This window comes from Streptomyces sp. NPDC028305 (assembly GCF_055569495.1).
This window is the reverse complement of record NZ_JBVHTN010000005.1, coordinates 387148-612936: the sequence shown is the minus strand read 5'-3', so window position 1 is coordinate 612936 and position 225789 is coordinate 387148. Positions and strand designations below refer to the sequence as shown.

Sequence of the window (225789 nt, the reverse complement as noted above, 5' to 3'; positions counted from 1 at the left end):
TACGCTCGCCGCAGGAAGTGGTCGAGCACCCGGACGCCGAAGTGCAGGGCGTCCACCGGCACCCGCTCGTCCACGCCGTGGAAGAGCGCCTGGTAGTCGAAGCCCTCGGGCAGCCGCAGCGGCGAGAAGCCGTATCCGACGATGCCGAGCCGGGAGAACTGCTTGGCGTCCGTGCCGCCGGACATGCAGTACGGCACCGCGTGTCCGTCCGGGTCGAAGTGTTCGAGCGCCGCCCGCATGGCCGCGAAGGCCGGGCCGTCGACCGGGGCCTGGAGGGCAGGCGAGCGGTGGTGGAACTCCCAGTCGACGTCAGGCCCGGTGAGCCGGTCGAGGGTGGCGTGGAACTCCTCCTCGCCGCCCGGCAGGATCCGGCCGTCCACGTACGCCGTGGCGCTGCCGGGGATGACGTTGACCTTGTAACCGGCCTCCAGGACGGTCGGGTTGGCGCTGTTGCGCACGGTCGGCTCGAGCAGGGCCGCGGCGGGCCCCAGCTCGGCGAGCAGCGCGTCGACGTCGAAGTCGGGCGCGTCCACGTCGGCCTTGAGCCCGCGCAGCGGCGCGATCTCGGTCAGCGCGGCCTTCACGGTCGGCGTCAGCCGCACCGGCCAGCGGTGCTCGCCGATCCGCGCCACGGCGGCGGCCAGCCGGCTGACCGCGTTGTCGCGGTTGACCTTCGAGCCGTGCCCCGCCCGGCCCCGGGCGGTCAGCTTGAGCCAGGCCGTGCCGCGCTCCCCCGCCGCGATGGGGTACAGCCGCGTCCCGTTCCCCGCGTGGAAGGTGAAGGCGCCGGATTCGCTGATTCCCTCCGTGCAGCCTTCGAAGAACTCGGGGTGCTCGTCGGCGAGAAAGCCGGAGCCCGGCTCCGCGCTGTCCTCCTCGTCGGCCGTGAAGGCCAGCACGATGTCGCGGCGCGGCCGTACGCCCGCGCGGGCCCAGGCGCGGACGGCCGCGAGCACCATCGCGTCCATGTTCTTCATGTCGATGGCGCCCCGGCCCCACACCACGCCGTCGCGGACCTCCCCCGAGAAGGGGTGCACGCTCCAGTCGGCGGGCTCGGCGGGCACCACGTCCAGATGGCCGTGGACCAGCAGCGCGGGGGCGGACGGATCGGTGCCCTCGATCCGCGCGACGACGTTCGTCCGCCCCCGGTCGCGCTCCAGCAGCGTGGCGTCGATGTCCACCTCGCCCAGCCGCTCCGCGACGTACTCGGCGGCGGGGCGCTCGGTGCAGTCGCCGCCGCCGCGGTTGGTGGTGTCGATGCGGATCAGCTCGGAGGTGAACCGCACCACCTCCTCCAGCGCCCAATCGTCGATCGCCTCGACCGGCGCCGGCTCAGCCATACTGCTCCTCCACGGCGGCCGAGACGAGCGTGGTGACCGCCTTGAAGCAGCGGATGCCCTCGTACATGTCCGGCGAGGTGTACGCCACCCGCCGCACCCCGCTGTGCTCCACCCCCGGCACGGCGGTGGCCGCCCCCACCAGGTGCTCCGCGTCGAACTCCAGCTCCACCGTGAACGGCCCGGCCTGGACGGGCTCATGCCGCACCGCCAGCGGGGCCGCTTCCCGGGCCGCCGCCCGGATGTCCGCCGCCGTACGGGCCGGGGTACGGCACACCGCCGCGTACCGCGAGACGTAGTCCTTGACCGCGACCGACCGCGCCGCGGGCGCGTACCCCTTGGCGTCCTCGCAGGTCCGGTCGTCCCCGGTGACCAGCACCACGGGCACCCCGTACTCGGCGACCACCAGTGAGTTCAGCCGCCCCTCGCTCGCGGGCACGCCGTCCACCCACACGCCGGTGATGGAGTTGGCGAGATAGGTGTGCGCGAGGACGCCCTCGGTCCCGGCGCCGGTGTGATAGCCGACGAACGCGATCCCGTCCACGTCCCCGTGCTGCACGCCCTCCACCATGCTCAGGCTCTTGTGCTTGCCCGTCAGCATGGCGGCCCGCTCGTCCAGCTCCTCCAGCAGCAGATTGCGCATGGACCAGTGCGCCTCGTTGATCAGCACCTCGTCCGCGCCCCCGTCGAAGAACCCGGTGACCGCCGCGCTCACGTCCGAGGTGAACAGATGGCGGCACCGCTCCCACTGTGGCGTGCCGGGCAGCACATCCGCGGGCCAGGTCACGCCCGTGGCACCTTCCATGTCGGCACTGATGAGGATCTTCAAGACTGTCCCCGCTCCTCCCAGGTCACGTATCCACTTGACTATGCCCCAAGATGGCCCCGGTTCGGCACGGCTCGGCCGCGGTGTCGGCCCGCAGGTGGCCCAGGCATGAAAGGCCGCCTTCCGCGCACGCTAGTGTCGCGATCATGAACATGGAGGAGACCGAGGACTTGTGGCGGGCCGCTCTCGCCAACCGTGACCCGCACGCCATCGAACGGTTACTGCGGTGCAGCGCTGCACTGGCGAAGCTGCTACGGCGCGGTGAACAGCCGGGGTCGATCGAGGCGGCCGAGTTGCGCGGGCTCCTGTTGCTGGGCGGCGACGGCGACGTCCCGTTCGCCGCGGACTCCCCATGGGACGTACCGGTCGGCGCCGGCCTCACCGAGGCCATGGCGCACCTCTGGGCACCCGTCGCCGGATCCTGCCCTCGTTTCCTCGCGGCGCTGCGCGCGGAAGTGCTCGGGCTGGCGCTGGTCGCCGTGAAGGGCGAGTACCTGCTCGCGTACCTGTATCTCGCCGACCGCTCGGGGGATCCGCCGCGCGACCTGGCGGACCTGCCCTTGAGGTCGCGGTACGAGTCCCTGGAGGTGCTGTGGGGCACAGCCCCGACCCGCTTCGGTCCGACGGACGTCGTCCCCACGCTGGACGAACCGCTCCCCGCGGCCGTCCGGGACCTGGCCGCGGTCCACGCCTCCCTCACCTCCTTCGACTTCGATCTGCGCCTCGACCGCTTCACCACGACGCTCGGCGCCTCGACCCTCGCGAACTACGAGGACGAGGACCCCGACGACTACGACGAGACTGACGACTTCGTCCGTGCGGTGAACGGCGAGTTCGACCGCTGGATACGGTTTTGCACATGCGACTCCGCTGCTGAGGCCTACTTCCTGGACATGGCCGACCGCGACGCCGACGGCACCCCCCGGGTCGCGCTGTCGGGCCTCAACGGCACCTCCGAGCGGCCCGGCGACCCCTTCTGGGACTGGGTCGACGAGGCGTTGCCGTCCCTGATCTTCTGTCTTTGAGGACATCAGGCGTCAGGTACCAGCCTTGATCGCTTCCAGTTTCTCCGCTTCGGCGTTGACATTGTCGACTGCCTCGGCCGGTGACGAACAAGCTAATGTCAGGCTGTCGAGCATCGAATCAAGGCCCTCCCAGGAAGTCCGTCACGTGGCACATCCGTACCCGCTGTTCGCGTACCTGGACGCCGCGCCGGTCGAGATCAGCACCCCAGCAGCTACGGGCTACACCTTGCGCCGCTACCGCGATGACGAGCACCACCGAGAACCGGTGTTCCTCGGCCGGGACAGGGCCGTCTTCGCGTTCCGGTCAACGGCCAACCTCGTCGCCTTCCTGCGCAGCGAAGAGCCGCACGACCTGGTCGGCACGCCGGACTGGGAACCACCCGACTGGGAGGAAGTCCCGCTGGTGGCGGACATCGGGCTCACCTATATCAGGCATGAGCAGTTGGAGGTCTGCCGACTCGACAACATTGCCCAGATGTTCGGCGCACGCGCTTCCATGGTGGACCTCGACGGTGCGCAACAACTCTTCGACGTCCCACCGATTTTGTTCCATCCGCCGCTCGACAAGGTCCTGGAGCTCATGCAGACCCACCATGTGGCCCGCGAACTCGCCGAATACGCGGGGCTCGCCGAAGCGGCGGATGCGCTCGCTCCCGAGTCACCGCTGGCAACGTTCGAGCGGGAACTGGGGGCGGCTTATTTCACGAAGTCCGGCGACCACCGAGAGCTGTCTCGTCATGACACGGACGTGCTCGCGGCTCTCTGGTCCGAATTGGTCGACAAGATCGTGCCGGTCGTAGATTTCCGCGACTGAGATAGGGGGGTGCGGTGGAGGTCACGCCTCGGGGCGAGGCCTCCCGCGCACCCCACGCGCCGGCGCGAGACGCCCTCGGTCCCACCCGCACCCCGAACACGCCCGGATCATTCCTGCCAACTATGCTTCCCGTGTCTTCTTGTCATGATCACCCAGACCGGAGTTCCCCCCATGCCCCTCATCCGGTTGTCCGCAACAACGTCGCTCCTCACGGCCGTAGCCGCCGGCGCGCTGCTCGTCGGCTGCTCGGCGTCGGTCAGCGTCGAAAAGTCCACGCCGAAACTGTCCGCGGACAAGCTCGCCACCACAGTCGCCGAAAAGCTCGCCGCCACGACCGGCCAGGCCAAGCCGGACATCACCTGCCCCGACGCCCTCGAGGGCAAGGTCGACACCACCACCCGGTGCAAGCTCACCGCGGACGACGGCAGCACCCTGGGCGTCACGGTCACGGTGACCGGCGTCGACGGAAACAAAATCAACTTCGACGTCAAGGCCGACAACACGCCCACCCCGGCCCCGAGCTGACCCACCACCCCAAGGCCTGGAACTCCTAAGGTCTCCTTGGCCCCAGGCCTAAGGCACCCCCTGGGCGGCAAGATGCGCAAGCCTCCCCATGTGGCGCCCCCACCTTGGACACGACGCTGGAAGCACAGCAAGAGACCAGCTCGTCCAAGGAGACCGCATGTTGCACCACGAGTTCCAGGCCGCCCGCCAGGCCGCCGTCCTGGCCCGCGCCGCGCAGCGCCGCCTGGTCCGCGAGGCCGAGCGGGACGCGAGGGCGGCGGTCCGTACCACCTCAGACAGCCGCAAGCGCTACTTCCTACGCTCACGACACGCGTGAAACGCCCGCCGCCGGCCCCCGCCGACGCCGAGACCCCTGTCCCTCACCTCGTACGCCATGCGATGCTCGGCACCGTGCACAGCAGTCACATAAGCCCCGTCTTCGTAGGCCGCGGCGCCGAACTCGCCGCCCTCGGCGAGGCCCTGTCCCGGGCGGACGCCGGGGAGCCCCGGGCCCTCTTCGTGGGCGGCGAGGCCGGCGTCGGCAAGACCCGGCTGATACAGGAGTTCCTCGGCCGGGCCGTCGCGGACGGGGCCGTCGTCGCCCTGGGCGGCTGCGTGGAAACCGGGGCCGACGCCCTGCCCTACCACCCCGTCTCGACCGCCCTGCGCTCCCTGCGCCGCCGGCTCGGCGCGGAGCTCGACGCCGCCATCGCCGGCCAGGAAGGCGAGCTGGCCCGGCTGCTGCCCGAGCTCGGCGAGATGGACCGGGGACGCCCCGAAACCGAGGGCCGCGCCCGGCTCTTCGAACTCACCGTCCGCCTCCTCGAGCACCTCGCCGCGAACCGGACCCTCGTGCTGGCCCTGGAGGACCTGCACTGGGCCGACCGCTCCACCCGCGAGCTGCTCAGCTACCTGCTGCGCGCCCTCACCCACAGCCGCCTGCTCATCGTCGCCACCTACCGCGCCGACGACCTGCACCGCCGCCACCCGCTGCGCCCCGCTCTCGCCGAGTACGAGCGGCTGCGCACCGTCACCCGCCTCGAACTGCCCCGCTTCGAGCGCACCGAGGTCCGCCGCCAGCTCGCCGCCATCCGTGGCGAGGCCCCGCCAGAGCAGGTGCTGGACCGGGTCTTCGACCGCTCCGAGGGCAACGCGTTCTTCGTCGAGGAGCTGGCCTGTAGCATCCTCGAAGGCTCGCCGGGCGGCATCAGCGACTCCCTTCGCGACCTCTTGCTGGTCCGGGTCGAGGCGCTGCCGGACGAGGTGCAGCGCGTGGTGCGGATCGCCGCCGAGGGCGGCTCCGAGGTGGAATTCCGGCTGCTGGCCACCGTCACGCGCCTCGCCGAGGACGAGCTGATCGAGACCCTGCGTACCGCCGTGGGCGCCGCCGTCCTCCAGCCCTCCGAGGAGGGCGAGTCCTTCCGCTTCCGGCACGCCCTGATGCGCGAGGCCGTGGCCGGCGACCTGCTGCCCAGCGAGCGCTCCCGGCTCAGCCGCCGCTACGCCGAGGCGCTGGAGGCCGACCCCACGCTCGTACGGCCCGAGGAGCGGGCCGGGCGGCTGGCCGGCTACTGGTTCGACGCCCGCGACCCCGCCAGGGCGCTGCCCGCCGTGATCGCCGCGGCGGCCGCTGCCCGCGGCCGCCACGCGTTCGCCGAGCAGCACCATCTGCTGGAGCGGGCGCTGGAGCTGTGGGACGACACCCCCGAGGAGCTGCGCCGCCAGGCGATGCGGCAAGGCGTCGAGGACGGCCTGTACATGGCCATCTCCCCGGACGCACCCGGGGACTTCCTGGACCTGCTCGCCGCGATCACCGTCGCCGCGCGCCTCGCGGGAGAGCAGGAGCGAGCGCTCGCCCTCTGCAAGCGGGCGCTGCGCAAGCTGGAGGGTGAGCCTCTGCGAGCGGCCTGGTTCTGGCTCGAGCGCTACCAGTTGGTGCGCGACCTCGCCCGTTCCGACGGCTGGGACGAGATCACCCACGCCCGGAAACTGATGCAGGACCAGCCGCCGTCCTTCGTCCACGCCAAAGCGCTGACGCTGGCGGCGCACTGGTACGCCGTGCACCAGCCGACGACGACGGTGATAGAGACCGCGCAGCAGGCGGTGGAGCTCTGTCGGGCGACGGGCGCGGAGATCACCGGCCTTACCGCGCAGCTCACCCTGGCCTGGCTCACCATCCACTCGGGCGACGTCGAGACCGGGCTCGAGCAGGCCCGCGCCGTGTGCGCCCGCGGTCTGGAGCCGGGCAACGCCATCGTCCTGCTGCGCGGCCACGGCAACCTGTCCACGGCCCTGCACGGCATCGGCCGCTACGCCGAGGCCGTCGAGACCGCCGAGCGGGGCAGCGGGCTCGCCGATCGGCACGGGCTGCCGGACACCGCCTCGTACATCGACGCCAACCTCGCCGAATCCCTCATCCAGCTCGGCCGCTGGGCCGACGCCGACGAAGCGCTCGATCGAGCACTCGGCCGCCGCGGGGTGAGCGTCCGCATCCGGGCGCTGATCGCCGAGCGGAGGGCCGAACTCGCCCTGGTCCGGGGCGCGTACGACGAGACTCGGCGTCGACTGGAGGAGTCCGAAAGCAGCAACACCGGCCCCTACCCGGAGCCGCAGCACACCCTGGCCGTGAGCCGCGTGGCCATCGCGCTGGCGGCCGCCGACGGCCGGATCCTCGATGTCCGCTCCCTGCTGGATACGGCGGTCGGCGAGGCCATCCCGCCCGGCCATCAACGCTACGGCTGGCCGCTGCTGTACGAGGCCGCGGCGGCGGAGGCGCGGGCCCGTGCACTCGCGGTGGCCGAGCCGGGGCGTGCGGCGGCGGTGGAGCGGATCCGCAAGGCGATGCAGGGCCAGCCCGATTTCGCACCGCTGTGGGTCGCGCAGGCCCTGATGATCCAGGCCGAGCTGCTCACCGCCGAGGGCCGGGACGCCACCGCCCACTGGACGCGGGCTGTGGCCGCCGCCGAGCAGCTGGAGTCCCCGCCCCTGCTGGCCACTGCCCGGTTGCGACTCGCGGAGGCCCTGGTCTCCCAGGGCGGCGACGGGTCCCGCCAAACGGCCGGTGAGCTGCTGCGGCAGGCCGAGGCGGTGGCGCGCGAGCTGGGCGCGGCGCCACTCGAGACGGAGATCACCACGCTGGCCGGCCGCGCCCGGATCCCGCTGCGGCAGACCGACGGGGAGACGGCCCCGCCCCCGACGCCGGCGGCGGCGCTGGGCCTGACCGCCCGGGAGCGGGACGTGCTGCGGCTGGTCGCCGCCGGGCGGAGCAACCGGCAGATCGCGGAGGAGCTGTTCATCTCGCCGAAGACAGCGAGCGTGCATGTCTCCAACATCCTGGCGAAGCTGGGCGCTTCAGGCCGAGGGGAGGCCGCGGCCATCGCGCACCGGCTGGGGGCCTTCGAGTAGCCGCACAGGACGCACCTTAGAGACGGACCCGAGCCCAGACGGTCTTCCCGACCACCCGCTCCCGCACGCCCCACGCCTCGGCGAACGCAGCCACGATCGCCAGCCCGCGCCCGGACTCGGCGTCCGGCACCGCATCGGCGAGGACCGGCAGCCCATCGCCGGGGTCGGTCACCTCGATGCCGATGAGCTTCTCGGCGTCGTAGGCGATACGTACCTCGTAGTACCTCCCCGGTACGCGGCCATGCCGCACCGCGTTGGCCGCCAGTTCGGAGAGGACGAGCAGCGCGACCTGCGCGGAGCCCGGCTCCACCCTCCACACGCAGAGAACGGCCGCGGCCGTTTGGCGAGCGTGATGGACAGAGAGCGGGACGGGCGTAAACCTCTGCTTCCAGCCATGAAGCGGAATCACGCCGTGACTTTGTGCGTTCATGCCCCCACTGTCAGTGCACGTCGCTAGCGTGACCAGTAACAGAACGTCGACCGCGGCTGGCGCCAACTCCGCTCGAACGGACGTTGATCAGCGTTTAGCCGCGTTGAGGGGGTGGTTGGGATGGCAATGCCCAAGAAGAAGGACTCCGCGCCGCCGACCATGAGGTACTTCGCAGCTGTGCTGCGGATTCTGCGCGAGGCCGCGGGGTTGACGCAGGAGCAGCTGGGCGAGCTGATGAACTACACAGGGTCAGCAGTGAGCGCGGTGGAGACGTGTGCGAAGCCGCCGACGGATGAGTTCGTCGAAGCGGCCGAGAAAGCACTGGACGCGGGTGGGTTGCTGCGCTCGGCGATCGCGTTCTTGCGGTTGGAGCGGTATCCGGTGCACTTCCAGGGCTTCGTGCAGCTGGAGCAGGAGGCACTGAGTGTGTCGTCGTACTGCCCGCAGCTGATTGATGGGCTTCTGCAGACAACGCAGTACGCACGGGAGGTGCTGAGCTGTGGATTTCCTCCGTTTGCCGAGGAAGAGGTCGATCTGCTGGTTGCGGCCCGCATGGACCGCAAGGCGCTCCTCGACCGCAAACCAGCAGCAGTGGTCAACGTCATCCTCGAAGAGGCAGCGCTGCGCCGACTGATCGGTGGACCAGAGGTCATGGGCTCGCAGTACGACTACCTCATCGACTGCGCGGCGCGGCCCAACGTCGTCATCCAGGTCATGCCGATGAGCCGAGCCGGACACGCCGGGCTGCTGGGCCCGATGAAGCTGATCGACACCCCGGATGAGACACCGCTCGTCTATCTGGAAGGCCAGGGCAAGAGCATCCTGGTGTCAAAGGCGGACGAGGTAGGTGTTCTTACTCGCCGCTATGCCATGATCAGGTCCCAGGCCCTCGGGCCGGACGAATCCGTAAGCTTCATCGAGCAGTTGATGGGTGGGCGATGAGCAGACTCGTATGGTTCAAGAGCAGCTACAGCGACTCCAGCGGGGGTGACTGCGTCGAGGTGGCCACCACCCCCGCCACCGTCCACGTCCGCGACTCAAAGATCCCGGACGGGCCGAACCTCCACATACCCGCCGACGCCTGGTCGGACTTCCTCGCCTTCGCCACCCGCTAGGGGCCGCCGCCCCAGACCCCGGGGTCTGGGGCGGAGCCCCAGTTCGGGAACGGGCGGGGTGGGGGAGGAGCCCGCCGCAGGCGTCAAGACGAGCCACCACCCGCAGCCGTCGCCGACGGCAGTCGTCCCACCGCACACGCCCCGGACACCGTGTCCGCGAAGTGCAGCGTGCCACCGTGGCGGGCGGCGATCTCACGGGCGATGGCCAGGCCCAGCCCGGCTCCGCCGGACTTTCGCGTGCGGGCGTCCTCCAGGCGGCTGAAGCGCTTGAAGACCCGTTCCCGGCCCGCCACGGGGATGCCGGGGCCGTCGTCGCGGACCTCGAACACGACGGTGGCCCCGTCCCCGTGGTGCTCACTCCGCACCGTGACCTCCACCGAGGTGTGCGCGTAGCGGCAGGCGTTGCCGAGCAGGTTGCGCAGCAGCCGTTCGAGCTGGACGTCGCTGCCGCGGACCCAGGCGGGTGGGTCGTCGGCGGTGCAGCGGATGTCGAGGGGGCGGGCATGGGGCAGATGGCGGTGTTCCACGGCCAGGTCGTGGGCGAGGTCGGTGAGGTTCACCTTCGTGTCGGCGATGGGCGCGCCGCCGTCGAGTTGGGCCAGGAGCAGCAGGTCGTGGCTGAGGTTCTGGAGCCGCACGATGTCCCGGAGGGCGTCGCGTACGCGGCTCTCCCAGTCGACGCCTTCCGGGTGCGTCAGTGACGATTCGAGGGAGGCCCGCAGCCCGGCGAGCGGGCTGCGCAGCTCGTGGGAGGCGTCGGCGATGAACCGCTGCTGGAGTTCGGCCGACCGCTCCAGCCGGTCCAGGGTCGTGTTGATGGTGCGCGCGAGCCGGGCGATCTCGTCGGCCGAGGCCGAGGTCGAGACCGGCACTCGGCGGCCCAGCGACCGGGCCGTGATGTCCTCCAGTTCGCGGCGGATGGCCTCGACGGGGCGCAGCGCGCGGTGCGCGGCGATCCACGCGGTGGCGGCGAGGATCACGACGACGAGGGGCGCCCAGTACGCCAGGCGCCAGCCGAGGCTGGGCAGGTAGCCGAACGCGGATCCGCCGGTCTGGTACGACCACCAGAGTTCGCCGACGAAGAGGAGGGCCGTACCGGCGCCGACCACGAGCGCGAAGCGCAGACGCAGGGACAGCGTCCGTCGGACGGAGCGCGAGAACGCCCACACCGTGGCTCCGGCGAGCAGCATGATGGCCGGGGCCCCGACCTCAGGCTGCCGCAGCCGCTCCACGACAGCCGCGTACGGGAGAAACACGGCGCCCGCGATGAGCAGCCAGGCCGCGGTGAGCCCGACCCGGATGGTGTTCGACTTGCGCGCTTCAGGCGGCATGGCCGGTCATCCGGTAGCCGATGCCCCGGACCGTCTCGATCGACGCGCGGCCGAAAGGCGTGTCGATCTTTCGGCGCAGGGCGCTCACGTACACCTCGACGATGTTCAGATCGCCTTCGAAGTCCGCCGACCAGACCTGATCGACGATGTCTATCTTGGGCACGACTTCACCGGCCCGCCGGGCGAGGCATTCGAGCACCGCGAACTCCTTGGCGGTCAGCCTGAACTGGACATCGCCACGGCCGCTGGACCGGCCCGCCGGGTCGATCCACAGGTCGCCGATGCGCAGCACCGTGCGGGTCCGGGCGCCGCCGCGGCGGAGCAGGGCGCGCAGCCGGGCTTCGAGCACCACGTACGAGAAGGGCTTGGCGAGGAAGTCGTCGGCGCCGGTGTCCAGCGCCTCGGCCTCGTCGTACTCGCCGTTCTTGGCGGTCAGCATCAGGATGGGCGTCTCGATGTCCTCCGCCCGGAGCCTGGCGCAGACCCGGTATCCGTTCAGGCCGGGCAGCATGATGTCGAGCACGATCGCCTGGTACGGGTTCTGGCGCGCCATGTGCAGGCCGACCAGGCCGTCGTGGGCCACGTCCACCGCGTATCCGGCCGCTTCCAGGCCTCTCTTCAGGGCGACCGCGAGCCCTTCCTCGTCTTCCACCACCAGTAGCCGCATCGCCTAAGTATCCACAGCCGTTCCCCGACGTCCCTGAAGAGGTCTTCAGGATCCTTCAGCGTCGTCTCAGCGGCTCCGGGTGAGCATCGGGCCCGTTCCCCGCCTGCCCTCCGGCCCTTGAGGTGACCCGTGCCCACCGCCCCCCTGCTCATCCCCGATCCGGTCCACGGCGCCCCGGAAAGAGCGCCGCGCGGCCAACGGGTGGCTCTGGTGGTGGCCGTCGTGACGACGCTCGCCGCCGTCGTACAGCAGGTGCTGCACGCGGTGGGGGTCGTCGGTGGGCAGCCGTGGCCCTTCCTGCTGGTCGCCGCCCCGGCGTGGCTGCTCGCCGTGAGGGGCCTGCGAACGGTGCCCGACCCGCCGCCCGTGGCCGTCCAGGCCGTGGAACGGCTGCGGCGAATACCCGCGTGGGCGTGGGTCGCCGGGGTGCTGGCCATGGCCGCCGCCGCGTGGGCCGCGCTTCAGGACCACGAGCCGCTGATCGGCCACGAGGAGGCGGTGTACGGCAACAAGGCCCGCTCCTGGCTTGACGACGGCACCCCGGACGCGGGCTGGGGCACCTACCGCCCGGTGGGGCTTCCCGCCCTCGGCCGGATCGCCCTGGCCGTGCACGACGACGTGGGGGCGCTGCGGGTGGTCGCGCTGCTGCTGACCCTGTTCACGCTGACCACGACCTATCTGGTCGCGGCCCGGCTGACCACTCCCCGCCGGGCCGTGGTGGTGACGCTTCTGCTGCTCAGCGGGCTGGGCTTCCTGCGCCGCGTGCCGCTGTTCCTCAATGACATCGGCGCCACGGGCCTGCTCCTGATCGTGGTGTATCTGCTGGTCCGCGCGCAGGAGAAGCCCGGTTCACGGGCACTGCTCGCCGTGCCCCTCCCGGCGCTCGCGGCCTTCTATCTGCGGTACGGCGTGGTGGGCACCCTCGCGGCCGTCGTCGCCGCCGCCGTCCTGGCCTACGGGCCCCGGGCCTGGCTGGCGCAGGGCCGCCGGCTGGCCCTGTGCGCGGGTATCTTCCTCGCCGGGCTGATACCGCACTTCGTCTACGCCACCGAGGTCACCGGCGGCCCCCTCGGCCTGATCTTCTCCGCGACCGAGCACGCGGGCCGGGCGTATGTGGGCGACGGTCTCGTGTACTACCTGTCCATTTTCCCGTACCGGCTGGCCGGTGACCTCGGCGGCGTCGTCATGGCCGCGGGGCTGTGGGGGCTGGGCGCCGCGATCAGGCGCCGCCGCCGTGACGACCGCCGCCACGTGTTTCTGGGCATGACCGCGGTCCTCACCTTCGTCGTGCTGGGCGTGGCCACGGACGGCGAGCCCCGCTTCGTCTATCTGCCCGTCGTGCTGCTGACCGTGCTCGGTGTGCAGACCCTCGCCGAGGCCGCCGGGCGCTGGTCCGCGACCGTGCTCACCGCCGTCGCCGCGCTGGCCGCCGTCACCGTGCCCGCCACCGCGCAGTACGTGGCGCACGACGCGATGCCGGGCCCGACCGCCCAACGCGTGTCGACCCTCGCCGTGGCACGGCAGCTCGCCGGTGGTGACCGGCCCTGCCTGCTGGTCACCGGCTACGAGCCCGACCTCGGCTGGTACTCCGGCTGCGATGCGGTCACCTACGGACAGTACCGGCGGATGACGCCGCCCTCCGGGGTCGAGGTGAGCCTGGTCCTCTTCGAACGGGGCCGGTTGCAGCCCGGTCCCGCGTCCCTGCGCCGTCTCATCGACGGGCGTGCCACCACGACCCGGACGATCCCCACCGAAGGCTCCCTCGGCACGGCCACGGTCATCACGCTGGGCGCGAGGAGTTGAGCGCGGCGACCACGAACCACTGGGCCGGGAGGTCGATCCGCGTCCCGTCGGCGCGGTACTCGGTCTGCGGCAGGGTGGTGAGCCCGTGGTCCAGCACCGTCAGCCCCGCCTCGCGCAACAGCTCCGGCACCTCCACGGTCCGCGCGTCGGCGGGCCGCAGGCCGTGGTCGAACACCCGGCGGAGTTTGGGCGGCGGGCCGCCGGGGTCCTGTGCGGCCTCGCGCAGTACGGTCTTGGACTCCTCGGTCAGCTCGGCGACGAAGGCCCGCCCGTGCCGTCCCAGCAGGGTGGCCACCGCCTCCGCGACGGGCCGCCGGTCCGGAGGGTCGCTCTGGTGGATGACGGCGCGCATATAGACGTTGGTGTCGCCGAGCCGCTCGTGGAGTTCCCGTACGCGCGCCGCGTCGGTCAGGTTGAGCTGCTCGTACTCGGCCACCTTCTCCGTGTCGGCGCGCCGCGCGTGTTCGATGGCCGCCTGGGAGAGGTCGACGCCGATGGCGCGGGGGAAGTGGGAGGCCAGATAGCGGGTCTGGGTGCCGTTGCCGCAGCCGAGGTCGGCGATCGGCAGCCCGGTGTCCGCGTGCGGGGCGAGCAGTTCGAGGTGCGGGGCCGCGGACAGTGACGGGTCGGCGTCCCAGATGGCCTCCCCCGGCGCGTCCGAGGTGTTCTGCCAGTAGCTCTCCCACGCCTGCCTGTAGCGCTCCGACACGCTCATCCGCCGCTCCCCGGAGTAGAGGCCACCCATACGATCAAGGTGACTATCGCCGCTCACCAGCCGTGGACAAGAGCCGGGCGCGTTCCTTCACGCGATATTCGCGCCCCCGCGCGACCCGCGCGCCGCGCGCTCCGGGCGGGGAAGTGTCTGTTCGAACCAGACCGTCTTGCCGTCGGCCGACCGGCTGCCGCCCCACTCCCGCGCCAGCGCGTCGACCACCCGCAGCCCGCGCCCCGTCTCGTCGTTGCGGCCCGCGCTCAGCAGCACCGGCAGCTCGTGGTCGTCGTCGAAGACCTCCCACAGCAGCGCGTCCGTACGGACCAGGCGCAGCACGACATGGTGGGTGTGGGCGTGCCGGATCGCGTTGGTGACGACCTCGCTGACCAGCAGTTGCGCGGTCTCCACGGCCTCCGGGAGCCCCCATTGGAGCAGCCGCTCCCCCACCAGCCGCCGCGCCCGGCCCACTTCGCGCGGCTCCAGCGCGAGCCGCCACTGGGCCACGTCGGCGGCCGGGATGCCGTTGAGCCGGGCCATCAGCAGCGCCACGTCGTCCTTGCGGCCGCCGCGGGTGTTGAGGGCGCGGATGATGGTGTCGCAGGCGTCGTCCATGGACGCCGCCGGGTGTGCGGCGGACTCGCACAGCGCGGCGAGCCCGTCGCCTATGTCCTGGCCGCGCACCTCCACCAGGCCGTCCGTGCACAGCACCAGGCGGTCGCCGGGCGACACGCGTATCCGGGCGGTCTCGAAGGGCACCCCGCCGACCCCGATGGGCGCTCCGGTCGGCAGGTCGAGCAGCTCGCTGCGGCCGTCCTCGGCGCGCACCAGCACGGGCGGGATATGGCCCGCGTTGGAGATCAGCAGCTCGGAGCGGATGGGGTCGTAGACCGCGTAGAGGCAGGTGGCCAGGTAGTGCTCGCCGAGCCGCTGCGCCAGGTCGTCGAGGCCGCGCATGAGCTGCGCGGGCGGCAGGTCGAGGGCCGCCATGGTCTGTACGGCGATCCGTAACTGGCCCATCATCGCGGCCGAGTTCAGGCCGTGTCCCATGACGTCGCCGACGACGAGGGCGGTGCGCGAGCCGGACAGCTTGACGCAGTCGAACCAGTCGCCGCCGACCCGGCCGAGCCGGGTGCCGGGCAGATAGCGGGTGGCCGTGTCGCATCCGGCCATGCGCGGGGTGACCTGGGGCAGCATGCTGTCCTGGAGCGTCTCGGCGACGTTCTCCTGGTACGTGTACATGCGGGAGTTGTCGAGCACCAGGCCCGCGCGGGCGGCGAGTTCGGCGCCGGTCGTGCGGTCCATGTCGTGGAACCGCTCCCGCCCCGCGCGGCGCATCAGCACCATGAAGCCCAGCACCACATCGCGCGCCTTGAGCGGCACGATCAGCAGCGACCGCCCGTTGATCAGCGGCCGCAGGTCGCGCTTCTCGAACTCCCCGGAGATCCGGTCGCCCAGCGCGTCGTCGATGTACGGGATCAGCACGGGCTCGCCGGTGACCATGCACTGGAAGAACGGCGTGTGTTCGGGAAACGCGATGGCCTCCCCGACCGGCACGGTGTCGTCCCAGCGGCCCGGTTCGTCGTTGTGCTCGACCCACACCCGGTGCCAGATGGTGGTGACGTCGGGCGGGCCGTCGGGGAATCCCTCGCCGGCCAGCACCTGGGCGCGGAGATGGGTGCCGGCGAAGTCGGCGAAGCGGGGCACGGCGGCGCTGGTGACCTCGCGGATGGTGCGCGCGAGGTCGAGCGAGCTGCCGATGCGCCCGCTGACCTCGTTGAGGAATTCCAGGCGCTCGCGGACGGCGGCGTATTCGAGGTCGATGTCCTCAGGTGCGTACGGCACTCCGGGGGCGCTCGGCGCTCCCTGCGCGCCCCCTGCCCCGCCGCCGGTCCCGGCCCCGGCGGACGCGGCTCGCCGTGCGGCCTCCTGCCGGGCCTGCCGCTCCCGGTAGCGGGGCATGCCCCAGTCCGGGGTCACCGGCACCCGCTCGTTCCTGCTGATCTCCAGCACCGGATAGCCGAGTTCGAGGATCTGCGCGACGATCCGGCCGGCCCTGGCCGGGCCCATGTTGGGCAGGATGTCCGGCAGCCGCCCGGCGAGCCGGTCCGCGCCGGGGAACTCGGTGTGCAGCGCGAAGCCGGGCGAGAACCGCTCCCGCTCCCCGCCGGTCGCGCGCTCCGCCTCGGCCAGCCCCGAGGCGTCCGCCGCGAGCACCAGCAGCCGCTCCGGCCCCGACCCGACCAGCGGATACGCCCACCACAACACATCGACCTGGCCATGCGCCTGATCGGCCATCCGGGCCCGCCCGGCCGTGGGATACGGCGGCGCCCCGGCCGGCGCGGCGTCCAGATCGGGCCCGCGCCCGTGCTCGTGCCCGCCCTCCTCGTATCGCCATTCCTCGCCGCCCAGCGCGCCCGAGACCGGCATCAGATCGACGGCCCGGCAGCCCATGGCCTCCTCACGGCTGCGCCCGAAAAGCCGACGCGCACCCGAACTCCAGTGCGTCACCAGCCCGTCGACGTCGATGACCACCACCGCGAGCGGCATCCGCCCGGGCCCGCCGCTGCCGCCCCGCTGCGCCGGCACCCGGGGCACCCCGCCCAGCTCATCGTCGCCGTGCGACGTGCCACGGTCCATCGCCGGAAGACTCCTTAACCAGGCAAGATCTGCGCCACCGCTACCCACGGTACGACCGCCGCGGGCCGCCGCGCGCCCCAATACCCGAATAGGGGGTTGTCTCAGCCGCGTATGGTCACGCCGTGGCGCGTGCGCAGTCGGCGCAGCTCCCACAGGGAGATCGCGGTCACCGACAGGGGGCCGCCGAACAGGGCACAGAACTGGGCCCACAGCGGCCCGCCCGGCATGCCGCCCCCGGTCGCGTTCAGGACGGCGATGATCCACACCATCACCACGGTGATCACGGCGGGCAGCGCGGCGTGCACATAGGCGGTGTTGAAGGCGGAGCGGGCGATGTAGGCCGAGGCGAGGACGGCGAACGGCAGCAGCCACAGCAGGAACCAGAGCGCCGGGACGGCGGCCACGAACAGCCATACCCCGTGCAGGTCGTGCAGCACCGGGGTTTTCAAGATCACGTACGACAGGCCGGCGATGACGGCCACGGTCAGGACGTACAAGCCGACGGTCTTGAGCGGGACGCCGAGCCGCGAGCGCAGCAACCGCCGCCGCTCCGCGGGCGCGTAGCGGATGAAGAGGGCGATCACCACCGGTACGACGATGATGAGCAGGACGGGGGTCAGGATGAGCTGGCCGGCGCTTTCGCTTGCCTGGTCCTCCAGGTCGCCGTCCTCCCCGTACAGGTAGTAGAGCGCGACCGTCGCGAGGACGCCGAGCGCCGTGCGGGCGATCTGGACGCGGTCGACCACGGGGTCGTGCACGCGCCCGCCGCCGTCCTGGTCGAACAGTCGCCGCGCGGGCCGTTGCGAGAGGCGGAACAGGGGGATGAGGAAGGAGAGGAAGGGCACCCGCCGGTACCAGCGCCGGCCCGTGGGCGCCGGCCGGTAGGGCCCGGGCGGCGGGGGCGGCGGACCATAGGGGTTCGGCGGCGGCGGTCCGTACGGATCGGGCGTCGGCGGCGGCGCGTACGGATCGGGTGCCGGGGGCTGTGGTCCCCAGCGGTTGTTTCCCTGCCCGGGGCCGTTCGGCGGACCCCATCCCCCCGTTGCCATGCCAACTCCTCCTCGCCCATGTCTTCGACGACGCGTTCTCGCCGATGGCCGGGAAGTCTAGGGCACGGAGGCGAACTTGCCAGGTGCCCCGGAGGGCTCAGTCCTCGTGGCCGAGTTGCAGGTCACGCTCGGTGCGGCCGCCGCCCGCGACCTGGAGGACCGTCGCGACCGGCGGATAGCCGGCCGCGATCACCGTGTACTCGCCCGCCGAGAGGTCGACGAAGCGGAAGGCGCCGTCCACCGTGGTGGTCGCCGTGTCAACGACGTTTCCGGCCGCGTCGAGCAGCGTGACGCGCGCGTCCTCGACGAGCCGTCCGCCGCCCGCCCGCACCACGCCGCGCAGCACCGCGCCGCCCGCCAGCTCGATGTCCTGCCGGGTCTCCCGGGCGGCCTGGACGGTGACCGGCAGCGCGGCCGGGCGGAAGGCGGGGGCGCTGGAGGCGAGGGTGTACTCGCCCGCCACCAACTCCGTGATCACATAGCCCCCGTCGAGCCCGCTGCGAGTGGTGGCGACGACCTCGCCGCGCACATCGGTAAGGGTGACGGTGGCGTCCCGCACGGGAGCGCCGTCCGCGGTGCACACCATCCCGGCCAGCCGCCCGGCCCCGCCGAGCACCACGTCCAGGTCGACCGGGCGCTCGCCGACCGTGACGCTGACCGCCCGCGGCTGATGGCCGCCCGCCGAGGCGATCAGGACGTACGAGCCCGCGCCCGGCGTGCTCAGCGCGTACCGGCCGTCCTCGCCGGTGGCCCCGCGCCCGATCTGGCGCCCCGCGATGTCGATGAGGGTGAGCGCGGCGCGCGGGACCGTGGTGCCGTCGTGGTGCTGGACGGTGCCGCAAACCGGAATGCCCGCGATGGTGGGGGCCGGGGCGGTCCGGGGCACGGTCCGCGCGGCGGGGACGACGGGGTCTTGCTGGACGGCGAAGTCGGTGGTGGACACCAGAGGTTTCTCCTTCAGGAGGAAGGCGAGCAGGAAGCCCAGGACGAGCACCGGCACGAGATAGAGGAAGATCCGCGGCATGGCGTCGGCGTACGCCGCGATATAGCCGTCGCGCAGCGCGCCGGGCAGCGAGTGCACCAGTTCCGGGGTGACCGACTGGGGGTCGGAGATCCCGGTGCCGGAGGCCCCCGGATCGGGGCCGGCGGCGGGGAGTTCGACCGCGAGCCGGTCGGCGAGGCGATGGGCGAACAGGGTGCCGAAGACGGCCGCGCCGACGCTGCCGCCCATCTGCCGGAAGTAGTTGTTGGCGCTGGTGGCGGAGCCGATGTCGGCAGGGCGTACGGAGTTCTGGACGGCGAGCACCAGCACCGGCAGGACCAGCCCGAGGCCGAGCCCGAAGACCCCCATCCACAGGCTGTAGTCCAGGCGGGAGGTGCCCACCTCCATCCGGGAGAGCAGCCACATGCCGATGGCAGCCAGCGCGCTGCCGAAGAGGGGGTAGATCCGGTACCGGCCGGTCATGCTGATGAGCTGGCCGGAGGCGATGGAGGCCACGACCGTCCCGGCCATCATGGGGAGCATCAGCAGCCCCGACTCGGTGGCGCTGACGCCGTCGACCATCTGGAGAAAGGTGGGCAGATAGCTGGCGGCCCCGAAGAGGCCCAGGCCGATGACCGCGCCGATGAGCCCGGTGACGCAGAAGACCGAGTCGCGGAACAGCCGCAGCGGCATGATCGGTTCGGGCGCCACGGCCTCGACGACGGCGAAGAGGATCGCGCTGCCCAGCGCCCCGAGCGCGAGCCCGAGGATGACGCGGGACTTCCACGGGTACTCGGTGCCGCCCCAACTCGTCAGCAAGACCAGGCAGGTCGAGGCCACGCCCAGGAGCAGCGCGCCCAGATAGTCGAAGCGGCCCCGCCGGGCGACCCTGGGGAGCTTGAGGGCGACGGTCACGACGGCCATGGTGGCCAGGCCGAAGGGCACGTTGATGTAGAAGCACCAGCGCCAGGACAGATGGTCGGTGAGATAGCCGCCGAGCAGCGGCCCGGCGACCGACGCGAGGCCGAACGAGGCGCCGATGAGCCCCATGTAGCGGCCGCGTTCGCGGGGCGGAACGATGTCCGCCATGATCGCCTGAATGCCGATCATCAGGCCCCCGGCGCCCACGCCCTGGACCGCCCGGAAGGCGATCAGCTCGTCCATGGTGCGCGACCAGCCCGCCAGGGCGGAGCCGGCCACGAAGACGGCGATGGCGAAGAGGAAGACGCTCTTGCGCCCCATGAGATCGCCCAGCTTGCCGTAGACCGGGAGCACGATGGTCGAGGTGAGGAGGTAGGCGGTGACGGTCCAGGACATCTTGTCCAGGCCGTGCAGTTCACCGACCACCTTCGGCAGGGCGGTGGCCACGATGGTCTGGTCGAGGGCGGCCAGCAGGAGGGTGAGCACCAGCCCGAAGAAGATCATCCGGACTCGGGCCGGGCTGAGCGGGATGGGAGCGCCGCCCGGCGCCCCGGGGTCCGGCGCCTGCGCCTCCCAGGCGGCCTCCGGCGCCGTCTCCGGCTCCGCCGGAGGCGCTGTCGGTGGTGCTGCCTGTGATGCCGTCTGCTGTGCTTGTTGCTGCTGCGCTTGTTGCGCGGCCTCGTGCGCCGTCCGGGCCCATGCGGGCACGGGAGCGGTGGCGCGTCCCGGCTCGTCCCCCTTGGCCAGGGGGGTCCAGGTGATCCCGCCCACGTCCATCTCCCCTTCGTCGCGCCTGCACCGCCGCCCTTTTCTCGCATTACGCGACAACTGTGAGCAAGCGCGACGAATCGCCGATGACGGGTGGGGAGAGGGACGTTCAGAGGCTTTCGCCCCGGTGGGAGGGTGTACGGCGGCGAGGCACGCCGCAAGGAAAACCACCCGATCCGGTGAATCCTCCGGTTGCCTCGCGACCGGCTACTTCTCGACCTCGGCCGCGAGCTTGGCGAGCACCGCGTCGTAGATCCGGGCCAGCCCCTTGGGCGCGAACATCCGCTCGAAGAAGCCGCCGATGCCGCCCGCACCCTGCCAGGTCGAGGTGACGACCACCCGCGCCTTGCCCTCACCCGCCGGGGTCACGACCCAGGTGGTGACCATCGAGGAGTTGCGGTCCTTCTCGATCAGCTCCCCGTCGGTCGGCTCGGTCACCTCCAGCAGACAGTCGCGCACGCGCTTGCTGGTGGCCTGGAGCTTCCAGTGGACCAGCGTGCCCTCACCGTCGCCGCCCTCGCGTACCTCGTACTCGCTGAACTGCTCCGGCAGCAGCCGGCCGCGCACACCGCTGTAGTCGGCGAGCGCGTCGAACACGTCCTCGGGGCTGCCCGTGACGATCCGTTCGGTGGTGGCCTCGACTTGGCCCATTGCTCTCCTCCACTCGTGGAACGGCGCCCCGTCATGCGGCGCTCTCGACTGCGGCAAGCCAACCATTTTTGCTGGGACTTTGCCTAATTGGAGGCCGCCACCGGTAAGGCCTCGGCGGCCGGATCAGCGCACCGCGCGGACACCGTCGAGGGCCACGCCGAGGACGCGGTCGCGCTGGGCGTCGTCGAGGAAGTTCGTCGCGGTGATACCGGCCACCATGCGCAGCAGGTCGTCGAAGCCGATATCGGTGCGGACCTGGCCGGCCTGGAGCGCCCGTTCGAAGAGCGGGCCGCCCGCCCGGTACATCGACTCGCGGCAGGCGGCGAAGATGTCCGACTCGCCGTCCATGGCCTCGCGGATCGCCCGCTTGTTTTGGAGAGGCCACCCATGCCCCGCAACTCCGCTCGCCTCACCTTCGCGGTCCTCGCGACAGGCGCCGGCGTGTTCTCCATGCTCCAGTCGCTGATCGCCCCGGCCCTGCCGACCGTGCAGCACGCCCTGCACACCTCGCAGTCGACCGCGACCTGGGTGATGACCGCGTATCTGCTCTCCGCCTCGATCTTCACCCCGATCCTCGGCCGCGTCGGCGATCTGATCGGCAAGAAGCGCACCCTGGTCGCGGTGCTCGTCACGCTGACCCTCGGCTGTCTGCTCGCGGCACTCGCGCCCACGATCGGCGTCCTCATCGTCGCCCGGGTGATCCAGGGCATCGGCGGCGCGCTCTTCCCGCTCTCCTTCGGCATCATCCGCGACGAGTTCGCCGCCGAGGAGGTGAGCCCCAGCATCAGCAACCTCTCGGCGGTCATCGCCGCGGGCGGCGGCGTCGGGATGGTCGCCGCCGGACCCATCGTCTCCGCGCTGGACTACCGCTGGCTGTTCTGGCTGCCCGTCGGGATCGTCGCCGCCACCGCGCTGATCGCCCTGCGCTTCATCCCCGAATCCCCCACCCGCGCCTCCGGACGCGTCAACTGGCTCGGCGCCGTGCTGCTCTCGGGCTGGCTGGTCGCGCTGCTGCTGCCGCTCAGCCAGGCGGCCGTCTGGGGCTGGGGCTCGGCCCGGGTGATCACGCTCTTCGTGGCCGCCGCGCTGCTGTTCGCCCTGTGGCTGATCGCCGAGGCCCGCTCCGCCAACCCGCTGATCGACCTGCGCGTCATGCGACTGCCCGCCGTATGGACCACCAACGCCGCGGCGCTGCTGTTCGGCGCGGGCATGTACGCGATCTGGTCCTTCCTCCCCGGCTTCGCGCAGACCCCGTCCGCCGCGGGCTACGGCTTCGGTGCCTCCGTCACCGGGGCCGGGCTGCTGATGCTCCCCATGCTGATCGCCATGTTCGGCGCGGGCGTGCTCAGCGGCCGCCTCGAGCCGCGCCTCGGCGCGAAGCGGCTGCTGGTGGCGGGCGCCGCGCTCGGCGCCGTCGCCTGCGGCTTCCTCACGCTGTGGCACGACCGGCAGTGGCAGGTGGCGTTCGTCGCCGGGATCTTCGGCCTCGGCATCGGCCTGGCCTTCGCCTCGATGGCCAACCTCATCGTGGGCAGCGTCCCCGCCGAGCAGACCGGCGCCGCGACCGGCATGAACGCCAACATCCGCACCATCGGCGGCTCCATCGGCGCCTCCGTCACCAGCGTGCTGGTCACCAGCCGCCTCCAGCCCTCCGGCCTGCCGTACGAATCCGGCTACACCCACGGCTTCGCCCTGCTGACCCTGCTCTGCCTCGCCGCCGCCCTCGCGGCCCTGCTCGTCCCGGCGGGCCGCGCCCGCCGCACGGCCGGCTCGCTCCGCGCCGCCGGCGGCCCGGCGGTCGCCGAGCCCCGGGCCTCGGCGCCGAGCGCCCGGGGCTGACCGGGACTGACCGGGACTGACCGGAGCACCTCCGGGGGGCTGACCCATGAATGAAACATGTGTTCTAATTCTGGGACGAGCGAGACCCCCGGAGGTGCGAGCCATGCGCTGGGACAACCTGACCGACGGCGACGGGGCGGCCGCGCCCGCCCTCTTCGCGGCGGACGCGGTGACGACCCGCACCTTCGACACCCCCGAATTCCGCGGGATCACCTTCCACGAGATCCGCGCCCGCTCGATCGTCAACCGGGTGCCCGGCGCCTCCCGGATGCCGTTCGAATGGACGGTCAACCCGTACCGCGGCTGCTCCCACGCCTGCGTCTACTGCTTCGCACGCAAGACGCACAGCTATCTCGACCTCGACACCGGCCTCGACTTCGACACCCAGATCGTGGTGAAGATCAACGCCGCCGAGCTGCTCCGTCGCGAGCTGGCCTCCCGCCGCTGGCGCGGCGAGCACATCGCCATGGGCACCAACGTCGACTGCTACCAGCGGGCCGAGGGCCGCTACCGGCTGATGCCCGGCATCCTCACCGCCCTGACCGAGCGCGCCAACCCCTTCTCCATCCTCACCAAGGGCACCCTGATCCTGCGCGACCTGGAGCTGCTGCGGCGGGCGTCCCGCGTCACCGATGTCGGCGTCTCCGTCTCGGTCGGCTTCACCGACCCCGGGCTGTGGCGCACCGTCGAGCCGGGCACGCCCTCACCCGAGCGGCGCCTGGAGGCGGTGCGCACCCTGACCGACCACGGCATCCCGTGCGGGGTGCTGATGGCCCCGGTGATCCCCTACCTCGGTGACTCCCCCGAGCAGCTGCGCGCGACCGTACGGGCCATCGCGGCGGCCGGGGCCACGTCCGTGACGCCGCTCGTGCTGCATCTGCGGCCCGGCGCCCGCGAGTGGTTCACGGCCTGGCTGGCCCGCCACCACCCGCGGCTGCTGCCCCGCTACGACGCGCTGTACGGCGGCGGGGCGTATGCGCCGCGGTGGTATCAGCGGCGGATCACCGGGATGGTCCACGAGTTCGCCGACGAGTACGGCATCGGCCCGTATCGCGCGGGCGCGCACCGCGGCGTCACCGCCCCGCGGGCCACGGATGCCGCCCCCGCCACCGAGGCGCCCGACCAGCTGACGCTGCTCTAAGGGTGCCCGGCGCACCGTGACGCCTGCGGCGGGCTCCTTCCCCTCCCCGCCCCTTCCCGAAACTGGGGCGCTGCCCCAGACCCCGGGTCCAGGGGCGAAGCCCCCCCCCACGCGGCGGAGCCGCACATCGGCAGGGGGCGGGGAGGGGAAGGAGCCCGGCGATGCGCGCGGGGTCCTCCGGCGGACGGGGCTCGCGGCCCGGCCGGCGCGGCCGCGCGCCGCCGCAGGCCCGGCGCGTGGGGCTTGGCGCGATAGCGGGCGAACCAGCCGTCCTCCGGGATGGGACCGGTTCCGGCGGACGGCCCGCCGCCGTCCCCGCCGCCGTCATGCGCTCGCGGCCGCCCGGCTCACCGCGGCCGCCAGCCGGTCGCGGGCCTCGGTCTGGGCGGCGATGCGGGCGTCGAGGACGGCGAGCCGCTCGCGGGCGATCCTCAGCCCCTCGGCGGCGGGCCGCACGCTCGTCACATCGCCGTCCAGGCACGGCAGGAAGCAGCGGATGTCGTCCAGCGTGAGGCCCACCGCGAGCAGTTCGCGGATGTTGCGCACGCGGACGACGGCCCGCTCGTCGTAGTCGCGGTAGCCGTTGGGCTCGCGCGCGGACGTGATCAGCCCCGCCTGCTCGTAGTGGCGCAGCGCGCGCGGCGTCGCGCCCGTGGCCTCCGCCAGCTCCCCGATCCGCACCGGTCCCACCTCCGGTGCCCGTTCTACCAGCCGTCCACCGCCCGCGCTCAGCCGACCACGGCCCCGCCGTCCACCGGCAGGATCACGCCCGTCACGAACGCCGCCTCGGGCGACGCCAGTTGGGTGATCGCCCAGGCCACCTCCTCCGGACGCCCGATCCGCCCCAGCGGGGTGTGGGCCAGCTGCCAGGCCCGTACCTTCGCGCGCTGCTCGGGCGTCAGCCCCTGGTGCTCCCCGATGGGGGTCTCGATCGCGCCGGGCGCGACGGCCACCACCCGCACCCCGCGCGGCGCCAGCTCCACCGCCCAGCTGCGGGTCAGCGTGTCCAGGGCCGCCTTTGTCGCCGCGTAGAGGGAGTTGCCCGCCCAGCCGCGCTGGCCGATGGAGGTGCTGACGTTCACCACCACGCCACCGCCGTTCTCCTCCAGCGGGCCCAGGGCCGCCCGCGTCAGCAGCACGGGCGCGAGGAGGTTGGTGGCCAGGAGCGGGGCGGACAGCTCGCGGGTGCTGTCGCCCAGCGGCGCGGCGCGCACGATCGCGGCGTTGTTGACCAGCACGTCCAGCCGGCCGTGCGCCTCGACGGCGTGCCGCACGATGTCCTCGGCGGCGCCCTCCGCGGTGATGTCCGCCGGGAAGGGCTCGATCATGGGGTGCCCCGCCGCCGTCTCGTCCAGCGGCCCGGGCCGCCGCCCGACCGCCACCACCCGCGCCCCCAGCCCGGCCAGCGCCCGGGCGGTCGCCCGGCCGATCCCGGTGCCCGCGCCGGTGACGAGGGCGACCCTGCCGTCGAAGGGGGCGGTGGGCTCTTCGGTGTTCATGTCGTTGCTGTGGTCCATGGGCGGGATCCTGCGAGCCTGCCGCCAATGGCAGGGTCAAGCGGCCTACGGTGGGCGCATGGACGGCGTACATGTGAGGGAGATGACGGAAGCGGACATCGACGCCGTGGCGGCGGTGCGGGTGCGCGGCTGGCAGGCCGCGTACCGGGGGCTGATACCGCAGGCGCACCTGGACGGCTTGAGCGTGGAGAAGGACGCGCGGCGGCGGCGGGAGTTCTTCTCCAGAGGGGTGGGGGACGTGGTCAACCTCGTGGCCGACGGCCCGGTCGGCGAGGTGGTCGGCTGGGCGTGCTTCGGCCCGTACCGGGACCGCGATCTGCCCTCGGGGGACGCGGAGTTGTACGCGATCTATGTGCGCCACGACCTGTTCGGCGGCGGCATCGGGCGCGCCCTGCTGACGGAGTCCGTCAGCCGCGCCGCCGAGCGGGGCTTTCCACGGCTGCGGCTGTGGGTGCTGGAGGGCAACGCCCGCGCCCGGCGCTTCTACGAGCGCGCCGGCTTCGCGCCCGACGGCGGTCAGGAGGACTACGAGGTGGACGGCGTCCCCGTCCCCGAAGTCCGCTACGCCCGCCCCCTCGCCCCCATAGCGGCCTGACCCCATCTCGCCCCGCGCGCGCACGGGCGCGCGCGAGGCGGGGCGGGGGGCGGTCAACGCACCCGTGCGCGGCCCGGCTTGTCCGGGGCCGGGCGGCGGGGCCCGAGAGGGGCGCCTCCGCCGCTGATGCGGGCCAGCGCCGCCGCGGCGGCCGCGCTGAGGCGGGGGTGGCGGGCCGCGGACGTCAGGGCCGGGACGGCGCGTTCGTCCCCGATCGCCCCGAGGCCCTCGACGCAGGCGCGCGCGATCGGCCAATGCCGGTCCCGGGCCGCCAGTTGGCGTTCCAGGGCGGCGACGAGGGCCGGGACGGACTCGGGGGCGCGCAGCTCGACGAGCAGCCGGATGGGGTGGAGCGAGTAGGCGGTGCGCAGCGGGTTCGTGGCCAGGGCGGCCGCCGCGCGGGCGGTGCGCGGGTCGGCCAGGCGGGCCAGGACGCGGGCGGCGGTCGCGCAGCGGGCCTGTTCGCGGTAGTTGAGAAGGAGGACGAGGGTCTCGAAGGCCCGCCGGTCCCCCGCGCTGCCGAGCACGAACGCGGCGGTCTCCCGCGCCCACAGCGGCTGCTCGGGCGCGACGAGGATGCGGGCGAGCTGCTCGCGCGCGGCGGGGGTGCCCTGCCGTACGAGCGCGAGCAGCGAGGCGTGGGCCCTGGCCTCCTCCGGGGACGAGAGCGAGGCCCGCACCCGGTCGGTCAGTACGCGGAATTCTTCGTCCATGTGATGGTCTCCCCTCCCCGGTGACCGGCGCCCCGGCGCGCGGGTCACAAAATGTGCTCTGGCGTCTTGGTTACCCGCCAGTTAAACTGGCGACACGAGCAGCACCCCTGCTCTGGCGGCCTGGTGACGCAGCCGCCGTGTGAAGTCGTGAAGTCGGTTCGGCAGTTTGGTACGGCGTGGCCCCGGGACAGGGCCGGCCGTGTGTCTCCCCCACGGGCAGTCTCCTCCGTGCGGCGCCGTCCGTCAGGGAGCGTGCAAGCCCTTCCACAGGAGTTTCGTGTCAGCCCTCCGCGCATGACCGAAAGCTCCTCTCAGTCGTCTCAGTCGTCACTTCATCCCCATATCCGGGGAACACCCTCTGGAGTCCGCGATGGACCGTCTTCCGACCACCGACGCCAGTCCCACGTCCGACCCCGCGCCGAGCCCTGAAACGCCCACCCCTGATATCTCCCCCTCCCGGGCCCCGCTCACTACTGTCGCCGTCATCGGGCTCGGCACCATGGGCACCGGCATCGCCGAACTGCTGGCCAGGGCGGGCCGCGGGGTTCGCGAGGTCATCGGCGTCGACGTCAGCGAGAGCGCCGCGCGCCGGGCCGTCGCCGCGCTGGAGACCGCCACCGCCCGCGCCGTGCGCCGCGAGCGGATGACCGAGCGGGAGCGGGAGGAGTCGCTGGCCCGCTTCCGCGTCTCCACCGATCTGCGGGCCGCGGCCGACGCGGATCTGGTGATCGAGGTCGTGCCCGAGAGCTACGACATCAAGCTGGAGGTCTTCACCGCCCTGGACGCCGTCGTCCGGCCCGAGACCATCCTCGCCACCGGCACCAACGCGCTGTCCGTGACCCGGCTGGCCGCCGACTCCGCCCGCCCCGAGCGCGTCCTGGGCCTGCACTTCTTCCATCCCGCGCCCGCCATGAGGCTGGTCGAGATCGTCTCCAGCGTGCTGACCTCGCCCGCGGCCGTCGCCGCGGTCACGGCGCTGGCCCGCGACCTGGGCAAGGAGCCGGTCGCGCTCGGCGACCGGCCGGGGTTCGTCGCCGACGGGCTGCTGTTCGGCTATCTCAACCAGGCCGCCGCGATGTACGAGGCGAAGTACGCGGCGCGCGAGGACATCGACGCCGCGATGCGGCTGGGCTGCGGGCTGCCGATGGGCCCGCTGGCGCTGCTCGACCTGGTCGGCGTCGACACGGCCCGTACCGTCCTGGAGGCGATGTACGCGGCCTCCGGCGACCGGCTGCACGCGCCCGCGCCCATCCTGGGCCAGCTCGCCGAGGCCGGGCTGACCGGCCGCAAGGCGGGCCGCGGCTTCTATACGTACGAGGCGCCGGGCAGCGGCACCGTGGTCCCGGACGCGCTGACCCCGGACCCCGCCGACCGGGCCCCGGTCGCCGCGCGCCCGGTGCGCGTGGTGGGGGTCGCGGGGTCGGGCACCATGGCGAGCGGGATCGCCGAGGTCTTCGCCAAAGCGGGCCACGAGGTCGTGCTGGCCGCCCGCACCCCGGAGAAGGCGGAGGCGGCCAAGGCCAGGATCGCCCGGTCGCTGGGGCGGTCGGTGACCAAGGGCCGACTGACCGAGCAGGCCCGCGGCGAGACGCTGGCCCGGATCTCCCCGGCCGGGTCGCTGGACGCCTTCGCGGACGTGGACTTCGCCGTCGAGGCGGTCGTCGAGGACCTGGCCGTCAAGCAGCAGCTCTTCGCGGCGCTCGACAAGGTCTGCAAGCCGGGCACGGTGCTGGCCACGACCACCTCCTCGCTGCCGGTCATCGCCTGCGCCCGCGCGACCTCGCGCCCGCAGGACGTGATCGGCCTGCACTTCTTCAACCCGGCGCCCGCGATGAAGCTGGTCGAGGTGGTGCGCACGGTCCTGACGGCGGACGAGGTGCGGGCCACGGCGCACGCGGTCTGCCAGGCCGTGCGCAAGCACCCGGTGGACTGCGGCGACCGGGCCGGCTTCATCGTCAACGCGCTGCTGTTCCCGTACCTCAACAACGCGGTGAAAATGGTGCAGGAGCACTACGCCTCGCCGGACGCCATCGACGCCGCGATGAAGCTCGGCGGCGGCTATCCCATGGGCCCCTTCGAGCTGCTGGACGTCGTGGGCCTTGATGTGTCCCTGGCCATCGAGAGGATGCTGCACCGCGAGTTCCGCGAGCCCGGTCTGGCACCCGCGCCGCTGCTGGAACACCTGGTCGCGGCGGGGTGCCTGGGGCGGAAGACGGGGCGCGGCTTCCGGGAATATGCGAAGGCCTGAGGAGCCGGGCGGGGCGGACAGTGCCCCGCTTCCGTCCGCGCCCTCCGAGCCCGCTGCACCAGGGGTCCGGGGGGCATCGCCCCGGAAAATGCAGTACGTTCCCCACATGTCCCAGCCTCTGAAGGCCGCTCGTACGCCACGTACGAACCGAACGAACTCGTCCGGCGCGGGAGGCAACGGCACCCGCCGGGCCACCGCCCAGCGCTTGGCCATGCGCCGCAAACTGGCGGCCGCGGCCATGGAGTTGTTCGCCACGCAGGGCTACGAGGCGACGACGGTCGATGAGATCGCGGCGAGAGCGGGGGTCGCCCGCCGCACCTTCTTCCGCCATTTCCGCTCCAAGGAAGAGGCGATCTTCCCCGACCACGACGACACATTGGTGCGGGCCGCGGACGTGCTGGACGCGGCGCCGCCGCACGAGCACCCGCTGGACACGGTGTGCCGGGGGATCAAGGAGGTCATGCGGATGTACGCCGCCTCCCCCGCGGTCTCCGTGGAGCGCTACCACCTGACCCGCGAGGTGCCCGCCCTGCGCGAGCGCGAGATCGCCTCGGTGGCCCGCTACGAGCGGCTGTTCACCCGCTATCTGCTGGGCCACTTCGACGAGGGCGCGCACCACGACGGCGACGACGACCCGCTGCTCGCGGAGGTCGCCGCGTCCGCCGTGGTCACGGCGCACAACCACGTCCTGCGGCGCTGGCTGCGCGCGGGCGGCGTGGGCGATGTGGAGGCCCAGCTGGACCACGCCTTCGACATCGTCCGCCAGGCCTTCGGCACGGGCATCGGCGCCGGGCGCCCCCTCCCCGGCCGCCCGGCGGCCACGGTGTCCGCCAAGAGCGGGGAGGAGGACGTGGTGGTGATGGTGGCCCGTACGGATGCCCCGCTGGACGAGGTGATGCGGACGATCGAGCGAGCGCTGAAGCGCTAGCGCCCACGGCGGGTGGTTTTCCCCTCCCCGCCCCTTCCCGAATCCGTGGCTACGCCCCGGACCCCACCGGGGGCGCGCCGACGGGGGGACGCCCCCAACCCGCCGGCCCGCGAGGCAGCGGGCGAGCCCAGCCCCACCAGGGCCGAAACGCAACGCGCAGGTCCCTGGGGGCGAAGCCCCGCCAGGACCTGCGCAACGTCCCAGGCCCCCGGGACCAGCGAGCGTCCCCGCCGGGCCCGAGGACGAAGCCCCACGGGAGCCGGGGCGTAGCTCCGCCGGGCCCGGGTGCACCCCCCGGATCCGGGGCAGAGCCCCGCCGGGACCCGAGGGCAGAACCCCGCCAGGGCCCGGGGCACACCCCCGCCGGGACCCGGGGGCAGAACCCCGCCAGGGCCCGGGGCACACCCCCGCCGGGACCCGGGGGCAGAGCCCCGCCAGGGCCCGGGGCACACCCCCGCCGGGACCCGGGGGCAGAGCCCCGCCAGGGCCCGGGGGCGCAGCCCCACCGGGACCGGGGCGCCTCACCCGGGGGCGAAGCCCCACCGGGACCCGGGGCTCCGCCCGGGGGCGCAGCCCCACCGGGGGCCGGGGCGGAGCCACGGTTTCGGGAAGGGGCGGGGTGGGGGAAAGAGACGCGCTAGTCCGCCCGCGTGAAGCGCGCCGCGAAGCCGCCGTTTTTCGGGACGGCGACCGACAGCCGGGACGCGGCCGTGACCTCGCGGGTCTCGGTCGCGATCTGGCCGTCCGCGCCGTCCGTGTACAGCTCCGCACGCCACTTGCCCGCGCCCAGGAAGCTCAGGGGCTCGTCCAGCATGCGCGCCTCGCCCGAGGTGATCGCGCCCAGGTACCAGTCGTCGCCGGACTGGCGGGCGAGGACCGCGCGGTCCCCGGGGGCGCCGTCGACCAGCTTGGTCTCGTCCCAGACCGTGGGTACGGTCCGCAGGAACTTCCGGGCGAGCGGCCGGCTGTCGTACGACTCGACGCTGTCGGCGAAGTGCTGCACCCCCGACTCGTACACCACGGACAGCGCCAGCTCCGCCGCGTCGCTCGTGGGCCGCACCCCGGTGAAGGTGACGGGCGTGAAGTCCATGGACCCGATGAGGTTCCGGGTGAAGGGCAGCGTGGTGTAGTGCGCGGCGGGGAAGGGCTCGCGGCCGGGTTTGGGGCGGGTGCCCTCGGCGCCCTTGACCGCCTCGGTGCTCATCAGCTGGGGCCAGGTGCGCTCCTGGCCGCGTGGGATGGTCGCGCCGTGGAAGTTCAGCATGAAGTGGTACTTCGCGCTGTCCTTGAAGACCGCGTCGTACCACCGCATCCGGTCCTGTCCGTCCGACTCCAGGAAGTCGATCTTCAGTCCGACCACGCCCCAGGACTTCCACAGCGGCATCAGCCGGTCCCGCTCGCTCTGCGCGTCGATGGTCTGCCAGCGCGCCCAGAGCCAGACGCCGACGCCCTTCTCCTTGGCGTAGGCGGTCAGTTCGGGCATCCAGTCGTTGCTCCAGCCGGAGTCGACGAGCACGTACTCCCAGCCCTCGCGGGCCGCGAAGTCGACGAACTTCTTCTGGGCGGCGAGGCTGGTGGGGCTCTGTCCGTCGGACCACCAGGACCACGCGGCCTTGCCCGGCTTGATCCAGGAGGTGTCGGCGACCTTGGAGGGCGCGGCGAGGTCGGTGGGCAGGTCGCTCTCGGTGACGGTGGCCAGATCGCCGATGACCAGGGTGCGCCAGGGGGTGGTGAGGCCGGGGGAGCTGACCTCGGCGGGGTCGGGGAGGGTCAGCTTGAAGCGGTCGGTGTCGGCGTCGAGGGTGAGGCGGGAGCCGCCGTAGGAGCTGTTGAGGTCGGCCTCCTCGACGAGCAGCCAGCTGTCGCCGACGCGGAAGAGCGACGGGTAGCCGTAGTCGCCCGCCTCGGCGTCGGCGACGGTGGTGTGATCGTGGGCGGACTCGTAGTCCTGGCGGCCGTTGTCGTAGGGCAGCAGGAAGGATTCGGCGGTGGGCGGGACCGCGAACTCGGTGGTCTCGCCGAGCACGGTGGCGGTGTCCGCGCCGCCCTCGCCGGGCAGTACGTAGCGGTAGGCCAGCCCGTCGGCGGAGACCCGGAAGACGACCTTCAGCATCCGCCCCTGCTTGCGGAAGGTGAAGGTGGACTCGGAGGCATCGGAGGTGTGGCGGGTGCGGCGCCCGGTGGTGGTCGTGTACGTCTCATGGATCCGCTTGTCGCTGCGCCCTTCGTAGCGCAGCCCGGTGCTGAGGTCGGCGTCGGCGGTGCGGATGCCGAGCGCGGAGGGGCGCAGCACGGTGGTGCGGCCGTCCTGGGCGGACAGGGTCAGCCGGCCCTCGCGGGTGAGCGTGAGCTGCCCGCTGACCTGGCCCTGCCCGGTCAGCCGCCAGCTGTGGCCGTCCGCCTTCGCATCGGCCTGCGCCCGTAGGGGGACGAGGACGGCCGCGGCGCAGGCGACCGCCGCCGCGGCTCTGATGACCCTGGATCGTATGACGCGCATCGTTCCCTCCCGGGGAGTCGGCTCTTGGAGCGCGGCCCGATACATCTGACCTATCCGGTGTCTTGACGCATCATTAGCCCGTTCCTACGCTCCCGTCTAGCCAAATCATCGGATCAATCTGTTTGCTGTGTTGGATGGAGCTGATCGAAAGATGGCAGTCAGCAGACGCGGATTCCTGGGCCGGGTGGCAGCGGGCGCGGCCGCCGGGACGACGGCGGGGGCCACCCTCACGGAGCCCGCCGAGGCGGCGGCGCAGCAGGCCGTGACCCTGCGGGGCATGGGGACGGACAAGGAGTGGGAGCGGTTCCTGGCGGCACAGGACCTGGTCTGGAAGCGGATGCCGCGCACCTGGTACGAGGGGCCCTTCCTCGGCAACGGGCTGTTCGGCTCGATCGTCTACCAGGAGCCGGGCGAGAACGCCCTGCGCTTCACGGTCCACCACAGCGAGTCCCAGGATCACCGCCCCGACCAGGGCGGCAGCGACTGGGGCGTGGCGCGGCTGCCGGTCGGCAATCTGCTGCTGCGCCCGGTCGGCGCCATCACCGGCGTCGATCTGCGCCTGGACCTGTGGAACGCCGAGGTGCGCGGCACGATCACGACCGACAAGGGCACGCTGGAGCTGCGCGCCCTGGTGCACAACGACCGGACGATGCTGCTGGCCACCGTGGAGGCGAGCGAGGGCGAGGAGGGCTTCCGCTGGGAGTACCGCCCCTCCCCCGCGATCAGCCCGCGCATCGTCCGCGAGAACCCGCCGGCGGGCTTCGAGCCGAACCCGGCCCCGGCCAGCCGCACCGAGGACGGTCTGGGCATCACCGTGCAGTCGCTGGTCCCGGGCGGGCAGACGGCCAGCGCGTACAAGGAGCGCGGCACGGGCCGGGAGCGTACGTACTACCTGGCGGTCGCCCACTCCTTCCCCGGCACGGACGCGGAGGGCCGGGTGCGGACCACCGTCCGCAAGGCGTCGGCGCTGCCCGTCTCCAGCCTGCTGCGCTCGCACCGCGACTGGTGGCACCGCTTCTACCGCAAGAGCTTCATCTCCGTCCCCGACGGCATGCTCCAGAGCTTCTACTGGATCCAGCTCTACAAGCTGGCCTGCGCGGCCCGTGAGCACGCCCCGGTCATGGCCACCACCGGCCCCTGGGTGGAGCCCACCCCCTGGCCCGGGGTGTGGTGGAACCTCAACGTCCAGCTGGAGTACTGGCCGGTCCACGGCTCCAACCACCTGGAGCTCGACGCGATCCCGCGCACCCTCACCGAGAACACCGATGTGCTGATCAGCGCGCTCAAGCCCGAGTACCGCGCCGACTCGGCCGGGCTGCGCCGCTCCACGGACGCGCAGTGCGAGGACAACGGCTCGGTCCCGGTCCCGGGCGTCGGCGACCCGGAGGTGGGCAATCTGCCCTGGGCGCTGCACAACGTCTGGCTGACCTACCGGCACTCGATGGACCGGGGCCTGCTGGAGGATGTGCTCTACCCGCTGCTGCGCCGCTCCACCAACTACTACCTGCACTTTCTCCAGGAGCAGTCGGACGGGAAGCTGCATCTGCCGAAGACCTTCTCGCCCGAGTACGGGTCGGCCCCGGACTGCAACTACGACCTGGCCCTGCTGCGCTGGAGCTGTACGACGCTGCTGGAGACCGTCGAGCTGCTGGGCAAGGACGACGAGCTGGCCCCGAAGTGGCGCGAGGTGCTGGACAAGCTGGTGGACTACCCGGTGGACGAGAACGGCTTCATGATCGGCACCGGGGTGCCGTTCGCGAAGTCGCACCGCCACTACTCCCACATGCTCTCCGTCTACCCCCTCTACCTGGTCAACTGGGACCAGAAGGAGAACCGCGACCTGATCGCGCGCTCCCTGGAGCACTGGATCAGCTTCGAGGGCGCGCTGCGCGGCTACAGCTTCTCGGGCGCGGCCTCGATCTCCACCCAGATGGGGCGGGGCGACGACGCGCTGAAGTATCTGCGTGAGCTGGTGGCGCGGTTCATCCAGCCGAACACGCACTACTACGAGGCGGGCCCGGTGATCGAGACCCCGCTGTCGGGCGCCCAGTCGATCCACGACATGCTCTGCCAGAGCTGGGGCGACACCATCCGCTTCTTCCCCGGCGTGCCGGGCGAGTGGCGGGACGTCACCCTGCACGACTTCCGCACCCAGGGCGCGTTCCTGGTCAGCGGGGTGCGCAAGGGCGGCAGGACGCGCTGGGTGCGGGTGCGCAGCCTGGCCGGGGAGCCGTGCCGGGTCCGCCACTCGATCGCCGGGCGGGTCACCGTGGCCGGGGTCGGCGGGCCCGCGCCGAAGTGGCGCGAGGTGGCCGACGGCGTGATCGAGCTGGAGCTGCACCGGGACGAGGAGGCGGTGGTGTACCCGGCGGGGTCGCGGCCGGACTTCGAGATCGCGCCCGTGAAGGTCACCAGCCCGGCCGAGCGCTGGGGGCTGCCGACGGTGCCGGAGACGGGCGCGGTCACCCAGGTGGATCTGGTCGGGCACTTCGACAACGACGCCATCACCACCGAGATGTACTACGGGGACGGCGACTTCGACGGCACCGGGCGGACATATCCGATGGCCCAGCTGCCGCAGACCGCGCAGACGGAGGACGACGGGGTCTCCTTCTCGTTCACCAACGGCAGCGAGGGCTCCGACAACAACGTCATCGCGGCCGGCCAGAAGGTCTCCGTCCCGGTCGGCTCGTACGCGAAGCTGCACGTACTGGGCTCCGGCGACACGGCGGACGTCACCGTCCCCGCCGAGCTCGGCTACGCGGACGGCTCGACCACAAAGGTGAACGTGCAGCTCACGGCCTGGCTGTCGGGCCCGAAGTACGGCGAGACGGAGGCGGTGCGCACCAGCCAGATCCACACCCGCACCGGCCCGCTCGGCACCAAGGCGGCGATCTTCCACCAGAAGGTGGCGCTCGACCCGGCCAAGGAGCTGTCCTCCATCACCCTCGGCGCCCCCTCGGGCACCGCGAGGGCGCACATTTTCGCGCTCTCGCTGGAGAAGAGCGGCTGACAGCCGACCTTCCTTCCACGACGCGGCGGCCGTCCCATCCGGGGCGGCCGCCGCCGCTCATGTGTGCCACCGGGGTGACAATTGAGTGAATTTGTTGGCACGCAGTGTCTTGCGACCTGACACGGAGTGCCATACGGTGATGTTGTCCGGGCTGTCCCCGCACGCCCGCCGTGCGCGCCCGGACCGCCTGCGTCACCAGGCACCCTCCGCGCCAACCGCGCACCGCTCAGAAGCACCGCTCAACAGCAGCACCGCTCAACAGCAGCACCGCTCAGCAGCACCTCCGCCGGACCGACGGCACCAGCAGCAACCGTCATGAGCCCAGCGTTCCCTCAAGCGTCCCCCGACGCTTCGCCGGAGGCACCGATGAACGAAATCCTGGACGCGATCCTGGCGTCGACAGCGTCCGAGCACGGCTCCCCCGCACTGGGGCCCGAGGACTTCGCGGCCCTGCCCGTCCCCGAGTCGTATCGCGCGGTGACCGTGCACAAGGACGAGGCCGAGATGTTCGCCGGCCAGACCACCAAGGAGAAGGACCCCCGCAAGTCCCTGCACGTGGACGAGGTGCCGGTGCCCGAGCTCGGCCCCGGCGAGGCGCTCGTGGCCGTCATGGCCAGCTCGGTGAACTACAACTCCGTCTGGACCTCGATCTTCGAGCCGCTGCCGACCTTCGGCTTCCTGGAGCGGTACGGCAGGCTCTCCCCGCTCGCCAAGCGGCACGACCTGCCGTACCACATCATCGGCTCCGACCTCGCGGGCGTCGTGCTGCGCACCGGTCCGGGCGTCAACATCTGGCGGCCGGGCGACGAGGTCGTCGCGCACTGCCTGTCCGTCGAGCTGGAGTCGGCCGACGGCCACAACGACACCATGCTCGACCCCGAGCAGCGCATCTGGGGCTTCGAGACCAACTTCGGCGGCCTCGCCGAGCTCGCCCTGGTCAAGTCCAACCAGCTGATGCCCAAGCCCAACCATCTGAGCTGGGAGGAGGCGGCCGCCCCCGGCCTGGTCAACTCAACCGCGTACCGGCAGCTGGTCTCCCGCAACGGCGCCGGGATGAAGCAGGGCGACAACGTCCTGATCTGGGGCGCCAGCGGCGGGCTCGGCAGCTACGCCACCCAGTTCGCCCTGGCCGGCGGCGCCACCCCGATCTGTGTGGTCTCCTCGCCCCGCAAGGCCGAGATCTGCCGGGCCATGGGCGCCGAGGCGATCATCGACCGCAGCGCGGAGGACTACCGCTTCTGGAAGGACGAGCACACCCAGGACCCGAAGGAGTGGAAGCGGTTCGGCAAGCGCATCCGCGAGCTGACCGGCGGCGAGGACGTGGACATCGTCTTCGAGCACCCGGGCCGGGAGACCTTCGGCGCCTCGGTGTACGTCACCCGCAAGGGCGGCACCATCGTCACCTGCGCGTCCACGTCCGGCTACACGCACGAGTACGACAACCGCTATCTGTGGATGTCGCTCAAGCGCATCGTCGGCTCCCACTTCGCCAACTACCGCGAGGCATGGGAGGCCAACCGCCTGATCGCCAAGGGCAGGATCCACCCGACCCTCTCCAAGGTCTACTCCCTGGAGGACACGGGCCAGGCCGCCTACGACGTGCACCGCAACCTCCACCAGGGCAAGGTCGGCGTGCTGGCGCTGGCCCCGCAGGAGGGCCTGGGCGTGCGCGACCTCGAACTGCGCGAGCGCCACCTCGACGCCATCAACATCTTCCGGGACGCGGCGTGACGGCCCGCGAGGAGCGGGGCAGCGAAGAGCGGAGGAAAAAGGACCGGCCCTGGCTGATGCGGACCTACGCCGGGCACTCCTCCGCCGAGGCCTCCAACGCGCTCTACCGGAGCAACCTCGCCAAGGGCCAGACCGGCCTGTCCGTCGCCTTCGACCTGCCCACCCAGACCGGCTACGACCCGGACCACGTCCTGGCGCGCGGCGAGGTGGGCCGGGTCGGCGTCCCCGTCTGCCACCTCGGTGACATGCGGCGGCTGTTCCAGGACATCCCGCTGGACCGGATGAACACCTCCATGACCATCAACGCCACCGCCATGTGGCTGCTGGCGCTCTACCAGGTGGTCGCGGAGGAGCAGGGCGCGGACGTGGCCGCGCTCCAGGGCACCACGCAGAACGACATCGTCAAGGAGTACCTGTCGCGCGGGACGCATGTCTTCCCGCCGGGGCCGAGCCTGCGGCTGACCACCGACATGATCGCGTACACGGTCGGCGCCATCCCCAAGTGGAACCCGATCAACATCTGTAGCTACCACCTCCAGGAGGCCGGGGCGACCCCGGTGCAGGAGATCGCCTACGCGATGTCCACCGCGATCGCCGTGCTGGACGCCGTCCGGGCCTCCGGGCAGGTGCCCCAGGAGCGCTTCGGCGATGTGGTGGCCCGGATCTCCTTCTTCGTGAACGCGGGCGTCCGGTTCATCGAGGAGATGTGCAAGATGCGCGCCTTCGGCCGCATCTGGGACCGGATCACCCTGGAGCGCTACGGCGTCCAGGACTCCAAGCACCGCCGCTTCCGCTACGGCGTCCAGGTCAACTCGCTGGGGCTGACCGAGGCCCAGCCGGAGAACAACGTCCAGCGCATCGTGCTGGAGATGCTGGCGGTCACCCTCTCCAAGGACGCCCGCGCCCGCGCCGTACAGCTCCCGGCCTGGAACGAGGCGCTCGGGCTGCCGCGCCCCTGGGACCAGCAGTGGTCGCTGCGCATCCAGCAGGTCCTCGCCCACGAGAGCGACCTGCTGGAGTACGGCGACATCTTCGCCGGGTCGCATGTGATCGAGGCCGAGGTGGACGCCCTCGTCGAGGCCGCGCTGGCCGAGATCGAGCGGATCCAGGAGATGGGCGGGGCCATGGCCGCCGTCGAGTCCGGCTATCTCAAGGCGCAGCTGGTCGCCTCGCACGCCGAGCGCAGGGCGCGTATCGAGGCGGGTGAGGACAAGATCGTCGGCGTCAACTGCTACGAGTCCACCGAGCCCAATCCGCTCACCGCCGACCTGGACACCGCGATCATGACGGTGGACCCGGCGAACGAGGCGCGGGTGGTCCGTGCACTGGTCGACTGGCGCGACCGGCGCGAGGAGGGCCGGGCCCAGGACGCCCTGGCCGCGCTCAGGAAGGCCGCGGCGGGCAGCGACAACCTCATGGCCGCGACCCTGGAGTGCGCCCGCGCGGGCGTCACCACGGGCGAGTGGGCCTGGGCGCTGCGGGAGGTGTTCGGTGAGTACCGCGCCCCGACCGGGGTCGGCGGGGCGCCCGTGGCGGTCGCCGCCGAGGCGGGCACCCCGCTCGCCGCCGTGCGTACGAGGGCCGCGGCGACCGCCGCCGACCTCGGCGTCGGCAAGCTGCGGCTGCTGGTCGGCAAGCCCGGCCTGGACGGGCACAGCAACGGCGCCGAGCAGATCGCCGTACGGGCCCGGGACGCCGGCTTCGAGGTGATCTACCAGGGGATCAGGCTCACCCCCGAGCAGATCGTCTCGGCGGCTGTCGCCGAGGACGTGCACTGCGTCGGTCTTTCCATACTCTCCGGCTCGCACGCCGAGCTGGTGCCGGAGGTGCTGGCCCGGCTGCGCACGGCCGGGGCGCCGGACATCCCGGTGATCGTCGGCGGGATCATCCCGGCCGCGGACGCCCTCGCGCTGCGCGAGGCCGGAGTGGCTGCCGTCTTCACCCCCAAGGACTTCGGTATCACAGAGATCATCGGCCGTATCGTCGATGAGATCCGCACCGCGAACCAGCTCGACCCCCTGGAGGTCCCCGTATGACCGCGCACCCGTCGCCTGTGAACCGTCTGCGTCCGCGCCGCTCCTGCCTCGCCGTGCCCGGCAGCAACCCGCGCTTCCTGGAGAAGGCCCAGGGCCTGGCCGCCGACCAGGTCTTCCTGGACCTGGAGGACGCGTGCGCGCCGCTGGCCAAGCCCGGAGCGCGGCATACCATCGTCAAGTACCTCAACGAGGGCGACTGGACGGGCAAGACGCGGGTCGTGCGCGTCAACGACTGGACGACCGAGTGGACGTACCGCGACGTGGTGACGGTGGTGGAGGGGGCGGGCCCGAACCTCGACTGCATCATGCTGCCGAAGGTGCAGAACGCCCAGCAGGTCGTCGCGCTCGACCTGCTGCTGACGCAGATCGAGAAGACGATGGGGTTCGAGGTCGGCCGGATCGGCATCGAGGCGCAGATCGAGAACGCCCAGGGCCTGAACAACGTCAACGAGATCGCGCAGGCCTCCCCGCGCATCGAGACGATCATCTTCGGCCCGGCCGACTTCATGGCGTCGATCAATATGAAGTCGCTGGTCGTGGGCGAGCAGCCGCCCGGCTACCCGGCCGACGCCTACCACTACATCCTCATGAAGATCCTGATGGCCGCGCGCGCCAACGACCTCCAGGCGATCGACGGGCCGTATCTCCAGATCAAGAACGTGGACGGCTTCCGCGAGGTCGCCGGCCGCGCCGCCGCGCTGGGCTTCGACGGCAAGTGGGTGCTGCACCCGGGCCAGGTCGAGGCCGCCAATGAGGTCTTCTCGCCCGCGCAGGAGGACTACGACCACGCCGAGCTGATCCTGGACGCGTACGAGTACTACACGTCGGAGGCGGGCGGCAAGAAGGGCTCGGCGATGCTCGGCGACGAGATGATCGACGAGGCCAGCCGCAAGATGGCGCTGGTGATCGCCGGCAAGGGCCGGGCCGCCGGCATGACCCGGACGTCCCGCTTCGAAGCCCCGGAGGGGTGAGCAGATGCAGTTCGGCCGCACGTATGAGGAGTTCTCGGTGGGCGATGTCTACCGGCACTGGCCGGGGAAGACCGTCACCGAGTACGACGACCACCTCTTCTGTCTGCTGACCATGAACCACCACCCGCTCCACCTGGACGCCAACTACGCCGAGAAGACCACCGACTTCGGGAAGAACGTGGTGGTCGGGAACTACATCTACTCGCTGCTGCTCGGCATGTCCGTGCCGGATGTCTCCGGCAAGGCCATCGCCAATCTGGAGGTCGAGTCGCTGCGCCACGTGGCGCCCACCTTCCACGGCGACACGATCTACGGCGAGACCACGGTGCTCGGCAAGACCCCGTCGAAGTCCAAGCCCGACCGGGGCGTGGTCCATGTGGAGACCAAGGGCTACAAACAGGATGGCACGCTCGTCTGCGTCTTCCGGCGCAAGGTGATGGTGCCGACGGCGACGTACATCAAGGAGCGGGGCGGCGAGCAGCCCGGCCGCCCGCCCGTCTCCGAGCTGGGAGAGGACTGAGATGAGCCGCCTCGCGCAGACCGACGGCCTGACGGACGTCCAGCAGGAGATCCTGGCCACCGTCAGGGACTTCGTCGACAAAGAGATCCTCCCGGTCGCGACCGAGCTGGAACACCGCGACGAGTACCCGGCCCGGATCGTCGAGGGCCTCAAGGAGCTCGGTGTCTTCGGGCTGATGATCCCCGAGGAGTACGGGGGGCTCGGCGAGTCGCTGCTGACCTACGCGCTGTGTGTGGAGGAGATCGCCCGCGGCTGGATGAGCGTGTCGGGGATCATCAACACCCACTTCATCGTCGCGTACATGCTCAAGCAGCACGGCACCGAGGAGCAGAGGGAGTACTTCCTGCCCAAGATGGCGCTGGGCGAGATCCGAGGCGCCTTCTCGATGTCGGAGCCCGGGCTCGGCTCGGATGTGTCCGCGATCACCACCAAGGGTGTCCGGGACGGCGACGACTATCTGCTCACCGGCCAGAAGATGTGGCTGACCAACGGCGGCACCTCCACGGTGGTGGCGGTGCTGTGCCGGACGGACGAGTCGGGTGAGGCGGACGGCGAGGTCCCCCCGCACCGGTCCATGACCACCTTCCTGGTGGAGAAGGAGCCGGGCTTCGGCGAGGTCCGGCCCGGGCTCACCATCCCCGGCAAGATCGAGAAGATGGGCTACAAGGGCGTCGACACCACCGAGCTCATTCTGGACGGACTGCGCATTCCGGCGGATCGCGTCCTCGGCGGCGCGACCGGCCGGGGTTTTTACCAAATGATGGACGGAGTGGAGGTCGGCCGGGTCAACGTGGCCGCCCGCGGCTGTGGCGTGGCACGTCGCGCCTTCGAGCTCGGCGTCGCCTACGCACAGCAACGGCACACCTTCGGCAAACCCATCGCGCAGCACCAGGCCATCCAGTTCAAACTGGCAGAAATGGCCACAAAGGTCGAAGCGGCTCATGCGATGATGGTCAACGCGGCCCGCAAGAAGGACTCGGGCCGGCGCAATGACCTGGAGGCCGGGATGGCCAAATATCTGGCCTCGGAGTACTGCAAGGAGGTCGTGGAGGACGCCTTCCGCATCCATGGCGGCTACGGCTTCTCCAAGGAGTATGAGATCGAGCGCCTGTATCGCGAGGCCCCCATGCTGCTCATCGGCGAAGGGACCGCCGAGATTCAGAAAATGATTATCGGACGAAGGCTCCTGGAGGAGTACCGCATCCAGGGCTGAATATCCCTTTTGGTGCGGTATCGCGGTGGTAGCCGCGAGAAGAAGATCACACCACGCCAGGGAGACTTCGGCCATCGACAGGCCCTGGCGCTTGCCCAGTTACCGCTCGCAACCGATACCATCCCGGAAAGCCGCCGTCCCCAAGTGTTATGTCGCGGCACCCTCCGCTACGAAGGTCATCCATGCCCCACAGCCATTCCTCTGCACAACGCGACAGCCTGGCCGGCGTACGCCTCGCGCGCGGAGCGTCGCCGTGGCTCCTCCCGACCGTCGCCACCGCGGCGGTCAGCCTCGCTCGCGCCCGCCGCTCCGGACGCTGGGCGGCGGTCGCCGTGCCCGCCACCGCTCTCGCGGCGGGCATGCTGTGGTTCTTCCGCGACCCCGAGCGAGAGATCGCTCAGGGTCGGGTCATCTCCCCGGCCGACGGCGTGGTGCAGAGCATCATGCCGTGGAAGGACGGGCGCACCCGCGTCGCCATCTTCATGAGCCCGCTGAACGTCCACGTCAACCGCGCCCCTCTGGCCGGCACCGTGACGTCCGTCGAGCACATCCCCGGCGGCTTCGTGCCCGCGTTCAACAAGGAGAGCGAGAACAACGAGCGGGTCGTCTGGCACTTCGACACCGAGCTCGGCGACATCGAGATGGTGCAGATCGCCGGGGCCGTGGCCCGGCGCATCGTGCCGTATGTGCCCCAGGGCACCAAGGTGGAGCAGGGCGAGCGGATCGGTCTGATCCGTTTCGGTTCGCGTGTCGACATCTATCTGCCCGAGGGCATCGATGTCGCGGTCGAGGTCGGCCAGACCACCACAGCGGGGGTGACTCGCCTTGACCGTCACTGATCCCGAAACACAGGCCGCCACCTGGTCCCCCGGGGCCGAGGTGGAAGAGGACGTCGACGAGACGGACGACATGCCGTTGTCGACGCGCCTGTCGATAGCGGACACCCTCACCCTCGGAAACGCGACCTGCGGCTTCCTGGCGGTGTACTTCACCACCACCGGCGTCCTCATCCCGCACCTGACCGGCAGCGAGGACGGCGGCATGACCCGGCACAGCGCCGCCTCCGCGGTGATGCTGATGCTGCTCGCCTCCGTCTTCGACCTCTTCGACGGGCTCGTCGCGCGCAAGCTGCGCAGCTCGGCGATGGGCGCGGAGCTGGACAACCTCTCCGACCTGATCAGCTTCGGGCTGGCCCCCGCGTACTTCGTGGTGGTGTGGGGCATGGTCGCCGACGACGCGTATCAGCGGGTGTCGGCGGTCGCCGCGATCGTGGTGTTGCTGGCGGTGGTGCTACGGCTTGCGCGATTCTCCTGCGTGACCATGCCCAACGGCGTCTTCCAGGGCATGCCGAGTCCCTTCGGCGCGCTGACCGTGGTGTCGGTCGTGCTGCTCGGCCTGCCCTTCGTCCCCACGCTGCTCGCCATCATCGGCGTCGCCTGGCTGATGGTGAGCCGGGTGGAGTACCCCAAGCCCCGCGGGCGGCTCGCGGTCGCCATGCTGAGCTGGATCGTCACCAGCATGGGGCTCCTGGCGGCCTGGGCCTTCGAGGCCCCCGGCGGCGAGCTGCTGCTCCAGACGGCCTGCGCGCTCCAGGTGGTCCTCGGCGCGGTGATCCCCCTCTTCGCCACGGCCCGCCGGGTCAACGCCTTCCGCGACAACCGCCGCGAGTCCCGGGCGGCGCAGCTGCCGTAGCGCGGCGATCAGGCAGACAAAACGGGGTGGGCCCGAGCGATCGCTCGGGCCCACCCCGTTTCCGTGCCGCGTGTCCGCGCCGGCGAGGCGGGACGGGCTACTGGCTCATTCCCCACCCCGCCCCTTCCCCCAACCGGGGCTTCGCCCCAGACCCCGGGTCCAGGGGCGGAGCCCCTGGGTCGGGAAGGGGCGGGTGGGGACAGCCCACTGGTGTGGCCGAAACGGGGTGGCCCGAGCGTTTCGCTCGGGCCACCCCGTTTCCGTGCAAAAAACCGCGACGAGGCGGGACGCGCTCAGGACAGGAAGTCCGCCGCGAGCTGTTCCGCCGCGCGCTCCAGAAGCGGGCCAGCCTCGGCGATACAGCGGGCCGGGTCCGGCTCCAGGGCGGTCAGCGGGTAGGCGCGGCTGATCCCCGCACCGGCGAGCGCCGCCTCCGGCAGCGCGAGACGGCCGCAGACCGCGACCACCTCGACCCCGCGCGCCCGCGCCGCGGCCGCCACTCCCGCCGGGGCCTTGCCGTGCAGGGTCTGCTCGTCGAGTGAGCCCTCGCCGGTGATCACCAGATCGGCGCGTTCGAGCGCCGGGGCGAAGCCGAGCACGTCCAGCATCACCTCGATACCGGGACGGAAGGCCGCGCCGAGGCCGATCAGCGCGCCGTAGCCGATGCCGCCCGCCGCGCCCGCGCCGGGCGCCTGCGCGTACTCCGCGGCCCGCGGCCCCACGGACCGTTCCAGGACCTCCGCGAAGTGGGCGAGCGCGCCGTCCAGGAGCACGACATCGGCCATGGTCGCGCCCTTCTGCGGGCCGTACACCGCCGCCGCGCCCTTCGGCCCGGTCAGCGGATTGTCGACATCGCTGGCCAGGACGATCTCGGTGTCCGCCAGGCGCGGGTCCAGGCCGCTCAGATCCGCCGTGGCGAGATCCCGCAGCGCGCCGCCCCCGGGCCCCACGGGCTCGCCCGCGGCGTCGAGCAGCCGGGCGCCCAGCGCGGCCAGCATGCCCGCGCCGCCGTCGGTGGTCGCGCTGCCGCCGACCCCGAAGACGACGGTACGGGCGCCCGCGTCCAACGCCGCGCGCAGCAGCTCCCCGCTGCCGTACGTGGTCGCGGCCAGCGGCGCGAACAGCCCCTCCGGCAGATGGCGCAGCCCGGACGCCTCGGCCATCTCGACCACCGCCACCTCGCCGCGCAGCGCGTAGGCCGCGGTCACCGGATCGCCCAACGGCCCGGTCACCCGCGCCTCGCGCCGCTCGAACCCGGCCGCGACGGCCGCGTCGACCGTCCCGTCCCCGCCGTCCGCGACGGGCAGCGCCTCGACGCTCACCGCCCCGGCCCCGCCCGCCGCGCCGCGCCGCAGCCCGGCCGTCACATGAGCGGCGACCTGCACGGCCGTCAGCGAGCCCTTGAACTTGTCCGCGGCGATCAGCACCCGCCTCGGCGCTCCCGGCCGTATCCCGTCGCGTGCCTCTGCCTTCGCAGCATCCGCCACCGTCGTCACCCCTCGCTCTCGTCCCCCAGCCTGTCCAGCCACCCCGCGGTGACCCTATCCGGACGGCCTTCCTCCTGCCCAGCGACGCGGTGTCGGCCTGCGGCGGGGCCCCGGCTCGGGTACACCTGACTCATGGCCCTTGGCGGGAGCGCACTCGCGGACCGGATCCTCGGCGGCTGGCTCGGCCGCATCGCCGGGAACATGCTCGGCAAACCGGTCGAGCGGGGCGATCACTGGACCCGTGAGCGCATCGACCGCTATCTGCGCCGCGCGGACGCCCTGCCGCTGACCGACTACGTCCCCGCGCTGGAGCCCCCGCCCGACCCCGTGGAGTTCGAGCTGCGCCCGGAGTGGCAGGAGTGCGTCCGGGGCCGGATCCACGGCAGCTGCCGGGACGACGACGTGGACTACACCCTGCTGGGCCTGCACCTCCTGGAGACCCACGGCTTCGCCTTCACCACCGAGCAGGTCGGCGATCTGTGGCTGCTGCGCCTGCCCTATCTCCAGACCTTCACCGCCGAGCGGGTCGCCTACCGCAATCTCACCGCCGGAGTGAAGCCACCGCTCACCGCCACCCTCGACAACCCCTACCAGGAGTGGATCGGCGCCCTCATCCGCGCCGACATCCACGGCTGGGTCAACCCCGGCGACCCGCGCGCCGCCGCCGCGATGGCCCGGCGCGACGCCGTGCTGTCGCACACCGGAAACGGGGTGTACGGGGCGATGTGGGCGGCCGCGCTGATCGCCGCCGCGTTCACGGCCGACGGGCCGCGCGAGGCGATCGAGGCCGCGCTGGTGCGGATCCCGCCGCGCTGCCGCCTGGCCCGTACGGTCCGCAAGGTGGCCGCCCTGTACGAGGCGGGGGTGGCCTGGGCGGACACGCTGGACCAGCTGGAGCGGGAGACCAGCGGGCTGCACTGGATCCACATCGTGCCCAACGCCGCCGTCATCACGGCCGGACTGCTCTACGGAGAGGGTGACTTCACCACGACCATCGCCCTCACCGTGCGCGGCGGCCTGGACACCGACTCCAACGGCGCGACCGCCGGGTCGGCCGCCGGTGTCCTGTGCGGCGCGGCGGCCATCCCGCCGCAGTGGACCGAGCCGCTGCGGGACCGGGTGCGCAGCGCGGTGTTCGGCTTCGACGGGTCGCGGATCAGCGACCTGGCGGCGCGTACGCACCGGCTGGCGATGGCGGGGGCGCGGGTGGCCGGTGGGCTGAGCGGGGGTGCCACGGCAGGCGCGTGATCGGTCCGCGCCGGCCGCGGGTCAGCGCCGGCCCCGGGTCAGCGGCCCAGGGGTCAGCGCCCCAGGCCTCCCGCACAGGCCGAGCCGACGTAGCCCTTGCGGCCCCGGTAGTTCACCGCGACCCAGTACTTGTCCTTGGCCTCACCCTGCGCGCACCGGTAGCTCTTGCCCACCGTCTCACCGCACCTGTCCCACACGCGCAGACGCTTGCCGCGGTAGGTCTTGATCAGCCCTCCCCTGGGGTTCTTGGTCTTCCGCACGTTGTAGTAACCGCGGCGCCGGTCCACGTAGAGATAGCAGGTCACCGCGGACCCCCGGGATTCGTTGGGCGCCGCGGACTCGTAGGGGGCCGCGGACACGCTGGAAGCCGCGGACACGCCGGGAGCGGCGGACACGGCGTGGGCAGGCACACTCGTGCCGCCCATCAGCAGTACGGCACCGATCCCCGCGGTGGCCAGAGAATGACGAAGACGCATTGAGTTACTCCCCATCCGAAGCATTCGCTTCCCGAACGGACACGACTGGGCGCCTCAGCGCCCGTCGGGCCCATGAACGCTTCTCAGGATGGCGAGAGCGACCGCACCCGGCGTTGTCAATCCCGGCACGGTTGTTGACGATTCGCGCGCGATGTCCCGACCGCTACTCCGTGTCCCAGGGGCTGCCCAGCCAGCCCTCGTGGCTGTCGAGCACCGCGAGGAGCGAGGCGGTGACGCGCTCGTCCCACCCGTCCTCCTCCACGTCGAGCTCGAAGTTGTCCCCCGCCCCGCTGTGGAAGTCGAGGACGATCCGGCCCCCCGCGCGCCACTTCGTACGGCGCGGTGTGCGCGCGACGTCGCCGCTGCCCGCGACCAAGCTGCCGGCCACGATGACCAGCTGGACCGGGAAGAGCAGCCACCACACGCCCCACCAGAAGGGCCGCCCCTTGAGCCCGACGACGGGCTGTGCCCCGGCCTGCTGGACGGTCCAGCGGCTGCGGACCCTGCCACCCCTCATGGCCGGTTCGCGGGTGATGAGGGCCAGGGGCTCGCCTTCGGCGCCCAGCACCTCGTACGTGGCGGGGCTGCCCTTGGCCGCCGACTTGGTCACGACCTGGGCGAACACCTCCGTGCGGTGCGCGTCGGCCCAGAGGGTGAAGGCGCGGGCGCCCTGCTTGCGGGCGGCGCGGTACTCGGCGAGGCCACCGCCGGGCGGAAATCGCCGCTCGGGGAAGGCCACGGTCCGAATGGTCCGGCCGCCGGCGCGGTCGGGGCCGTCGGAGACGCGTATCTCCCGGGTGAGACGCCCGTCCTGAGGCGGCGGATCCCCCTTCTTGGCCGACGTCGTCACACTCGTATCGCTCAGCCACACAGACCGCGTCATCCGGAACTCTCCGCCTCCACCGCGCCGATCACATACGGAGCCGGACTCTACCTCTCCGCATAAACGCGCTCGCCTCCGTCCGTTTCTGGTGCGTAGGCTCGCCGCATGAGCACCGAAGCGACACGCCGGCCGCTCGTGGCGATCCTGAGCGGGGCGGGCATCTCCACGGACTCCGGGATCCCCGACTACCGCGGCCCGCAGGGGTTGTGGCGGCGCGATCCGGAAGCCGAGAAGCTGGTGACGTACGAGTACTACATGTCCGACCCCGACATCCGGCGCCGCTCCTGGCAGATGCGGCGGGACAGCCAGGCGCTGCGCGCCGAGCCCAACCGGGCACACGAGGCCGTGGCCCGGCTGGAGCGGTCGGGCACCCCGGTCCGGGTGATCACACAGAACGTGGACGGGCTGCACCAGCTCGCCGGGCTGCCCGCGCGCAAGGTGCTGGAGCTGCACGGCACGGCGCGGGCCGTGGTGTGCACGCGCTGCAAGGCGCGCTCCGAGATGGCGGAGGCCCTGGAGCGGGTGGCGGGCGGCGATCCGGACCCGGCGTGCCTGGCCTGCGGCGGAATCCTGAAGTCGGCCACGGTGATGTTCGGGGAGAGCCTCGACCCGGAGGTGCTGACGGGCGCGGTCGCGGTGGCGAAGGCATGCGAGATCTTCATCGCGGTCGGCACCAGCCTCCAGGTCCAGCCCGCGGCCTCGCTCGCCGGGATGGCCGCCGAGTCGGGCGCCCGGCTGATCATCGTCAACGCCGAGCCCACGCCGTACGACGAGCTCGCGGACGAGCTGATCCGCGAGCCCATCGGCACCGCCCTGCCCGCGCTGCTGGAGCGGATCGCGGCGGAGGGCTGAGGGCTGATGCGAGGGCGCCCGTCCGTGCGGAGCGGACGGGCGCCGGGCCATCGGTCAGCGGCGGGTGATCCGCGGGTCCCAGTCCTGGGGGGTGTCGTTGTAGCGGTAGCCGGTGAGCGGGGTCTTGATGCGCCCCGTCGGGTCGGTCAGCACCAGCCGCTCGCCCCAATCGCGTGTGCAGCGCCGATCCGGCGGGCACTCCCAGCGCACCAGGCGGTCGTTGTCGGCCCAGGCGAGTGCCATGCCGCTCGACGGACCAACCGTCCGGTGCGTCCCCGTCTCCTTCACGGTCGCCGTCCACCCGTCGCCCACCGTGTAGTAGCGCCCGTCCGGCGACAGGCTTGAAGGCGCCGCGTCCAGGCCCTCGTACGGGGGGGCCTTCTCTTTCGCCCGTCCTTCCAGGTCGTACCACGTCTCGATGGCGCCGCCCGGCGGTCCCAGCACCACCAGCAGCGTGCCGTCCCGGCTCCACCGCACGTCGATACGGCCGACCCCGACGAACCCGTCGTCCATGTCGACGCCCATCGGACGGTATTCCTTCCGGCCCGAGTCGACGTCGACCAGGTAATAGCCGGTCCTCGCATGGGGCGTGAACCGATCGCGGGCGGTGGTCTCGATATCCGGATAGCCGCTGTACGTAGTGACCGCCAGCCGCTTGCCGTCCGGCGACCACTGCACCCCGCCCGCCTTGTGCTCCAGCGGGATCCACTTCGTCACCTTCCCGGTGTCCAGATCGAGGATCCCGACGCGGGACGCGGGCAGCGTCTTCTCCAGGACGGCGGCCTGCTTCATGCCGGGGGCGACATCCAGCCAGCCCCAGTTCGTCTTCTCGTAGCGCTGCGTCCGTGGGCTGTAGAGATGCCAGGTGTAGGTGGTCCGCTTCATCCCGTCCTGGTTGTGGGTCTTCCGGTCCGCCTGGTACGCGGACACCGCGACGTCCCCGGCGGCGATCAGGTGGCGCGGCGGCGACTCGCCCGGATACGCGGACACGTCGCCGGTCATCATCCGCCCCGGCCCCGAATGGCCGGGCTGATCGCGCTCCGCCAGCTCCGGCACCACCACCCCGCCCGCCAGCAGCGCGAAGGCGGCGGCCGCCACCGTCACCGCGGTCGCCCGGCGCCGGCGGCGCCGCAGCAGGGCCCGCCCCGCCAGGTCGGCCCCGACCGGGGGTGTCCTCTCGTCGGCCCACTCGTGGAGGGTGTCCCGCACCAGCTGTTCAGCGTTCACTTCCACACCTCCACAGGTGAGTTGCCGAATCCGAGGCCGCCGCCGGGCGCGGCGGCGGGGTCCAACTCCGGTACCAGCGCGCGCAGTTTGGCCAGCGCCCGGTGCGTGGTGCTGCGGACCGTCCCCACCGAGCAGCCGAGCAGCTCGGCCACCTCGCCTTCGGGGCAGTCCTCGAAGTAGCGGAGCACCAGCATGGTGCGCTGACGCGCCGTCAGCCGGGCCAGCGCCCGGCGCACCAGGATCCGCAGCTCGGCCGCGTCGGCGGCATCCTCGCGCCCGGCGGCGTCGGGGAGTTCGGCCACCGTGGTCTCACGGCGCGTGCGCAGCAGCCGCCACAGGCTCACCTGCTGCCGGTAGAGCACCTGCCGCAGATACGCCTCGGGGCTCTCCAGCCTGCCCCAGCGCCCCGCCGCTTTCGCCAGCGCCGTCTGTAACAGATCCTCGGCGGCGTGGGTGTCGCCGCCGGTCAGGAGGGTCGCCGTGCGCATCAGCGCGGGCGAGCGCGCCGCGACGAATTCGCGGAAGCGGCGCTCTTCCTCGTCATTCATGGTTCCCCGTGATCGGTCGTCTTCGTCTCGCGGTCGTCTGTCACCTCCTTGGACGTGTGCGGGGCCGCCCCGCTATGTCGGGTCCGTCAAAAAAGTTGGAGACCCGGCTGCCGCCCGCGCGCCTCGAAGTCCAGCAGCCGCCGCTTGCGGTCGATACCGCCGCCGTAGCCGGTGAGACTGCCGGTGGCGCCGACGACGCGGTGGCAGGGGACGATGATGCCGACCGGGTTCTTGCCGTTGGCCAGGCCCACGGCCCGGGAGGCGGTCGGCGAGCCGAGGCGGTCGGCGAGCTGCCCGTACGAGACGGTCTCGCCGTACGGGATCTGCCGCAGCTCGGACCAGACGCGGCGCTGGAACGGTGTGCCGGACAGCCGCAGCGGCAGGTCGAACTCGGTCAGCTCGCCCGCGAAGTAGGCGCGCAGCTGGCGGATGGTCTCGGCGAACGGGGACTCGTCGGGGTCGCCGGGGGCGCCGAAGGTCTCCTCGGCCGGGCGGTGGCGCTGGTCGGTCATATAGAGCCCGGCCAGGGCGTCTTCGTCGGCGACCAGGGTGAGCGGCCCGTACGGGCTGTCGATGACGGTGTGGGTGCGGGACATGGTGGGTTTCTTTCGATTCCTGGTTGCTTACGGTTCCGGGTTTCTTGCGGTTCCGGGTCGCTTACGGTTCGGGCATGTAGTTGATGGGGTGGTCGTCGGTGGCCCACAGGTACTGCACGGCGTACGCGCGCCAGGGCCGCCACCGCGCCGCGTACCGGGTCAGCGCCCCCGGCGTGGCGGGCAGCCCCAGCCCGGCGGCGGCGCGCCGCACCCCGAGGTCGGTCGGCAGAAACGCGTCCGGGTCGCCGAGCGCGCGCATCGCGATGACCTCGACGGTCCACGGCCCGATCCCGGGCAGCTCGGTGAGGCGCGCCCGCGCCTCGTCCCAGTCGCTGCCGACACCGAGGACGACCCGGTCCGAGGCGAGCGCGTCGATCAGCCCGATCAGCGTGGCGCGGCGGGTGCGCGGCATGGCCAGCGCCTCGGGGTCCAGGCCGGCCAGGGCTTGCGCGGTCGGGAAGAGGTGGGTGAGCCCGCCCGACGGGTCCTCGATCCGCTCGCCGTGCGCCGTCACGAGCCGGGCCGCGTGTGTACGGGCCGCCGCCGTGGACACCTGCTGTCCGATCACCGCGCGCACCGCGAACTCGTCGGCGTCCACCGCACGCGGCACCCGCCGCCCCGGTGCCTTGTCGACCAGCGGGGCGAGGTCGGGGTCGGTGCGCAGCAGCTCGTCGACCGCGGTGGGGTCGGCGTCCAGGTCAAGCAACCGCCGGCATCTGCTGATCGCCCCGGCCAGGTCGCGCATGTCGGTGAGGGACAGCTGGCAGGCGATGTGGTCCGGCTCAGGGCGCAGCGCCACGACCCCGTGCCCGTACGGCAGGCGCAGCGTGCGGCGGTACGCGCCGCCGCGCCACTCCTCCACCCCGGGCACGGCGGTGGCGACCAGGTGGCCGAAGAGGTTGTCCGGGCACAGGGGCGCCCGGAAGGGCAGCCGCAGGGTCAGCGCGCCCGGCGCCGCGGGCCGCCCGCCGCGCTTGGCCCGCTGCCGCAGCTCGGTGGGCGAGAGCGCGAAGACCTCGCGGACGGTGTCGTTGAAGGCCCGGATGCTGGCGAACCCGGCCGCGAAGGCGATGTCCGCCATCGGCAGCCCGCTGGTCTCGATCAGTAGCCGCGCGGTCTGCGCGCGCTGCGCCCGGGCCAGGGCCAGCGGGCCCGCGCCGAGCTCGGCGCGCAGCTGCCGCTCGACCTGGCGCGTGCTGTAGCCGAGGCGGGCGGCGAGGCCCGGCACCCCCTCGCGGTCGACGACCCCGTCGGCGACCAGCCGCATGGCGCGGGCGACCAGGTCGGCGCGCTCATTCCACTGCGGCGAGCCGGGGCTGGCGTCGGGGCGGCAGCGCTTGCAGGCCCGGAAACCGGCCTGCTGGGCGGCCGCCGCGCTCGGGTAGAAGCGCATGTTCTCGGGCTTGGGGCCGACGACCGGGCAGCTGGGGCGGCAGTAGATGCGCGTGGTGACGACCGCCACGAAGAACCAGCCGTCGAAGCGCTCGTCCTTGGCCTGCGCGGCCCGTAGGCACCGGTCGGTGTCGGTATGCATGACTCCAGCATCGGACATCGGGAGGGGCGGGGCTCGCGAGAATCCGACATCGAGGTCGGAGCCGCCCTCGACGGGTTCGCCCGCCTTGCCGAGCTACGGCGCATTGGGGTGAAAGGGCAGACCAGCGGCGCTGTGATCGGCATCATGGGAGGGTGACGGACTACGCCGAGATAGTGCTTGCCGACGACACCTCCGTACGCCTGGAGCTGGCCCCCGTGGGCACGGCCCCGAGCGGCGGACCCGGCGGCGAAGCGGGGGGCTCGCGGCCCGGCAGACCGGGCGGGATCGGCGGCGTGGGCGGGGTGACGCCGGTGGGGCGCGGGTCGCGGGCCGCGGCGGCGCTGGCCGCGGAGGGGCTGCGTACGGTGCTGCGGCCGCTGGGCCCCCTGCTCCAGGAGGTGCACGACGCGGTGTGCGCCGCGCCGAACCCGCCCCACGAGATCAATGTGCAGTTCGGTGTGCAGGTGGGGCAGGACCTCAAGCTGGGCATCGTGGGCGCCAACGGACAGGCCAGCCTGACCGTTTCGGCCACCTGGCAGCTGTCCGGTGCGGATGGCGGTCAGGGGGCCGGCCAGGCGGCTGGCGGCCAGGGGGTCGGCGGCCAGGGCCAGGTCGCCGCCGCCGGGCCGGGCAACGGCTCCGGCCCCGCCGCCTGAGCCATGGGGTGGTTCCACACCCGCGGGCCCTCCTCGCGGCCCGCGGTCTCCGTCCTGGCCGAGGCCGACGGCGAACCGGCCGGCTCCGGAGTGCTGCTCCCCGGCCGGCACCTGCTGACCTGCGCGCATGTCGTCAACAGCGCCCTGGGCAGGCCCGATCCGCTGGCCTCTGACCACCCGGGCCCGGTCACGGTCCGGGTGCGGATCATCGCCCCGGGGGTCACCGTCGAGCGCGAGGCCGAGCTGACGGCCTGGATCCCGCCGCGGACGGACGACGGCGGGCTCGGCGGCTACGAATGGAACGGCGATCTCGCGGTGCTGCGCGTGACCGGGGCGCTGCCGCCCGCGTTCCAGCCGCCGCCCTGGCACCCCATGGTCAAGGAGCAGCGGGTCCGCGCCTGGCACGGCAGCGGGGAGCCGGGCGTCTTCGCCGACGCCGAGGTGACCAACTGCGACGGCCGTTTCGGCTACTTCGACGGGGGCGTCCGCTCCCTCGACATCGAGGAGTCCTACAGCGGCGGGCCGCTGTGGACGAACGACGAGAGCGCCGTCGTCGGGCTCGTCACCGCGAAGCTGGATATTCGTGGGGGTCCCGTGCGCCGCGCCTGGGGCATCCCCTGGCAGCGCGTCCGGCGGGAGCTGGACGACAGGGGGCTGGCCCATCTCGCCGCCGGTCCCGAGGACGGCGTGCGCGATCACCCCGCCTACTGGGAGCTGGTCACCCTGCTGGACGGGCCGCTGCCCGCGGTCGATGGCTGGGCGCGCTGCGGGCGGGCCGTCGCCCGCCAGTGCGGCCTCGGCCACCGCGCCGACGGGGCGCCGTCGGCCGAGGAGTTCGCCCGACTGCTGCTCACCCATGAGCGGGCGCTGCCCGCCCTGGTGGAGGCGGCGCGCCGCACCGCTCACGAGTTGGCGGACCAACTGCTGGCCGTGGCAGGCCGACACGGGCTGGCTCGGCTGCTCTCGCCCCATGAGTACAAACGGCTGGTCGAGCACATTGACGCGCTGCCCGCGCCCGCGGCGGCCCGCGTCCCCGCCGCCGTACGGGCTGCGCTGCCGCTGGCCGCCTTGCCGGCAGCGCTGTTCAACGGCGGCGGGAGCCACGCCGCGCTCGTCGAACACCTGGAGACACTGCACGGCGACATCGCGTCGGCCCCGTACGGCGGTGTGGCCGTGCCGAGGCTGCTGCGTGCCGTCGAGTACGTGGCGGCGGCCTGCTCCCGGGCCGGTGGAGGGGACACGGCACTGCGGCAGTGGTGCGACCGGGTCGCCGAGCGGCTCGGCGTGTCCGAGACGGCTCTGTTGGACCGCCGCAGGGACGCCGCGGACTGGGCGAGGAAGTGGCGGCTGAACCCGCCGCGCGTGCTGGTCGAACTACGCGCGCTGCCCTCCCGCGAAGACGGCGCCGAGCGCTATCGCATGCGGCTGTGGTGCGACGACGGATCCGGCCCGCAGCCGGTCTCGGAGCAGGACCAGCGGCCGCGGACATCGGGCGAAGTGGCCCGGGAGATCCTGGCGGTCGTCGGTCCGCTGCGCCGGGCGGACGACAGTGTGCTCCCGGTCGTCGAACTGGTCGTGGACCGCGACTCGCTGGAGCTGCCCCTCGACGACTGGGAGGACCCGGACCAGCCGCTGCCGCGGGTGCTCGGCGCGGAGTACCCGGTGGTGGTCAACTGCCCCGAGCTGCGCGAGCGGGGCGGCGACGGGATCCTGTCCGACTGGCGGGAGCGGTGGCGGCGGCTGGACAGCGAGGAGCCCCTGCACATCGATGACGAGGCGGCCGAGAGCCCGCGGGCTCTGTACGGGCTGCTGATGGAGCGGCGGTTCGCGGGCCGGGCGAACATCGTGGCGTCCGGGCAGCGCCGTTCCGCCGCCGTGCAGACGTGTCTGGCCGCGGGTGTGCCGGTGGTGCTGTGGGACCGCGGCGACAAGCCCGGCTCCCCCGCCCTCGGCCACTTCACCGACCCGCGCGGGCACTTGCCGGAGCAGGTGCGGATCTACCGGGCCATGGCGCTTCAGCGCCCCTTGACCTGCCCCGGCCGCCCGGTGCTGGCGTGGGCCGACCCCGCCCTGCTGCCGCCGGACGGCGCGGGGCGGCCGGTGCCGGAGGAGGAGCCCGAGGAGCTGGTGGTGGGCGGGACCCTGTCGCACATGGCCACCGACGGGCCCTCCCTAGTGGTTATCGAGGAGACGCCTTCGCGCCTGCGGCCGACGTGGGTGCGTCTCGGCCTGGAGTCGAGGTCTCTCCCGACGGAAGCGGAGAGTCTCGACGAGCCGCCGCCACCGGGAGCAACTGGGCCCCCGTCGGACGATGTGTGGTCGGACGGCTCGGCCGACGAACGGGTGGTGGACCCATGGCTGTCCGTGGACCCCGAGCCCCCGCCGCCCGACACCGGCGGGCCACCGCCGAACGCCGGCCGGCCGCTGCCCGTGCTGGAACTGGCAGACCCGACCGACTCCGACCCGGAGGATTTCGCATGGTGACCACGTACGACGACTGGCGGCTGTTCCACGGAGACGGCCGACAGCGCCCGGTCGAGATGCCGCCCGCCCCGCCCTGGCGCACCTTCGGCCCCGTCGCGCCCGACGGCGGCCCGGCCGAGGGCCCCGCCCCCACCCGGCCGTACCTCATCTCGCCGGAACACGCCGACGTGGTGAACGCCGCGCTGCATCTGCGCCGCCCGCTGCTCGTCACCGGCCACCCGGGCACGGGCAAGTCCTCGCTGGCGCGCGCCATCGCCCACGAGCTCGGCCTGGGCGAGGTCCTGCACTGGCCGGTCAACAGCCGCTCCACCGTGCAGGACGCCCTCTACCGCTACGACGCGATCGGGCGGCTGCGGGAGACCGCGCTCAGCCGCGACCGCGGCGACGCCGAGCCTCCCCTGGGCAGCTTCGTACGGCTCGGGCCGCTCGGCACGGCGCTGGTGCCCGGCCCGCGCCCCCGCGTGCTGCTGGTCGACGAGCTCGACAAGGGCGATGTGGATCTGCCGAACGACCTGCTGACGGTCTTCGAGGAGGGAGAGTTCGAGATCCCGGAGCTGGCCCGGCTGCCCGAGGAGCAGTCGGTGGTCGAGGTGCTCACCGAGCGCGCGGAGGAGCGGGCCACGGTACGGCGTGGGCGGCTGCGCTGCCAGGAGTTCCCCGTCGTCGTGATCACCAGCAACGGCGAGCGGGACTTCCCGCCCGCCTTCCTGCGCCGCTGCGTACGCCTGGAGCTGCCCACCCCCGACGAGGCCAGGCTGCGGGAGATCGTCACCGCGCATCTGGGCGAGGACGCGCTGGACGACGTGGACCGCCTGCTGGAGGCCTTCCTGCGCCGCCGCTCCGCCCGCCAACTGGCCACCGACCAGCTGCTGAACGCGGTGTTCCTGCGCGCGAGCGGCGTGGACCTGTCGGCGGACGGGCTGCTGGACGCGGTGCTGCACCGGCTGGGCGGGGTGGTGTGACCCGTGGCGGGGGAAGGTCGGGGCGGGCGAGGGCCGGAGGCGCTCGGGCAGCTGGATGACGCGCTCGCGATCCTGTCGGACAGCGGGGCGGAGCTGTCCCAGGAGCAGCTGCTCGACGCGCTCTGGCTGGCCACGCGGCTGCCAGCTGGGGCCGCCAGGACGGGGGCGCCGCTGGAGCGCGCCCGTACGGCCGCCGGGGCCGTCCCCAGCACCCCGGCGCCGGGCCCCGCCGCCTCGCCCCCGCCACGGCCGGACGCTCCCACCGTGCCCTCGCCGACGTCACGGCAGACGCCGTCACAACAGACGCCGCCACGGCGGACGCCGTCACGACAGAGCGGGCCGGCCGGCGGCACGAGCGGTCTGTACGGCGCGATCGAGGCGTCCCCCGCCCCCGGCGCTCCCCCGCCGCCCGCCACGCGGCGCGCGCTGCCGCTGCGCGTGCCGGAGGCCAAGGCGCTGCGCGCCGAGCTGCCCATCGGCCGGGCGCTGCGCCCGCTCAAGCAGCACCGGCCCAACCCGCTGAAGCGGGAGGTGGACGAGGTCGCCACCGCGACGGCGCTCGCCGAGACCGGCCTGCCTGACGTGGTCACCCGCCCGGCCCGCGAGCGCTGGCTGGATCTGGCGCTCGTCGTCGACGACGGGATGTCGATGCTGCTGTGGCGGCGGCTGGCGGTCGAGCTGCGCACCCTGCTCCAGCGCGCCGGGGCCTTCCGCGTCGTACGGGTCCTGGGCCTGCACACGCGGGGCGGCGACGCGCCCGTGCTGCGCGCCAAGCCGTACGTCCCCGAGGCGCCCGTCCTCCCCGTCACTGCCGTGTCCGACCCGTCGGGGCACTCGCTGGTGCTGGTGCTGAGCGACGGGGTGGGCGCGGCGTGGCGGGACGGCCGGATGTCCGCCGTACTGGAGCGCTGGGCGGGCCACGGGCCGACGGCCGTGATGCACGCGCTGCCGCCGCGCCTGTGGGAGGGGACCGGGATCCGCGCGCAGCGCTGGCAGGTGCGCACCCGCAGGCCCGGTTCGCCGGGCGCGGACTGGGCGGTCACCGACCCCGTCCTGCCCCCGGAGCTCGCGCGCTTCGACGGCGTCCCGGTGCCCGTCCTGGAGCCGGACGCCGGGCCGCTCGCCGACTGGGCCCGGCTGATCGCCTCCGCGAGCGGCACGGCCGTACTCCCGCTGCTGGCCCCGCCACGCCCGCGCCGCCCGGCCGCCGCGCCGCCCGGCCCTGCCAGGCCCGGGGACGACCTGAGCCGTCTTCTGCGCTTCCGGGAGGCGGCCTCGCCGGAGGCGTACCGCCTGGCGGCCCACCTGGCCGCGGTCGCTCCACTGCCGGTGCCCGTGATGCGGCTGGTGCAGGAGGCGGTGGAGTGGCGGGCGGACACGGGACATCTGGCCGAGGTCTTCCTCGGCGGGCTGATGCGCCCGGCCGAGCCGCCGGCCTCGGCGGGCCCGGGGCCGTTCCCGCCGCAGCACCGCCCCTTCACCTTCACCGACACCGTCCGGCGCGCGCTGCTTGGCGCCGTGCCGCTGCCCGAACTCGACGAGACCCGCGAGCTGATCGGTCGCCGTCTGAAGGAACTCGCGGGCAATTCCCCCGACTTCCCGGCCTGGCTCGCCCACCCGTCCGGCGCCGACCACCTCCCGGCGCGGGCCCGGCCCTTCGGCACGGTGGAGCAGCGGCTGGCGGCCCGGCTGGGCGCGTCGCCGGTCGCGAGGGCAGTGTCACTGCCGGCGCACCGCTGGCGTCCGCTGAGGCCGGAGGACCCGCGCACCATCGGTCCGTACACGCTGCGGATGGCCGACCCGTCGGGGTTCCGCGTCACCACCTACATCGGGGACGAGGACGCGTACGGCGAACAGGTCGTCATCCACACCGCGCTCACGGCGAACGGGCCGCAGGCGGCCGACCTGCTCCGCGTGCAGGCGGAGGCGCTGCGCCGGATGGACGGCCGGTACGCGGCGAGGCTGCTGCGGCAGGACCTGGACTGCGCGACGCCATGGATCGCCGAAGAGCCCTTCACCGCGGAGCGGCTGAGCGAGGTCCCACTGAGCGGCGACGGAGACCGGGCCTTCGCGATCGCCCGGCAACTCGCGGACGCGGTGCGGGTGTGCGCCGCGGAGGGCATGGCGCACGGGGACCTCCGGCAGTCCACCGTCTATGTCTCCGACGACGGGCTCTACCTGACCGCCTGGTCCGCGGCCTGCGTCGACGGCGTCCCGTCACCGGCCAACCCGGTCCTGGTACCGGCCCCCCAGGACAACGTCCTCGAGCTCGCCCAGATCCTGCTGAACCTCGGCGGCGGGGCCCGGTTCAGCGGCTCGGAGGTGGCATACGACCTGTCGCACTGGCGCGGCCCCTGGCGGTCGGTGCGCCATGTGGTGCTGGCCGCTCTGGCGCCCGATCCGCGCGACCGGCCGACGGCGCGGGAGGTGTGGGAGGCCTTCGGAGGGTCCGATCCGGCCACACCGCCGCCCGTGCCCGTGTCGGAATCCGCCCCGGAGCTCAGCAGAGAGCAACGGGCCCATGGCTGGACGCCCCTGTCGGACCAGGACCCTCGCCGGCTCGGCCCGTTCACCCTGCACGGCCACGTCCGCACCGACAACGGCACGACCGCGTATCTCGGACGGGACCCCAACGGGGAGTCCGCCGTGCTGCGCACGATGGGCTCTAGGACCAAGCGGCGGAGCACGCTGCTCGCTCTGAGTACGGAAGTAGAGGCACTGCGCCGGATGGCGGGCCGATATGCGCCGAGACTGCTGGGGCAAGACCTCGAAGGCGAACCTCCGTGGATCGCCGAGGAGCTGATCGTCGCCCCCGACGGCTCCCCGGCCCGCACCCTCACCGCCCTGCTCTCCGACGGCACGGCCGACGGATGGGACGCGCGGACGGCGGCCATCCTCGGTATGCAGTTGGCGGAGGCGGTGAGCGTCTGCTCGGCCGAGGGGATGGAGCACGGCCATCTGACGACGGACACGGTGCTCATCGTCGACGGTACGGTGAAGCTGATCGGTTGGCAGACGGCCGTCATCCACCAGGAGTACCCGTCGCTGAGCAGGCATCTCACGCTCGACGACGACATCTACGCACTCGGCGAGATCCTGCTAGCCCTGGGCGGTGGTCAGCTGACCACCGACGAGCGGCTCGGGATCAACATCGTCGGGGAGTCCCGTTGGGAGGGCACGGCCTGGGTGCCGCTACGGACCCTGATTGCCGCCTGCATGTTCACCCCGCCCCGGGAGCGGCCGACGGCACGCACGGTCGCGCACGCCTTCTCCCAGGTAATCGGGCATACGCAGCCCAGCGACGGCGGCGAACCGGAAGGAAGGCCCGAGCCGATTCGTACTCCCTCGGCCTCCGGCCACCGGATCGCGGCGCTCGGTCTCCGCGAGGGCACCGATGACGCGGCCAGGACCATCCTCGCGCTCGGCTGGGTCTTCGCCCGGACACTGCAGCAGCACGCCATCGCGGTCGATGTCGGTCCGGGCGCGGGCCACCTCACCCGCCTCTCACGGCGCGGGATCGGTGCGCGGCTGAGCGATCTGGCCAGGCAGCTGCCCGGTCTGTTCGCTGTCAGGAACCTTCGGTTCACCTCGCGGGCCGACGACAGTCTCACCATCCTCACTTACAACCCCGCTTCCCGCGGCCGTCCCATCGAGGACGCCGCCTACCGGCGCGTCATGGACACACTCGGCATGCGGTACCCGCTCGCGCTCATCCACGCGGCAGCGAGTCCGGCCGCCAGTGAGACGGCGCTACGCGCCCTCGACGCCTCCGATCAGCTGATCCTCGTCTGGTCGGCGGAGCACAGCGGACCGCCGAGCGACGCCGACGCGACCTTCGACCGGCTCAGCGCACAGGGCCACACGGAGCTGCTGCGCCGCAGCATCGTCGTCGTCACGGACATGCGCCCCGACACCGTCAAGACCACGCCACACGGCCGCGTCCTACCTCACTTCGACGGCAGGTGCCGCGCCGTGGTGCTGATCCCCTACGACCCCCACCTGGCGGGCGACCAGCAGCTGGACCTCAACGCCCTGCACCCGATGACCGTCCACGCCCTCTGGGACCTGGCCGCCCTCCTCGCCGAGGGCTTCACCCCACAGGACGGCGGTCCGCCGGGCTGACCAGCCCGGACGGGGGAAGCGTACGGGGGTGCCACCGGCCGGTGCCGGGGGCGCGCTGCGGAGGGCCTATGGTGTACGCCATGTCGTCCACCGACCTCATCCGCATTGTCTCCCGCTCCTCCCCCATGGCCCTCGCGCAGGTCGAGCGGGTCCGCGCCGAACTCGCCCAGCTGCGACCCGGCATCCGTACCGAGGTGGTGCCGGTCACCACCTCCGGCGACCGGTGGATGGGCGACCTGTCGGCGCTCGGCGGGAAGGGCGCGTTCACCAAGGAGGTCGACGCGGCGCTGCTGGCGGGCGAGGCCGATCTGGCGGTGCACTGCGTCAAGGACGTGCCCGCCGACCGTCCGCTCCCCGCTGGCACGGTCTTCGCGGCCTACCTCAAGCGGGACGACATCCGCGACGCGGTGGTGCACCCGGGCGGGCTGACGCTCGATCAGCTGCCGGAGGGCGCGCGCGTCGGCACCTCGTCGGTGCGCCGTATCGCGCAACTGGCCGTCTCCCACCCGCATCTGGAGTGCGTGCCGATGCGCGGCAACGCCAACCGCCGCCTGGAGAAGCTGGACGCGGGCGAGGCCGACGCGCTGCTGCTGGCCGTGTCCGGGCTCGAGCGCATCGGCCGCACAGACCGGATCAGCGAGATCCTGCCCGTCGAGACGATGTGCCCGCCGATCGGCGCCGGGGTGCTGGCGCTTCAGTGCCGCGAGGACGACACCGCGACCATCGACGCGGTCTCCGGGCTCGGCGACGCGGACGCCTGGAAGGAGATCACGGCGGAGCGCATGCTCCTGCATGTGCTCCAGGGCCACTGCAACTCCCCCATCGCGGGTTACGCCAGGGCCGAGCGCGACGGCCGGCTCTCCCTGCGCGCCCGGGTCTTCAGCCCGGACGGCAAGACGGTGCTGGACGCGCACGAGTGGGCCGGCCCGCTGGACCCGGCCACACTCGGCACCTCGGTGGCGGTGGCCCTGCTGCGCCAGGGGGCGCGCGAGGTGATCGACACCATCCCGCACTGAGCGGCCACTGAATTTGTGGTGAGTATGAGACGGCGACACGCCGACGGCGCGGCGTGTCGCCGTCTCATACTCACCACAAACGTCGCGAGCTACGCCTCAGGGATGCGCACCGCGCGCCCCGTCACCCGCACGCGCTCGTCGTCGGGCCGGATGTCCACCACGAGATCGCTGGGGCGCCCCATGTCCTCCCCCTGCCGGATCCGCACCCGCACCGGCTCCGACACCAGCCCGAGCGCCCGCAGATAGCCGCCGAAGGCGGCCGCCGCGGCGCCCGTGGCCGGGTCTTCGACGACGCCGCCGGGCGGGAACGGGTCGCGGGCGTGGAAGTCGAAGCGGTCCGCGGACTCGCGCCACACCAGGTGGACGGTGGTCCACCCTTGGACCCGCATCAGCTCTTCCAGCGCGTCGAAGTCGTAGTCCAGGTCGGCGAGCCGCTCGCGGGTGGCGGCGGCGAGGACGAGGTGGTCGTTGCCCGCGAAGGCGATGTGCGGCGGAAGGGCCGGGTCCAGGTCGTCCCGGGTCCAGCGCAGGGCCTTCAGCGCCTGCTCCGTGACGGCCTCGTCGGCCGGGCGGGAGTGCGTGGGCGCGCTGGTCAGGGTGGCCTGCGGGGCCGTACCGGCATCGCCGCCCCCGCCCTCCCCTCCGCCCAGGGTTGTCGCCACGCGGATCTCGCCCGCCATCGTGTCGAAGACCAGCTCGCCGGGGCCGATGCGCTCGGCGAGCGCGACGGCGGTGGCGATCGTGGCGTGGCCGCAGAAGGCAACCTCGGCGCGGGGGCTGAAGTACCGCAGCCCGTAGCGGCGCGCGGCCTCGTCCCCGGCCGTGATGAACGCGGTCTCGGAGTAGCCGACGTGGGCGGCGATGGCCACCATCGCGGCGTCGTCGAGGGCCCCGGCGTCGAGGAACACCCCGGCGGGGTTGCCACCGGAGGGGTCGGTGGTGAAGGCGGAGTAGCGGAGGACGTGGTCGAGCGCGCTGTCGGTGCTCTGTGCGGTGGTCATGGAGTAACCGTGTCACCGCCTCCCCCATCGCGTCCAACGATTGTTTTCGCTCACGTCCATCGAGAATCTCGATACACCCAGGTAGGATCGGATGCCGATGGACACCAGACTTCTGCGCACCTTCGTGGCCCTGGCCCGTACCGGCAGCTTCACCTCCGCTGCCACCGAGCTGCACCTCGCCCAGTCCACCGTGACCGTCCAGATCCGCTCGCTGGAGCGGGAGCTCGGCACGCGCCTGTTCGACCGGCTGCCCGCGGGCACGACGCCGACCCCGTCCGGGCGGCGGCTGCTCGAGGAGGCCGAGCGGGTGCTGGACGCCGAGGCCCGGCTGCGGGCCACCGCGGCGGCCGGGAACGGCGAGGGGGCGGACGGCGCGGTGGAGGGGCAGGTGGCGCTCGGCGCGGGAGAGTCGCTGTGCTCGTCGCATCTGCCCCGGGTGATCGCCTCGCTGCGGCGCACCCACCCGGGCGTGGACGTCCATCTGCACACGGCCGACACCGCCACGGCCATGGAGGGGCTGCGCTCGGGCCGGCTCGACCTGGTGCTCCTCCTGGAGCCGGAGATCGACGCGGCCGACCTGGTGACGCGGCCCATCGCACACGAACCGCTGGTGTACGTGGCCGCGCCCGGCCACCGGCTGGCCGGGCGCGAGGCGGGGTGGGCGGAGCTGGCCGGGGAGAGCTTCTTCGTCCACGAGGAGGGCTGCTCGTACAGCGACCGGCTGGCGCGCTCCCTGCTCGCGCTGCCCGGCCCGCCGCCCCGGCTGACCCGGTTCGGGAGCATCGAGGCCGCCCGCGCCTGTGTGGCCGCCGGGCTCGGGCTCACGCTGCTGCCCGAGGCGACCGTGGAGCGGCAGCTGCGCGACGGCCTGCTGGCCCGGGTCGACGGGCCCGCGGTGCCGCCCGTGCCGGTGCAGCTCACCCGGCACCGCAGGCGCTGGACCTCGCCCGCCGCCCAACTGGTCGCCGACGAGCTGACGCGTCTCCTCGGAGACGGAGACGGCTAGCGGTCCGTCAGTGGTCCTCGGCCGCGGGCTCCAGCACGAAGACGGGGATCTCGCGGTCCGTCTTCTTCTGGTAGTCGGCGTAGTCGGGGTACGCCTCGACCGCGCGCGCCCACCACTGGGCCTTCTCCTCCCCGTGGACCTCGCGGGCCGTCATGTCCCGGCTCACCGTGCCGTCCCGCAGCTCGACCCGGGGGTCGGCCACGACGTTGTAGTACCAGACGGGGTTCTTGGGCGAGCCGCCCAGCGAGGCGACCGCGGCGTAGGCGCCCTCGTGCTCCACCCGCATGAGCGGGGACTTGCGGATCTTGCCGGACTTCGCGCCCCGGGTGGTCAGGAGGATGACCGGCAGCCCGCGGATCGACATTCCCTTGGTGCCACCAGAGCTCTCGATCCGCTCGACCTGATCGCGCACCCACTTCTCGGGGCTCGGCTCGTACTCACCCTGTAGAGGCATGGCTTCCTGTCCCATCGTCGGTTCGGCCACGGCTTTCAGGGTGCAACGCCGGGCCGCGGCTTCAGCATTCCGGCGGGGCCGGGGTCAGTCGCGGCCGCTCAGCCGCCGCCACACCGCCCGCGCCGCGTGGTGCCCGGACATCCCGTGCACCCCGGGCCCCGGCGGGGTGGCCGAGGAGCACAGGAAGACCGACGGGTGCGCCGTGGCGTACGGGACACGCGCCAGCTTGGGGCGGATCACCGTCTGGAGGCCCGCGAAGGCGCCGCACGCGATGTCGCCTTCGACGTAGTTCGCGTTGCGCGCGGCGAGCTGCGGCGGCCCGGCCACCGCGCGCGCGAGCACCAGGTCCCGGAAGCCGGGCGCGAAGCGCTCTATCTGCCGCTCTATGGCGTCGGTCGCGTCCCCGTCCCAGCCGCGGGGCACATGGCCGTAGGCCCAGAAGACATGCTTGCCCGCCGGGGCGCGCGAGTCGTCGACCACGCCGGGCTGGGCGGTGATCAGGAAGGGGGTGTCGGGGGCGCGCCCCCCGGTGGCGGCCCGCAGTGCGGTGGCGATCTCGCCGGCGGTGGGGCCGACGTGGACGGTGCCGGCCCGCCGGGCCTCCGGCGCGGTCCAGGGCACCGGGCCGTCCAGGGCGTAGTCGACCTTGAAGACGCTGGCCCCGTAGCGGAAGTGGTGGTACGCGTGGCCGAGCCCGGCGATCCGGGCCAGGGCGGTCGGCGAGGTGTCGAAGATGTACGCGCGGGCGGGCGGCAGTTCGTCGAGCCGCTTGACCTCCACCCCCACATGGATCGCGCCGCCCTGCTCGCGCAGATACGACCCGAGCGCGTCCGAGATGGCCTGCGAGCCGCCGCGCGGGACCGGCCAGCCCACCTCGTGGCCCGCGAGCGCGAAGAACAGCGCGAGGCCTGCCGTGGCGATGCCGCTGGTCGGGGAGATGGCGTGGCCCGCCATCCCGGCGAGTATCGCGCGCGCCTTCTCGTCGCGGAAGCGGCGGCCCAGGAGGGTGACGGGCTGGATGGCGTGCAGCCCGAAGCGCGCCCAGGTCAGCGGGTCGGCGGGCACCCCGTCCCACGCGGTGCGCAGAAAGTCGCGGGCGAGGGTGTCCCACTTCCCGATGTACGGGGCGACCAGCCGGCGGTACGTACCGGCGTCGCGCGGACCCAGCGACATGGCCGTCTCACCGACCGAGCGGGCCAGGACGGCGGCGGTGCCGTCCGGGAAGGGGTGGGCCAGCGGCAGCTCGGGGTGCAGCCACTCCAGGCCGTGCCGGGCGAGCGGCATGGCGCGGAAGGCCGGGGAGCCCACGCCCAGCGGGTGCACCGCGGAGCAGGGGTCGTGCCGGTAGCCGGGGAGGGTGAGCTCTTCGGTGCGCGCGCCGCCGCCGATCGTGTCGGCGGCCTCGAAGACCTCCACCGCAAAGCCGCGGCGGGCCAGTTCGACGGCCGCGGTCAGCCCGTTCGGCCCGGCACCCACCACGACCGCGTCGAGCATGGACGGCACGTCGGCTCTCCTCCCCGTCCCGAGGGTTTCTGAGGATCGGTCAGCCGGCGACCCGGTCGGCCGGGGCAGCCAGCAGGCTCAGGATATGCCGTACGGTCGCCGCGTCCCGCGCCGCGGTGAAAGGAAGCGCGTTTCCGCCCGTGATGCGGAACGAATCGCCGGTCAGGGTCGCGCTCGCGCCGCCCGCCTCGGCGACCAGCAGCAGCCCGGCGGCGTGGTCCCAGACGTTCTCCCAGGTGAAGGCCACCGCGTCGAGCTGGCCCCGGGCCACGTTCAGATACTCGAGCCCGGCCGAGCCGCACGGGCGCGGCGCGACCCCGGGTGTCCGCAGTACGGACAGGGCGCGCTTCTCGTCGTCGGTGGTGAAGTCGTAGTGGGAGATGGCGACTTCGAGATCCCTGCCGGGCTCCGGGTGTCCGGCGCGTATCGGCTCGCCGTTCAGCACCGCTCCCCCGCCGCGGCGCGCGACGGCCATCTGGTCGAGGGCCGGGGCGAGGGTCCACGAGGCGAGCACCTCGCCGTGGTGGGCGAGGCTGACGAGGGTCGCGAAGCCGGGGTCGCCGTGCACGAACTGCCGGGTGCCGTCGACCGGGTCGACGATCCACACCGGCGCGTCGCCGCCCAGCGCGCCGAGCACGGCCGGGTCGGCGTGCACGGCCTCCTCGCCCACCACGGCCGAGCCGGGCAGCAGCGCGGTCAGCGAGGCGGTCAGGTGCTCCTCGGCCAGCCGGTCGGCGACCGTCACCAGGTCGTGGGGGCCGTTCTTCTCCACGATCTCGTGGTCGGCGAGCTGCCGGAACCGCGGCATGATCTCGGCGGCGGCCGCTTTGCGCACCGCCTCCTCGACGTCGGACAGATCACCGGCGAGAAACTGCTCGATCATGCCCTTATCGAACCATGCCCCGGCGACGGCCGGTGTCCACGCGGCGGCCATGGGATGGCCGCCGCGTGAACGACCTCAGCAGCAGGTGTGGTGGGCGTGCTCCTCACGGTGCCACCAGTACTGCTCCCGGGCGGGGCCCTGCGGTACGTCGGCCACCTCCGCGGAGGCGGAAGCGGTCCGTACGGCCGCGGCGCTACGTGCGGACGCCGTGCCCGTGGACGCGGCCTTTGCGGACTTCCCGCCGGCCAGGTCGTCCACCGAGTGCACCACACCCCCCAGCACCACGCGCCGCACCGCCGCGGCCGCCTTGATGTCGCTCAGCGGGTCGCCCTCGACCAGCACCAGGTCGGCGAGCTTCCCCGGCTCCACGGTGCCCATCCGCGCGCTCATGCCCAGCGTCCGCGCGCCCTCGACGGTCGCGGAGCGCAGCGCCTGGTGGGGGGTGGCGCCGTAGCGCACCATGGCCTGGAGGTTCAGGTGGTAGTAGATGGCCGGGGGCACCAGCGGGCTGTCGGTGCCCACCCCGACGTGCGCCCCGCCCTCCAGCAGCCTGCGCACCGTCGCCCCGTGCCGGGCGACGAAGGCCAGCAGGTCGGTGGGGACCGTCTGCCGCGCGTCCGCCACGCCCGTACGGAACTCCTCGTACTCCGCCTCGCTCATCAGCGAGGTGAGCCGCCGGTCGCCGACCGCCCACTCGGCGTAGCGGTAGAGCGCCGCGCGGGTGGCGGGCAGTCCGGCGCCGGACAGGCCGAAGGTCGGGGTGAAGGACATGCCGGAGGCGATCAGCGGCTCGGTCATGTCGTCGTAGGCGTGGCCCAGGTGGGTCTCCTTCTGGCGGCGGCCGTAGCGGCTGGTGCCGCCGAGGTGCTCGGTGCCGTCGGCGCCGAGGCCGAGCGGGCCGAAGAGGTAGTGCGAGGTGGCGCGCATCCCGCGCCGGTGGCCGCCCCGGATGGCGGCGCGCTGCATCGCGTACGGCAGCCGCACATACGTCTTGACCAGGTCGTGGCCCAGCGCCTCGGCCTTGTCGAGCTCGCGCTCCAGCTCCTCGGTGTCGGTCACGGGGCGGCCGGAGGAGTAGTAGATGCGCGAGCCGTCGATCAGATCGCCGGCCGCGAAGACCCGGGGGCCGACGCGGCGCCCGGAGGCGGTGGCCTCCTTGGCCTCGACGGCCGCGTAGTGGGCGGTGCCGGGCGAGCGCACCGCCGTGATGCCGAAGGACAGCCACAGCTTCATGGTGTCGGCCCGCTGCCAGGGCCCGTGTTCATGGACGGCGATCAGGCCGGGCAGCGCGGTCAGGTGGCGGGCGTCGACGGTGCGGCCGCCGGTTCCGGCGCGGACCGATCCGCGCGCCACCACGGACTCGATGCGGTCGTCCTTGATGACGATGTCGACGTCGTGGCGCAGCGACTCGCTCGTGCCGTCCCACACCGCGCCCACCTGCACCACCGTGCGGCCGGACGGCTTGGCGGGGCGCCAGGTCAGCTTGACCGGGACGGTGCGCGCGCGGCCCGTGCGGGCGTCGGCCAGGCGCAGCCTGCCGTTGGAGAGGTAGAGCAGCGAGCTGGAGTCGGCGCTCCAGCTCGGGCAGTCGGCGGTCTCGCCGTTCAGCCGGCGGGCGGTCCCGGTCGGCCGCCCGGCGGCGTCCAGGGCGCTGAGGTGCAGGGTGCCGCCGACGACGTACGCGGTGTGCTTGCCGTCGGGCGAGTGGACGGGCCCGGCGTCGATCCGGTTGACCAGGGACTTGCCGGGGACCGGGTCGTCGTAGTGCGCCTCGCCGCTGGCCAGGTCGACGGTCAGGACGCGGTTGAAGCCCTCGCGGTAGCGGGCGGTGACGGGCGCCAGGGCGGCCAGCGAGAGCTTGCGGCCGTCGGCGGAGAAGGTGGGCCTGCCGGGCGCGTTGAGGGGGCCCGCGACCTTGCGTACGGCGCCGGTGGCCACGTCCACGGTGTGCAGGGTGCCCGACCCGAGGCCGAAGGCGACGCTCGCGCCGTCGGGGCTGAACGTCGGTCCCGAGGCCGCGTCCTGGAGGTCGGTCAGCCGGCGGGTCGTGCCGTCGGCGATGTCGTACGTCCACAGGTCGACGGCGCCGCCGTTGCCGCTGCCGCCTCGATCGCTGACGTAGACGAGGGTGGAGCCGTCGGGGGACCAGGCGGGGTCGGTGTTCAGGTGTCCGTCGGAGACGACGGCCTTGGGCGAGCCCTTACCTCTGAGCGGGCTCGCAGGTGCGATCCAGATGTCGCCGAGAGCCGCGAAGGCGATCCGCTCGCCGTCCGGCGAGAGGGACGGGGAGACGATGCCCTTGACGGGGCGGGGCGCGGTGGAGGCTGGGGCTGCGTCGGCGTCGCGGGCTGCGGGCCGCTCCTGGACGCGGGGGACGGTGAGGTGCGCGGCGAAGGGGATGTCCTCCGCCTTGCCGGCCTGTGCCTTGCCGCCGGGGACCTTGCGGCGGCGCACCTTTCCGTCGGCCGTGTAGAACACCTCGTCCTTGGACGGCCAGCGGGCCGCGAACGGAAAAACGTCCTCCGCCGGGTCGGACACGGTCCGGCCGTCGACCACGAGGGCGGTGGCGGCCGAGGCGAGGTGGACATAGGCGAAGCGGGAGCCGTCCGGCGAGAAGGAGGGGCCCGCCACCCGCCCCTCGGTGACGGCGACGAGCGTGGTGCGCTTGCCGTCGGCGTCGACGCGGACGATGGACTGCGGGGCGTCGCCCTTGCCGCTGGTGAAGGCGATGGCGGTGCCGTCCGGGTGCCAGAAGGGCTGCGCCTCCTGGGCGGTGGCGTCCTTGCCCGGCGCCCACACCTTGGTGGCGCCGCTGTCGAGGTCGAGTACGTGGATCGCGTACCGGCCGTCCGCCTCCCCGGCGTAGGCGATCCGCTTGCCGTCCGGGGAGAACCGCGGCTCGCGGTGGTCGGAGGCACCCTTGGTGAGCTGCCGGGCCCCGGTGCCGTCGGCGCGGGCGAGCCAGAGGTGGAAGTTGCCGTCGGTGTACGACTGGTAGACCAGGTGGCGGCCGTCGGGCGAGAAGTCGGGCTCGGTCGCCTCCTGGTCGATATCGGTGAGCCGGCCCGCCTCGCCGCCCTTGGCCGGGACCGTCCAGAGCAGATTGAGCAGATCGAGGACGACCGTCCGGCCGTCCGGGGAGAGCGCGGCCGAGGCGTTGGTCGCCTGGGTGACGGTGATCCGCCGGGTGGCTTCGTCCGCGGCGCTGCCCGTGCTGTCGGCCTTCTCTCCGTGCTCGGCCGCGTTCGCCGCCGGCGCGAGCCCGGTCAGCCCGCCGCTCAGCCACAGACCTCCGGCGCCGGCAGCCGCCTGCCCGCCGCGCCGGATCAGCTTTCTGCGTGATATGCCCACAGCCGTACCCTCCGCTTGAAGATCACGATCTCGCCGAACCTAAAGGCAGGGTCAAGCGGGGGAACAGCCCGCAGAAATAGGTGTTACCTGAACTTAATCGCATCCGGGCAGGGGCGCCGGAGGACTCGGACTCACCCGGCCGGTCGGACACTTGGGGACGAATCCGGGGATGGACGGAATGCCGGACGGCCGACGGCAGTCGCCCCGCCGCCTTGATAGCCGATGGCTATAACGACAGGTCTTGGACGACGGCCCGACCCCTGAGGCAGCGTGAATCGCGACGGCGCCGACTCCGGCGCCGGGCCAAGCGAACAGAAAGGACGCGACCGCGATGCGCGCTCTGCTGTACGACCCCGGGGCCCCGCAAGGCCTGCGGCTCGGCGAGGCCCCGGAGCCGGTGCCACACGACGCGCAGGCCCTCGTCGAGGTCCACGCGGCCTCCCTCAACTTCGGCGAACTCGCCTACCGGGAAGAGCGAGCGCGCCCCGGGCAGCTGCTCGGCTGGGACTCGGCGGGGATCGTCGTCCGCGCCGCCGCCGACGGCACCGGTCCCGCGGCCGGCACCCGCGTGGTGTCCTTCGGACCACCGGGAGCGTGGGCCGAGCGGCGGGCGGTCGACACCGCCGAGCTCACCGTCGTCCCGGACGCGGTCGACCTCGGCGCGGCGTCCGCCCTGCCGGGCGCGGGGGTCTCCGCGCTCCAGGCCGTGCGCCGGCTGGGCCCCGTGATCGGCCGCCGGGTGCTGATCACCGGCGCCTCGGGCGGCCTGGGGCGCTTCGCGGTGCAGCTGGCCGCCCTCGCCGGCGCGTACGTCATCGCGGCGGTGGGCAGCCCGCAGCGCGGCGAGGGGCTGCGCGAACTCGGAGCCGACGAGGTCGTCGTCGGCCTCGAGCACATCACCGCGCCGGTCTTCGGCGTCCTCGACAACGTGGGCGGCCCGCTGCTGGCCGAGGCGTTCGCCCTGGTCGAGCCCGGAGGCTCGGCCCAGTCCATCGGCAAGGCGTCGCTCGAACCGACCACCATCGACTTCGAGCGCGAGCGGCTGACGGGCGGCGACAGGCGCCTCGAACCCTTCGTCGTACGGTCGCCCTTCGGCCCGGACCTCGCGTATCTGGTGAGCCTGCTGGCCACGGGCCGGCTCGACCCGCAGATCGGCTGGCGCGGCTCGTGGGAGCGGGCGCCGGAGGCGGTGGCGGCGCTGCTGGGGCGGCGCGTGCGGGGGAAGGCCGTGCTCGACATCGGGGGCTGATCCGGTCAGCGGGACGAACCGGAGGCCTTGGAGCCGGACGACTCGGAACCGGACGGCTTGGAACCGGACGAACCCGAGCCGGGTGACCCCGAGTTGGGTGACCCCGAGTTGGGCGCCTCGGAGCCCGGCTGCGGGCCGTAGGCGTTCAGGAAGCGGTCCCGGAAGGTGTCCATCCGCCAGACCGGGGTGTCCTGACCGGGCTTCAGGCCGTCCTGCCAGCCCCAGTCGGATATCCGCTTCAGCACATCCGGGTCGTGCGCGACGATCGCGACCGGCACATCCCGGCTGGCGTGGTTTCCGCTCACCCGCGCGAGGGGCTGGTGGTCCCCGAGGAAGACGAGCACGGTGTTCTTGTTGCCGTACTTCACCACGTAGTCGATGAGGCTGTTCAGCGAGTACTGAACGGACTTGCCGTACTCCTCGCGCACCTCGGTGGAGTCCGTGAACACGTCCTTGGGGTCCTTGCCCTCCTTCTTGATGTCGCCGTAGACCGAGCCGTCGCCGACCTCGTCCCAGCCGATCATCTTGGGGATGGGCGCCCAGGGCTGGTGGCTGGAGGTCAGGATGATCTCCGACATCAGCGGCTTGTCGTGCCGCTTGCCGTGCTCCAGCCGCTCGAAGGCCGTCAGGGCGTACTGGTCGGGCATGGTCGACCAGCTGAACTTGGGGCCCTTGTAGCCGAGGTCCCGGGAGTCGTAGACGTGGTCGAGGCCGTAGAACTTGCCCTCCGGCCACTCCTTGGTGACCCCAGGCATGATGCCGACCGTCCGCCAGGCGCCGGTGCGCTTGAAGGCGCGGGTGAGGGACAGATGGTCGCTCGCGGTCACGGTGCGGTAGCGGTTCTGGTTGTTGATCCACAGGCCGGAGAGGAAAGTGGAGTGGCCGAGCCAGCTGGAGCCGCCGTATGTCGCGGAGGTGAGCCAGCCGCTCTTGGCGGCGTACCCGGCGTCGCGCAGCTCCTCGGTCTTCTCGTCGAGCACCGCGTCGACCCCGGGCGCGATCACCGGGTCCTCGATGGCGCTGCGGCCGTAGCTCTCGATGAAGGTGAAAATGACGTCCTTGCCGCGCAGCCCGGTCAGCAGCTGATCGCCCGGGGTGTCCCCGTACGAGTCGACGGCGGCCACCTTGGCGAACTCCCGCTCGTCCCTCATCGTCGCCTTCACCCGGTCCACCCGGTTCTCGACGAGCGCGACCGTGCTCCGGGACGCCAGCGGGAGGTGCGACAGCTGGAGCCCGAACGCCGCGCTGACGATCCAGGCGGTCCCGAGCACCAAGGTGGCGCGGGTCGCGACGGCGTTGTTCCGGGCCATGACGTTGCTGATGCGCAGACACGCCAGCGTCATCACGGCGAGCAGCGCGACGGCGAGCACCACGACCCCGACCACGGCGAACGTCGCGGTCGTCGAGCCGAGCGAGTCCTCGAGGTACGACTGGGCGTCGTCGAGCAGGATCCAGTCGAGCACCAGGTTGAACCCGCGTCCGAGGAATTCGTTGAAGCCTATGTCGAGGAGGTTGAGGATCGTCAGCAGCCCGAGGAACACCCCGGCGAACACCGCCGCCACCCGCCTCGGCACCGGCGTCGGCAGCTGCGTCAGAAGGAGCACCGCACCGGCGCCGAGGACCGCCTCAACGGGGATGCGTATGAACGCGCCGGGCGTGATGAGTGGCAGCTGGTTCGGCAGCAGCAGCGCGATGACCACGAGCGCGACGGACACGCCGGTGGTCCCCCACGCCAAGGCCCGCGCCGCGACGGGGTACTTGTCCCGCCAGCCACGGCCGTCGCGGGCGTCATGGGCGTCGGCCGGGGAGTGTTCGGCGGCGTTATCGGCGGAGGGAGCGGCGTCCGGCGGGGTGTCGCCGGTCGCGTCGCGTTCAGCGACGTCACCGTCGGTGCCGCTCTTGGCGGCGCCGTCGTCGGCGTCACCCTTCGCGGCTGGGGCGGCGTCACCGTCGGCCGCCCCCTTCGCGGCCTCACCCGGCGCGGGCCGCGCTGAGGGGACGTCCGGGGCCGGGCCCTCCTCGGCGTCCGCCTTGTCCCTGTCCGGCAGTTGACGAGAGCGCGTGAAGAGCGACACCCCGAAGATCCTTCCGTGCTTGCGAAGCCTGATGGTGGCACGGCGGACCAGGCTCGGGAGGTCGGGTCCGCCGTTATGCCTTACGGCTGGTCGGCGGCTTCAGTTCAACTCCGCTTCCACAGGGCCGATGAGTTGACCTCCCGTTGACTTCCCGACTGTCATGCCCACGGCTACATTCGGCAATGGGAGCGCTCCCATACCCTCTAGGAGGATCTCCATGGCACCCGACCCGCACCCCCTCCCCCGTACGTCCAAGCGCATCCGCGCCCTCGCGGCGGCGACCGCCGCGCTGGCCGCGGCGGCGGCCATCACCCCCACCGCCACCGCCACCGCCACCGCCACCGCCACCGCCTCGTCCGCACCCGCCCGCGCGGCCGCCGCGTGTTCGGCGAACGGCTTCTGCGAGGACTTCGAGTCGCAGACCGGCACCGCCCCCGCGGGCCGCTGGAACACAACGGTGGCCAACTGCTCCGGCACCGGCACCGCGACCGTGGACTCCACCGTCGCCCACGGCGGCACCAAGTCCGTCCGGGTCACCGGCAAGGCCGGGTACTGCAACCACGCCTTCGCCGGCACCTCCCTGTCCGACGTCCCGGCCGGCTCGGAGCTGTACGCGCGCTTCTGGGTCCGACACACCACCGCGCTGCCCGCCCAGCACGTCACGTTCGCCGCCCTGCGCGACACCAACGACAACGCGAAGGACCTGCGGATGGGCGGGCAGAACAAGGCCCTCCAGTGGAACCGCGAGTCCGACGACGCCACCCTGCCCGCCCAGAGCCCGGCGGGCGTGGCGCTGTCCACGCCGCTGCCGCTCAACACCTGGACCTGTCTGGAGTTCCGGCTCGACCGCTCCGCGGGCCGCCTCGACACCTGGGTCAACGGCTCCCTGGTCACCGGCCTGGTCGTGGACGGCACCCCGACCCAGGACGTCGACCAGCAGTGGCTGGCCCGGGGCGGCTGGCGGCCGGCGCCCACGGATCTGCGGCTGGGCTGGGAGAGCTACGGCGAGGGCGACGACACGCTCTGGTACGACGACGTCGCCGTCGGGACCGCGCGGATCGGCTGCGGCTGAGCGTCAGGTCCGCTGAGCGTCAGGTCCGCGCGCGGTAGTCGCCGGGGGTGCAGCCGAACGCGCGGCGGAAGACATCGATGAACGCGCTGGCCGAGGCCCAGCCGCAGCGGTGGGCGACCGCGGTGACGGTGAGGCCGTCGGAGAGCAGCAGCAGCGCGTGGTGCAGCCGTAGTTGGGCGCGCCATTGGGGAAACGTCATCCCCATCTCGGTGCGGAAGAGACGGGTGAGCGTGCGGGCGCTCGCCCCGGCCCGGGCGCCCAGCTCGGCGAGCGGCCGAGGATCCGCGGGGTCGTGCTGGAGGAGCGCGCACACGGCGGCCAGCCGCGGATCCCGGGCCGTGGGCAGATGCAGGGGCTGCTGCGGAGCCTGCCGCAACTGGTCGAGCAGGACCGCGAGCAGCCGGCGGGACTCGGCGGTCCCCGGGTCGGCCTCCGGGCGGCTGTACGCGACGATCAGCTCGCGCAGCAGCGGCCCGACGGCCAGCACGGCGGGCCGGTCAAGTCCCAGCGGGTTGACGTCCACCGGCAGGCCGACGCCGTGCAGCACGGTGTGCCCGAAGGCCCGGTGTTCGTGCAGGGTGCCGACGGGGATCCAGATGGCCCGGGTGGCCGGGGCGACCCAGCTCCCGGCCTCGGTGGTGACCGAGAGCACGCCGCGCCCCGCGTAGACGACCTGGTGCACGTCATGGCGGTGTGCGGACAGCCCGGTGCCCGGGTCCAGGAAGCGGGTGGTCGTCGGCGTGTGTGCGCGGGCCGGGATGGTCCGGCGGGACGCTTGGCGGGATACCGACATCACTTGGCAGTTTATCGGAAGCCCGCCAGCCCGCGGCGCCTGGAGGATCGTCGGCGTGACCCCGAAAAACCACTCCCGCGACCGCTCCGTGTCCCGACCGATCACGATGATGGCCATCGGCCACGCGACCGTGGACTTCTACCAGGGCGCTGTGCCCACGCTGGTGCCGTTCCTGGTGGCCGAGCGCCACTACGGCTATGTGGCGGCGTCCGGCATCGTGCTGGCGGCCACCCTGCTGTCCTCGATCGTGCAGCCCTTGTTCGGGGCGCTGACGGACCGGTGGACGATGCCGTGGCTGATCCCCGCGAGTTCGCTCGGCGCGGGTCTTGGCATCGCCCTGTCCGGGCCCGGCGACTCGTATCTGCTCACCTGGCTGGCGGTGGCCCTCTCGGGCATCGGGGTGGCCGCCTACCACCCCGAGTCGGCCCGGCTGGCCCGGACGGCGAGCCGCGGCAGCCATGTGGCAATGGGCTGGTACTCCCTCGGCGGCAACATCGGCTTCGCCCTGGCACCGGTCGCCGTGGCCCCCGTCCTGTCCACCGGCGGGCTGGGCGCGTCTCCGTGGCTGGTGGCGCCCGCGGTGGCCGGGGTGGTGCTGACGGCCTCCGTGATCCGGTCCCTCGCCCGGCGCGCGGCGGCCGAGCAGGCCGCCGCGCGGGGCGCGGGCCGCGACGACTGGCCGGTGTTTCTGCGGCTCTCGGCGATCATCGTCTGCCGTTCGATCGTCTTCGTGGGCCTGAGCGCGTTCATCGCCCTGTACGCCCAGGAGCGCGTGCCCGGAGGCTCGGCGACGGGGTCCGCGGCGCTGTTCACGCTGTTCGCCGGGGGCGCCGTCGGCACCGTACTGGGCGGGCCGCTGGCCGCGCGCTGGGGGCGGGTCCGCACGCTGCGCATCGCCTACGGGGCGGCCGTACCCGCCGTCGCCGGGCTGGTGTTCGTCCCCGGACCGGCGCTCTACGCCTTCGCCGCCCTGACGGCCGCCGCGCTGTACGTGCCGTTCTCGCTGCACGTCACTCTGGGCCAGGACTATCTGCCGAACCGGATCGGCACGGCCAGCGGCGTCACGCTGGGGCTGGCCGTCAGCGTCGGGGGCGTGGCCAGCCCGGGCATCGGCGCCCTCGCCGATGCCGCGGGGCTGCGCACCGCGCTGGCTCCGCTGATCGCCCTGTGCGCCCTGGCCTGGCTCGTCGCGGGCACGCTCACGGAGCCGGAGACCGAGCGCGAGCCGGGGCCCGCCCCTGGGACCAGGGCCGGGGCTGGGACGCCCGGCACCCGCTGATCCCTCAGGCGAGCCGGGCCGCCTACGCCGCGAACGGCCGGTCGCGACGGGCGTCGTGGAGCACCGAGCCCCACCAGTCGAGCTGGTCCAGCATCGTCTTCGCCGCGGTGTTCGGGCCCTCGGGGTTCTTGAGCGTGCCGTCGGGGCCGAACAGCTCGTAGTACCGGGGGAAGGAGACGTAGTCGCGGACCGTGTGGGCCTGTAGCTCGTTGAAGACCTGCCGCAGGCCCTCGATGGCCAGCAGGCCGCCGCTGGCCCCGCTGTAGCCGACGAAGCCGATCGGCTTGGTCTGCCACTCGACGTAGTGCCAGTCGATCGCGGCCTTCAGCGCGGCCGGGTAGGAGCGGTTGTAGTCCGGCGTCACGACGACGAACGCGTCGGCCGCGGCGAGCCGCGCGGTGAGGTCCGCCATCTCGGCTGGGCGGGGCAGGTTCGGGTCAATGGCGGGGGGCATGGGCGGCAGGGCGAGCGGCAGTGGCGTATCGGCCAGGTCGATGAGGTCCACGGCGAACCGGCCGTGCGCCTCGGCCTGTTCGACGAACCAGTTGGCGACCGTCGGGCCGAACCGCCCTTCCCGGACACTGCCGAGGATCACCGCGAGCTTGAGGGTCTGGCTGGACATGGCTGGGATCGCTCCTTGTGAAGTGACGAAGTGGCCGTGAGGGCCACGACGTCCAACCTGCCGGGCCGCGCCAGTGCCAGGAAGGCCGGGCCAAGACTGGTAGTGGCAGGGCCACGATCCCGTTCAACCCGGCTGTTAAGTTCGTACGGTGAGCGACAACGAGCTGGGCATGTTCCTGCGCCTGCGCCGGGAAGCGGTCTCCCCCGCCGAGGTGGGGCTGCCCACCGGCCCCCGCCGCCGTACGCCGGGGCTGCGCCGGGCCGAGCTGGCCACGCTGGCCGGGGTGAGCGTCGAGTACGTGACCCGGCTGGAGCAGGGCCGGGACCGCCGCCCCTCCGCGCAGGTGATCGCCGCGCTGGCCGACGCGCTCCGCCTCACCCCGGCCGAGCGCATCCATCTGCACCGCCTGACCAAGGGCGCCGAGCCCGGCTACAGCTGCATGGGCGACGCGCTCCCGGGCCGTACGGTGCGCCCCACCGTGCGGGCCCTGCTCGACCGCCTGGAGCCCGCCCCGGCCGTACTCCTCAACCGCCTCAGCGAGATCCTCGCCCACACGGCGGGCTACGAGCGGCTGGCGGGCCCCATCGGCCTGCTGGACGGCAGCCCGCCGAACGTCGCCCGCTTCGTCTTCACCGACCTGCGCGCCCGCACCGCCTACCCCGACTGGGCCGCCGTCGCCGACGAACAGGTCGCCGCGCTCAAGCAGGGCCCGTTCCGCGCCGACCCCCATATCGCCCAGCTCGCCGACGAGTTGACCGTCACGACCGGAGACGCCTTCACCGGCCGGGTGGCCACCCTGCCCGGCCTCCCCAGGTCCAGCGGGGTTACCCGGCTGCGCCACCCCGAGGTGGGCGACCTGCGCCTGGCGTACGAGACCCTCGAACTGCCCGCCGACGACGACCAGCGGCTCATCGTCCACCTCCCCGCCGACGACGCCACCTCCGCCGCCCTCGACCTCCTCACGGGCCGCCGGCCGGGCGCGCTGCGGGCGGTGTCGTCCGGGTGACTCACGCCGGTTCGGGTTGCGGTTCCGGTTGGCGCGCGGGTGCGGCCTTCGGTTCCCACAGTCTGGTGGTCCGTACGTAGCCGTAGATCACGGAGATCATCGCCAGCATGAGCAGTGGTCCAAACACCCACGGATGTGCGGCCATCTGCATCGGCAGATAGCGATACGACACCAGGAGCGCGGCGAAGACCACGGTGCCGTAGGCGACCAGCTGGATTCCCGACCGGTCCCAGCCGCGGTCGAACGTGCGCAGCGCTGCCTCGATCGTGAGCGCGAACACCACGCCGGCGATGAGATCCACGCCGTAGTGGTAGCCGAAGCCCAGCGTCGCGCCGAGCGTGGCGATCAGCCAGAAGGTGCCCGCGTAGCGCAGAGTCCGTGGGCCCTTGCGGGTATGGATGAAGATCGCGGTGGCCCATGCCGTGTGCAGGCTGGGCATGCAGTTCCGCGGGGTGATCCCGTCGTAGGTGAACGGGTGCGGGGTACTGATCGTCGGCAACGTGTGCGGCCACAGGTCGGCCACCGCCCACTGAAGGCCGCCGGTGCCGGAGGTGCCCGGGCCGTAGGCGAAGATCGGCCCGACCACCGGGAAGATCATGTAGAAGGCCGGCCCGAGGAGGCCGATCACCAGAAAGGTGCGCACCAGATGGTGGGTCGGGAAGCGGCGCTCTGCCGCCACGTTGCGCAGCTGGTACAGCGCGACGACGACCGCGGCCACCGCGAGCTCACCGTAGACCCAGTCGAGAAGATGGGTGCCGATCGGGTCGGTGGCCCTGAGGATCCGGCCCGCCAGCCACGACGGGTTGCCCAGCGCGTGATCGGCGGTTGCCACGTACTGGTCGAGCACCTCCGGGCGGGCCTTCGACGTGATGAGCAGCCAGGTATCGCCGGTCTTGCGGCCGGCCACCAGCAGCAGGCCGAGACCGACCCCCTTCAGCAGCAGGACACGCTCCCGGCCGGTGCGGCGTGTGACGGCGATCACCGCACAGCCCAGCATCACCCACAACGCGCCGTTGCCGAAGAAATGATCAGCGGGCACCTTGACGCCGGCCGCCCACCGCACCAGCACGAAGACGACGTCGATGCCGATCGCGGCGCCGGCCGCGATAAACCGTTGCCGCCAGGTGAGCACCACCATCATCAATGCCATACCGGCATACAGCGGCCCCGGTTTGGGCGGAAATATGACCTCGCGCGCTTGGCTGGTCATCGGCCCCGGCAGGCCGTAGTGACGCGCGACGATCTCCAGCGCGATGAGGAATCCAAGGGTCACCACACCCGCCGTGACCCACAGCATCGTCCGCGGTTGGCGCCACGCGGCGAAGTTGATTCTGCAATTTATTCGCGACAACACCCGAGATACTATATGCATCAATTACTTGACCGATTTGTTGGCTTTTGACTAAAGAGGGCGTTCAGCCGCCCCCCTGATCGGCTCAAGATTCTCGATCACGACGTCGGCAGCGTCCTCTTCTCCCACGCTCAGCAGCCAGTCGGCGAACCGCCGGCCGTGCTCCTCCATGGGGCTGTGGTCGTAGGTGGGGTGTGCGGGACCGAAGTGCCGCTTCAGCCAGGTGAGGTACGCCTGGCGCGTGTCGACGTACGTCTGGCGCGTGGGAGGCGGGCCGTCGAACTCCTCGTCGAGGAGGTCCCAGAACAGGTCCCGCAGATCGTGCGCGGCGACGTAGAGATCGCCCTCGTCACCGAAGAAGAGCACGGGCAGGGTGGCGAGGTCCGCCCGGTCGTCGCAGCGCCACAGCGCGTAGAAGGAACCGGATGTGGTGGCCTTGGCGAAGGGGATCACGCGGTCGTCGAACTCCGGATTCTCCGATTCCAGCCAGGACGAGTCGTTGTTGTACTCCCGCAGTTCGAACCCTGGTGAGTAGAAGTCCGCGCATTGATCGTCGAACTCTTTGAGCAGATTCAGCTCGGGTATCGGTGAGTATGTGTCACTCATCGGGCCGCCTCGGAAGAAGAAGAGCAGACAGATGAGGCGACCCTACTGTTCGGGTGTGCACAGAGCGCGATCGGCGATCTGTCGGCGGCGTATCGGTGACGGCCGTGACGCTGGACGCGTCCGGCATCATCCCGAGCGCAAGGAGCCCGTATGCCCTCCGCAGCCCAGACCCAGCCGTGGGACGTTCATCGACTGCCGTCCGCCCAGGACAGGAATGTCCTGGTCACCGGCGGCAACGCGGGTATCGGCTACTTCGTGGCCGAGCAACTCGCCGGTGCGGGGGCCACCGTCGTGCTCGGCAGCCGGGACATGGCGAAGGCCGAGACCGCGATGGCCTCGATCCGGTCGCGGGTCCCCGGCGCGCGGGTGCGCTCCCTGCGGCTGGACCTTGCCGATCTCTCCTCGCTCAAGGCCGCCGTGGCCGCACTGCCGCTGGACCGTCTCGACGCGGTCGTCCACAACGCCGGGGTGATGTTCGACCACCCGCCGCGCCGCGAGAGCCAGGACGGCCATGAGCTGATGTTCGCGACCAACCACCTCGGGCACTTCGCGCTGACGTGGTGGCTCGCGCCGCTGCTCGCGGCCGCCCCCGCGGCCCGTATCGTCACCACCGGCAGCTTCGCGGCGAAGTCCGAGCGGCTGGACCTCGACGACCTCCAGAGCACCCGGGACTACCGGCCCAAACGCGCCTACGGACGGTCCAAGCTGGCGCAGATGCTCTTCGGCCTGGAGCTCGACCGCCGCCTGCGGGCGGCGGGCGGCACGGCGCTGAGTGTGGTCACCCACCCCGGCGGCGCGCTGGACTCCCTCACCCCCTCGCGCCCACCCGTCCACCTCCGCACCACCGCCGCCCGGCTGCGCGGCCTGCCCGCCGGCCTGCTCGTCCAGGGCAAGGAGGCCGCCGCGTGGCCCGCGGTGCGCGCCGTGCTCGACCCGTCCGTGACCGGCGGGCAGCTGTGGGCTCCCCGGGTGTTCGGACTGCGTGGCCTGCCCCGGGTCGAACCCCTCTGGGACCACCTGGCCGACACCACGGTCGCGGCACGCCTGTGGGACGCGAGCCGGGAGCTGACCGGCGTCGACCCGAGTTCCGGCCTCGCATAAAGGACGTGGCGGGCGACTGCCACACTGATCGCGTGTTCGACTTCGGGATCCAGGACTACCGGCCGCGCTGGATGAGCGGCCCCCGCGCGGTCGGGCAGGTCCACGGAGCCCGGCTGCGGACCCTCATCAGCCGCCCCCTGACCCGGCTATGGGTGGTGTGGGATCTGGAGGACGACGAGTGGTTTCCGGACTGCCCCGTGTTGCTCGACTTCGACGGCGAGCAGGTGGAGATCAACCACTGGAAGCTCGACGAGCTCTCCCTCACCTGGAACGCCATCGATCCGCGCCGCCCCGTCGAGTGGCCGGGCTTCGCCCTCCGATGGCGTGACGACGCCATCCCCGAGGCGGCGCCTCTCCTGGGCCAACCCGTGCGCAACGTCGAGCTCCTCGAATGGACCGGCACCGACGCGGCCCGAGGAACCGTCGATGTCGGCTTCGTCTTTCCGCACGGCCGGATCACCGTCTACAACGCCCTCGACGAGAACGGCCTGTCCTTCGCCCCGCCACACCCCCTGTCCCGGCCGCACCCGCTCGGCTGAGCCCACCGTGGCGGAATAATCCTCGGTGCCGCCGGAGCTGGGGACACAGAGGCAGCAACAAGAACGAAGGTGCGCGAATGCACGGTGAGTACAAGGTGCCGGGCGGAAAGCTCGTGGTCGTGGACCTCGAGGTCGAGGACGGGAGGCTGCGGGACGTCCGGGTCGCCGGTGACTTCTTCCTGGAGCCCGACGAGGCGCTGCTCGCCATGAACCGCGCGCTGGAGGGCGCGCCCGCGGACACCGACGCGCGCGGGCTCGCGGCCCGGGTCGAGGCGGCGCTGCCGGAGGGCACGGTCATGTTCGGGTTCACCGCCGACGCCGTGGGCGTCGCGGTGCGGCGGGCGCTGGCGCATGCCACCGACTGGACGGACTACGACTGGCAGCTGATCCACGAGGGCCCGCAGTCGCCCGCCCTGCACATGGCGCTGGACGAGGTGCTGACCGAGGAGGTCGCGCTGGGGCGGCGGCCGCCGACGCTGCGGGTGTGGGAGTGGGCCTCCCCCGCCGTGATCATCGGCAGCTTCCAGTCGCTGCGCAACGAGGTGGACCCCGAGGGCGCGGAGCGCCACGGCGTCGAGGTGGTGCGGCGGATCAGCGGCGGCGGGGCGATGTTCGTGGAGCCCGGCAACACCATCACGTACTCGCTGTATGTGCCCGAGTCGCTGGTGTCCGGACTGTCCTTCGCCGACTCGTACGCGTACCTCGACGACTGGGTGCTGGGCGCGCTCGGCGACATGGGTATCGCTGCCTGGTACCAGCCGCTCAACGACATCGCGACCGACGCCGGGAAGATCGGCGGCGCCGCGCAGAAGCGGGTGGTGACCGGGTCAGGGGCGGTGCTGCACCACGTGACGATGTCGTACGACATCGACGCGGACAAGATGGTGGAGGTGCTGCGCATCGGCCGGGAGAAGCTGTCCGACAAGGGGACCAGGAGCGCGAAGAAGCGCGTGGACCCGCTGCGCCGGCAGACCGGGCTGGCGCGCGCCGCCGTCATCGACCGGATGATCGCCTCGTTCCGTGAGCGGTACGGGCTCGCGGAGGGCGCGGTGACGGAGGCGGAGGCGGCGCGGGCGCGGCGGCTGGCGGAGGACAAGTTCGGCTCGCGCGAGTGGACCACCCGGGTGCCGTGACGACGGCGGGGTCAGGTCCAGTTGGCCGGCTCCGCCAGGGCGTACGACGAGGCGATCCGGTGCTGGTCGTGGAGGATCGTCAGCGTGGACGCCCCGGCGGGTGTGCCGTCCCGCCAGGCCGTGCAGTAGATGCCGCTGGACCAGCGGATGGTCTGCGAGGTGGAGGGCAGCAGGGTGATGCCGGTCGAGCTCACGGTCTTCCTGCCGTTGAGCCACACCTCGTACGCGCCCTGGCCGTCCCCGGCCAGCTTGAGCCGTACGACCAGCCTGATCCAGGCGCCCCGCAGGTCGGTGATCGCTCCGACCGTCCCGGAGACCGCGCGGCCGCCGTACCGGATCTCGTCCCCCTGGACGAACATCAGCAGCCAGGGGCCCTCCGGGTCCTCGGGGGACCACTGCTGGAAGGTGACGTTCTGGTCGTGGAACCGCCAGTCGGGGGCCAGCCGGATGGCCTGGCCGTAGTAGCGGTCCTGGCCGACGCTCTGCGCGCCCCGCCGGAGGACTTCGGAGTGATAGCCCCCGGTTTCGTCGATGTAGGTCTGGGTCGCGTCCAGTGAGTGCGCGCCCTTGTAGGTCGGGGTGTCGATGGTGCTGATCGACCCCTGTTTCTGGGCGTAGCTGTAGTCCCAGCCCTCGACGCTGCCTCGGTTCTGGAAGTACACGCCCTCCGGCAAGTCATCGGCGGCCGATGCCCTGCCGGAGGGCGTGAGAGTGGCGAGTGGTCCGGCTAAGCCAAGACCTCCGAGCAATGTGAGTGCCTGTCGTCGCTTCATGCCGTCAGATGATGGGAGCGACCGCGGCAAGGGTCAAGGACTTATCCTGAAAAGGTCCGAGGATTACGCCTCGGAGGCCGTTTCCTCTCGCCGCCTCTCTCGCCGCCCCAGCATCAGCAGCGTGTAGAGGACGAGGGAGGTCCCGAGCCCGACCGCCCAGCCGTAGTCGCCCAGCGGCTTCAGAAACGGGATCAGCCCGTCCGCCGGGAACGGGCCCGCCGTGCCGGGGTCGGTGTGCGCGCCGCCGATCGCGAGCAGCCCGCCCGCCGCGAAGGCGGCGAGCGCCCGCCGGTTCCAGCCGCCCGAGTACCAGTAGCGGCCGCCCTCGCGGTAGAGGTCGGGGAGGTGGAGGAAGGTGCGGCGGATGATCCAGTAGTCGGCGATCAGGATGCCCGCGACGGTGCCGAGGAGCGCGCCGACCGTGTCGAGCCAGGTGAAGATGTACACATCGGGGCTGGAGTACAGCTTCCAGGGGAAGATGACGACCCCGACGACCGCGGCGATGATCGCGCCCACCCGGAAGGTGATCTTTCCGGGCGCCATGTTGGACAGGTCGAAGGCGGGCGAGACGACATTCGCCGCGATGTTCACGGACACGGTGGCGATCAGGATCGTGATCAGCGCGAACAGGACGCCCGCCCCGTTGTCGATCTTGGCGGCCACCTGCTCCGGCTGCCAGATGGGGGCGCCGTAGACCGCCTGTGTACCGGAGGTCACCAGGACCGAGAGCAGGGTGAAGAGTGTCATGGTGGTGGGCAGGCCCAGCGACTGGCCCCAGAACTGGGAGCGCTGGTTGGCCCCGTAGCGCGTGAAGTCGGGGATGTTGAGCGACAGGGTCGACCAGAAACCGATCATCGGCATCAGGGCGGGGAAGAACACCGACCAGAAGTCGCCGCCCCAGCCGAGCCGGGAAGGCTGGTCCAGCAGCGGGCCCAGGCCCCCGGCCTTGTTCGATATCCAGATCAGCAGGGCGATCGCGCCGATGATGACGAACGGCGCGGCCCAGTTCTCGAAGCGCCGCAGGGTCTCCATGCCGCGCACGATGATCGCGATCTGGAGGGCCCAGAAGAGCGCGAAGGACAGCCAATGGGTCCATGGATAGCCGCCGAAGGAGGCGGCGCCGGTCCACCGGTCGCCGAACAGCTTCCCCGCGAGGAGGAAGATGGCCGCCCCGCCGATCCACGTCTGGATGCCGAACCACGCGCACGCCACGGCCGCGCGGATCAGCGCCGGGAAGTTCGCGCCCCGCACGCCGAAGGAAGCGCGGGCGAAGACGGGGAACGGGATGCCGTAGCGCGGGCCGGCATGGCCGGTGAGCAGCATCGGCACCAGCACGATCACATTGGCCACGGCGATGGTCAGCACCGCCTGCTTCCAGTCCATGCCGAGCTGGATGAGGCCGGAGGCTAGCGTCCAGGTGGCCGCGTTGTGGGCCATGCCGACCCATAGGGCGGTGAAGTTGTAGGTGTTCCAGGTGCGTCCGGCGACGGGTACGGGCAGCAGGTCCGCGTTGGCGTACGGCCCGGTGGGGGCAGCGGCGCCCACGGGCAGCTCGACGCGGCCGTCCGGGTGGGTCATCTGGGCAGCGGTCATGGGGCCCCTCTTCGTTCGACAGCGGTTTCGACAGCGGTGAGGAGGACGGGAACCATGTGCGGGTGTCGGGGGGAGGGGGAGGGGGAGGGGGACGGTCAGCTGGTCAGCGCCGGGATGACGCGTTCGCCGTACGCGTCGATGGTCGCCTCCTTCGCGTCGTGCATGGCGTAGATCGCGAACTGGTCGACCCCCAGCCCGCGCAGCACGCGCAGTTTGTCGATATGGGCCTCGGCCGGGCCGAGCAGACAGAAGTGGTCGACGATCTCGTCGGGGACGAAGCCCGTGCTGGGGTGCCCCGTGCGGCCGTGGTGGCCGTAGTCGTAGCCCGCGCGTCCCTTGATGTACGCGGTCAGCGCCTCGGGGACGGCGTCGGAGTGTTCGCCGTAGCGGCTCACCAGGTCGGCGACGTGGTTGCCGACCATGCCGCCGAACCAGCGGCACTGCTCACGCGCGTGGTCGAGGTCGTCCCCGATGTACGCGGGGGCGGCGACGCAGATGGTGAGGGAGTCCGGGTCGCGCCCGGCGTCCGCGGCGGCGTCCCGCACCGCCTTGACCATCCACCCCGTCAGATACGGGTCGGCGAGCTGGAGGATGAAGCCGTCGGCCTTGCGGCCGGTGAGGGCGAGCGCCTTGGGTCCGTAGGCGGCCATCCAGACGGGCAGCCTGCCGCCCTCGACCCAGGGGAGCTGCACGGGGGTGCCGTCGACGACCGCCTCCCGCCCCTCGGCCAGGTCGCGGATGGCGTCGATGGCCTCGCCGAGGCGGGCGAGGGTGTTCGGCTTGCGGCCCGCCACCCGCATGGCGGAGTCGCCGCGGCCGATGCCGCACACGGTGCGGTTGCCGTACATCTCGTTGAGGGTGGCGAAGGTGGAGGCGGTGACCTCCCAGGTGCGGGTCCCGGGGTTGGTCACCATGGGGCCGACGATCAGCCGCTCGGTGTGTTCCAGGATGCGGCTGTAGATGACGAACGGCTCCTGCCACAGCACGGCCGAGTCGAACGTCCAGCCATAGGTGAAGCCGGCGCCCTCCGCGCGCCTCATCAGATCGACGACCCCCGACGCCGGCGGATCGGTCTGAAGGACGAGTCCGAAGTCCATACTCGCTCCCAGGTCAGTCCAGGTAAGGGTCAGCCCGGATACGGGTCAGTCCAGGTACTGGCAGGTGTCGCGCGCGATGTACTGGCCGTGCCCCGCACGCCCCGTGAACCGCCGCCGGTCGATGACGGTTTCGCCGCGCGAGAGCACGGTCTCCACCTGTCCGGTGATCCGCTTCCCCTCGTACGCCGAGTAGTCGACGTTCATGTGGTGGGTCTCGGCGGACATCGTCTGCTCGGCCCGCGGGTCGTAGACGACGATGTCCGCGTCCGTGCCGGGGGCGATGGTGCCCTTCTTCGGGTAGAGGCCGAACATCCGGGCCGGGGCGGCACAGGCGATCTCGATCCAGCGGCGGCGCGAGATATGACCGTCCACGACCGCCTGATGGAGGAGGTCCATCCGGTTCTCCACGCCCGGCAGCCCGTTGGGGATCTTGGAGAAGTCGCCGCGGCCCAGCTCCTTCTGGCCCGCGAAGCAGAAGGGGCAGTGGTCGGTGGAGACGACCTGAAGGTCGTTGGTGCGCAAGCCCCGCCACAGCGCGGCCTGGTGCTCGCGGGGCCGCAGCGGGGTGGAGCAGACGTACTTGGCGCCCTCGAAGTCCGGCTCGGCGAGGTTGTCCGTGGACAGGAAGAGGTACTGGGGACAGGTCTCGCCGAAGACGGGAAGCCCCTTGTCGCGGGCCTGGGTCAGCTCCGCGACGGCCTCCTCGGCCGAGACGTGGACGACATACAGCGGGGCCCCGGCCACCCGGGCCAGCTGGATCGCGCGGTGGGTCGCCTCCGCCTCCAGCAGCGCCTTGCGGACCTCGCCGTGGTAGCGGGGGTCGGTCCTGCCCTCGGCGAGGGCCTGCTCGACCAGGACATCGATGGCGATGCCGTTCTCGGCGTGCATCATGATCAGCCCGCCGCCCACGGCACCGCGCTGCATGGCCCGCAGGATCTGCCCGTCGTCGCTGTAGAAGACGCCCGGGTAGGCCATGAAGAGCTTGAAGGACGTGACGCCTTCCCCGACGAGGAGGTCCATCTCCTTCAGCGAGCCCTCGTTGACGTCGGAGAGGATCATGTGGAAGGCGTAGTCGATCGCGCACCGGTCGGCCGCCTTGGCGTGCCAGGCGTCGAGGCCCTCGCGCAGCGAGTGGCCCACGGACTGGACCGCGAAGTCCACGATGGTCGTCGTGCCGCCCCAGGCGGCGGCGCGGGTGCCCGTCTCGAACGTGTCGGAGGCGGACGTGCCGCCGAACGGCAGCTCCATGTGGGTGTGCGCGTCGACCCCGCCCGGGATGACGTACTTGTCGGTCGCGTCGATTGTACGGTCGGCCGTCCAGCCCTGGGCGTACGCGCTGTCGGGCGCCGCGAGGGCGGCGACGCGGCCGTCCTCGACAAGGACGTCGGCCCGGGTCTCCTCGGCGGCGGTGACGACCAGGCCGCCACGGATCACGGTGCGGGACATCAGCGTGCGCTCCTTCCGACCTCGCCGGCCACTTCCGCCGATCCGTCCGCCATGGCCTGCGCCGCGCGGAGCGCCGTCGCGAGGATCTCCGCGCCCTCCTCCGCCTCGGCGGCGGTCAGGCTCAGCGGCGGGGCGACGCGCAGCACGCTGCTGTTGTGGCCGCCGCCCTTGCCGAGCAGCAGCCCCTCCTCGCGGGCCACCTCCAGGACGGCCGAGGCCGCCTCGGGCGACGGCCGGCCGCTGCCCGGCTCGACCATCTCGATGCCGATCATCAGCCCCCGGCCGCGCACCTCGCGTACGACGTCGAGCCCGGCGGCCGCGGCGCGCAGCCGGTCCATGAGCAGCCCGCCGACGCGTCGCGCGTTGCCCTGGAGGTCGTGTTCGAGGAGGTAGGTGAGGTTGGCGAGGCCGGCGGCCATGGTGACCGGGCTGCCGCCGAAGGTGGAGATGGAGTTGGCGTCCAGGCAGTTCATGACCTCTGCGCGGGCGACGACCCCGCCGATGGACATGCCGTTGCCGATGCCCTTGGCGAAGGTGAGGACGTCGGGCGGGCCGGAGGCGGCGTGCGCCTGCCAGCCCCAGAAGTGGTCGCCGGTGCGCCCCCAGCCGGTCTGCACCTCGTCGCTGATCCACAGGATGCCGTGCCGGTCCAGGACCTCACGGAAGGCGGCGAACAGCCCGTCCGGCGGGGAGGTGAAGCCGCCGACGCCCTGCACGGGCTCCGCGATCAGCGCCGCCACCTGGCCGTACGCCTGGCCCAGGACGTCCTCCAGGTCCGCGACACACCCCTTGATGAACTCGGCGTCCGACAACCCGGCGTACGGGCCGCGGCCGCGCACCCCGCCGTGCACGTACAGCGTCTGAAGCGGGGACAGGCTGGTCGGCGACCACGAGCGGTTGCCGGTGATGCCGACGGTCGAGAACGACCGGCCGTGGTAGCTGTTGCGCATCGCCAGGATCTGGTTGGAGCGCCGGAGCGTGGTGGCCAGGAGCAGGGCCGTGTCATTGGCCTCGGTGCCGGAGGTGGTGAAGAAGACGCGCGGGTCGGGGATGCCGGACAGCTCGGCGACGCGCTCGGCGAGCTCCACCATGGGGCGGTCGAGATAGAGCGTGGAGCTGTGGATGATCCGCGCCGCCTGCTCGCCGACCGCCTTGGTGACCTCGGGGAGGGCGTGGGCGGTCATGGTGGTGAGGATGCCGCCGAAGAAGTCGAGGTAGCGGTGGCCGTCGGCGTCCCAGACGTGGCGGCCCTCGCCGTGTGTCAGCTCGATCGGCCGCTCGTAGTAGAGGGCGAGCCAGTCGGGCAGCACGGCCTTGTGCCGGGCGTACAGATCGTCACTCACGGCTTCACCAGCCCCTCGTAGGCGTCAGGCCGCCGATCCCGGTAGAACGCCCACTGCCGGCGCACCTCGTCGATCAGGCCGAAGTCCAGGTCCCGGACGACCAGCGCCTCTTCCTTGTCGCCGGCCGCCTCGCCGACCAACTGGCCGCGCGGGTCCACGAAGTAGCTGGTGCCGTAGAAGTCGTTGTCGCCGTACTCCTCCACGCCCACGCGGTTGATCGCGGCGATGAAGTACTCGTTGGCGACGGCGGCCGCGGGCTGTTCCAGCTGCCACAGATACGCCGAGAGGCCGCGCGAGGTGGCCGAGGGGTTGTAGACCAGCTGGGCGCCGGCCAGGCCCAGCTCCCGCCAGCCCTCCGGGAAGTGACGGTCGTAGCAGATGTACACGCCGACCTTGCCGACGGCCGTGTCGAACACCGGCCAGCCCAGGTTCCCCGGTTTGAAGTAGTACTTCTCCCAGAACCCCTTGACCTGCGGGATGTGGTGCTTGCGGTACTTGCCGAGGAAGCTGCCGTCCGCGTCGATCACCGCCGCGGTGTTGTAGTAGAAGCCGGACTGCTCCTCCTCGAAGACCGGCACCACCATCACCATGCCGGTCTCCCGGGCCAGCTCCCGCATGCGCCGGACCGTCGGCCCGTCCGGGACCGGCTCCGCCCAGCGGTAGTGCTCGGCCTCCTGCACCTGGCAGAAGTACGGGGCGTTGAACACCTCCTGGAAGCCGATCACCTGGGCGCCCTGGGCGGCCGCCTGCCGGGCGTACTCCTCATGCTTCGCGATCATCGATTCGGTATCGCCGGTCCAGGTGCACTGGACGAGCGCGGCACGTACGACGTTGGGCATGGTCAGCTCCTTCGCCTTCGCAGGCGTCTACGCACGTAGATTCCGGCTGTGGAAAGAACGTAAAAGCGCACCGACCACTCTGGCAATACCGCGGCCGTTACTCAACGAAGACGTTCACGTTTCGTGTTATGTCAGGCAAGGCCGGGCACTCCCGGCAGCCCCGCGACGCGCAGCGCGTGCGCCAGGTCGTGGTGGCTGCTGGACGACACGCCGCTCGCGGCGTCCAGCAGCAGCGGCACCAGCTCGGCCGGCGCGTTCACCGCGGCCTGCGCGGCCTCGTCGGGCTTACGGGCCCTCACCAGGGCCTCCAGCAGAAACGCGGCCTCCGCGCTGCTGCCCGCGGCCAGCAGCGCGAGCACCGTCTGCGCCACCTCGGTGACGGGGCGGGCGACGCTCTGCCGCAGCAGCCGCGCGCCGTCCGCGCCGCGCCCCGAGGCGACCAGCGCGTCGGCGGCGGCGGCCAGGGCGGTGGGCGGCAGACAGGCCACCTCCCACAGCAGGGTGGCCACATCCGCCTCGAGACCGGCGCGCTCCAGCTCGGCGGCCAGTAAAGGGAGCCAGGGTGCGGGCCAGGCGGCGGCCTCGCACAGCAGGACATGCGCCTCCCCGCCCCGGCCCGTCGCGCGCAGCCGCGCCAGCCGGGCCACGGCCTCGGCGGCGGCCTGCCGCGCCTCGGCGGTCCGCGCCGCCTCCTGCGCGGCGCGCCGCGCGTCCTCCTCCTGCGCCTTGAGACGCCTGCGGCGCTTCGCGCCGTCCCCGCCCTCGTACGCCCCGGCGAACCGGGCGCCCCGGGGCGTGGCCCTGTCTCCCGGCTCGGCGGCCTCCCCGGCCTCGGCGACTTCTGCGGCCTCGACCGCGGTGGCCTCGACCGCGGTGGCCTCGACCGCGGTGGCCTCGACCGCGGTGGCCTCGACCGCGGTGGCCTCGACCGGCGCGGCCCCGGCGAACCGGGCCCCGCGCGGCCGCGACACGGGCGCGGACTCCTCCAGCCCCGCGAACCGCGCCCCGCGCGGCCGGGCCCGCCCGCCCGGGGCGGGTCCGGCGCCGCCGGGCCCCGCACCTGCCGCCGCCGCAGCCGGTCCGGCCGGGCCGCCCCCGGGTCCTGCGGCGGCCCTCATGCCACCGGACTCCGTGCCCGCCCCGGTCGCAGGTGCGCCACCGCCACCGCCAGCGCCCCATTCCTCAGCCGCCGCGCCTCCCGGGCCGCCATCGGCCGCCCAGCGGCCGCCCATGGGCGAGGTCCGTCCCGGCTCCGCCGACCCGGCGGCCCACTCACCCCGTCCGGCTCCCGCCGCCCCGACCTGGCCGGGCCCCCCGCTCCCAGGACCGCCCGGCGCGTCAGCCGTGACCCCGGGACCGCTGCCGACCGCCCAGGCGTCACCCACTCGCGGGACGCGCCCGTGCCCGGCCGACGGGGCGGGTCCGGCGGGCGCCGCGGCCCCGGGACCGCCGCCGGCCGCCCAGCGACCGCCCATGGGTGAGGTCCGTCCCGGCTCCGCCGACCCGGCGGCCCACTCGCCCCGTCCGGCTCCCGCCGCCCCGACCTGGCCTGGCCCCCCGCTCCCAGGACCGCCCGGCGCGCCGGGCATGCCCGCCGGGCGCGCGGCCCCGGGACCGCCGGGCTCGGCGGGCTCCTGCCCGCCGCCCGTCTCCTCGTACGCCGCGGCGAACCGCGACCCGCGCGGCCGCCGCATCCGTGCCGCGGCTCCGCCCGCCGGCCCGCCCTGCCCGGAGCCCGTTGCCGCCGCCTCGTCGCGGAACCACCCCTCGGGCACGGCGAGACCACCCGGCGCGCCCGCGGAAGGCGGCAGCGCGGCCAGGCGGGCGCGGAGCTCCTCGCAGCGGGCGGTGGCCCGCTCCCAGTCGTCGCGGGCCCATGCAAGGTCCGTCGAGAGCCGCTCCCGGGCGTCGGCATCACCGTCATCCTCGGCGGTGGCGTCGCGTACGGCGGCATGCAGTTCGCGTTCGCGCTGCGCCGCCTGCCGCTGCTCGCGGAGCATCGCCTCGAGCCGGTCGCGGAGGGCGGGGCGGCCGCCGACCGTGGTGTCGTACGCGGTGACGGACGCGCGGTAGAGGCCCGCGGCGCGGGCGGCGGCCTCTTGGGCCACCTCGGGGCCGCGCTGGGCGGAGAGGTCCTGGAGCAGGGCCTGGACCACGTCCCAGGGCGGCACCTCCCGCCCGTCCAGACAGGCCCGTATGCCCTCCGGGTCGCGCTGCGCGAAGACGCCGTACCAGCCCTTCTCCGCGTCCAGACGCCTCGTCAGCGCACGCAGATAGCGCGCGAACTCCGCAACCTCAGCCGGGAGTTGACCGCCGGACATGGTCATCCCTCTCCCCGTGGACCCGTGGACGATTCCCCCTCCAGTGGGCACGCATTCGACACCCTTTGTGTTACGGGAACGGTTACGAACGTGCTACGGGAGTTTTTCCGGCTCCGCACACACCGCCCGACCACGTCCGATCACGGCCGACGGCGGCCGACCGTGACCGAATCACGGTCGGCCGCCGCGGGGCGTCACTTCGCCGGGCGCACCACCATCGCCGAGCCGCCGCCGCGCCGTACGGTCTCCGCCGCAGCCAGCCAGCGCCCGTCGGGCAGCCGCTGCACGCCGGTCGCCGCCCCGATCTCCGGGTTCTGCTTGAAGGAGTGGCCCAGCGCCGTGAGCTGCCCGCGCAGCGGGCTGTTCCACAGCCCCGGCTCCAGCTCGGTCTGCGCGGCGTTGCGCTGGCTGGCGCGGGGCGCGGCGATCGCGTCGACCAGTGGCATGCCGCGGTCCACGTGGTTCAGCAGGGTCTGGAGCACGGTGGTGATGATGGTGGCGCCGCCGGGCGAGCCGAGCGCGAGCACCGGGCGGCCCTTGTCCGTCACGATCGTCGGCGACATGGACGAGCGCGGCCGCTTGCCGGGGCCGGGCAGGTTCGGGTCGTGGACGGCGGGGTTGGCGGGCGCGAAGGAGAAGTCGGTCAGCTCGTTGTTGAGCAGGAAGCCACGGCCGGGCACGGTGATGCCGCTGCCGCCGGTCTGCTCGATCGTCAGGGTGTAGGCGACGACGTTGCCCCACTTGTCGGCGACCGTCAGGTGGGTGGTGTTCTCGCCCTCGTACGTGGTGGGGGCCGCGGTCCCGCCGGTGTCGCAGCCGGTGGGCCGGCTGGGGTCACCGGGCGCGAGCGGGCTGCTCAGCACCGCGTCGGCCTTGATCAGGCAGGCCCGCGAGTCGGCGAACCGCTGCGAGGTGAGCCCCTTGGTCGGCACGTCCTCGAAGGCCGGGTCGCCGACCCAGCGCCCGCGGTCGGCGAAGGCTATCCGGCTCGCCTCGATGTAGCGGTGCAGATAGTCGCGGTCGCTGAGCTTGGTGAGGTCGGTCTTCTCCAGGATGTTGAGCGCCTCGGCCACCGAGGTGCCGCCGGAGGAGGACGGGGCCATGCCGTACACGTCGAGGCCGCGGTACGAGGTCCTGGTCGGGGCCTGGCGCTTGACCTTGTACGCCCGCAGGTCCTGCTCGGTCAGATCGCCGGGCCGTACGGTGCGCTGCGCGGCGGGGTCCACGGGCGGCTTGCGCACCGTACGGACGATGTCGCGGCCCAGCTCGCCCTTGTAGACGGCGCCAACGCCCTTCTTGGCCAGCAGGGCGTAGGTGCGGGCCAGGTCGGGGTTGGTGAAGGTGGAGCCGACGACCGGCAGTTCGCCGCCGGGCAGGAACAGCTCGGCGGTGGCCGGGAAGTCCTTGAAGCGGGCCTGGTTGTCGGCGGTCTGCTGACGGAACGTCGCGTCGACGGTGAAGCCGTCGCGGGCGATGCGCTCGGCGGGCTTCAGCACCTGGGCGAGTGAGCGGGTGCCCCAGGTGTCGAGCGCGGTGTCCCAGGTGCCGGGGGTGCCGGGGGTGCCGATGCTGAGGCCGCTGGTGACGGCGTCGGCGAAGGGGATCGGCTTGCCGTCCTTGTCGAGGAAGAGCTTCTCGTCCGCGCTGCGCGGCGCGGTCTCGCGCCCGTCGAGAGTGAACACCTTGTGCTGCTTGGCGTTGTAGTAGACGAAGTATCCGCCACCGCCGACGCCCGCCGAGTACGGCTCGGTGACGCCGAGCGCGGCCGCGGTGGCCACGGCCGCGTCCACCGCGTTGCCGCCGCGTCGCAGCACCTCGATTCCGGCCGCCGAGGCGTCCGCGTCCACGCTGGCGACCGCGCCGCCGTAGCCCTCGGCCACTGGGGACTTGGCGGGCGTCGCGGCCGGGGCCTCCCCGGCCGGTGCGCCGCCTCGCGCCCCCGCCGGGGCGACACCGAGCGCCACGACGAGACCGGCTGTCGCGGCGAGGGCCGGGAGTCGGCGCAGCGCGGTGGTAAGAGCTGGTGTCGTGGCTGACGTTGCGGGCGTTACGGCTGGTCTTGCGGGGTGCGCCATCCGGGCCTCCAAGCTAACGGCGGGGGCCGGAGCCTACCGGTGAGCGTCCGGGAAACGACAGGGGGCGCACAGAAGGCGAACACGCCCACAAGCTCGAACAAACACCCGCATCAAGGCTACGATGCGCGGCCATGAATGACACAGTGCAGGACCTGATCGCCGCCGGCGCGGCCCTGGTCGTGGGCCTGGCCCTCGGATGGGCCGTGCACTCAGCCCAGACGCGCCGCAAGCGCGCCCGCGAACAACTCTTCTTCGGGCTGCCCGACGGCTCGGAGTGCGTCCTGGTCACGCACCGGGACAGCACCTCCGCTCACTGGAGCATCCCGCGCCATGACGCGCTCGCGCTGCTCGGGATCGCCGCCGTCGTCGAGAACTGCGGGGCGCACGCGGAGGTGGCCCCGCACGACACCGGGCTCCAGGGCTTCGGCGCGCGCACCGAGTTCTGCGTCGGCGACCCGACCGCGCACCGCCGCCTCGCCGCCCATATGACGAATCTGCTGCCGGGGGTCGCGGTCCACCAGGGAGACGAGACCCAGGAGCGGGGCTCGTTCACGATAGGCGGCACCGAGTACCGGCCGGAGCCCGGCGAGGTGGAGTACGTACTGCTGGCCCGGCTCACGGCGGCCGAGGGCGGCCGCCCCGTCTTCCTGGCCGCCGGCCAGCGCCCGGTCACCCATCGCGCCGCGATCCGCCACCTCGTACGCAACCGCACCCGGCTGGCCCGCAAGTACGGCACGCAGGGCTCCTTCTGCCTGCTGCTGAAGATCGTCAACTCGCAGGCGTACGGCCCGGACGTGGTCGAGGTCGTCGCGGACGTCACCAAGGCCGCCACCTCGCCGCCCTCGCGCCCGCGCGCCGCGCACAAGGCGGACTGACCGCGTTTGCGGTGGATATGGGACAGCGACACACCGTGGCTTCGGCGTGTCGCTGTCCCATAATCACCACAAACTCAGACGGGGAAGCCGGGCGTCCGCCAGATCTCGCCGGCCGCGGTGACCGCCAGGGCCTCGTGCCCGTCGAGGGCCTCGGTCCAGGCGTGGGCGCCCGCGCCCATGGCGAAGGCGGCCGTGGCCAGGGCGTCGGTCCAGGTGAGGCCGTGGCCGGTCAGGGTGAGGGAGGCCAGGGCGGTGGCGGGTTCGCCGGTGTGCGGGTCGAGGACGTGGGACCCGCGCTCGGCCGTGCCGGAGGTGGCGACGGCCAGGTGGTCGCGGCCCGTGACGACGGCGCACAGGGCCCCGGGGCGCAGCGGGTGGGCGATGCCGATGCGCCAGGGGACGCCCGGGGCCGCCTCGCCCCGCAGCTGGATGTCCCCGCCCCCGTTCACGCAGGTGTTGTGCGCCCCCGCCGCGTAAAGGATCTCCGAGGCCCGTTCCACCGCCCAGCCCTTGACCATCCCGGACGGGTCGAGCCGGCCGCCCGGCGTGTGGCTGAACCAGCCGTCGGTGGCGCGCGCCGCCGCCTCGCACAGGCCCAGCACCTCCGCCACCTCGGGCCCGCACCGTTCGGGGGCGAGCTCGCCGCGGCCGAGCCGGCTGATGGCGCTGGCCGGGCGGTAGGTGGAGAAGACCTCGTCCACGTGGTGCAGCCACGCCACGGCCTCCTCCAGGGCCCGGCCGATGGCGGGCGTGGCCGGGTCGCGGATGTCGAAGGAGAAGACGGTGCCCATGGCGTGCTCGGCGTGACGCACACCGTGCCGCGGCTCAGACACCGGCCTTGTCCAGGGCGCTCTGCAAGGACTGGACATAGCCCTCGCTGGTGTAGGTGGCGCCGGACACCGCGTCGATCTGCGCGCTCTGGGCGGTGAGCGTCTCGCTGGTGAGCTGCGGCACCGCGTACGAGGCGATCTGCTGGGAGCGGCCGTCGCCGGACGGGGTCTGCACCGCCCTGACCGCGGTGATCTTCCCCTTGGAGAAGGTGACGGCGAGCTGCACGGGGCCGTAGCGGGTGTTGATCGTGGAACCGGTGTAGGTGCCGGTGGGGCCCGCCGGGGTGGTGTGCGCGGCGGACGGCGACGAGGGCGACGGCGCCGCCGAGCCGCTTGAGGAGGAGGACGAAGAAGACGGAGAAGGGGAGGACGGAGAAGGGGAGGACGAGGAGGGGGACGGGGACGGCGGCTGGGCCGCGACCGCCACTGTGGGGGTGTGGTGCGGTTTGAGGGACAGCAGCAGGACCACTCCCGCGACGGTCGAGGCGGTGGTGAGGGCGGCCTTTCGCACGGCCGGGGCTCCTTTGCGGTTCGGGTCAGAAGGCGAACGACTCGTGGTGGATGCGGCGGCGCGGCACCCCCGCCCCCCGCAGGGCCCGCTGGGCGGCCTCCGCCATCCCCGGCGGGCCGCACAGGTACACATCGCGCTCGGCGAGGTCCGGGACCAGCCGGCGCAGGGCGCGCGTGGTCAGCGGGGAGGAGTACTCGACCGGCTCGTCGACGACGTAGTGGACGATCGCCCCGCGCGCCACCGCCAGCTGGTCGAGCTCCGCGCGCAGCGCCAGGTCCTCGGGCCGCCGGGCGCGGTAGATGAGCGTCACCTCGCCGGGCAGGGTCTCGAACAGCGCCCGCAGCGGGGTGATGCCGACCCCGCCGCCCAGCAGCAGCACCTTCTCCGCGCGCCGGCGGCGGGCGGTGAGCGCCCCGTACGGCCCCTCGGCGAGCACCCGGGTGCCGGGCTTGAGCCGGGCCAGCGCCTCGCTGTGACCGCCGGCCGCCTTCACCGTGATCCGCAGGAAGGAGGGGTGGGCGGCGGCCGAGAGGGAGTACGGGTTGGCGGCCCACCACAGGCCCGGCGCCAGAAAGCGCCAGCGGAAGAACTGGCCGGGCTCGGCGCGCAGCTCGTCCAGCCGGTCCCCGGTCACATACACCGAGACGACGCCGGGCGCCTCGGGCCGGACCTCCGAGACCCACAGCCGGTGGCGCAGCGCCCGCCGCGCGGGCACCGCGAACCGGAACCACAGCAGCAGCGCCGCCACCCCGCCGTACAGCGCGTACCAGGCCAGCTGGGCCGGGCGGTTGCCGACGAAGTCGGCGCCGTTGGACAGCTGGTGGCCGAAGACCAGGAAGACCGCCAGGTAGGTGGCGAAGTGCAGCAGGTGCCAGGTCTCGTACGAGAGGCGGCGGCGGGCGGCGCGCGCGGACAGGACGCCGGTGGCCAGGAAGAGCAGGAAGCCGATGGTGCCCTTGAGGAGGTCGGGGTAGTGGAAGACCAGGGTGGTGGTCTGGTCCACGACGCCGGTGTGCGAGGTCAGCGCATAGCCCCAGATGATCAGCAGGGTGTGCGCGAGGGCGAGGGAGACGACGTACCGGCCGCCCATCGCGTGCCAGCGCGCCAGCCGGTCGCTGCCGATGGTGCGGTCCAGCACCGGCACCCGGGCCATGAGCAGCAGCAGGACGGCGCACGCGTATCCGGCGAGCAGCCCGGTGATGCGCCCGGCGCCGGTCAGCCAGCCCGCCGTGCCGACGACGGAGGTGGTGTCGCTCCACCACAGGGCCAGGACGGCGGCGGCGCCCGCCCAGATCGCGAGCTGCGAGAGGGCCGCGACGGAAAGGGGCGGGTGCGGGGGCGCCCCCGGGGCGGGCGGCCGGGCGCGCGGCGCGGTGGCGCGGCGGTCGTGGACGGTGGTGGCCACGGGGTCGTCCTTTCGCGGCGGGGCGTGCGATGCACAGCCGGGTTACGGTGCGGTCAGGGCGCTCAGCCTCACAGGCCAACTTCTGAAGACCCTCTGAAAAGGCTTTGAAGGGGAGGTTCCGGACACGATTCAGAGGAAACTCAGAGCGAACTCAGAGGGACCCCGGGGCCCGCCGCTTCGCGCGCCGGGGGATGCTGGATGTGTCATGGAAAACCACACCACGGACCCCTTCCTCCTCCGTCGGCCGGACGGCACCCCCGTCCGCGTGCTCGTCGTCGACGACGAGCCCGATCTGACGGAGGTGCTGTCGGGCGCCCTGCGCGGCGAGGGCTGGCGGGTCCGTACGGCGGCCGACGGCGCGTCCGCGCTGGCCGAGGCGCGCGCGTTCCGCCCCGACGCGGTCGTGCTGGACTGGATGCTTCCGGACACCGACGGGCTGACCGTGCTGCGCGCGCTGCGGGCCGAGCTGGAGGGCGTGTGTGTGCTGTTTCTCACCGCGCGCGACTCCGTGGAGGACCGGATCGCGGGGATCACGGCGGGCGGCGACGACTATGTGACCAAGCCGTTCAGCCTGGAGGAGGTCCTGGCCAGGCTGCGCGGGGTGCTGCGCCGGGCCGGGATGGCGCGCGGGCGAGACGTCCACCAGGCCGACCGGCTGGTGGTGGGCGATCTGGTGATGGACGAGAAGGCGCGGGAGGTCACCCGTGGCGGGGTGGTGGTCGAGCTGTCCCGCACCGAGTTCGAGCTGCTGCGGTTCCTGATGCGCAATCCGCGCCGGGTGCTGTCGAAGGCGCAGATCCTGGACCGGGTGTGGTCGTACGACTTCGGCGGCCAGGCCCATGTGGTGGAGCTCTACATCAGCTATCTGCGGAAGAAGATCGACGCGGGGCGGACCCCGCTGATCCACACCGTGCGCGGGGTCGGGTATGTGCTCAAGCCGAACGAACCCGGCGCATCGGAGACACCTTGAGCCGCCCGTCGCTTCCGCGCGCGCTGCGCGCCGCGCTCCCCCGCACCCTGCGGGCCCGGCTGACCACCGGCCTCGTGGTGCTGCTCGCGGTCGCTTCCGTGGCCGTGGGCCTGGCCACGGTGCTCGCTCTGGAGGGCTTTCTGGTGCGCCGCCTGGACCAGCAGCTCACCGCGGCGGGCGGGCGCTTCCCGGCGAGCCTGGAGCACGGCGAGCGGCGGCCGGACGCCGACAACCGGCCCGATACGCGCGGCCAGTCCGCGTACACGTTCGGCGCCCGGCTGAAGGGCGGCGAGGCCACGCAGGCGGCGGTGGTGCGGGACGACACGGATGTCACGGTGCCGCTCACCGGCGCCGATCGGCGCACCCTGGCCGGGGTGCCGGCCGACGGCCGCGGGCACGGCGTCCGGCTGTCGGCGATCGGCGAGTACCGGGTGCTGGCGGTGCGCGGGGACGACGGCGACGTCCTGATCACCGGCCTGCCGCTGCGCCCGGTGGAGGAGACCGTGCACCGGGTGGAGCTGGTGGAGGCGGTGGTCTTCGGGTCCGCGCTCGCGGTGACGGGCGTGGCGGGGGCGCTGTGGGTGCGGCTGTCGCTGCGCCCGCTGCGGCGGGTGACCGCCACCGCGGCCGGGGTGGCGCGGCTGCCGCTGGCCAGCGGCGAGGTGGCGATGCCGGCGCCGGTGCCGGACACCGATCCGCGCACCGAGGTCGGCCAGGTGGGCGCCGCGCTGAACCGGATGCTCGGGCATGTCGGCGACGCGCTGGCCAGCCGCCACGCCAGCGAGGAGCGGCTGCGCCAGTTCGCCGCGGACGCCAGCCATGAGCTGCGCACCCCGGTGGCCTCGGTGCGCGGCCACGCCGAGCTGGCGCTGCGCCACCCCGGGCCGGTGCCCGGCGAGGTGCGCCACGCGCTGGAGCGGATCCAGTCGGAGTCGGAGCGGATGAGCACGCTCGTCGACGATCTGCTGCTGCTCGCGCGGCTCGACGCGGGCCGGCCGCTGGCCCGCGACCCCGTCGACCTGACGCGGCTGGTGCTGGACGCGGCGGGCGACGCGCGGGCGGCGGGGCCGGAACACCGCTGGACGCTGGAGCTGTCCGAGGAGCCGGTGACCGTCGTGGGTGATGAGCACCGGCTACAGCAGGTGGTGGCCAATCTGCTGGCCAACGCCCGTACGCACACGCCGCCGGGCACCGAGGTGGCGATCCGTCTGGCGGCGCGCGCGGGGCGAACGGAGCCGGCGGAGCTGACGGTGACGGACGACGGTCCTGGCATCCCCGAGGCGCTGCTGCCGGAGGTGTTCGAGCGCTTCGCGCGCGCCGACCCCGGCCGCGCGCGGGCCGCGGGCGGCACCGGTCTGGGGCTGGCCATCGTGCGCGCCGTGGTGTCTGCGCACGGCGGGGCGATCGAGGTGACGAGCAGGCCGGGGAAGACGGTCTTCCGGGTCACCCTGCCGGACGGGCGGACGGCGGGGGCGGAGCCGCCGATCGTTACCCACGCGTAACTTACCGGCCTATTACCACCGGTAAGCCAGCACGGTTACCGTCGGGTCACTTAGGGGCTGTCAGGCGCCGGACACGCCCTTCTGCCGGTCCACTCCCCCTCCAGGAGCGACAGTGACCCACGCCCGCAAACCGCTGCGCGCCACCGCCGCAGCCGCCGTCTCGGCGACCGTGCTGGCCGGTGCCGCCCTCGGCCTCGCCCCCGCCGCGCAGGCGGCGGCTCCCCCGCCCCCGCCGCGGGCCGCCGCCCAGTCGGCGGCCTCGTCCGTACGGTTCGTCGACATCCCCGGCGACGGCGGCGTCACCCTGGCCGCCAACGTCGTCACCCCCCGCGGCGCGGACGGCTCGCAGCGCCTCCCCCTCGTCGTCCTGCCCACCAGCTGGGCCCTGCCCCAGGCCGAATATCTCGCCCAGGCCCAGAAGCTGGCCGACTCCGGCTATGTCGTGCTCAGCTACAACGTCCGCGGCTTCTGGCAGTCCGGCGGGGAGATCGAGACCGCCGGACCGCCCGATGTCGCCGACGCCTCCAAGGTCATCGACTGGGCGCTGGCCAACACCCCCGCCGACCCCGGCCGGATCGGCATGGCCGGGGTGTCGTACGGCGCCGGGATCAGCCTGCTCGCCTCCGGCTTCGACAAGCGGATCAAGGCCGTGGCCGCGCTGAGCGGCTGGGCGGATCTGGTCGGCTCCATCTACAGCGGCCGCACCCAGCACGCCCAGGCCGCCGCCCTGCTCAGCGGCTCCGGTGAGCTGCTCGGCCGCCCCAGCGCCGAACTCCGGCAGATCTTCCAGGACTTCCTCGGCTCCGACCTCACCAAGGAGCAGGAGATCGTCGAGTGGGGCCAGAAGCGCTCCGCCGCCACCTACCTCGACCGGATCAACGCCAACGGCACGGCGGTCATGCTCGCCAACGCCTGGGGCGACTCCATCTTCCCGCCCAACACCTACGCCGACTTCTACGAGAAGCTGACCGGCCCCAAGCGCCTGGAGTTCCGGCCGGGCGACCACGCGACCGGCGAGCTCACCGGGCTGCTCGGCCTGCCCAACGACACCTGGGACGACGCCAGGCGCTGGCTCGACCGTTACGTCAAGGGCGAGCGCAACGGCATCGACCAGGAGCGGCCGGTGCAGCTCAAGTCCCGTACGGGGGGCGGCTACGAGGGCTACCCGAGCTGGTCGGCCGTGCCGTCGGGCGAGCGCCGGATCGACCTCGGCGAGACCCGGCAGATCGCCGCGAACGCCGACTCCGGCGCCAACGCCGGGACCGTGCTGCTGACCGGGGCACTGGACCAGTTCCTGAAGATCCCGCCGCTGGTCTCGGTCCCGCTGCTGTCGCGCGAACGCGCCGCGGTCTGGCAGACCGGGCGCTACGACGCGGCGCAGCGCATCCGCGGCACGGTGTCGCTGCACACCACCGTGACCAGCGACAAGTCCAGCGGCACCGCGGTGGCCTACCTCTATGACGTGGACGCGCTCGGCGTCGGGAAGCTGATCACCAACGCGCCGGTCACCTTCCACGACCGCACTCCCGGCACGCCCTTCGCCGTCGACCTGGACCTGTTCTCGACGGCGTACGACGTCCCGGCCGGACACCGCCTCGCGCTGGTCGTCGACACCGTCGACCCGCTGTATATCGAGCACAACCCCGACGGCGCGCACCTCACCTTCTCCTCCCCGAAGACCGACCCGTCGTATCTGTCGCTCCCGGTCCGGGACTGAGGAGGCGCGAGCGCCAGGACAACGGGCGCGCCCGTCACGGCATCGTGTCGCCCGGGAGCATCGTGGCGGGCTCGGGCGGGGCCACCTTCACCGCCTCGGTCTTCACGCTGCGCCGCTCCCGCTTGGCGACCCAGTTGGCGAACCACGACAGCAGCATGCACATCCCGATGTAGACCGGGGAGATGACCATGACGACGGGGATGAACGGAAGGCCGTAGTCGAGGTTGCCGGCGATGAGCTTGCCCGCGTGCAGAAACTCCTCGTAGGTGATGAGAAAGCCGAGCGAGGTGTCCTTCAGCGCGACCACCAGCTGGCTGATGATGGCCGGCAGCATCGCCCGCACCCCCTGCGGCACCAGCACATGCGCCATGACCTGCGTCTTGCGCATGCCGAGTGAGTACGCCGCCTCGCGCTGCCCGCGCTCGACGGAATTGACGCCCGTACGGAACACCTCGGCGAGCACCGAGCCGTTGTAGAGGGTCAGTCCGGCGACGAGCGCGGGCAGCGGCTGCACCTTGAGCGCCACGAACACGAAGAAGATCATCACCAGCACGGGCATGGCCCGGAAGAACTCCACGACCAGCGTGGCCACCCACCGCACCGGGCGGTGCTCGGACAGCCGCCCGGCGGCGAGGACCCCGCCGAGGACGAGGGAGAAGACCGCGGCGAGGGCGAAGGCCTTGAGCGTGTTGCCGAGCCCGCGCAGCAGCAGGAGCTGGATGCCCTTGTACTCGAAGGGCCGCCACTTCTCGGCCGCGAACTGGCCCGTGTGGATGAGCAGATAGACGATCCAGGCGAGCAGGAGCAGCAGCACGACCGCGGCCAGCAGCCCATAGGCGCGGTGGCGGGCCCGGGCGTGCGGGCCGGGGACGTCGTAGAGGGCGCTGGCGGTGGTCATCGGGGCACCCCCCAGCGGCGCTCCAGCACATGGAAGAGCGCGCTGATGGCGAGCGTGATGATCAGATAGCCGAGGGCGATCCAGACGAACGTCCAGATGATGTTGTAGCCGAGCTCGTTGAGCGGTTTGTACGTGCCGAGCAGCTCGGTCACGCTGAACGAACCGGCGATGGCGGAGTTCTTGGCGAGCGCGATCAGGGTCGAGCCGATCGGCGGGATGACCGTGCGGAACGCCTGCGGCAGCACCACCGTGCCGAGGGTCTGCGGGAAGTTCATCCCGAGGCTCCGGGCCGCCTCGCCCTGCCCGACCGGCACGGTGTTGATGCCGGAGCGCACCGCCTCGCAGATGAACGCCGAGGTGTAGCAGCCGAGCGCGAGCACCGCGAAGGTGAAGAACGGCAGGACGAGCCCGAAGCGGGGCAGGCCGAGCATCACCGCGAAGAAGAGCAGGGTCAGCGGCGTGTTGCGGAGCACCGTCACCCACGCGGTGCCGAAGGCCCGCAGCGGGGCGACGGGCGCCACGCGGAAGCCGGCCATCAGCACGCCGAGCGCGAGCGCGAGCAGCGAGGCGTAGACGGTCAGCTGCACGGTGCCGAGGAAGCCCTCGCCGTAGAGGGAGAAGTTGTGCGTGAGAACGTACATGGGAGGGCGGTCCTGGGGTCGGTCGGGGAAGGGCGGAGCGGGTTTCTCAGCGCGGCGGGTAGCGGTCGACGGGCGGTGGCTTGGGGGCGGGCACCCCGGACAGGCCGAGGGTCGCGTTGTACGCCTTCAGCCAGTCGCCGTTGCGCTCATGGGCCTCGATGGCGTCGTTGAGGGCAAACCGCAGCGCGTTGTCCTTCTTCGGCACGCCGATGCCGTACGGCTCCTTGGAGAACGGCCTGCCGACGACCTTCAGCTCGCCCGGGGCCTTGGCCGCGTACCCCAGCAGGATGGTGTTGTCGGTGGAGACCGCGTCCACCTGGAGGCTGATCAGGTTGTCGACGCACACCGAGTAGGTGTCGTAGGCGACGGTGCGGGCCTTGGGGTAGTCGGTCTGGAGGCGCATCAGCGGGGTGGAGCCGGCCACCGAGCACACGGTCTTGCCGGCCAGGTCCTGCGGGCCGTGGATGTCCTTCTCGTCCTTGCGGACCAGCAGCGACTGGCCGGCCATGAAGTAGGGGCCGGCGAAGCCGACCAGGCGCTTGCGGAGCGGGTTGATGGTGTAGGTGCCGACGTAGTAGTCGATCTGGCCGTTCTGGAGGGCGGTCTCGCGGTTGGCGGAGGCGATGGTCTTGAACCTGATCGTCTTCGGGTCGAAGCCGAGGGAGGCCGACATCATCTTGGCGATCTCGATGTCGAAGCCGGAGTAGCGGCCGGTGGCCGGGTCCCGCTCGCCCAGGTACGGCTGGTCCTCCTTGGCGCCGACCACCAGATAGCCGCGGCGCTCGGCCTTCCGCCAGGTGGGAGAGGAGGGCAGCCGGAAGCCGGTGTTCACCTTGTAGGCGGGCAGCGCGCCGGGCTTGGGCCCCTTGACCGGCGGGCTGCCCTCCTTGCCGCAGCCGAAGACCGCGGCCGGCAGCGCCATGGCGAGGGCCAGGGCGGCGAGCGCGCGGCGGGTGCGCGTCATGTGGTCCCCCGGGCTCAGTGCTTGAGGATCTTGGAGAGGAAGTCCTTGGCGCGCTCGGTGCTGGGCGCGGCGAAGAACTCGTCCGGCGGGCGGTCCTCGACGATCCGCCCGCCGTCCATGAACACCACCCGGTTGGCGGCGTAGCGCGCGAACCCCATCTCATGGGTGACCACGACCATCGTCATGCCGTCGCGGGCCAGCTGGCGCATGACCTCCAGCACCTCGTTGATCATCTCCGGGTCGAGCGCGGAGGTCGGCTCGTCGAAGAGCATCGCCTTGGGGTCCATGGCCAGCGCGCGGGCGATCGCCACGCGCTGCTGCTGACCTCCCGACAGCTGGGCCGGGTACTTCTCCGCCTGGGTGACGAGCCCGACCCGGTCCAGCAGCTCGCGGGCGCGCCGCTCGGCTTCCTGTTTGGTCCGGCCGCGCACCTTGAGCTGGGCGAGCATCACATTGGCGAGCACGGTCTTGTGCGCGAAGAGGTTGAACGACTGGAAGACCATCCCGACGTCGGCGCGCAGCCGGGCGAGCTCCTTGCCCTCCTCGGGGAGGGGGATGCTGTCGATGGTGATGGTGCCGGAGTCGATCGCCTCGAGGCGGTTGATCGTCCGGCAGAGGGTCGACTTGCCGGAGCCGGACGGTCCGATGACGACCACCACCTCGCCGCGGCCGACGGAGAGGTCGATGTCCCGCAGGACGTGCAGCGCGCCGAAGTACTTGTTGACCTCGCGCAACTCGATCAACGCTTCGCCGAAGGCCATACCGGCCACACCCACTTTCAGCTGTGCCGCGCTCAGCGCAAACTATCCACACATAAGGGGCGCTTTAGCGGCGACACGCATCAATGGATATTTAACCCCTGAAAGGGGCCGAGTGGGGGATTGCGGCTCAGACCGCGGTCCACGGATCGCGGCTCACAGACCGCGGCTCAGACCTCGGCGACCTCGGCGTACACATACGACAGCTCGGGCGCGCCGTCGGCCGCCCACTCATGGCCCGCCCCCACCACGTCGATCTCCCGCCCGGAGGCGAGCCGGACGATCGGCCGGCCGTTCGGCCACACCTGCCACAGGGCGCCGGGCACGGTACGGATGATCACGGTGCCCAGATACAGCCCGGCGTCGTTGCCGAGCCACGGCAGCTCGTCGGGGTCGTCGCGCCAGCGCGGCAGCAGCTGGTCCAGCGCTTCGAGCGAGGCCGCGGAGTCGTCGAGCCCGACCCCCGCGGACGCGGCCCGGGCGCGCAGCAGCTCACACTCCGACAACAGCTGCGCCACGCCCTGCTGATCCGCCTCCCGGGCGGTCATGACAGCCGTACCTCGCGCCTGGTCGTGTCGCTTGCGCCAGTTGCCCAAGAACGGGATGTTCATACCAGCCAGCGTGGCACCCCCACGCCCGCCACACCACAGGGCGCGCGGATAGCCCGTGATCCGATCATTGTCTTGACGACACCCTTCCGTCTCCCTACGTTCGTCCCGCACCTGTCGGATCGCCGGTTGGGTTGGTTGCGAGAGGGGACACGCATGCTCCTGGGCAGACGGTGGACAGCGACCGCGTTCGTCACGGGAGGTGTCGCCCTCTCCTTCGCCTGGACGGCGGCGGCGCCCGCGGGCGCCGCCACGCCCGGGTCACCCGGCCAAGAGCCCCGAAAGCCGCTCCCCTTGGAGCGGCTTTTCGACAACACGGCGGTCAGCGACGACGGCGGCCCCGGCGGCGCGGACTTCGACGGCGCGGGCAACTCGCTGTCCGCGCAGGATCTGCGGGCCGCCGGCTGGGCCCCGGGCCGCACCCTCACCATCGACTCCGCCCGGCTCACCTGGCCCCGAGCGGCCGGCCACGCGCGCCCGGACAACGTACGCGCCGACGGTCAGACGGTGCGGCTGCACGGGCGCGGCGACGGGCTGTCGTTCCTGGTCGCGGGCACCGGCGGCGAGGCGAGCGGCGCCGGCGTCGTCCGCTACCGGGACGGGTCGAGCAGTACGTACACGCTCACCGCGCCGGACTGGCGCTCCGGCCCGACGGGCACCCGGGCCGTCGCCCTCCCCCACATCAACAGCGGCGCGGGGCAGCGGGTGGAGACCGCGCGGCTTTACGCGGTGACGGTGCCGGTGGAGCGCGGCCGGGACATCGCCTCGGTGGTGCTGCCCCGCGACCCGGGCGCCGCGGATCTGCATGTGTTCGCCGCCTCGGTGCGCCGGGCCGCCGCGGGGTGGACGGGCAGCTGGTCGGCGAGCAGCAGCGGATACACGGCGGTCGGACCCTGGACCGACCAGACGCTGCGGCTCGTGGTGCACACCAGCGCGGGCGGGCCCCGGGCCCGGATCCGGCTGGCCAACACCTTCGCCGCCGCCCCGGTGCGGATCGGCCGCGCCAGCGTCTCCCTGCAAGCGGAGGGCGCGGCAGCGGACGGCGACCCGGTGGCGCTCACCTTCGGGGGCCGGGAGGGCATCGAGATCGCGGCGGGGGCGCAGGAGTTCAGCGACCCGGTGGGCTTCGACGTCCCGCCGGACGCCAATCTGCTGGTGAGCATCCATCTGCCGGACACGGTCCAGGCGGTGCCGGTGCACAGCCAGGCCACCCAGCGCTCCTATCTGAGCCCGCCGGGCAGCGGCGACCACACGGCCGACGCGGACGGCGATGCGTACACCGGGACCCTGACCACCTGGCCGTTCCTGACCGGTGTGGACGTCGGGGGCGGGCCGGGGTCGGTGGTGACCCTCGGCGACTCGATCACCGACGGCACCAAGTCGACCACCGGCGCCAACCGGCGCTGGCCGGACGTGCTGGCCCGGCGGCTGCTCGGCCAGTCCGACGTCCCCGCGTACGGCGTGCTCAACCAGGGCATCTCCGCCAACCGCGTGGTGACCGACCGCTACCCGGGCGAGGGGGTGAGCACGGACACCGGCGGGGTCAGCGCCCTGAACCGGCTGGAGCGCGATGTGTTCGCGCAGACGAACGCCCGCACGGTCGTGGTCTTCGAGGGCATCAACGATCTGCGCTGGGGCACCTCGGCCGAGCAGCTGACCGCCGGGCTGCGCGCCCTCGCGCAGCGGGCGCATGAGCGCGGGCTGCGGGTGGTGGTGGCGACGATCGCGCCCTGCGAGGGCGAGTCCCTGTGCACCGCGGACGTGGACGCCCGGCGCAGCGCCGTCAACGCCTTCATCCGTGACAGCGGCGGGGTGTTCGACGCGGTGCTGGACTTCGACGCGGCGGTGCGCGATCCGCTGCGGCCGCAGCGGATCGCGCCCGTGTACGACAGCGGTGACCATCTGCACCCCGGCGACGCGGGGCTCCAGGCGATGGCCGACGCGATCGATCTGCGGCAGCTGACCGGCTGAGGCTTCCGGCCGGCCGGGAGCGTCAGACCTCGAGGTCGACGACGACCGGCGCGTGGTCCGAGGCGCCCTTGCCCTTGCGCTCCTCGCGGTCCACATACGCGTCGCCGACGGCCTTGGCGAAGGCCTCGTTCCCGTACACCAGGTCGATCCGCATGCCCTTGTTCTTCGGGAAGCCCAGCTCCCGGTAGTCCCAGTAGGTGAAGGGGTGGTCGTACTTCAGGGGGCGCGGCATCACGTCGGACAGGCCCACCTCGCGCAGGGCGGCCAGCGCCTCGCGCTCCTTGGTGGTGACGTGTGTCGAGCCCTCGAAGACGGCGCGGTCCCACACGTCCTCGTCGGTGGGCGCCACATTGAAGTCGCCGAGGACGGCGAAGGGGCGGCCGCCCGCCGCGTCGGCCGCGGCGGAGTCCCGCAGCGCCTCGAACCAGCGCAGCTTGTAGTCGTAGTGCGGATGCCCGATCTCCCGGCCGTTGGGCACGTACACCGACTGGACGCGGACGGCGCCGCAGGTGGCGGCGATGGCGCGGGGCTCCTGCTCGCCCTCGTAGGCCGGGCCGCCGGGCAGGCCCGAGGTCACCTCGGCCAGGCCGACCCGGGAGATCACGCCCACCCCGTTCCACCGGCCCGTGGCGTTGACCGCGGCTTCGTAGCCCAGCTCGCGCAGCGGCTCGTACGGGAAGGCGCTCTCGGCGCTCTTGATCTCCTGTATGCACAGCACGTCCGTGCCGCTGCTCTCCAGCCAGGCGAGCAGGCGGGGCAGCCGCGCGGTGATCGAATTGACGTTCCAGGTCGCGATGCGCATAGGGGACAACCTACCTCGCGGGTCCGACAACGCTCACCGTGCGGCCGTGCCGCTCGGACCGTCGGCTCAGGCCGCCGGCTCAGACCGTCACGCTCTCCCCCGGCACCAGGCGGACATGCTCCGCGCCGCCGATCCCGGGGCCGTCGGGGCCGAGCATCCGGCCGTAGACCAGCGGCGCGATGTCGGACAGCAGGGCGTCGTGGACGTCCACCGCGCGGCTCGGCGCGACCTCGCGGACGTAGTCGACGACCTCGGCGAGCTTGTTCCACGGCGCGTGGACCGGCAGCAGCAGGGTCTCGACCGGCCGCCCGGGCACGGTGAGCGCGTCGCCGGGGTGGAAGACCGAGCCGTCCACCACGTATCCCACATTGGTGATCCGCGGGAGGTCCGGGTGGATGACGGCGTGCAGCTGCCCGTGGACCTCGATGTCGAAGCCCGCGGCGGTGAAGGTGTCGCCGTCCCCGACGGTGTGCACGCGCCCCGGGAAGGCGTCCGCGATCTGCTCGGCGACGGAGGCGAGCGTCCAGATCCGCGCGGCGGGGTCGGCGTCGAGCGCCGCGTGCAGCCGCTGCTCGTCGAAGTGGTCCATGTGCTCGTGGGTGACCAGGATCGCCTCGGCGCCGACCGCGGCGTCCCCCTCGCTGAACGCGCCGGGGTCGATGACGAGCGACCGCCCGTCCTTCTCCAGCCGGACGCAGGCGTGGCCCTTCTTGGTGAGCTTCATGGGGATCATTGTGCTCCCGGCGGGCGCGCCGGGCGCTCCGTGCCCCTCCCGGGAGGCCTCACGCCTCGGGCGTGGTCTCCTCGCGGATGACGCGCTGGGCCACGGAGAAGGCCGAGTTCGCGGTGGGCACGCCACAATAGACGGCGGTGTGCAGCAGCACTTCCTTGATCTCGGCGGGGGTCAGCCCGTTGCGCAGCGCGGCGCGGGTGTGGAAGGCGAGCTCGTCGAGGTGGCCGCGGGAGGCGAGCGCGGTGAGGGTGATCACGCTGCGGGTGCGCCGGTCGAGGCCGGGCCGGGTCCACACCTCGCCCCAGGCGTAGCGGGTGATGAAGTCCTGGAAGTCGCCGGTGAACTCGTCGGCGTTGGACTGGGCGCGGTCCACATGGGCGTCGCCGAGCACTTCCCGGCGCACCCTGATCCCCTTGTCGTACGCGTCCGAGCGGGTGTCGGGCACGGCGGGGACGGGGTCGGCGGCGTAGCCGATCTCGGCGACCGGGATGCCGGTGGGCGGCGCGGTGGCCAGCATCGCCCGGTGCGCGGGGGCGGGGATCATGGTCATGCCGGTCGGCTGGTCCGTGGACTGCCAGGCGGTGGAGAAGTGGCGCACCAGGAGGTCGGTGACGGCGGTGGGCTGTTCGACGGGCGCCAGGTGGGAGGCGCCGGGGACGACCGCGAGCCGCGCGTCGGGGATCCCGGCGACGAGCACCCGGGCGTCGGCCGGCGGGGTCACGTGGTCGTCGGCGCCCACCACGACCAGGGTGGGCACGCCGATGCGGCCGAGCTCGGCGTTCATGTCGAAGGCGGCCAGGGCCTCGCAGGCCGCGATGTAGCAGCCGGGGTCGGTGGTGCGGACCATCTGCACGGACCACTCGACGATGGCGGGCTGGCCGGCCGCGAAGGCGGGGGTGAACCAGCGCTCGGGGGTGGCGCGGGCGATCGGGTCGAGGCCGTTGGTGCGGACCACCACGCCGCGCTGGCGGTACGAGTCGGCGGTGCCGAAGCGCGGTGAGGCGGAGACGAGCGCGAGGGAGCCCACTCTGAGCGGATGTCGCAGCGCCAGCTCCGCACCGATGGCCCCGCCGATCGAGCAACCCGCGTAGCCGAAGCGGTCGATGCCCAGCCCGTCGATCGTGGCCAGCAGGCGCTCGGCGAGGTCGGAGACCGAGACGGCGGGGTGGGCGGGCGCGCCGCCGTGGCCGGGCAGGTCGAAGCGCAGCACGCGCCAGTGGCGGGACAGCTCGGGTATCTGGCGGTCCCACATGTGCCAGGTCGTGCCCAGCGACGGGCCGAGGATGAGTACGGGCCCGTCCTCGGGACCGTCGAACCGGTACTGAAGAGTCTGCGTCTCGCTCACCGGGTCACGGTATCCGACGGCCCTGTCGGCGATCAGGCCCTTCCGGCCGGTCCCCCGACCGGTCTTCCGGGGCCCGGGAGGACCGCCGCGACGGCCCTCCCGGGCGGCTACGGGGTGACGGTGGAGACGACGTACACCTTGGGGTGGCGCCGGTTGTCGAGGTCGACGGTGATCTCCAACTCCGGCTGGGGTTCCTTCTGCTTGAGCACCATGCCGGCCCAGTCCTCGTCGCCGCCGAGCTTCCAGCCGACCTTCCTGGCATCGTCGGCGTCGATGGTGATCCGGCCGCCCTTCAGCGCGGCGCGGTCGGTGCCGAGCCCGACCAGGAACCGGTCCAGGCCCTGGACGGACGTGACGAACTGCACGTACAGCGCGCTGGTCTTCCAGGAGTTCGTCTCGTAGAACGCCACGTCCGCGGAGTAGGACGGGATCCACACGTCGTAGATGCGCCGCTGCACCTTGCTGGGCCAGCCCGTGGTGAGGCCGTTCGCCGAGGCGTTCTCCTGCTTCTCCTCGCCGCTGTCGCGGCTCTGGAGGGCGGAGATGACCAGATAGCCCGCCGGGATCGTGATCAGCAGGAAGACCACCACCGCCTTGAGCCAGCGGCGCCGCGGACGGCGGCCGCCGTCACCGGACCGCTCCCCGGCGGTCCCCCGGCCCGGCGGCGAGGCGCCGTTGGCGGAGGTGCCATGGGCGGAGGAGCCGTTCGCGGAGACCCCATGGGCGGAGGAGCCGTTGGCGGAGGAGCCGTTCGGGGCAGCACCGTTGGCGGACGCGGCGGACCGCTGCTCGGCGGCGGTCACTGCCGCTCCGCCTGGCCGCGCGACGCCAGCCGCAGAGGGCTGGTCCCGGCGCGCTCGTAGCGCTCCACCCGGCGCCGGTTGGCGCGGCGGAAGCGGCGGGCGACCAGCCGGGCCAGGTCGGCGGCGCCGACCATGCCCGCCTCGGGGCCCAGCTGGGCCTTGACGATACGGGCCTCCGGCCGGTAGCCGCGGCCGGTCAGGTTGCGCCGGAAGGCGTCCCGGGCCGGGCCGATCAGCAGGTCGTCTGCCGCGCTGACGCCGCCGCCGATGACGAAGCAGGAGGGGTCCAGGGCCGCGGCCAGGTTGGCGATGCCGACGCCGAGCCACTGGCCGATGTCCTGAAGCAGCTCCACGCACATGGCGTCGCCCTCGCGGGCCAGCTCGGTGATCAGGGGCCCGGTGATCTCGGCGATGTTGCCGCCGACCCGGTCGATGATCCCGTACGCCACCGGGGACTCGGCGGCGGCCAGCTCGCGCGCCTCCCTGACCAGCGCGTTGCCGGAGCTGTACTGCTCCCAGCAGCCGCGGTTGCCGCAGGGGCAGCGGTGCCCGCCGGGCACCACCTGCATATGGCCGAACTCGCCCGCGACCCCGTACTTGCCGCGCTTGACCTGGCCGTCCTCCAGGATGGCGCCACCGATGCCGGTGCCGAGGGTGATCATGACGAGGTGGTCCTCGCCGCGCCCGGCGCCGAAGCGCCACTCGGCCCACGCGGCGGCGTTGGCGTCGTTGTCGACCATCACCGGGACCGCGAGCCGCTCGGCGAGGCGGTCGCGCAGCGGCTCGTTGCGCCAGGACAGGTGCGGGGCGAACAGGACGCGGTTGCGGTCGGCGTCCACCCAGCCCGCGGCGCCGATGCCGACCGCGTGCACGTCATGCCGGTCGGAGAGGTCCAGCACCAGCTCGGTGATGGTGTCCTCGACGACCTTGGGGCTCTTGGACTTGTCGGGCGTCTCGGTGCGCAGCTTCTCCAGGATGTTGCCGTCGGCGTCGACGACCCCGGCCATCACCTTGGTGCCGCCGATGTCGATGCCGACCGTGGGGACCCGGGGCGCGGTGAGGTGCGAGCGGCGCTCGCGGGTGCCGACGGTGCGCAGCACGGTCGCCCGGGCCGACCCGCGGTGCACCCTTTCGCGGTAGATGCTCATCGGCTCACCCCTTCACCCAGGCCGAGTCCGCGGCCGAGGGCCGCGCGGGCCGGGCCGGGCGGGCCCGCCGTGGCGGCTGCGCAGGCGTGGGGGATGCGGTCGCTGCGGGTGCGTGCTCGCAAGAGTTCGTCGTCCCTGCGGGGGTCTCGGGAGGCCGGGGCCTCGGCGTGCGTGGTCGTGGCGGGTGGAGCCCGCCGTGCGATTGTGCCTCACCCGCCCCGGGCGCCGCATGGTGAGCCCCGCCCGGGGGCGGGTGATCGCGCCATGCGACGCCCGGCGTGCGCCGCGCGTTCTCGGACCCCCTCAGACCTCGCTCGCTGTGTCCTTCTCCTCCGGGCGGGCGAGCTCGTGGCTGAGCTGTTCCAGCTCGCTGCCGCCCGCCATCTGGCGGGTGAGCTCGTCGAGGGTGATTTCCGCCTTCAGGTGGCTGCCGGCCATCGCGCCCCGCTTGAGCAGGACGAAGCGGTCGCCGACGAGGTGGGCGTGGTGCGGGTTGTGGGTGATCAGGACCACACCGAGACCCGCGTCACGGGCGGCCGCGACGTACTTGAGCACCACCCCGGACTGCTTGACGCCGAGCGCCGCCGTCGGCTCGTCCAGCACCAGGACCTTGGCGCCGAAGTGGACGGCGCGGGCGATGGCCACGCACTGCCGCTCGCCGCCGGAGAGGGTGCCGATGGGCTGGTCGACGTCGCGCAGGTCGATGCCCATGCGCAGCAGCGCCGCCCGCGTCGTGGAACGCATCGTCTCCACGTCGAGCCGCTTGAGGGGCCCGCGGCCCTTCCGGGGCTCGGAGCCGAGGAAGAAGTTGCGCCACACCGGCATCAGGGAGACCACCGCGAGGTCCTGGTAGACCGTGGCGATGCCGCGGTCCAGGGCCTCGCGCGGCGAGCCGAGCCTGGTCTCCTCGCCCTCGATGGTGAGGCTGCCCGCGTCGTGCCGGTGCAGCCCCGCGACGATCTTGATGAGGGTGGACTTGCCGGCGCCGTTGTCGCCGAGGACGCAGGTGATTTCCCCGGCGTGCACTTCGAGGGAGACGCCCTGGAGCGCCTTGACGTTGCCGTACTGCTTGCTGACGTCGCGCAGCTCGACCAGCGGCGTGCGGCCGGACGTATCGGCAGCGGTGTCGGCCGCGGTGTCTGTCGTGGTCATGTGCTGGCCTCCGCCCGCTTACGGACCCACCAGTTGAGCATGGTCGCGAGGAGCAGCATCGCGCCGAGGAAGAACTTGAACCAGTCCGCGCTCCACTGCGCGTACACGATGCCCTTGTTCGCCATGCCGAAGATGAACGCGCCGACGGCGGCGCCGACCGCCGAGCCGTAGCCGCCGGTCAGCAGACAGCCGCCGATGACGGCCGCGATGATGTAGAGGAACTCATTGCCGACGCCCTCGCCGGACTGGACGACGTCGTAGCTGAACAGCAGGTGCTGCCCGGCGACCCAGGCCGCGAAGGCGACGCCCATGTAGAGCCCGATCTTGGTGCGGTCCACGGGCACGCCGACCGCGCGGGCCGCCTCCTTGTTGCCGCCCACCGCGAAGATCCAGTTGCCCGCGCGGGTGCGCAGCAGGATCCAGGTGGCGAGCGCGACGAGGCCGAGCCACCACAGCACGGTGACCTGGAGATCGACATCCCCGATCGTCAGGTGCGAGGCGAAGACGTCCTGGGCGGCGGGGAAGCCCTCCATGTCCGCGATGGTCTTGGTGGAGACCGACTCGCTGATCAGCTTGGTGAAGCCGAGGTTGCAGCCCTGGAGGATCAGGAAGGTGCCGAGCGTGATGATGAAGCTCGGCAGCCCGGTGCGCACCAGCAGAAAGCCGTTGAAGAAGCCGATGGCCAGGGTGACCAGCAGGGACACCCCGACGCCGACCCAGACGTTGGCCGTCATCTGGAACGAGAACATCGAGGAGACCAGCGCCGAGGAGGTGACCATCACCCCGGTCGACAGATCGAACTCGCCGCCGATCATCAGCAGCGCGACCGGCGTCGCCATGATCCCGATGGTCGAGGCGGCGTACAGCACGGTGCTGAAGCTGGACCACTGGAGGAAGCTGTCGGCGACGACCGAGAAGAAGACGAAGACGGCGACGGCGCCGACGACCGCGCCCAGCTCGGGGCGGCCGGCCAGGCGGCGCGGCAGCGAGCGGCGGATGAGCCGCTCATCCTTGGTCAGGGGGGTCAGGGGTGGCGCCTCCGCGCTCATCGGGTCCCCCGCTTGGTGTACTTGGCCAGCTCGGCGGCGTCGTCCTTGGTGATGATCTGCGGGCCGGTGAGGACCGGCTTGCCGCCGCCGAGGACATCGGCGTTGTAGTGGTACAGCCACAGCAGGTCCACGGCCTCGTAGCCCTGGAGATACGGCTGCTGGTCGACGGCGAAGCCGAGCGTGTCGTTCTGAAGTGCGTCGGCGACCTTGGCGTTGAGGTCGAAGGTGTCGATCTCCGCCTTGCTGCCCGCCTGGTCCGCCGCCTTGGCGGCGGTGGCCGCGAACGGGGCGCCGAGCGTCACCACGGTGTCGATGCCCTTGTCGGCCTGGAGCTTCGCCTCGATCGAGGAGGCGACATCGGGCATGTTGGTGCCCTCGACGTAGATCCGCTCCATCTTGCCGTCGAAGGTCTTCTCGGCGCCGTCGCAGCGCTGCTCGAGGCCGACGTTGCCCTGCTCGTGCAGCACGCACAGGGCCTTCTTGCGGCCCCGCTTGTTCAGCTCCTCGCCGACCGCCTCGCCCGCGATGGTCTCGTCCTGACCGATGTGGCTCAGGGCCCCGAACGCCTTGGACTCCGCGGCCCCGGAGTTGACGGTGATGACCGGTATGCCCGCCTTCTCGGCCTTCTTGACCACGGCCTGCATGGCCTCGGGCTTGGCGAGGGTGACGATCAGCCCGTCGACCTTCTGGTCGATGTAGGTCTGCACCAGCTGGGCCTGGTCCTTGCCCTCCTCGTGGTGCGCGTAGAGGAACTTCACATTGTCCTTGAGGGCGGCCTGCTCGGCCCCGCTCTGGACGATGTCCCAGAAGGTGTCACCGTCGCCGGAGTGGGTGACCATGGCGAAGGTCATCCTCGGGGTGTTCACCGCCGCCCGCCCCGAAGCGGCCGCCCTCTCGGCCCGCTCCTCGGCGCGCTTGCCGCCCGTACTGCTGCACCCTGCCGAGGCGAACCCCAGCAGCCCCGCCAGCACCGCGGCGGTCAACGCACGTGCCCCTGTCCCAACCCTGGCCACGAAGACCCAGCCCTTCTCGAAGACGTCCCGTTTTGTCCCGGAATACGGCGTCCGGGCAGGCGTCATCGGCCCGGCCGCCGCCCAAGTATCCGTCACGGTGCACGGCGGGGGTCCAGGGGGTGTACGGCAGTAATCGAGGTCAGGGGCGCACGAGCAGTTGGAACTCGAAGGAGTAGCGCGAGGCCCGGTAGGTGTGCGAGCCGAATTCGACGGCCCGGCCGGTGTCGTCGAAGGCCGTCCGCTGCATGGTCAGCAGCGGCGCGCCCGCCGGCTCGCCGAGGCGCTCGCCCTCCTCGGCGGTGGCTGCGCGGGCGCCGACCGTCTGGCGGGCGCTGTGCAGGGTGATCCCGGCCGCGCGCATCAGCCGGTAAAGACCGGTCTCCTCCAGCTCGGCGCTGTCCAGCTTCAGCAGGCCGGCCGGGAGGTGGTTGCACAGATGGGCCATGGGCTCGCCGTGGGCCATGCGCAGCCGCTCGATCAGGACGACCTCGGTGCCCTCGGCGATCCCGAGGGCCGCGGCGACCTCGGCGGTCGCGGGCTCGGTGGTGTTGCGCAGGACGCGGGTGGCGGGGCGCTGTCCGGCGTTCTCCAGGTCGTCGTAGAGGCTGCTCAGCTCGAGCGGGCGCTTGACCTGGCTGTGCACCACCTGGGTGCCCACGCCGCGGCGGCGCACCAGCAGCCCCTTGTCGACCAGGGACTGTATGGCCTGGCGGACGGTGGGCCGGGACAGGCCGAGCCGCCCGGCCAGCTCGATCTCATTGCCGAGCAGGCTGCCGGGGGCCAGCCGCCCCTGCTCGATCGCCGCCTCGAGCTGCTGGGACAGCTGGAAGTACAGCGGGACGGGGCTGCCGCGGTCCACGCTGAGCTGAAGCGCCTCCGCTGATCCGGATGAGTCTTCCTCCTGCTTTGCCACGGGGCGAGCGTAGCCGGATGAGCACATGACGGGAAGTCGTGAAGTTCTGTTGTCCGGACAAAACGTGCAGGCTTACGCGATAACGTTGCCAACGCTGTCGTCGCCGCCGCTTTCACGGCCGCCGGCGGCGGGCGTGACGGGGGCGTGCAGCCAGCACAGGGCGCGGTGCCCGGGGCCCACCTCGGCCTCCGGCGGCCGCCGCGCACAGGCGTCCATGGCCAGCGGGCAGCGCGGCCGGAACCGGCAGCCGTCGCCGACCACGATCTCCCGCCGCTCGGCGTCCCGCCGCGCCCGCGCCGCCAGCCGGGCCGCCCGCGCCGCCCGCGCCTCCTCCCGCGTGGCCCCGGAGCCGGTCGCGGCGGAGGCCAGCAGCCGGGTGTAGGGGTGCCTGGGGGCGAGGATCACCTCGTCGCTGGGGCCGCGCTCGACGATCTCGCCCCGGTACATCACCATCACCTCGGAGGAGAAGTGACGGGCGGTGGCCAGGTCGTGGGTCACATACAGCAGGGCCAGCCCGCGCTCGTCCTTGAGCCCGTCCAGCAGGCCCAGGATCTCCAGCCGGATCGAGACGTCGAGCATCGACACCGGCTCGTCGGCCAGCAGCACCTGGGGGCCCGGGGCGAGCGCGCGGGCGATGGCCACCCGCTGCCGCTGTCCGCCGGACAGCTCGTGCGGGCGCTTGCGGGCCACATCGGCCGGGGGCGTCAGATTGACCGACCGCAGCAGCTCCTCCGCCTTCTCCTGGGCGTCGGCGCCGCGCCGCGCCCGCCCGTTGACCAGCAGCGGCCGCCGCAGATGGTGGCCGATGGTGTGGGCCGGGTTGAGGGAGGCGAACGGGTCCTGGAAGACCATCTGGACGGCGCGCCGGTAGTCCGCGCCGCGCGTCCGGGGCGCCCCGCCGAGCCGTACCGTCCCGGCGGTGGGCGTCACCAGCCGGGACAGGGCGCGTACGACGGTGGACTTGCCGCTGCCGCTCTCCCCCACCAGCGCCAGGGTGCGGCCCGGGTGCAGGGTGAAGGAGACCCGGTCGACAGCCCGGAAGGGCCGCCCGCCGGGCTGCGGGAAGTCGACGGTGAGCCCGGTCACGTCCAGCGCGGTCACGACTGGCTCCCTTCGTGGAGCGGCCCGGCCGCCGCGGCGGCATGGGCCGGGTCGTGCAGATGGCAGGCGGCGTAGCCCCCGCCGGGCAGCGGGACCGGCCGGGGGGTGACCGTGCGGCACGGCGCGAACGCCCGCTCGCAGCGGTCGGCGAACGGGCACCCGGGCAGCTCCTCCCGCAGGTCGGGGGGCGAGCCGGGGATGCCACGCAGCGTGCGGCGCTCGCCGGTCAGCTCGGGGAAGGAGCGCAGCAGCCCCTGGGTGTAGGGGTGGCCGGCGTCCGCCGCGATGCGGTCACACGGCCCGTACTCAACGATGCCGCCCGCGTACATCACCGCCAGCCGGTCGCTGATCTCCAGCAGCAGGGACAGGTCGTGGGTGATGAAGACGACGCTGAAGCCCAGCTCCTCGCGCAGCCGCTCCACCTCGTCGAGGATCTCGCGCTGGACGACCACGTCGAGGGCGGTGGTCGGCTCGTCCATGATGACGACCTCGGGCTCCAGCGCGAGCGCCATGGCGATGACGACGCGCTGGCGCATGCCTCCGGACAGCTCGTGCGGGTAGGCGCGGATGCGGGCGGGGTCGATGCCGACCATGTCGAGGAGGGCGCGGGCGCGCTCCTGGCGCTCGGGGCCTGGCATGCCGGGCCGGTGCGCGCGGAAGATGTCGTCGAACTGCCGGCCGACGCGGGTCACCGGGTTGAGGGCGTTCATCGCGCTCTGGAAGACGATGGACAGCCTGTTCCAGCGGAAGGCGCGCAGCGCCTCGCCCTCCAGCGCCGACAGGTCGGTCTCGCCGCCGTCGCGGCCGTGGAAGGTGACGGACCCGGCGGTGAGGCGGGCGGGCGGCTGGAGACAGCGGGCGACGGCGTACGCGAGGGTGGACTTGCCGCAGCCGGACTCGCCCGCGATGCCCAGCAGCTCGCCGCGGCGCAGCTCGAAGCTGACGTCGCGGACGGCCCGGGTCGCGCGGGCCCCGCCGTACGCCTCATAACTGACGTCGATGTGCTCAGCACGCAGCACGGTGTCGTTCCTCGCGCTGTCGCTCATCGCGCTTCCTTCCGCTGCCGCGGGCGGCGGGTGCGCAGCCGCGGGTCCAGGACCTCGTCGAGGCCGAAGCTGATGAGGGACAGGGCGGTGCCCAGGAGGGCGATGCCCAGGCCCGGCGGGATGAACCACCACCAGGCGCCGCCGGCCAGGGCCTCCGCGTTCTGGGCGAAGTAGAGCATCGTGCCCCAGGTGAGATAGGAGGGGTCGGCGAGGCCGAGGAAGGCCAGGCCGGCCTGGGTGAGCACCGCGAAGATCACCGCGTGGATGAACTGCGAGACGATGATCGCCAGTTCGTTGGGGAGGATCTCCACGAGCACGATCCGCCACCGCTTCTCCCCGTAGACCCGCGCGGCCAGGACGTAGTCGCGGGTGCGCAGCGAGAGGGTCTGGGCGCGCAGCACCCGGGCGGAGGCGGCCCAGCTGGTCAGGGCGATGACGAGGATGGTGGAGAGGACCCCGTCGCCCTTGACGTAGGCCGCGACCACGATGACCAGCGGCAGCCCGGGGATGACCAGGAAGACATTGCTGATCAGGGAGATCGTCTCGTCGGCGACGCCGCCGAGGAAGCCGCCGCCGATGCCGATGACCACGGAGATGACGGTGGCCACGACCGCGGCCGCGGCGCCGATCAGCAGGGTGCCGCGGGCGGAGACCACGAGCTGGGCGAAGACGTCCTGGCCGGTCTGGGTGGTGCCGAGCCAGTGCGCCCCGGAGGGGGCCTGGCCCAGGTCCACGCTGACCGCCTCGGGGTCGTCGACCAGCCAGGGGCCGATCAGCGCGGTGAGCGTGAAGATCGCGAGGATACCGAGACCGAAGGCCAGCCGGCGGGAGCGCAGCGCCAGGCGCAGCAGTCCGCGGCCGGCGGGGCGTTCGGGCGCGGCGGTGGCGGGGGGCGGGAGGGTGGCGGTCATCGGGCCTGCCTGGTCCGGGGATCGACGAAGCCGTACACCAGGTCCACCAGGAAGTTGGCGGCCAGGACGGCGAAGGTGATGACGAGGAAGACCGCCTGCATCAGGGGGTAGTCGGTGTTCTCGACGGCCTGGAGCAGGGTGAAGCCCATGCCGGGATAGGAGAAGACGATCTCCATGACGAGCGAGCCGCTGACGATGAAGCCGAGCGAGATGGCGAATCCGGCGACCGAGGGCAGCACCGCGTTGCGGGCCGCGTAGCCGAACATGACGGTGCGCGAGCGCAGCCCCTTGGCCTCGGCGGCGGTGACATAGTCCTCGGCGAGGGTGGAGACCATCATGTTGCGCATGCCGAGCATCCAGCCGCCGACCGAGCTGAGCACGATGGTGGCGGCGGGCAGCACCGCGTGTTCGGCGGCGGAGGAGAGGAAGTCGCCGCTGAGCCCGATGTCCAGGGTCTCGTCGTAGCCGCCGCCCAGCGGCAGCACGCCCCACACCTGGCTGAAGAGGTAGAGGAGCAGCAGCGCGAGCCAGAAGTAGGGGACGGCGGCGAGAAAGGTGGTGGAGGGGACGAGGGAGTCCAGCCAGCTGCCGCGCCGCCAGCCGGCCAGGGTGCCCAGGGTCAGGCCGAGGACGAAGCTGATGAGGGTGGCGGCGCCGACGAGGACGAGCGTCCAGGGCAGGGCGTCGCTCAGGACGCTGCTGACGGGGCTGGGGAAGTAGGTGACCGACAGGCCGAAGTCCAGGTGGATCACGGAGCCCAGATAGTCCCAGTACTGGACCGCGATGTTGCCGTGGCTCAGCCCGAGCATGCTGGCCAGGGCCTCCTCCTGGCCCGGCTCCACAGGCCCGGACTGTGCCATCCGGGCCATCATCAGCTGCACCGGATCGCCGGGGATGAGCCGGGGCAGAAAGAAGTTGACGGTGACGGCCATCCAGGCGGCGACGGCGTAGAAGCCGAGTTTCCGCAGTACGTACCGCACGCTGCCGCGCCCTTACTTGCCGGATTTACCGGTGGCGGGCTTGATCCGGGCGGCCACCCAGCCGCCGTCCGGGTCGAGCCAGATGGACGGGGCCGCGTAGAGGTTGTCCTCGGTGGGGTATCCGGTGACGCGGTTGCCGTTGAACTCCTGCTCGTTCTGGCCGTAGAAGAGCGGGATGACCGGCATGTCCTTGATGAATTCCTGCTGGATCCTGTAATACCAGGGCTTCTGCTTCTCGACGTCGGTGCTGGAGGCGATCTCGTCCAGGGCCTTGTCCATGACCGGGTTGGCGTAGCGGCCGAAGTTGCCGACGTTGGTGGATTCGCCGATCTTCGGCGGGATGGTGCTGTCCACCAGCTGCGCGTAGTAGGCACGGGGGTCGGGGGTGTAGCCGCTGTTGTCGAGCAGCATCTGGAACTGGCCGCGGGCGCGGTTGTTGGACCACTGCGCGTACGACTCGGCCTTGACGACGAGCTCGATGCCGGCCTTCTTCAGCTGCTGCTTGGCCAGCTGGGCGACGCTGACGTAGTCGGTCCAGCCGGAGACCAGCTCGACCGTCACGGACAGCTTCTTGCCGTCCTTCTGCCACATGCCGCCCGATTTGGCGTATCCGGAGGCGGTCAGATACTTGTCGACCTTGTCCTGGCCGGTCTCGATCACGGCGTCCTTCAGGGACGGATCGAGCACGGACGCGTAGTTGGGGAGCAGCAGCGCCATGGGGTTGGCGACGGGGGCCTGGCCGTCGTACACGCTGCGGTTCATGAATTCGCGGTCGAGGGCGGCGCTGATCGCCTTGCGCACATTGACGTCGGCCGTCGGGCCGCGCTGGGCGTTGGGCACGAACGATGTCGTCGCCAGCGGGATGTTGACGAGTTCGAAGTTCTTGTCCTTGGCGAGGTAGTTCTTCTTGATGTCGGGGATGAAGCCGCCGCCCCAGTCGATCTGCCCGGAGGTGACCGCGGCGGTGACCGCGCTGTTTCCGGTGAAGGACCGATACCGCATGACCTTGAAGTGCGGAAGCCCCTTGAAGTAGTAGTCGTCGCGGGCGACCAGATCCATGGTCATGCCCTTGACGGATTTCACCTTCCACGGGCCGGTGCCCACGGGGTTGGCGTTGAGCGTGGTGGCCCGCTCCTTGACCGGGATCTTCGACCAGATGTGCTTGGGCAGCATCTTCATCTTGCCGAGGATGAAGTACTCCTTGGTGTACGCCGACTTGGAGAAGGTGATCACCGCGGCGTCCTCGCCCTCCGCGCTCGCCGAGGCGATGGGGAGGGCGTACATGTTCTGCGCCTTGTTCTCCTTCGCCATCTGGAACGTCCAGGCGACGTCCTCGGCCGTGAAGGGCTTTCCGTCGTTCCAGGTGGCGCCCTTGCGCACCTGGACGCGAAGCTTCTTGCCCCCGTCCGACCAGGTGTACTTGGTCGCCAGCCACGGCTCGATCTCCCCGGCCTTCGCCGCGTTCATATGGAACAGCGGCTCATAGATCATCCCGTTGGTGGCCTGGAGGGGCTGCGGGGCGAACGGATTGAAGTTCCGGATGAAATTGCCCGTGGATCCCGTGGCAACGGTCAGCACTCCGCCCCCGCCACCGCTCTTGTCCTTGCCCCCGCCGCAGGCGGCGAGTGTGACGGTGAGCGCGAGCGCGGCCCCGGCGGCGAGCGCGCGGCGCGGACCGGCCGTTGTCGTCGAGATCATGGGTTCCCCTCGATGTACGGAAGCGAAGCTGCGCGGGTCGAACAGAGCGGGATGAACGGTGCGGGATGAACGGACGCATGCCGGACGGTGGTCCGCACACCGTCGGCGCCGTGAAATTAAAGGCGTCCGGAAGAGGGTGTCAATAGTCCCGGCACGGCCCGGTCGCTGAACCGGGCTAGTCGAATCAGTCGAACATCCAGCTCTCGCCCCGGAACGGCCTGATAGACGGGAAGTTGGGCAATCCAGGCCCTCGGACGGCCGTGCGTACGAACCTTGTCCGAAGTGTTGACACTAAACCGGTAAAGCCGTTCACTGCTTGCTGCGCGGCACCGCCCGTCCGCACCGGGCCGCATCCCTGACGCCCCCTGCCTGAGGGAGAGTTCGCAGATGCAGCGCACGTCCGCACGGCTCACCGTCGGCGATCAGCCCGTCATCTGGCTCGGCGCCAACTACTGGTCACGCACCGGCGGTCCGCTGATGTGGCGCTCGTACGACCCGGACGTGGTCGACGCCGAGCTGCGGGTGCTGCGGGACCACGGGCTGAACATGACCCGGTCGTTCTTCTACTGGCCGGACTTCATGCCCGCCCCCGACCAACTCGACGAGGAGCTGTGCGCCCGCTTCGCCGACTTCCTCGACCGCCACCACGCGCTCGGCATGACCACCGTCCCCACCTTCCTCGTCGGCCATATGTCCGGCGAGAACTGGGACCCCTCCTGGCGCGGCGGCCGCGACCTGTACAGCGATGTGTGGCTGGTCTCCCGCCAGGCGTGGTTCGCACGCGAGACGGTGCGCCGCTACGCCGGACACCCCGCGGTGGCCGGCTGGCTGGTCTCCAACGAGATGCCGATCTACGGCCGCCAGCCCGGCGTGCGCTCCGACCAGGTGCCCGCGGAGCGCGAGACGGTCGCGGCCTGGGCCCAGATCGTCCTCGACGCCGTACGGGCCGGCGGCGGCACCCAGCCCGTCTCGCTCGGCGACGGCGCCTGGGGCCTGGAGAACTCCGGCCACGACAACGGCTTCCGGCTCGCGGACACGGCCGACCTGTGCGACTTCCTCGGCCCGCACGTCTACCGCATGGAGGACGACCCGGTGCGGCAGCACTACGCCGCCGCCTGGGTGTGCGAGCTGACCGGCACCTTCCAGCGGCCCGTCGTGCTGGAGGAGTTCGGCGTCAGCTCCGACTTCGCCGCGGGCCCCGGCGCCGCCCGCTACTACCGGCAGACCCTGCACAACAGCCTGCTGGCCGGCGCCACCGGCTGGATCGCCTGGAACAACACCGACTACGACAACCTCAGCGAGCAGCCGCCCTACCGCCACCACGCCTTCGAGATGCACTTCGGCCTCACCGACACCGCCGGCACCCCCAAGCCGCAACTGCGCGAACTACGCGACTTCTCCGAGGTGCTGAGCGCCGTGGACTTCCCCCGCTGCCACCGCGCCCACGCCGACACGGCCCTGCTGCTCTCCTCCTACCTCGACACCGTCTACCCCTTCACCCGCGCCGAGGACCGCGCCTACGTCCAGCAGACCGGCCGCCAGGCCTGGGTCGCCGCCCGGCTCGCCGACGCCCCGCCCGCGGTGGTCCGCGAGAGCGACGGGGCGCTGCCCGCGGACGTACGCCTGTGGCTGGTCCCGTCCACCAAACAGCTGCTCTCCCCCACCTGGTACGAGCTGGAGCGGCGGGCCCGGGACGGCGCCACGGTCTATGTCTCGTACTCCCCCGGCGCCCACAGCGAGCAGCGCGGCCCCTGGTACGCCCATCTCAACGAGCTGTTCGGCGTCCGCCACCAGCTGGAGTACGGCCTGGTCGACCCGATCGAGGACGACGAGGTGACCTTCACCCTCACCCGCCCCTTCGGCACCCTCCCCGAGGGCACCGAGCTCACCTTCCGCGCCGCGGGCACCGAGAACAGCCGCGTCTTCCTCCCCGTCGAACCCGACGGCGCGCAGGTCCTCGCGGTCGACGGCCACGGCCGCCCCGCGCTGCTGCTGCGCGAGACCGGCGAGGGGTGTGTGGTCTTCTGCACCTACCCGATCGAGCACATGGCGGCCGTCACCCCCCGGGTCAACCCCGAGGCCACCACCACGCTGTACGACGCGCTGGCCGCCCATGCCGGCGTCCACCGCCCGGTCACCGTCGCCGACCCCCGGGTGGCCGTGGACCGCCTGGTCCACGAGGACGGCCGGGTGTTCGTCTGGCTGGTCAGCCAGGCCCGCGAGGAGCTGGCGGTCGAGCCGGTGGTGCCCGAAGGCAGGCTCACCACCCTCGACGGCGCCCCGGCGGAGACGGTGGTCCTGGCGCCGTACGGGGTGCGGGTGCTGCGGCTGGACGCGGCGTAGCGGGCGGTCAGCGACGCGGCTCGCCTCACTTCATCCAGTCCTGCTCGTACTTGGCGTACGTGCCGTCGTGCGTGGCCAGGTGCACCCACTGGTCGACGTACTCCTTGAACTCGGCGTCACCGCGCGGCACGGCATACGCCTTCTCCGAGAAGGAGAACGGCTTGTCGGGGTGGACGGCGCACAGCTCCGGGTGGATCTTCGCCTGGTAGCGGGTCTCGCTGGCGTCGGTCATCATCACATCGGCCCGGCCCGCGATGATCTCGTCGAAGATCGTGGTGTTGTCGGGGTGGACGGTGAGGGTGGCCCGCTTGATGTGGGCGCGGGCGAACTGCTCGTTGGTGCCGCCCGGGTTGACGATCACCCGCACGCCCGGCTGGTCGATGTCCTCCAGCGTCTGGTACTTCTGCTCGTCCTCGCACCGCACCACCGGGGTCTTGCCGTCGGTCAGATACGGCTCGCTGAAGTACGCCTTACGGGCCCGGGGCAGGGTCACCGACACCCCGCCCATGGCGACGTCACAGCGCCCGGCGGCCAGGTCGTCCACCAGTTTGGCCCACGTCGTGGTGACGAAGGCAGGCTTGGCGTCCAGGCTCTTGGCCAGGTCGCGGGCCATGTCGATGTCGATGCCGGTGTAGTCGCCGGTCTTGGGATCGCGGTGGGTGAAGGGGCGGTAGTCGCCGGTGGTGCACACGCGCAGCACGCCGCGCTCGGGCACCCGGTCGAGCAGGGTGCCGCGCTGGTGCCGGTCCGCGGCAGCGGAGGCGGAGGACGGTGTGGACGCGGAGGCGGGTGCGGAGGCGGGACCGGCGGCCAGGGCCGAGCCGGCGGCGGTGGCGGCCAGGACGGCGGCGAGGGCGGACAGCGTGACGGAACGTCGCATGGCGACTCCTTCGCACAGGCCGCGGCGAGCGGCACGGAACGGCGCGCGCGGAGCGCACGGGTGGGGCTTGGCGCCTGCGCGTGATCACAGCGGGGTCAGGGTGGCAGAAGTGGCCGCCCGGCGGAACCCGTTGACCACCAGCTGAAACGGCGTCCGGGACCGATCCGGCGTCAGAAGTCCTCGGCCGGTGCCACGTCCTGGAGCCGGGCGAGGAGTTCGGCGCCTCGCTTGGCGACGACGTCCCGGTCGCCCTCCGACAGCGCCGAGCCCATCCCGCAGGCGACCGCCCCGGCGGCGATCCACTCCGGGGCGTCGGCGACGGTCACCCCGCCGGTGGGCAGCAGCGCGGCCTGCGGCAGCGCGGCCCGTACGTCCTTGACCCAGCGGGGGCTGTGGGCCGAGGCCGGGAACAGCTTCAGGGCGTCCGCGCCCAGCTCCAGCGCGCGCACCATCTCGGTGGGCGTGGCGACGCCGGGGAAAACCGGCAGGCCGTAGCGGTGGCCGGTACGGATCACCTCCGGGTCCAGGCTCGGGGAGACCAGGAAGCGGGCGCCCGCGTCGACCGCCATCCGGGCGGAGGCGGCGTCCAGCACCGTGCCCGCGCCGATCACCGCCTCGTCGCCGACCTCGCGGACCAGCGTGGTGACGGCCTCCAGCGCGAAGGGCGTGGTCAGCGAGAACTCCAGGGTGGTGAGGCCGGCGGAGAGCAGGGTGTCCGCCGCCGCGGTCGCGTGGTCATAGCTGTCGCTGCGGATGATGGCGAAAACCCGCTGTGCGAGCGCGGCCCGGGTGATCTCCCAGCGGTACACGGCAATTCGCCGCCTTTCCTCTCAGCAGGGTCTCCTGGAGATGCCGCCCCGGATTGCCTCCGGGATATGCGGCCTTTCGCTGTGCGATGGTCGGTGGGGAAAGCGCTGTAGGGGGAAGCGGTGTGGGGGGTTCGACGGTCGGTCAGCGGCGGCGAGCGATGGGAGATATCTGCCTCTCGGTGCGGTGGAAGGGGGCGGGGCGGGGGGTTCAGCGGTGGACGGAGTCGGCGCCGCCCGTGAACGCGGCCAGGGCCCGATCGCGCCCGGCCGCCGAGGGCAGCCCGTCCGTATCGGTCGCGGTCTGGACGACCAGCGCGGCGACACAGGCGGCCTCGGCGAGCGCCCGCGGCTCCGGCAGCTCGCGCAGCCGCCCCGACAGATACCCCGCGGCGAAGGCGTCTCCGGCGCCGACCGGGTCGGCGACCGGCACCGGATAGGGCGGCTGGTCCCAGCGGCCGCCCGCGGTCAGGGCCGTCGCCGAGCGGTCGGCCCGCTTGATGACGACCGTATGCGCCCGGCCGTCCAGCAGCTCCGCCGCGGCGTCGTCGGCGGATCTCGCGGTCAGCAGCTCCAGCTCGTCCTCCCCCGCGAGCACGAGGTCGGCCTCGCGCAGCAGCCGCCCGGCCGTCTGCGCCCACTGCGCCGCGCCGCCCAGCTTGCGCCGCACATTCGGGTCGAAGGAGATCTCCGCCCCGGCGGCGCGGGCCAGCTCGACCAGCCGGTCGGTGGCGGCCGCCGCGGTCGGCGACAGCATCGGGGTGATCCCGGACAGGTGCAGCAGCCGGACGCCCGTCAGGGCCTCGCCGGGTATGTGCTCGGGGGCGAGCCGGGAACCGGCCGAGCCCGCGCGGTAGTACTGCACATCGATGGCGCGGTGCGGATGGCTGTCGCGCAGCAGCAGCCCGGTCGGGGCCTGCTCGTCCACCCCGGCGAAGGTCACATCCACCCCGTCGGCGCGCAGCTCGCGCAGCACGGCCTGACCGGCCGGATCCTCCCCCACCCGGCCGACCCAGCGGACGCGATGACCGAGCCGGGCGAGGCCCGTGGCCACATTGGACTCGGCTCCGGCGACCGAGCGGCGGAAGTGCACGGCCTGCTCCAGGGGGACGCCGGGCTCGGCGAGTAACAGCAGCATCGTCTCACCGCATGTGACCACTTCCGGGCCGCTCACCACCGGTGCCTCCCCTTGCTCCCCGCGCGTCCCCTTCTCCCGGAAACGCTACCCGGAGGCGCCGACAGACGCCCCCGCGGGGTTCGAGTCACTTCATGACACGCCAACGTCCGTCGTACGCAATGCCGTTCCCACCGGAGGGAGACGGGGCGCACAACGCGGCGGCCGCCGCCTGCGAACAGGCGGCGGCCGAGGTGCGGGGGGTGGCGGTCTTCGGTGGTCAGCAGCGGTAGTCGACCAGGTCGAACGACGCGTAGTGGTCGGCCGTGTAGTAGTCCTCGTCCGTCTTCTTCCCGGTCACGATGCGGCGGGCGCCGCGGGTGCTGGAGCCGGGGGTCTTGACGGTGTACTCGTGGTAGTAGCCGGTGGACTGGGACGGCAGGATGCCCTCGCGATTCTGGAAGACGGTCCCGTCCTGCGGGTACGGGTAGGGGCCGCCGGAGGCGATCAGGTCGAGCGTGTCATGGGCCTGTGAGGGCAGGTCGGAGTAGCAGATGTCTCCGACGGCCGCGATCTGGGAGACCGACGCGACGGCCTGTGGGGCGAGCGGTGCGGCCGGGGCGGACGCGACGGCCGGGCCGCCGATGAGAAGGCTCGAGGCGAGCGCGCCGAGCACACCGATGCGGGCGATCCGTGGGGGGATTCTCATGCCTTACAGCATGACGCGCGTAGACCATGACATGTCAATGCCAAATGAAAGGAGTTTCCCTGGAGTTCACAGGACCCGCGCGAAGCGCCGGGAGAAGTGATGGAGACGTAACGCCGCGAGCGCCTTTGCCTCAGAGGCAAAACTTTTGCCCGAGAGGCGAAAACTGGTTATACCGGAGGCATGCTCCCGCCTCCTGAGGGGCCCGCCGACGGGCCTCCCGCCGAGCTGCCCTCCGTCGCCCCGCGCCTGCGCGACCTGCGGCGGCGCAGCGGCCTGACGCTCGAATCCGCCGCCCGGCTGGCCGGGCTCTCGCCCGCGCATCTGTCCCGCCTGGAGACCGCCCGGCGCCAGCCGTCGCTCCCCATGCTGCTGGCCTTGGCCCGTACCTACGGCACCACGGTATCGGACCTCCTGGGCGAGGTGTCGCCGGAACGGGACCCGATCCTGCGGGCCGACCGGATGGAGGCCTCACGGACGGGCGGCTGGACGTACTGGCGGGCCGGCGGCGGCGGCCGGGCGATGCAGGCGCTGCGGGTGCACGTACCGGCGGGGCCCGGCCCCCAGGAGGACCTGGTGCGGGTCCACCCGGGCGAGGAGTGGCTGTACGTCACCCGGGGCCGGCTGCGGCTGACGCTCGGCGAGACCGTCCATGTGCTCGCCGTCGGCGACGCGGCCCACTTCGACTCGCTGACCCCGCACCGCATCGCCGCCGCCTCGTCCGGAGGCGTGGATCTGCTGTTCGTCCACACACTGCTTCAGAGCGGCACGGCCGACCTGTGCCTCGGCGACGCCGTCCGCGGAGGGAGGCACAACGCGCCATGACCGACGCCGACAACACCCTGGGCACCACGCCGGGCACCGGGGCCGCACAGAACAGCGGAACCGCACAGACCGGCAAGGTCGTGCGGGAGGAGGACCGGGCCCCGATGGGGTTCACCATCCGCGTCTTCATCTATCTCGTCGGCGTTCACTTCATCGCCGGGTTCCTCTTCCTGCTGTTCTACCTGGCCGGGGCGAAATAGGCCGGGGCGAAATAGCCCGGCCCTCCGGAGCGGCCCCCGGGCGCGGCGCAGTCACCCCGCGCGGGTGGAGAACAGCCCGCCCGTCGGCCCCTGCTTGTCCCCGCCCTGCGCCTTCTTCAGCGCGTTGGCCAGGCCCTCCATGGTCAGCGACTGGAGGATCACCCGGCCATTGCCCTCCAGAGTGGCCAGGGACAGGCCCTCACCGCCGAACACCGCGTTCATCAGGCCCTGGCGGTTGAGCCCGCCGATGCGCTGGACGCCGTACTGGATGCCCTCCTCGAAGGCCACGATGCAGCCCGTGTCGACCTCGATCCGGCCGCCGAAGTCGGCGGGGTTGAGGTCGATGAAATTGCCCGCGCCGCAGATGATCACCGTGCCGCGCCCGGTGAACTTCTCCAGGATGAACCCCTCGCCGCCGCTGCGCCCCGTCCTGCCGCCCTGGAAGGCGATGCCGAACTCCACGGTCGACTCGGCCGCCACGAAGGCGTCCTTCTCCGCGAACCAGGCGCGGCCGCCGTCCAGCTCCAACGCCCGCATCTCCCCGGGCAGCACGCCCGCGAACCCGACGGTGCCCTCGCCGCCGGTCGAGGTGAAGTACTGGAAGGCGAGCGACTCCCCCGCCAGCGCCCGCTGGCCCACCTGCATGGCGGTGCCCATGGCCTGGCGCAGCATGCCGCCCATGCCACCGCTTCCGCCGCCGTCCCCGTTGCCCCCGGCGGCCTGTCCGCCGCCCGCGCCGGGCCCGGACAGCCGGGTCTCCATCGTCACGTTCGACGTCTTGAACAGGAACTTTCCTGCCTCGCAGTAGACGGTCTGGCCGGGCTGGAGGCTGCAAACCGCCATCTGCATGGCGTTGCCGACGATCTCTTGGCGCAGGGTCACAGCAGGACTCCTCGGTACGGACATGGCGGATATATCGCAATGGCCAACGCTCGACCCGAGGCCCTGGGTTCCACCGGAGAAACGCGATCGCGGTCACAGGCCGACGGCACAATAATCCCGATCATGGACACAGGCACCGGCATGGACCGGGCATGGCTGGGGCGCCCCTGGACGTGCGCCCCCTCTTCCCCGTCGACCGCAGCGCCCTGCTCGATCTGCTGACCGCCCTGGACCCGGCGGACTGGCGGCGCCCCACCGTCTGCCCCGGGTGGGACGTGCACGACCTGGTGGCCCACCTCCTCCACGATCACCTCCGCCGGCTGTCCGGCGGCCGCGACGGGCACCCGGGGTCGCCGTTCGGCCCCGGCGAGACGCTGCCGCGGTTCATCACGCGGACCAATGAGGACTTCGTCCGCGTATCGCGGCAGCTCAGCCCGCGCGTGCTGACCGAGCTGCCGGCCACGCTCGGCCCGCGGCTCGACGACTTCTGGGCCGGCCTGGACCCCGCCGCGCCCGCCGGCCTGGACGTGTCCTGGGCGGCCCCCGGGGCGCCCGCCCCGAACTGGCTGGACACCGCCCGCGAGTACACCGAGTTCTGGGTCCATCAGCAGCAAATCCGCGACGCCGTGGACCGGCCGGGCGCCACCGGCCCCGAGCTGCTGCACCCCGTGCTCGACACGTTTCTGCGCGCCCTCCCCCACACCCTGCGCGCCCACCCGGCCCACGGCGGCGCGACGGTACGGATCCTGGTGCCCGGCCCGGGCGGCGGGGCGTGGACGGCGGTACGCGACGGCGACCACTGGGCGCTCCGCACCCCCGCCACCCCGGACGACCACCCCACCACCCCGGCGACCGCGGAGGTCGAGCTCGCCGCGGACACGCTGTGGCGGCTGGCCACGCGCGGGATCACCCCGCGGGAGGCGCGGCGCCGGGCCACGGTGCGCGGGGACGAGAAGCTGGCGCGGGCCACGCTGACGATCCTCGCGATCGTCCGCGAGCCGGAGCCGGAGCCGGAGATCTGACCCCGTCCGGCCCAACGGACAAAAAATTTCCGGCCGTTGTGACAGAACCGCCGCGGCGGCCGCGTCTACGGGGTGGTCGGCCGTACTTCTTCGGCGGCCATCGGACTCGGCCCCACTGGGACCGGGGTCCGAGGCGATCGATTCACCGAGAGGGGGAGCCGTCGATGACCGCAGTCGACGACGCCTTCCCGCGCGACCCCGCGACGCGCCACCGAGCGGAGAGCCGGGCCACCCAGGTCCACGCCGCCGCCCACACCACCGCCCGCGAGGTCAGCTCCGGCGGCCACTCGACGTTGCGCCACACCGTCGGGCCCAGCCGGCCGGACCACCATTCCGCCGCCCCGGCGACGGCGCGCGCCGCCAGCGTCGCGCAGATGTCCGGGAGGTCCGCATGAGCGACGAGGAGTTCGACGCGCGGGCGGATTTCATGGCCTGGTGCCGTGAACACACCCAGCCGCTCCGGCTGACCGCGCGTCGGCACGCTCGCGACCACCAGGCCGCGGACGACGCCGTACAACATGTGTTGGAGAGCCTCTGGAAGAAATGGGATGACGCTGACCTTCGCCGGAAGGTCAGGAACACACCCGGATACGCCCAGCGCTGCGTGATCAACGCCTGGCGCTCCATGGAGCGCAGCGAGACCGCGGAACGCGAGCGTCTCAAGAAATACGCCTCCGGCGAGCTGGTGCCGGAAACGCAGGATCTTTACTCCGACATCGAGTGGAAGCTGAGCCTTCCGCCCATGCTGGAAATGCTCAACCCCACCTGGCGTTCAGTCATTGAACTGCGGTACCAGCAGGGCAGGTCGTTCCCCGAGATCGCCGCGATCATGGGCATCTCCGAGTCGACCGCCCGCCGATTCGACAAGAGGGCGCTCATCGCCCTCGCGGAAGCCGAACGGGCGTGGGGAGAGAAAGGAGGCGGGGATGGACGTCGTTGAACGTCTCGCCCTGGCATCCCAGCACGCTTCCCCGGATTCGGTTCGGCCCGACGCGGAGACCTTCCTGGCTCGGGTGTTCCCCGAGCTGGGATTCGTCTCTTCAGCGGTTTCCGCCACGGGGGTCGGCCACAGCGCGGCCGGCCCCCGGCGGGCCGAATCCGAGGAGGACCTCGTTCAGGGGTACGCGATACCGCCCGGCGCGAGCCGGGAGGAGCTGCTGGACGAGCTGAGAGAGATCACCCGGAATCACGAGGGAAAGGATGGTGCAGGACTCCGACGTATCGCGGAACTCGTGGAACTCCTGGACGGCGAAGAAGCGGCCTACGCGTGGTGGCGCCACGCAGCGCAGGCCGGCGACGAAGTAGCGGTCGCTGTCGTCGAGGAACTGCACGCGGAGCAAGAACTCTCAGGAGAACGACCCAGCGTTCTTCCGATGACGATTCGCCCGGCCCTGACACGGGGGGCAGGACCGAGCGAGACGTGACGCAACAAGTACGCGGGCGGTAAACAGGGGTTGCCGCGCGCGTTTCGGGGGAGGGGCCCGGTCTCGACAGCAGGGGGAAAAGTCGAGACCGGGCCCCGCTGTATTTATTCCTCAGCCGCACACATGCTTTCTGACGTAATTCCCTCCCCGGCCGCGTCTCCTCTATGAAGACACCGAGGAGGCAAGCAGTGCCCAGGACAGGCGAAAGCACACGCAGGCAGTGGAACTCCGAGCGGAAATACTCGCGATACGCGAAGAAGGGGCTCGGCATCGCATTCGGCGCCACGATCAGCTCACTGGTCAAGCTGGGCTGGGAGCATGTACGCCGGGAGTACGGCCTGTGATCATCCGTCCCGACCCCGAGGGGAGCAGCACGATGGCAGACGACGCGGCGGCGAGGGCCCGCACGATGTGGCCCCTGTTCGAGCCGATCCACGCGGTCACCTACTTCGCGCCGGAGGCCCTGGCCGCGTACGAGGACGCGGGCCTCCGCGGCTTCTGGCGCGGCTACTTCGCGGGCCGCGCCGCGCCCCTCGGCCCGGTCGGGCCCGGCCCCGTCGTGGCCGCCTTCTTCGGCTTCGCGCCGGCCATGGTCGCCCGCGCCCTCCCCGCCGTCTGGGGCCTGGCCGCTCCCGAGCGTGCCTTGGAGCTGCGCCGCACGGGCGCCACGGCCGCGCTGGCCCGCCTGCTCGCCGGGCACGAGCGCGCGGTGGAGCGAGCCGCCGAGGCCCTGGCCCCGCGCGCCGCGGACCTGGACGGCTCCGGGCGCGTCCTGGCCGCCGCGAACGGCACCCTCGGCTTCCCCGACGACCCCCTGGGGCGCCTCTGGCACGCCGCCACCCTGCTCCGCGAACACCGCGGCGACGGCCATGTCGCGGCCCTCGTCGCCGCCGGTCTCGACGGCTGCGAAACCCTCGCCCTCCGCGCCGCCGTCGACCTCCCCCGCGCCGAACTCCAGCCGGTCCGGGGCTGGACCGACGCGCAGTGGCAGGCCGCCGAGCAGCGCCTGGCCGAACGCGGCCTGCTCGCCCGGGACGGCTCAGCGACGGACGCCGGGCGCGAGACCCTCCGTACGGTGGAGGCGGCGACGGACCGGGCCGCCGAGCGCCCCTGGCAGACGCTCGGCCCCGACGAGGCGGCTGACCTGGTGAGCCTTCTGACGCCCCTCGCGACCGCCTGCGGCTCCGCGCTCCGCTTCCCCAACCCGATCGGGGTCCCGAAGCCGACGGGGTGAGCGCTCTCGCGCCTGGCTCACTGGGTCCCGAAGTCGTGAGCGGTGCCGTTGGCCACGGCCTGGAGCTTGTCCGGGTTGGCCACGTTGTGGATGGTGGTGATGCGGCCGTCGGGGTCGAAATCGAAGGTGACGGTGGCGATCACGCGGTCCGGCCCGCTGAACACCACGCCCGGCCCGCCGTTGATCTCGACGAGTTCGGCTTTCATGTCGGCGGGCTCGATGCCCTGGTAGGTGACGGTGCCGATGGCGGCGAACCAGTTGGCCACCGTGGAGGCGCCCACGACCGGGAGCAGGGCCTGACGGACCTTCCCGCCGCCGTCGGTCCACAGCGTGACGTCCGGGGACAGCAACTCCATCAGGGCATTGACGTCACCGCCGGTCGCGGCGGCGAAGAACCGATCGGTGACCTCGCGCTGCCGCGCCCGGTCCGCGGTGAAGCGCGGCCGCCGGGCCCGCACATGCTCACGGGCACGGTGTGCGGCCTGCCGCACCGCGGCTTCGGAACGCTCCACCGCCTCCGCGATCTCGGCGTGGCTGAAGTCGAAGACCTCCTTCAGCACGAACACCGCGCGCTCCAGCGGGCTGAGTGTCTCCAGTACCACCAGCATGGCCATCGACACCGACTCGGCGTCCGCGACGGTCTCGGCGGTGTCGCCGATGGTGAGGATGGGCTCCGGCAGCCACGGCCCCACATAGGTCTCGCGCTTGTGCCGGGTGGAGCGCAGCCGTGCCAGCGCCAGATTCGACACGATCCGCGTCAGATACGCCTTGGGGTCGGCCACCTGCGAGCGGTCGGCGGCCGACCACTTGATCCAGGCGTCCTGGACCGTGTCCTCGGCATCGGCCGCGGTGCCGAGGACACGGTAGGCCACCGAGAACAGCAGATTGCGATGCTGGTTGAACACCTGCTGGTCGGCGTCCGGGGAGGGGTGGGTCATCTCGACCCCCGGATGCGGGTGAAGCGGCCGCCACGGGGCCAGAACGCGCCCGAAGCGGGCATCTTCTTCATACGGCCATAGGTCGGCCAGGGCGAAGCAGTCACCGTCTCCTTATACCTGGCGGCAAACCTGCCGGTCAGATACGCCCGCCGCGGGCTGTCGTCGGGGTGGGTGAACTGCACCACGGCGTCGTTGCGGCCCAGGCTCACCGGGGTGTGGTAGTAGCCGAAGCGGAACGGCTTGGGCTCCTTGCCCTTCAGCACCCGGTCGATCGACAGCGCGGCGTGCACACCGGTCGGCATCCCGCCCTGGCAGGTGCCGTGCATCAGGCCATACCCCTGGCGGATCGCCGCCGCGTCACCCACCGCGAACACCTCCGGGTGCGACACCGACCGCAGCGCGGTGTCCGTGACGACCCGGCCGCGCTCATCGACAGCCAGCCCCGCGGCGGCCGCCAGCGGCGACACCCGCGTACCACTCGTCCACAACACCACATCCGCGGCGACGCTCTCCCCACCCGCCAGCTCGACCGCATCCGGCAGCACCTTCGCCACCTCGACCCCGCTACGCACCTGAACACCCAGGCGCTGGAGCGCGGCCCGCATGTACGCCCGGGCCTTCGGGTTCATCGCCGCACCAGGCTCACCCCGGCCCAGCAGCACCACATTCAACTCCGGGTACCGCTCCGCGATCTCCGCCGCCGACTCCACACCCGTCAGCCCACTCCCGCCGACCACCACCGTGCCCCCGCCACCGAGCCGCCCCAGCCGCCCGGCCAGCACCTCGGCATCCTGCGGGCTGTTCAGGGTGTAGGCGTGTTCCTCAACACCCGGCACCGTGGCCGTGTCCGCCACACCACCCAGCCCGTACACCAGCGTGTCGTACTCCAGCACCCGATCGTCATCGACCCGCACCGTCCTCGCCCCGGCGTCCACCGCCGTCACCCAGCCGCGCACGAACTCCGCCCCGGTCCCCTCCAGCAACTCCGGGATGCTCAGCTCCGCGAGCTGCTGCCCGGTCGCCGTCATGTGCAGCCGCAGCCGCTCGGTGAACCGCTCCTGCGCGTTCACCACCGTCACCCGCACGCCCTCGCGCCCCTTGACCCGGGCCGCGAGCTGAACCGCCGCGGCCATCCCCGCGTAACCCGCCCCCAGAACCACCACACGGTGTGCGCTCATCGTTCCGTCCTCCCTCATCGCCTGCTGACGACCACGAGATGCAAGCAGCCAGCGCGAACGTGACATGAGGTCGATGTGACGCGCGACACAGCGACTGACAGGAAGGTTCCGGCAGTCGAGAATCACCTCGAAGGGGCGGAGTGGTGTGAGTGCTGAGGCCGCGGCGATCAACCTGGGGCGGACGCTGGCGACGCGCGTCGTCCGGATGTGGCTCGACCCGCGTACGCGCGAGCAGGAGAGCCGGATGGACATGTCCGCGCTGATCCGGCGGCGGATACCGGGGCTGCGGGCCCAGCGTGGCGTGGAGCGGCAGTTCGAGCAGATCGCGGACGCGGTCGCGGCGCGGCTTGAGCCCATCTGCGGGCATGAGTTCCGCGGCCTGGACGAGGGCGGACGGCGGGCGGCGCTCGACGCCGTGACGGCGGCCTTCGCCCACGCGGACCTGTCCGACGAGGCGATCCTCGGGTCCGACGCCAACCCGGCCGAGCTCGCCCGCCGGGTCCGTACCGCCGCTTCCCCGCCGACCGGGCTGAGCGAGGCGGAGACGCGCTTCTACGAACTGCTGCTGGCCGAGTGCTGCGACTGCTATGTGCAGACCCTGCGCCGCCTCCCGGTCTTCACCGAGCGCGGCGTCACCGAGCTGCTCGGGCGGGTCGGCGAGCTCGGCTCGGAGCTGAGCCGGGTGCTGGAGCGGCTGCCCGTCAGGTCGTTGTACGCGCCGCAGGGCGCGGATCAGGACGCCGCCTTCCGCCGGGAGTATCTGGAGTTCATCAGCCGCACCATGGACGAGGTGGAGCTGTTCAGCTTCACGGCAGGGCAGGCGCCGCGCACCAAGCTGTCCGTCGCATACATCAGTCTGCGCGTCAGCACGGACGAGGCGCGGGCAGCGCGGCGGACGGGCCACGGGTCCGTCGACCGGTTACGGACGGGCATCGGCGCATGGGACACGGCCGAGCAGGAGTCGCCGACGAGCGTACGGGTCGAGGCGGCACTGAAGCAGGCGCCACGTGTGCTGTTGCGCGGGGAAGCGGGCTCCGGGAAGACGACGCTGCTCAACTGGCTGGCCGTCACCGCGGCACGGTCTGGGTGTTCTTCGGCATGTGCCATGGCCCTTACCCAGGCCCGCTCGACCTGTCCTCGCTGGCCGGCCGCCCGGCCCACCCCCGTCTGAGCGTCGAGGTGGGCACAACGCAGGTCGTCACGGGCGCCGACCGCCTCGGGCCGGGCGTGCAGGTCCGCTACCGGTGAGGTTCACCCCCGCCCAGCTCCGCGTACCGCGCCGCGAGCCGCTCCGCGCCCGCCTCCGTGAGCGTGCCGTGCAGCCGCAGGCGGGCGACGCCGCCGTCCGGGAAGATGTCGATGCGGACGTGGGTGGCGGGCGCGGCCCCGGCGAGTTGGAAGCGGTGGACGGTGTCGGGCTGGAGGCGGGTGCGGGGCAGGAGTTCGGTCCAGCCGGGGGCCGAGTGGTCGGCCGGGTCGGCGCCGGCGGTGGCGTCGAGGGCGTAGAGCGCGGCCCAGCCCGGGGCGTTGCCCTTGTAGCAGCCGGTGTCGATCTCGACGGCCCGGATCCGGGCCTGTTCGGTGAGCCGGTAGCGGACCCAGTCGTGGCCGTGGTCGCGGCGGCGGCGGGTCTCCCAGCCCTCGTCCATCTTGCGGGAGCGGCCGGGCTGGATGGAGTTGGCGGGCGGGGAGTAGAAGCGGTCGGAGGCGTCCTCGGCGGCGCCGCCGTTCTCCAGGGCGGCCAGGTCGAAGGTGCCGAGGGCGGTGAGCCAGCCGGGGTCGGGGACGGCCTCGCCGTGGACGCGGAGGCGGGCGATCCCGCCGTCGGGGTGCTGCTTCAGCCTGAGGTGGGTGAAGCGGCGGGCCACCGCGACCGGGAAGCCGTTGGCCGCGTGGCCGCCCACGGGGGTGCGGGGGACGAGTTCCGTCCACTGCACCCCATCGGCGAGCAGTTCTTCGGGGGAGGGGGTGCCCGCCACCGATGTCGCCTCGACGCCGACGGCCTGCGGGTAGTTGCCGCGGAAGTGGGCGGTGTCGACGACGATGCCGTGGATGACGCCGGGCGTGCCGAGGCGGATCAGCGCCCAGTCGTGGTCCTCGCCGGCGGGGTGCGGGTGCTCGGCCGAGGCGCCGCGCCGGCGGCGGGTCTCCCAGCCGTCCATGACCTTGCCCTTGTGGCCGAAGTCCTCGGGGTCGAAGTGCGGGGCCTCGGGCCGCAGCAGGTTCTCGCGCTCGGCGAAGAACTCGTCGTTGGCCGCGATGACGCTCGCGCCCAGCCGCCGGTCGGCCAGGTCCGCGAGGTGGGTGAAGGGGAGGTCCGCGGTGCGGTAGTCGGCGTACGGGTCGCCGCCGCCGTAGGGGCTCGCGTCGCCGGTGAAGCGGGGAATGGGCGCGGTCATGCGGTGTGCTGCCTTTCCAGGAGTCGGCCGGTGGGTCCGGTGGGTGCGGCCGGGGCGCCGTGGTCGGCGATCTTCCGGCCGCGCAGCCAGGTGGACCGCACGACGCCGTACAGGGTCTTCCCTGCGTAGGCGGTGACCTGATTGCGGTGGTGGAGCGCGGCCGGGTCGACGGTGAAGGTCTCCTCGGGCGCGAGGACGGCGAAGTCGGCGTCGCGCCCGGGTTCGATGGCGCCCTTGTGCGCGAGGCCGACCAGCGCGGCGGGGGCGGTGGACATCCAGCGGGCGAGGTCGTGGAGCGTACGGCCGCGGCGGCGCGCCTCGGTCCAGACCGCGGGGAGGCCGAGCTGGAGGGAGGAGATGCCGCCCCAGGCCTGTCCGAAGTCGCCGACCTTGAGGTCCGCGGTGCACGGCGAGTGGTCGGAGACCACGCAGTCGATGGTGCCGTCGGCCAGGCCCTGCCACAGCGCGTCCTGGTTGGCGGCCTCGCGGATGGGCGGGCAGCACTTGAACTCGGTGGCGCCGTCGGGGACTTCCTCGGCGGTCAGGGTGAGGAAGTGGGGGCAGGTCTCCACCGTGACGTCGATGCCCTCGCGCCGGGCGGCGGCGATCAGCGGGAGCGCGTCGGCGGAGGACAGATGCAGGATGTGCACGCGGGCGGCGTGCTTGCGCGCGAGTTCGATCAGCCCCGCGATGGCCCGGTTCTCGGCCTCGCGCGGGCGTGAGGCGAGGAAGTCGGCGTAGCGGGGGCCGCCGGGGCTCGGGGCGCGGTCGATCAGCTGGGGGTCTTCGGCGTGGACGATGAGCAGGCCGCCGAAGCCCGCGATCTCGCCGAGCGCCGCGTCGAGTTCGGCGGGGGCGAGCTGGGGGAACTCGTCCACGCCGGAGTGGAGCAGAAAGCACTTGAAGCCGAGGACACCGGCGTCGTGCAGGGGTTTCAGGTCCCGTACGTTGCCGGGGACGGCGCCGCCCCAGAAGCCGATGTCGATGTGGGCCGCGGCGCGGGCGACGGCGCGCTTGAGCTCCAGCGCCCGGACGGTGGTGGTGGGCGGGATGCTGTTGAGCGGCATGTCGACGAGGGTGGTGACGCCGCCGGCCGCGGCCGCGCGGGTGGCGGAGGCGAAGCCCTCCCATTCGCTGCGGCCGGGGTCGTTGACATGGACGTGGGTGTCGACGAGGCCGGGGAGGAGGGCGTCGTCCCCGAGGTCCTCCAGGCGGGCCGCGGGCGGGACGGCCGTGTCGTACGGCAGGACTGCCGAGATCGTTCCGTCGGCCGTGGCGATGGCGACCGATGCCGCGCGTGTCCCCTCCGGGGTCACCACACGGGTCGAGCGCAGCACCAGATCCGGATCCGCGTCGGACATCCGCACCCTCCGATCTTCCGCAAAGCGGAAACAACTTTCTGCTCTACGAGTTTTCACCGAGCCGCCCGCCGGGTCAAGACCCGACAGGCCGAGGCCCGTCCGCTCCCCAAGCGACCGTTCATAGAATGGAAGTGGATTTTCGGAGCGCAGAACCTGGCCGCCCAGGGGCGGGTAGGCTGCCCGTTGGCCGGTCGGCCGGGGCGGGACAACCGCGGGAGGGCCGGCCCCACCCGCCGCGAAAGGAATGCCGACGTGCCGTCCGCCGAGCCCAAGACCGCCGCTGCCGCCTCCGGCGGCGTCCAGTCCCTCGAGCGAGCCTTCGATCTGCTCGAGCGGATGGCGGACGCCGGGGGCGAGGTCGGGCTGAGCGAGCTCTCCGGCAGCAGCGGGCTTCCGCTGCCCACCATCCACCGCCTGATGCGCACCCTGGTCGCCTGCGGCTATGTGCGGCAGCAGCCGAACCGCCGCTACGCGCTCGGCCCCCGGCTGATCCGGCTCGGCGAGAGCGCCTCCCGGCTGCTGGGCACCTGGGCCCGGCCGTATCTGGCGCGGCTGGTGGAGGAGACCGGCGAGACCGCGAACATGGCGCTGCTGGACGGCGACGAGGTGGTGTACGTGGCGCAGGTGCCCTCGCGCCACTCGATGCGGATGTTCACCGAGGTCGGGCGGCGGGTACTGCCGCACACGACGGGCGTGGGCAAGGCGCTGCTGGCGCACACGCCCGCCGATGAGGTGCGCGCGCTGCTGGCCCGGACCGGCATGCCGGCCGCCACCCCGAAGACGATCACCTCGCCGGACGAGTTCCTGGAGGCCCTGGGCCGGGTGCGCGAGATGGGCTACGCGGTGGACGACAACGAGCAGGAGATGGGCGTGCGCTGCCTCGCGGTGGCCGTGCCCGACTCGCCCACGGCGGCGGCCATCTCGATCTCGGGCCCGGCCGGGCGGGTGACGGACGAGGCCACGGAGGACATGGTTCCGATCCTCAAGGAGGTCGCGGCCCAGCTGTCCTCCGCGCTCGCCAGCACGGGATCGGCCTGACGGTACCCCCCCCGGCCTCCCGACTCCCCTCAGTCCTCAGCCCTCAGTCCCTGCCGACTCCCCTTCCCCGCGGCTGCGGCACCTCGCCGAAGAGGTCGATCGCCGCGCGCACCCCCGTCAGCGCGGCGGCCAGTGCGCTCACCGAGCCGAGCGCGCCCGCGATGAGCAGCAGCGCCCGGCGCAGCCGGGGCACTTCGGGCACTCCCTCGCGCGCCATGGCGTCCAGCGCGGCGAGTTCGTCGTCCGCTATGGCCCGGTCCGGCAAGTCGGCCGGGTGGGCGGCCAGTTCGCGCCGCAGCCGGGCGACGGCCCGGCGCAGCTCCGTCGCTCTGGGATCCTCCTCGGTGCAGCCCACTCGGCTGTCCTCCACGACCGCGGCGCCCTCCACTGACCAGGCGCCGGGTGTCGTCCGGAGCCTCATGTGATCGTCGGACATCACTGTCCTGCTCGCCCTCGCGCGGCTTTGCACGAAGCCTGCCCCCTTCTCCCCACGGCCCCTGGACGCGCCGATCGGACGCGAGAGGCCGCGGATCAGTTAACGCCACTCTGTGCACGACACGCCATACGGAGAGCGAAAATCAGACCGGGTACCACAGGGGGATCTTGAAGGGACGAGCGGGAGAAACAATGCCCATGGATCGCACATCGCATGAAAAGTCCCAGGTCGCCGGGTTGCTGCTGGCCGCGGGCGGCGGCAGGCGGCTGGGCGGGCGGCCGAAGGCTTTGCTGGCCCACCGGGGCAGGCCACTGGTGGAGCACGCGGCGCGGGCGCTGCGGGAGGGCGGCTGCGCCCCGGTGCACATCGTGCTGGGGGCGGGCGCCGAGGCCGTACGGGCCAGGGCCGAGCTCCCCGGGTGCACGCTGGTCGACAACCCGGACTGGGCCGAGGGCATGGGCTCCTCGCTGCGGGCCGGCCTCGCCTCGCTGGCCGGTACGGGCGCGCGGGCGGCGCTGGTGATGCTCGTGGACCAGCCGGGGATCGGGGCCGCGGCGGTGGCCCGCGTCGCGGCGGCGTACGACTCGCCGTCGTGCCTGGTCGCGGCGGTGTACGACGGGCTGCGGGGCCATCCGGTGCTGTTCGGTGCCGAGCGGTGGGGGGATGTCGCGGCGAGTGCGGTGGGCGATCGGGGGGCACGCGCTTATCTGAAGGCTCATCAGTCGGCGGTCAGGCTCGTCGACTGCTCCGATGTCGCCCGGCCTGACGACATCGACACCCCGGAGGACCTGGGGCGGCTGGAGTGAGGCCAACAGGACGTTGAAGTTCCGCCATGAGGAAATTAGTATCCACAGAACAGAAGACGGAAGCTCACGTATTTCGCCGTGTGTCGCCCGAGGAGTGACCGCCCATGTCCGCACCAGCACCGTCCCCGCTGGCCATCGTCGACGCCGAGCCGCTCGAGCGGCAGGGAGAGGTGCTGACCGACTCGGCCCTGGCCTTCCTGGCCGAGCTCCATCACCGCTTCACCCCGCGCCGCGACGAGCTCCTCGCCCGCCGCGCCGAACGCCGCGCCGAGATCGCCCGAACCGGCACCCTTGACTTCCTCCCGCAGACCGCCTCCATCCGCGAGGACCCCGACTGGCGCGTCGCCCCCGCCCCGGCCGCCCTCGACGACCGCCGGGTGGAGATCACCGGCCCCACCGACCGCAAGATGACCATCAACGCCCTCAACTCGGGCGCCAGGGTCTGGCTCGCCGACTTCGAGGACGCCTCAGCCCCGACCTGGGAGAACGTCGTCCTCGGCCAGCTCAACCTCATCGACGCCTACGAGCGCCGCATCGACTTCACCACCCCCGAGGGCAAGGCGTACGCGCTGCGCCCCGCCGAAGAGCTCGCCACCGTCGTCGCCCGGCCGCGCGGCTGGCACCTCGACGAGCGCCATCTGCGGGCCGGTGACCGCGCCGTGCCCGGCGCCCTCGTCGACTTCGGGCTCTACTTCTTCCACAACGCCCGGCGCCTGCTCGACCAGGGCAAGGGCCCGTACTTCTACCTCCCCAAGACCGAGTCGCACCTCGAGGCCCGCCTCTGGAACGACATCTTCGTCTTCGCCCAGGACCACCTCGGCATCCCCCAGGGCACCATCCGCGCCACCGTTCTCATCGAGACGATCACCGCCGCGTACGAGATGGAGGAGATCCTCTACGAGCTGCGCGACCACGCCTCCGGGCTGAACGCGGGGCGCTGGGACTACCTCTTCTCCATCGTCAAGAACTTCCGCGACGCCGGGGCGGACTTCGTCCTCCCCGACCGCAACGCCGTCACCATGACCGCCCCGTTCATGCGCGCCTACACCGAACTGCTGGTCCGCACCTGCCACAAGCGCGGCGCCCACGCGATCGGCGGCATGGCGGCCTTCATCCCCTCCCGCCGCGACCCCGAGGTCAACGCCGTCGCCTTCGACAAGGTCCGGACCGACAAGGACCGCGAGGCGAACGACGGCTTCGACGGCTCCTGGGTCGCCCACCCCGACCTGGTCCCCGTCGCCCGCGCCTCCTTCGACGCGGTGCTCGGCGACCGGCCGAACCAGAAGGACCGGCTGCGCGAGGACGTCCGGGTCACGGCCCCCGAGCTGATCGACATCGCCTCCCTCGACGCCAAGCCCACCTCGGCCGGCCTGCGCAACGCGGTCCAGGTCGGCATCCGCTACATCGAGGCCTGGCTGCGGGGCCTGGGCGCGGTCGCGATCTTCAACCTCATGGAGGACGCCGCCACGGCCGAGATCTCCCGCTCCCAGATCTGGCAGTGGATCAACGCGGGCGTGGTCTTCGAGAACGGGGAGAAGGCGACGGCCCCACTGGTCCGCGCGATCGCGGCGGAGGAACTGGCGGCGGTCCGCGAGGAGATCGGCGCGGAGGCGTTCGCGGCGGGCAACTGGCAGCAGGCCCACGATCTGCTGCTCAAGGTCGCGCTGGACGAGGACTACGCGGAGTTCCTGACGCTGCCGGCGTACGAGCTGCTGCGCTGAGCGGGGCCTGCACGCGGCGGAGCCGCACAGGGGCTCTGTGTCCCGCCCCTTGGGGCTGGGGCGCAGAGCCCCTCCGCGTCAGGCGTCGCAGTCCATGGCCGGGAGCCTGCCGTCGTCGCCCGTGATGATCACCTCCGCGTTGCCGTCGCCGCCGTCGACGTACGCGGCCGTGCAGACCAGCTGGCGCACGGCCGTCTTCTCGAGGTCGCGCACCGCGATCGAGACCCTGACGAACACCTGGTCCGGGCCCGCCTTCACCCCCACGAACCCCCTCGACCGGGGCAGCTCCGTATGGAGCCCGGCCGCGCGCGCCTGCTCGCTCGGGCCGGCCAGCAGCATGGTGAGAACCTTGCCGCCGGGCACCACGTACTCCCCCTCCTGGCTCAGGAAGAACCCCCTGGACTCCGGGGTCAGACGGCCTTCCGAGGAGACGAAGAAGAGAATCACCCGCTGCTCGGCGTCGGGCAGGACGGTGACGGTGGCCGGGCCGCCGGCCTCGACTACATCGCTCTGCCGCACCCCGCAGCCGGTGAGCAGCGCGGCCGCCACCGTGGCCGAGCCCAGGCGGCCCAGGCTGCCCGGACGCTTCACGCCGTCACCTCCCCGCTCGTCACGGGGATCTCCACGGTGAAGACGGCGCCTCCCTGTGGGCCGTTCGCCGCCCGGATCGTGCCGCCGTGCAGCCGTACGTTCTCCAGGGTGATGGCGAGGCCGAGGCCGCTGCCCTCCGACCGGGTGCGGGCGGAGTCCGCCTTGTAGAAGCGGTCGAAGATATGCGGCAGCGCGTCAGGGCGGATGCCGGGGCCGCTGTCGGCGACCTCGGCGACGAGCCGGGGCAGCTCACCGTCCGGCGCCGGGGGCGTCTCCGTCCGCAGCCGTACGACGACCGGCGCGGCGCCGTGCCGCAGCGCGTTGCCGACGAGGTTGGCGACGACGACATCGAAACGGCGGGGGTCGAGCCGGGCCCGGATGCCGTCGGGCAGGTCGGTGACGATCTCGTCGGGGTCGGTCCAGTGGCGGCTGCTCAGGGTCTTGCGGATGGTCTGCGCGACGTCGACCTCGTCGGTGTTCAGCTCGGCGGCCCCGGCGTCGAAGCGGGAGATCTCCATCAGGTCCTCGACGAGGACCGCGAGTTTGCCGGTCTCCGCGCTGATCAGCCGGACGGCGGCCGCGGTGTCGGGGGCGAGGCGGGCCGCGTCCTCGTCCAGGACCTCGGTGACCGCGAGCATCCCGGCGAGCGGGGTGCGCAGCTCATGCGAGACGTCGGAGGCGAAGCGGCGGGCGCGCGCCTCGGCGTCCTGGAGTTCGCCGACGGATCGCTCCAGGGCGACGGCGGACTCGTTGAAGGTGCGGGCGAGGTCGGAGAGTTCATCGCTGCCCTTGACCTGGATCCGGGTGTCGAGGCGGCCCCGGCCCATGCTCTGCGAGGCCTTCCGCAGGTCGCGCACCGGGCGCAGCACGCTGCGCGCGGCCAGCAGCGCGGGGACGAGCGCCACGGCGAGCCCCGGCAGGGCCCCGTCGCGGGCCGCGGTGACCATGGCCCGGACGTTGGCCTCCTCGTCGGTCAGCGGCATCACGGCGTAGAGCACAAGACCGGTGGGGCGCACGGTCTTCCCGGCCCGGAAGACGGTCGGGACGGCGACGGTCAGCCAGGGGGCGCCGTGCTTCTCGACCCGCTGGAAGCTGCCGCTGCGCGGGCTGGCGAGCGCGGCGCGGCGCAGCTCCGGGGTGATGACGGTGGAGACGGGGCTGGTGCCGGAGGAGACCCGGACCGAGCCGTACTCGGCGAACACCACCCAGGGGTGCGGCTTGCCCTGCCGGGCGAGCTGACGCAGGCGCTCCTGAAGGGACTTGGGCTCGACGGGGAGCTGGACGCCCATATCGCTGACCCGGTCCCGGAAGGAGGAGACGGCGGTGTCCTGGGCCTGTTCGAGGATCGCGGTGCGCGCCTTGCGGTAGGTGAGGGTCGCGGTGGTGCCGGCGCTGACCGCGGCGACCAGCAGGAAGGCGAGCACGAGCCGGGTGCGCAGCCCGATGCGGGCTCTCCAGCGGGTCAACGGGGGCTCACAGCGGTCCGAAGCGGTAGCCGAAGCCCCGCAGGGTCTGTATGTAACGCGGGCTGCCGGCCACGTCCTCGATCTTGTGGCGCAGCCGCCGTACGCAGGCGTCGACCAGGCGGGCGTCGCCGTGGTAGCTGTGCTCCCAGACCTGTTCGAGCAGTTGCTGACGGCTGAAGACCTGCTCGGGCGCGGCGGTCAGATACAGCAGGAGCTTCAGCTCGGAGGGCGCGAGGGCGAGGCGTTCCCCGGCCTTGGACACGGCCAGCCCTGCGCGGTCGATGGCGAGGTCGCCGTAGAACTCGACGGCTGGGCGCCCGCCGGGCTCCTCGATGCGGCGCAGCACGGCCCGGATACGGGCCTCGATGACCTCGGTACGGGCGGGTTTGACGATGTAGTCGTCGGCCCCGGCCTCAAGACCGACCACCACGTCGAAGTCGTCGCCACGCGCGGTGAGCATGATGATCGGCAGCTGGCTGGCCTCGCGGACCTGGCGGCAGACCTGGACTCCGTTGATGCCGGGCAGCATGAGGTCCAGGAGCAGCAGGTCGGGCTGGAACTCACGGATGGCGGTGAGCCCGGCCTCGCCGGTGGCGGCGGTGCGCACCTCGTGTCCGCGGCGGCGCAGGCCGAGTTCGATCCCTTCGCGGACAGAGGGGTCGTCTTCTATGAGAAGGACGCGTGGCATGTGCGGAGTATTCCATTCCAGCAGGTGAGGCGGCGTCTGTTCAGGCGCGGCATCCGGTCAGGCGCGGCATCCGGTCAGGTGCGGCGGCGCAGTTTGCGGAACACCGCCTTGAGCGCCGCGTCCAGTTCGGTCAGGCGCAGCGGCCCCGCCAGGATCGCGTAGACCGCCGCGATGGCCGCCAGGCCCGCGGTGGCGGCGGCGACCGGGCCCAAGGAGGCCGTGCGGGTGGCCGCCAACTGGCCGTAGACGGTGGCCGGCGCGGCGGCCAGCAGCAGCCGGACCAGCGCGCCCACGGACGGCGAGCGCCACAGCCCGCCCCGCCGCACCCTCGTCCGCCCCCGCCCGCCCGGCGTGGGCGCGGGCGTCGGCGGGAGCCTGCGGTTCAGCACATACGCGGTGGCCGCCCAGCCCGCGAACAGCGCCACCGAATAGGCCCCGGCCATCCCGGTGACCGCCCAGCGCGCGGGCAGCAGCAGATACGCGGCCACGGACAGCCCCGCGTTGAGCCCGGAGATCACCAGGTTCAGCAGGAAGGGCGTGCGGGTGTCGGAGAGCGCGTAGAAGGCGCGCGAGAGGACGTACTGCCCGGAGAAGGCCACCAGCCCCGGGGCGAACGCCATCAGGGTCCCCGCCATGACCTCGATGTCGTCCGCGCCGGTCCTGCCGTACTGGAAGACGGCCGCCATCACCGGCCCGGCGAGCGAGAAGAGCGCGCAGGCGGCGGGCACGACGGCGGCGGCGCTGCTGCGCAGGGCGTACGAGACGTCCCGCCGCACGGCCGCGGTGTCGCCGTCGGCCGCCGCCCCGCTCATCCTCGGCATCAGCGCGGTGACCAGCGACACGGTCACGATCCCGTGCGGTACGGCCCACAGCAGATACGCGTTGTTGTATGCGCTGAACCCGGCGCCGTCCGTCCCCTCGGCCGCCGCGCGCTCCCCGGCCCGCGTCGCCAGCCAGGTCACCACCCAGTACGCGACCTGGTTGGTGAACACCAGCAGCACCAGCCAACCGGCCGAGCGCAGCGGCCGGGACAGCCCGCTGCCCCGCCAGTCGAACCTCGGCCGCCAGCGGAAGCGCGCCGCGCGCAGCGACGGCAGCAGCGCCAGCGCCTGGACGGCGATGCCCGCGGTCGTCCCCCAGCCGAGCAGCGCGGTCTCGCCGGGGGTGAGCGTGCCCCCGGTACCGGCCGTGGCCAGATACAGGCCGAACACGGCGATCACGACGACGTTGTTGAGGACGGGGGTCCACATCATCGCGCCGAACCGGCCCCGGGCGTTCAGCACCTGCCCCAGCAGGGTGAAGAGCCCGAGGAAGAAGATCTGCGGCAGGCAATAGCGGGCGAAGGCGACCGTCATCGTGGCCTGCCCGCCCGTGTAGTCGGTGTACGCCGCGACGATGGCGGGCGCGGCGAGCACCGCCCCGGCAGTGATCAGCAGCAGGGCCGCGGTGCAGACGGTGAGCAGCCGGTCGGTGTACGCGGCGCCGCCGTCCGCGTGTTCCTTGGCGGCCCTGACCAGCTCGGGCACGAAGACGGCGTTGAGCGCGCCGCCCAGGAGCAGCGTGTAGACGATGTTGGGCACGGAGTTGCCGACCGCGTAGCCGTCGGCGGCCAGCCCGACGCCGAGCGCGGCGGCGACGACGGCGGAGCGGACGAATCCGGTGGCGCGGGAGACCAGGGACCCGGCGGCCATGAGCGCCCCGCTGCGCAGCACGGAGGCGGGGCGGCCGGCGGGCGGGGCATGGGGCTCGTCGACCGCCTCGGCCGCCGGGTTCGCCTCGGCCGCCGGGTTCGACTCGGCCGCCGGGTTCGCCTCGGCCGCCGGGTTCGCCTCGGCCGCCGGGTTCGCGGGGGCGCTCATCGGCGGGCCAGATACAGCTGGAAGGCGCGGTACAGCGCGTGGTTGGCGGTGCCGCTCAATGGTGTCTCCCACTCCCCCAGCGTCTCGACAACCTGGCCTCCGGTGCCCAGCTTCCAGCGCAGCAGCCCGAACGGCCGTTCGTCGGGGTCGAGTGTGGAGGGTACCCCGCGCATGTCGTACACCTCCGCGCCCCGGTCGTGGGCGTCCAGCAGCATCTGCCACTGGAGGGCGTTGGAGGGGCGGACCTCGCGCCGGTGGTCGGCCGAGGCCCCGGTCTGGTACCAGACCCGCCGGCCCACCGTGATCATGGTGTGGGCGGCGAGGATCTCGCCCTGGTGCCGGGCGAGGTAGAGCCTCATCCGCCCCGGCTCCTCGGCGTTGAGCGCCGCGTACTGACGCTCGTAGTACGCCAGTGAGCGGCCGAGGCGGAAGCCGTCGCGCTCCTCGGTGATCCGCAGCAGCCGGTAGAACTCGGGGAGTTCGGCGGGGCCGCCCGACTCCACCCGCACGCCCGCCTTGTGGGCCCGGCGGATGTTGCGCCGCCACTCCTGGTTGAGCCCCTGCCACAGGTCCTCGCGGGACCGTCCGGCCAGCGGCACCCGGAAGACATAGCGGGGCTGAGCGTCCCCGTCCTCGTCGTCCCCGCCGCAGCGCTGCCAGCCGCGGGCCCGCAGCCGGTCGGCGACGGCGGTGCCCAGCGGGTCGACCTCGCTGGCGAGGACGTCGGACAGGCGCCGCCCGGGTCCGGTGCGCGCCTTCAGCGCGGCGGCGTGCCAGCCGCGGTAGGCGGGGGCGGGCCCGATGCGCACGGCGAACACGCCGCAGCCGCGCAGATGGCGCAGCAGCGGGTCGAGCCAGCCGTCGATGTCCGGGTCGGTCCAGTCGGCGACGGGCCCCTCGGGCAGATAGGCGAAGTACTTCCGGGTGCCGGGAAGCTGACGCAGCAGCACCAGCGCGACCCCGCTCAGCTCCCCCGCCCCGGGTCCGGCCTCCGGCCCCCAGCCGAGCAGCCTCGACTGCCAGCCGTCCTTCACCTCGGCCCAGGACGGGCACTGGAGAAAGCCGGGGCCCAGGGCGGAGCCGGCGCGGGACGCCAGGAAGGCGCGGTACGCCTCGGGGCTGATCGGCTCCAGCCGGGCTTCCCGCTGACCGCGGCTCGCCGTCACCAGCAGTGCTGACACTGCGCCTCCTCGGGTGCCGTTGATGGGGATGCGAGGAAGATTCACAGCCGCCCATGACCGTGCCGAGCGGCGAGTGTGACCGGACGATGACCGTTCCTGTGCGGTCGCCGTCACATGGCCACCGGTCGGCGCACTCGTCCGTGCGCATAGCCGTGCGCATGGCGAAAGGCCAGGTCAGACGGGTTGTCTGACCTGGCCTCGGGAGACGGGTCGTACGGTTGCGGTCCGTCAGTCGCGCACGGCGGCGTACGGCAGGTACGAACCGGGCTTCTCCGGGTGGTCCACGGTCCCCGACGTCCAGATCCGGCCCGTCTCGTCGGTGTCCGCCCCGATGAGGTGTCCGGCGCCGGGCGGCCGCTCCCCACGGACCAGGCGGCCGCCGTCGTCCAGGGTCAGGGTGTAGTTGCTGTCCGGGTCCACCGCGGGGTCCACGGTCTCTCCGACGATCACCGGGCGCTTGTGGTCGTCGAAGGTGATGCCGCGCAGCTCGGCGGTCTCCTTCGGCGTGGGCACCTCCTTCCAGCGGCCGCGGTCGAGGCGCAGCACCACCGGCCGCCGCCACAGCTCGTCGTCCTGGGCGAGCCCTACGGCCCACAGCTCGCCCGGCTCCCGCTCCTCGATGTCGTAGAGGTAGAAGGTCGTGTCGTCGAGCTGGGAGGGGAGCCGCTGGCGGGTCCAGGCCGTGCCGTCGAAGTGCGCGACCCCCTTGACCCCGAGCAGCCATACGTCGTCGTCCGCCAGCGGGAGGACGTTGATCGTGGAGCCGACGGCCGCCTCGGCCGGGATCTCCACGCTCCGCCAGGTCCCGTCGGAGCTCCGGGTCATCAGCAGCGGACTCTGGAGCCCGTCCTCGTTGTCGTTGAAGAGGCCGCCGCCGGCCCAGACCGTGCCCTGCGGCGAGACGGCGACCGCGTGGAAGCCGCCGCGCGCCCCGGCGGGCAGGGGCACGTCCTCCAGCTGCCAGGCGCCGCCGTCCCAGCGTTCGACGATCGGCGCGTCACCGCCGTCGCCGCCGCCCTGGGAGCCCACCGCCCACGCCTCGCCGCCGGCGCCCGCGGCGATGTCGTCGAAGCGGCCGTGCTCCACGGGCTGCGGCGTCCTGGTCCAGCCGCTGCCGTTCCAGCGCAGGGCGAGCGGCGACCAGTCGGTCACATCGATCCCGGCGGTCCATGTCGCCCCCTCGGCGCTGGAGATGTCGTAGAGGACGGCCTCGCTCAGGCCCTCCGGCACGACGGCGCGCCAGGAGCCGGGCCGGGCGGACGCCGGGGCGGCGCCGATCGCGAGCGCGACCACTCCGGCGGCCAGGGCCACGGCGAGACGGCGACGGCGGACGGCGCCGACGCGGGGTGTGGTGTCGGACAAGGAGATCCCTTTCTTCCGGTTCCTCGGATGCGGAACGCGAGGAGGCTCACAGCCGCCCGTGACCGTGCCGCGCGGCGCATGTGACCGGACGATGACCGTTCCTCTCCAGCTGCCGTCACATGGCCGCGCGGGCCGATTCCCGTGCTTTTCGCGGCTTAGAGTCCCGAGCGTCCCGTCATCTCCCCGACTCTCACGGAGGTTTCCGTTGCGCCAGATACGTGTGCGCTCCGCCGCCACCGCCGCGGCGGCCGCCGCCCTGCTGACCGCCGCGCTCAGCGGCTGCTCCTCCGGCGGCGCGGCCCCGGCGAAGGCGGAGGCGAAGGTCGACGGCGAGGGCTCGGGCGGCAGGGCGGTGGCGGTCACCGTCACGCCCCGGCGGGCGGGCGAGCCGGTCGAGGTCGCCGCGAGCGGCGGCACCCTCGCCTCGGTCACCGTCACCGACGGACGGGGCGGCAGGCTCACCGGCGCGGTGTCGCGCGACGGCCGGACCTGGACCTCGGACCGCAACGCCGCGCCCGGCACCACCTACACCGTCAAGGCGGCCACCCGCGCCGAGGGCGGGGCGGCGGGAAGCGCGAAGTCGTCCTTCACCACCGCCGCCGCGGGCCTCGTCAACAAGGTGGACTGGCGGCCGGGCGGGGACACCACGGTCGGTGTGGCGCAGCCGATCTCCCTGGTCTTCGACCGCCCGGTGAAGAACAAGGCCGCCGTCGAGAAGCAGCTCAAGGTCACCACCTCGAACAACACCGAGGGCTCGTGGGGCTGGATGAAGGACTGGTCCGGCCGGGACCGGGTGGACTGGCGGCCCAGGGAGTACTGGCGGCCGGGCACCGAGGTCACCCTGGACGCCCGGCTGAACGGCACCGACTCGGGCCGGGGCGGCGGCTGGTTCGTCCGCGACTACAAGCTCGGCTTCACCATCGGCGCCCGGCAGGTGGTCAAGGTCGACCTCGACGACAAGCGGCTCACCCTGGAGCGCGACGGCAAGGCGGTACGGACCTTCCCGGTCTCCGGCGGCACCCCCGGCGCCGACACCGGCTCATGGCGGGGCACCGAGGTGCTGATGGCGAAGGAGGGCACCATCCGGATGAACTCCGAGACCGTCGGCCTCGGCAACGCCTACGACGAGACGGTCGACTACTCGATGCGGCTGACCTGGTCCGGGACGTACGCACACGCCGCGCCCTGGAACGCCGCCTACTTCGGCAAGGCCAACAAGAGCCACGGCTGCATCGGCATGAGCGACGCCAACGCGGCGTGGCTGTACGAACACGCCCGCATCGGCGACCCGTTCGAGGTCAAGGGCGCGGAGACGAAGGGGCAGGTGGCGCTGAACAACGGCTTCGGCGACTGGAACGTGAGCTGGGAGGAGTGGCGGGCCAAGAGCGCCCTGCGCTGACCGGGGCGCATTGGCTCAGCCACTCAGCCGCCGTGCCACTCAGCCGCCCTGCCATGAGCCGCCCCGCCGCTCAGCCGTCGGCCGCGATACGGGCGAGCCGGCGGGCCTCGTCGCGGGCGCGGCGGGCGATGTCGTCCTCGTCGGCGGTCATCAGCCGGCCCGCCTCCACCACCGGGCGGCCGTCCACGAGCGACAGGGTCACCGGCGCGGGCGGGCCGAGGACCAGCGCCGCGACCGGGTCGGCGATCGTCGAGTGGCCGAGGCCGTCCAGCTTCCACAGCACCAGGTCGGCCAGCTTGCCCGGCTCCAGCGAGCCGATCTGGTCCTGCCGGCCGAGCACCCGGGCCCCGCCGTAGGTGCCGAGGCGCAGCGCCTGACGGACGTTCAGCGCCGCCTCCCGGTGCGGTCCGAGCCGGCCCACCAGCAGGGCGTTGCGCAGTTCGGTGTGCAGCTCGCCGGACTCGTTGGAGGCGGTGCCGTCCACGCCCAGGCCGACCGGCACTCCGGCGGCCAGCAGGTCGGGGACGCGCGCGATGCCCGCGGCCAGCCGGGCGTTGGACGAGGGGCAGTGCGCCACGCCCGTGCCGGTGCGGGCGAAGGCCGCGATGTCGGCGTCGTTCATATGGACGCAGTGCGCCATCCACACGTCCTCGCCCAGCCAGCCGGTCGACTCGAAGTAGTCGGTCGGGCCCATCCCGAACAGCTCGTGGCAGAACTTCTCCTCCTCCACCGTCTCCGAGCCGTGCGTGTGCAGCCGTACGCCCTTGCGGCGGGCCAGCGCCGCGCCCTCGCGCAGCAGTTCGGTGGAGACCGAGAAGGGCGAGCAGGGCGCGACCGCGATGTGCAGCATGGAGTCGAAGGAGGGGTCGTGGTGGGTGTCGATCGCCTCCTCGGTGGCGCGCAGCGCGCCTTCGGTGGTCTCGACTGCGAAGTCCGGCGGTAGCCCGCCGTCCGAGACACCCCGGTCCATGGAGCCGCGCGCGGCCGTGAACCGCACGCCCAGCTCCCGCGCCGCGCTGATCTCGGCGCCCAGCAGGTCGCCCGCGCCGCGCGGGAAGACGTAGTGGTGGTCCATGGCGCAGGTGACGCCGCCGCGGACCATCATGGCCAGCGAGGCGCGCGCTGCCTCGTGCACCATCGGCTCGTCGATCCGGGCCCAGGTGGGGTAGAGCGCGACCAGCCAGTCGAAGAGGTTGTGGTCCTGGGCCAGGCCGCGGGTGAGCCACTGGTAGAAGTGGTGGTGGGTGTTGACCAGGCCGGGGGTCGCCAGATGTCCGGTGCCGTCGACCCGGCGGACCACCCCGTCCAGGCCGGCGGGCGCGGGGCCGGGGCCCACCGACTCCAGGCGGTTGCCCGCGACCACGAGGTGGCCGTCGGCGTACTCGGTGTCATGGGCGTCGACGGTGGCGATGGCGCAGTTCTCGATGACGATGCGGTTCGGTGCGGCGGCGGTGTGGCCGGGTTCCGCGGTGTTGTTCACGTCAGTCGCCCCTTCAGTCCGTGGCGATGCGGGGCCGGACGCCGTCCCGCAGGACCGTGGCCTCGATGAGGCCGTACGGCCGGTCGGCGGCGAAGTACACCTCGTTGTCGTTCTTGAGGCCGAAGGGCGTCAGATCGACCAGGAAGTGGTGCTTGTTGGGCAGCGAGAGCCGTATCTCGTCGATCGCGGGGCGGTTGTCGATCACCCGCGCGCCCATCTCGTACAGCGTCTGCTGGAGCGAGAGCGAGTACGTCTCGGCGAAGGCGGCCAGCAGGTCGCCTCTCGCGTCTGCGTATATACGCTCCCAGTCCGGCGCCGGCTCGCGGTCGTCGCACCAGCCGTGGCGCCACCGGGCGTGCACTTCGGTGGCGAGGACGCGGTCGCGGGTCTCCGGCAGCGTGGTGTACTCGTCCTTGACGAAGCCGTGGAACTCCGAGTCGGTGGAGTTCAGGACGGTCAGATCCATGAGCCCCGAGATCACCTCCCACCGCTCGCCGTCGAAGGCGACCTGGGCGGTGCGGGTCTCCTGCCCCGAGCGCACGAAGGAGTGGCGCGCCGCCCCGGCGGTCTCGATCCGCTCCCAGCCGTACTCCTCGATCCGGACGCGGGCGGTGCGGATGGCCTCCTGGCCCGTGACGAAGTGGCGGGCGAGCCGGATGCCGAACTCCTCCGGCGAGGCGATGCCACCTTCCTTGGCGAAGGCGTACACGGTGTTCTTGGTGGTGTCGGTCGGCAGGACGTTGGCGTTGCTGCCGGAGAGGTGGACCTCGTCCATGTCGCCGGAGAGCGCCACCGACACGTTCAGGTCCCTGATGTGGTGGACGGCGCCGTCCCGCACGATCCTGACGACGCGGGTCTCCGCCTTGCCGTACTGGTTCTGGCCGAGCGTGGGCATCGGTGCTAGCTCCCTCGGTATACGGAGTAGCCGAACGGGTTGAGCAGCAGGGGCACGTGGTAGTGCTCGCCGCGCTCGACGGCGAAGACCACGACCGCCTCCGGGAAGAAGGGGGCGTGTCCCGCGCGCACGAGATACGGCTCGACCTCGAAGCGCAGCCGTGCGTGTGCGGTGCCCTCGGGGAGGGCCGGCAGATCCTTGCAGCGGCCGTCGGCATCGGTCCGGGAGACGGCGTGTGCCGCCCAGGCCGCGTCGGCCCGGCGGCGTACGGACAGCTCGACGGACACCCCGGCGGCCGGGCGGCCGAGGGAGGTGTCCAGGATGTGCGTGGACACGGAGGTGCGCGTACCGGATGCCGTGGCCATCACCCCTGCCCTCCTTCTTCCTCATGCCCGACGTCCACAAGCCGGGCCAGCCGAATGCGATTGATCTTGCCCAGCTCGGCGCGGACGATCTCGCGTTCGGTGTCCGCGTCGTTGCCGATCCGCTCGTTGAGAGCAGCCAGCATCTCCTCGCCGCCGCGCCCGGTGGCGCAGATGAGGAAGACATGGCCGTGGCGCTCCTGGTAGGCGAGGTTCAGCTCCAGCAGCTCCGCGCGCTCGGCCTCCCCCACCCCGCTCTGCTCGCGCGCCGAGGTGGCGTCGCCCGGCCTCGGCCGCCCTATGGGCGGATGCCCGGCCATCGCCTCGGCCAGGTCGGCAGCGGTCAGCCCCGCCATCGCGTCCTCGGCGGCGGCCAGCAGCGCGCCGACGCTGCCGTACGGCCGCCCGGCGGCCACCGCCGCGCCCCAGGCCCGGCTGGCGCACACCTCGCCCAGCAGCGCGGCCGCGCCCGGCTCGTCCGCTGTGTTGAACCGGGCCAGTCCCGGCGGAGCGCTGGAAGTCACACCCGCAAGCTAGGATCCGCCGCGGCAGGGCGTCAACAGTTTGTTGAAAACTTCGGGTTACAGCGAGCGGCCCGCTGCCCGGAAATCCGTGTGCCCACGGGCCGGACGGCCGGGCAGGATAGCCCCATGAGCGATGGCGCGGGCGCGATGAACGAGCAGGCGGGGGGCGGCGCGGAGCGGCCACTGGCCCTGGTCACGGGGGCGGGCCGGCGGGAGGGCATCGCCACGGCCATCGTCCTGGGGCTGGCGGAGGCCGGCTGGGACGTGGCGTTCAGCCACTGGCCCCCGTACGACCGGAGGATGTCCTGGGGAGCCCAGCCGGAGGCCGCGGGTCAGCTGCGCGAGCGGCTGGGCGCGCTCGGGGCCAGGTCGATGGCGGTCGAGGCCGACCTGAGCGACCCGGCCGCCCCGGCGGCGCTCTTCGACACGGCGGAGAAGGAGCTGGGGAACGTCACCGCGCTGGTGCTCTGCCACTGCGAGTCCGTCGACTCGGGGCTGCTGAACACCTCCGTCGAGAGCTTCGACCTGCACTTCGCGGTCAACGCGCGGGCCACCTGGCTGCTGATCAAGGAGTACGGCCTGAGGTTCCGGGGCACCCCCGGTACCGGCCGGATCATCAGCCTGACCAGCGACCACACGGCCGGCAATCTGCCCTACGGGGCGAGCAAGGGGGCCATGGACCGCATCACGCTGGCCGCCGCCCACGAGCTCGCCCACCTCGGAGTCACCGCGAACGCCGTCAACCCCGGGCCGACGGACACCGGCTGGATGACCGAGCGGCAGAAGGCCGACCTGAGCCGGGCGACCCCGCTGGGCCGCCTCGGGATGCCGCAGGACTGCGCCAATCTGGTCACGTTCCTCTGCTCCGACCAGGGCGGCTGGGTCAACGGCCAGCTGCTCCACAGCAACGGCGGCCTGGGGTGAGACGGAGGGCCCAATAGCACCTCGGGCCGCGCTGTCCGCCATGGAAACGTCGGCGGCACACTGGAGACGACGGGGCGACCGCCGGGCGGCCTCCGGGCGGTCGAGGGGCCGCGGTCTCCAGGCAGCCTTCCGGCCGGTCGGCCGATGACGGATCAGTACGGCTGGAGCGGAGATGGCTGAGGCTTCCGGCGCGGCCGCGCGGGACGGACCTGCGAGCGTGGCCTGCCAGATGGACGAGACCGGGTTGCGCCGTCTGCTCGACGGTCTCACCGCGGTCCGGGACGGCGATTTCCGCACCCGGATCCCCGAGGACTGCGACGGGCTGCTCGGTGAGATGGCCACCGTCTTCAACGGCATGCTGGACCAGCTGTCACGGTTCACCTCCGAGGTGACCCGGGTGGCCCGCGAGGTCGGCAGCGAGGGCCGCCTCGGCGGACAGGCCCGGGTGCCGGACGTGTCGGGGTCGTGGAAGGACCTCACCGAGTCGGTGAACGCCATGGCGGGGAACCTCACCACTCAGGTGCGGAACATCGCGCAGGTGGCCACCGCCGTGGCCTGCGGCGATCTCTCCCAGAAGATCACCGTGGACGCTCGCGGGGAGATCCTGGAGCTCAAGGAGACCATCAACACGATGGTCGACCAGCTTTCGGCGTTCGCCGACGAGGTGACCCGGGTGGCCCGCGAGGTGGGCACCGAGGGCAACCTCGGCGGCCAGGCCACCGTCCGCGGGGTCTCCGGCACCTGGAAGGACCTCACCGACAACGTCAACGTCATGGCGTCCAACCTCACCGGCCAGGTGCGGAGCATCTCGCAGGTGGCCACCGCGGTCGCCCGGGGCGACCTCTCCCAGCGGATCGTCGTCGAGGCCAAGGGGGAGGTCGCCGCCCTCGCCGGGGTCATCAACACCATGGTCGACACGCTGTCCGCGTTCGCCGACGAGGTGACCCGGGTGGCCTCCGAGGTGGGCACCGACGGCATCCTCGGAGGACAGGCCCGGGTGCCCCATGTGGCGGGTACCTGGAAGGACCTCACGGACAGCGTCAACTCCATGGCGAACAACCTGACCGGCCAGGTCCGCAACATCGCCCAGGTCACCACCGCCGTCGCGGGCGGCGACCTCCACCGCAAGATAGACGTGGACGCCCGCGGGGAGATCCTGGAGCTCAAGACCACCATCAACACCATGGTCGACCAGCTGTCCTCCTTCGCCGCCGAGGTGACCCGGGTGGCCCGCGAGGTCGGCAGCGAGGGCCGCCTCGGCGGGCAGGCCGAAGTGGAGGGCGTCTCGGGCACCTGGAAGCGGCTCACCGAGAACGTCAACGAGCTGGCCGGCAACCTCACCCGGCAGGTCCGCGCGATCGCCGAGGTCACCAGTGCGGTGGCCGAGGGGGACCTCACCCGCTCCATCACCGTGGACGCCTCCGGAGAGGTCGCCGAACTCAAGGACAACATCAACGCCATGGTGAAGTCGCTGCGCCAGACCACCCGGGCCAACCAGGAGCAGGACTGGCTCAAGACCAACCTGGCCCGGATCTCCGGCCTGGTACAGGGCCGCCGCGATCTCGCCGACGTCGCCGGGCTGATCATGGACGAGCTGGTACCGCTGGTCTCCGCCCAGTACGGCGCCTTCTTCCTCGCCGAGGACACTCACGACGGCGTGCGGCTGTGTCTCATCGACTCCTACGGACGTCCCGAGGGCTCCCGCCGCCCCACGCGGTTCCGGCTCGGCGAGTCGCTGGTGGGTCAGGCCGCCCGCAGCCGGCGCACCATCGCGGTGGACGACGTCCCAGCCGATTACGTCATCTCCTCCGGGCTCGGCGACGCGGCCCCCGCCAGCCTGGTCGTGCTGCCCGTCATGGCGGAGGAGCAGGTGCTCGGCGTCATCGAGCTGGCCACCACCGGCCGCTTCACCCCGGTGCACCGGGATTTCCTGGACCAGCTGATGGAGACCGTCGGCGGCAACGTCAACGCCATCATCGCGGGCGCCCGCACCGACGAGCTCCTGGGCGAGTCGCAGCGCCTCGCGGGCGAGCTTCAGGCGCGTTCGGAGGAACTCCAGGTCCGCCAGGAGGAACTCCAGCACTCCAACGCCGAACTGGAGGAGAAGGCCGCGCTGCTGGCCAGCCAGAACCGCGACATCGAGACGAAGAACCAGGAGATCGAGCAGGCGCGGCAGGAGCTCGAGGCCCGGGCCCGGGAGCTCGCCCGTGCGTCCAGGTACAAGTCGGAATTCCTGGCCAACATGAGCCACGAGCTGCGGACTCCGCTCAACAGCCTGCTCATCCTCGCCCAACTGCTGTCCCAGAACCCCGGCCGCAACCTCACCCCGAAGCAGGTGGAGTACGCGGAAGTCATCCACTCCGCCGGCTCCGACCTGCTCCAGCTGATCAACGACATCCTCGACCTGTCCAAGGTCGAGGCGGGGAAGATGGACATCAGCCCCGAGCGCTTCCGGCTGCGCCGGCTGCTGGACTCCCTGGACGCCGCCTTCCGCCCCCTCACCTCCCAGAAGGGGCTGGAGTTCCAGGTCGTCACGGCGCCCGGAGTTCCGTCCGAACTGGTCACCGACGAGTCCCGGCTGCGCCAGGTGCTCCGGAACCTGCTCTCCAACGCCGTGAAGTTCACCGAGGCAGGCCATGTCGAACTGCGGATCGAACGCGTCGACACATCCGCCGCCGACCTGCCCGACTCCGTCCGCCGCTCCAGCCGCCCCGCCCTGGCCTTCCGGGTCGGCGACACCGGCATCGGCATCTCGGAACAGCACCTGGAGAGCGTCTTCGGCGCCTTCCAGCAGGCCGATGGCACCACCAGCCGCACGTACGGGGGAACCGGCCTGGGCCTGTCCATCTGCCGCGAGATCGCCTACCTGCTCGGCGGCTCCATCCACGCCCGGAGCACCCAGGGCGAGGGCAGCTGCTTCACCCTGTACCTGCCGACCGTGCACCCCACCGTCCAGGACACCGCGGCACCGCACCCGCCGGGCACTGCCACGGCGGCCCCCGCGGCGGAGGTGCCCGGCGCCGCGCCGCCCCACAGCGTGCCACCCGCGGTGCGCCGCGTGCTGGTCGTCGAGGCCAGGCCGCGGGGGTTGCTGTCCCTACTGGCCCAGAGCGCTGTCGCCGACCTGCCCGGGGTCCCCTCGCCCGTCCAGGTGGACACCGCCACCGACCCCGGGGAGGCGGCGGCCGCACTGGCCGGCCGAACACACCACTGCGCGGTGGTGGACTGCGGTCTGCCCCGCGAGGGCGCGCGCGAACTGCTGGGTCTCCTCGACGCCGACCCGGCCCTGCGCCACGTCCCCGTCCTGGTCCACTGCGGCCACCCGGAGCCCTCGGCCGAGGAGGAGCACCGGCTCCGGGCGCGGGCCGGCGCCCAGCCGTTCGAAGTGCTCACCAGCCTGGACGAGCTGCGGACACGCATCGTGCTGCACCTGACCGCCGAGCGCCCCGGCGAGGCCCTGCCGCTGGTCCACGCCCCGAGGACGAGGCTGGCGCCCGCACCCCGGGAGGCCGACCCGCTGGCCGGCCGCACCGTGCTGATCGTCGACGACGATGACCGGAACGTCTTCGCCGTCACCGGCATCCTGGAGCTGCACGACATGCGCGTCGTGCACGCCGAGAACGGCCGTGAAGGCGTGGAGGCGCTGGCCGACGAGGACATCGACCTGGTCCTGATGGACGTGATGATGCCCCAGATGGACGGCTACGCCGCCACCGCGGCGATGCGTGCCATGCCCGGGCGGCGCCATGTACCGATCATCGCGGTCACCGCCAAGGCGATGTCCGGTGACCGGGAGAAGTGCCTGGCCGCCGGGGCGGACGACTACGTGTCCAAGCCCGTCGACGCACAGCAGCTGGTCCACTGCATGCGCCGCTGGATCGACCTGTGATGTGCTTGGGGTGGGTACCGGGCAGGCAGAGCAGCGGCCCCCCGGATCCCCGGGCCGAGGAGCAACCCCCATGGCGGAGCAGCAGCACGAGCCCTCGCGGCAGCGGCCCCCTTCCGAACCCGCCGCGCGTCCCGCACCACACGGTGAGGCCGGAGCGGCCGGGCTGGCGGCCACGGTCGACCGGCTGAGTACGGAGATTCGCGCCCTGTGGGAGGACCGCGAGGCCCGGGTCGTGGTGGAACTCGCCGAGGGCGTCCTCGTGGAACGGCTGAACTGCGCTCCGGCCGAAGCCGCGCAGCAGCTGCGGAGGCTCGCCTCCGACGCCCTGATGCCCCTGCCCGAACTGGCCGCCGACATCATCAACCAGGCCGCCTCGGACGCCACCGCGGCCGCGGCCGCGGAAGCCCGAGCCGCGCAGGCCGCCGCGTCCGGCACCGGCCGGACGGCAGAGGAAGCCGCGGGCCCGCAGCGCGAAGGGCCCGCCCTGCGGCTGCGTACGGCGGAGGCCGCCGCCATCCTGGCCGGTGACGACACCCAGGCGCTCGCCCGCGGCCTCCTCGACCGGGCCCTGAAACCATTGGGCGCCACCGCCGCCGCCGTGTGGTCGGCCGCCCCCGACGGCTCCCTCACGCTGGCCGGAGAAGCCGGGTTCGGCCCCGCCGAGGCCGCCCGCTGGCGCTATGTCCCGCCCGGGCTCGGCACCCCGGCCCAGCAGGCCATCACCGAGGACCGGACGCTGTGGATCACCGAGTCCGGCGACCCGCCGCCGCCCACCATCGGCGGCAGCGGCGGCAGCGGCGGCACACGGGCCGTCGTGCCTGCTCAAGGCGGCGGTCAGCGGGTGGGCGTCCTGGAGGTCCACTGGCCGGGCCCCCACCCCGCGCTCGCCCTCCAACGACAGCTGGATGCCTTGGCCCAGCTGTGCGCCCTGTCGCTCTCCGACCACGGCGTGGAGTCGGGCGGCCCGCCCGGCGGGGCCGCCGCCTGGCTCGTCGGACTGCTCGACGGCCTGCTGGACTCCGCCGCCCTGCTGCGCCCGCTGCGGGACCACGACGGCCGGATCACCGACTTCAGGATCGAGCACACCAACGAGCGCTTCACCGACCCGGCCGGCCGTCCCCGTGACGCGCTGACCGGGCTCCCGCTGCTGGAGGCTTATCCGCTGTTCGCCGCGGAGGGCGGCCTGTTCGAGCGGATCAAGCGGGTGCACAGCACCGGGGCCCCGTATCGCAGCCGGAGCACGGTGCTCAGGTTCCCGGGCGGCCCGGCGCCACCGGCCGTGGTGGCTGCCGTGGGGCTGGCCCGCTTCGGCGATGTGGTGCTGCTCAGCTGGCGGCTCCCGGAGGGCGACGCCCGACTGGCCGACCTGCTGGGGCACGCCCAGCGGCTCAGCCGGATCGGCGCCTTCGAGGAGAACCTGATCACCGGTGAGATCTCCTGGACCGAGCAGCTGTCCGCCCTGTACGGGCTGGAGCCCGGCGCGGCCCCGGTGCCGCTGCACCAGCTCTCCGGACATGCGCACCCCGACGACACCGGCGCCGTGCGCCGCTTCCTGCGCAGCGTGCTGCATCAGCGGAAGGAGAGCGCGATCACCTTCCGGCTCCGGCGCGCCGACGGGGTGGTCCGCCACCTGCGGGTGGTCGCCGAACCGCTCTGCGACGCCTCCGGGCTCCTGGTCGCGGTGCGCGGCGCCTACCAGGACATCTCTCCCCACCGCTGGACCGAGGTCGCGCTGGCCGCCACCCGGGACCGGCTGGCCGGTGCCGAGCAGCAGTCCGCGGAGCGTCATCGGCTGGCCCGGCAGCTACAGCGGGCGATCATGCCCCCGGAGGAACACCCGGTGTACGGGGCGGGGCTGCGGGTCGCCGTGCGCTACCGCCCGGCGGAAGAGGACCAGCGGGTCGGCGGAGACTGGTACGACGCCGTCGTGTTGCCCGATGGCCGGATGCTGCTCACGGTCGGTGACATCGCCGGCCACGGCATCGCTGCCGCAACGGGCATGGTCGTCCTGCGCAACGCGCTGCGCGGCCTCGCCGTCACCGGTGCGGGGCCGGGCCGGCTGCTCTCCTGGCTCAACAGCGTCGCCTGCTGCCTCCCCGAGCAGGTCACCGCGACCGTCGTCTGCGGCCTGTTCGATCCCGCCGCCCGGACCTTGCACTGGGCCAACGCGGGACACATGCCCCCGATCCTCGTCCGCCGTGGGAAGGCCGAAGCGCTCACGCCGCCGGACGGCGTGCTGCTGGGCGCTGTGGACTCCGCCTCGTACGAGGAGACCCGGCACGAGCTGCGGCGGCACGACATCCTGCTGGTGTACACCGACGGCCTGATCGAGCGCCGCGGCAGCAGCATCGACCAAGCCCTCGGACAGCTCCTCGCCGCCGCCGGCCGCCCGGTGGACGACCTCGAGGACTATCTGGACGCACTGCTGTCCTGCGACATCGCCGACACCGACGACGACACCTGCCTGATCGCGGTTCAACCGACCTGATCGTCGCGGTGCGCCGGGTCGCTCGTCCGGCCGCCCCCACGCGCCTTGGCCCGCTGCTCATTGGCGTAATTGATGTAGTTGTAGACCGTGAAGCGGCTGACGCCGAGCGCGGTCGCGACGGTCTCCACGCCGTGGCGCATGGCGAACGCGCCGCGCTGTTCGAGGAGGCGGACGACCGACTGCTTGGTCTTGCGGTCGAGGTCGGCGAGCGGGACGCCGTGGCGGCGGCGGAGCTCGGCGAGGATGTGGTCGAGCGAGTCGGAGAGGTGAGGGAGGCGTACGGCCACGACCTCCCGGCCCTCCCAGGAGAGGACCACGTCGTCGTCCTGGGCGTGGTCCGGGGCGACCAGCTCGCCGCCTATGGCGTCCACCAGCGGCTTGACGGCCTTGGCGAAGGGGTCGTCGTCGGCGGGCGGGGTCATCGGCCGCCCTCCTCCGGCTCGCCGGGCTCCTCCGCGACCACGTTGACCTGGAGCGAGACCCGGGTGGCGCCCGCCTCCAGGGACTTGCGGAGCAGCTCGTCGATCGTGGTCAGGACGGCCTCCGCCCGGCCCTCCGCGGTGTTGCCGAACGGGCCGACGTCGACGGAGTCCAGCGCGGCACCCTGCACGATGTCGCGGGCCACCACGGCGTGCGGGGGCACCTCGTCGAGGTCGAACGGCTCGGTGGTGAACTCAACCCTCAGTCTCACGCCGCCAACCTACTGCCCACGCGCACAAAGCGTCACGGGCTCCGGGCTCCGGGCTCCGGGCTCCGGGCCCGCAAGGCCCTAGCAGGGTGGTCGGGCCGACGCGTGCAGAACCGCCAAGTCGCTGCCCGGGGCCTCCCCCTTCCTGGAGCATGGGTGGATACCTCTCCCCCGGCCCCCGAGGGGGCCGCGACCGACCCTCGGAGCACCAGATGACAGACAGCGTGCCGGTGCGCTGCCCCGCGTGCCGCCGCGAGCAGTCGTTCACCCCGCCCACCTACCCGTGCTCGTGCGGGGCCCCGCTCACCCTCCCCGTGCTGCACGACAGTTCCCCGGAGGAGATCGAGCACCGTACCTGGGAGGCCACCTGGGTGGCGGCCAACTGCGCCGCCTGCGGCCGCCAGGGGAGCTGGCCGCAGCCGGAGTTCGGCTGTCCGTGCGGCGCGCTGGTGCGCGTCCCGGTGGCGTCGGCGCCCGATCCCACGGAGCGCGCCCCGGCCACCGCCCGCCCCCGCAACGCGGCGGCCCCCGCCGCCGGGCCGCCGGGCAGGGCCGTGCTGCGCCCCGCCTTCCAGCCGGTGACGATCCGTACGGCGCGGGACGCGGTGACCGCCGCCGCGCAGTATCTGAAGTGGCTCGGCTTCCACGGGGTGCGGCAGCCGGAGGCGGGCCAGGCGACGTCCGGGGTGGATCTGTGCGGGCCGGGGGTGGTCGCCCAGGTGGACCCGACCACCCGGCCCACCGCGCTGCGCGACATCGAGTGTCTGTGGCTGAACGGGCTCAACGAATCCGCCGTCAGCGTGCTCTTCTCGCTCGCGGGCTACGCCAGGGACGCGCGGGCGCGCGCCGACGCGCTGCACATCCCGCTGTTCATCATGGATCTGACCGGCACCCCACAGCCCGTCAACGACCCGGCGGACTCGCTGATCCGGGTGGGGCCTCCTGAACGGTGACCGCGTGCCCCGCGTTCGCGCCTTGTTCATTATGACCCGGCGGAGGGGCCCCGGGCCTCCCCTTCGGGGATGATCTTCGCCTCTCCGGAGCGCCCTACGGTGGTGGTCGATCCCCTTTCCGCGACTTTCCGCGACTTTCGCGACGCTACGGAGCGATGCCCCATGCCCTCATCCGCCTCTGCCTCCCCCGTCGACCTCACCGTCGAGCGCGACGACGTGACGCTGGCCGTACGCGACCACGGCGGCGCCGGCACCCCGCTGCTGCTGCTCCACGGGGCCTCCCGCACCCTCGCCGACTGGTCGGTCACCGCGGCCGACCTCGCCACGGACCACCGGGTGGTCTCGATGGACCTGCGCGCCCACGGCCGCTCCGGCCGCGGCGACACGCCCTGGACGTTCCCCGCCGTGCTCGACGACATCGAGGCCGTCCTGGCGGCCCTGGGCATCCCGGAGGCCATACCCGTCGGCCACTCCCTCGGCGGCATGGCCGCCGCGCTGTACGCGGACGCCCACCCGCACACCCCCGCCGCGGTCAACCTCGACGGCGTGGGCAACGGCCGCCCCGAGCAGTACGTCGGCCTGGACCGGGACACCGTGCTCGACGGTCTCGCCCGCGCCCGCCGGTTCTCCGAGGCCGCGGCGGGCATGGCCTTTCCCCCGGAGGCGCTGGAGACGACGGTCTTCGCCCAGCAGGCGGCGATGGCCAAGGCGCTGGGGATCGAGCCCGAGGTGCTCGACGAGGGCGTCCGGCGCGCGCTCGGCGAGACCCCGGAGGGGCAGCTGTTTCTGCGGCCGGAGCGGGAGCGGGCGCTGGAGATGCTCGACCGGATGGACGAGCTCGACCTCTTCCCGGTCTACCGCCGCCTCACCCGCCCGGTGCTGATCGTGCGCGCGGGACGGCTGGCGGCACAGGGCGGCGAGCTGGCGTGGTTCGACGAGCTGATGACCGCGTACGTCAAGGGCCTGGACCGCGACCTGAGCGAGCTGGCGGCCGCGCACCCCCACCTCACCCTGCACACCATCGACGCCTCGCACGCCATGCTCCTGGAGCGCCCGCGCGCGGTCGCCGGGCTGATCCGCTCCTTCACCACCGGCCTGGGCGCGCGCTCATGACGCCCCGGCCGGGCCCTCGGTGAGGGTGGCCTCGATGCTGCTCGCCCCCTGCCACCGCAGGTCCTGCCCGGCCAGGCGCGCGTACACCCGCTGCCAGGCCGCGTCCGGATCGTCGGCCCCGTCGAGGTGGGCCGCGACGAGCTCGGCGACCCGCTCGGCGGCGGCCCGGGCCGCGGGCGGTGCGTCGGGGCGGCGGAGGGCGCTGCCGAGGTAGCCGAGGACGCGGTCGGCGGGGGCGGCGGCGGAGACCAGGTCGCGGTCGGTCAGCAGGCCGTCGGTCAGCAGCTGGTCGGCGCGCATGGTGATCGACCGCCAGTCGGCGCCCCCGAGGCCGTGGCGGGCCATGCCGCGGGCGATCTCGGCGTCCCGGACGGGGCGTTGGCGGGAGCTGCCGCGCGGGTCGCGCATGATCGCGTCGGCGTGGCGGGCGGCGACGGCGGACGGGGTCGCGGCGTGGGCGACCACCACCGACCAGTGGGGGAACGGCTCACGGGCGTGCTCGGCCTCCAGATACGCCCAGTCGATGTCCGGGAAGAGGACCAGGAGCCGGTCGGTGTCGTCGAAGCGGTAGCGGCGGGCCTTGCGCAGCCGGCTCGCCAGCTTCTCCGTCGTCAGCTCGCGCTTCGCCCGGGCTTCGAGCGCGGCGAGGGGGTCGGCGGAGGCGAGGGCCCGGTGGCACATCTTGGTGACGGCGGGGCCCACCTGACCGGTGGCCAGCAGCGCGGACAGGCGCGGGGGGCCGCCGCGGCGCAGCAGGTTCAGACAGCCGGCGAGCTGCTCGGGCGTCTTGAACCGCCCGCGGTCGTGCGCGAACGCGGCCTCGATCAGCTCCGGTTCGGCCGCGTGCAGCAGATCGGGGTGGGCGTTGCCCGGCACGCGGCGGAGCCGCATATTGACACCGCCAGGCTCGCACGGGGCGAGCGGCACCGAGCCGCCCAGCACCTGCCGGGCCTCCTCCGAGCCGAGGTAGAAGTGCGGGGCGAGCAGGGCGAGGTGGATCTCGGGGTCGCCGACGGCGAGCAGGGCGCGGTGGGTGGGCGGGTCCGTATCGGCCCACTCCGCCAGCAGCAGCAGCGCCTCACGGTCGCCGCTCCGCTTCAGATGCTCGACGACCGCCTCGGGCGCGGGCATCCGCTGGGCGACCACGTACAGCGCGAGCAGCCATCCCGTGTGGTCGGGCAGCAGCGGCATGAGGGCGTCCAGGGTCTTGGCGTCGGGCGCCCGCCGGAGCACCTCCCCGGCCGGCCAGGTCCACTCGCCCCGGCGCAGCAGCTTCTCCCGGGCCCGGCCGGTGACCTTGGGGTGCGGGACGATCCGCCGGGGGTCGGGAGGGGTGTCGGCGGCGCGCGCCAGCAGGTCGGGCCAGGTGGTGTCGTGGACCGCGCCGGGGTCCATGGGCACCTCCGCCACGGCGGTCAGCAGCCGCAGCCAGGCGTCCGTGTCGGTGCCGAGCGCGCCGGCCAGGAAGGCGCACAGCGCCCGCTCCAGCACCCACAGGGACGGGGAGCCGTTCGGGGGCCCCACCGGCATGGTGTACCGGGCGGGGATGGCGGCGAGCATGTCGGGGCCGGTGACCGTGCCCGCGAGCCAGGCGGTGTCCAGCTCGTTGCGGATCGATTCGACGATGCCCAGCCAGTCGCTCCAGCCGCGGCCCTCGCGGAGCCTGCTGAGCGCCCGGCGGGTGTCGGGGGCGGGCACCAGCCGCAGCGGGTCGGCGATCCCGCGGCCGTCCCAGCTCTGCCAGGCGTCGCGCGCCCAGGCGGGGAACTCGGCGCCCGGCCAGTGGGTGACGTGCGTGTCGGCCAGGAGCCGCAGCACGCCTTCGTCCGCGGGCAGCGGCGGCGCGCCCCGGGAGAGCCCGCGCAGTGTGTCGATCGCGGCCAGTGCCGAACTCCGTGCCATCAGTGCCCCCGTGGTGCCCCGCCATACCGCGTGCTGTGCTTGGCACAAGTCCATCACGGGGCACTGACAACCGGGCCGCCCGTCCCTGGTCCGGTGGTCATCCGGCCGAATGGCCGAATGACCGGTGGGGCGGGCGGGGCACCGGCGGGGCCCTGCGGCCCGGGGTACTTTCAGCGCGTGGGCGCCGTCGCCTGGGCGCCGGCGTCCGCGCGGGAGTCCCGCAGCCGGACGGCGTCGGCGACGCCCGCCGTTCGGAGGTCCACCTTACGGACCTTCCCGCTGACGGTCATCGGGAAGGCGTCCATGAGCCGCAGATAGCGGGGCACCTTGTAGTGCGCGAGGCGGCCCCGGCAGAAGCGGGCCAGCTCGTCACGGGTGAGCGACTTGGCGCCGTCCCGCAGGATGACGCAGGCCAGGATCTCCTCGCCGTACTTCTCGTCCGGCACGCCGACGACCTGCACATCGGCGATCTTCGGATGGGTGTAGAGGAACTCCTCGATCTCCCGGGGGTACACCTTCTCCCCACCTCGGATGATCATGTCGTTGATCCGGCCGACGATCCGGACATAGCCGCCCTCGTCCATCACCGCGAGGTCGCCGGTGTGCATCCAGCGCCCCGAGTCGATCACCTCGGCGGTCCGCTCCGGCTCCTCCCAGTAGCCGAGCATCACCGAGTAGCCGCGGGTGCACAGCTCGCCGCGGGTGCCGCGGGGCACTGTCACACCGGTCAACGGGTCCACGACCTTGATCTCGACATGCGGCAGCACCCGGCCGACCGTGCCGGTGCGGTGGCGCAGGTCGTCGTCGCGCCGGGTCTGGGTGGACACCGGCGAGGTCTCGGTCATGCCGTAGAAGATCGACACCTCGGCCATGTGCATCTCGTCCACCGCGCGCCGCAGGACCTCCACCGGGCAGGTGGATCCGGCGATGATCCCGGTGCGCAGGGAGGAGAGGTCGTACGAGTCGAAGTCGGGCAGCCCCAGTTCGGCGATGAACATCGTCGGGACGCCGTACAGCGAGGTGCAGCGCTCCTGCTCGACGGCGCGCAGCGTGGCGGCCGGGTCGAAGGCGGGGGCGGGGATGACGATGCAGGCGCCGTGGCTGGTGGCGCCCAGGTTGCCGGTCACCATGCCGAAGCAGTGGGAGAAGGGGACCGGCAGGCAGACGCGGTCCTGAGGGGTGTACCCGAGCGTCTCCCCGACGGAGTAGCCGTTGTTGAGGATGTTGTGGTGCGAGAGCGTGGCGCCCTTGGGGAAGCCGGTGGTGCCGGAGGTGTACTGGATATTGACCGGGTCGTCGCAGGTCAGCCGGGCCTCACGCTCGGTCAGCCGCTCGCGGGACACATCGGCGCCCGCGCGCAACAGCCCGTCCCAGGTGCGGTCGCCGATATAGACGACATCGCGCAGGGCGGGACACTCGGAGCGCACCTGTTCGACCATGCGGCGGTAGTTGCTGGTCTTGTGCTCGGTCGAGGAGATCAGGACGGAGACACCGGCCTGCCGCAGCACGAACGTCAGCTCATGGACGCGGGAGGCGGGGTTGATATTGACCATGATCGCGCCGATGCGGGCGGTGGCGTACTGCACCAGCACCCACTCGGCGCAGTTGATCGCCCAGATGCCGACCCGGTCGCCCTTGGCGACGCCCTTGGCCATCAGCCCGAGCGCGACCTCCTCGACAGCCTGGCCGAACTCGGTGTAGGTCCAGCGGCGGCCGCTGGGGATGTCGACGAGCGCCTCGCGGTCGCCGAACCGCTCGATGGTGTCGGCCAGGTTGGCTCCGATGGTGTCGCCGAGCAGCGGGACCTCGCCCGCCCCGCTCGCGTACGACAGCCCGGCCGCGTGGACGGAGGGGTCGAATTCCGATGGGTCCGATGGTTCCGATGCGCCCGATGCGTCCGGTGGGCCTGATGGGTCGGCCGGTCGGTCGGTCATGAGTACTCCTCGTGATCGCGTGGTGAGTGCGGGTCGGTCAAGAGGTGGTCTCCTCATGAAACTCGACACCATCGCCGCGCAGGGTGCGTTCGCGTAGCTCTATACGGCGGATTTTGCCGGAGACGGTCTTGGGAAGTTCGGCGAATTCCAGTCGACGCACACGTTTGTAGGGCGCCAGAACCGCCCTGGAGTGCGCAAACAGGGCCTTCGCGGTCTCCGGCCCCGGCTCCCACCCCTCGGCCAGCACCACATACGCCTTCGGCACGGCCAGCCGCAGCGGGTCGGGGGCCGGGACCACCGCGGCCTCGGCGACCGCCTCGTGTTCCAGGAGGGCGCTCTCCAGCTCGAATGGCGAGATCTTGTAGTCGGATGCCTTGAAGACGTCGTCGGCGCGGCCGATGTAGGTGATGTAGCCCTCGGCGTCGCGCGATCCGATGTCCCCGGTGCGGTAGTAGCCGCCCGCCGTCGCCTCGGCCGTGCGCTCCTCGTCGCCCTCGTAGCCGGTCATCAGGCCGACCGGGCGGCCGAGGGGGCCCGACAGATCGAGACAGATCTCGCCCTCGTCGCCCGGCTGCCCGGTGACCGGGTCGAGCAGGGTGACCGCGTAGCCGGGGCTGGGACGGCCCATCGAGCCCGGCTTGAGCGGCTGTCCGGGCGTGTTGGCGACCTGGACGGAGGTCTCGGTCTGCCCGAACCCGTCCCGGATGGTCACCCCCCAGTCGCGCCGGACATGCTCGATGACCTCCGGGTTGAGCGGCTCACCGGCCGCGAGGGCCTCGCGGGGCGGGATGCGCAGCTGCGTCAGATCGGCCTGGATGAGCATCCGCCACACGGTCGGCGGGGCGCAGAAGGTGGTCACCCCGCAGCGGTCCATCTCGGCCATGAGGCGGGTGGCGTCGAAGCGCGTGTAGTTGTGCACGAACACGGTCGCCTCGGCGTTCCAGGGGGCGAAGAGATTGGACCACGCGTGCTTGGCCCAGCCCGGGGAGGAGATGTTGAGGTGGACGTCGCCGGGTCTGAGGCCGATCCAGTACATCGTCGACAGATGGCCGATGGGGTACGAGGTGTGGGTGTGCTGGACCAGCTTGGGGCGGGCGGTGGTGCCCGAGGTGAAGTAGAGCATCAGGGGGGCGTCGGCCGGGGTCGGACCGTCCGGCACGAACGGCTCGTCCCCGCCGGCGTCCGTGTCCGTGCCAGCGTCCGCGTAGGCCAGCCAGCCGGCGGGCGCGCCGCCGACCGCGATGCGCGTGTAGTCGCCGGGCACCTCGGCGAACTTGGCCGTGTCCTCGGACCGCACGATCACATGCGCGGCCCGCCCGCGCTCCACCCGGTCGACGAGGTCGAGCGGGCCGAGCAGCGGGGTGGCGGGGATGACCACGGCCCGCAGCTTCATCGCCGCCAGCGCCGTCTCCCACAGCTCGGCCTGGTTGCCGAGCATCACCACGATGCGGTCACCGGCCCGCACACCCTGGGCGCGCAGCCAGTTCGCCGCCCGATCGGAGCGGCGGCGCATGTCCTCGAAGGAGATCCGGGTCTCGAGGCCGCCTTCCTCGACGATGTGCAGCGCGGTACGGTCGTTGCCCCGGGCAATCCGGTCGAACCAGTCGAGCGCCCAGTTGAACTCGGCCGGGCGCGGCCAGCTGAACCCCTCGTACGCGGCGGTGTAGTCGTTCCGACGGTCCAGGAGAAAGTCCCGTGCCGCCCGGAATCCGTCAGTCAGGCCGTTTGCTGCCACATCTCCTCCTGATCGCCGTGCCGCTCGCTAGCATCGTGCGACGGGTGATCTGGGTCTCACCACCCCCGGACGGGGGTGGTGATATTTCGGGGAGGTGACCGTGGCGCAATCGGACCGAACGGTGGATCTGCGGACGACCCTGCTGCGGATGCGACGGCGCGGAGCCCTGCCCGTGGCCTTCGGCGGGCTGTTCCCGAACTCGCGCCAGTTCCGCATCTCCGAACTCACCGGCACCACGACGAACGCCCTGCGCGGGCTCGCCGTCACCCCCGGCAACGGTCTTGGCGGCAAGGTCCTCACCATGTCCCGGCCGATCTCCGTGGTCGACTACCCGACCTCGCGCGCCATCAGCCACGAGTACGACGCGGCGGTCGGCGCCGAGAGCCTGCGCTCGATGCTGGCGGTGCCGGTGGTGGTCCGCGGCCGGGTGCGCGGGGTGCTGTACGGGGCGCTGCGCCAGCCCCTGGCGCTCGGCGACCGGGCGCTGAACGCGGCGATGGAGGCGGTGCGGGAGCTGGAGCAGTCGCTGGCGGTGCAGGAAGAGGCGCAGCGGCTGATCACCGTGGCGCAGCAGCCGCCCGACGCGGACCCGGCGATGTGGGAAGAGGTCCGCGAGGCGCACGGCGACCTGCGCGCACTGGCCCAGCAGGTGACCGACCCGCAGCTGAAGGAGCGGATCCTCAGCGCCTGCGGGCGCCTGGCCCGGGCCTCCTCGGGCGGCGGGGCGGGGGACACGGCGGCGCGGCCGGGGGTGGAGCTGTCGCCGCGCGAGGTGGATGTGCTGGCGTGCGTGGCCTCGGGCGCGACGAACTCGGCGGCGGCGGACCGGCTGGGGCTGCGGCCGGAGACGGTCAAGAGCTATCTGCGCTCGTCCATGCGGAAGTTGGGGGCGCACACCCGGCTGCACGCGGTGGTGGAGGCACGGCGCGCGGGGCTGCTCCCGTAGCGCCCCCTCTCCCCCGCCCGGTCCGGGTCATTTGGGACGTATATCCTTCCCTGAGGTCGGCGCCCCGTGCCCGCGCGCCCATGGCTTGGGAGGTGAGGTCCGCGATGCACAGCGAAGAGCCCCGTCCCCGGCCCCCTCGCTCACCGCGGAAGCCCTCCTGGCTGCGCGCCGCCCAGGGCCGCGGCGGCTCCGGCGCCGCACGCCCCGGCGCCGCGTCCGCCACACCGCCGGACGGCGGGCCGCGCCCCGCGGACCCGGCGGCCCGCACCGCGGCGGAGGACGACCACAGCGTGGTCGACGCCGCCGCCTACCGGGACGGGCTCCGGATCGGCACACCCGACTCCCTGGCCGCCACCTACCGGCGGCTGCGCGAGGAGCCGGGGAGCATGGCCTGGATCGGGCTGCTGCGGCCCACCGAGGCGGAGCTGCTCTCGCTCGCGGACGAGTTCGACCTGCACAAGCTGGCCATCGAGGACGCGCTCGAGGCCCACCAGCGGCCCAAGCTGGAACGCTACGGCGACACGCTGTTCGTGGTGCTGCGCGCGGCCCGCTACCTCGACGCGCCCGAGGAGGTCGACTTCGGCGAGCTGCATGTCTTCGTCGGCCCCGATTTCGTGATCACGGTGCGCCACGGCGCCGCCCCCGACCTGTCCGCGGTGCGCCGCCGCGTGGAGGCCACGCCCGAGCTGCTGGCGCTCGGGCCCGAGGCCGTGCTGTACGCCATCCTGGACTCGGTCGTGGACGGCTACGCCCCGGTGGTCGCGGGGGTGCAGAACGACATCGACGAGATCGAGACCGAGGTCTTCCGCGGCGACCCGGAGGTCTCCCGCCGCATCTATGAACTCTCCCGCGAGATGGTCGAGTTCCAGCGTGCGACCCGGCCGCTGGTGGGGATGTTGCACGGCCTGATGGCCGGGTTCGACAAGTACGGCACCGACGAGGAGCTACAGCGCTATCTGCGCGATGTCGCCGACCACGTCACCCACACCAGCGAGCGCGTGGACGGCTTCCGCTCGGCCCTCGCCGACATCCTCGCGGTCAACGCCACCCTGGTCACCCAGCAGCAGAACGCGGAGATGCGGGCGCTGGCCGAGGCGGGCTTCGAGCAGAACGAGGAGGTCAAGAAGATCTCCGCCTGGGCGGCCATCCTCTTCGCCCCTACGCTGGTCGGGACGATCTACGGGATGAACTTCAGGGACATGCCGGAGTTGCACTGGGTGCTGGGATATCCCTTCGCAATCCTCCTGATGGCGATCGTATGCACCAGTTTGTACGTCATCTTCAAGCGTCGGGACTGGCTCTGAGCAGTCACCCGGCGCCGGGACCCCAGGGAAGATCGTCTCGCCCCAGCCCGCGTGGAACGACAAAACCAAGGTTCAACTTGTCCTGTCCGGGGCAGGCGCCGTGAGGCCTGCCGGGCCGGCGCGGAGCATGGCCTTGTAGAGGGCCTCGTGCTCGGGAGAGGCGGGCAGCAGGCCCCGGGCGGGAGCCTCGAAGGACTGGATGAACAGGGCGACGACGCGGCGCCAGGCGTCGGGGGCTGCGTCACCGGTGGCGTTGACGACGCCGGCGTTCGCCATGTGGAGCAGCACCAGGTCCGAGGGGTCGAAGTCCTCGCGCAGCCGGCCTGCACCCTTGGCACGGTCGATGAGCCGCACCATGCCCTCGTACGCCTCGTTGCGACGCGCCTCCAGCGCCTTGGCAGTGGGGAAGGTCGTGGTCAGCACGTCGGCGAAGCCGTAGTCAGCAGCCTGCATCGCGCAGGCGGCCTCGAGGTAGCCGACGAAACCATGCCAGGGGTCGGGGTCGTCCAGGGCAGTGGCGACCGCGTCGGCGTAGGCGTCCATACGGTCGGCGAAGACCGCGGCGACCAGCTCCTCCTTGGCCGGAAAGTGGCGGAAGATCGTGGCGATCCCGACACCCGCCTCACGGGCCACCGAGGCCATCGAAGCGTTCAGCCCGTCGCGCGCGAACACCTTGCGTGCGGCCGCGATGATCCTGCCCCGGTTGCGCTCGGCGTCGCTGCGCAGCGGCTGAGCGGTGGTGTCGTCGGGGTGCTGGGCGCCAGGAGTCATACCGGCCAGTCTAGCAATCGGAATGGCCTATCCATTTTCGATGGTACGGTGGACGCATTGAACCGGTAAGCCCTATCCGGATCGCAATTCGGATAGGGCTATCCAAATTCCCGGCCTCCCCTCACCGAGAGAGGCTTTGCGAAAGGATCGCTGTGACCAGCATCGCCATCGTCGGAGCGGGCCCCCAGCTGGGCCTGGCCATCGCCCGCACCTTCGGCACCCAGGGCTACGACGTCGCCCTCATCTCCCGCAACCCCGACAAGCTCGACGACCTCGTCGGCAAACTCACCGCCGAGGGCATCACCGCCGCCGCCTTCCCCGCCGACGTCCTCGACCGCGACACCCTCACCCAGGCACTCAAGAACGCCGCGGACCGCTTCGGCGGCATCGACGTCCTGGAGTACTCCCCGCTGGGGACGTTCGGTCAGGTCGTCCTCACCACCCCCGCCGAAAGCGACCCGTCCCACATCCAGCACGAGATCGAGTTCCAGCTGTACGGAGCGATCGCCGCCACCAAGGCCGTACTGCCGGCCATGCGCGAGGCCGGCACCGGCACCCTGCTCTACACCACCGGCGCCGGCTCGCTCGACCCCCTGCCCGTGGTCGGGAACGTCAACGCCGCCGCCGCGGCGCTGCGCAACTGGGCGGTCAACCTGCACAAGGAGCTGGACGGCACCGGCATCCAGGCCGCCCACATCGGCATCGACGTGTCGATCGCCGTCTCCCTCATCCCCGGCCAGCCGGTGATCCAGCCCGAGGACATCTCCCCCGTCTACTGGGAGCTGCACACCACCCGGCGTGACCAGGCCGAGCTCATCTTCAAGGGCTGATCGCACCGGTTCCCCGGCCGAACCCTGATCGCGCCGCGGCGTGCGAGCGCCGCGGCGCGACCGGCCAAGTCCGACACGACGGCGGCCAGTTGGTTGGTGGACAAGCGGGCGTTCACGATACTTGCCCGGGTGAAACAACATTCGACACAGAGCTCACGTCAACGCACGGCCGCGCTCGGCGCCATGGTCGCCGCGGGCGCCCTGTCCCTCGCGATGACGTCCGCCGTACCGGCGAGCGCCGCGCCCCGGCACTCCGCATCGCTCGACTACGTCGCCCTGGGGGACTCCTACGCCGCGGCGCCCGGCGTCCCCGAGCAGATCGACACCGCGTGCGCCCGCTCCAACAGCAACTATCCGCATCTCGTGGCCGAGCGGAACAGGGCGCGGCTGACGGACGTCACCTGCTCGGGGGCGACCACGGCGGATCTGGCCCTCGCCACCGACACGGCCCCCGCGCAGTACGACGCCCTCAACCGCGGCACCGACCTGGTGACCGTGAGCATCGGCGGCAACGACATCGGCTTCTCCGCCGTACTCGGCCGCTGCGCCACGCTGGGCGCGGGAAACCCGACCGGAAGCCCCTGTCGCGACGACCTCACGCAGGGCGGCGACGACCAGGTGGAGCGGAGCATCGCCGCCACCGCGCCGAAGATCTCCCAGGTGATCGCCGAAGTCAACCGCCGGGCCCCGCGCGCCGAGGTGGTCATGGTCGGCTATCCGTCGCTCTTCCCCGACAGCGGAGTCGGCTGCACGAGCCGCAGCGTCCCCTTCGCCGCCGGCGACTTCGCCTATCTGCGGGACAAGACGAAGTCGCTCAACGCCATGATCGCTCGCCAGGCCAAGCTCGGCGGGGCCGCGTACGTCGACACATACAAGCCCACGATCGGCCACGACATGTGCCAACCCGTCGGTGAACGCTGGATCGAGAGCCTCGCCCCCGAGACCCCGGCGGCACCGGCCCACCCGAACGCGCAGGGTGAGCAGGCCATGGCGGCGGCCGTGAACCGCGCGCTGCTCCGCTGCGGGGTCGTTCGTCAGGTCTGATGCCGGATGGACCCGGGCGGGCACGCCCGGGTCCGAACCCTCGTCGCTGCGTCTGCTGTGCCTGCGAGTTCGATCACACTGATCGAACGATGACCGCTTGGCACACTATTTTGATCAGATCAGACCGGCTTGATCACCCCACCACCGGCTCGAACCGCACGTCCCGCTCCCCCGCCGCCGCGTCGGTCACCGCCAGCAGCCGCGCGCCCTCGGCCTCCAGAGCCTCCCGATCGGCGGCGCCGAGCCGTACGAACGGCGTCACGCGCAGCGCCGCCACGCCACGGGCGCGCTCGATTTTCCAGATCCCGGCGACGAAGCCGTCCACCAGAATCGTGCCGCGCACGATGCCGTTGTCACCCATCACCGGCCGCCGGTACTCGTCGGCGAGGATGCGGGCGCGGTCGGCGTGCGAGAGCAGCAGGTTGTCGAATTCGGCGACGAAGCGGGCGGGGACGGGCGTGCCGGGGTCCGGCAGCGACGCACCCGCCGGGTCGTAGAGCTCGCGCCCGCTCTCGTCCCGGTACCTCCGCAGGGCGGGCCCCAGCCGCTCGACCACCTCACGCAGCCCGGTCAGCCCGCACCACTTCTGGATGTCCGCCACGGTCGCGGGCCCGAAGGCCGTGAGATAGCGCAGCACCACCTCGTCCAGGGAGGGTTCGGTCTCCATCGGCCGCCCCAGCCAGTCCTCGACGGTCGCGTACCGGGGCCCGCCGCTCTTGCCCCACAGCCCGCGCGGCGGCACCTGCACCAGCGGCGCGCACAGACGCACCGCGTCGACCAGCGCACCGGGGTCCGCGCCCGGCCATCGGGGGCCGAGCTCGGCGCGCAGCTCGGCCGGGCTCAGGGCGCGCGGCCCGAGCGACTTCCGCCCGGCCGCCACCAGTTCGTCCCGCGCCACGCCGGGCAGTCGGCGCGCGAAGAAATGCCTGTCCAGCATCGGCTGGATGAGCGGCCGCAGCCGCAGCGCGTCGGCCGCGGAGACCAGGTGCACGGTGCCGCGCATCAGCACCATCCGCACCACCTCCCGCTCCCGCGTCAGGCGCGCCAGCTCCTCGAAGGCAAAGCCGTCCAGGCGCGTCCACAGGCCGATGTACGGGGCGTTGGGCGCCTGGGACTGCATGCCGACAAGCCGCTCGATCACCTCGAGGGCGGTGAGGGACCCCGACCGGTTCAGCAGCAGTTGGCGCTCCAGCAGGGCCCGGTTGAGGGCGCGAGGACCGAGCACGTCGTTCGTCATGCCCTTACGCTACGAACCCTTGCGGACAGTTTCTGTCCTCGTCCGGCCTTCTTCCTTCTCGTTCTGTTCCGGGAAGGGCACAACTGGGGTTTTCCCAAGCCGACTTGTGCTTCGATGCCGTCCGGCACACATGGCACGCACAGGTGAGCGACGGCGACGGGAGATTGCGTATGGACCGGCGAGGGTTCCTGAGGGGCGCGGCCGCGGTATCCGCCGCGGGACTGGTATCGGCCATGGGCGGTACGGCCACGGCGACCGCCGCACCACGGCCGCTGGCGGCCACGGACTGGCTGTCCGGCATCGCCGACGCCACCCCCGTCCAGCGGCTGACACTGCCGGGCACCCACGACTCCGGCGCCCGCTACGGCGGCCCCTGGACGGAGTGCCAGAACACCATCATCGGCGATCAGCTGAACAGCGGCATACGCTTCCTGGACATCCGCTGCCGCGCCTTCGAGGGCGCCTTCCCCATCCACCACGGCGCGTTCTACCAGCACCTCAACTTCGACGACGTCCTCGGCGCCTGCCGGGACTTCCTGAGCGCGCACCCGTCGGAGACCGTGCTGATGCGGGTCAAGCAGGAGTACTCGGAGGAGAGCGCCGCGGAGTTCCGCCGTATCTTCGACACCTACCTCGACGGGAAGGGCTGGCGCTCGCTGTTCCGCCTGGACGCCACGCTCCCGTCGCTGGGCCAGGCACGCGGCAGGGTCGTCCTGCTCGCCGACTCCGACAACATGCCGGGAGTGCGGTACGCCGACGCGGCGCTCTTCGATATCCAGGACGACTACATGGCGGAGCCATTCGGCAAGTGGCCGAAGATCCAGGCCCAGTTCCGCAAGGCCGCCGCCCAGCCCGGCAAGCTCTTCGTCAACTATGTCTCCACCGCCGCCCTGCTCCCGCCCCGCTCCAACGCGGACCGACTGAACCCGCAGGTCAAGAGCTTCCTGGAGAGCTCCGAGGCGGCCGGGTGGACCGGGCTCGGGGTGGTGCCGATGGACTTCCCGAACACCGTCTCCGGCCTCGTCGACACCCTCATCCGGCACAATCCGGCTGCCTGACAGGGTTCAGTCGGGCTGAGGGAGACGGACGACAGGGTCGAAGGGGTGTTTGTTGAAGCCGGTGCGCAGGTTGCGGCAGTTCGGTTTCGTGCACACGAAGAACGCTTCGACGTTCCTGAGGTCCTTTTCATTCTTGAGCCAGACCTTCTCCGCGGCGGTGAGGGGGCGATGCTGTTCGTCAGCGTCGCAGGTGTAGCAGTACATCGTGTGGGGCCGCACGGTACCTCCCGAAACGGGCAGACAGGACAGCCAGCAGCATATGGAAGTGCGTTGGGCGATAACAGCGCGCAATTGGCCGTCTCCTGACCGATGGGCCAGGCGCCGCAAGCGCCCACCGGACAGAGCCTTAGCTCACAAGGTCGTCGAACTCGCCCGCTTTGACGCCCCTGAGCCAGGCGTCCATCTCCGCACGCGTGAAGAAGACCGTGCCCGCTTCAGGGTCCTTGCCGTTGCGGACGGCGATCGTGCCGTCCGCCTGCGGGGCGACTTCGACGCAGTTGCCTCCCGCATCGCTGAAGCTGGACTTGCGCCACGGCGCTATGGAGGGGTCAGGCATGTGTGGTGGCCCTTCTGCGGTGCTTCTTCAGGTTGGCGGCCAGCAGTTCGGCCGAGTCTGCCTCCGAGAGGGCCAACTGACGCAGATCGTCGAACATCTTGACCATCGTGGCCACATCGCCCTCGTCGCTGACGATGTAACCGCCCAGCGGACCGCCGCATCCTCGCGGCAACCCACTTTTCGATGAACTCCGGGGCGACCTTGTTCCTCCCGGCCGTATGAATGGCATGGGCGTACTCCTCGGTTTGCAAGAGGCCGGGAATGAGTACGGGCTCGAAGGTCTGGATCACGACCGCGTCCTGCTCGAAGCCCACCAACGGCCGCGCCCAGTCCGGCAGCCCGTATGTCGCCCACTGCGGCGTTCGCCGCGGCGCCTCCTGCCGCAGCTTCTCAAGCCCCTTGCGCAGTTCGGCCGGCGCGAGCTGGTCGACGACTCCGCCCCACGACTGTTCGCCGTCGTACAGGTCTACGGCAAGGAGGAAGACGGAATCGCTGCGTGGGGCATGGCACTCGACGATCACGCCGAGATCATCGACGTGGAGGGACGCGTCCGAATGAACGTGCGGTCACCGGAGCGCGGGGTGCGGAGGTTCGCCCACCCGCCACACATTTCCGCGCGATTGATGTGGGTGCGGGAGCAGCCCGCCGGCTGACGGGTCCCTGACGGACCGCGCGAACGGGCCGGGATGTTGACGTGCGTCAACCGCACCCATTAGCTTTGCTTGCAAATGTATTTGCTTTCAAAGCAATCACCTGGGGGCTGCCATGCCGCATTTGACCGTCAACGTCCTCGAAAGTGATCTCGTCGGTCGGGAGACCGACTTGATCGAAGCCCTGACCGACGCGGTCGTCGCCGTGTACGGGGACTGGGCACGAGACATCGTGGTCGTGCACCTGATCGGTCTGCCGCCGAGCCGGTGGGGCATCGGTGGCAAGCCGGCGCAGGCGCCGTCGCCGAGTGTGACGTTCGGCATCAAGGAGGCCGCGTTCAGCCGACCGGACGCGGAGGAGATCGTGTCCCGGCTGATATCCGGAGTCACCGACGCGGTCGTCGCCGTGTTCGGCGAACGCGTCCGCTCCGGTGTGAGCGTCGAGTTGGTGGGCACAGTGGCCGGCCGCAGCGGCATCGGTGGCGTTGTGGTCTCGCCATAGGCGAGCCGTCCGACGACGGGACCCAAGAGCCAACGAGGCCCGCGTCGTGGGCGATCAGCCCGGCCTGGGTGCGGTTCACCGAGCCCAGCTTGTTCAGCAGCCGCGACACATAGCCCTTGATCGTGGCCTCCGAGAGGTACAGCCGCGCGCCGATCTGTGCGTTCGACAGTCCCTCGCCGAGGCCGGCCAGCACCTCGACCTCCCGCTCGGTCAGCGACCCGACCAGCCGCTGAGCGCGGTCGCGCGCCGAGCGGCCGTCGGAGGAGGCCGCGATCAACCGCCGGGCATGGTCGGGCCAGGTCCGTGGGCATGATCCGCCACTCGCCGACGCCGGCAACCGCGGTCAGCGGTCGATGCTGGCCATGTTCGCCTCGTCGTGGCGCTCGCCCGAGGCCGGGGTGAGGTTGTTCAAACGGTCGAGCTGAACGGCGCTGAGTTCGATGCCGTCGGCGGCAGTGTTCTCCTCGACGCGCGAGACCCGCCGGGTTCCGGGGATGGGGGCGATGTCGTCGCCGCGGGTCAGCAGCCACGCCAGCGCGGTCTGCGCCGGCGTTGCTCCGATCTCGGCGCCGATGGCCTGCACTTCGTCGACGATGCGCAGGTTGCGCTGAAAGTTCTCACCGGTGAAACGCGGGTTGGTCTTGCGCCAGTCGTCATCGGCGAAGTCGTCGACAGAGCGGATCTGCCCGGTCAGAAGGCCGTGCCCCAGCGGCGAGTAGGGAACGAAGCCGATACCGAGCTCGCGCAGCAGCGGGAGAATCCCGGCCTCGACGTCGCGGGTCCACAGAGAGTATTCCGTCTGCAACGCTGCCACCGGATGCACGGCGTGCGCACGGCGGATCGTCGCGGGGCCGGCCTCGGACAGCCCGATGTACCGCACCTTGCCCTCGGCGACCAGATCGGCCAGAGCGCCGACGGTCTCCTCGATGGGAGTGTTCGGGTCGACGCGGTGCTGGTAGTAGAGGTCGATGTGGTCGGTGCCGAGCCGCTTGAGCGAGCCCTCGACAGCGGCCTTCACGTTGCCGGCACTGCTGTCCATAACACCGGGACCGCCACCGGAGTGGGAGACCAGGCCGAACTTCGTCGCCACGACAACATCGTCACGCCGGCCCTTGATGGCCTTGCCGACAATCTCCTCGCTGTGGAAGGGGCCATAGATCTCGGCGGTGTCGATGTGCGTGACTCCGAGGTCCAGCGCACGGTGGATGGTGCGGATCGACTCGGCGTCATCGAGTCCCCCGCCCGTCGTGTAGGTGCCTGCCATGGTCATGGCGCCGAGGCCGATGCGAGAGACATCCAGCCCACCCAGCGATACGTGCTTCATCACATACTCCTTGTCGTGGCGGCCGTCAGGCCTGGTCGGGGTCATGACCCCGAGAGAGGGGTGACCCTGCGATTTCCGTGATCAGTCAGCTCAGTGGGCCCGCTGTCCAGGCAACCACCCGACAGCCCCGCTAGGACCCCCGTACGGGGTACCGCTCCACCGGGGGTCTGCCGGTACCTCCTTCGCGGGCTGAGCGGCAGGGCGTCCGCCGTACGGTGGATGCATGGACCGCAGCAGTGAGATCCGCGAGTTCCTGCGTACACGCAGGGCCCGGATCACCCCCGAAAAGGCCGGCCTCACCCCTGACCAGGGCGCCCGCCGGGTTCCGGGACTGCGCCGCGAGGAAGTCGCCCAGCTGGCCGGAGTCAGCGTCGACTACTACATCCGCCTGGAACGGGGCCGCACCCGGGGTGTCTCGGAAGCCGTCTGGGAGGCCGTCGCCCGCGCGCTGCAACTGGACGACGCCGAACGCGCCCACCTCTTCGACCTGGCCCAGCCCACCACCGGCCGGACCCGCCGTAAGCGGTCGCTCGCCCCGCAGAAGGTCCGCCCCGCCCTCTACCGCACCCTGGACGCCCTGAGCGTCCCCGCGATCGTCCAGGGGCGGCGCATGGACATCCTGGCGGCCAACCGGCTCGGCTACGCCCTGATCACCGACTTCCAAGCCCGGCCCCACCGCGACCGCAACGCCGCACGCTTCGTCTTCCTGGACGCAGCCGCCCGCACGCTGTACACGGACTGGGAACGGGTGGCCGCCGACTGCGTCGCCACCCTGCGCCTGTACGCCGGACGGCACGCGGACGACCCACAGCTCACCGAACTGATCGACGAGCTGTCCCTGCACAGCGACACCTTCCGCCGGCTGTGGGCCGACCACGACGTCCTCGCCCACGCCACCGGTGCCAAACGCCTGCACCACCCGCTCGTCGGCGACCTCACCCTCGACTACGTCGTCCTGGCCGTCGAAGACGACCCCGAGCAGACTCTCGTCATCTACACCCCAGAACCAGCCTCACCCACTGCTGAAGCCCTCAACATCCTGGCCAGCTGGACCGGCACGTCCCCCACCGGCCGACCCGCTCACGCCCGGCGAGATCAGCAGTGACCGGGTGGCGGTGATCGCCGACGGCCGGGTGGTGGCCGAGGGGGCCCCTCGTCCCTCGGGGCCGCGACACCGCCCGCGCGCGGATCCGCTTCGCCCTGCCGGAGGGGTCCGCGGCGGCCGATCTGCCGGTCGCCGCCACCGCGCCGGGCGACGGCTGCCTGGTCACCGTGGAGACTGGGATGCCGACCGAGGCGCTGTACCGGCTGACGGGCTGGGCGCTTGGGCGCGGCGTATCTCTCGACGGGATCACCGTCGAGCGGCCGACCACCCGGCTCCCGGTTTGGCGTGGCGAGGCCTCGTCGTGCTGCTCCTCTGGGGCGCCGCGGGGGCGGTCGTCGCGGTCCGCCGCTTCCGCTCGGACCCCCGGCCGGAGTGACCGTACCGGGGGTACTGGCAATCGCCTGACGTTTCGTCACAGGGAGGGTTGGGCGTTGCGGACCAGTTCCAGGGCCTGCTCGGGGAACCAGTTGCCCGCCTCCGGGTCGACCGACCCGCGCTCCGGGTCCTGCGGCCCCGCCGTGCCGCGCAGGCACTGGCCGTCCGACTCGCCGGGGGTCTTCACCCACAGCGCGGCGTCGTGCAGCGGGTCGCCCGTCTTGGTGGTGGGGCGGGCGCCCAGGCCCCGGCCGGGAGGGTTGCACCAGGACTGGGGGTCGGCGTGGCTGCCGGCCCTGGGCAGCCACGGGCCGCGGCCGTTGCGGCTGGTGTCGGTGATGAAGTGCTTCATCTCGTCGGGATCGAGGAGCGCGTTGAGCTCCAGCCACCGCTCGGCGTTCAGCCGCGGCCAGCGCTGGTTCGGGCAGTCCGCCTGGTCGCCGCCGTCGGCCACATAGGCGAGGCAGGAGGAGATGAGCCGGCCGTACCAGACGTTGTCCTCGTCGGTCTGGTAGTGGGAGACGTTGATGGAGAAGCCGGTGGCGTGGTCCACGCCGCCGTGCAGCAGCCGGGACACGATGTTGTTGACGGAGTGCCAGGCCGGGTGGCCGGCGTCCAGGTAGACCTTGGTGCCGGGGAGCGGTTCCAGGGTGCGCACCGCGTAGTCGATCTCGTGGTAGCGGGCGGCGGTGCGGAGCCTGCGCTCGGCGGGGGTGAGGACGGGGGGCTTCCTGGGGGTGTTGGTGGCGGGGGCCGTGGCGTTGCCGGTGGGTTGTTGGTCGCTGGGGTTGCTGGTGGGGTTGCTGGTGGGGGTCTCGGTGGGGTTGGCCGCGGTGCCGTCGGCCGGCTCGCCGGCGGGTTGCCCGGGGGGCGTGGTCGTGGGCGCGACGGGCTCGGTGGGTGCGGCGGTGGGCTCCTCCTCGGGCAGGTCCGTGACCGGGTCGATGTCGCCCGGCGCCCCGGCCCGGGGCCTGACCTGCGCCGCGAGGTGCCCCGCCGCCTGCCCCGCGACCCGCGCGTGGGCCTGCGCCTCGGCCTGCGCTTCGATGCCCGCGAGCGCGCCGCCGAGCACTTCGGCCCCGGCGCCGAACAGCCGGCTGTCGAAGGCATCGTCGTCGGATCCGGCACCGCTCTCGGGGGCGCCGCCGTCCGGCTCCGCCGCGATCTCCTCGCCGAACTCCTCGCCGAGGTCCTCGTCCCGCGCGTCGGCCGCACCCCGCTCCGGGCCGCAGTCGGACGGCAGCAGGGCGAGCGAGTCGGGCTCGAGGACGATCAGCGCCCGGCGGCGGCCGATGCCCCGGGCGACGGCGTCGATCCACTCCTGGTACTCGGCGGTGTTCCGTGCTCCGCCCGCCGAGTAGCTTCCGCAGTCGCGGCCGGGGGTGTTGTAGAGCGCGAGCACGGGTACCCGGCCCCGCCGGGTGGCGCTCCAGGTGGTCGTGCGGACCAGCCGCTCGACCTCCTCCGGGGTCTCGTCCCCGAACCAGATCGCGTGCGGGGTGCGGACCATCGCGAGGACCCCGGCGGCCGCGTCGGGTTCGCCGTATCTCACCAGCCGGGTCACCTGACGGTATGAGTCCGTCGCGCCCGGCGGGGTGTACAGCCGGTGCAGGGCCCTGGCCCTGGAAGGCTCCCCCGGCGCGGCCGCGTACACGGCTGCGGCGCTGGACAGGGGCAGCGCGATGGCGGCCAGAACGGCCATCGGCTTGGCGGGGATCGTCCGTCTTTTACGCACGTGCGCACTCCTCAAGCGGCGATTTCGGGGTCGATTTCTGAGGCTCAATCAGAAATCGGGACCCCGCAACGCGTAGCTCCGCCGGGTGGCCGAACCGCTCCCCCACCAATGAGTGGGGCTCCGTCAGGCGACCGAATCGATCCGGCCCATGTCCACGGGCGCCGAAAGGTCGTGGTGGATGGGGGTGTGCGCGCCCGTCAGGGGCAGGCCGCCGCCGCCCCGCCGGGCGGCGACGATCTCGCTCGCGATGGACAGGGCCGTCTCCTCGGGCGTCCGGGCGCCGAGATCCAGGCCGATCGGGGAGCGCAGCCGCGCCAGCTCCAGTTCGCCGAGCCCGGCGTCGCGCAGCCGCCGCAGCCGGTCCTCATGGGTACGGCGCGAGCCCATCGCCCCGACGTACCCGACGGGCAGCCGCAGCGCCCGCTCCAGCAGCGGCACATCGAACTTGGCGTCGTGGGTGAGCACGCACAGGACCGTGCGGGCGTCGACCTCGGTGGCGTCCAGATAGCGGTGCGGCCAGTCGACGACGACCTCGTCCGCCTCCGGGAAGCGGCGGGCGGTCGCGAAGACGGGCCGGGCGTCGCACACCGTCACGTGGTAGCCGAGGAACTTGCCGATCCGCGCCAGCGCGCCCGCGAAGTCGACCGCGCCGAAGACGATCATTCGGGGCGGCGCCACGGCGGACTCGACGAGCAGCGTGACCGGCTCGCCGCAGCGGCCGCCGGCCGCGCCGGCCCCGACGGTGGCGGTGCGCCCGGCCTCCAGCAGCGCCCGCGCCTCACCGGCCGCCGTGCGGTCGAGGGCCGTGCGGTCGAGGGCCGTGCGGTCGAGGCTCCCCTCGTACGAGCCGTCGGGGCGCACCAGCAGCGCGCGCCCCAGCAGCTCCGGCGGCCCGTCGGCGACCCGTACGAGCGCCACCGGGCGGCCGTCGGCGGCGGCGGACAGGGCGGCGGCGAGGACCGGGCGCAGCCGGGTGTCGGCCGCCGGCACCGGGGTGACCAGGATCTCGATGGTCCCGCCGCAGGTCAGGCCCACGCTGAAGGCGTCCTCGTCGGAGTAGCCGAAGCTCTCCCGTACGGCCTGCCCGGTGCGCAGCGCGTCCCGGCACAGGTCGTAGACCGCGCCCTCCACGCACCCGCCGGACACGCTGCCGACCGCCGTCCCCGCGGCGTCGACGGCCAGCGCCGCGCCGGGCTGCCGGGGCGCGCTGCCGCCGACGGACACGACCGTGGCGACGGCGAAGTCACGCCCCTCCTCGCACCAGCGGCGCAGCTCGGCAGCGATGTCCAGCATGGTGCTCAGCTCCTACGTGCCGGTCAGATGTTCCGGGCGGACGGGGACGCGTCCCAGCCGCAGGCCCGTCGCCGCCCGGATGGCGGCGACGACGGCCGGGGTGGAGGACAGGGTGGGGGCCTCGCCGACCCCGCGCAGCCCGTACGGCGCGTGGTCGTCGGCCAGTTCGAGGACGTCCACCGGGATGCTCGGCGTGTCGAGGATGGTGGGGATCAGATAGTCGGTGAAGGACGGGTTGCGCACCCGGGCGCCGTCCGACACCACGATCTCCTCCATGACCGCGAGCCCGAGCCCCTGGGTCGTGCCGCCCTGGATCTGGCCGACGACGGACAGCGGGTTGAGCGCCTTGCCGACGTCCTGGGCGGCCGCGAGTTCGACGACCTTGACCAGGCCGAGTTCGGTGTCGACGTCGACGACGGCCCGGTGGGCGCAGAAGGAGTACTGGACGTGTCCGAAGCCCTGCCCGGTCCGCGGGTGGAACGGCTCGGTCGGGCGGTGCCGGAACTCCTTCTCGATGTCGATCGCGTCCCCGCCGAGGATCTCGGCCAGGTCGGCGAGGACCTCGCCCGCCCCGGTGACCACCTTGCCGCCCGCCAGCCGCAGCTCCGCGCCCGCCCAGCCGGGGTGGTCGGCCCCGAACCGCTCGCGGCCGCGCCGGAACACCTCCTCGCGCACCGCCTCGCAGGTGTGCTTGATCGCGCCGCCGGTCATATACGTCTGGCGGGAGGCGGAGGTGGAGCCCGCCGAGCCGACCTGGGTGTCGGCCGGGTGGAGCACGACCCGCGCGACGCCGAGCTCGGTGCGGGCGATCTGGGTGTGCACGGTCACCCCGCCCTGGCCGACCTCGGCCATGGCGGTGTGCACCAGCGCGACCGGCTCTCCGCCCAGCACTTCGAGCCGCACCCGGGCGGTGGAGTAGTCGTCGAAGCCCTCGGAGAAGCCGACGTTCTTGATGCCGACCGCGTAGCCGACGCCGCGCACCACGCCCTCGCCGTGGCTGGTGTTGGACAGCCCGCCGGGCAGCTCCCGTACGTCGGAGAAGCCGCCGGGCGGCATCGGCCGCGCCTTGACCCGGCGCAGCAGTTCGGCGACCGGGGCCGGGGAGTCGACGCGCTGGCCCGTGGGCATGGCGGTGCCGTGCTCCATGGCGTTGCGCTGCCGGAACTCCACCGGGTCCAGGCCGAGCTCGGCCGCCACCGCGTCCATCTGCGCCTCGTAGGCGAAGCAGGCCTGTACGGCGCCGAATCCGCGCATGGCGCCGCAGGGCGGGTTGTTGGAGTACAGCGCGAGCGCCTCGATGTCGACGTTGTCCACCGCGTAGGGGCCGATGGACAGGGAGGCGGCGTTGCCGACGACCGCCGGGGAGGAGGAGGCGTACGCGCCGCCGTCGAGGACGATGCGGCACTGGACGTAGAGCAGCCTGCCGTCGCGGGTCGCCCCGTGCTCGTAGGTGAGCTTGGCGGGGTGGCGGTGGACATGGCCGAAGAACGACTCGTAGCGGTTGTAGACGATCTTGACGGGCCGGCCGGTGCGCAGCGCCAGCAGGCACGCGTGGGCCTGCATGGACAGGTCCTCGCGGGCGCCGAAGGCCCCGCCGACGCCGGACAGGGTCAGCCGGACCTTGTCGGCGGGCAGGCCCAGGACCGGGGCGAGCTGGTCGCGGTCGACATGCAGCCACTGGGTGGCGATGTAGAGGTCGACGCCGCCGTCCTCGGCGGGCATGGCCAGGCCGGACTCCGGGCCGAGGAAGGCCTGGTCCTGCATGCCGACCTCGTAGTCGCGGCGCACCACGACATCGGCGCGGGCCCTGGCGTCGGCGACGTCGCCGCGCCTGATGGGCTGGCGGTGGACGATGTTGGGGTGCGGGGCGTGTGCGGCGTGGCGGTCGGTGCGGCCGGGGTGGAGCACGGGCGCGCCGGGCGCGGTGGCGGTGGCCTCATCGGTGATCAGCGGCAGCTCGGCGTACTCGACCTTGATCCGGGCGGCGGCGCGGCGCGCGGTCTCGGGGTGGTCGGCGGCGACGATCGCGACGGCCTCGCCGTGGTAGCGGACCCGGTCGGCGGCGAGCACGGGCTGGTCGCGGATCTCCAGGCCGTAGTGGGTCTCGGCGGGGAGGTCGGCGTAGGTCATGACGGTGTGCACACCGGGCATGGCCAGCGCCTCGGCGACGTCGATGGAGCGGATCTCGGCGTGTGCGTGCGGGCTGCGGAGGGTGCAGCCCCACAGCATGTCCTCGTGCCACAGGTCGGACGCGTACGCGAACTCGCCGGTCACCTTGAGGGTGCCGTCGGGGCGTGGGGTGGACTCGCCGATGGCGCCCGGGGTGGTGGCGCCCGGGTGCGGCCGGGCGGGGGCGGGGGTGGTGGTGCGGCCGGGGCCCATGGTCACCTCGCCTCCGTGGTGCGCGCGGCGGCCAGCCGGACCGCGTCGAGGATCTTCTCGTAGCCGGTGCAGCGGCAGAGATTGCCGGAGAGCGCCTCGCGGATGTCGGCGTCGGAGGGGTCGGGGTTGCGCTCCAGCAGTTCATCGGCGGCGACGAGCAGGCCGGGGGTGCAGAAGCCGCACTGGATGGCGCCGGCCTCGATGAACGCCTGCTGGACGGGGGCCGGCGGGGGCTGCTGCGGCGTGGCCGCCGTCGCCTCCGGGCCCGTGGCCCGCCGGCTCCTGGCCTCGGCGTACTCCGCGAGACCCTCGACCGTGACGACCTCGCGGCCCTCGGCCTGACCGGCCGCCACCAGGCAGGCGCAGACCGGCAGACCGTCGAGCCGGACCGTGCAGGATCCGCATTCGCCCTGCTCACAGGCGTTCTTGGAGCCCGGGAGGCCCAGCCGCTCGCGCAGTACGTACAGCAGCGACTCGCCCTCCCACACATCGTCGGCCTGCCGCGGCCGCCCGTTGACCGTGAATGTCACGCGCACCGTGCGCCTCCCTCTGTCGTGCCGCCGCCCTCAGCCGTGTCTCCGCCCTCGCGGAACGCCTGCCAGGTCCAGCCGAGCGTGCGGCGTGCCATGACGGTCACCGCGTGGCGGCGGTACGCCGCGCTGCCGCGCACATCGTCGATGGGGTCGCAGGCGGCCGCGCACAGCTCGGCGAAGCGGCGGGCGAGCGCGGCGTCTGGGGGGATGGTCCTGCCGTCGTCCCAGAAGCCGCCCTCGGCGAGCGCGGCGTTCAGGAAGTCCTCGGCCTCCCGCGCCCGTACCGGGGTGGGCGCGGCCGAACCGATGCCGGTCCGCACCGTGCGGGTGTCCGGGTGGAGCGCGATCGCGAAGGCGCACACCGCGATGACCATGGCGTTGCGCGTGCCGACCTTGGAGAACTGCTGCGGCCCGGTGGCCCTGCGGATGTGGACCGCCCTGATCAGCTCGTCGTCCGCCAGGGCGTTGCGCTTGACGCCGGTGTAGAACTCCTCGACCGGGATGAGGCGGCTGCCGCGCACCGAGGCGACCTCCACCTCGGCCCCGGCGGCGAGCAGCGCAGGGTGCGCGTCGCCCGCGGGCGAGGCGGCGCCGAGGTTGCCGCCGACGCTGCCGCGGTTGCGGATCTGCGGCGAGCCGACGGTGTGCGCGGCGATCGCCAGCGCCGGCAGCTCGGCCCCCAGCCGCTCGATGATCCGCGTGTACGGCACGGAGGCGCCCAGCCGTACGGTCTCCGCGCCGGTCTCCCACTCGTACAGCTCGGCGATCCGGTTCAGGTCGAGCAGGTGGCTGGGGCGGCGGCGGTCGAAGTTGATCTCCACCATGACGTCGGTCCCGCCCGCGACGGGCACGGCCGTGGGATGCGCCGCCTTCGCGGCGAGCGCTTCCTCCCAACTGGCGGGGCGCAGGAATTCCATAGGCGCTCTCTCGTCCCCTCTTCGAGGTCTCCCCCGATCACTCTGCACACGGCCTACCGCCAGTAGACCGATCTGTGGGCCACCTGGTGCAGTCACCGAAGGCATGAAGCAGTTGGCTGGCCAGCGGCGTGGTCTTGTAGATTCGAACGAAAGACGGGGAGTGGAAACCTCGGCGGTAATCACCGGAAACGGCGAGGACTTCCACCGGCAACACACGAAGATCGGCTGGCGACGACATGCGGCTGCGCGCACTGCTGGAGACCGACGCCCTGGGCCTGCGGCTGCTCGGCGGCGAGGAGGAGCTGGACCGCACCGTGCGCGGGGTGATGACCACCGATCTGCGCGACCCGAGCCGCTATCTGTCCGGCGGGGAGCTGGTGCTGACCGGCCTGGCGTGGCGGCGGGAGCCGGAGGACTCCGAGCGGTTCGTCCGGATCCTGGTGGCGGCCCAGGTCGCCGGGCTGGCGGCGGGCGAGGCGGAGCTCGGCTCCGTGCCCGTGGACCTGGTGCTGGCCTGCGCGCGGCACCGGCTGCCGCTCTTCTCGGTGGTGGAGGACGTGTCCTTCGCGTCCATCACCGAGTACGTGGTGCGCCGGGTGTCCGGCGAGCGGGCCGGGGATCTGGCGGCCGTCGTCGACCGGCACCGGCGGCTGATGACCTCGGGGCCCGCGGGCGGCGGCCCGGAGGTCGTGCTGGATCTGCTCGGCTCCGATCTCGACCTGCCCGCCTGGGTGCTGTCCCCCACCGGCCGCCGGATCGCGGTGCCGTCCGTCGCCGCGGCGGCCGGCCCCGGGGGCGCGCCCGAGCTGCCCTCCGCGGTGTGCGCGCGGCTCGCGGGCGAGCATCTGGCCGCCCAGCGCTCGGGGCGCCGCGGCCCGCACCGGGTGACCACCGCCGACGGCGTCACGTACTCCCTCTTCCCCATCCGCAGCGGCGGGCCGGCCCCGTCGGGCGCCGGGGACGTCCGGGAGACCGTGCTCTCCGACTGGCTGCTGGTGGTCGGGGCGGACGCGGGCGACTGGCCCGAGGAGCGGCTGGATCTGCTGCACGGGGTGACCCAGCTGATCGCGGTGGAGCGGGACCGCAGGGACGCCTCGCGCACCGTGCGGCGCCGGCTGGCCCAGGAGGTGCTGGAGCTGGTCCAGTCGGGCGCGCCGCCCGCCGAGGTCGCCGCCCGGCTGCGGGTGGCCGCGCCCGTGCTGCTTCCGGGCCTGGCCACGGCCCCGCACTGGCAGGTGGTGGTGGCCCAGGTGGAGTGGGAGGGCGCGACGGCGCCGGGTGGCCCGGTGGCCCAGTCGCTGCTGGAAGAGGTGCTGGTCGACCCGGAGGCGACCGGGCCCGAGCCCTCGGACCGGATCGCGGTGGCGCACACGGGCGACGAGGCGGTCGCGCTGGTCCCGCTGCCCGCGCTGCCCGACGCCCCGGCGGCCGACGCCGAGGGCGGCGGCAGCGGCGGCGGGGCGTACGGCTTCGAGGCGGGGCTGCACGCCGACGCGCTGCTCGCCGCCGTCCGGGAGCCGCTCTCCCGCGGGCTGGACGGCGACGGTCGGCTGACGCTCGGCGTCAGCGCGGTCGTCCACTCCGCCGACGGGCTGCGCGGCGCCCTGGAGGAGGCGCGACACGCCCGGCGGGTCGCCGCCGCTCGCCCCGGGCGGGTCTGCGCGGCGGGCCACCAGGAGCTCGCCTCGCATGTGCTGCTGCTCCCCTTCGTCCCCGACGACGTCCGCCGCGCCTTCACCGCCCGGCTGCTGGACCCCCTGTACGACTACGACCGCCGCCACCGCGCCGAGCTGATCCCCACCCTGGAGGCGTTCCTGGACTGTGACGGCTCCTGGACGCGCTGCGCGACCCGGCTGCATCTGCACGTCAACACGCTGCGGTACCGGGTGGGGCGGATCGAGCAGCTGACGGGGCGTGATCTGGCGCGCCTCGAGGACAAGCTGGACTTCTTCCTGGCGCTGCGGATGAGCTGACCGGGTGTGGCTGATGGGTCGGCTGTTGGTCAAGGGATGTCCAGTTTCCTTGCCTGTTTGTGAATTCATTCACACCGACCTCTTGGCCGCGCCCGCGCATCCATGCTGAGATTCGGATCACAGCTTCCGGCTCGATGGCGCGCTTGGGGAGGGCAATGTGGCGGACACCGCCATGTCACCACCTGGATCATCGGATTCCGATTCTGGTCTCCGCCCGGATCGGGTAGACGACCCCGTGGACACGGCGGTGTGGCGGCTGCGCTCGCGCGGCTGTTGGCACGACGCCGCGGCCCTGCTCACACCGCGCGCGGCGGGCGACGCCTCGGCCGCGCTCAAGCGGACCGCCGTACTGACCGAGCGCTGCATGTTCACCTCCGAGGGGTGGGAAGCGGCCGAGGACGCCCTGCGGGCGGCGGAGGCGCTCGCGCTCACCGACGACGAGCGGGGCGCCACGGCGTGCGAACGCGGCTATCTCGCCTACGCCTCCACCCTGCTGGGGGTGCGCGACCGTGCCGACGAGGCGCGGACCGCGCTCGGGCGCGCCGCCGCGCTGCTCGGCCCCGGCTCGCCGACCCGCCCGCTGCTGGACTTCCGCCGCGGCCTGATCGCCCAGCACCTCGCGCAGAACCCCACCGGCGCCCAGGCCGCCTTCCAGCGCGCACACGCCGGGGCCAAGAACCACGGCGACGAGCTGCTGCTCTCGTGCACCTGGCGCCATCTGGCCGCGATGGCGGAGCAGGAGGGCGATCTGGCCGAGGCGCGGCGCGGCTTCGCCGAATCGCTGCGCATCCGGGAGGAGCTGGGCTATCTGATCGGCATCGCCCCGGCGCTCGCGGCGCTGGCCGAGGTGGAGGAGGAGCCGGAGGCGACCCGGCTGCGCACGGAGGCGGAGCGCTTGGTGCGGCTGCTGGGCGGGGTGCCGGTGTGGCTCGCCGAACAGTTAAGACAGGCCCCGACCGCGACGGCGTAGGCCGAGGGCTGTTTCCCTGCCCGCCCCTTCCCAGCCCCTGTCGGTGTGCGGCTCCGCCGCGTGGGGGGCAAGCCCCCGGGCCCCGGACGGTCAGTGAGGCCGGGAGCTGGGGCTTGCCCCAGATGAGGGAAGGGGCGGCGGCAGGGGAAACTCACGCCCCGCCGTTGAAGTGGTCGCGCACCAGGGACTCGACGGCGTCGAGGTCCCGCGCGGCCAGGGCGTCGAGCAGGGCCATGTGCTCGGCCGCGTCCGCGACGAGGTCGGCGGTGCGCACGATCTGGCCGCCGACCAGCGGCCACTGCGCCCGCCGGTGCAGCTCGTCGGCCACCACGACCAGCTGTTCATTTCCGGCCAGGCTCAGGACCGTCTGGTGGAAGGTGCGGTCCGCCTCCAGATACGCCGCCCGGCTCCCCTTCGCCGCCGCCGCGGCCGTCGCCTCCGCGAAGGGCCGCAGCCCCGCCCACCGCTCGGGCGCGATCGCCTCGGCCAGGCTGAGCATCACGGGGACCTCCAGCAGGGCCCGGACCTCGGCCAGCTCCGCCAGCTCCCGCGCGCTGCGCCGGGCCACCCGGAACCCCCGGTTCGGCACCACCTCGACGGCGCCCTCTCCGGCGAGCTGCTGCATGGCCTCCCGTACGGGCGTGGCCGACACACCGAAGCGCTCGGCGAGGGCCGGCGCGGAGTAGACCTCGCCGGGGGCGAGCTCGCCCCCGACCAGCGCGTCCCGCAGGGCGTCCAGGATCTGTCCGCGCACCGAGTGGCGCCGGGGCGGCTTCCGCGAGGCGGGCCCGCCGGGGCCACCGGGGCCGGGGATACCGGGATCCGGGTGCGGCTCCGCCGCCGTTTCGGCACTGGCCTGCTCCACCTCGGCTCCTCCTGACGTCCGCTTGAAACGATATGCGGAGGCCGCACGAGGGCAAACCCCTCGGACGTCATATAAAAGGCAAGCCTAACCGGATCCAACCGGAACGGACCACATTGAGCGTCCTGACACAACCTCAGCAGGACGTTTACGTTCGGTCGGATTCCATGAATAGAATGCAAGCCGCTTGCACAGCGCGAGCGTTCGAACCGTATCGCACCTATCCGCGTGTCCCCCCGCCGATTTGGCGTCCTCTTGTCCAGAACCCGCTCGGGACAAGCCAGGTTTACGCCAAGATGTCGCGCGAGTAGGCCGTACTGCGGCCAGAACTTCACGGAAGCGAGGCAAGGGACACCGGATGAGACTGACCGACATATCGAGCTGGGGCCTCCCGGCCGTCGTAGTGCTCGTCGGCGTCGTGGGAGCGGTGACAGTGCTCGCGCGCGGACGTAACGCCAAGGAAGACAAGGCGAACTCCGACTCCTGGGAGCGGAGCGAGGAGCGGCGCCGCCGCAAGGAGGCCATCTATGGGATGGCCTCGTATGTGCTTCTGTTCTGCTGCGCCGGGGTCGCGGCCGCCCTCTCCTTCCAGGGGCTGGTGGGCTTCGGGCGGGAGAACCTCGCCCTGACGAACGGCTGGGAGTACCTGGTGCCGTTCGGGCTCGACGGCGCCGCGATGTTCTGCTCGGTGCTCGCGGTGCGCGAGGCCAGCCACGGTGACGCCGCTCTCGGCTCCCGACTGCTGGTGTGGCTGTTCGCGGGCGCCGCGGCCTGGTTCAACTGGGTGCACGCGCCGCGCGGCATGGGCCACGCCGGAGCGCCCCAGTTCTTCGCCGGCATGTCGCTCTCGGCGGCGGTCCTCTTCGACCGCGCGCTCAAGCAGACCCGCCGCGCGGCACTCCGCGAGCAGGGCCTGGTGCCCAGGCCGCTGCCCCAGATCCGTATCGTTCGCTGGCTGCGCGCGCCCCGCGAGACCTTCGCCGCCTGGTCGCTGATGCTGCTCGAGGGCGTCCGCACCCTGGACGAGGCCGTCGAGGAGGTGCGCGAGGACCGCAAGGAGAAGGAGCACAACCGGCACCGCCGGCGGGAGCAGGAGAGGCTGGACCGGGCCCGGATCCGGGCGCTGAACCGGCAGCACCGCTCCTGGGGCCGGCGCGGCGGCCGCCAGGTGGAGGTCACCGGCTCCTCCTCGCAACCGGCGCTCACATCGGAGCCTGCCATATCGGATAACTCGCCGGAAAACTCCCTCGGTACCTCGCTGGACAAGGGACAGCTGTCCGCGCCCTCCTCCCGGCCCGCTCTGCGGTCCGCGAGCAGCGGTGACGGATTCGGGGACCGCGAGGCCGACCGCCCGCGGACCATCGACCTCACCGCCGAGGACGACACACTCACCATGCCGCGGCTCGACTCCCTGGAAGAGAAGCTCGCGCAGATCGAACGCGCCTTCGGCTGACGTGCTGCTTGGTTCGCCTCCGGGGCGCTGCAGACCCTGTCGACGGTCGACCGTGCTCGGCCCTTCGTACCTCAGGGCCTCCGCGCGCTCTCCCTTTCGACAGGGTCGCGCCCCTTCGGCCGGGTGGGCGGGACGGGGAGCACGTCTCCTCTCCCGCCCCCGCGCGGACGGCACCCGCACCCGCCGCGCGAAGAACCGATGCCCCGCCTCCGGTCCGCCGGCCCCTCACACGGACCGCGCGTCGAGCTCGAACCAGACCGCCTTCCCCACGCCGTGGGCCCGCACCCCCCACGCGTCCGCGAGCGTGTGCACCAGCAGCAGCCCGCGCCCGGAGGTGCCCTCCTCGGCCGCATGGGTGCGCAGCGTCGGATGCCGCGGGACGAAATCCCGCACCTCGACCCGTAATCGGCCGCTGACCGGCCCGCCCTGACCTTCGCCGAGCGTGGCTGTGATGTGCGCCCCGCGGTCGGTGTGCACCAGCGCGTTGGTGACCAGCTCGCTGGTGAGCAGCTCGGCCAGGTCCCTCCTGCTCGGCTCGCCCCAGCGCCGCAGCAGCTCGCGCAGCCCCGCACGGACCTCCGCGACGCGGGACAGCTCGCCGTTCTGTAATCGCTTGCTCAAAGCCGGGTCCCGCTCGCTCTCGATGGCCACCGCCCCCGCTTCCGGCCACCCGGCCGTGCCGCCCCGCCGTGCAGGCTGACGCTTCATCCTCCCCCGCCCCGGCCGCCCAGGGGACAGCCAGCGTCGAAATGTCGTCGAACACGCTCACGGAATGCATTCCCGCGTGTTGGCCCCCACACACCGAGGGAAATGATCCGCTGGGACCGACCCGCGCCGATCTTGAGGAGAGCCGCGCATGCACGACGACCGACCGCTGGTGGAAGGGCGCCTCGACCGGGCGTTGCACCAGTTCATCAGGCCCGCCCAGTACACGGCGCGCACCCCGCTCACGCTGACCGCGTGGCGCACCCCGGGCGAGCCGGTCCCGGTGGGCGACGCGCTGAAGGGGTCGTACGAGCCCTTCGAGACCGGCACCGAGTGGGGCTCGCCGTGGTCGACCTGGTGGTTCCGGCTGGCGGGCGAGGTGCCGTCGGAGTGGGCGGGGCGGCGGGTCGAGGCCGTCATCGACCCCGGCTTCACGGGGGACGCCCCCGGCTTCCAGGCCGAGGGGCTGGTGTACGACGCGGAGGGGGTGCCGCTCAAGGGCATCCACCCCCGCAACCGGCATGTTCCCGTCGCCGCGCCGGCGGCCGGGGGCGAGCCGGTGCGGCTGCTGCTGGAGGCGGCCGCCAACCCGGCCGTGCTGCGCGACGGCTATGAGCCGACGCTGCTGGGCGATGTGCTGACCGCCGGGGACCGCCCGCTGTACCGCTTCGCCTCGGCCGACCTCGCCGTGCTGGACGAGGAGGTCTGGCATCTGGTGCTGGACATCGAGGTGCTGTCGGAGCTGATGCGCGAGCTTCCGGCGGACCGGGCGCGGCGCCACGAGATACTGCGCGCCCTGGAGAACATGCTGGACGCGCTGGACCTCCACGATGTGCCGGGCACCGCCGCGGCCGGGCGCGCCGCGCTGGCCGAGGCGCTCAGCCGCCCCGCGAACGCCAGCGCGCACCGCGTGTCGGCGACCGGGCACGCCCATATCGACTCGGCGTGGCTGTGGCCGCTGCGCGAGACCGTCCGCAAGGCGTCCCGGACCTTCGCCAATGTCACCGCGCTCGCGCCCGACTACCCGGAGCTGGTCTTCGCCTGCTCGCAGGCGCAGCAGTACGCATGGGTCAAGGAGCACCAGCCGCACATCTGGGAGCGGATCAAGAAGGCCGTGGCCGACGGCAACTGGGCACCGGTCGGCTCGATGTGGGTCGAGTCGGACGCCAACATGCCCGGCGGCGAGGCGCTGGCCCGGCAGATCGTGCACGGCAAGCGGTTCTTCCTGGAGGAGCTGGGGGTGGACACCGAGGAGATCTGGCTGCCGGACTCCTTCGGCTACACGGCCGCCTTCCCGCAGCTGGCGAAGCTCGCGGGGGTGCGGTGGTTCCTCACCCAGAAGCTGTCCTGGAACCAGTCGAACAAGATGCCGCACCACACCTTCTGGTGGGAGGGCATCGACGGCACCCGGGTGTTCACCCACTTCCCGCCGGTGGACACCTACAACGCCCAGTTCCATGCGAGCGAACTCGCCCACGCCGAGAAGAACTTCGCCGACAAGGGGCTGGCCACCCGCTCCCTCGTCCCCTTCGGCTACGGCGACGGCGGTGGCGGCCCCACCCGCGAGATGATGGAGAAGGCGCGGCGGCTCAAGTCGCTCGAGGGCTCGCCGCGGGTCGAGATCGAGCGGCCGTCGGCGTTCTTCGCCGAGGCGGAGCGGGAGTACGGGGCCAAGGCGCCGGTGTGGTCGGGCGAGCTGTATCTGGAGCTGCACCGGGCGACGTACACCACCCAGGCCAAGACCAAGCAGGGCAACCGGCGCAGCGAGCATCTGCTGCGGGAGGCGGAGCTGTGGGCGACGGCCGCCGCGCTGCGCTCCCCCGGGTACGCCTATCCGTACGACGACCTGGACCGGATCTGGAAGACGGTGCTGCTGCACCAGTTCCATGACATCCTGCCGGGCTCCTCGATCGCCTGGGTGCACCGCGAGGCGCGCGACACCTATGAGCGGGTCCGCACCGAGCTGGAGGGGATCATCTCGGCGGCGGTGGACGCGCTGGGCGGCGCGCAGGACGGGCCGGTGGTGTTCAACGCCTCCCCGTACGAGCGCGGCGAGGTCGTCACGCTCGACGCGCCGACGGCGGCGGCCCTCCCGGAAGGCACGCCGGTCCAGCCGCTGGAGGACGGGCGCGCCGCGGTGGCGGTGCGGCTGCCCGCGCTGGGCGCGTCGGCCGTGCAGGCCGACACGCCGGGGGCGAGCGCGTCCGAGGCGCCGGTCAGTGCGCTGAGCGACGGGCGCACCATCGTGCTGGACAACGATCTGCTGCGCGTGGTCATCGACGCCGACGGGCTGCTGACCTCCGTACGCGACCTGACGGCCGACCGGGAGCTGATCGCGCCCGGCGCCCGCGCCAACCTCCTCCAGCTGCACCCCGACCACCCCAACGAGTGGGACGCCTGGGACATCGACCGGCACTACCGCCGGGTCCACACCGACCTCACCGACGCCGAGTCCGTCGAGCTGGTCGAGTCCGGGCCGCTGCGCGCCGCGGTCCGGGTGGTGCGCGTCTTCGGCGCCTCGGGGGCCTCCCGGATCACCCAGGAGATCCGCCTCAGCCGCGGCGGCCGCCGGGTGGACATCACCACCGAGGTGGACTGGCAGGAGTCGGAGAAGGTCCTCAAGGCGGCGTTCCCGCTGGACATCCACGCCAAGGTGTCCACCTCCGAGATCCAGTTCGGGCATGTGGACCGCGCCACCCACACCAACACCAGCTGGGACGCGGCCCGGTTCGAGATCTGCGCCCACCGCTGGCTGCGGGTCGCCGAGCCCGGCTACGGGGCGGCGCTGCTCAACGACTCGACGTACGGCCACGATGTGACCCGTACGGAGCACCCGGTCGATGGTGACGGCGGGCCGGTGCTGGGCACGACGGTGCGGCTGACCCTGCTGCGCGCCCCGCACAGCCCCGACCCCGAGACCGACCTCGGCGCCCACCGCTTCGCGTATGCGCTGCTGCCCGGCGCCGAGGTGGGCGACGCGGTCGCCGAGGGCCTGGCGCTCAACCTGCCGCCGCGCGCCCTGCCCGCGGGCGCGGCGCTCCCGTCGCTGATCGGCGTCGACAACCCGGCGGTCACCGTCGAGTCCGTCAAGCTGGCGGAGGACCGTAGCGGCGATGTGGTGGTGCGGCTGTACGAGTCGCGCGGCGGGCGGGCGTCGGCGACGCTCACCACCGGGTTCCCGGTGATCAGCGCCCAGGTGACGGACCTGCTGGAGCGGCCGCTGCACGAGGCGGCCACCGGCGAGGGCGGGCTGGCCCTGAGCCTGCGGCCGCACGAGATCCTCACCCTGAGGCTCACGCCCGCGTAGGCCCGCAGCGAGGCTGGACGGCGGGGTTACGGCCTGGGGTGCTCCCTATCGCACCCCAGGCCGTCAGGGGCGGGGCAGGTTCCGCAGGTTCGAGCGGGCCAGCTGCACCATCTTGCCCACCCCGCCGTCCAGCACGATCTTGCTCGCGGAGAGCGCGAAGCCGGTCACCATCTCCGCGCGGATCTTCGGCGGGATCGACAGCGCGTTGGGATCGGTGACCACGTCCACCAGCGCGGGCCCCTTGTAGCGCAGGGCGGACCGCAGCGCCGCCCGCAGATGCTTGGGCTTCTCCACCCGCTCGCCGTACGCCCCGGCGGCGCGGGCGATCTCCGCGAAGTCGGGGTTGAGGTTGGTGGTGCCGTACGAGGGCAGGCCCGAGACCATCATCTCCAGCTCGACCATGCCGAGCGAGGAGTTGTTGAAGAGCACCACCTTCACCGGCAGGTCGTACTGGACGAGGGTGAGGAAGTCGCCCATCAGCATGGCGAAGCCGCCGTCCCCGGACATCGAGACGACCTGGCGGCGGCGGTCGAGGAACTGGGCGCCGATCGCCTGCGGCACCGCGTTGGCCATCGAGCCATGGGTGAACGAGCCGATCACCCGGCGGCGGCCGTTGGGGGTCAGATAGCGGGCCGCCCACACATTGCACATCCCGGTGTCGACCGTGAAGACCGCGTCGGCGGCCGCCTCCTCGTCCAGCACCGCCGCCACATACTCCGGATGGATCGGAATGTGCTTGTCCACCCTGCGGGTGTACGCCTTGACCACGCCCTCCAGCGCGTCGGCGTGCTTCTTCAGCATCCGGTCCAGGAATCTGCGGTCGCTCTTGGCGCGCACCTTCGGCGTCAGACAGCTCAGCGTCTCCCGCACATCGCCCCACACCGCCAGGTCGAGCTTGGAGCGCCGGCCCAGGTGCTCGGGGCGGACGTCGATCTGCACGATCTTCACGTCGTCGGGCAGGAAGGCGTTGTACGGGAAGTCGGTGCCCAGCAGGATCAGCAGATCGCACTCGTGGGTGGCCTCGTACGCCGCGCCGTAGCCGAGCAGCCCGCTCATGCCGACGTCGTACGGGTTGTCGTACTGGATCCACTCCTTGCCGCGCAGCGCGTGCCCCACCGGGGACTTCACCCGCTCGGCGAAGGCCATCACCTCGGCGTGCGCCCCGGCGGTGCCGCTGCCGCAGAACAGCGTCACCCGGTCGGCCGCGTCCACCATCCGGGCGAGCGCCTCGATCTCCCCGTCGCCGGGGCGCACCGAGGGGCGGGCGGTGACCAGGGCGTGCTCCTCGGCCCGCTCGGGCGCCGGGAGCGCCGCGATGTCCCCGGGCAGCGCCACCACGCTGACGCCGCCGCGCCCGATGGCGTGCTGGATCGCGGTCTGCGGGACGCGCGGCATCTGCCGCGGGCTGGAGATCAGCTCGCAGTAGTGGCTGCACTCGGCGAACAGCCGTTCGGGGTGGGTCTCCTGGAAGTAGCCGCTGCCGATCTCGCTGCTGGGGATGTGCGAGGCGAGGGCGAGGACCGGGGCCATCGAGCGATGGGCGTCGTACAGACCGTTGATCAGGTGCAGATTGCCGGGGCCGCAGGAGCCGGCACAGGCCGCGAGGCGGCCGGTGAGCTGGGCCTCGGCACCGGCGGCGAACGCGGCGGACTCCTCGTGGCGGACCTGGATCCAGTCGATGGCCGCGTTGCGGCGTACGGCGTCGACGACCGGGTTGAGGCTGTCCCCGACGACCCCGTACAGCCGGCGCACCCCGGCGCGCGCCAGGAGGTCCACGAACTGCTCGGCCACGGTCTGCTTGCCCATCGCGCGCCCTTCCGTACGGGTCTCGGCTGCGTATGCCGGTGCGGCTGCGTAGCGGCTACGTAGCTCCATCAACCCATGGACCGCGCGCTCACGCCTCCCAGACGGCGGCCGCCGTACGGTCGTCGGCGTAACCCTCCACCCGCGTCCGGGTGTCCGCGAGGAACTCGGCGAGCCCCGGCGGCGCCGCCTCCGCCCAGCGTTCCGCCAGGTGTCCGGCGAGCTCGGGGCGGCCGCGCAGCGGCTCCGCGAGCCCGCGGCCGCACATCAGCAGCACATCCCCCGGCCGGGCTACGGAAGCCCGGAAGCGGAAGGGAGCGGCGGCGGGGACCGGGGCCGGGCCGGGGGCGGGGCCGGTGCCCGGCGTGGCGATCCCCAGGTCCATCGTCGGGGGCGACCCGGCCGCCGCCCGTGTCGCACTGCCGAACCCGAGCACCGGGCCGCCCGCGGTGTCCGGCTCCGGCTCGGCGGGCTCCAGGTCCTGCCAGACGCCCGCGCGCAGCCGGAACAGGCCGCCGTCGCCGACGCCGAAGACCACGCGGATCCGGCAGTCCGGGTCGGCGGGCAGCACCAGACAGCGCAGCGCGGCGGTGTACTCGGCCGGGTCCAGGCCCAACTCGGCCGCGCGGGCCCTCAACCGGCCCAGGCCGCGGTCGGTGAGCCGGTGCAGCCCGGACTTGAGCGCGCCGCGGTTGCCGGAGCGTATGTCGTCGACCAGCTGCGCATGGCTGCGGCCGACCGCGCCGCCGATCCACTCGCACAGCTCGCGCGCCGCCTGGTGCGCCCCGTCGGCCCCGCCGACCCCGCCAGCCCCGCCAGCCCCGCCAGCCCCGCCGGCCAGCGCCACCAGCACCAGCGCGCCGGGCCCGGACCCGAACCGCGCCATGAGCAACACGTCCCGCCGCGGCTCCCCGCCCCGGCGGGCCGACTCGCCGCGGGAGGAGACGGCGCGCAGCGTGGCGGCTCCGCAGCGGGCGCCGTCCAGCACGGTGTCCGGCACGAGGTCGGCCAGTTCGTACGGGTCTGCGGGGGGCGGCACGATCGGCTCGTCGGCGTCGGCGTCGGCGTCCGGGGCGGGCTGCGGCGCGGGGGGCTGCGGCGCGGGCGGCCGTGGCACGTACGGACGCGGCAGGGACGGCCGTTTGGCGGATCGCGGGTCGGCCGGGGCCGGGGCCGGCGCCCGTTCGCCGGAAAACCACCCGAAGGCCGCATCCGATGGGGCGGGCTCGGTCGGCTTCTCCGGTTCCGGTCCCGGCTCCGTCCCCCAGGGCGCTCCCGCGGCCGGTACCGACCCGAGCGGGGCCCTGTGCGACGGCGGCCCGCCGACCGTGCGGGACGCGGAGTCGAACCGGTCGTCGACGGAGTCCGACGCGGTGGCGGGCCCCACATCGCCGGTGTGCTGGTGGTACAACTCGCCCCACCAGTCGTCCTCGTGACGGCGCCTGTCCCCCTGTTGGCTCATGCCCACAATTGTTTCCCCGGCAGACGCCCCGCGGAACACCGCCTGCGGCGGGCTCACGCGGCGGAGCCGCATATTGGATACAGCCCCTACCCGCCCCTTCCCGCAACTGGGGCTCCGCCCCAGACCCCGAGCTTGGGCTGGCCGACACCCCCGCCGCGGAGCCCCACACGCAGCCGGCGGACGGGGCATGGCAGCCAGGCCACGCCGAAATGCGGCCCCGGCACGCTGGGATCCGCCCCCGGACCCCAAGATCCCGGAAGCTGCCTCCGGCCCCAGCCGATCCGCTGCTCCGCCGCCTGGGCGACATCGCCGCCACGGACCCCAGGGCCAAGGACCACATCCCCGCGGCGCAGCCGGCACATGCAGCCACCGGACGGCACAGGACAGCCGGACCCCGCCGATGCGGCCCTGGCCTGCGGGGCTCCGCCCCCGGCCTTGGGGGTCTGGGGGCGGAGCCTCCCCACGCGGCGGAGCCGCATATCGGCAGGGGGCGGGTAGGGGAGAGGCCCGCCGCAGGCGCCACGCAGGCAGTGTTCCGCGGGGCGCCTGCCGGGGGCTCAGCCCCAGGCATCGGGGGTCTGGGGCTGAGCCCCAGTTGCGGGAAGGGGCGGGTAGGGGAGCAGCAGCCCGCCGCAGGCGCCGCGGCCCGCCTGCGGGGGCGACGCCCCAGGGATCGGGGTCTGGCGCGGGGCCTCCCCACGCGGCGGAGCCGCATGTTGACGGGGGGCGGGCGGGGCAAGTCTTAGCCGCGGTAGGTCTCCAGCAGCCGCAGCCAGATCTCGCTGATCGTCGGGAACGACGGGACCGCGTGCCACAGCCGCTCCACGGGGACCTCCCCCGCGACCGCCACCGTCGCGGAGTGCAGCAGCTCGCCGACGCCCGGGCCGACGAAGGTCACGCCGATCAGGTGCCCCCGGTCGAGGTCGACGACCATGCGGGCCTGGCCGCGGTAGCCGTCGGCGTAGAGGCCGGAACCGGAGACCCGTCCGAGGTCGTAGTCGACGACCCGGATCCGGCGGCCCTCGGCCTCGGCCCGCGCCGCGGTGAGGCCGACCGAGCCGACCTCGGGGTCGGTGAACACCACCTGCGGCACCGCCGCCGTGTCCGCGGTGGCCGCGTGGGCGCCCCAGGGGTCCGTCTCCAGGAGCGGCACGCCCTGGGCGCGGGCGCCGATCGCCGCGCCCGCGATGCGCGCCTGGTACTTGCCCTGGTGGGTCATCAGGGCGCGGTGGTTGACGTCGCCGACGGCGTACAGCCAGCCGCCCTCCACGTCCCGCACCTGGCAGCTGTCGTCCACCCGCAGCCAGCTGCCCGGTTCGAGGCCGATCGTCTCCAGGCCGATGTCCTCGGTGCGCGGTGCGCGCCCGGTGGCGAACAGCACCTCGTCGGCTTCCAGGTGCTCGCCGTTGTCCAGCGTCAGGGTCACCGGCCCGGCGCCGGAGCCGAAGCCGGCCGGGCCGCCCGGCGCGGAGCGGCGGACGCCGGTCACGGAGGTGCCGGTGCGGATCTTGGCTCCGGCCTCGGTGAGCGAGGCGGCGACGAGTTCGCCGACGAACGGCTCCATGCGCCCCAGCAGCCCGGAGCCGCGGACCAGCACGGTCACCTCGGAGCCGAGCGCCTGCCAGGCGGTGGCCATTTCCGTGGCGACCACGCCGCCGCCGACCACGGCCAGCCGCCCGGGGACCGCGGCGGCGCTGGTGGCCTCGCGGCTGGTCCAGGGGCGGACCTCGGCCAGTCCTGGCAGGCCGGGCAGCGCGGCGCGACTGCCGGTGCACACCGCGACCGCGTGCCGGGCGGTCAGGACGCGTTCCCGCCCGTCCGAGTCCGAGACCGCGACCCGCTTGACGCCCACCAGACGGCCGTGGCCGCGGACGAGGTCGACGCCGACCGACTCCAGCCAGCCGACCTGGCCGTCGTCCTTCCAGTGCGAGACGTACTCGTCCCGGCGCGCGAAGACGGCCGGGGCCTCGAGCGGGCCCCCGACCGCCTCGCGCAGCCCGGGCAGCCGCCGGGCGTCGGCGCGGGCGATGGCCGGGCGCAGCAGCGCCTTGCTGGGAATGCAGGCCCAGTACGAGCAGTCGCCGCCGACCAGTTCGCTCTCCACGATCGCCGCGGAGAGTCCGGACGCGCGGACCCGGTCCGCGACGTTCTCCCCGACGGGACCCGCGCCCAGGACGACGACGTCGTACTCCTCTGTGGCGGCCATCATCGCAACTCGCTCTCTCTCGGTTCCTTGGGCCATCCTGGCCCCAAGGAACCGTCGCGGGCCACACGGACACGGAGCCGGAGCAGCGCTATGAGTCGCGCTACGGGTCGCGCTACGGCTTGCGCTGCGGCCCCCGCTTGCGTTCCATCATGTGCCGGCCGAGGGCCTGCCGCTGCTTGAAGGTCCGCCGCATCTCGGCCCGCAGCCGGTCGTCGGTGCGGGCGGCGAGCCGCGTGTTCTCGCGCAGCAGCTTGCGGTAGCTGTCCAGGCGGCGCTCGGGCAGCGTCCCGTTCTCGACCGCGGCGAGCACGGCGCAGCCCGGCTCGGCCTCGTGGGCGCAGTCGTGGAAGCGGCAGTCCCCGGCCAGTTGCTCGATCTCGGCGAAGGCCTGTGCGACGCCGTCCCCGGCGTCCCACAGCCCGACCCCGCGCACCCCGGGCGTGTCGATGAGGACCCCGCCCCAGGGCAGCGGCAGCAGATCGCGGGTGGTCGTGGTGTGCCGCCCCTTGCCGTCGCTGTCCCGGACCTCGTGCACATGCTGCGCGGACTCGCCCAGCAGGGCGTTGGCGAGCGTGGACTTGCCCGCGCCGGACTGCCCGATCAGCACCGACGTGCCGGAGGAGAGCACGGCGCCGAGCACGTCGAGGCCCTCGCCGGTCGCCGAGCTGACGGTCAGCACCTGGACGCCGGGCGCGGCGGTCTCGACGTCCGCGAGGAGATGGGCCAGCACCACGGGGTCGGGCACCAGGTCGGCCTTGGTGAGGGTGACCAGCGGCTGGGCGCCGCTCTCCCAGGCCAGCGCCAGGAACCGCTCCAGGCGGCCCAGGTCGAGCTCGGCGGCGAGGGAGACGGCCACGACCGCGTGGTCGACGTTCGCGGCCAGCACCTGGCCCTCGGAGCGCTTCGATGACGTCGAACGCACGAAGGCGGTACGGCGCGGCAGCAGCGCCTGGACGTACCGCGGGTCACCGGCCGCGTCGATCGCGGCCCAGTCGCCGGTGCAGACGATCTTCATCGGGTCGCGGGGGACGACGAACTCGGTGTCGGCGCGGACGGTGCCCTCAGGGGTGACGACGTCGCACAGACCGCGGTCGACCCGCACGACGCGCCCGAGGACCAGGCCCTGCTCCGCGTACGGAGCGAACTCGGCCTGCCATCCCTCGTCCCAGCCGTAGGCGGACAGCGGACGTGAGGAAGCGGAGGAAGAGGAAGAAGACAGATTCAAGGGAAACCCTTCTCAGGGCAGCCCCGGCCGCGCGCTCGCGGGCGCGAAGAAGTAAGGGGTCGGTCAGCCGGGGACCGCGGAGGTGGAGTGGACGTTCTTCTGGTTGCGGGTAGCACCCATCACAGAGACAGCCATCGGTCACACCTCCTGTTTCCTCAACTCGGCCGACAGCGGCGGCCAAAGGGCCACCGCAAGGAGCGCACTCACTATAAAAGCGCACGCCGGTTCACGCCACCGAATATCGCTCGGTGGCCCGCCGGCACGGGCGGAGGGCCGCCGGGTCGCCGGGGAGGCCCTCCGCCCAGGTCTGCCGCTAGCGGCGCAGGGCGGCCAGGTTGCGGTAGCCGATCGCCGCGTATTCGAGGGACTGGCCCGGGTTGGTGGTGCTCGGGGCGGTGTCCTGCTCGACCATCGGGTTGTGGTAGTTGCGGTCTCCCACGCGGGAGAAGAACGTGGTGTAGTCGATGACGCCGGTGCCGAACGGGACCATGTCGTAGCCCATCCCGTTGGTGGCGTTGACGACGCCGTCCTTGGCGTGGAACAGCGGGTAGCGCTTGTTGTGGCGGGTGACGAGGCCGGCCGGGTCGAAGATGTTCGTCTGCGTGGAGCCGTCGTGGGCGGTGTAGGTGCGGAACTTGTACTGGGCGACGTGTGCCCAGAAGACGTCCATCTCCAGCCAGACCAGCTTGGGGTCGGTGATGGACAGGAAGTACTCCAGCTTGCGGATGCCGGAGCTGCGGGTGGGCTTGGACTGGGCGTCCAGCGGGCCGCCGTCGAGGAGGAAGCTGTACGCGGCGTCGTGGTTGTGGGTGTAGAGCTTGAGGCCGGCGCGGCGGGCGATCGCGCCGAGGGCGTTCCACTTCTCGGCGGCCACGTCCCAGTCGGCCTTGTAGGAGCTTGCGGTGGGGTCGCCACCGGTGCCCATGTGGGGCAGGCCGAGGATGTTCGCGATCTCCAGGTGCTTCTTGAAGGTGTCCAGGTCGGCGCTGGTCAGGGGCCAGGAGCCGGGGATGAAGCCGTGGTTGCCCTGGGCACGCAGCCCGTTGTCGTCCAGCCAGCGGCGCAGCAGCTTGGCGCCCTGGACGGACTCCAGGCTGGCGCCGCCCGGGGAGTTGGCGTGCTGGCCGTAGCCGGCGAACTCGACCTGGCGGTAGCCGAAGCGGGCGAGCTGCTCGAAGACGGCGCGGAAGCCGGACGGGAGGGAGGAGGCGAGCGGGTCGCGGCCGATGGCGTCGCGGACCGTGTAGAGGATGATGCCGCGCTTGTCCGCGGGGACGAGCGTGTGCCCTCTGCCGGTGTCGGCGGCCCGGGGCGCGGCCTGCACGGGGGTCGCGCCGAGGACGGGGGCGGCGATCGCCCCGGCCGCGACGGCGGTGCAGGTGCTCAGGAAGCTGCGGCGGCCGACGCCGAGGCTGCGGCGGAGCTGGTCGTCGGTGTCAGGCGTGTGGTTCACGGGGTGCCTTCTTTCATTTCCTCTGAGGGGCCGTCGGTGTCGAGACCGGCGAGTCGGAGCAGCAGGGACTTCACGTCGGTGGCCGCGATGCGGTCGCCGACGGCGCGGGGGGTGGAGCACAGGAGGAGCGGACCGTCGTCGTCGCTCGTGGGCAGGCGGCCGTGGCTGCCTCGGATGGGTGAGGGGTCGAGGGGGACGACCGCCATGCGGTAGCGCATCCCGAGCTTCTTGCGGGCGAGCGCGGTGGCGGCCTTGACCTTCACATAGGGGTCGAGCGGGTCCATGAACAGCTCGACCGGGTCGTAGCCGGGCTTGCGGTGGATCTCGACCAGTTGCGCGAAGTCGGGGGCGCGGGCGTCGTCGAGCCAGTAGTAGTACGTGAACCAGGCGTCCGGTTCGGCGACGGCGACCAGTTCGCCGGAGCGGGCGTGGTCGAGGTGGTGGGCCTTCTTGCCCTCGTCGTCGAGGAGTTGCTCGATGCCGGGCAGCCCGTCGAGGGCGGCGCGGGTGGCGGCCATGTCCTCGGGGCGGCGGACGTACACATGGGCGATCTGGTGGTCGGCCACGGCGAAGGCGCGGGAGGCCATCGGGTCGAGGTATTCCATGCCGACGCCATCGCCCTGGGTATGCACCTCCAGCAGGCCGGCCCGGCGCAGGGCGCGGTTGATGTCGACGGGCCGGCTCACGCGGGTGATGCCGTACTCGGACAGCGCGACGACCGTACGGCCCTCGGCGCGGGCGTCGTCCAGCAGCGGGGCCACGGCCGCGTCCAGGTCGGCGGCCGCCTGGTGGGAGCGGGGGTCGTCGGGGCCGTAGCGCTGGAGGTCGTAGTCGAGGTGCGGGAGGTAGCAGAGCGCCAGGTCGGGGTGGCGGGTGCGGAGGATGTGACGGGTGGCGTCGATGATCCACTGGCTGGAGACCAGATCCGCTCCGGGGCCCCAGAAGTGGAACAGCGGGAACGTGCCCAGCTTCTCGGTGAGTTCGTCGTGCAGGGCGGGCGGCCGGGTGTAGCAGTCCGGCTCCTTGCGGCCGTCGGCGTAGTAGACGGGGCGCGGGGTGACGGTGAGGTCGGTGTCGGCGCCCATGGCGTACCACCAGCAGATGTTGGCGACCGTGTAGCCGGGGTGGGCGCGGCGGGCCGCGTCCCACACCTTGTCCCCGGCGACCAGGCCGTTGTGCTGACGCCACAGCAGGACGTCGCCGAGTTCGCGGAAGTACCAGCCGTTGGCGACGATGCCGTGTTCCGAGGGCATCGTGCCGGTGAGGAAGGTGGACTGGGCGGCGCAGGTGACGGCGGGCAGGACGGTGCCGAGGTGGGCCCGGGAGCCGGCCGTCGCGAGGGCCTTGAGGTGGGGCATACGGTCGAGGAGCCGGGGGGTGAGGCCGACCACGTCGAGGACGAGGAGCGGGGTGGGGTCGCCGGTGGGCGCGGTCATGGCAGCTCCTTCAGTCCGAGGTCGGTCAGCTCGTCGCGGGCGAGCGCGAGTTCGGCGGCGATGCCGTCGGCGAGCCGGTCCCGGCCGCGGGGGCGCAGCTCGGGCGGGAGCGCCTGCCAGGTGTAGGTCTCGACCTCCAGGTGGCGGGTCAGCGGGTTCGGGCCGCCGACGAGGTGGGCCAGGGCGGCCCGCAGGACCGGGAGCGTGGAGGTGAGGGGCTCGGCGGGGGCCGCGTGCAGCGGGACGTGGAAGTGGGACCGCCAGGGGGCGTCGGGGGGCAGGGCCGTATCGCGGACGGCCTCGTCGAGGTCGTCGGTGCCGTGCAGGCCGGTCGGGGTGACCGTGCGGGTCTGGTGCAGAAAGCGGGGTTCGGCGAAGGCGGCGAGGGCCTCGCGGACCTCGGGCCGGCCGGGATGTTCGGCGTGCAGGGCGGCCGACAGCTGGGACTTGATCACGGGGACGCGGGCGGCGGCGAGCGCGTCCAGGGCCTCCGTCGGGTCCTCGAAGGAGGTGGCCAGATGGCAGGTGTCGACGCACACGCCGATGCGGGGGTGGCCGACGGCGGTGAGCGGGGCGATGGCGTCGCCGGTGGTCTCCACGGTGCAGCCGGGCTCCGGCTCCAGGCCCACCCGGATGCTCCGGCCGGTCAGTTCCGCCAGGGCGTCCAGGCGCTCCGCGAGGGTCATGAGCGCCCGCTGTCCGGCGCGGGCGTGGTCGGCGCTCCAGGTGGTGCGCCAGCCGAGCGGCAGGGTGGAGATGCTGCCCTCGGTGACGTCGTCGGGCAGCAGGCCGGTGAGGATCCGGGCCAGTGCGGTGGTGTACTCCAGGCGCTCGGGGTCGGCCCAGTCCGGCTTGTAGACGCGGTACTTGACCTCGGCGGCGCCGAACCCCTCGTACGGGAAGCCGTTGAGGGTGACGACCTCCAGGCCGCTCCGGTCGAGTTCGCGGCGCAGGGCGCGCAGCGCGGCCGGGTCGGTGTCGAGGGTGCGGGCGGCGTCGCGGGCGAGCCACAGGCCGATGCCGAGCCGGTCGCGGCCGAGGCGGCGGCGGACGGGCGCGCAGTGGTCGCGGAGCTGGGCCATCACGCCGTCGAGGGTCTCGGCGGGGTGCACGTTGGTGCAGTAGGCGAGGTGGACGGTGGTGCCGTCGGGGTGGCGGAAGCGCATCGCTCACTCCCCTCCGCGCAGCACGGAGTTGCCCTCGTGGGTGGCCTCCGGCGGGGCGACCTCGAGTTCCAGGCGGCCGCTGAGCCCGTAGAAGGCGACGGGGTTGCGCCACAGCACCCGGTCCACGTCGTCCTCGGTGAACCCCTCGGCCAGCATCAGATCGGCCACCCGCCGGGTCTTCAGCGGATCGCTTCTGCCCCAGTCTGCGGCGGAGTTCACCAGGACCTTTTCCGGCCCGTACGCGCGCAGGATCGCCACCATCCGGCGCTCGTCCATCTTGGTGTCGGGGTAGACGGAGAACCCCAGCCAGCAGCCGCTGTCCTTGGCCTCCTTGACCGTCGTCTCGTTGAGGTGGTCCACCAGCACCCGGTCCACGGGCAGCGCGGACTCGCGGACGGCGTCGAGGGTGCGGCGCAGGCCGGCGAGCTTGTCGCGGTGCGGGGTGTGCACGAGCGCGGGCAGGCCGTGGTCGGCGGCGAGCTGGAGCTGCGCGGCGAGGGCGGTGTCCTCGGCGGGGGTCATCGAGTCGTAGCCGATCTCGCCCACGGCCACGACCTGGTCCTTGACGAGATAGCGGGGCAGCTCGTCGAGTACGGGCACGCAGCGCGGGTCGTTCGCCTCTTTGGGGTTGAGGGCGAGGGTGCAGTGGTGGGCGATGCCGTACTGGGCGGCGCGGAAGGGCTCCCAGCCGAGCAGGGAGTCGAAGTAGTCGAGGAAGGAGGCGGGCGAGGTGCGGGGCTGGCCGAGCCAGAACGACGGCTCGACGACGGCTCGGATCCCGGCGGCGCGCATGGCCTCGTAGTCGTCGGTGGTGCGGGAGGTCATATGGATGTGGGGGTCGAACAGGCGCATCAGGACTCCTTGCCGTGGGGGTGGTCCGCCTCGGGCTCTTCGGCGGCCAGGGCCAGGACGCGGTACAGGTCGGCGGGGACGGGCCGGTCGGCGGCGGTGCGCTCGGCCGCGTAGTCGGCGAGCATGCGGGCGAGTTCGGCGTCGCCGCGCCCGCGCTCCGCGAGCCCTGCCACCGCGTCCACGGGGACGCCGGTGAACAGGCACTTCAGTACGGCGTGCCGCCAGCTGTGGGGGTCCAGGTGGCGGGCCGCGTACGGGCCGAGGGCGGCGGCGAGGAGGCGGGTGTCGTTGGTGCGCAGGGCGTCCTCGACCAGCGGCACCGCGTCGGGTCCTGGCACGAGGTGCGGCAGAGCGCTCAGCACGGCGCGGCGTTCGGCGGCCGTGCCCTGGTGGTAGAGGCGGGCGAGGGTGGCGGGATCGGCCTGGGCCGCGTGCAGGATGAGGACGCGGGCGGCGTCGGCGTGCCGGCTGCCGCAGCGGCGCCCGGCCTCGGCCACGCGCAGCTCCCACGCGGGCCTGGGCCCGCCGGGGTGGGCGGCGGCCTCGTCCAGGGCCTGCCGGAGCCAGGCGCGGGCGGCCGGGTGGAGGTGGCTGTCGAGGTGGTCGCGGAGGGCGTCGGGGGTGGGGTCCGGGCCGGTTCCCGTGGCGGGCGAGTGGGTCATGGGGTGCTCCCTTCCCGCACGGTGGTGTCGGGGACGGCGGGGACCGGGTTGGCGGCGCCCGGAGCGGCAGTGACCAGGGCTGCGACGGCCGGGGCTGCTACGGCCGGGTTGGCGGCGGCCTGGGCGGCGGCGGTCGGCGCGGCCGTGACCGGGGCACCGGCGCCCGAGGCGGCCGGGGCGGTCGCCGCCGCGGCAGCGGCAGCGCGGCGCAGGAACGGCAGGGAGGTCTCGGCGTAGTGGGGGCCGGCGTGGGAGTGGCGGGGCAGCTCGACGACGGTCAGGCCCTGGTAGCCGGTGGCGGCGAGCGCCGCGAGGAGGGGCGGGAAGTCCATCTCGCCCTCCCCGAACGGGAGGTGGTCGTGGACGCCGCGCCGCATGTCCTCGATCTGGACGTGCCGCAGCCAGGGCGCGGCGGCGCGCACGCAGTCGGCGGGCGGCAGGGGTTCCAGGCACTGGCAGTGGCCGAGGTCCATGGTGAGGCCCAGCGCGGGCGGGTCGCCGAGGAGGCCGCGGAGGTGGTGGAAGTCGGCGAGGGTGGCGAGGAGGTGGCCGGGTTCGGGCTCGACGGCGAGCGGGATCCCGGCGGTGTCGGCGGCCTCCAGGACCGGGGTGAGGGCGGCGGCGAGCCGCTCCCAGGCCGTGGCCGTGTCGTCGCCGGGCGGAACGATTCCGCTGAAGCAGTGCACGGCGTGCGCGCCGAGGTCGGCGGCCACCCGGACCGCGCGCAGCAGGAGGTCCACGCGGCGGGCGCGGGCCTCCGGATCCGGGTCGAGGAGCGAGGGGCCGTGCTTGCGGCGGGGGTCCAGGACGTAGCGGGCGCCGGTCTCCACGGTGACGTCGAGCCCGAGGGCGGCCAGGCGCCGGGCGACCCGCCCCGTGCGGGCGGCGAGGTCGGGGGCCAGCGGGTCGAGGTGCATGTGGTCGAGGGTCAGGCCGACGCCGTCGTAGCCGAGGTCGGCGAGGAGGGCGAGGGCGTCGTCGAGGCGTAGGTCGGCGAGGCCGTTGGTGCCGTAGCCGAACCGGAGGGCCGTCCCCTGGGAGGTCATGTGACGCTCACCCGCTTCGAGAAGCGCCGCGCCAGCGCGGCGAGGGCGGCCGTGCCCAGCGCGGTGGCCCCGGCCCCGGCGCGGGCGGCGAGGGCCGCCTGGAGCGGGATGGTGGCGCGGATTCCGGCGCCCACAGCGCGCTGGGTCAGCGGCGGTGAGGGGTTCAGGGCGGCGTGCAGGTAGGGGCGGGCCGTGGCGGAGGCGTAGTTGAGGGCGAGCGCGGTGGGCAGGAAGTGCCGGCGGAAGGACGACGGCCGGTCGCGTCCCGGGTCGCCCGGCAGCAGCCGGGTCAGGCCGGCCGTGGCGGCCAGGGCGGCGAGCGGGGCGAGCGGGGTGCCGTCGCGGGTCTCCTGGCGGGAGACGGCGGTGACGGCGAGGGTGTGGGTGGAGAGCAGGGCCGCCGAGGGCAGGGCCGGGCGGACCCGGCCACCGGTGGCCGCTGCGCCGAGGAGCAGGTCAAGGCCGCGGGCGACGGCCATGGCGCCGGGCCCGGCGGGCGTGCGCTTCAGGACCAGGTCGTACGACCAGACGGTGGCCGCCAGCGGCACCGCGACCGCCAGCGCAGGCCGTCCCGCGCGGGCGGCCAGGGCGAGGCCCGCGGCCGTGAGCGCGCAGGCCGCGGCGAGGGCGGCGGCGGGACGGACCCGGCCGGACGGGAGCGGGCGGTGCGGGCGCTCGACGGCGTCCTCCTCCTGGTCCGCCCAGTCGTTGAGGGCCATCCCGGCCTCGTACAGGCACAGGGAGCAGCCGACGGCGAGCGCGGTACGGCGGTCGGGGCGGGCGGCGACGGCGGCCGCGCCGGCCAGCCCGTCGCCGGGGACGGTGAACAGGGCGGGCAGGCGCAGCAGTTCGGCCCAGGCGCGGAGTCGGCTCACTCGCCCTCCCCCAGCCCCCGGGCGAACCGCACCAGTTCCGCGTACTGCTCGCCCAGCGCCGACGGCGCCCGGCCGACCGGGTCCTTGAAGAAGAAGGCCAGTTCGGCGAGGGGGCCGCGCAGACCGGTCTCGTGGGCGCGGGCGACGAGCCGGGCCAGGTCGAGGACCAGGGGCGCGGCGAGCGCCGAGTCGCAGCCCTGCCAGATGGTCTGGAGGACCATGCGGGTGCCGAGGAAGCCGTCGAAGGCCACGTGGTCCCAGGCGGTCTTCCAGTCGCCGAGCGCGGGCACGTCGTCGATGTGGACCTCGCCCTCGGGGGTGGTGCCAAGGGTGTCCGCGAGGACGCGTTCCTTGCCGGCGTTCTTCGCCGCGGCGGCGGCCGGGTCGGCGAGGGAGGCGCCGTCGCCGCCGCCGAGGAGGTTGGTGCCGGACCAGGCCCGGACGTCCAGCGCCCGCTGGGCGAACATGGGGCCGAGTACGGAGCGCAGCAGCGTCTGGCCGGTCTTGCCGTCGCGGCCCGCGTACGGCAGTCCGCTCGACTCGGCGAGCGGGGCGAGCGCCGGGTGGTGCAGGCCCGTGGACGGGGTGAAGTTGACGTACGGGCAGCCGGCGCGCAGGGCGGCGGCCGCGTAGAGCGAGCTGGGCGGGAGGCCCCTCTTTTGAGGCTCGGTTCCCCTCCGGGGCGCCTCAGCCCCTGTCGACGGTCGACCGTGCCCGGTGCCGGACGACGGGGCCGGTTCGGTGGAGGCGACGTTCACGACCACCGCGCGCTCCAGGCCGCGCCGGGTGACGAAGTCCTGGAGGTCGGCGGCGAAGGCGGCGATCAGTTCGTCCTCGTCCCGGGTGTCGCCGGGGAGCGGGCCGCCGGGCCTGATCTCCGCGTCGGCGGCGGCGAGTTCGGCGGCGACGGCGGAGGGCAGGCCGGGCGGGAGGACGCCGCCGGCCGCCAGTTGTTCGGCGCGTTTGGGCAGGGGGCAGTCCGTGGTGTCGTGGCCGCCGAAGACCAGGGAGGACAGGGCGGGCAGGCCGCTGTCGGCGAAGGCGGGCTCCTCGGTGACCAGGCCGGTCGGCGGGCGCAGCCCCGCGGTCACGGCGGCGCATCCGGCGACGACGGTGGTCGCGACGGAGCCGCGGGCCCCGACCAGCCAGACGCCGACCCGAGGGGGACGGGAGAGGGACGCGGACATGGGCTGCCTCCTTGTCCGGGGAACGAGATCCCGGAGGGGATGAGGGGTAGCTGCCGGAAGGGATGAGGGTGGTGACGGCGGGCGGGAGTCCGGCGTCTCCCGCCCGCCGCCGTTCAGTGGCCCTTGGCGGGCTCAGCCGGTCGTGAAGGTGAAGCCGTCGAGCTCATAGAGGGCACCGCTGCCGCCCTTGAAGACGAGGTAGAGCGTGGTGGTGCCGCGCGGCGCCCGGGACAGGTTGGCGGAGACGTCCTGGTAGGTCTCCCAGCCGCCGGTCACGGGCACCGTGGCCTTGCCGAGCAGGGTGCCGGTGGCCGAGCCCGCGCGGACCTCGAGGGTGCCGCCCGCGCCGGCGGAGGCGATGCGCGCCGTGATCTTCTTGGCGTCGCTCAGGACGTAGGGCTTGAAGGCGATCCAGTCGCCGTTGTCGATGTCACCGACGACCTTGCCGCCCTGGGCGGTGTCATGGGCGACGACCGTCACGCCGGAGCTGGTGCCGAAGTGCTCGGCCTGGCGGTGGCGGGGCTGGAGGACGCTCTGGTCGTGCGAGGTGAGCGCGGCCTGGCCGCCGCCTCCGCCGTCGGTGTACTCGGCGTCCAGGACGCCGAATATGTTGGCGTCCTCGTCGTGGCCGCCGTCGGCGCTGGACTGGATGGTGCCGGAGCAGCCGTTGGCGGAGGTGAGCGGGTGGCCGTGGGTGTCATGGCCGAGGATCAGGGTGACCTTGACCTTGTCGCAGTCGATGGTCCGCCCGTCCTCGGGGTCGGTGACCTTCACCTTGAACGGGATGGCGTCGCCGAAGCTGAACAGCTGACCGTCCTTGGGCGTCTCGAGGACGACCGTGGGTGCGGTGTTGCCGACGACGATCTGCACACTGGCGCTGCCGGTGCGGCCGGAGGGGTCCTTGGCGGTGACGGTGGCGGTGTAGGTGCCGTTCTTGGCGTACTTGTGGGCCGGGTTGGCGGCCGTGGAGGTTCCGCCGTCGCCGAAGTCCCAGCTGTAGGTGAGGGTGTCGCCGTCCTGGTCGGTGGTACCGGCCGAGGAGAACTGGACCTTCATCGGGGCCTGGCCGGAGGTGCGGTCGGCGGAGGCCTGGGGCGACGGGGAGTGGCCGTCGGTCGCGTTCTCGATGCGGTACAGCGCCGAGTGCTCGTCGCCGCCGAACCAGGCGGTGCCGTAGTCGAGGACGTACAGCGCGCCGTCCGGGCCGAAGGCCATGTCCATCACCTGGGTGCCGCTCCAGGGGATGTCGTTGATCGACTGCACCTTGCCGTCGGCGTCGCTGCTGATGCGCTTGATCCAGCGGCGGCCGAACTCACCGGCGAAGAAGTCGCCGTCGTAGGCCTCGGGGAACTTCACGGGCGAGTCGAGGGTGGGGTCGTAGTGGTAGACCGGGCCGCCCATCGGGGACTCGGAGCCGTCTCCGAACTCCGGGACGGATCCGCCGTCGTACGGTATCCAGGCGGCCTGCGCCGGGGGCAGGTCGGTGAGGCCGGTGTTGTTCGGCGAGGTGTTCTTCGGGGCGGAGCAGTCGAAGGCCGCGCCGGAGGTGCGGGTGGCGAAGTCGAAGTCGACGTACGCGTCGTTGGCGCCGGTGCAGTACGGCCAGCCGAAGTTGCCGGGGCCGGTGACGCGGGCGAACTCGACCTGTCCGGACGGGCCGCGGCCCGGGTTGGCGGCGCCGGCGTCGGGGCCGTAGTCGCCGACGTAGAGGATGCCGGTCTTCTTGTCGACGCTGAACCGGAACGGGTTGCGGAAGCCCATCGCGTAGATCTCGGGCCGCGTCTTGTCGGTGCCGGGCTTGAAGAGGTTGCCCTCGGGGATGGAGTACGAGCCGTCGGCCTCGACCTTGACGCGCAGGATCTTGCCGCGCAGGTCGTTGGTGTTGCCCGCGGAGCGCTGGGCGTCGAAGCCGGGGTTGCGGTTGGCGCGCTCGTCGATCGGCGTGTAGCCGTCCGACTGGAAGGGGTTGGTGTCGTCGCCGGTCGACAGGTACAGGTTGCCGGCCGCGTCGAAGTCGATGTCGCCGCCGACGTGGCAGCACAGCCCGCGGGTGGCCGGGACGTCGAAGATCTTCTTCTCGCTGGCGGTGTCGAGGGTGCCGTCGGTCTTCAGCACAAAGCGGGAGAGCCGGTTGACGCCGTCGAAGGGCGCGAAGTCGGCGGCGGTGCCGGTCTCCGGAGCGTCGCCGGCCGGGGTGTTCATCGGGGGCGCGTAGTAGAGGTAGATGAAGCGGTTGTCGGCGAAGCCCGGGTCGACGCCGATGCCTTGCAGGCCCTCCTCGTCATGGGAGTAGACGTCGAGCTTGCCCGCGAGCTTGGTGTTGCCCGCGGCGTCGGTCAGGCGCAGTTCGCCGTCGCGGGAGGTGTGCAGGACGGAGCGGTCGGGGAGGACGGCCAGCGACATGGGCTCGCCGACCTCCGCCTCCCCCTTGGCGAGGGTGACCTGCTGGAAGTCCTCGGCCGCCGCGGCCTTCTCCTGGCCGGTGACGGCTGCGCCGGCCTGGGGGGTGGTGAGGGTCAGGCCCGCGCCGGCGAGCAGCACGCCGCTCAGCAGCGCGATCGCCTTGCGCAGTGGGGATCTAGGGGTTCGGGTGCGGGTGGTGCGGTCGTTCCCGTGCACGAAATGCCTCCAGAATGGGGCTGGTTGTACGGTCGGGCGCGTACGCCGGGATGCGCCGTCATCCCGGGGCTGTGAGAACTGGCGCGCTGGGGCGCCGGCTGGGGAGTGCCGCGTCGGAGAGGGCCGACGGCGGCTCAGGGGCGTGGGCCCGCGATGGGGGTGTAGACGGAGTTCTTCTCCGCGCTCTCCTCCACCGCGGCGAGGACGCGCTGCACTTGGAGCCCGTCGGCGAACGACGGTTCGGGGCGGCGGTCCTCGGCGATGGCGTGGACCAGGTCGCGGGCCTGGTGGACGAAGCTGTGCTCGTAGCCGAGGCCGTGCCCCGGCGGCCACCAGGCGTCCAGGTAGGGGTGGTCGGGTTCGGTGACCAGGATGCGGCGGAAGCCGGCCTCGGCGCCGGGCTGGCCGGCGTCATGGAACCACAGTTCGTTGAGGCGCTCCAGGTCGAAGGCGAGCGAGCCGCGGTCGCCGTTGAGCTCGATGCGCAGCGCGTTCTTGCGGCCGGTGGCGTAGCGGGTGGCCTCGAAGGAGGCGAGGGCGCCGGAGGCGAACCGGCCGGTGAACAGGGCCGCATCGTCCACGGTGACCTCACCGGTGCCCGCCGCGGCCACGGCGCTCAGGCCGCTTGCGGGGCCGCCGGGCAGCGGGCGTTCCCGTACGAAGGTCTCGGTCAGGGCGGACACCCCGGCCAGCCTCTCCCCCGCCAGATACTGGGCCAGGTCGACGATGTGCGCGCCGAGGTCCCCCAGCGAGCCGGAGCCCGCCGACTCCTTGCGCAGCCGCCACGTCAGGGGGGCCTCCGGGTCCACCAGCCAGTCCTGGAGGTAGGTCGCCCGGACGTGGCGCAGGGCGCCGATCCGCCCGTCGGCGACCATGCGGCGAGCGAAGGCGGTGGCGGGGAGCCGGCGGTAGTTGAAGCCCGTCATCCCCAGCAGCCGGCCGCGCCGGTACGCCTCCTCGGCCGCGGCGGTCATGGCCTCGGCCTCCCGCACGGTGTTGGCGAGGGGCTTCTCGCACAGAACGTGCTTGCCGGCGGCCAGCGCGGCGACCGCGATCTCGGCATGGCTGTCGCCGGGGGTGCAGATGTCGACGAGGTCGACGTCGTCCCGGGCGATCAGGGCGCGCCAGTCGGTCTCGGTGGCCGCCCAGCCGTGCCGGTCCGCCGCCGCCCGTACGGCGGTGGCGTCGCGGCCGCAGATCACGGCCAGGACCGGCTGCCGGGGCAGGTCGAAGACGCGTCCCGCGGTGCGCCAGCCCTGGGAGTGGGCGGCGCCCATGAAGGCGTATCCGACCATGCCCACGCGCAGCGGGGGTTTTCCGGCCCCCGGTGCGGCCTCGGCCACCGGCTCCTGCTCCGCTGACTGCTGCGGCTGTTCCATGCGCTCGTCCTCCTGTTCGTCATGACACGGCGGGGGTGCGGGCGGGGCGCCTCATCGGAAGCCGGTGGGCATGTACTGGTCCACGTTGTCCTTGTCGACGACGGCCGAGTAGAGGGTGATCGACGCCGGGATCTCGTACTCGGCGAGGCCGCTGACGCCCTTGGCCTGGCCGAGGGCGCGGGCGAGGTCGATCGCGGACGCCGCCATGGTCGGGGGGTACAGGACGGTCGCCTTCAGCACGCCCTTGTCCTGCTTGATGGCCTGGAACGCGGAGAGCGCCCCGGCCCCGCCGACCATCAGGAACTCGTCCCGCCCGGCCTGCTCGATGGCGCGCAGCGCGCCCACGCCCTGGTCGTCGTCGTGGTTCCACAGGGCGTCGAACTTCGACTGGGCCTGGAGGAGCTGGGCCATCTTGGCCTGCCCGGACTCGACCGTGAACTCGGCCGCCTGGCGGGCCACCTTCTCGATGTTGGGGTAGTTCTTCAGCGCGTCGTCGAAACCCTGGGTGCGCTGCTTCGTCAGCTCCAGGCTGTCCACGCCCGCCAACTCGATGACCTTCGCGTTCTTCTTGCCCTTGAGCTTCTCGCCGATGTAGTGCCCGGCGTTGAGGCCCATGCCGTAGTTGTCTCCGCCGATCCAGCAGCGGTACGCCTGGGCCGTGTTGAAGATCCGGTCGAGGTTGACGACCGGGATGCCCGACCTCATGGCCTTGAGGCCGACCTGGGTGAGGGCCTTGCCGTCGGCGGGCAGGATGACCAGGACGTCGACCTTCTTGTTGATGAGGGTCTCGATCTGACCGATCTGCTGCGCGGTGTCGTTGGAGCCCTCGGTGGTCTCCAGGGTGACGTCGGAGTATTTCTTCGCCCGGCTCTTGGCGTTCTCGTTGATGGCGTTGAGCCAGCCGTGGTCGGCCTGGGGTCCGGCGAAGCCGATGGTGACGTGCTTGCCGGGCTTGTCGTCGGCGGCCGGCTTGGAGTCGGCGGCGGGGCTCTTGTCGTTGTTCTCGTTGCTGGTGCAAGCGGTGAGAAACGCTCCGGCGGACACTGCGGCGGTCCCGAAGAGGAGTCCTCTGCGGCTGGTGTGCTCTGGCATGGCGGGTGAACCCTTTCCTCAGGCCGTATTCGCGGTGCGGCGTTGGACCAGCACGGCGGCGACGATGATCGCGCCCTTCGCGATCTGCTGGACGTCGCTCTGGAGGTTGTTGAGGGCGAAGATGTTGGTGATGGTGGTGAAGATCAGGACGCCGAGGACCGAGCCGGTGATGGTGGACCGGCCGCCGGTGAGCAGGGTGCCGCCGATGATCGCGGCGGCGATGGCGTCGAGTTCGTACAGGTTGCCGTTGGTGTTCTGGCCCGAGCCGGACAGCACGATCAGCAGGAACGCGGCGATGCCGCAGCACAGGCCCGACAGCAGATAGAGGTAGAGCCGCTGGCGCCGGACGTCGATCCCGGCGAGCCGGGCCGCCTCCGCGTTGCCGCCCACCGCGACCGTGCGCCGGCCGAAGGTGGTCCGGTTGAGCACAAACCAGCCGAGGATCGTCACGATCGCGAACACCATGACCAGTGGCGGTATGCCCAGGACGTAGGAGTCGCGCTCGCCGAGGTTCAGGATCCCGTCCACGGTGACGATCTGGGTGCTGCCGTCCGTGATCTGGAGGGCGAGGCCGCGCGCCGAGGCGAGCATGGCGAGGGTGGCGATGAAGGGGACCAGGCCGCCGTAGGCGATGAGCAGCCCGTTGACCAGGCCGCAGCCGAGGCCGACCAGCACGGCGGTGAAGAGGATCCCGGCGAACCCGTACTCCTGGGTGGCGACCGTGGTCGCCCACACCGAGGAGAGCGCCACGATCGCGCCGACCGACAGGTCGATGCCCCCGGAGGTGATGACGAAGGTCATGCCGACGGTGACGACGCCGATGATCGACGCCTGGGTGAGCACCAGCTGGAGGTTGTGGGTGTCGAGGAATTCGTCGGGCTTGGTGACACCGCCGACGACGACGAGCACGGCGAGCACGCCGAGCAGCGACAGCGTACGGATGTCGACGCGGGCCCGCAGGCCGCGCCAGGCCGGGGGACGGTCGGCCGCCGGCGTCTTGCCTGCGGCGTCGCTGGGCGGGGAGACGTGCTGCGTCATGACGCCGGGCTTCCTTCCATGACGAGGTCGAGGACACGGTGTTCGTCGAGCTCCCGGGCGGGCGCGCTGTGCACGACCCGCCCCTCGCGGAGCACCAGCACCCGGTCGGCCAGGCCGAGCACCTCGGGCACCTCGCTGGAGACGAGGAGCACCGCGAGGCCTTCGTCGGCCAGTCGTCGGACGACCGCGTACAGTTCGGCGCGGGCGCCCACATCGACGCCGCGGGTGGGCTCGTCCAGCAGCAGCACCCGGCAGCCGCGCAGCAGCCAGCGGGCCAGGACGGCCTTCTGCTGGTTGCCGCCGGACAGGGTGCGCACGGGCACCTCCGGGTTGTCGGGCCGCAGCGACAGTTCGCGGACCGCGGCCCGGGCGGCGCGCCGCTCGGCGCCCCGGTCGATCCAGCCCGCCCGGGAGAAGCGGGAGAGGGTGGAGACCGACACGTTGCGGGTGACGGACTCCAGCATCAGCAGGGCCTGCGCCTTGCGCTCCTCGGGGGCGAGTCCGAGCCCGGCGCGCACGGCCGCGCGGACGCTGCCGGGTTTCAGCGGTCTGCCGTCGACGAGGACCTCGCCCGCGGTGGGCTTGCGGGCGCCGTAGACCGTCTCCAGGACTTCGGAGCGCCCGGAGCCGACCAGCCCGGCGAGGCCGACGATCTCACCCGGCCGTATGTCGAGGTCGAGCGGCGCGAACTCGCCGTCGCGGGCCAGCCCGCGGACCTTGAGCACGGGGTCGCCCGCGGGCGGCCGCGCGGGCCGCTCGGGAAAGACGTACTCGACGTTGCGGCCGGTCATCAGGGCGACGACGTCCCGGGTCGGGGTCGTCTTGGCGGGCAGTCCCCCCGCGACCGCCCGCCCGTCCTTGAGCACGGTCACCTGATCGCCGATGTGCCGGATCTCCTCCAGGCGGTGCGAGATGTAGACGACGGCCACGCCGTCGGCGGTGAGGTCGCCGACGATGCGGAAGAGGTTGTTCACCTCGTCCGGGTCGAGGGCGGCGGACGGCTCGTCCATGACGATGAGCCGTACGTCGTGCGAGAGGGCCCGCGCCATGGAGACGATCTGCCGCTGGGCCGCCGACAGTTCGGCCACCGGCCGGGCCGGATCGATCTCCGGGTGCCCCAGCCGCTTGAGCAGTTTGGCCGTCGACGCACGCGCCGCGTTGCCCCGTACGACGAATCCGGCGGCCGTCGGCTCGTGGCCGAGGTGGACGTTCTCCGCCACCGACAGGTGCTCCACCAGGTCGAGTTCCTGGTAGATGGTGGCGATGCCCAGGCGCATGGCGGCGATCGGCGAGCGCAGGGTGACGGGCTCGCCGCGCCAGCGGATGGTGCCGCCGTCCGGCTGGTGGGCGCCGGCCAGGACCTTGATGAGGGTGGACTTCCCGGCGCCGTTCTGGCCGAGCAGGCAGTGCACCTCACCGGCCTGGACGTCGAGGTCGACGCCGTCCAGGGCACGGACTCCGGGAAACGACTTGGTGATCCCGGACATGCTGAGCAGCGGTGGTTCTGAGGCCATGTGGGTTCCCCTCGGCGGACGCGCGGGCCGGTGGCAGGGCATGCTGCGCCTGCGGCCGGCGCGGCGCCGGGCAGGCGTACTTCGTACAGGGCGGGGGGTTTGCGGGGAAGGTGCGGGGTGTTCGGGCGCGCGGCAGAGCCGGGCGCCGCACGGGCCGAGCGGCCGGGGAGACGGGGTCTACACGATTCGGATCGCTTGCGCGGGTGGGACGAGCGCGGTGAGAGGAGCGCGGGTGAGAGGAGCGCGGGTGAGAGGAGCGCGGGTGGGACGAGCGCGGGTGAGAGGAGCGCGGGTGAAAGGAGGCGGTCGCTCAGGCGGGTGAGAAGAGGTGGTCGCTGATCAGCCGGGCCGCGCCGGTCACTCCGGCGGTGGGGCCCAACTCTCCCAGGACGATGGGCAGATTGCCGGTCGCGAGGGGCAGCGACTGGCGGTAGACCTGGGTACGGATCGCGGCGAGCAGGGTGTGGCCCAGGCCGGTCACTCCGCCGCCGATCACTAACAGGGCAGGGTTGAAGAAGGAGACGAGACCGGCCAGGACCTGGCCGACGTGGGTGCCGCCCTCGCGGATCAGCTCCAGCGCGGTGGCGTCGCCCGCGGCGGCCGCGGCGGCGACATCGACGGCGGTGAGGGTGCCGCCGGCCTCCAGCCGGGCCGCGAGCTCGGTGGACAGGCCCTGTTGGGCCGCCTGCACCGCGTCGCGGGCCAGCGCCGCACCGCTGAAGTGGGCCTCCAGGCAGCCCCGGTTGCCGCAGGCGCAGGGCCTGCCGCCGGGCACGGCCTGGATGTGGCCGATGTCGCCCGCGCTGCCGGTGGTGCCCCGGTAGACCCGGCCGCCGACCACGATGCCGCAGCCGATGCCGGTACCGATCTTGACGCAGAGGAAGTCGGCGACGCTGCGGGCGACTCCGGCGTGCTGTTCCCCCATAGCCATGAGGTTCACGTCGTTGTCGACCATGATCGGACAGCCGAGTTCCTGGCTGAGCACCTCCCGCACGGGGAAGCCGTCCCAGCCCGGCATGATCGGCGGCGCCACCGGGACGCCCTCGGGGAAGCGCACCGGTCCGGGGACGCCGATACCGGCGCCGTCGAAGCCCTCGGCGAGCCCGGCGTCCTTCAACTTCCCGGCCATGTCCAAGGCTTGCTCGAAGACCGCGACGGGGCCCTCACGGACGTCCATCGGCTGGTTGAGGTGGCCGAGGACCTCCAGCTCCGCGTTAGTGACGGCGACGTCGACCGATGTCGCGCCGATGTCGACGCCGAGGAACCTGAGGCCCGGGTTGAGCCGGATGTTGTGGGAGCGCCGGCCACCGCGCGAGGCGGCGAGTCCGTCGGCCACCACCAGGTCCGTCTCCAGCAGCCGGTCCACCTCCACGGCCAGCTTGGACCGGGACAGTTCGACCTGGTCGCCCAGCTGGGCACGGGAGTTGGGGCCGCCGTCACGCAACAGCTTGAGCAGGCGGGCCTGATGAGCGTTGGCCGGTCGCGCCGTCATGCGTCTCACGATCCCCTCCCCGCCCAGATTCGGCCACCAGTGTCGGGCTTTCGTGAGGAACGTAGCAGCGGCTTCCGTACCTGGGAAGAATCTGCGCACGGATTGCTGCTAACTTTCCCCACTCGCAGGACAAAGATCGATGCGGGGCGGCGGGTAGCCGTCGTCACCGACGGTAATATCGCCAGGATGACGGGCACGGACACGCCGCGACTGAGGGTTCCGGTCGGCGCCGACACGGAAAGATGGACGACCCGGGCGGATGTCCGGTTTGTGCTCCTCGTGGTGCACAACGTGACGTCCGCGACCCGGCTGCTGGATGTGCTGCCGCTGTTCCGCGACGACCATCGGGTGCAGCTGCTGGCGACCTGCACGGGGTCCTCGCCGTTTCTGGCCGGCGTGCCCGAGCTGCTGGCCTCGGCGGAGGTGCCGGTCCTCCCCTGGGAGCAGGCGAAGGACACCCCCGTCGCCCTCGCCATATCCGCCAGCTACGGCGGCGAACTCCACGCGCTGCGCGGCCGGTTGGCGGTGCTTTCCCATGGCATCGGGTACAATAAAAGGCTGGCAACACCGGACAACACCGGTCTTCGGGCTCTCGCCCGAGTGGCTGCTGCACGACGGGCGCCCCCTCGCCTCGGCCACCGTGCTGTCCCACCCCGAGCAGCTCGACCGGCTGGCCGCCGCCTGCCCGGAGGCGGTCCCCACAGCCGTACTGGCCGGGGACCCGGCCTACGACCGCGTCCTCGACGCCCTGCCGTACCGCGAGCGGTTCCGCCGCGCCCTCGGGGTCGGCCCGCACCAGCGGCTGATCGTGGTCAACTCCACCTGGTCGCCCCGCTCCCTCTTCGGCGACGGCGGCGAAGGCGACCTGCTGCCCTGGCTGCTGCCCCGCCTGACGGCCGAACTGCCCGCGGACGAGTACCGCGCGGTGGCCGTTCTGCACCCCAACATCTGGTACGGGCACGGCCCCGGGCAGGTCCGGGGCTGGCTGGACCGGGCGCGGCGGGCCGGCCTCGGCCTGATCGATCCGCTGCACGGCTGGCGACAGGCCCTGATAGCGGCGGACTGCGTCCTGGGCGACCACGGCAGCGTCACGTACTACGCCGCGTCCCTCGGCAGGCCCGTCCTCCTCGGCGCCTTCCCCGACGGCGACCTCGACCCCGCCTCGCCCGTCGCCGCGCTCGGCCGGGCCGCCCCCAGACTCCGCCCGCACGGCGGGCTGCGCACACAGATCGACCAAGCCGTCGAGGGCCACGCCCCCGGCCGCTACGCCGAGTTGGCCGCCCAGACCACCTCCTCCCCCGGCCGCTCCGCCGCGCTGCTGCGGCGCCTCTTCTACCGCCTCATCGGCATCCCCGAGCCCGCCGGCCGCCCCGCCCTCCTCGACCGGCTGCCCCTGCCGCCGTACGAGCCGGCGGAGCGCACCGCGCCCGTACGGGTCCTGACCCGGCTGATCGGCGCCGACCCGCCGAAGGTCGCGGTCACCCGCCACGCCGACGCCGCCCACGAGCCCGAGGACCCCGACGCGGACGGCGCGCACACGGCCGTGCACGAGGACACGCGGGACGCCGGGCGGCTGAGCGTGGCGGATGTGATCGTGCGGTACGCGGCGGAGGACGACCCACGGGTCGGCCCGTCCGCTGCCTGGACGGCGGAGGTGCTCGCGCGCCATCCGCACTGCGCGCTCGCGGTGTATGTGAGCGGCCCGGACCGCTGCACCGTGCGCACCCGTCGGGGCGACCTGGTGCGGCTGACGGCCGCGCCCGGCGAGGACGGCCGGGCGGACCTGTGCGACCCGGCCGCGTACGCCTCCGCGCTGCTGGCCTGGCTGGGCCGCAAGCCCCTCGCCGAGGCGGCACCCGAACTGACCGTGGTCACGGGCGCGGCGCACCACCGGGTGGCGGTGGAGCGCCTGCGGTAGGCGGCGCGCGGCGGGTGTTGACGCCTGCGGCGGGCCTCTTCCCCTACCCGCCCCTTCCCGAAACTGGGGGCTGCGCCCCCAGACCCCGAGGTCTGGGGGCGCAGCCCCCGCGTGGCGCAGCCCCCGCGTGGCGCAGCCCCCGCGTGGCGCAGCCCCCGCGTGGCGCAGCCCCCGCGTGGCGCAGCCCCCGCGTGGCGCAGCCCCCGCGT

At 72.6% G+C, this 225789-nt stretch carries 191 protein-coding genes and 3 pseudogenes (1 of these 194 only partly in view); 74 read left to right on the top strand and 120 right to left on the bottom strand.

Annotated features, from left to right (window positions below; translation table 11 throughout):
* Both ACZ4WQ_RS23635 and ACZ4WQ_RS23630 read right to left on the bottom strand, forming a co-directional pair.
* A protein-coding gene (locus tag ACZ4WQ_RS23635) for a M20/M25/M40 family metallo-hydrolase (RefSeq protein WP_398373880.1) crosses the window boundary here: on the bottom strand, positions 1-1340 show its 5' portion. The gene continues 1 nt to the left of window position 1, outside the view; only the first 1340 of its 1341 coding nucleotides appear in the window; the start codon lies at positions 1338-1340; the stop codon is cut by the window's left edge — 2 of its three bases fall inside, at positions 1-2.
* Entirely contained in the window at positions 1333-2166 is an 834-nt protein-coding gene (locus tag ACZ4WQ_RS23630) for a M55 family metallopeptidase (protein WP_398373879.1), read from the bottom strand. The genes ACZ4WQ_RS23635 and ACZ4WQ_RS23630 overlap by 8 nt, the downstream gene beginning before the upstream one ends.
* Before the next feature lie 143 nt (positions 2167-2309).
* Here ACZ4WQ_RS23630 and ACZ4WQ_RS23625 point away from each other — a divergent pair, with 143 nt between their 5' ends.
* The 5 genes from ACZ4WQ_RS23625 to ACZ4WQ_RS23605 all read left to right on the top strand — a co-directional run bounded on the left by ACZ4WQ_RS23625 (position 2310) and on the right by ACZ4WQ_RS23605 (position 7911).
* On the top strand, positions 2310-3188 hold the full coding sequence (locus tag ACZ4WQ_RS23625) for a hypothetical protein (protein ID WP_398373878.1): 879 nt from the start codon (positions 2310-2312) through the stop codon (positions 3186-3188).
* Between the two features lie 145 nt (positions 3189-3333).
* Positions 3334-4002, top strand: a complete 669-nt coding sequence (locus ACZ4WQ_RS23620) for a hypothetical protein (RefSeq protein ID WP_398373877.1) — start codon at positions 3334-3336, stop codon at positions 4000-4002.
* A gap of 171 nt (positions 4003-4173) precedes the next feature.
* Positions 4174-4527 (top strand): DUF4333 domain-containing protein, encoded by a 354-nt coding sequence (locus ACZ4WQ_RS23615; protein WP_398373876.1) that lies wholly within the window; start codon positions 4174-4176, stop codon positions 4525-4527.
* Positions 4528-4684: 157 nt separating this feature from the next.
* A complete protein-coding gene (locus tag ACZ4WQ_RS23610) occupies positions 4685-4843 on the top strand; it encodes a hypothetical protein (protein ID WP_311728323.1) in 159 nt (52 codons plus the stop codon).
* Positions 4840-7911, top strand: coding sequence for a helix-turn-helix transcriptional regulator (locus ACZ4WQ_RS23605; RefSeq protein ID WP_398373874.1), 3072 nt, complete (start codon positions 4840-4842; stop codon positions 7909-7911). Before ACZ4WQ_RS23610 ends, ACZ4WQ_RS23605 begins: the two co-directional genes overlap by 4 nt.
* Before the next feature lie 16 nt (positions 7912-7927).
* On the opposite strand, the gene ACZ4WQ_RS23600 is transcribed toward ACZ4WQ_RS23605, so the two are convergent.
* The gene (locus tag ACZ4WQ_RS23600; RefSeq protein WP_398373873.1) at positions 7928-8221 is read right to left on the bottom strand and encodes an ATP-binding protein; all 294 of its coding nucleotides are present in this window, start codon (positions 8219-8221) and stop codon (positions 7928-7930) included.
* Positions 8222-8461: 240 nt separating this feature from the next.
* On the opposite strand from ACZ4WQ_RS23600, the gene ACZ4WQ_RS23595 reads away from it, so the two are divergent.
* Both ACZ4WQ_RS23595 and ACZ4WQ_RS23590 read left to right on the top strand, forming a co-directional pair.
* A complete protein-coding gene (locus tag ACZ4WQ_RS23595; RefSeq protein WP_398373872.1) occupies positions 8462-9283 on the top strand; it encodes a helix-turn-helix domain-containing protein in 822 nt (273 codons plus the stop codon).
* Positions 9280-9456, top strand: a complete 177-nt coding sequence (locus tag ACZ4WQ_RS23590) for a DUF397 domain-containing protein (protein WP_398373871.1) — start codon at positions 9280-9282, stop codon at positions 9454-9456. The genes ACZ4WQ_RS23595 and ACZ4WQ_RS23590 overlap by 4 nt, the downstream gene beginning before the upstream one ends.
* 83 nt (positions 9457-9539) lie before the next feature.
* Here the strand turns inward: ACZ4WQ_RS23590 and ACZ4WQ_RS23585 are convergent, their stop codons facing one another.
* Both ACZ4WQ_RS23585 and ACZ4WQ_RS23580 read right to left on the bottom strand, forming a co-directional pair.
* On the bottom strand, positions 9540-10787 hold the full coding sequence (locus ACZ4WQ_RS23585; protein ID WP_398373870.1) for a sensor histidine kinase: 1248 nt from the start codon (positions 10785-10787) through the stop codon (positions 9540-9542).
* Positions 10777-11454: a response regulator transcription factor gene (locus ACZ4WQ_RS23580; RefSeq protein WP_358844361.1), complete on the bottom strand. Its 678-nt coding sequence runs from the start codon at positions 11452-11454 to the stop codon at positions 10777-10779. The genes ACZ4WQ_RS23585 and ACZ4WQ_RS23580 overlap by 11 nt, the downstream gene beginning before the upstream one ends.
* 129 nt (positions 11455-11583) lie before the next feature.
* Here ACZ4WQ_RS23580 and ACZ4WQ_RS23575 point away from each other — a divergent pair, with 129 nt between their 5' ends.
* Positions 11584-13257, top strand: coding sequence for a glycosyltransferase (locus ACZ4WQ_RS23575; protein ID WP_398373869.1), 1674 nt, complete (start codon positions 11584-11586; stop codon positions 13255-13257).
* Here the strand turns inward: ACZ4WQ_RS23575 and ACZ4WQ_RS23570 are convergent.
* The 6 genes and pseudogenes from ACZ4WQ_RS23570 to ACZ4WQ_RS23545 all read right to left on the bottom strand — a co-directional run.
* Positions 13235-13972, bottom strand: a complete 738-nt coding sequence (locus ACZ4WQ_RS23570; protein ID WP_385350140.1) for a class I SAM-dependent methyltransferase — start codon at positions 13970-13972, stop codon at positions 13235-13237. The genes ACZ4WQ_RS23575 and ACZ4WQ_RS23570 overlap by 23 nt on opposite strands.
* 87 nt (positions 13973-14059) lie before the next feature.
* Positions 14060-16606 carry an ATP-binding SpoIIE family protein phosphatase gene (locus tag ACZ4WQ_RS23565; RefSeq protein WP_398373868.1) on the bottom strand — a complete coding sequence of 849 codons (2547 nt, stop codon included), beginning with the start codon at positions 16604-16606 and terminating at the stop codon, positions 14060-14062.
* A 101-nt stretch (positions 16607-16707) separates the two neighbouring features.
* Positions 16708-17655, bottom strand: a complete 948-nt coding sequence (locus ACZ4WQ_RS23560; protein ID WP_385350115.1) for a hypothetical protein — start codon at positions 17653-17655, stop codon at positions 16708-16710.
* A 97-nt stretch (positions 17656-17752) separates the two neighbouring features.
* Complete coding sequence (locus ACZ4WQ_RS23555; protein WP_398373867.1) at positions 17753-20335, bottom strand: MFS transporter; 2583 nt, start codon at positions 20333-20335, stop codon at positions 17753-17755.
* A gap of 198 nt (positions 20336-20533) precedes the next feature.
* Positions 20534-20977: an SRPBCC family protein gene (locus ACZ4WQ_RS23550; RefSeq protein ID WP_311728312.1), complete on the bottom strand. Its 444-nt coding sequence runs from the start codon at positions 20975-20977 to the stop codon at positions 20534-20536.
* A gap of 123 nt (positions 20978-21100) precedes the next feature.
* A pseudogene (locus ACZ4WQ_RS23545) lies at positions 21101-21346 on the bottom strand (SbtR family transcriptional regulator); the annotation flags it as partial.
* A gap of 18 nt (positions 21347-21364) precedes the next feature.
* Here ACZ4WQ_RS23545 and ACZ4WQ_RS23540 point away from each other — a divergent pair.
* The gene (locus tag ACZ4WQ_RS23540) at positions 21365-22816 is read left to right on the top strand and encodes an MFS transporter (RefSeq protein ID WP_398373866.1); all 1452 of its coding nucleotides are present in this window, start codon (positions 21365-21367) and stop codon (positions 22814-22816) included.
* 103 nt (positions 22817-22919) lie between these two features.
* A complete protein-coding gene (locus ACZ4WQ_RS23535; RefSeq protein ID WP_361189062.1) occupies positions 22920-23957 on the top strand; it encodes an Rv2578c family radical SAM protein in 1038 nt (345 codons plus the stop codon).
* 324 nt (positions 23958-24281) lie between these two features.
* Here ACZ4WQ_RS23535 and ACZ4WQ_RS23530 read toward each other — a convergent pair whose 3' ends face one another.
* Together ACZ4WQ_RS23530 and ACZ4WQ_RS23525 are read right to left on the bottom strand one after the other, a co-directional pair.
* Entirely contained in the window at positions 24282-24638 is a 357-nt protein-coding gene (locus ACZ4WQ_RS23530) for a MerR family transcriptional regulator (RefSeq protein ID WP_311730815.1), read from the bottom strand.
* Positions 24639-24685: 47 nt separating this feature from the next.
* On the bottom strand, positions 24686-25474 hold the full coding sequence (locus ACZ4WQ_RS23525; protein WP_468022372.1) for an SDR family NAD(P)-dependent oxidoreductase: 789 nt from the start codon (positions 25472-25474) through the stop codon (positions 24686-24688).
* 58 nt (positions 25475-25532) lie between these two features.
* On the opposite strand from ACZ4WQ_RS23525, the gene ACZ4WQ_RS23520 reads away from it, so the two are divergent.
* Positions 25533-26069 (top strand): GNAT family N-acetyltransferase, encoded by a 537-nt coding sequence (locus ACZ4WQ_RS23520; RefSeq protein ID WP_398373865.1) that lies wholly within the window; start codon positions 25533-25535, stop codon positions 26067-26069.
* 53 nt (positions 26070-26122) lie between these two features.
* On the opposite strand, the gene ACZ4WQ_RS23515 is transcribed toward ACZ4WQ_RS23520, so the two are convergent.
* Positions 26123-26782 (bottom strand): HEAT repeat domain-containing protein, encoded by a 660-nt coding sequence (locus tag ACZ4WQ_RS23515; protein ID WP_311730818.1) that lies wholly within the window; start codon positions 26780-26782, stop codon positions 26123-26125.
* 370 nt (positions 26783-27152) lie between these two features.
* Between ACZ4WQ_RS23515 and ACZ4WQ_RS23510 the strand changes: the two genes are divergently transcribed.
* The gene (locus ACZ4WQ_RS23510; protein ID WP_398373864.1) at positions 27153-29030 is read left to right on the top strand and encodes a 3-hydroxyacyl-CoA dehydrogenase family protein; all 1878 of its coding nucleotides are present in this window, start codon (positions 27153-27155) and stop codon (positions 29028-29030) included.
* Positions 29031-29118: 88 nt separating this feature from the next.
* Complete coding sequence (locus ACZ4WQ_RS23505) at positions 29119-29958, top strand: TetR family transcriptional regulator (RefSeq protein WP_311730820.1); 840 nt, start codon at positions 29119-29121, stop codon at positions 29956-29958.
* Positions 29959-30595: 637 nt separating this feature from the next.
* Here the strand turns inward: ACZ4WQ_RS23505 and ACZ4WQ_RS23500 are convergent.
* A complete protein-coding gene (locus tag ACZ4WQ_RS23500) occupies positions 30596-32455 on the bottom strand; it encodes a glycoside hydrolase family 97 protein (protein WP_468022371.1) in 1860 nt (619 codons plus the stop codon).
* A 151-nt stretch (positions 32456-32606) separates the two neighbouring features.
* On the opposite strand from ACZ4WQ_RS23500, the gene ACZ4WQ_RS23495 reads away from it, so the two are divergent.
* The 8 genes from ACZ4WQ_RS23495 to pssA all read left to right on the top strand — a co-directional run bounded on the left by ACZ4WQ_RS23495 (position 32607) and on the right by pssA (position 43631).
* Positions 32607-35468 carry a glycosyl hydrolase family 95 catalytic domain-containing protein gene (locus tag ACZ4WQ_RS23495; protein WP_468022370.1) on the top strand — a complete coding sequence of 954 codons (2862 nt, stop codon included), beginning with the start codon at positions 32607-32609 and terminating at the stop codon, positions 35466-35468.
* Between the two features lie 366 nt (positions 35469-35834).
* Positions 35835-37199, top strand: coding sequence for a crotonyl-CoA carboxylase/reductase (gene ccrA, locus ACZ4WQ_RS23490; RefSeq protein ID WP_398373862.1), 1365 nt, complete (start codon positions 35835-35837; stop codon positions 37197-37199).
* A complete protein-coding gene (locus ACZ4WQ_RS23485) occupies positions 37196-39235 on the top strand; it encodes a protein meaA (RefSeq protein ID WP_398373861.1) in 2040 nt (679 codons plus the stop codon). The genes ccrA and ACZ4WQ_RS23485 overlap by 4 nt, the downstream gene beginning before the upstream one ends.
* Positions 39232-40206: an HpcH/HpaI aldolase/citrate lyase family protein gene (locus ACZ4WQ_RS23480; protein WP_361189081.1), complete on the top strand. Its 975-nt coding sequence runs from the start codon at positions 39232-39234 to the stop codon at positions 40204-40206. Before ACZ4WQ_RS23485 ends, ACZ4WQ_RS23480 begins: the two co-directional genes overlap by 4 nt.
* Before the next feature lie 4 nt (positions 40207-40210).
* A complete protein-coding gene (locus ACZ4WQ_RS23475) occupies positions 40211-40726 on the top strand; it encodes a MaoC family dehydratase (RefSeq protein ID WP_311730826.1) in 516 nt (171 codons plus the stop codon).
* Between the two features lies 1 nt (position 40727).
* Entirely contained in the window at positions 40728-41939 is a 1212-nt protein-coding gene (locus ACZ4WQ_RS23470) for an acyl-CoA dehydrogenase family protein (protein WP_311730827.1), read from the top strand.
* Between the two features lie 182 nt (positions 41940-42121).
* Complete coding sequence (locus ACZ4WQ_RS23465; protein WP_398373860.1) at positions 42122-42778, top strand: phosphatidylserine decarboxylase; 657 nt, start codon at positions 42122-42124, stop codon at positions 42776-42778.
* On the top strand, positions 42765-43631 hold the full coding sequence (gene pssA / locus ACZ4WQ_RS23460; RefSeq protein ID WP_311730829.1) for a CDP-diacylglycerol--serine O-phosphatidyltransferase: 867 nt from the start codon (positions 42765-42767) through the stop codon (positions 43629-43631). The genes ACZ4WQ_RS23465 and pssA overlap by 14 nt, the downstream gene beginning before the upstream one ends.
* A gap of 293 nt (positions 43632-43924) precedes the next feature.
* Here the strand turns inward: pssA and ACZ4WQ_RS23455 are convergent, their stop codons facing one another.
* Positions 43925-45118 carry a glycerate kinase gene (locus ACZ4WQ_RS23455; protein WP_398373859.1) on the bottom strand — a complete coding sequence of 398 codons (1194 nt, stop codon included), beginning with the start codon at positions 45116-45118 and terminating at the stop codon, positions 43925-43927.
* Positions 45119-45250: 132 nt separating this feature from the next.
* Between ACZ4WQ_RS23455 and ACZ4WQ_RS23450 the strand changes: the two genes are divergently transcribed.
* Entirely contained in the window at positions 45251-46366 is a 1116-nt protein-coding gene (locus ACZ4WQ_RS23450; RefSeq protein WP_398373858.1) for an ADP-ribosylglycohydrolase family protein, read from the top strand.
* 53 nt (positions 46367-46419) lie between these two features.
* Here ACZ4WQ_RS23450 and ACZ4WQ_RS23445 read toward each other — a convergent pair whose 3' ends face one another.
* Entirely contained in the window at positions 46420-46842 is a 423-nt protein-coding gene (locus tag ACZ4WQ_RS23445; RefSeq protein WP_311723372.1) for a hypothetical protein, read from the bottom strand.
* Between the two features lie 163 nt (positions 46843-47005).
* Positions 47006-47725 (bottom strand): hypothetical protein, encoded by a 720-nt coding sequence (locus ACZ4WQ_RS23440; protein ID WP_311723373.1) that lies wholly within the window; start codon positions 47723-47725, stop codon positions 47006-47008.
* A gap of 105 nt (positions 47726-47830) precedes the next feature.
* On the opposite strand from ACZ4WQ_RS23440, the gene ACZ4WQ_RS23435 reads away from it, so the two are divergent.
* Positions 47831-48577, top strand: a complete 747-nt coding sequence (locus ACZ4WQ_RS23435) for an SIR2 family NAD-dependent protein deacylase (RefSeq protein WP_398373857.1) — start codon at positions 47831-47833, stop codon at positions 48575-48577.
* Between the two features lie 54 nt (positions 48578-48631).
* Here the strand turns inward: ACZ4WQ_RS23435 and ACZ4WQ_RS23430 are convergent, their stop codons facing one another.
* The 4 genes from ACZ4WQ_RS23430 to ACZ4WQ_RS23415 form a co-directional block, all read right to left on the bottom strand.
* Complete coding sequence (locus ACZ4WQ_RS23430; protein ID WP_398373856.1) at positions 48632-49804, bottom strand: TolB family protein; 1173 nt, start codon at positions 49802-49804, stop codon at positions 48632-48634.
* The gene (locus ACZ4WQ_RS23425; protein WP_398373855.1) at positions 49801-50352 is read right to left on the bottom strand and encodes a SigE family RNA polymerase sigma factor; all 552 of its coding nucleotides are present in this window, start codon (positions 50350-50352) and stop codon (positions 49801-49803) included. Before ACZ4WQ_RS23425 ends, ACZ4WQ_RS23430 begins: the two co-directional genes overlap by 4 nt.
* A gap of 86 nt (positions 50353-50438) precedes the next feature.
* Positions 50439-50948, bottom strand: coding sequence for a methylated-DNA--[protein]-cysteine S-methyltransferase (locus ACZ4WQ_RS23420; RefSeq protein ID WP_398373854.1), 510 nt, complete (start codon positions 50946-50948; stop codon positions 50439-50441).
* 61 nt (positions 50949-51009) lie between these two features.
* Entirely contained in the window at positions 51010-52482 is a 1473-nt protein-coding gene (locus ACZ4WQ_RS23415; RefSeq protein WP_358849243.1) for a DNA-3-methyladenine glycosylase 2 family protein, read from the bottom strand.
* Between the two features lie 152 nt (positions 52483-52634).
* Between ACZ4WQ_RS23415 and ACZ4WQ_RS23410 the strand changes: the two genes are divergently transcribed.
* The 5 genes from ACZ4WQ_RS23410 to hemC all read left to right on the top strand — a co-directional run bounded on the left by ACZ4WQ_RS23410 (position 52635) and on the right by hemC (position 61722).
* Complete coding sequence (locus tag ACZ4WQ_RS23410) at positions 52635-53138, top strand: CU044_2847 family protein (RefSeq protein WP_361193971.1); 504 nt, start codon at positions 52635-52637, stop codon at positions 53136-53138.
* Positions 53139-53141: 3 nt separating this feature from the next.
* Positions 53142-55622 (top strand): VMAP-C domain-containing protein, encoded by a 2481-nt coding sequence (locus tag ACZ4WQ_RS23405; protein ID WP_398373852.1) that lies wholly within the window; start codon positions 53142-53144, stop codon positions 55620-55622.
* Positions 55616-56584 (top strand): AAA family ATPase, encoded by a 969-nt coding sequence (locus ACZ4WQ_RS23400; RefSeq protein ID WP_398373851.1) that lies wholly within the window; start codon positions 55616-55618, stop codon positions 56582-56584. The genes ACZ4WQ_RS23405 and ACZ4WQ_RS23400 overlap by 7 nt, the downstream gene beginning before the upstream one ends.
* Before the next feature lie 3 nt (positions 56585-56587).
* Positions 56588-60706: an SAV_2336 N-terminal domain-related protein gene (locus tag ACZ4WQ_RS23395; RefSeq protein ID WP_398373850.1), complete on the top strand. Its 4119-nt coding sequence runs from the start codon at positions 56588-56590 to the stop codon at positions 60704-60706.
* Positions 60707-60786: 80 nt separating this feature from the next.
* Positions 60787-61722: a hydroxymethylbilane synthase gene (gene hemC / locus ACZ4WQ_RS23390; RefSeq protein WP_398373849.1), complete on the top strand. Its 936-nt coding sequence runs from the start codon at positions 60787-60789 to the stop codon at positions 61720-61722.
* 89 nt (positions 61723-61811) lie between these two features.
* On the opposite strand, the gene ACZ4WQ_RS23385 is transcribed toward hemC, so the two are convergent.
* Positions 61812-62723 carry a PhzF family phenazine biosynthesis protein gene (locus ACZ4WQ_RS23385; protein WP_398373848.1) on the bottom strand — a complete coding sequence of 304 codons (912 nt, stop codon included), beginning with the start codon at positions 62721-62723 and terminating at the stop codon, positions 61812-61814.
* A gap of 97 nt (positions 62724-62820) precedes the next feature.
* On the opposite strand from ACZ4WQ_RS23385, the gene ACZ4WQ_RS23380 reads away from it, so the two are divergent.
* The gene (locus tag ACZ4WQ_RS23380) at positions 62821-63729 is read left to right on the top strand and encodes a LysR family transcriptional regulator (protein ID WP_398373847.1); all 909 of its coding nucleotides are present in this window, start codon (positions 62821-62823) and stop codon (positions 63727-63729) included.
* Positions 63730-63736: 7 nt separating this feature from the next.
* On the opposite strand, the gene ACZ4WQ_RS23375 is transcribed toward ACZ4WQ_RS23380, so the two are convergent.
* From ACZ4WQ_RS23375 to ACZ4WQ_RS23360, 4 genes are all read right to left on the bottom strand, one after another.
* On the bottom strand, positions 63737-64183 hold the full coding sequence (locus tag ACZ4WQ_RS23375) for a nitroreductase family deazaflavin-dependent oxidoreductase (RefSeq protein ID WP_311723846.1): 447 nt from the start codon (positions 64181-64183) through the stop codon (positions 63737-63739).
* 84 nt (positions 64184-64267) lie between these two features.
* Positions 64268-65677 carry a phytoene desaturase family protein gene (locus ACZ4WQ_RS23370; RefSeq protein WP_361188631.1) on the bottom strand — a complete coding sequence of 470 codons (1410 nt, stop codon included), beginning with the start codon at positions 65675-65677 and terminating at the stop codon, positions 64268-64270.
* Positions 65678-65726: 49 nt separating this feature from the next.
* Complete coding sequence (locus ACZ4WQ_RS23365; protein WP_311723388.1) at positions 65727-66569, bottom strand: inositol monophosphatase family protein; 843 nt, start codon at positions 66567-66569, stop codon at positions 65727-65729.
* Between the two features lie 75 nt (positions 66570-66644).
* A complete protein-coding gene (locus ACZ4WQ_RS23360; RefSeq protein ID WP_398373846.1) occupies positions 66645-69920 on the bottom strand; it encodes an amidohydrolase family protein in 3276 nt (1091 codons plus the stop codon).
* A 331-nt stretch (positions 69921-70251) separates the two neighbouring features.
* Here ACZ4WQ_RS23360 and ACZ4WQ_RS23355 point away from each other — a divergent pair, with 331 nt between their 5' ends.
* Positions 70252-71169 (top strand): zinc-binding dehydrogenase, encoded by a 918-nt coding sequence (locus ACZ4WQ_RS23355; protein WP_398373845.1) that lies wholly within the window; start codon positions 70252-70254, stop codon positions 71167-71169.
* Between the two features lie 5 nt (positions 71170-71174).
* Here ACZ4WQ_RS23355 and ACZ4WQ_RS23350 read toward each other — a convergent pair whose 3' ends face one another.
* Complete coding sequence (locus tag ACZ4WQ_RS23350) at positions 71175-73244, bottom strand: sulfatase (RefSeq protein WP_398373844.1); 2070 nt, start codon at positions 73242-73244, stop codon at positions 71175-71177.
* A gap of 217 nt (positions 73245-73461) precedes the next feature.
* Here ACZ4WQ_RS23350 and ACZ4WQ_RS23345 point away from each other — a divergent pair, with 217 nt between their 5' ends.
* Positions 73462-74316 (top strand): hydrolase, encoded by an 855-nt coding sequence (locus tag ACZ4WQ_RS23345; protein WP_398373843.1) that lies wholly within the window; start codon positions 73462-73464, stop codon positions 74314-74316.
* 19 nt (positions 74317-74335) lie between these two features.
* Here ACZ4WQ_RS23345 and ACZ4WQ_RS23340 read toward each other — a convergent pair whose 3' ends face one another.
* Entirely contained in the window at positions 74336-75109 is a 774-nt protein-coding gene (locus ACZ4WQ_RS23340; protein ID WP_358844241.1) for an AraC family transcriptional regulator, read from the bottom strand.
* A 106-nt stretch (positions 75110-75215) separates the two neighbouring features.
* On the opposite strand from ACZ4WQ_RS23340, the gene ACZ4WQ_RS23335 reads away from it, so the two are divergent.
* On the top strand, positions 75216-76388 hold the full coding sequence (locus tag ACZ4WQ_RS23335; protein ID WP_311723848.1) for an MFS transporter: 1173 nt from the start codon (positions 75216-75218) through the stop codon (positions 76386-76388).
* 22 nt (positions 76389-76410) lie between these two features.
* Here ACZ4WQ_RS23335 and ACZ4WQ_RS23330 read toward each other — a convergent pair whose 3' ends face one another.
* Positions 76411-77010: an NADPH-dependent FMN reductase gene (locus ACZ4WQ_RS23330; protein WP_385341120.1), complete on the bottom strand. Its 600-nt coding sequence runs from the start codon at positions 77008-77010 to the stop codon at positions 76411-76413.
* Positions 77011-77158: 148 nt separating this feature from the next.
* Here ACZ4WQ_RS23330 and ACZ4WQ_RS23325 point away from each other — a divergent pair, with 148 nt between their 5' ends.
* Complete coding sequence (locus tag ACZ4WQ_RS23325; protein ID WP_398373842.1) at positions 77159-78016, top strand: helix-turn-helix domain-containing protein; 858 nt, start codon at positions 77159-77161, stop codon at positions 78014-78016.
* 1 nt (position 78017) lies between these two features.
* Here ACZ4WQ_RS23325 and ACZ4WQ_RS23320 read toward each other — a convergent pair whose 3' ends face one another.
* Together ACZ4WQ_RS23320 and ACZ4WQ_RS23315 are read right to left on the bottom strand one after the other, a co-directional pair.
* Positions 78018-79313, bottom strand: coding sequence for a phosphatase PAP2 family protein (locus tag ACZ4WQ_RS23320; protein WP_311723849.1), 1296 nt, complete (start codon positions 79311-79313; stop codon positions 78018-78020).
* Between the two features lie 105 nt (positions 79314-79418).
* Positions 79419-79973: a hypothetical protein gene (locus ACZ4WQ_RS23315; protein ID WP_398373841.1), complete on the bottom strand. Its 555-nt coding sequence runs from the start codon at positions 79971-79973 to the stop codon at positions 79419-79421.
* A 150-nt stretch (positions 79974-80123) separates the two neighbouring features.
* Between ACZ4WQ_RS23315 and ACZ4WQ_RS23310 the strand changes: the two genes are divergently transcribed.
* The 3 genes from ACZ4WQ_RS23310 to ACZ4WQ_RS23300 all read left to right on the top strand — a co-directional run bounded on the left by ACZ4WQ_RS23310 (position 80124) and on the right by ACZ4WQ_RS23300 (position 82746).
* Positions 80124-81074 carry an SDR family NAD(P)-dependent oxidoreductase gene (locus ACZ4WQ_RS23310; RefSeq protein ID WP_398373840.1) on the top strand — a complete coding sequence of 317 codons (951 nt, stop codon included), beginning with the start codon at positions 80124-80126 and terminating at the stop codon, positions 81072-81074.
* A gap of 32 nt (positions 81075-81106) precedes the next feature.
* Positions 81107-81613: a hypothetical protein gene (locus tag ACZ4WQ_RS23305; RefSeq protein ID WP_398373839.1), complete on the top strand. Its 507-nt coding sequence runs from the start codon at positions 81107-81109 to the stop codon at positions 81611-81613.
* A gap of 77 nt (positions 81614-81690) precedes the next feature.
* Positions 81691-82746 carry a lipoate--protein ligase family protein gene (locus ACZ4WQ_RS23300; protein ID WP_385341128.1) on the top strand — a complete coding sequence of 352 codons (1056 nt, stop codon included), beginning with the start codon at positions 81691-81693 and terminating at the stop codon, positions 82744-82746.
* 11 nt (positions 82747-82757) lie between these two features.
* Here ACZ4WQ_RS23300 and ACZ4WQ_RS23295 read toward each other — a convergent pair whose 3' ends face one another.
* The 8 genes from ACZ4WQ_RS23295 to ggt all read right to left on the bottom strand — a co-directional run bounded on the left by ACZ4WQ_RS23295 (position 82758) and on the right by ggt (position 94233).
* The gene (locus ACZ4WQ_RS23295; RefSeq protein ID WP_398373838.1) at positions 82758-83408 is read right to left on the bottom strand and encodes a polysaccharide lyase; all 651 of its coding nucleotides are present in this window, start codon (positions 83406-83408) and stop codon (positions 82758-82760) included.
* 174 nt (positions 83409-83582) lie between these two features.
* Positions 83583-85112: an NCS1 family nucleobase:cation symporter-1 gene (locus ACZ4WQ_RS23290; RefSeq protein WP_385341132.1), complete on the bottom strand. Its 1530-nt coding sequence runs from the start codon at positions 85110-85112 to the stop codon at positions 83583-83585.
* Between the two features lie 95 nt (positions 85113-85207).
* Positions 85208-86209, bottom strand: coding sequence for a TIGR03842 family LLM class F420-dependent oxidoreductase (locus ACZ4WQ_RS23285; protein WP_385341134.1), 1002 nt, complete (start codon positions 86207-86209; stop codon positions 85208-85210).
* A 45-nt stretch (positions 86210-86254) separates the two neighbouring features.
* A complete protein-coding gene (gene hydA / locus ACZ4WQ_RS23280) occupies positions 86255-87658 on the bottom strand; it encodes a dihydropyrimidinase (protein ID WP_385341288.1) in 1404 nt (467 codons plus the stop codon).
* Complete coding sequence (locus ACZ4WQ_RS23275; protein ID WP_311723411.1) at positions 87655-88998, bottom strand: aspartate aminotransferase family protein; 1344 nt, start codon at positions 88996-88998, stop codon at positions 87655-87657. The genes hydA and ACZ4WQ_RS23275 overlap by 4 nt, the downstream gene beginning before the upstream one ends.
* Positions 88995-89837, bottom strand: coding sequence for a nitrilase-related carbon-nitrogen hydrolase (locus ACZ4WQ_RS23270; RefSeq protein WP_311723412.1), 843 nt, complete (start codon positions 89835-89837; stop codon positions 88995-88997). The genes ACZ4WQ_RS23275 and ACZ4WQ_RS23270 overlap by 4 nt, the downstream gene beginning before the upstream one ends.
* A gap of 131 nt (positions 89838-89968) precedes the next feature.
* On the bottom strand, positions 89969-92158 hold the full coding sequence (locus tag ACZ4WQ_RS23265) for a hypothetical protein (protein WP_398373837.1): 2190 nt from the start codon (positions 92156-92158) through the stop codon (positions 89969-89971).
* Between the two features lie 194 nt (positions 92159-92352).
* Entirely contained in the window at positions 92353-94233 is a 1881-nt protein-coding gene (gene ggt, locus ACZ4WQ_RS23260; protein ID WP_385341140.1) for a gamma-glutamyltransferase, read from the bottom strand.
* 131 nt (positions 94234-94364) lie between these two features.
* On the opposite strand from ggt, the gene ACZ4WQ_RS23255 reads away from it, so the two are divergent.
* The gene (locus ACZ4WQ_RS23255) at positions 94365-95108 is read left to right on the top strand and encodes a hypothetical protein (RefSeq protein ID WP_311723415.1); all 744 of its coding nucleotides are present in this window, start codon (positions 94365-94367) and stop codon (positions 95106-95108) included.
* A 74-nt stretch (positions 95109-95182) separates the two neighbouring features.
* Here ACZ4WQ_RS23255 and ACZ4WQ_RS23250 read toward each other — a convergent pair whose 3' ends face one another.
* Genes ACZ4WQ_RS23250 through ACZ4WQ_RS23240 form a run of 3 tightly spaced genes read right to left on the bottom strand, consistent with a single transcriptional unit; the run spans position 95183 to position 97854 of the window.
* Positions 95183-95899: an FAD:protein FMN transferase gene (locus ACZ4WQ_RS23250; protein ID WP_394816730.1), complete on the bottom strand. Its 717-nt coding sequence runs from the start codon at positions 95897-95899 to the stop codon at positions 95183-95185.
* A gap of 34 nt (positions 95900-95933) precedes the next feature.
* A complete protein-coding gene (locus tag ACZ4WQ_RS23245; protein ID WP_398373836.1) occupies positions 95934-96449 on the bottom strand; it encodes an FMN-binding protein in 516 nt (171 codons plus the stop codon).
* Between the two features lie 25 nt (positions 96450-96474).
* Positions 96475-97854: a ferredoxin reductase family protein gene (locus ACZ4WQ_RS23240; RefSeq protein ID WP_398373835.1), complete on the bottom strand. Its 1380-nt coding sequence runs from the start codon at positions 97852-97854 to the stop codon at positions 96475-96477.
* 205 nt (positions 97855-98059) lie between these two features.
* Here ACZ4WQ_RS23240 and ACZ4WQ_RS23235 point away from each other — a divergent pair, with 205 nt between their 5' ends.
* The 3 genes from ACZ4WQ_RS23235 (at position 98060) to ACZ4WQ_RS23225 (ending at position 102043) form a co-directional block, all read left to right on the top strand.
* Positions 98060-98824, top strand: a complete 765-nt coding sequence (locus tag ACZ4WQ_RS23235; protein ID WP_361188575.1) for a response regulator transcription factor — start codon at positions 98060-98062, stop codon at positions 98822-98824.
* Positions 98825-98847: 23 nt separating this feature from the next.
* A complete protein-coding gene (locus ACZ4WQ_RS23230) occupies positions 98848-100326 on the top strand; it encodes a sensor histidine kinase (RefSeq protein WP_398374012.1) in 1479 nt (492 codons plus the stop codon).
* Positions 100327-100438: 112 nt separating this feature from the next.
* On the top strand, positions 100439-102043 hold the full coding sequence (locus ACZ4WQ_RS23225; RefSeq protein ID WP_398373834.1) for an alpha/beta fold hydrolase: 1605 nt from the start codon (positions 100439-100441) through the stop codon (positions 102041-102043).
* A 34-nt stretch (positions 102044-102077) separates the two neighbouring features.
* On the opposite strand, the gene ACZ4WQ_RS23220 is transcribed toward ACZ4WQ_RS23225, so the two are convergent.
* From ACZ4WQ_RS23220 to ACZ4WQ_RS23200, 5 genes are all read right to left on the bottom strand, one after another.
* On the bottom strand, positions 102078-102941 hold the full coding sequence (locus ACZ4WQ_RS23220) for an amino acid ABC transporter permease (protein WP_311723421.1): 864 nt from the start codon (positions 102939-102941) through the stop codon (positions 102078-102080).
* A complete protein-coding gene (locus ACZ4WQ_RS23215; protein ID WP_352128838.1) occupies positions 102938-103582 on the bottom strand; it encodes an amino acid ABC transporter permease in 645 nt (214 codons plus the stop codon). The genes ACZ4WQ_RS23220 and ACZ4WQ_RS23215 overlap by 4 nt, the downstream gene beginning before the upstream one ends.
* 46 nt (positions 103583-103628) lie before the next feature.
* Positions 103629-104546: a glutamate ABC transporter substrate-binding protein gene (locus ACZ4WQ_RS23210; protein WP_398373833.1), complete on the bottom strand. Its 918-nt coding sequence runs from the start codon at positions 104544-104546 to the stop codon at positions 103629-103631.
* Between the two features lie 14 nt (positions 104547-104560).
* Positions 104561-105307, bottom strand: a complete 747-nt coding sequence (locus ACZ4WQ_RS23205; protein WP_311723424.1) for an amino acid ABC transporter ATP-binding protein — start codon at positions 105305-105307, stop codon at positions 104561-104563.
* A gap of 167 nt (positions 105308-105474) precedes the next feature.
* Positions 105475-105915, bottom strand: coding sequence for a DUF6278 family protein (locus ACZ4WQ_RS23200; protein WP_311723425.1), 441 nt, complete (start codon positions 105913-105915; stop codon positions 105475-105477).
* Between the two features lie 153 nt (positions 105916-106068).
* On the opposite strand from ACZ4WQ_RS23200, the gene ACZ4WQ_RS23195 reads away from it, so the two are divergent.
* Positions 106069-107883 (top strand): SGNH/GDSL hydrolase family protein, encoded by a 1815-nt coding sequence (locus ACZ4WQ_RS23195; protein ID WP_398373832.1) that lies wholly within the window; start codon positions 106069-106071, stop codon positions 107881-107883.
* Positions 107884-107905: 22 nt separating this feature from the next.
* Here the strand turns inward: ACZ4WQ_RS23195 and ACZ4WQ_RS23190 are convergent, their stop codons facing one another.
* From ACZ4WQ_RS23190 to ACZ4WQ_RS23125, 14 genes are all read right to left on the bottom strand, one after another.
* Positions 107906-108685, bottom strand: coding sequence for an exodeoxyribonuclease III (locus ACZ4WQ_RS23190; RefSeq protein WP_311723427.1), 780 nt, complete (start codon positions 108683-108685; stop codon positions 107906-107908).
* Between the two features lie 79 nt (positions 108686-108764).
* The gene (locus ACZ4WQ_RS23185; protein ID WP_398373831.1) at positions 108765-109409 is read right to left on the bottom strand and encodes an MBL fold metallo-hydrolase; all 645 of its coding nucleotides are present in this window, start codon (positions 109407-109409) and stop codon (positions 108765-108767) included.
* 58 nt (positions 109410-109467) lie between these two features.
* Positions 109468-110763 (bottom strand): bifunctional 3-oxoadipate enol-lactonase/4-carboxymuconolactone decarboxylase PcaDC, encoded by a 1296-nt coding sequence (gene pcaDC, locus ACZ4WQ_RS23180; protein ID WP_311723430.1) that lies wholly within the window; start codon positions 110761-110763, stop codon positions 109468-109470.
* Positions 110764-110870: 107 nt separating this feature from the next.
* Positions 110871-111566: a hypothetical protein gene (locus ACZ4WQ_RS23175; RefSeq protein ID WP_398373830.1), complete on the bottom strand. Its 696-nt coding sequence runs from the start codon at positions 111564-111566 to the stop codon at positions 110871-110873.
* Positions 111563-112714 (bottom strand): ROK family glucokinase, encoded by a 1152-nt coding sequence (locus ACZ4WQ_RS23170; protein ID WP_385341158.1) that lies wholly within the window; start codon positions 112712-112714, stop codon positions 111563-111565. Before ACZ4WQ_RS23170 ends, ACZ4WQ_RS23175 begins: the two co-directional genes overlap by 4 nt.
* Positions 112715-113017: 303 nt before the next feature.
* Entirely contained in the window at positions 113018-113866 is an 849-nt protein-coding gene (locus ACZ4WQ_RS23165; protein ID WP_361188557.1) for an ATP-binding cassette domain-containing protein, read from the bottom strand.
* Positions 113863-114915, bottom strand: coding sequence for an ABC transporter permease (locus ACZ4WQ_RS23160; RefSeq protein WP_311723434.1), 1053 nt, complete (start codon positions 114913-114915; stop codon positions 113863-113865). Before ACZ4WQ_RS23160 ends, ACZ4WQ_RS23165 begins: the two co-directional genes overlap by 4 nt.
* A complete protein-coding gene (locus ACZ4WQ_RS23155) occupies positions 114912-115928 on the bottom strand; it encodes a sugar ABC transporter substrate-binding protein (RefSeq protein ID WP_398373829.1) in 1017 nt (338 codons plus the stop codon). The genes ACZ4WQ_RS23160 and ACZ4WQ_RS23155 overlap by 4 nt, the downstream gene beginning before the upstream one ends.
* Positions 115929-116067: 139 nt before the next feature.
* Complete coding sequence (locus ACZ4WQ_RS23150; RefSeq protein ID WP_311723855.1) at positions 116068-116787, bottom strand: GntR family transcriptional regulator; 720 nt, start codon at positions 116785-116787, stop codon at positions 116068-116070.
* 126 nt (positions 116788-116913) lie between these two features.
* Positions 116914-117942 carry an ABC transporter ATP-binding protein gene (locus tag ACZ4WQ_RS23145; RefSeq protein ID WP_398373828.1) on the bottom strand — a complete coding sequence of 343 codons (1029 nt, stop codon included), beginning with the start codon at positions 117940-117942 and terminating at the stop codon, positions 116914-116916.
* Positions 117939-118988: an ABC transporter ATP-binding protein gene (locus ACZ4WQ_RS23140; protein WP_398373826.1), complete on the bottom strand. Its 1050-nt coding sequence runs from the start codon at positions 118986-118988 to the stop codon at positions 117939-117941. The genes ACZ4WQ_RS23145 and ACZ4WQ_RS23140 overlap by 4 nt, the downstream gene beginning before the upstream one ends.
* A complete protein-coding gene (locus ACZ4WQ_RS23135; protein ID WP_311723439.1) occupies positions 118985-119899 on the bottom strand; it encodes an ABC transporter permease in 915 nt (304 codons plus the stop codon). The genes ACZ4WQ_RS23140 and ACZ4WQ_RS23135 overlap by 4 nt, the downstream gene beginning before the upstream one ends.
* A complete protein-coding gene (locus tag ACZ4WQ_RS23130) occupies positions 119896-120879 on the bottom strand; it encodes an ABC transporter permease (protein ID WP_311723440.1) in 984 nt (327 codons plus the stop codon). Before ACZ4WQ_RS23130 ends, ACZ4WQ_RS23135 begins: the two co-directional genes overlap by 4 nt.
* Before the next feature lie 12 nt (positions 120880-120891).
* The gene (locus tag ACZ4WQ_RS23125; protein ID WP_468022369.1) at positions 120892-122577 is read right to left on the bottom strand and encodes an ABC transporter substrate-binding protein; all 1686 of its coding nucleotides are present in this window, start codon (positions 122575-122577) and stop codon (positions 120892-120894) included.
* Positions 122578-122964: 387 nt separating this feature from the next.
* Between ACZ4WQ_RS23125 and ACZ4WQ_RS23120 the strand changes: the two genes are divergently transcribed.
* Positions 122965-124920, top strand: coding sequence for a glycoside hydrolase 5 family protein (locus ACZ4WQ_RS23120; protein ID WP_468022368.1), 1956 nt, complete (start codon positions 122965-122967; stop codon positions 124918-124920).
* Between the two features lie 25 nt (positions 124921-124945).
* Here the strand turns inward: ACZ4WQ_RS23120 and ACZ4WQ_RS23115 are convergent, their stop codons facing one another.
* The 3 genes from ACZ4WQ_RS23115 to ACZ4WQ_RS23105 all read right to left on the bottom strand — a co-directional run bounded on the left by ACZ4WQ_RS23115 (position 124946) and on the right by ACZ4WQ_RS23105 (position 127783).
* Positions 124946-125800, bottom strand: coding sequence for a transporter substrate-binding domain-containing protein (locus ACZ4WQ_RS23115; RefSeq protein ID WP_398373823.1), 855 nt, complete (start codon positions 125798-125800; stop codon positions 124946-124948).
* Positions 125801-125970: 170 nt separating this feature from the next.
* On the bottom strand, positions 125971-126609 hold the full coding sequence (locus ACZ4WQ_RS23110) for a bifunctional 4-hydroxy-2-oxoglutarate aldolase/2-dehydro-3-deoxy-phosphogluconate aldolase (protein ID WP_311723444.1): 639 nt from the start codon (positions 126607-126609) through the stop codon (positions 125971-125973).
* A gap of 208 nt (positions 126610-126817) precedes the next feature.
* Positions 126818-127783: a sugar kinase gene (locus tag ACZ4WQ_RS23105; protein WP_311723445.1), complete on the bottom strand. Its 966-nt coding sequence runs from the start codon at positions 127781-127783 to the stop codon at positions 126818-126820.
* A gap of 92 nt (positions 127784-127875) precedes the next feature.
* On the opposite strand from ACZ4WQ_RS23105, the gene ACZ4WQ_RS23100 reads away from it, so the two are divergent.
* Entirely contained in the window at positions 127876-128013 is a 138-nt protein-coding gene (locus ACZ4WQ_RS23100; protein ID WP_361188544.1) for a hypothetical protein, read from the top strand.
* Here the strand turns inward: ACZ4WQ_RS23100 and ACZ4WQ_RS23095 are convergent.
* Positions 128001-128429, bottom strand: a complete 429-nt coding sequence (locus tag ACZ4WQ_RS23095; protein WP_311723446.1) for a ribonuclease — start codon at positions 128427-128429, stop codon at positions 128001-128003. The two genes, ACZ4WQ_RS23100 and ACZ4WQ_RS23095, sit on opposite strands and share 13 nt — an antisense overlap.
* A 180-nt stretch (positions 128430-128609) precedes the next feature.
* Between ACZ4WQ_RS23095 and ACZ4WQ_RS23090 the strand changes: the two genes are divergently transcribed.
* Together ACZ4WQ_RS23090 and ACZ4WQ_RS23085 are read left to right on the top strand one after the other, a co-directional pair.
* A complete protein-coding gene (locus tag ACZ4WQ_RS23090; protein WP_311723447.1) occupies positions 128610-129251 on the top strand; it encodes a helix-turn-helix domain-containing protein in 642 nt (213 codons plus the stop codon).
* Entirely contained in the window at positions 129248-129451 is a 204-nt protein-coding gene (locus ACZ4WQ_RS23085) for a DUF6126 family protein (RefSeq protein ID WP_311723448.1), read from the top strand. Before ACZ4WQ_RS23090 ends, ACZ4WQ_RS23085 begins: the two co-directional genes overlap by 4 nt.
* Before the next feature lie 51 nt (positions 129452-129502).
* Here the strand turns inward: ACZ4WQ_RS23085 and ACZ4WQ_RS23080 are convergent, their stop codons facing one another.
* The gene (locus ACZ4WQ_RS23080; protein WP_385341177.1) at positions 129503-130333 is read right to left on the bottom strand and encodes an AIM24 family protein; all 831 of its coding nucleotides are present in this window, start codon (positions 130331-130333) and stop codon (positions 129503-129505) included.
* Positions 130334-130485: 152 nt separating this feature from the next.
* Here ACZ4WQ_RS23080 and ACZ4WQ_RS23075 point away from each other — a divergent pair, with 152 nt between their 5' ends.
* The 6 genes from ACZ4WQ_RS23075 (at position 130486) to ACZ4WQ_RS23050 (ending at position 134013) form a co-directional block, all read left to right on the top strand.
* Positions 130486-131355, top strand: a complete 870-nt coding sequence (locus ACZ4WQ_RS23075; RefSeq protein WP_398373822.1) for a maleylpyruvate isomerase family mycothiol-dependent enzyme — start codon at positions 130486-130488, stop codon at positions 131353-131355.
* A 164-nt stretch (positions 131356-131519) separates the two neighbouring features.
* Complete coding sequence (locus ACZ4WQ_RS23070; protein WP_311723451.1) at positions 131520-131750, top strand: hypothetical protein; 231 nt, start codon at positions 131520-131522, stop codon at positions 131748-131750.
* Entirely contained in the window at positions 131747-132295 is a 549-nt protein-coding gene (locus ACZ4WQ_RS23065) for an RNA polymerase sigma factor (protein WP_468022367.1), read from the top strand. Before ACZ4WQ_RS23070 ends, ACZ4WQ_RS23065 begins: the two co-directional genes overlap by 4 nt.
* On the top strand, positions 132282-132779 hold the full coding sequence (locus ACZ4WQ_RS23060) for a hypothetical protein (RefSeq protein ID WP_398373820.1): 498 nt from the start codon (positions 132282-132284) through the stop codon (positions 132777-132779). Before ACZ4WQ_RS23065 ends, ACZ4WQ_RS23060 begins: the two co-directional genes overlap by 14 nt.
* Before the next feature lie 188 nt (positions 132780-132967).
* Positions 132968-133123 carry a hypothetical protein gene (locus tag ACZ4WQ_RS23055; RefSeq protein ID WP_361188530.1) on the top strand — a complete coding sequence of 52 codons (156 nt, stop codon included), beginning with the start codon at positions 132968-132970 and terminating at the stop codon, positions 133121-133123.
* A 32-nt stretch (positions 133124-133155) separates the two neighbouring features.
* A complete protein-coding gene (locus ACZ4WQ_RS23050) occupies positions 133156-134013 on the top strand; it encodes an SCO6745 family protein (protein WP_361188527.1) in 858 nt (285 codons plus the stop codon).
* A gap of 17 nt (positions 134014-134030) precedes the next feature.
* On the opposite strand, the gene ACZ4WQ_RS23045 is transcribed toward ACZ4WQ_RS23050, so the two are convergent.
* Both ACZ4WQ_RS23045 and ACZ4WQ_RS23040 read right to left on the bottom strand, forming a co-directional pair.
* A complete protein-coding gene (locus ACZ4WQ_RS23045) occupies positions 134031-134951 on the bottom strand; it encodes an RNA polymerase sigma-70 factor (RefSeq protein ID WP_398373819.1) in 921 nt (306 codons plus the stop codon).
* Positions 134948-136129 (bottom strand): NAD(P)/FAD-dependent oxidoreductase, encoded by a 1182-nt coding sequence (locus ACZ4WQ_RS23040; protein ID WP_398373818.1) that lies wholly within the window; start codon positions 136127-136129, stop codon positions 134948-134950. Before ACZ4WQ_RS23040 ends, ACZ4WQ_RS23045 begins: the two co-directional genes overlap by 4 nt.
* A gap of 145 nt (positions 136130-136274) precedes the next feature.
* Here ACZ4WQ_RS23040 and ACZ4WQ_RS23035 point away from each other — a divergent pair, with 145 nt between their 5' ends.
* Entirely contained in the window at positions 136275-137300 is a 1026-nt protein-coding gene (locus tag ACZ4WQ_RS23035) for an NACHT N-terminal Helical domain 1-containing protein (RefSeq protein WP_398373817.1), read from the top strand.
* A gap of 67 nt (positions 137301-137367) precedes the next feature.
* On the opposite strand, the gene alc is transcribed toward ACZ4WQ_RS23035, so the two are convergent.
* Positions 137368-138528 carry an allantoicase gene (alc, locus tag ACZ4WQ_RS23030; protein WP_398373816.1) on the bottom strand — a complete coding sequence of 387 codons (1161 nt, stop codon included), beginning with the start codon at positions 138526-138528 and terminating at the stop codon, positions 137368-137370.
* Positions 138525-139889, bottom strand: a complete 1365-nt coding sequence (gene allB, locus ACZ4WQ_RS23025) for an allantoinase AllB (RefSeq protein WP_398373815.1) — start codon at positions 139887-139889, stop codon at positions 138525-138527. The genes alc and allB overlap by 4 nt, the downstream gene beginning before the upstream one ends.
* Before the next feature lie 252 nt (positions 139890-140141).
* Here allB and ACZ4WQ_RS23020 point away from each other — a divergent pair, with 252 nt between their 5' ends.
* On the top strand, positions 140142-140927 hold the full coding sequence (locus tag ACZ4WQ_RS23020) for an IclR family transcriptional regulator (RefSeq protein WP_311723460.1): 786 nt from the start codon (positions 140142-140144) through the stop codon (positions 140925-140927).
* A gap of 43 nt (positions 140928-140970) precedes the next feature.
* Here the strand turns inward: ACZ4WQ_RS23020 and ACZ4WQ_RS23015 are convergent, their stop codons facing one another.
* Positions 140971-141363: a DUF5955 family protein gene (locus tag ACZ4WQ_RS23015; RefSeq protein WP_311723461.1), complete on the bottom strand. Its 393-nt coding sequence runs from the start codon at positions 141361-141363 to the stop codon at positions 140971-140973.
* A gap of 197 nt (positions 141364-141560) precedes the next feature.
* On the opposite strand from ACZ4WQ_RS23015, the gene ACZ4WQ_RS23010 reads away from it, so the two are divergent.
* Both ACZ4WQ_RS23010 and aceB read left to right on the top strand, forming a co-directional pair.
* A complete protein-coding gene (locus tag ACZ4WQ_RS23010; protein WP_311723462.1) occupies positions 141561-142169 on the top strand; it encodes a nucleotidyltransferase family protein in 609 nt (202 codons plus the stop codon).
* A gap of 104 nt (positions 142170-142273) precedes the next feature.
* The gene (aceB, locus tag ACZ4WQ_RS23005) at positions 142274-143890 is read left to right on the top strand and encodes a malate synthase A (protein ID WP_398373814.1); all 1617 of its coding nucleotides are present in this window, start codon (positions 142274-142276) and stop codon (positions 143888-143890) included.
* Positions 143891-143968: 78 nt separating this feature from the next.
* Here aceB and ACZ4WQ_RS23000 read toward each other — a convergent pair whose 3' ends face one another.
* From ACZ4WQ_RS23000 to ACZ4WQ_RS22975, 6 genes are all read right to left on the bottom strand, one after another.
* Positions 143969-144481, bottom strand: a complete 513-nt coding sequence (locus tag ACZ4WQ_RS23000) for a hypothetical protein (protein WP_311723464.1) — start codon at positions 144479-144481, stop codon at positions 143969-143971.
* Entirely contained in the window at positions 144478-145947 is a 1470-nt protein-coding gene (locus ACZ4WQ_RS22995; protein ID WP_398373813.1) for an ATP-binding protein, read from the bottom strand. The genes ACZ4WQ_RS23000 and ACZ4WQ_RS22995 overlap by 4 nt, the downstream gene beginning before the upstream one ends.
* Positions 145948-145954: 7 nt before the next feature.
* Positions 145955-146635: a response regulator transcription factor gene (locus ACZ4WQ_RS22990; protein WP_311723466.1), complete on the bottom strand. Its 681-nt coding sequence runs from the start codon at positions 146633-146635 to the stop codon at positions 145955-145957.
* A 74-nt stretch (positions 146636-146709) separates the two neighbouring features.
* Positions 146710-148326 carry a murein biosynthesis integral membrane protein MurJ gene (gene murJ, locus ACZ4WQ_RS22985; protein ID WP_398374011.1) on the bottom strand — a complete coding sequence of 539 codons (1617 nt, stop codon included), beginning with the start codon at positions 148324-148326 and terminating at the stop codon, positions 146710-146712.
* A gap of 164 nt (positions 148327-148490) precedes the next feature.
* Positions 148491-149675 carry a lipid II:glycine glycyltransferase FemX gene (locus ACZ4WQ_RS22980; RefSeq protein WP_398373812.1) on the bottom strand — a complete coding sequence of 395 codons (1185 nt, stop codon included), beginning with the start codon at positions 149673-149675 and terminating at the stop codon, positions 148491-148493.
* Between the two features lie 228 nt (positions 149676-149903).
* Positions 149904-151037: a beta propeller repeat protein gene (locus ACZ4WQ_RS22975; RefSeq protein WP_468022366.1), complete on the bottom strand. Its 1134-nt coding sequence runs from the start codon at positions 151035-151037 to the stop codon at positions 149904-149906.
* Between the two features lie 205 nt (positions 151038-151242).
* On the opposite strand from ACZ4WQ_RS22975, the gene ACZ4WQ_RS22970 reads away from it, so the two are divergent.
* On the top strand, positions 151243-152436 hold the full coding sequence (locus tag ACZ4WQ_RS22970; protein ID WP_311723470.1) for a L,D-transpeptidase family protein: 1194 nt from the start codon (positions 151243-151245) through the stop codon (positions 152434-152436).
* Positions 152437-152506: 70 nt separating this feature from the next.
* Here ACZ4WQ_RS22970 and ACZ4WQ_RS22965 read toward each other — a convergent pair whose 3' ends face one another.
* The 4 genes from ACZ4WQ_RS22965 to uraD are packed head-to-tail and all read right to left on the bottom strand — an operon-like array spanning position 152507 to position 155697.
* Positions 152507-153916, bottom strand: a complete 1410-nt coding sequence (locus ACZ4WQ_RS22965) for an 8-oxoguanine deaminase (protein WP_385341208.1) — start codon at positions 153914-153916, stop codon at positions 152507-152509.
* Between the two features lie 13 nt (positions 153917-153929).
* Entirely contained in the window at positions 153930-154811 is an 882-nt protein-coding gene (pucL, locus tag ACZ4WQ_RS22960) for a factor-independent urate hydroxylase (RefSeq protein WP_385341210.1), read from the bottom strand.
* A 5-nt stretch (positions 154812-154816) separates the two neighbouring features.
* Positions 154817-155176: a hydroxyisourate hydrolase gene (uraH, locus tag ACZ4WQ_RS22955; protein ID WP_398373809.1), complete on the bottom strand. Its 360-nt coding sequence runs from the start codon at positions 155174-155176 to the stop codon at positions 154817-154819.
* A complete protein-coding gene (gene uraD, locus ACZ4WQ_RS22950) occupies positions 155176-155697 on the bottom strand; it encodes a 2-oxo-4-hydroxy-4-carboxy-5-ureidoimidazoline decarboxylase (RefSeq protein WP_358844180.1) in 522 nt (173 codons plus the stop codon). Before uraD ends, uraH begins: the two co-directional genes overlap by 1 nt.
* A 126-nt stretch (positions 155698-155823) precedes the next feature.
* Between uraD and ACZ4WQ_RS22945 the strand changes: the two genes are divergently transcribed.
* The 3 genes from ACZ4WQ_RS22945 to ACZ4WQ_RS22935 all read left to right on the top strand — a co-directional run bounded on the left by ACZ4WQ_RS22945 (position 155824) and on the right by ACZ4WQ_RS22935 (position 162998).
* Complete coding sequence (locus ACZ4WQ_RS22945) at positions 155824-156621, top strand: SDR family oxidoreductase (RefSeq protein WP_385341214.1); 798 nt, start codon at positions 155824-155826, stop codon at positions 156619-156621.
* 229 nt (positions 156622-156850) lie between these two features.
* Positions 156851-160510 carry a HAMP domain-containing protein gene (locus tag ACZ4WQ_RS22940; RefSeq protein ID WP_468022422.1) on the top strand — a complete coding sequence of 1220 codons (3660 nt, stop codon included), beginning with the start codon at positions 156851-156853 and terminating at the stop codon, positions 160508-160510.
* Positions 160511-160580: 70 nt separating this feature from the next.
* The gene (locus ACZ4WQ_RS22935; RefSeq protein WP_468022365.1) at positions 160581-162998 is read left to right on the top strand and encodes a SpoIIE family protein phosphatase; all 2418 of its coding nucleotides are present in this window, start codon (positions 160581-160583) and stop codon (positions 162996-162998) included.
* Here the strand turns inward: ACZ4WQ_RS22935 and ACZ4WQ_RS22930 are convergent.
* Together ACZ4WQ_RS22930 and ACZ4WQ_RS22925 are read right to left on the bottom strand one after the other, a co-directional pair.
* On the bottom strand, positions 162986-163420 hold the full coding sequence (locus ACZ4WQ_RS22930; protein ID WP_311723477.1) for a helix-turn-helix domain-containing protein: 435 nt from the start codon (positions 163418-163420) through the stop codon (positions 162986-162988). The genes ACZ4WQ_RS22935 and ACZ4WQ_RS22930 overlap by 13 nt on opposite strands.
* Positions 163417-163689: a hypothetical protein gene (locus ACZ4WQ_RS22925; protein ID WP_361188496.1), complete on the bottom strand. Its 273-nt coding sequence runs from the start codon at positions 163687-163689 to the stop codon at positions 163417-163419. The genes ACZ4WQ_RS22930 and ACZ4WQ_RS22925 overlap by 4 nt, the downstream gene beginning before the upstream one ends.
* Positions 163690-163898: 209 nt before the next feature.
* Between ACZ4WQ_RS22925 and ACZ4WQ_RS22920 the strand changes: the two genes are divergently transcribed.
* Both ACZ4WQ_RS22920 and ACZ4WQ_RS22915 read left to right on the top strand, forming a co-directional pair.
* A complete protein-coding gene (locus ACZ4WQ_RS22920; protein WP_468022364.1) occupies positions 163899-164639 on the top strand; it encodes a hypothetical protein in 741 nt (246 codons plus the stop codon).
* A gap of 162 nt (positions 164640-164801) precedes the next feature.
* The gene (locus ACZ4WQ_RS22915) at positions 164802-165752 is read left to right on the top strand and encodes an alpha/beta fold hydrolase (RefSeq protein WP_468022363.1); all 951 of its coding nucleotides are present in this window, start codon (positions 164802-164804) and stop codon (positions 165750-165752) included.
* Here ACZ4WQ_RS22915 and ACZ4WQ_RS22910 read toward each other — a convergent pair.
* From ACZ4WQ_RS22910 to ACZ4WQ_RS22900, 3 genes are all read right to left on the bottom strand, one after another.
* A complete protein-coding gene (locus tag ACZ4WQ_RS22910; RefSeq protein ID WP_468022362.1) occupies positions 165747-167654 on the bottom strand; it encodes a hypothetical protein in 1908 nt (635 codons plus the stop codon). The genes ACZ4WQ_RS22915 and ACZ4WQ_RS22910 overlap by 6 nt on opposite strands.
* A 170-nt stretch (positions 167655-167824) precedes the next feature.
* The gene (locus ACZ4WQ_RS22905) at positions 167825-169588 is read right to left on the bottom strand and encodes an AMP-binding protein (RefSeq protein WP_468022361.1); all 1764 of its coding nucleotides are present in this window, start codon (positions 169586-169588) and stop codon (positions 167825-167827) included.
* A gap of 37 nt (positions 169589-169625) precedes the next feature.
* Positions 169626-171323, bottom strand: a complete 1698-nt coding sequence (locus ACZ4WQ_RS22900) for an AMP-binding protein (protein ID WP_398373804.1) — start codon at positions 171321-171323, stop codon at positions 169626-169628.
* 100 nt (positions 171324-171423) lie between these two features.
* Here ACZ4WQ_RS22900 and ACZ4WQ_RS22895 point away from each other — a divergent pair, with 100 nt between their 5' ends.
* Positions 171424-172269, top strand: coding sequence for a helix-turn-helix transcriptional regulator (locus tag ACZ4WQ_RS22895; protein ID WP_311723485.1), 846 nt, complete (start codon positions 171424-171426; stop codon positions 172267-172269).
* A 104-nt stretch (positions 172270-172373) separates the two neighbouring features.
* Positions 172374-173573, top strand: coding sequence for a magnesium and cobalt transport protein CorA (locus tag ACZ4WQ_RS22890; protein ID WP_398373803.1), 1200 nt, complete (start codon positions 172374-172376; stop codon positions 173571-173573).
* A gap of 72 nt (positions 173574-173645) precedes the next feature.
* Here ACZ4WQ_RS22890 and ACZ4WQ_RS22885 read toward each other — a convergent pair whose 3' ends face one another.
* Positions 173646-174344, bottom strand: coding sequence for a TetR/AcrR family transcriptional regulator (locus ACZ4WQ_RS22885; protein WP_398373802.1), 699 nt, complete (start codon positions 174342-174344; stop codon positions 173646-173648).
* A gap of 152 nt (positions 174345-174496) precedes the next feature.
* Here ACZ4WQ_RS22885 and ACZ4WQ_RS22880 point away from each other — a divergent pair, with 152 nt between their 5' ends.
* Together ACZ4WQ_RS22880 and ACZ4WQ_RS22875 are read left to right on the top strand one after the other, a co-directional pair.
* Positions 174497-175174 (top strand): SDR family NAD(P)-dependent oxidoreductase, encoded by a 678-nt coding sequence (locus tag ACZ4WQ_RS22880; RefSeq protein ID WP_311723488.1) that lies wholly within the window; start codon positions 174497-174499, stop codon positions 175172-175174.
* Positions 175175-175303: 129 nt separating this feature from the next.
* A complete protein-coding gene (locus ACZ4WQ_RS22875; RefSeq protein WP_385341231.1) occupies positions 175304-176218 on the top strand; it encodes an SGNH/GDSL hydrolase family protein in 915 nt (304 codons plus the stop codon).
* Between the two features lie 133 nt (positions 176219-176351).
* Here ACZ4WQ_RS22875 and ACZ4WQ_RS22870 read toward each other — a convergent pair whose 3' ends face one another.
* Positions 176352-177455, bottom strand: coding sequence for a winged helix DNA-binding domain-containing protein (locus ACZ4WQ_RS22870; RefSeq protein ID WP_385341233.1), 1104 nt, complete (start codon positions 177453-177455; stop codon positions 176352-176354).
* A gap of 170 nt (positions 177456-177625) precedes the next feature.
* On the opposite strand from ACZ4WQ_RS22870, the gene ACZ4WQ_RS22865 reads away from it, so the two are divergent.
* Positions 177626-178513, top strand: coding sequence for a phosphatidylinositol-specific phospholipase C (locus tag ACZ4WQ_RS22865; protein WP_398373801.1), 888 nt, complete (start codon positions 177626-177628; stop codon positions 178511-178513).
* A gap of 6 nt (positions 178514-178519) precedes the next feature.
* Here ACZ4WQ_RS22865 and ACZ4WQ_RS22860 read toward each other — a convergent pair whose 3' ends face one another.
* From ACZ4WQ_RS22860 to ACZ4WQ_RS22845, 4 genes and pseudogenes are all read right to left on the bottom strand, one after another.
* Entirely contained in the window at positions 178520-178717 is a 198-nt protein-coding gene (locus tag ACZ4WQ_RS22860) for a hypothetical protein (protein ID WP_398373800.1), read from the bottom strand.
* A gap of 142 nt (positions 178718-178859) precedes the next feature.
* The gene (locus ACZ4WQ_RS22855) at positions 178860-179069 is read right to left on the bottom strand and encodes a DUF397 domain-containing protein (RefSeq protein ID WP_398373799.1); all 210 of its coding nucleotides are present in this window, start codon (positions 179067-179069) and stop codon (positions 178860-178862) included.
* Entirely contained in the window at positions 179062-179241 is a 180-nt protein-coding gene (locus tag ACZ4WQ_RS22850; RefSeq protein ID WP_311723496.1) for a Scr1 family TA system antitoxin-like transcriptional regulator, read from the bottom strand. Before ACZ4WQ_RS22850 ends, ACZ4WQ_RS22855 begins: the two co-directional genes overlap by 8 nt.
* A 10-nt stretch (positions 179242-179251) precedes the next feature.
* A pseudogene (locus ACZ4WQ_RS22845) lies at positions 179252-179332 on the bottom strand (hypothetical protein); the annotation flags it as partial.
* On the opposite strand from ACZ4WQ_RS22845, the gene ACZ4WQ_RS22840 reads away from it, so the two are divergent.
* Together ACZ4WQ_RS22840 and ACZ4WQ_RS22835 are read left to right on the top strand one after the other, a co-directional pair.
* Positions 179297-179722 (top strand): hypothetical protein, encoded by a 426-nt coding sequence (locus ACZ4WQ_RS22840; protein ID WP_398374027.1) that lies wholly within the window; start codon positions 179297-179299, stop codon positions 179720-179722. The pseudogene ACZ4WQ_RS22845 and the gene ACZ4WQ_RS22840 overlap by 36 nt on opposite strands.
* A 112-nt stretch (positions 179723-179834) precedes the next feature.
* Entirely contained in the window at positions 179835-180221 is a 387-nt protein-coding gene (locus ACZ4WQ_RS22835) for a tautomerase family protein (RefSeq protein WP_311723498.1), read from the top strand.
* 34 nt (positions 180222-180255) lie between these two features.
* On the opposite strand, the pseudogene ACZ4WQ_RS22830 reads toward ACZ4WQ_RS22835, so the two are convergent.
* Both ACZ4WQ_RS22830 and ACZ4WQ_RS22825 read right to left on the bottom strand, forming a co-directional pair.
* A pseudogene (locus ACZ4WQ_RS22830) lies at positions 180256-180516 on the bottom strand (response regulator transcription factor); the annotation flags it as partial.
* Positions 180517-180564: 48 nt separating this feature from the next.
* Complete coding sequence (locus tag ACZ4WQ_RS22825) at positions 180565-181545, bottom strand: aldo/keto reductase (RefSeq protein WP_398373798.1); 981 nt, start codon at positions 181543-181545, stop codon at positions 180565-180567.
* Positions 181546-181768: 223 nt separating this feature from the next.
* On the opposite strand from ACZ4WQ_RS22825, the gene ACZ4WQ_RS22820 reads away from it, so the two are divergent.
* Complete coding sequence (locus tag ACZ4WQ_RS22820) at positions 181769-182650, top strand: helix-turn-helix transcriptional regulator (protein ID WP_398373797.1); 882 nt, start codon at positions 181769-181771, stop codon at positions 182648-182650.
* A 412-nt stretch (positions 182651-183062) separates the two neighbouring features.
* Here the strand turns inward: ACZ4WQ_RS22820 and ACZ4WQ_RS22815 are convergent, their stop codons facing one another.
* From ACZ4WQ_RS22815 to ACZ4WQ_RS22795, 5 genes are all read right to left on the bottom strand, one after another.
* Entirely contained in the window at positions 183063-184760 is a 1698-nt protein-coding gene (locus tag ACZ4WQ_RS22815; RefSeq protein ID WP_398373796.1) for a glycoside hydrolase family 6 protein, read from the bottom strand.
* A gap of 123 nt (positions 184761-184883) precedes the next feature.
* Positions 184884-186053 (bottom strand): XdhC family protein, encoded by a 1170-nt coding sequence (locus ACZ4WQ_RS22810; protein ID WP_398373795.1) that lies wholly within the window; start codon positions 186051-186053, stop codon positions 184884-184886.
* 12 nt (positions 186054-186065) lie between these two features.
* Positions 186066-188435, bottom strand: a complete 2370-nt coding sequence (gene pucD / locus ACZ4WQ_RS22805) for a xanthine dehydrogenase subunit D (RefSeq protein WP_468022421.1) — start codon at positions 188433-188435, stop codon at positions 186066-186068.
* Between the two features lie 2 nt (positions 188436-188437).
* Positions 188438-188971 (bottom strand): (2Fe-2S)-binding protein, encoded by a 534-nt coding sequence (locus ACZ4WQ_RS22800; RefSeq protein WP_385341250.1) that lies wholly within the window; start codon positions 188969-188971, stop codon positions 188438-188440.
* Entirely contained in the window at positions 188962-189885 is a 924-nt protein-coding gene (locus ACZ4WQ_RS22795) for an FAD binding domain-containing protein (protein ID WP_311723503.1), read from the bottom strand. Before ACZ4WQ_RS22795 ends, ACZ4WQ_RS22800 begins: the two co-directional genes overlap by 10 nt.
* Before the next feature lie 236 nt (positions 189886-190121).
* Here ACZ4WQ_RS22795 and ACZ4WQ_RS22790 point away from each other — a divergent pair, with 236 nt between their 5' ends.
* Positions 190122-191858 carry a PucR family transcriptional regulator gene (locus ACZ4WQ_RS22790; protein ID WP_398373794.1) on the top strand — a complete coding sequence of 579 codons (1737 nt, stop codon included), beginning with the start codon at positions 190122-190124 and terminating at the stop codon, positions 191856-191858.
* A 172-nt stretch (positions 191859-192030) separates the two neighbouring features.
* Positions 192031-192828 carry a hypothetical protein gene (locus ACZ4WQ_RS22785; protein WP_311723858.1) on the top strand — a complete coding sequence of 266 codons (798 nt, stop codon included), beginning with the start codon at positions 192031-192033 and terminating at the stop codon, positions 192826-192828.
* Between the two features lie 151 nt (positions 192829-192979).
* Here the strand turns inward: ACZ4WQ_RS22785 and ACZ4WQ_RS22780 are convergent, their stop codons facing one another.
* Positions 192980-193693, bottom strand: coding sequence for a GntR family transcriptional regulator (locus ACZ4WQ_RS22780; RefSeq protein WP_385341254.1), 714 nt, complete (start codon positions 193691-193693; stop codon positions 192980-192982).
* 355 nt (positions 193694-194048) lie between these two features.
* Between ACZ4WQ_RS22780 and ACZ4WQ_RS22775 the strand changes: the two genes are divergently transcribed.
* Entirely contained in the window at positions 194049-195143 is a 1095-nt protein-coding gene (locus ACZ4WQ_RS22775; RefSeq protein WP_311723505.1) for a DUF2637 domain-containing protein, read from the top strand.
* A gap of 225 nt (positions 195144-195368) precedes the next feature.
* On the opposite strand, the gene ACZ4WQ_RS22770 is transcribed toward ACZ4WQ_RS22775, so the two are convergent.
* Complete coding sequence (locus ACZ4WQ_RS22770; RefSeq protein ID WP_311723506.1) at positions 195369-195851, bottom strand: ATP-binding protein; 483 nt, start codon at positions 195849-195851, stop codon at positions 195369-195371.
* A 148-nt stretch (positions 195852-195999) separates the two neighbouring features.
* On the opposite strand from ACZ4WQ_RS22770, the gene ACZ4WQ_RS22765 reads away from it, so the two are divergent.
* The gene (locus ACZ4WQ_RS22765; RefSeq protein WP_398373793.1) at positions 196000-199155 is read left to right on the top strand and encodes an alpha-mannosidase; all 3156 of its coding nucleotides are present in this window, start codon (positions 196000-196002) and stop codon (positions 199153-199155) included.
* 63 nt (positions 199156-199218) lie between these two features.
* On the opposite strand, the gene ACZ4WQ_RS22760 is transcribed toward ACZ4WQ_RS22765, so the two are convergent.
* From ACZ4WQ_RS22760 to ACZ4WQ_RS22675, 18 genes are all read right to left on the bottom strand, one after another.
* Complete coding sequence (locus ACZ4WQ_RS22760; protein WP_398374008.1) at positions 199219-200961, bottom strand: pyruvate dehydrogenase; 1743 nt, start codon at positions 200959-200961, stop codon at positions 199219-199221.
* Positions 200962-201049: 88 nt separating this feature from the next.
* On the bottom strand, positions 201050-202420 hold the full coding sequence (locus ACZ4WQ_RS22755) for a protein phosphatase 2C domain-containing protein (protein ID WP_468022360.1): 1371 nt from the start codon (positions 202418-202420) through the stop codon (positions 201050-201052).
* Between the two features lie 742 nt (positions 202421-203162).
* A complete protein-coding gene (locus ACZ4WQ_RS22750; protein ID WP_385341260.1) occupies positions 203163-204629 on the bottom strand; it encodes a dihydrolipoyl dehydrogenase family protein in 1467 nt (488 codons plus the stop codon).
* 109 nt (positions 204630-204738) lie between these two features.
* Complete coding sequence (gene rsgA, locus ACZ4WQ_RS22745) at positions 204739-205845, bottom strand: ribosome small subunit-dependent GTPase A (RefSeq protein WP_385341299.1); 1107 nt, start codon at positions 205843-205845, stop codon at positions 204739-204741.
* Positions 205846-206164: 319 nt separating this feature from the next.
* Positions 206165-207304, bottom strand: coding sequence for a sugar phosphate isomerase/epimerase family protein (locus tag ACZ4WQ_RS22740; protein WP_311723524.1), 1140 nt, complete (start codon positions 207302-207304; stop codon positions 206165-206167).
* Entirely contained in the window at positions 207301-208740 is a 1440-nt protein-coding gene (locus ACZ4WQ_RS22735; protein WP_468022359.1) for a nucleotide pyrophosphatase/phosphodiesterase family protein, read from the bottom strand. Before ACZ4WQ_RS22735 ends, ACZ4WQ_RS22740 begins: the two co-directional genes overlap by 4 nt.
* Entirely contained in the window at positions 208737-209906 is a 1170-nt protein-coding gene (gene eboE, locus ACZ4WQ_RS22730; protein WP_361191531.1) for a metabolite traffic protein EboE, read from the bottom strand. Before eboE ends, ACZ4WQ_RS22735 begins: the two co-directional genes overlap by 4 nt.
* A gap of 3 nt (positions 209907-209909) precedes the next feature.
* Positions 209910-210758 carry a TatD family hydrolase gene (locus ACZ4WQ_RS22725; protein ID WP_311723527.1) on the bottom strand — a complete coding sequence of 283 codons (849 nt, stop codon included), beginning with the start codon at positions 210756-210758 and terminating at the stop codon, positions 209910-209912.
* Positions 210758-211420, bottom strand: a complete 663-nt coding sequence (locus tag ACZ4WQ_RS22720) for an EboA domain-containing protein (RefSeq protein ID WP_311723528.1) — start codon at positions 211418-211420, stop codon at positions 210758-210760. The genes ACZ4WQ_RS22725 and ACZ4WQ_RS22720 overlap by 1 nt, the downstream gene beginning before the upstream one ends.
* The gene (locus tag ACZ4WQ_RS22715; protein ID WP_311723529.1) at positions 211417-212466 is read right to left on the bottom strand and encodes a sugar phosphate isomerase/epimerase family protein; all 1050 of its coding nucleotides are present in this window, start codon (positions 212464-212466) and stop codon (positions 211417-211419) included. The genes ACZ4WQ_RS22720 and ACZ4WQ_RS22715 overlap by 4 nt, the downstream gene beginning before the upstream one ends.
* Positions 212463-213341 (bottom strand): SCO3242 family prenyltransferase, encoded by an 879-nt coding sequence (locus ACZ4WQ_RS22710; RefSeq protein WP_311723530.1) that lies wholly within the window; start codon positions 213339-213341, stop codon positions 212463-212465. The genes ACZ4WQ_RS22715 and ACZ4WQ_RS22710 overlap by 4 nt, the downstream gene beginning before the upstream one ends.
* A complete protein-coding gene (locus ACZ4WQ_RS22705; protein WP_311723531.1) occupies positions 213338-214528 on the bottom strand; it encodes an inositol-3-phosphate synthase in 1191 nt (396 codons plus the stop codon). Before ACZ4WQ_RS22705 ends, ACZ4WQ_RS22710 begins: the two co-directional genes overlap by 4 nt.
* A gap of 132 nt (positions 214529-214660) precedes the next feature.
* Positions 214661-217147, bottom strand: a complete 2487-nt coding sequence (locus tag ACZ4WQ_RS22700) for a PQQ-dependent sugar dehydrogenase (protein ID WP_311723532.1) — start codon at positions 217145-217147, stop codon at positions 214661-214663.
* Positions 217148-217281: 134 nt separating this feature from the next.
* Positions 217282-218526: a Gfo/Idh/MocA family protein gene (locus tag ACZ4WQ_RS22695; RefSeq protein WP_468022358.1), complete on the bottom strand. Its 1245-nt coding sequence runs from the start codon at positions 218524-218526 to the stop codon at positions 217282-217284.
* A 51-nt stretch (positions 218527-218577) separates the two neighbouring features.
* Positions 218578-219618 (bottom strand): substrate-binding domain-containing protein, encoded by a 1041-nt coding sequence (locus ACZ4WQ_RS22690; protein ID WP_311723534.1) that lies wholly within the window; start codon positions 219616-219618, stop codon positions 218578-218580.
* Positions 219619-219636: 18 nt separating this feature from the next.
* Entirely contained in the window at positions 219637-220656 is a 1020-nt protein-coding gene (locus ACZ4WQ_RS22685) for an ABC transporter permease (RefSeq protein ID WP_468022357.1), read from the bottom strand.
* Positions 220653-222170, bottom strand: coding sequence for a sugar ABC transporter ATP-binding protein (locus ACZ4WQ_RS22680; RefSeq protein ID WP_398373785.1), 1518 nt, complete (start codon positions 222168-222170; stop codon positions 220653-220655). The genes ACZ4WQ_RS22685 and ACZ4WQ_RS22680 overlap by 4 nt, the downstream gene beginning before the upstream one ends.
* Positions 222171-222480: 310 nt before the next feature.
* Positions 222481-223662: an ROK family protein gene (locus tag ACZ4WQ_RS22675; protein ID WP_468022356.1), complete on the bottom strand. Its 1182-nt coding sequence runs from the start codon at positions 223660-223662 to the stop codon at positions 222481-222483.
* Positions 223663-224197: 535 nt separating this feature from the next.
* Between ACZ4WQ_RS22675 and ACZ4WQ_RS22670 the strand changes: the two genes are divergently transcribed.
* Positions 224198-225580, top strand: coding sequence for a hypothetical protein (locus ACZ4WQ_RS22670; RefSeq protein WP_468022355.1), 1383 nt, complete (start codon positions 224198-224200; stop codon positions 225578-225580).
* Positions 225581-225789 lie beyond the last annotated feature (209 nt).

Excerpts from the sequence above, each read along its gene's own strand:
- ACZ4WQ_RS23625 (WP_398373878.1), top strand. The coding sequence starts at position 2,310 with ATGAACATGGAGGAGACCGAGGACTTGTGGCGGGCCGCTCTCGCCAAC.
- ACZ4WQ_RS23615 (WP_398373876.1), top strand. The coding sequence starts at position 4,174 with ATGCCCCTCATCCGGTTGTCCGCAACAACGTCGCTCCTCACGGCCGTA.
- ACZ4WQ_RS23610 (WP_311728323.1), top strand. The coding sequence starts at position 4,685 with ATGTTGCACCACGAGTTCCAGGCCGCCCGCCAGGCCGCCGTCCTGGCC.
- ACZ4WQ_RS23595 (WP_398373872.1), top strand. The coding sequence starts at position 8,462 with ATGGCAATGCCCAAGAAGAAGGACTCCGCGCCGCCGACCATGAGGTAC.
- ACZ4WQ_RS23590 (WP_398373871.1), top strand. The coding sequence starts at position 9,280 with ATGAGCAGACTCGTATGGTTCAAGAGCAGCTACAGCGACTCCAGCGGG.
- ACZ4WQ_RS23585 (WP_398373870.1), bottom strand. The coding sequence starts at position 10,787 with ATGCCGCCTGAAGCGCGCAAGTCGAACACCATCCGGGTCGGGCTCACC.
- ACZ4WQ_RS23580 (WP_358844361.1), bottom strand. The coding sequence starts at position 11,454 with ATGCGGCTACTGGTGGTGGAAGACGAGGAAGGGCTCGCGGTCGCCCTG.
- ACZ4WQ_RS23570 (WP_385350140.1), bottom strand. The coding sequence starts at position 13,972 with ATGAGCGTGTCGGAGCGCTACAGGCAGGCGTGGGAGAGCTACTGGCAG.
- ACZ4WQ_RS23565 (WP_398373868.1), bottom strand. The coding sequence starts at position 16,606 with ATGGACCGTGGCACGTCGCACGGCGACGATGAGCTGGGCGGGGTGCCC.
- ACZ4WQ_RS23560 (WP_385350115.1), bottom strand. The coding sequence starts at position 17,655 with ATGGCAACGGGGGGATGGGGTCCGCCGAACGGCCCCGGGCAGGGAAAC.
- ACZ4WQ_RS23555 (WP_398373867.1), bottom strand. The coding sequence starts at position 20,335 with ATGGACGTGGGCGGGATCACCTGGACCCCCCTGGCCAAGGGGGACGAG.
- ACZ4WQ_RS23550 (WP_311728312.1), bottom strand. The coding sequence starts at position 20,977 with ATGGGCCAAGTCGAGGCCACCACCGAACGGATCGTCACGGGCAGCCCC.
- ACZ4WQ_RS23540 (WP_398373866.1), top strand. The coding sequence starts at position 21,365 with ATGCCCCGCAACTCCGCTCGCCTCACCTTCGCGGTCCTCGCGACAGGC.
- ACZ4WQ_RS23535 (WP_361189062.1), top strand. The coding sequence starts at position 22,920 with ATGCGCTGGGACAACCTGACCGACGGCGACGGGGCGGCCGCGCCCGCC.
- ACZ4WQ_RS23525 (WP_468022372.1), bottom strand. The coding sequence starts at position 25,474 with ATGGACCACAGCAACGACATGAACACCGAAGAGCCCACCGCCCCCTTC.
- ACZ4WQ_RS23520 (WP_398373865.1), top strand. The coding sequence starts at position 25,533 with ATGGACGGCGTACATGTGAGGGAGATGACGGAAGCGGACATCGACGCC.
- ACZ4WQ_RS23515 (WP_311730818.1), bottom strand. The coding sequence starts at position 26,782 with ATGGACGAAGAATTCCGCGTACTGACCGACCGGGTGCGGGCCTCGCTC.
- ACZ4WQ_RS23510 (WP_398373864.1), top strand. The coding sequence starts at position 27,153 with ATGGACCGTCTTCCGACCACCGACGCCAGTCCCACGTCCGACCCCGCG.
- ACZ4WQ_RS23505 (WP_311730820.1), top strand. The coding sequence starts at position 29,119 with ATGCAGTACGTTCCCCACATGTCCCAGCCTCTGAAGGCCGCTCGTACG.
- ACZ4WQ_RS23500 (WP_468022371.1), bottom strand. The coding sequence starts at position 32,455 with ATGCGCGTCATACGATCCAGGGTCATCAGAGCCGCGGCGGCGGTCGCC.
- ACZ4WQ_RS23495 (WP_468022370.1), top strand. The coding sequence starts at position 32,607 with ATGGCAGTCAGCAGACGCGGATTCCTGGGCCGGGTGGCAGCGGGCGCG.
- ccrA (WP_398373862.1), top strand. The coding sequence starts at position 35,835 with ATGAACGAAATCCTGGACGCGATCCTGGCGTCGACAGCGTCCGAGCAC.
- ACZ4WQ_RS23480 (WP_361189081.1), top strand. The coding sequence starts at position 39,232 with ATGACCGCGCACCCGTCGCCTGTGAACCGTCTGCGTCCGCGCCGCTCC.
- ACZ4WQ_RS23475 (WP_311730826.1), top strand. The coding sequence starts at position 40,211 with ATGCAGTTCGGCCGCACGTATGAGGAGTTCTCGGTGGGCGATGTCTAC.
- ACZ4WQ_RS23470 (WP_311730827.1), top strand. The coding sequence starts at position 40,728 with ATGAGCCGCCTCGCGCAGACCGACGGCCTGACGGACGTCCAGCAGGAG.
- ACZ4WQ_RS23465 (WP_398373860.1), top strand. The coding sequence starts at position 42,122 with ATGCCCCACAGCCATTCCTCTGCACAACGCGACAGCCTGGCCGGCGTA.
- ACZ4WQ_RS23450 (WP_398373858.1), top strand. The coding sequence starts at position 45,251 with ATGGCCCTTGGCGGGAGCGCACTCGCGGACCGGATCCTCGGCGGCTGG.
- ACZ4WQ_RS23445 (WP_311723372.1), bottom strand. The coding sequence starts at position 46,842 with ATGCGTCTTCGTCATTCTCTGGCCACCGCGGGGATCGGTGCCGTACTG.
- ACZ4WQ_RS23440 (WP_311723373.1), bottom strand. The coding sequence starts at position 47,725 with ATGACGCGGTCTGTGTGGCTGAGCGATACGAGTGTGACGACGTCGGCC.
- ACZ4WQ_RS23435 (WP_398373857.1), top strand. The coding sequence starts at position 47,831 with ATGAGCACCGAAGCGACACGCCGGCCGCTCGTGGCGATCCTGAGCGGG.
- ACZ4WQ_RS23425 (WP_398373855.1), bottom strand. The coding sequence starts at position 50,352 with ATGAATGACGAGGAAGAGCGCCGCTTCCGCGAATTCGTCGCGGCGCGC.
- ACZ4WQ_RS23420 (WP_398373854.1), bottom strand. The coding sequence starts at position 50,948 with ATGTCCCGCACCCACACCGTCATCGACAGCCCGTACGGGCCGCTCACC.
- ACZ4WQ_RS23415 (WP_358849243.1), bottom strand. The coding sequence starts at position 52,482 with ATGCATACCGACACCGACCGGTGCCTACGGGCCGCGCAGGCCAAGGAC.
- ACZ4WQ_RS23405 (WP_398373852.1), top strand. The coding sequence starts at position 53,142 with ATGGGGTGGTTCCACACCCGCGGGCCCTCCTCGCGGCCCGCGGTCTCC.
- ACZ4WQ_RS23400 (WP_398373851.1), top strand. The coding sequence starts at position 55,616 with ATGGTGACCACGTACGACGACTGGCGGCTGTTCCACGGAGACGGCCGA.
- hemC (WP_398373849.1), top strand. The coding sequence starts at position 60,787 with ATGTCGTCCACCGACCTCATCCGCATTGTCTCCCGCTCCTCCCCCATG.
- ACZ4WQ_RS23385 (WP_398373848.1), bottom strand. The coding sequence starts at position 62,723 with ATGACCACCGCACAGAGCACCGACAGCGCGCTCGACCACGTCCTCCGC.
- ACZ4WQ_RS23380 (WP_398373847.1), top strand. The coding sequence starts at position 62,821 with ATGGACACCAGACTTCTGCGCACCTTCGTGGCCCTGGCCCGTACCGGC.
- ACZ4WQ_RS23375 (WP_311723846.1), bottom strand. The coding sequence starts at position 64,183 with ATGCCTCTACAGGGTGAGTACGAGCCGAGCCCCGAGAAGTGGGTGCGC.
- ACZ4WQ_RS23370 (WP_361188631.1), bottom strand. The coding sequence starts at position 65,677 with ATGCTCGACGCGGTCGTGGTGGGTGCCGGGCCGAACGGGCTGACCGCG.
- ACZ4WQ_RS23365 (WP_311723388.1), bottom strand. The coding sequence starts at position 66,569 with ATGATCGAGCAGTTTCTCGCCGGTGATCTGTCCGACGTCGAGGAGGCG.
- ACZ4WQ_RS23355 (WP_398373845.1), top strand. The coding sequence starts at position 70,252 with ATGCGCGCTCTGCTGTACGACCCCGGGGCCCCGCAAGGCCTGCGGCTC.
- ACZ4WQ_RS23345 (WP_398373843.1), top strand. The coding sequence starts at position 73,462 with ATGGCACCCGACCCGCACCCCCTCCCCCGTACGTCCAAGCGCATCCGC.
- ACZ4WQ_RS23340 (WP_358844241.1), bottom strand. The coding sequence starts at position 75,109 with ATGTCGGTATCCCGCCAAGCGTCCCGCCGGACCATCCCGGCCCGCGCA.
- ACZ4WQ_RS23335 (WP_311723848.1), top strand. The coding sequence starts at position 75,216 with ATGATGGCCATCGGCCACGCGACCGTGGACTTCTACCAGGGCGCTGTG.
- ACZ4WQ_RS23330 (WP_385341120.1), bottom strand. The coding sequence starts at position 77,010 with ATGTCCAGCCAGACCCTCAAGCTCGCGGTGATCCTCGGCAGTGTCCGG.
- ACZ4WQ_RS23320 (WP_311723849.1), bottom strand. The coding sequence starts at position 79,313 with ATGCTGTGGGTCACGGCGGGTGTGGTGACCCTTGGATTCCTCATCGCG.
- ACZ4WQ_RS23315 (WP_398373841.1), bottom strand. The coding sequence starts at position 79,973 with ATGAGTGACACATACTCACCGATACCCGAGCTGAATCTGCTCAAAGAG.
- ACZ4WQ_RS23310 (WP_398373840.1), top strand. The coding sequence starts at position 80,124 with ATGCCCTCCGCAGCCCAGACCCAGCCGTGGGACGTTCATCGACTGCCG.
- ACZ4WQ_RS23300 (WP_385341128.1), top strand. The coding sequence starts at position 81,691 with ATGCACGGTGAGTACAAGGTGCCGGGCGGAAAGCTCGTGGTCGTGGAC.
- ACZ4WQ_RS23290 (WP_385341132.1), bottom strand. The coding sequence starts at position 85,112 with ATGACCGCTGCCCAGATGACCCACCCGGACGGCCGCGTCGAGCTGCCC.
- ACZ4WQ_RS23285 (WP_385341134.1), bottom strand. The coding sequence starts at position 86,209 with ATGGACTTCGGACTCGTCCTTCAGACCGATCCGCCGGCGTCGGGGGTC.
- ACZ4WQ_RS23270 (WP_311723412.1), bottom strand. The coding sequence starts at position 89,837 with ATGCCCAACGTCGTACGTGCCGCGCTCGTCCAGTGCACCTGGACCGGC.
- ACZ4WQ_RS23265 (WP_398373837.1), bottom strand. The coding sequence starts at position 92,158 with ATGTCCGGCGGTCAACTCCCGGCTGAGGTTGCGGAGTTCGCGCGCTAT.
- ggt (WP_385341140.1), bottom strand. The coding sequence starts at position 94,233 with ATGGCGCACCCCGCAAGACCAGCCGTAACGCCCGCAACGTCAGCCACG.
- ACZ4WQ_RS23255 (WP_311723415.1), top strand. The coding sequence starts at position 94,365 with ATGAATGACACAGTGCAGGACCTGATCGCCGCCGGCGCGGCCCTGGTC.
- ACZ4WQ_RS23250 (WP_394816730.1), bottom strand. The coding sequence starts at position 95,899 with ATGGGCACCGTCTTCTCCTTCGACATCCGCGACCCGGCCACGCCCGCC.
- ACZ4WQ_RS23235 (WP_361188575.1), top strand. The coding sequence starts at position 98,060 with ATGGAAAACCACACCACGGACCCCTTCCTCCTCCGTCGGCCGGACGGC.
- ACZ4WQ_RS23220 (WP_311723421.1), bottom strand. The coding sequence starts at position 102,941 with ATGACCACCGCCAGCGCCCTCTACGACGTCCCCGGCCCGCACGCCCGG.
- ACZ4WQ_RS23215 (WP_352128838.1), bottom strand. The coding sequence starts at position 103,582 with ATGTACGTTCTCACGCACAACTTCTCCCTCTACGGCGAGGGCTTCCTC.
- ACZ4WQ_RS23210 (WP_398373833.1), bottom strand. The coding sequence starts at position 104,546 with ATGACGCGCACCCGCCGCGCGCTCGCCGCCCTGGCCCTCGCCATGGCG.
- ACZ4WQ_RS23205 (WP_311723424.1), bottom strand. The coding sequence starts at position 105,307 with ATGGCCTTCGGCGAAGCGTTGATCGAGTTGCGCGAGGTCAACAAGTAC.
- ACZ4WQ_RS23200 (WP_311723425.1), bottom strand. The coding sequence starts at position 105,915 with ATGAACATCCCGTTCTTGGGCAACTGGCGCAAGCGACACGACCAGGCG.
- ACZ4WQ_RS23195 (WP_398373832.1), top strand. The coding sequence starts at position 106,069 with ATGCTCCTGGGCAGACGGTGGACAGCGACCGCGTTCGTCACGGGAGGT.
- ACZ4WQ_RS23190 (WP_311723427.1), bottom strand. The coding sequence starts at position 108,685 with ATGCGCATCGCGACCTGGAACGTCAATTCGATCACCGCGCGGCTGCCC.
- ACZ4WQ_RS23185 (WP_398373831.1), bottom strand. The coding sequence starts at position 109,409 with ATGAAGCTCACCAAGAAGGGCCACGCCTGCGTCCGGCTGGAGAAGGAC.
- ACZ4WQ_RS23170 (WP_385341158.1), bottom strand. The coding sequence starts at position 112,714 with ATGAGCATCTACCGCGAAAGGGTGCACCGCGGGTCGGCCCGGGCGACC.
- ACZ4WQ_RS23165 (WP_361188557.1), bottom strand. The coding sequence starts at position 113,866 with ATGACCACGACAGACACCGCGGCCGACACCGCTGCCGATACGTCCGGC.
- ACZ4WQ_RS23160 (WP_311723434.1), bottom strand. The coding sequence starts at position 114,915 with ATGAGCGCGGAGGCGCCACCCCTGACCCCCCTGACCAAGGATGAGCGG.
- ACZ4WQ_RS23140 (WP_398373826.1), bottom strand. The coding sequence starts at position 118,988 with ATGAGCGACAGCGCGAGGAACGACACCGTGCTGCGTGCTGAGCACATC.
- ACZ4WQ_RS23135 (WP_311723439.1), bottom strand. The coding sequence starts at position 119,899 with ATGACCGCCACCCTCCCGCCCCCCGCCACCGCCGCGCCCGAACGCCCC.
- ACZ4WQ_RS23125 (WP_468022369.1), bottom strand. The coding sequence starts at position 122,577 with ATGATCTCGACGACAACGGCCGGTCCGCGCCGCGCGCTCGCCGCCGGG.
- ACZ4WQ_RS23120 (WP_468022368.1), top strand. The coding sequence starts at position 122,965 with ATGCAGCGCACGTCCGCACGGCTCACCGTCGGCGATCAGCCCGTCATC.
- ACZ4WQ_RS23115 (WP_398373823.1), bottom strand. The coding sequence starts at position 125,800 with ATGCGACGTTCCGTCACGCTGTCCGCCCTCGCCGCCGTCCTGGCCGCC.
- ACZ4WQ_RS23100 (WP_361188544.1), top strand. The coding sequence starts at position 127,876 with ATGACACGCCAACGTCCGTCGTACGCAATGCCGTTCCCACCGGAGGGA.
- ACZ4WQ_RS23095 (WP_311723446.1), bottom strand. The coding sequence starts at position 128,429 with ATGAGAATCCCCCCACGGATCGCCCGCATCGGTGTGCTCGGCGCGCTC.
- ACZ4WQ_RS23090 (WP_311723447.1), top strand. The coding sequence starts at position 128,610 with ATGCTCCCGCCTCCTGAGGGGCCCGCCGACGGGCCTCCCGCCGAGCTG.
- ACZ4WQ_RS23085 (WP_311723448.1), top strand. The coding sequence starts at position 129,248 with ATGACCGACGCCGACAACACCCTGGGCACCACGCCGGGCACCGGGGCC.
- ACZ4WQ_RS23075 (WP_398373822.1), top strand. The coding sequence starts at position 130,486 with ATGGCTGGGGCGCCCCTGGACGTGCGCCCCCTCTTCCCCGTCGACCGC.
- ACZ4WQ_RS23070 (WP_311723451.1), top strand. The coding sequence starts at position 131,520 with ATGACCGCAGTCGACGACGCCTTCCCGCGCGACCCCGCGACGCGCCAC.
- ACZ4WQ_RS23065 (WP_468022367.1), top strand. The coding sequence starts at position 131,747 with ATGAGCGACGAGGAGTTCGACGCGCGGGCGGATTTCATGGCCTGGTGC.
- ACZ4WQ_RS23060 (WP_398373820.1), top strand. The coding sequence starts at position 132,282 with ATGGACGTCGTTGAACGTCTCGCCCTGGCATCCCAGCACGCTTCCCCG.
- ACZ4WQ_RS23050 (WP_361188527.1), top strand. The coding sequence starts at position 133,156 with ATGGCAGACGACGCGGCGGCGAGGGCCCGCACGATGTGGCCCCTGTTC.
- ACZ4WQ_RS23045 (WP_398373819.1), bottom strand. The coding sequence starts at position 134,951 with ATGACCCACCCCTCCCCGGACGCCGACCAGCAGGTGTTCAACCAGCAT.
- ACZ4WQ_RS23040 (WP_398373818.1), bottom strand. The coding sequence starts at position 136,129 with ATGAGCGCACACCGTGTGGTGGTTCTGGGGGCGGGTTACGCGGGGATG.
- alc (WP_398373816.1), bottom strand. The coding sequence starts at position 138,528 with ATGACCGCGCCCATTCCCCGCTTCACCGGCGACGCGAGCCCCTACGGC.
- allB (WP_398373815.1), bottom strand. The coding sequence starts at position 139,889 with ATGTCCGACGCGGATCCGGATCTGGTGCTGCGCTCGACCCGTGTGGTG.
- ACZ4WQ_RS23015 (WP_311723461.1), bottom strand. The coding sequence starts at position 141,363 with ATGTCCGACGATCACATGAGGCTCCGGACGACACCCGGCGCCTGGTCA.
- ACZ4WQ_RS23010 (WP_311723462.1), top strand. The coding sequence starts at position 141,561 with ATGGATCGCACATCGCATGAAAAGTCCCAGGTCGCCGGGTTGCTGCTG.
- aceB (WP_398373814.1), top strand. The coding sequence starts at position 142,274 with ATGTCCGCACCAGCACCGTCCCCGCTGGCCATCGTCGACGCCGAGCCG.
- ACZ4WQ_RS22990 (WP_311723466.1), bottom strand. The coding sequence starts at position 146,635 with ATGCCACGCGTCCTTCTCATAGAAGACGACCCCTCTGTCCGCGAAGGG.
- murJ (WP_398374011.1), bottom strand. The coding sequence starts at position 148,326 with ATGGCCGCCGGGTCCCTGGTCTCCCGCGCCACCGGATTCGTCCGCTCC.
- pucL (WP_385341210.1), bottom strand. The coding sequence starts at position 154,811 with ATGCCCACGCTCGGCCAGAACCAGTACGGCAAGGCGGAGACCCGCGTC.
- uraH (WP_398373809.1), bottom strand. The coding sequence starts at position 155,176 with ATGGCCACGGCATCCGGTACGCGCACCTCCGTGTCCACGCACATCCTG.
- ACZ4WQ_RS22945 (WP_385341214.1), top strand. The coding sequence starts at position 155,824 with ATGAGCGATGGCGCGGGCGCGATGAACGAGCAGGCGGGGGGCGGCGCG.
- ACZ4WQ_RS22940 (WP_468022422.1), top strand. The coding sequence starts at position 156,851 with ATGGACGAGACCGGGTTGCGCCGTCTGCTCGACGGTCTCACCGCGGTC.
- ACZ4WQ_RS22935 (WP_468022365.1), top strand. The coding sequence starts at position 160,581 with ATGGCGGAGCAGCAGCACGAGCCCTCGCGGCAGCGGCCCCCTTCCGAA.
- ACZ4WQ_RS22930 (WP_311723477.1), bottom strand. The coding sequence starts at position 163,420 with ATGACCCCGCCCGCCGACGACGACCCCTTCGCCAAGGCCGTCAAGCCG.
- ACZ4WQ_RS22920 (WP_468022364.1), top strand. The coding sequence starts at position 163,899 with ATGACAGACAGCGTGCCGGTGCGCTGCCCCGCGTGCCGCCGCGAGCAG.
- ACZ4WQ_RS22915 (WP_468022363.1), top strand. The coding sequence starts at position 164,802 with ATGCCCTCATCCGCCTCTGCCTCCCCCGTCGACCTCACCGTCGAGCGC.
- ACZ4WQ_RS22910 (WP_468022362.1), bottom strand. The coding sequence starts at position 167,654 with ATGGCACGGAGTTCGGCACTGGCCGCGATCGACACACTGCGCGGGCTC.
- ACZ4WQ_RS22905 (WP_468022361.1), bottom strand. The coding sequence starts at position 169,588 with ATGACCGACCGACCGGCCGACCCATCAGGCCCACCGGACGCATCGGGC.
- ACZ4WQ_RS22890 (WP_398373803.1), top strand. The coding sequence starts at position 172,374 with ATGCACAGCGAAGAGCCCCGTCCCCGGCCCCCTCGCTCACCGCGGAAG.
- ACZ4WQ_RS22885 (WP_398373802.1), bottom strand. The coding sequence starts at position 174,344 with ATGACTCCTGGCGCCCAGCACCCCGACGACACCACCGCTCAGCCGCTG.
- ACZ4WQ_RS22870 (WP_385341233.1), bottom strand. The coding sequence starts at position 177,455 with ATGACGAACGACGTGCTCGGTCCTCGCGCCCTCAACCGGGCCCTGCTG.
- ACZ4WQ_RS22865 (WP_398373801.1), top strand. The coding sequence starts at position 177,626 with ATGGACCGGCGAGGGTTCCTGAGGGGCGCGGCCGCGGTATCCGCCGCG.
- ACZ4WQ_RS22860 (WP_398373800.1), bottom strand. The coding sequence starts at position 178,717 with ATGTACTGCTACACCTGCGACGCTGACGAACAGCATCGCCCCCTCACC.
- ACZ4WQ_RS22855 (WP_398373799.1), bottom strand. The coding sequence starts at position 179,069 with ATGCCTGACCCCTCCATAGCGCCGTGGCGCAAGTCCAGCTTCAGCGAT.
- ACZ4WQ_RS22840 (WP_398374027.1), top strand. The coding sequence starts at position 179,297 with ATGGGCGTACTCCTCGGTTTGCAAGAGGCCGGGAATGAGTACGGGCTC.
- ACZ4WQ_RS22835 (WP_311723498.1), top strand. The coding sequence starts at position 179,835 with ATGCCGCATTTGACCGTCAACGTCCTCGAAAGTGATCTCGTCGGTCGG.
- ACZ4WQ_RS22825 (WP_398373798.1), bottom strand. The coding sequence starts at position 181,545 with ATGAAGCACGTATCGCTGGGTGGGCTGGATGTCTCTCGCATCGGCCTC.
- ACZ4WQ_RS22820 (WP_398373797.1), top strand. The coding sequence starts at position 181,769 with ATGGACCGCAGCAGTGAGATCCGCGAGTTCCTGCGTACACGCAGGGCC.
- ACZ4WQ_RS22810 (WP_398373795.1), bottom strand. The coding sequence starts at position 186,053 with ATGCTGGACATCGCTGCCGAGCTGCGCCGCTGGTGCGAGGAGGGGCGT.
- pucD (WP_468022421.1), bottom strand. The coding sequence starts at position 188,435 with ATGGGCCCCGGCCGCACCACCACCCCCGCCCCCGCCCGGCCGCACCCG.
- ACZ4WQ_RS22795 (WP_311723503.1), bottom strand. The coding sequence starts at position 189,885 with ATGGAATTCCTGCGCCCCGCCAGTTGGGAGGAAGCGCTCGCCGCGAAG.
- ACZ4WQ_RS22790 (WP_398373794.1), top strand. The coding sequence starts at position 190,122 with ATGCGGCTGCGCGCACTGCTGGAGACCGACGCCCTGGGCCTGCGGCTG.
- ACZ4WQ_RS22785 (WP_311723858.1), top strand. The coding sequence starts at position 192,031 with ATGTCACCACCTGGATCATCGGATTCCGATTCTGGTCTCCGCCCGGAT.
- ACZ4WQ_RS22775 (WP_311723505.1), top strand. The coding sequence starts at position 194,049 with ATGAGACTGACCGACATATCGAGCTGGGGCCTCCCGGCCGTCGTAGTG.
- ACZ4WQ_RS22770 (WP_311723506.1), bottom strand. The coding sequence starts at position 195,851 with ATGAAGCGTCAGCCTGCACGGCGGGGCGGCACGGCCGGGTGGCCGGAA.
- ACZ4WQ_RS22765 (WP_398373793.1), top strand. The coding sequence starts at position 196,000 with ATGCACGACGACCGACCGCTGGTGGAAGGGCGCCTCGACCGGGCGTTG.
- ACZ4WQ_RS22760 (WP_398374008.1), bottom strand. The coding sequence starts at position 200,961 with ATGGGCAAGCAGACCGTGGCCGAGCAGTTCGTGGACCTCCTGGCGCGC.
- ACZ4WQ_RS22755 (WP_468022360.1), bottom strand. The coding sequence starts at position 202,420 with ATGAGCCAACAGGGGGACAGGCGCCGTCACGAGGACGACTGGTGGGGC.
- ACZ4WQ_RS22750 (WP_385341260.1), bottom strand. The coding sequence starts at position 204,629 with ATGATGGCCGCCACAGAGGAGTACGACGTCGTCGTCCTGGGCGCGGGT.
- ACZ4WQ_RS22735 (WP_468022359.1), bottom strand. The coding sequence starts at position 208,740 with ATGACCGCGCCCACCGGCGACCCCACCCCGCTCCTCGTCCTCGACGTG.
- eboE (WP_361191531.1), bottom strand. The coding sequence starts at position 209,906 with ATGCGCTTCCGCCACCCCGACGGCACCACCGTCCACCTCGCCTACTGC.
- ACZ4WQ_RS22725 (WP_311723527.1), bottom strand. The coding sequence starts at position 210,758 with ATGCGCCTGTTCGACCCCCACATCCATATGACCTCCCGCACCACCGAC.
- ACZ4WQ_RS22720 (WP_311723528.1), bottom strand. The coding sequence starts at position 211,420 with ATGACCCACTCGCCCGCCACGGGAACCGGCCCGGACCCCACCCCCGAC.
- ACZ4WQ_RS22715 (WP_311723529.1), bottom strand. The coding sequence starts at position 212,466 with ATGACCTCCCAGGGGACGGCCCTCCGGTTCGGCTACGGCACCAACGGC.
- ACZ4WQ_RS22705 (WP_311723531.1), bottom strand. The coding sequence starts at position 214,528 with ATGTCCGCGTCCCTCTCCCGTCCCCCTCGGGTCGGCGTCTGGCTGGTC.
- ACZ4WQ_RS22695 (WP_468022358.1), bottom strand. The coding sequence starts at position 218,526 with ATGGAACAGCCGCAGCAGTCAGCGGAGCAGGAGCCGGTGGCCGAGGCC.
- ACZ4WQ_RS22690 (WP_311723534.1), bottom strand. The coding sequence starts at position 219,618 with ATGCCAGAGCACACCAGCCGCAGAGGACTCCTCTTCGGGACCGCCGCA.
- ACZ4WQ_RS22685 (WP_468022357.1), bottom strand. The coding sequence starts at position 220,656 with ATGACGCAGCACGTCTCCCCGCCCAGCGACGCCGCAGGCAAGACGCCG.
- ACZ4WQ_RS22680 (WP_398373785.1), bottom strand. The coding sequence starts at position 222,170 with ATGGCCTCAGAACCACCGCTGCTCAGCATGTCCGGGATCACCAAGTCG.
- ACZ4WQ_RS22675 (WP_468022356.1), bottom strand. The coding sequence starts at position 223,662 with ATGACGGCGCGACCGGCCAACGCTCATCAGGCCCGCCTGCTCAAGCTG.
- ACZ4WQ_RS22670 (WP_468022355.1), top strand. The coding sequence starts at position 224,198 with ATGGCATCGGGTACAATAAAAGGCTGGCAACACCGGACAACACCGGTC.